Annotated in this window: 191 protein-coding genes, 8 tRNA genes, 12 rRNA genes and 2 pseudogenes (1 of these 213 running past the window's edge); 102 read left to right on the forward strand and 111 right to left on the reverse strand. The window is 60.4% G+C overall.

Going from position 1 to position 230,686, the window contains the following annotated elements; translation table 11 throughout:
• The 6 genes and pseudogenes from QMY55_RS22600 to QMY55_RS22625 all read right to left on the reverse strand — a co-directional run.
• Positions 1 to 557, reverse strand: the start of a protein-coding gene (locus tag QMY55_RS22600; protein WP_283486338.1) for a transporter substrate-binding domain-containing protein. Its footprint begins 589 nt before the window's first position; the window shows 557 of its 1,146 coding nt (coding positions 1–557); its start codon is at positions 555 to 557; the stop codon falls past the left edge of the window.
• A 158-nt stretch (positions 558 to 715) separates the two neighbouring features.
• Positions 716 to 2,518 (reverse strand): nitric oxide reductase activation protein NorD, encoded by a 1,803-nt coding sequence (locus tag QMY55_RS22605; protein WP_283486339.1) that lies wholly within the window; start codon positions 2,516 to 2,518, stop codon positions 716 to 718.
• Between the two features lie 12 nt (positions 2,519 to 2,530).
• Entirely contained in the window at positions 2,531 to 3,373 is an 843-nt protein-coding gene (locus QMY55_RS22610; RefSeq protein ID WP_283486340.1) for a CbbQ/NirQ/NorQ/GpvN family protein, read from the reverse strand.
• Positions 3,370 to 3,974 (reverse strand): annotated as a pseudogene (locus tag QMY55_RS22615) (AmiS/UreI family transporter). The gene QMY55_RS22610 and the pseudogene QMY55_RS22615 overlap by 4 nt, the downstream one beginning before the upstream one ends.
• Positions 3,929 to 4,966 carry an aliphatic amidase gene (locus QMY55_RS22620; RefSeq protein WP_283486342.1) on the reverse strand — a complete coding sequence of 346 codons (1,038 nt, stop codon included), beginning with the start codon at positions 4,964 to 4,966 and terminating at the stop codon, positions 3,929 to 3,931. Before QMY55_RS22620 ends, QMY55_RS22615 begins: the two are co-directional and overlap by 46 nt.
• A gap of 1,016 nt (positions 4,967 to 5,982) precedes the next feature.
• Positions 5,983 to 6,192, reverse strand: coding sequence for a hypothetical protein (locus tag QMY55_RS22625; RefSeq protein WP_283486343.1), 210 nt, complete (start codon positions 6,190 to 6,192; stop codon positions 5,983 to 5,985).
• Positions 6,193 to 6,380: 188 nt separating this feature from the next.
• On the opposite strand from QMY55_RS22625, the gene QMY55_RS24860 reads away from it, so the two are divergent.
• Positions 6,381 to 6,629 carry a M20/M25/M40 family metallo-hydrolase gene (locus QMY55_RS24860; RefSeq protein WP_407650565.1) on the forward strand — a complete coding sequence of 83 codons (249 nt, stop codon included), beginning with the start codon at positions 6,381 to 6,383 and terminating at the stop codon, positions 6,627 to 6,629.
• Positions 6,630 to 6,775: 146 nt separating this feature from the next.
• Here the strand turns inward: QMY55_RS24860 and QMY55_RS22630 are convergent, their stop codons facing one another.
• From QMY55_RS22630 to QMY55_RS22670, 9 genes are all read right to left on the reverse strand, one after another.
• Positions 6,776 to 7,264, reverse strand: coding sequence for a copper chaperone PCu(A)C (locus QMY55_RS22630; protein WP_283486344.1), 489 nt, complete (start codon positions 7,262 to 7,264; stop codon positions 6,776 to 6,778).
• A gap of 42 nt (positions 7,265 to 7,306) precedes the next feature.
• Positions 7,307 to 7,924 (reverse strand): SCO family protein, encoded by a 618-nt coding sequence (locus tag QMY55_RS22635; RefSeq protein ID WP_407650566.1) that lies wholly within the window; start codon positions 7,922 to 7,924, stop codon positions 7,307 to 7,309.
• Positions 7,921 to 8,673: a DJ-1/PfpI family protein gene (locus QMY55_RS22640; protein WP_283486345.1), complete on the reverse strand. Its 753-nt coding sequence runs from the start codon at positions 8,671 to 8,673 to the stop codon at positions 7,921 to 7,923. Before QMY55_RS22640 ends, QMY55_RS22635 begins: the two co-directional genes overlap by 4 nt.
• Before the next feature lie 376 nt (positions 8,674 to 9,049).
• The gene (locus QMY55_RS22645) at positions 9,050 to 9,409 is read right to left on the reverse strand and encodes a DUF2946 family protein (RefSeq protein ID WP_283486346.1); all 360 of its coding nucleotides are present in this window, start codon (positions 9,407 to 9,409) and stop codon (positions 9,050 to 9,052) included.
• Positions 9,410 to 9,660: 251 nt separating this feature from the next.
• The gene (locus QMY55_RS22650; protein WP_283486347.1) at positions 9,661 to 10,251 is read right to left on the reverse strand and encodes a peroxiredoxin; all 591 of its coding nucleotides are present in this window, start codon (positions 10,249 to 10,251) and stop codon (positions 9,661 to 9,663) included.
• 67 nt (positions 10,252 to 10,318) lie between these two features.
• Positions 10,319 to 11,548 carry a GTP-binding protein gene (locus QMY55_RS22655; RefSeq protein ID WP_283486348.1) on the reverse strand — a complete coding sequence of 410 codons (1,230 nt, stop codon included), beginning with the start codon at positions 11,546 to 11,548 and terminating at the stop codon, positions 10,319 to 10,321.
• 67 nt (positions 11,549 to 11,615) lie between these two features.
• Positions 11,616 to 12,263 carry a nitrile hydratase subunit beta gene (gene nthB, locus QMY55_RS22660; RefSeq protein ID WP_283486349.1) on the reverse strand — a complete coding sequence of 216 codons (648 nt, stop codon included), beginning with the start codon at positions 12,261 to 12,263 and terminating at the stop codon, positions 11,616 to 11,618.
• 59 nt (positions 12,264 to 12,322) lie between these two features.
• Positions 12,323 to 12,907 carry a nitrile hydratase subunit alpha gene (gene nthA / locus QMY55_RS22665; protein ID WP_283486350.1) on the reverse strand — a complete coding sequence of 195 codons (585 nt, stop codon included), beginning with the start codon at positions 12,905 to 12,907 and terminating at the stop codon, positions 12,323 to 12,325.
• Positions 12,908 to 13,458: 551 nt separating this feature from the next.
• Positions 13,459 to 14,466, reverse strand: coding sequence for a GlxA family transcriptional regulator (locus tag QMY55_RS22670; protein WP_283486351.1), 1,008 nt, complete (start codon positions 14,464 to 14,466; stop codon positions 13,459 to 13,461).
• Positions 14,467 to 14,815: 349 nt separating this feature from the next.
• Here QMY55_RS22670 and QMY55_RS22675 point away from each other — a divergent pair, with 349 nt between their 5' ends.
• The 9 genes and pseudogenes from QMY55_RS22675 (at position 14,816) to QMY55_RS22715 (ending at position 25,871) form a co-directional block, all read left to right on the forward strand.
• A complete protein-coding gene (locus tag QMY55_RS22675) occupies positions 14,816 to 15,256 on the forward strand; it encodes an OsmC family protein (protein WP_283486352.1) in 441 nt (146 codons plus the stop codon).
• A gap of 32 nt (positions 15,257 to 15,288) precedes the next feature.
• Positions 15,289 to 16,119 carry a 3-deoxy-8-phosphooctulonate synthase gene (gene kdsA, locus QMY55_RS22680; RefSeq protein ID WP_283486353.1) on the forward strand — a complete coding sequence of 277 codons (831 nt, stop codon included), beginning with the start codon at positions 15,289 to 15,291 and terminating at the stop codon, positions 16,117 to 16,119.
• Between the two features lie 624 nt (positions 16,120 to 16,743).
• Positions 16,744 to 18,297, forward strand: a complete 1,554-nt coding sequence (locus QMY55_RS22685; RefSeq protein ID WP_283486354.1) for a cbb3-type cytochrome c oxidase subunit I — start codon at positions 16,744 to 16,746, stop codon at positions 18,295 to 18,297.
• Positions 18,294 to 18,938 carry a cbb3-type cytochrome c oxidase subunit II gene (locus QMY55_RS22690; RefSeq protein WP_283486355.1) on the forward strand — a complete coding sequence of 215 codons (645 nt, stop codon included), beginning with the start codon at positions 18,294 to 18,296 and terminating at the stop codon, positions 18,936 to 18,938. Before QMY55_RS22685 ends, QMY55_RS22690 begins: the two co-directional genes overlap by 4 nt.
• An 11-nt stretch (positions 18,939 to 18,949) precedes the next feature.
• Positions 18,950 to 19,720, forward strand: coding sequence for a c-type cytochrome (locus QMY55_RS22695; RefSeq protein ID WP_283486356.1), 771 nt, complete (start codon positions 18,950 to 18,952; stop codon positions 19,718 to 19,720).
• A 21-nt stretch (positions 19,721 to 19,741) separates the two neighbouring features.
• On the forward strand, positions 19,742 to 20,827 hold the full coding sequence (locus QMY55_RS22700; RefSeq protein ID WP_283486357.1) for a c-type cytochrome: 1,086 nt from the start codon (positions 19,742 to 19,744) through the stop codon (positions 20,825 to 20,827).
• A complete protein-coding gene (locus QMY55_RS22705) occupies positions 20,808 to 23,078 on the forward strand; it encodes a heavy metal translocating P-type ATPase (RefSeq protein ID WP_283486358.1) in 2,271 nt (756 codons plus the stop codon). Before QMY55_RS22700 ends, QMY55_RS22705 begins: the two co-directional genes overlap by 20 nt.
• Before the next feature lie 197 nt (positions 23,079 to 23,275).
• Positions 23,276 to 24,154 (forward strand): MBL fold metallo-hydrolase, encoded by an 879-nt coding sequence (locus QMY55_RS22710; protein ID WP_283486359.1) that lies wholly within the window; start codon positions 23,276 to 23,278, stop codon positions 24,152 to 24,154.
• 48 nt (positions 24,155 to 24,202) lie between these two features.
• Positions 24,203 to 25,871: pseudogene (locus tag QMY55_RS22715) on the forward strand (TIGR01244 family sulfur transferase).
• Between the two features lie 63 nt (positions 25,872 to 25,934).
• Here the strand turns inward: QMY55_RS22715 and QMY55_RS24880 are convergent.
• A complete protein-coding gene (locus QMY55_RS24880) occupies positions 25,935 to 26,084 on the reverse strand; it encodes a histidine kinase dimerization/phospho-acceptor domain-containing protein (protein WP_456064503.1) in 150 nt (49 codons plus the stop codon).
• A 389-nt stretch (positions 26,085 to 26,473) separates the two neighbouring features.
• Here QMY55_RS24880 and ccmA point away from each other — a divergent pair, with 389 nt between their 5' ends.
• The 17 genes from ccmA to QMY55_RS22800 all read left to right on the forward strand — a co-directional run bounded on the left by ccmA (position 26,474) and on the right by QMY55_RS22800 (position 40,615).
• Positions 26,474 to 27,085, forward strand: coding sequence for a cytochrome c biogenesis heme-transporting ATPase CcmA (ccmA, locus tag QMY55_RS22720; protein ID WP_456064499.1), 612 nt, complete (start codon positions 26,474 to 26,476; stop codon positions 27,083 to 27,085).
• On the forward strand, positions 27,082 to 27,768 hold the full coding sequence (ccmB, locus tag QMY55_RS22725) for a heme exporter protein CcmB (protein WP_283486360.1): 687 nt from the start codon (positions 27,082 to 27,084) through the stop codon (positions 27,766 to 27,768). Before ccmA ends, ccmB begins: the two co-directional genes overlap by 4 nt.
• Positions 27,769 to 27,780: 12 nt before the next feature.
• A complete protein-coding gene (ccmC, locus tag QMY55_RS22730) occupies positions 27,781 to 28,518 on the forward strand; it encodes a heme ABC transporter permease CcmC (protein ID WP_283486361.1) in 738 nt (245 codons plus the stop codon).
• Positions 28,515 to 28,706 carry a heme exporter protein CcmD gene (ccmD, locus tag QMY55_RS22735; protein ID WP_283486362.1) on the forward strand — a complete coding sequence of 64 codons (192 nt, stop codon included), beginning with the start codon at positions 28,515 to 28,517 and terminating at the stop codon, positions 28,704 to 28,706. Before ccmC ends, ccmD begins: the two co-directional genes overlap by 4 nt.
• Positions 28,690 to 29,136 carry a cytochrome c maturation protein CcmE gene (ccmE, locus tag QMY55_RS22740; protein WP_283486363.1) on the forward strand — a complete coding sequence of 149 codons (447 nt, stop codon included), beginning with the start codon at positions 28,690 to 28,692 and terminating at the stop codon, positions 29,134 to 29,136. The genes ccmD and ccmE overlap by 17 nt, the downstream gene beginning before the upstream one ends.
• Before the next feature lie 3 nt (positions 29,137 to 29,139).
• On the forward strand, positions 29,140 to 31,101 hold the full coding sequence (locus QMY55_RS22745) for a heme lyase CcmF/NrfE family subunit (protein ID WP_283486364.1): 1,962 nt from the start codon (positions 29,140 to 29,142) through the stop codon (positions 31,099 to 31,101).
• A complete protein-coding gene (locus QMY55_RS22750) occupies positions 31,098 to 31,622 on the forward strand; it encodes a DsbE family thiol:disulfide interchange protein (protein ID WP_283486365.1) in 525 nt (174 codons plus the stop codon). The genes QMY55_RS22745 and QMY55_RS22750 overlap by 4 nt, the downstream gene beginning before the upstream one ends.
• Complete coding sequence (locus QMY55_RS22755) at positions 31,619 to 32,074, forward strand: cytochrome c-type biogenesis protein (protein WP_283486366.1); 456 nt, start codon at positions 31,619 to 31,621, stop codon at positions 32,072 to 32,074. Before QMY55_RS22750 ends, QMY55_RS22755 begins: the two co-directional genes overlap by 4 nt.
• Positions 32,071 to 32,949 carry a c-type cytochrome biogenesis protein CcmI gene (ccmI, locus tag QMY55_RS22760; RefSeq protein ID WP_283486367.1) on the forward strand — a complete coding sequence of 293 codons (879 nt, stop codon included), beginning with the start codon at positions 32,071 to 32,073 and terminating at the stop codon, positions 32,947 to 32,949. The genes QMY55_RS22755 and ccmI overlap by 4 nt, the downstream gene beginning before the upstream one ends.
• A gap of 92 nt (positions 32,950 to 33,041) precedes the next feature.
• Complete coding sequence (dsbD, locus tag QMY55_RS22765; protein WP_283486368.1) at positions 33,042 to 34,886, forward strand: protein-disulfide reductase DsbD; 1,845 nt, start codon at positions 33,042 to 33,044, stop codon at positions 34,884 to 34,886.
• Positions 34,886 to 35,722, forward strand: a complete 837-nt coding sequence (locus QMY55_RS22770) for a TlpA disulfide reductase family protein (protein ID WP_283489041.1) — start codon at positions 34,886 to 34,888, stop codon at positions 35,720 to 35,722. Before dsbD ends, QMY55_RS22770 begins: the two co-directional genes overlap by 1 nt.
• Positions 35,723 to 35,724: 2 nt before the next feature.
• A complete protein-coding gene (gene dsbG, locus QMY55_RS22775) occupies positions 35,725 to 36,498 on the forward strand; it encodes a thiol:disulfide interchange protein DsbG (protein ID WP_283486369.1) in 774 nt (257 codons plus the stop codon).
• Between the two features lie 89 nt (positions 36,499 to 36,587).
• Entirely contained in the window at positions 36,588 to 37,100 is a 513-nt protein-coding gene (locus QMY55_RS22780; RefSeq protein ID WP_283486370.1) for a DUF302 domain-containing protein, read from the forward strand.
• A gap of 18 nt (positions 37,101 to 37,118) precedes the next feature.
• Positions 37,119 to 37,925 carry a sulfite exporter TauE/SafE family protein gene (locus tag QMY55_RS22785; RefSeq protein ID WP_283486371.1) on the forward strand — a complete coding sequence of 269 codons (807 nt, stop codon included), beginning with the start codon at positions 37,119 to 37,121 and terminating at the stop codon, positions 37,923 to 37,925.
• Positions 37,926 to 37,958: 33 nt separating this feature from the next.
• A complete protein-coding gene (locus QMY55_RS22790) occupies positions 37,959 to 39,326 on the forward strand; it encodes a dihydrolipoyl dehydrogenase (RefSeq protein WP_283486372.1) in 1,368 nt (455 codons plus the stop codon).
• Between the two features lie 34 nt (positions 39,327 to 39,360).
• Complete coding sequence (locus QMY55_RS22795; RefSeq protein WP_283486373.1) at positions 39,361 to 39,684, forward strand: DsrE family protein; 324 nt, start codon at positions 39,361 to 39,363, stop codon at positions 39,682 to 39,684.
• Positions 39,685 to 39,724: 40 nt separating this feature from the next.
• On the forward strand, positions 39,725 to 40,615 hold the full coding sequence (locus QMY55_RS22800) for a LysR family transcriptional regulator (protein WP_283486374.1): 891 nt from the start codon (positions 39,725 to 39,727) through the stop codon (positions 40,613 to 40,615).
• Between the two features lie 20 nt (positions 40,616 to 40,635).
• On the opposite strand, the gene QMY55_RS22805 is transcribed toward QMY55_RS22800, so the two are convergent.
• Complete coding sequence (locus QMY55_RS22805; protein WP_283486375.1) at positions 40,636 to 40,929, reverse strand: helix-turn-helix domain-containing protein; 294 nt, start codon at positions 40,927 to 40,929, stop codon at positions 40,636 to 40,638.
• 107 nt (positions 40,930 to 41,036) lie between these two features.
• Here QMY55_RS22805 and QMY55_RS22810 point away from each other — a divergent pair, with 107 nt between their 5' ends.
• The gene (locus tag QMY55_RS22810; protein ID WP_283486376.1) at positions 41,037 to 41,678 is read left to right on the forward strand and encodes a substrate-binding domain-containing protein; all 642 of its coding nucleotides are present in this window, start codon (positions 41,037 to 41,039) and stop codon (positions 41,676 to 41,678) included.
• A 43-nt stretch (positions 41,679 to 41,721) separates the two neighbouring features.
• Here the strand turns inward: QMY55_RS22810 and QMY55_RS22815 are convergent, their stop codons facing one another.
• The 3 genes from QMY55_RS22815 to trpE all read right to left on the reverse strand — a co-directional run bounded on the left by QMY55_RS22815 (position 41,722) and on the right by trpE (position 45,018).
• Positions 41,722 to 43,002 (reverse strand): tyrosine-type recombinase/integrase, encoded by a 1,281-nt coding sequence (locus tag QMY55_RS22815; protein ID WP_283486377.1) that lies wholly within the window; start codon positions 43,000 to 43,002, stop codon positions 41,722 to 41,724.
• Between the two features lie 190 nt (positions 43,003 to 43,192).
• On the reverse strand, positions 43,193 to 43,522 hold the full coding sequence (locus QMY55_RS22820) for a chorismate mutase (RefSeq protein WP_283486378.1): 330 nt from the start codon (positions 43,520 to 43,522) through the stop codon (positions 43,193 to 43,195).
• Positions 43,519 to 45,018 carry an anthranilate synthase component I gene (gene trpE / locus QMY55_RS22825; protein WP_283489042.1) on the reverse strand — a complete coding sequence of 500 codons (1,500 nt, stop codon included), beginning with the start codon at positions 45,016 to 45,018 and terminating at the stop codon, positions 43,519 to 43,521. Before trpE ends, QMY55_RS22820 begins: the two co-directional genes overlap by 4 nt.
• A gap of 445 nt (positions 45,019 to 45,463) precedes the next feature.
• Here trpE and QMY55_RS22830 point away from each other — a divergent pair, with 445 nt between their 5' ends.
• Positions 45,464 to 46,069, forward strand: a complete 606-nt coding sequence (locus QMY55_RS22830) for a chalcone isomerase family protein (RefSeq protein ID WP_283486379.1) — start codon at positions 45,464 to 45,466, stop codon at positions 46,067 to 46,069.
• Positions 46,070 to 46,074: 5 nt separating this feature from the next.
• Here the strand turns inward: QMY55_RS22830 and speE are convergent, their stop codons facing one another.
• Together speE and QMY55_RS22840 are read right to left on the reverse strand one after the other, a co-directional pair.
• Positions 46,075 to 47,355 carry a polyamine aminopropyltransferase gene (gene speE, locus QMY55_RS22835; protein ID WP_283486380.1) on the reverse strand — a complete coding sequence of 427 codons (1,281 nt, stop codon included), beginning with the start codon at positions 47,353 to 47,355 and terminating at the stop codon, positions 46,075 to 46,077.
• A 136-nt stretch (positions 47,356 to 47,491) separates the two neighbouring features.
• Positions 47,492 to 48,124: a phosphoglycolate phosphatase gene (locus QMY55_RS22840; RefSeq protein WP_283489043.1), complete on the reverse strand. Its 633-nt coding sequence runs from the start codon at positions 48,122 to 48,124 to the stop codon at positions 47,492 to 47,494.
• A 612-nt stretch (positions 48,125 to 48,736) separates the two neighbouring features.
• Between QMY55_RS22840 and QMY55_RS22845 the strand changes: the two genes are divergently transcribed.
• Together QMY55_RS22845 and QMY55_RS22850 are read left to right on the forward strand one after the other, a co-directional pair.
• The gene (locus QMY55_RS22845; protein WP_283486381.1) at positions 48,737 to 50,200 is read left to right on the forward strand and encodes a flavin-containing monooxygenase; all 1,464 of its coding nucleotides are present in this window, start codon (positions 48,737 to 48,739) and stop codon (positions 50,198 to 50,200) included.
• Positions 50,201 to 50,227: 27 nt separating this feature from the next.
• Positions 50,228 to 51,166 carry an alpha/beta hydrolase gene (locus QMY55_RS22850; protein ID WP_283486382.1) on the forward strand — a complete coding sequence of 313 codons (939 nt, stop codon included), beginning with the start codon at positions 50,228 to 50,230 and terminating at the stop codon, positions 51,164 to 51,166.
• Between the two features lie 210 nt (positions 51,167 to 51,376).
• Here QMY55_RS22850 and QMY55_RS22855 read toward each other — a convergent pair whose 3' ends face one another.
• The 3 genes from QMY55_RS22855 to rpe all read right to left on the reverse strand — a co-directional run bounded on the left by QMY55_RS22855 (position 51,377) and on the right by rpe (position 54,927).
• On the reverse strand, positions 51,377 to 52,651 hold the full coding sequence (locus tag QMY55_RS22855; protein ID WP_283486383.1) for a helix-turn-helix transcriptional regulator: 1,275 nt from the start codon (positions 52,649 to 52,651) through the stop codon (positions 51,377 to 51,379).
• Positions 52,652 to 52,930: 279 nt separating this feature from the next.
• Positions 52,931 to 53,689, reverse strand: a complete 759-nt coding sequence (locus QMY55_RS22860) for an SDR family NAD(P)-dependent oxidoreductase (protein WP_283486384.1) — start codon at positions 53,687 to 53,689, stop codon at positions 52,931 to 52,933.
• Between the two features lie 557 nt (positions 53,690 to 54,246).
• Entirely contained in the window at positions 54,247 to 54,927 is a 681-nt protein-coding gene (rpe, locus tag QMY55_RS22865) for a ribulose-phosphate 3-epimerase (RefSeq protein WP_283486385.1), read from the reverse strand.
• Positions 54,928 to 54,958: 31 nt separating this feature from the next.
• On the opposite strand from rpe, the gene apaG reads away from it, so the two are divergent.
• The 6 genes from apaG (at position 54,959) to QMY55_RS22895 (ending at position 61,350) form a co-directional block, all read left to right on the forward strand.
• Positions 54,959 to 55,366: a Co2+/Mg2+ efflux protein ApaG gene (gene apaG / locus QMY55_RS22870; protein WP_283486386.1), complete on the forward strand. Its 408-nt coding sequence runs from the start codon at positions 54,959 to 54,961 to the stop codon at positions 55,364 to 55,366.
• Positions 55,367 to 55,376: 10 nt separating this feature from the next.
• Positions 55,377 to 57,341 (forward strand): site-specific recombinase, encoded by a 1,965-nt coding sequence (locus QMY55_RS22875; RefSeq protein WP_283486387.1) that lies wholly within the window; start codon positions 55,377 to 55,379, stop codon positions 57,339 to 57,341.
• A gap of 162 nt (positions 57,342 to 57,503) precedes the next feature.
• Complete coding sequence (thiL, locus tag QMY55_RS22880) at positions 57,504 to 58,481, forward strand: thiamine-phosphate kinase (protein WP_283486388.1); 978 nt, start codon at positions 57,504 to 57,506, stop codon at positions 58,479 to 58,481.
• Positions 58,482 to 58,553: 72 nt separating this feature from the next.
• On the forward strand, positions 58,554 to 60,191 hold the full coding sequence (locus QMY55_RS22885; RefSeq protein WP_283486389.1) for a DUF4139 domain-containing protein: 1,638 nt from the start codon (positions 58,554 to 58,556) through the stop codon (positions 60,189 to 60,191).
• Between the two features lie 21 nt (positions 60,192 to 60,212).
• Positions 60,213 to 60,806, forward strand: a complete 594-nt coding sequence (locus QMY55_RS22890) for a phosphatidylglycerophosphatase A family protein (RefSeq protein ID WP_283486390.1) — start codon at positions 60,213 to 60,215, stop codon at positions 60,804 to 60,806.
• Between the two features lie 34 nt (positions 60,807 to 60,840).
• Positions 60,841 to 61,350, forward strand: coding sequence for a CinA family protein (locus tag QMY55_RS22895; protein ID WP_283486391.1), 510 nt, complete (start codon positions 60,841 to 60,843; stop codon positions 61,348 to 61,350).
• 7 nt (positions 61,351 to 61,357) lie between these two features.
• Here the strand turns inward: QMY55_RS22895 and QMY55_RS22900 are convergent, their stop codons facing one another.
• Together QMY55_RS22900 and QMY55_RS22905 are read right to left on the reverse strand one after the other, a co-directional pair.
• Positions 61,358 to 62,527 carry a L,D-transpeptidase family protein gene (locus QMY55_RS22900; protein ID WP_283486392.1) on the reverse strand — a complete coding sequence of 390 codons (1,170 nt, stop codon included), beginning with the start codon at positions 62,525 to 62,527 and terminating at the stop codon, positions 61,358 to 61,360.
• A 197-nt stretch (positions 62,528 to 62,724) separates the two neighbouring features.
• Positions 62,725 to 64,023, reverse strand: coding sequence for a nuclear transport factor 2 family protein (locus QMY55_RS22905; protein ID WP_283486393.1), 1,299 nt, complete (start codon positions 64,021 to 64,023; stop codon positions 62,725 to 62,727).
• Positions 64,024 to 64,043: 20 nt separating this feature from the next.
• On the opposite strand from QMY55_RS22905, the gene QMY55_RS22910 reads away from it, so the two are divergent.
• From QMY55_RS22910 to QMY55_RS23015, 22 genes are all read left to right on the forward strand, one after another.
• On the forward strand, positions 64,044 to 64,412 hold the full coding sequence (locus QMY55_RS22910) for a hypothetical protein (RefSeq protein ID WP_283486395.1): 369 nt from the start codon (positions 64,044 to 64,046) through the stop codon (positions 64,410 to 64,412).
• A gap of 24 nt (positions 64,413 to 64,436) precedes the next feature.
• Complete coding sequence (locus QMY55_RS22915; RefSeq protein WP_283486396.1) at positions 64,437 to 67,934, forward strand: hypothetical protein; 3,498 nt, start codon at positions 64,437 to 64,439, stop codon at positions 67,932 to 67,934.
• A gap of 80 nt (positions 67,935 to 68,014) precedes the next feature.
• On the forward strand, positions 68,015 to 68,527 hold the full coding sequence (locus QMY55_RS22920; protein WP_283486397.1) for an OmpA family protein: 513 nt from the start codon (positions 68,015 to 68,017) through the stop codon (positions 68,525 to 68,527).
• A gap of 56 nt (positions 68,528 to 68,583) precedes the next feature.
• Positions 68,584 to 71,538: a Mur ligase family protein gene (locus QMY55_RS22925; protein WP_283486398.1), complete on the forward strand. Its 2,955-nt coding sequence runs from the start codon at positions 68,584 to 68,586 to the stop codon at positions 71,536 to 71,538.
• Between the two features lie 327 nt (positions 71,539 to 71,865).
• Entirely contained in the window at positions 71,866 to 73,692 is a 1,827-nt protein-coding gene (locus tag QMY55_RS22930; protein WP_407650567.1) for a peptidase domain-containing ABC transporter, read from the forward strand.
• Positions 73,689 to 75,065: an HlyD family type I secretion periplasmic adaptor subunit gene (locus tag QMY55_RS22935; protein ID WP_283486400.1), complete on the forward strand. Its 1,377-nt coding sequence runs from the start codon at positions 73,689 to 73,691 to the stop codon at positions 75,063 to 75,065. The genes QMY55_RS22930 and QMY55_RS22935 overlap by 4 nt, the downstream gene beginning before the upstream one ends.
• Entirely contained in the window at positions 75,065 to 76,813 is a 1,749-nt protein-coding gene (locus QMY55_RS22940; protein WP_283486401.1) for a TolC family protein, read from the forward strand. The genes QMY55_RS22935 and QMY55_RS22940 overlap by 1 nt, the downstream gene beginning before the upstream one ends.
• A gap of 89 nt (positions 76,814 to 76,902) precedes the next feature.
• On the forward strand, positions 76,903 to 77,076 hold the full coding sequence (locus QMY55_RS22945) for a Flp family type IVb pilin (RefSeq protein WP_283486402.1): 174 nt from the start codon (positions 76,903 to 76,905) through the stop codon (positions 77,074 to 77,076).
• 14 nt (positions 77,077 to 77,090) lie between these two features.
• Entirely contained in the window at positions 77,091 to 77,567 is a 477-nt protein-coding gene (locus QMY55_RS22950; RefSeq protein ID WP_283486403.1) for an A24 family peptidase, read from the forward strand.
• A gap of 158 nt (positions 77,568 to 77,725) precedes the next feature.
• The gene (cpaB, locus tag QMY55_RS22955) at positions 77,726 to 78,772 is read left to right on the forward strand and encodes a Flp pilus assembly protein CpaB (RefSeq protein WP_283486404.1); all 1,047 of its coding nucleotides are present in this window, start codon (positions 77,726 to 77,728) and stop codon (positions 78,770 to 78,772) included.
• 224 nt (positions 78,773 to 78,996) lie between these two features.
• Complete coding sequence (locus QMY55_RS22960; RefSeq protein ID WP_283486405.1) at positions 78,997 to 80,451, forward strand: type II and III secretion system protein family protein; 1,455 nt, start codon at positions 78,997 to 78,999, stop codon at positions 80,449 to 80,451.
• A gap of 23 nt (positions 80,452 to 80,474) precedes the next feature.
• Positions 80,475 to 82,001, forward strand: a complete 1,527-nt coding sequence (locus tag QMY55_RS22965; protein WP_283486406.1) for a P-loop NTPase family protein — start codon at positions 80,475 to 80,477, stop codon at positions 81,999 to 82,001.
• Positions 82,002 to 82,008: 7 nt separating this feature from the next.
• Complete coding sequence (locus QMY55_RS22970) at positions 82,009 to 83,337, forward strand: CpaF family protein (RefSeq protein WP_283486407.1); 1,329 nt, start codon at positions 82,009 to 82,011, stop codon at positions 83,335 to 83,337.
• Positions 83,334 to 84,296, forward strand: a complete 963-nt coding sequence (locus QMY55_RS22975; protein WP_283486408.1) for a type II secretion system F family protein — start codon at positions 83,334 to 83,336, stop codon at positions 84,294 to 84,296. The genes QMY55_RS22970 and QMY55_RS22975 overlap by 4 nt, the downstream gene beginning before the upstream one ends.
• A 69-nt stretch (positions 84,297 to 84,365) precedes the next feature.
• Entirely contained in the window at positions 84,366 to 85,391 is a 1,026-nt protein-coding gene (locus tag QMY55_RS22980; protein ID WP_283486409.1) for a type II secretion system F family protein, read from the forward strand.
• Between the two features lie 2 nt (positions 85,392 to 85,393).
• The gene (locus tag QMY55_RS22985; RefSeq protein ID WP_283486410.1) at positions 85,394 to 86,464 is read left to right on the forward strand and encodes a tetratricopeptide repeat protein; all 1,071 of its coding nucleotides are present in this window, start codon (positions 85,394 to 85,396) and stop codon (positions 86,462 to 86,464) included.
• Between the two features lie 9 nt (positions 86,465 to 86,473).
• On the forward strand, positions 86,474 to 86,893 hold the full coding sequence (locus QMY55_RS22990) for a DUF3613 domain-containing protein (protein ID WP_283486411.1): 420 nt from the start codon (positions 86,474 to 86,476) through the stop codon (positions 86,891 to 86,893).
• A 32-nt stretch (positions 86,894 to 86,925) separates the two neighbouring features.
• A complete protein-coding gene (locus QMY55_RS22995; RefSeq protein WP_283486412.1) occupies positions 86,926 to 87,444 on the forward strand; it encodes a TadE/TadG family type IV pilus assembly protein in 519 nt (172 codons plus the stop codon).
• A 1-nt stretch (position 87,445) separates the two neighbouring features.
• The gene (locus tag QMY55_RS23000; RefSeq protein ID WP_283486413.1) at positions 87,446 to 87,895 is read left to right on the forward strand and encodes a TadE/TadG family type IV pilus assembly protein; all 450 of its coding nucleotides are present in this window, start codon (positions 87,446 to 87,448) and stop codon (positions 87,893 to 87,895) included.
• Between the two features lie 14 nt (positions 87,896 to 87,909).
• The gene (locus QMY55_RS23005) at positions 87,910 to 90,171 is read left to right on the forward strand and encodes a pilus assembly protein TadG-related protein (RefSeq protein WP_283486414.1); all 2,262 of its coding nucleotides are present in this window, start codon (positions 87,910 to 87,912) and stop codon (positions 90,169 to 90,171) included.
• 36 nt (positions 90,172 to 90,207) lie between these two features.
• Positions 90,208 to 91,593 carry a sigma 54-interacting transcriptional regulator gene (locus QMY55_RS23010; RefSeq protein WP_283486415.1) on the forward strand — a complete coding sequence of 462 codons (1,386 nt, stop codon included), beginning with the start codon at positions 90,208 to 90,210 and terminating at the stop codon, positions 91,591 to 91,593.
• An 85-nt stretch (positions 91,594 to 91,678) separates the two neighbouring features.
• Complete coding sequence (locus QMY55_RS23015) at positions 91,679 to 92,935, forward strand: glycosyltransferase (protein WP_283486416.1); 1,257 nt, start codon at positions 91,679 to 91,681, stop codon at positions 92,933 to 92,935.
• 55 nt (positions 92,936 to 92,990) lie between these two features.
• On the opposite strand, the gene QMY55_RS23020 is transcribed toward QMY55_RS23015, so the two are convergent.
• Both QMY55_RS23020 and QMY55_RS23025 read right to left on the reverse strand, forming a co-directional pair.
• Positions 92,991 to 93,305, reverse strand: a complete 315-nt coding sequence (locus QMY55_RS23020; protein ID WP_283486417.1) for a helix-turn-helix domain-containing protein — start codon at positions 93,303 to 93,305, stop codon at positions 92,991 to 92,993.
• 156 nt (positions 93,306 to 93,461) lie between these two features.
• On the reverse strand, positions 93,462 to 94,310 hold the full coding sequence (locus QMY55_RS23025; RefSeq protein WP_407650568.1) for a YecA/YgfB family protein: 849 nt from the start codon (positions 94,308 to 94,310) through the stop codon (positions 93,462 to 93,464).
• 162 nt (positions 94,311 to 94,472) lie between these two features.
• Here QMY55_RS23025 and QMY55_RS23030 point away from each other — a divergent pair, with 162 nt between their 5' ends.
• Positions 94,473 to 96,203 (forward strand): FMN-binding glutamate synthase family protein, encoded by a 1,731-nt coding sequence (locus QMY55_RS23030; protein ID WP_283486418.1) that lies wholly within the window; start codon positions 94,473 to 94,475, stop codon positions 96,201 to 96,203.
• Between the two features lie 36 nt (positions 96,204 to 96,239).
• Positions 96,240 to 97,079 carry a BUD32 family EKC/KEOPS complex subunit gene (locus QMY55_RS23035; protein WP_283486419.1) on the forward strand — a complete coding sequence of 280 codons (840 nt, stop codon included), beginning with the start codon at positions 96,240 to 96,242 and terminating at the stop codon, positions 97,077 to 97,079.
• Positions 97,080 to 97,189: 110 nt separating this feature from the next.
• Here QMY55_RS23035 and QMY55_RS23040 read toward each other — a convergent pair whose 3' ends face one another.
• Entirely contained in the window at positions 97,190 to 98,512 is a 1,323-nt protein-coding gene (locus QMY55_RS23040) for a dicarboxylate/amino acid:cation symporter (RefSeq protein WP_283486420.1), read from the reverse strand.
• A 282-nt stretch (positions 98,513 to 98,794) separates the two neighbouring features.
• Here QMY55_RS23040 and QMY55_RS23045 point away from each other — a divergent pair, with 282 nt between their 5' ends.
• Positions 98,795 to 101,440, forward strand: coding sequence for a hybrid sensor histidine kinase/response regulator (locus tag QMY55_RS23045; RefSeq protein ID WP_283486421.1), 2,646 nt, complete (start codon positions 98,795 to 98,797; stop codon positions 101,438 to 101,440).
• Between the two features lie 122 nt (positions 101,441 to 101,562).
• On the opposite strand, the gene QMY55_RS23050 is transcribed toward QMY55_RS23045, so the two are convergent.
• The 3 genes from QMY55_RS23050 to QMY55_RS23060 form a co-directional block, all read right to left on the reverse strand.
• Positions 101,563 to 103,188, reverse strand: a complete 1,626-nt coding sequence (locus tag QMY55_RS23050; RefSeq protein ID WP_283486422.1) for a CotH kinase family protein — start codon at positions 103,186 to 103,188, stop codon at positions 101,563 to 101,565.
• 646 nt (positions 103,189 to 103,834) lie between these two features.
• Positions 103,835 to 104,473 carry a response regulator gene (locus QMY55_RS23055; RefSeq protein ID WP_283486423.1) on the reverse strand — a complete coding sequence of 213 codons (639 nt, stop codon included), beginning with the start codon at positions 104,471 to 104,473 and terminating at the stop codon, positions 103,835 to 103,837.
• Between the two features lie 77 nt (positions 104,474 to 104,550).
• Positions 104,551 to 105,846 (reverse strand): dicarboxylate/amino acid:cation symporter, encoded by a 1,296-nt coding sequence (locus QMY55_RS23060; RefSeq protein ID WP_283486424.1) that lies wholly within the window; start codon positions 105,844 to 105,846, stop codon positions 104,551 to 104,553.
• 157 nt (positions 105,847 to 106,003) lie between these two features.
• Here QMY55_RS23060 and QMY55_RS23065 point away from each other — a divergent pair, with 157 nt between their 5' ends.
• Both QMY55_RS23065 and QMY55_RS23070 read left to right on the forward strand, forming a co-directional pair.
• Positions 106,004 to 106,177, forward strand: coding sequence for a hypothetical protein (locus QMY55_RS23065; RefSeq protein WP_283486425.1), 174 nt, complete (start codon positions 106,004 to 106,006; stop codon positions 106,175 to 106,177).
• 535 nt (positions 106,178 to 106,712) lie between these two features.
• On the forward strand, positions 106,713 to 107,231 hold the full coding sequence (locus QMY55_RS23070; protein WP_283486426.1) for a GNAT family N-acetyltransferase: 519 nt from the start codon (positions 106,713 to 106,715) through the stop codon (positions 107,229 to 107,231).
• A gap of 192 nt (positions 107,232 to 107,423) precedes the next feature.
• Here the strand turns inward: QMY55_RS23070 and QMY55_RS23075 are convergent, their stop codons facing one another.
• Positions 107,424 to 108,554, reverse strand: coding sequence for a 3-deoxy-7-phosphoheptulonate synthase (locus QMY55_RS23075; RefSeq protein ID WP_283486427.1), 1,131 nt, complete (start codon positions 108,552 to 108,554; stop codon positions 107,424 to 107,426).
• Between the two features lie 171 nt (positions 108,555 to 108,725).
• Here QMY55_RS23075 and QMY55_RS23080 point away from each other — a divergent pair, with 171 nt between their 5' ends.
• The 3 genes from QMY55_RS23080 to QMY55_RS23090 are packed head-to-tail and all read left to right on the forward strand — an operon-like array spanning position 108,726 to position 112,751.
• The gene (locus QMY55_RS23080; RefSeq protein ID WP_283486428.1) at positions 108,726 to 109,484 is read left to right on the forward strand and encodes a gluconate 2-dehydrogenase subunit 3 family protein; all 759 of its coding nucleotides are present in this window, start codon (positions 108,726 to 108,728) and stop codon (positions 109,482 to 109,484) included.
• A 3-nt stretch (positions 109,485 to 109,487) separates the two neighbouring features.
• A complete protein-coding gene (locus QMY55_RS23085; protein ID WP_283486429.1) occupies positions 109,488 to 111,275 on the forward strand; it encodes a GMC family oxidoreductase in 1,788 nt (595 codons plus the stop codon).
• Between the two features lie 6 nt (positions 111,276 to 111,281).
• Positions 111,282 to 112,751, forward strand: a complete 1,470-nt coding sequence (locus tag QMY55_RS23090; RefSeq protein WP_407650569.1) for a c-type cytochrome — start codon at positions 111,282 to 111,284, stop codon at positions 112,749 to 112,751.
• A gap of 49 nt (positions 112,752 to 112,800) precedes the next feature.
• Here the strand turns inward: QMY55_RS23090 and QMY55_RS23095 are convergent, their stop codons facing one another.
• Positions 112,801 to 113,118: a DMT family transporter gene (locus QMY55_RS23095; protein ID WP_283486431.1), complete on the reverse strand. Its 318-nt coding sequence runs from the start codon at positions 113,116 to 113,118 to the stop codon at positions 112,801 to 112,803.
• A gap of 300 nt (positions 113,119 to 113,418) precedes the next feature.
• Between QMY55_RS23095 and fos the strand changes: the two genes are divergently transcribed.
• Complete coding sequence (fos, locus tag QMY55_RS23100) at positions 113,419 to 113,829, forward strand: fosfomycin resistance glutathione transferase (RefSeq protein WP_283489045.1); 411 nt, start codon at positions 113,419 to 113,421, stop codon at positions 113,827 to 113,829.
• Here fos and QMY55_RS23105 read toward each other — a convergent pair whose 3' ends face one another.
• Together QMY55_RS23105 and QMY55_RS23110 are read right to left on the reverse strand one after the other, a co-directional pair.
• Positions 113,830 to 114,327 (reverse strand): PIN domain-containing protein, encoded by a 498-nt coding sequence (locus tag QMY55_RS23105; protein WP_283486432.1) that lies wholly within the window; start codon positions 114,325 to 114,327, stop codon positions 113,830 to 113,832.
• Positions 114,324 to 115,610 (reverse strand): THUMP domain-containing class I SAM-dependent RNA methyltransferase, encoded by a 1,287-nt coding sequence (locus QMY55_RS23110; protein ID WP_283486433.1) that lies wholly within the window; start codon positions 115,608 to 115,610, stop codon positions 114,324 to 114,326. The genes QMY55_RS23105 and QMY55_RS23110 overlap by 4 nt, the downstream gene beginning before the upstream one ends.
• A gap of 151 nt (positions 115,611 to 115,761) precedes the next feature.
• Here QMY55_RS23110 and QMY55_RS23115 point away from each other — a divergent pair, with 151 nt between their 5' ends.
• The 3 genes from QMY55_RS23115 (at position 115,762) to QMY55_RS23125 (ending at position 117,975) form a co-directional block, all read left to right on the forward strand.
• Positions 115,762 to 116,100, forward strand: a complete 339-nt coding sequence (locus QMY55_RS23115) for a tRNA-binding protein (protein ID WP_283486434.1) — start codon at positions 115,762 to 115,764, stop codon at positions 116,098 to 116,100.
• Positions 116,101 to 116,158: 58 nt separating this feature from the next.
• Entirely contained in the window at positions 116,159 to 116,911 is a 753-nt protein-coding gene (locus QMY55_RS23120; RefSeq protein ID WP_283486435.1) for a tetratricopeptide repeat protein, read from the forward strand.
• 137 nt (positions 116,912 to 117,048) lie between these two features.
• A complete protein-coding gene (locus QMY55_RS23125; RefSeq protein WP_283486436.1) occupies positions 117,049 to 117,975 on the forward strand; it encodes an aspartyl/asparaginyl beta-hydroxylase domain-containing protein in 927 nt (308 codons plus the stop codon).
• Positions 117,976 to 118,046: 71 nt separating this feature from the next.
• Here QMY55_RS23125 and QMY55_RS23130 read toward each other — a convergent pair whose 3' ends face one another.
• The 8 genes from QMY55_RS23130 to QMY55_RS23165 form a co-directional block, all read right to left on the reverse strand.
• Positions 118,047 to 119,642 carry an RNA polymerase factor sigma-54 gene (locus tag QMY55_RS23130; protein WP_283486437.1) on the reverse strand — a complete coding sequence of 532 codons (1,596 nt, stop codon included), beginning with the start codon at positions 119,640 to 119,642 and terminating at the stop codon, positions 118,047 to 118,049.
• Between the two features lie 173 nt (positions 119,643 to 119,815).
• Positions 119,816 to 120,601, reverse strand: a complete 786-nt coding sequence (gene lptB, locus QMY55_RS23135; RefSeq protein WP_283486438.1) for an LPS export ABC transporter ATP-binding protein — start codon at positions 120,599 to 120,601, stop codon at positions 119,816 to 119,818.
• On the reverse strand, positions 120,598 to 121,254 hold the full coding sequence (lptA, locus tag QMY55_RS23140; protein WP_283486439.1) for a lipopolysaccharide transport periplasmic protein LptA: 657 nt from the start codon (positions 121,252 to 121,254) through the stop codon (positions 120,598 to 120,600). Before lptA ends, lptB begins: the two co-directional genes overlap by 4 nt.
• 199 nt (positions 121,255 to 121,453) lie before the next feature.
• Positions 121,454 to 122,104, reverse strand: coding sequence for a thiol:disulfide interchange protein DsbA/DsbL (locus QMY55_RS23145; RefSeq protein ID WP_283486440.1), 651 nt, complete (start codon positions 122,102 to 122,104; stop codon positions 121,454 to 121,456).
• Between the two features lie 174 nt (positions 122,105 to 122,278).
• The gene (locus QMY55_RS23150) at positions 122,279 to 122,989 is read right to left on the reverse strand and encodes an SPOR domain-containing protein (protein ID WP_283486441.1); all 711 of its coding nucleotides are present in this window, start codon (positions 122,987 to 122,989) and stop codon (positions 122,279 to 122,281) included.
• Positions 122,990 to 123,013: 24 nt separating this feature from the next.
• Positions 123,014 to 124,723 (reverse strand): arginine--tRNA ligase, encoded by a 1,710-nt coding sequence (argS, locus tag QMY55_RS23155; protein WP_283486442.1) that lies wholly within the window; start codon positions 124,721 to 124,723, stop codon positions 123,014 to 123,016.
• A 129-nt stretch (positions 124,724 to 124,852) separates the two neighbouring features.
• Positions 124,853 to 125,299, reverse strand: coding sequence for a DUF2214 family protein (locus tag QMY55_RS23160; protein WP_283486443.1), 447 nt, complete (start codon positions 125,297 to 125,299; stop codon positions 124,853 to 124,855).
• A gap of 88 nt (positions 125,300 to 125,387) precedes the next feature.
• Positions 125,388 to 126,323 carry a LysR family transcriptional regulator gene (locus tag QMY55_RS23165; protein WP_283486444.1) on the reverse strand — a complete coding sequence of 312 codons (936 nt, stop codon included), beginning with the start codon at positions 126,321 to 126,323 and terminating at the stop codon, positions 125,388 to 125,390.
• Between the two features lie 432 nt (positions 126,324 to 126,755).
• On the opposite strand from QMY55_RS23165, the gene QMY55_RS23170 reads away from it, so the two are divergent.
• On the forward strand, positions 126,756 to 127,934 hold the full coding sequence (locus tag QMY55_RS23170; protein WP_283486445.1) for a sensor histidine kinase: 1,179 nt from the start codon (positions 126,756 to 126,758) through the stop codon (positions 127,932 to 127,934).
• A 12-nt stretch (positions 127,935 to 127,946) separates the two neighbouring features.
• Positions 127,947 to 128,633: a response regulator transcription factor gene (locus tag QMY55_RS23175; protein ID WP_283486446.1), complete on the forward strand. Its 687-nt coding sequence runs from the start codon at positions 127,947 to 127,949 to the stop codon at positions 128,631 to 128,633.
• A gap of 63 nt (positions 128,634 to 128,696) precedes the next feature.
• Here the strand turns inward: QMY55_RS23175 and QMY55_RS23180 are convergent, their stop codons facing one another.
• Positions 128,697 to 129,056 carry a hypothetical protein gene (locus QMY55_RS23180; protein WP_283486447.1) on the reverse strand — a complete coding sequence of 120 codons (360 nt, stop codon included), beginning with the start codon at positions 129,054 to 129,056 and terminating at the stop codon, positions 128,697 to 128,699.
• A gap of 464 nt (positions 129,057 to 129,520) precedes the next feature.
• On the opposite strand from QMY55_RS23180, the gene QMY55_RS23185 reads away from it, so the two are divergent.
• The 5 genes from QMY55_RS23185 to QMY55_RS23205 all read left to right on the forward strand — a co-directional run bounded on the left by QMY55_RS23185 (position 129,521) and on the right by QMY55_RS23205 (position 133,446).
• Positions 129,521 to 131,713 (forward strand): malate synthase G, encoded by a 2,193-nt coding sequence (locus tag QMY55_RS23185; RefSeq protein ID WP_283486448.1) that lies wholly within the window; start codon positions 129,521 to 129,523, stop codon positions 131,711 to 131,713.
• A 183-nt stretch (positions 131,714 to 131,896) separates the two neighbouring features.
• Positions 131,897 to 132,127 (forward strand): cysteine-rich CWC family protein, encoded by a 231-nt coding sequence (locus QMY55_RS23190; RefSeq protein WP_283486449.1) that lies wholly within the window; start codon positions 131,897 to 131,899, stop codon positions 132,125 to 132,127.
• A 40-nt stretch (positions 132,128 to 132,167) separates the two neighbouring features.
• A complete protein-coding gene (locus QMY55_RS23195; protein ID WP_283486450.1) occupies positions 132,168 to 132,356 on the forward strand; it encodes a 4-oxalocrotonate tautomerase in 189 nt (62 codons plus the stop codon).
• Positions 132,357 to 132,362: 6 nt separating this feature from the next.
• On the forward strand, positions 132,363 to 132,581 hold the full coding sequence (locus tag QMY55_RS23200) for a 4-oxalocrotonate tautomerase (protein WP_283489046.1): 219 nt from the start codon (positions 132,363 to 132,365) through the stop codon (positions 132,579 to 132,581).
• A 97-nt stretch (positions 132,582 to 132,678) separates the two neighbouring features.
• Entirely contained in the window at positions 132,679 to 133,446 is a 768-nt protein-coding gene (locus QMY55_RS23205; protein WP_283486451.1) for a class II glutamine amidotransferase, read from the forward strand.
• A gap of 173 nt (positions 133,447 to 133,619) precedes the next feature.
• Here the strand turns inward: QMY55_RS23205 and rrf (QMY55_RS23210) are convergent.
• From rrf (QMY55_RS23210) to QMY55_RS23340, 27 genes are all read right to left on the reverse strand, one after another.
• Positions 133,620 to 133,732, reverse strand: a 5S ribosomal RNA gene (gene rrf, locus QMY55_RS23210).
• Positions 133,733 to 133,907: 175 nt separating this feature from the next.
• Positions 133,908 to 136,785, reverse strand: a 23S ribosomal RNA gene (locus QMY55_RS23215).
• 367 nt (positions 136,786 to 137,152) lie between these two features.
• A tRNA-Ala gene (locus tag QMY55_RS23220) sits at positions 137,153 to 137,228 on the reverse strand.
• 30 nt (positions 137,229 to 137,258) lie between these two features.
• Positions 137,259 to 137,335: transfer RNA gene (locus QMY55_RS23225), tRNA-Ile, on the reverse strand.
• 106 nt (positions 137,336 to 137,441) lie between these two features.
• A 16S ribosomal RNA gene (locus tag QMY55_RS23230) occupies positions 137,442 to 138,976 on the reverse strand.
• A gap of 349 nt (positions 138,977 to 139,325) precedes the next feature.
• Positions 139,326 to 139,438: ribosomal RNA gene (rrf, locus tag QMY55_RS23235) — 5S ribosomal RNA — on the reverse strand.
• Between the two features lie 175 nt (positions 139,439 to 139,613).
• Positions 139,614 to 142,491 (reverse strand): 23S ribosomal RNA (locus QMY55_RS23240).
• A 367-nt stretch (positions 142,492 to 142,858) separates the two neighbouring features.
• Positions 142,859 to 142,934, reverse strand: a tRNA-Ala gene (locus tag QMY55_RS23245).
• Positions 142,935 to 142,964: 30 nt separating this feature from the next.
• Positions 142,965 to 143,041, reverse strand: a tRNA-Ile gene (locus QMY55_RS23250).
• Between the two features lie 106 nt (positions 143,042 to 143,147).
• Positions 143,148 to 144,682: ribosomal RNA gene (locus QMY55_RS23255) — 16S ribosomal RNA — on the reverse strand.
• A 349-nt stretch (positions 144,683 to 145,031) separates the two neighbouring features.
• Positions 145,032 to 145,144, reverse strand: a 5S ribosomal RNA gene (rrf, locus tag QMY55_RS23260).
• Between the two features lie 175 nt (positions 145,145 to 145,319).
• Positions 145,320 to 148,197 (reverse strand): 23S ribosomal RNA (locus QMY55_RS23265).
• 367 nt (positions 148,198 to 148,564) lie between these two features.
• Positions 148,565 to 148,640 (reverse strand) — tRNA-Ala (locus QMY55_RS23270).
• 30 nt (positions 148,641 to 148,670) lie between these two features.
• Positions 148,671 to 148,747 (reverse strand) — tRNA-Ile (locus QMY55_RS23275).
• Positions 148,748 to 148,853: 106 nt separating this feature from the next.
• A 16S ribosomal RNA gene (locus QMY55_RS23280) occupies positions 148,854 to 150,388 on the reverse strand.
• A 349-nt stretch (positions 150,389 to 150,737) separates the two neighbouring features.
• Positions 150,738 to 150,850: ribosomal RNA gene (rrf, locus tag QMY55_RS23285) — 5S ribosomal RNA — on the reverse strand.
• 175 nt (positions 150,851 to 151,025) lie between these two features.
• Positions 151,026 to 153,903: ribosomal RNA gene (locus tag QMY55_RS23290) — 23S ribosomal RNA — on the reverse strand.
• 367 nt (positions 153,904 to 154,270) lie between these two features.
• Positions 154,271 to 154,346: transfer RNA gene (locus QMY55_RS23295), tRNA-Ala, on the reverse strand.
• A gap of 30 nt (positions 154,347 to 154,376) precedes the next feature.
• Positions 154,377 to 154,453: transfer RNA gene (locus QMY55_RS23300), tRNA-Ile, on the reverse strand.
• A 106-nt stretch (positions 154,454 to 154,559) separates the two neighbouring features.
• A 16S ribosomal RNA gene (locus tag QMY55_RS23305) occupies positions 154,560 to 156,094 on the reverse strand.
• Together the 16S, 23S and 5S rRNA genes with 8 tRNA genes alongside form the textbook arrangement of a ribosomal RNA operon.
• A gap of 418 nt (positions 156,095 to 156,512) precedes the next feature.
• A complete protein-coding gene (gshB, locus tag QMY55_RS23310; RefSeq protein WP_283486452.1) occupies positions 156,513 to 157,460 on the reverse strand; it encodes a glutathione synthase in 948 nt (315 codons plus the stop codon).
• Between the two features lie 72 nt (positions 157,461 to 157,532).
• Positions 157,533 to 158,711, reverse strand: a complete 1,179-nt coding sequence (locus QMY55_RS23315) for a benzoate/H(+) symporter BenE family transporter (protein WP_283486453.1) — start codon at positions 158,709 to 158,711, stop codon at positions 157,533 to 157,535.
• A gap of 138 nt (positions 158,712 to 158,849) precedes the next feature.
• Positions 158,850 to 160,718: a potassium transporter Kup gene (locus QMY55_RS23320; protein WP_283486454.1), complete on the reverse strand. Its 1,869-nt coding sequence runs from the start codon at positions 160,716 to 160,718 to the stop codon at positions 158,850 to 158,852.
• A 79-nt stretch (positions 160,719 to 160,797) separates the two neighbouring features.
• Positions 160,798 to 162,093, reverse strand: coding sequence for a glutamate--cysteine ligase (gshA, locus tag QMY55_RS23325; protein ID WP_283486455.1), 1,296 nt, complete (start codon positions 162,091 to 162,093; stop codon positions 160,798 to 160,800).
• 78 nt (positions 162,094 to 162,171) lie between these two features.
• Positions 162,172 to 163,638 (reverse strand): TrkH family potassium uptake protein, encoded by a 1,467-nt coding sequence (locus tag QMY55_RS23330; protein WP_283486456.1) that lies wholly within the window; start codon positions 163,636 to 163,638, stop codon positions 162,172 to 162,174.
• A 9-nt stretch (positions 163,639 to 163,647) separates the two neighbouring features.
• Positions 163,648 to 165,108, reverse strand: a complete 1,461-nt coding sequence (trkA, locus tag QMY55_RS23335) for a Trk system potassium transporter TrkA (RefSeq protein WP_283486457.1) — start codon at positions 165,106 to 165,108, stop codon at positions 163,648 to 163,650.
• 89 nt (positions 165,109 to 165,197) lie between these two features.
• Positions 165,198 to 166,478, reverse strand: coding sequence for a glutamate-5-semialdehyde dehydrogenase (locus tag QMY55_RS23340; protein WP_283486458.1), 1,281 nt, complete (start codon positions 166,476 to 166,478; stop codon positions 165,198 to 165,200).
• A 105-nt stretch (positions 166,479 to 166,583) separates the two neighbouring features.
• Between QMY55_RS23340 and QMY55_RS23345 the strand changes: the two genes are divergently transcribed.
• Both QMY55_RS23345 and QMY55_RS23350 read left to right on the forward strand, forming a co-directional pair.
• Positions 166,584 to 166,889 (forward strand): hypothetical protein, encoded by a 306-nt coding sequence (locus QMY55_RS23345; protein WP_283486459.1) that lies wholly within the window; start codon positions 166,584 to 166,586, stop codon positions 166,887 to 166,889.
• A 157-nt stretch (positions 166,890 to 167,046) separates the two neighbouring features.
• On the forward strand, positions 167,047 to 167,235 hold the full coding sequence (locus tag QMY55_RS23350) for a hypothetical protein (RefSeq protein ID WP_283486460.1): 189 nt from the start codon (positions 167,047 to 167,049) through the stop codon (positions 167,233 to 167,235).
• Positions 167,236 to 167,356: 121 nt separating this feature from the next.
• Here the strand turns inward: QMY55_RS23350 and holA are convergent, their stop codons facing one another.
• The 3 genes from holA to leuS all read right to left on the reverse strand — a co-directional run bounded on the left by holA (position 167,357) and on the right by leuS (position 171,872).
• Entirely contained in the window at positions 167,357 to 168,406 is a 1,050-nt protein-coding gene (gene holA / locus QMY55_RS23355; protein WP_283486461.1) for a DNA polymerase III subunit delta, read from the reverse strand.
• 60 nt (positions 168,407 to 168,466) lie between these two features.
• The gene (locus QMY55_RS23360) at positions 168,467 to 168,979 is read right to left on the reverse strand and encodes an LPS-assembly lipoprotein LptE (RefSeq protein WP_283486462.1); all 513 of its coding nucleotides are present in this window, start codon (positions 168,977 to 168,979) and stop codon (positions 168,467 to 168,469) included.
• Between the two features lie 184 nt (positions 168,980 to 169,163).
• Positions 169,164 to 171,872, reverse strand: a complete 2,709-nt coding sequence (leuS, locus tag QMY55_RS23365) for a leucine--tRNA ligase (protein WP_283486463.1) — start codon at positions 171,870 to 171,872, stop codon at positions 169,164 to 169,166.
• A gap of 352 nt (positions 171,873 to 172,224) precedes the next feature.
• Between leuS and QMY55_RS23370 the strand changes: the two genes are divergently transcribed.
• The 3 genes from QMY55_RS23370 (at position 172,225) to QMY55_RS23380 (ending at position 174,576) form a co-directional block, all read left to right on the forward strand.
• Positions 172,225 to 173,460 (forward strand): mechanosensitive ion channel family protein, encoded by a 1,236-nt coding sequence (locus QMY55_RS23370; RefSeq protein WP_283486464.1) that lies wholly within the window; start codon positions 172,225 to 172,227, stop codon positions 173,458 to 173,460.
• Between the two features lie 57 nt (positions 173,461 to 173,517).
• Positions 173,518 to 174,099, forward strand: coding sequence for a DJ-1/PfpI family protein (locus tag QMY55_RS23375; protein WP_283486465.1), 582 nt, complete (start codon positions 173,518 to 173,520; stop codon positions 174,097 to 174,099).
• 129 nt (positions 174,100 to 174,228) lie between these two features.
• Entirely contained in the window at positions 174,229 to 174,576 is a 348-nt protein-coding gene (locus QMY55_RS23380; RefSeq protein WP_283486466.1) for a ribbon-helix-helix domain-containing protein, read from the forward strand.
• A gap of 13 nt (positions 174,577 to 174,589) precedes the next feature.
• On the opposite strand, the gene QMY55_RS23385 is transcribed toward QMY55_RS23380, so the two are convergent.
• From QMY55_RS23385 to trxA, 3 genes are all read right to left on the reverse strand, one after another.
• Positions 174,590 to 175,084, reverse strand: a complete 495-nt coding sequence (locus QMY55_RS23385) for an META domain-containing protein (protein WP_283486467.1) — start codon at positions 175,082 to 175,084, stop codon at positions 174,590 to 174,592.
• A gap of 103 nt (positions 175,085 to 175,187) precedes the next feature.
• A complete protein-coding gene (locus tag QMY55_RS23390) occupies positions 175,188 to 176,123 on the reverse strand; it encodes a nuclease-related domain-containing protein (RefSeq protein WP_283486468.1) in 936 nt (311 codons plus the stop codon).
• Positions 176,124 to 176,278: 155 nt separating this feature from the next.
• Positions 176,279 to 177,229 carry a thioredoxin gene (gene trxA, locus QMY55_RS23395; RefSeq protein WP_283486469.1) on the reverse strand — a complete coding sequence of 317 codons (951 nt, stop codon included), beginning with the start codon at positions 177,227 to 177,229 and terminating at the stop codon, positions 176,279 to 176,281.
• 295 nt (positions 177,230 to 177,524) lie between these two features.
• On the opposite strand from trxA, the gene QMY55_RS23400 reads away from it, so the two are divergent.
• The 10 genes from QMY55_RS23400 to QMY55_RS23445 all read left to right on the forward strand — a co-directional run bounded on the left by QMY55_RS23400 (position 177,525) and on the right by QMY55_RS23445 (position 187,629).
• A complete protein-coding gene (locus QMY55_RS23400; RefSeq protein WP_283486470.1) occupies positions 177,525 to 178,535 on the forward strand; it encodes an ABC transporter ATP-binding protein in 1,011 nt (336 codons plus the stop codon).
• Positions 178,532 to 179,932 carry a hypothetical protein gene (locus QMY55_RS23405; RefSeq protein ID WP_283486471.1) on the forward strand — a complete coding sequence of 467 codons (1,401 nt, stop codon included), beginning with the start codon at positions 178,532 to 178,534 and terminating at the stop codon, positions 179,930 to 179,932. The genes QMY55_RS23400 and QMY55_RS23405 overlap by 4 nt, the downstream gene beginning before the upstream one ends.
• 101 nt (positions 179,933 to 180,033) lie before the next feature.
• Positions 180,034 to 180,528 (forward strand): 5-(carboxyamino)imidazole ribonucleotide mutase, encoded by a 495-nt coding sequence (gene purE / locus QMY55_RS23410; RefSeq protein ID WP_034350760.1) that lies wholly within the window; start codon positions 180,034 to 180,036, stop codon positions 180,526 to 180,528.
• Positions 180,525 to 181,697, forward strand: coding sequence for a 5-(carboxyamino)imidazole ribonucleotide synthase (locus tag QMY55_RS23415; protein ID WP_283486472.1), 1,173 nt, complete (start codon positions 180,525 to 180,527; stop codon positions 181,695 to 181,697). Before purE ends, QMY55_RS23415 begins: the two co-directional genes overlap by 4 nt.
• 9 nt (positions 181,698 to 181,706) lie before the next feature.
• Positions 181,707 to 182,705, forward strand: coding sequence for an L-threonylcarbamoyladenylate synthase (locus tag QMY55_RS23420; RefSeq protein ID WP_283486473.1), 999 nt, complete (start codon positions 181,707 to 181,709; stop codon positions 182,703 to 182,705).
• A 110-nt stretch (positions 182,706 to 182,815) separates the two neighbouring features.
• The gene (locus QMY55_RS23425; RefSeq protein ID WP_283486474.1) at positions 182,816 to 183,832 is read left to right on the forward strand and encodes an ABC transporter substrate-binding protein; all 1,017 of its coding nucleotides are present in this window, start codon (positions 182,816 to 182,818) and stop codon (positions 183,830 to 183,832) included.
• Positions 183,829 to 184,722, forward strand: a complete 894-nt coding sequence (locus QMY55_RS23430; RefSeq protein ID WP_283486475.1) for an ABC transporter ATP-binding protein — start codon at positions 183,829 to 183,831, stop codon at positions 184,720 to 184,722. The genes QMY55_RS23425 and QMY55_RS23430 overlap by 4 nt, the downstream gene beginning before the upstream one ends.
• On the forward strand, positions 184,719 to 185,552 hold the full coding sequence (locus QMY55_RS23435) for an ABC transporter permease (protein ID WP_283486476.1): 834 nt from the start codon (positions 184,719 to 184,721) through the stop codon (positions 185,550 to 185,552). Before QMY55_RS23430 ends, QMY55_RS23435 begins: the two co-directional genes overlap by 4 nt.
• Positions 185,545 to 186,426: a type 2 periplasmic-binding domain-containing protein gene (locus QMY55_RS23440; RefSeq protein WP_283486477.1), complete on the forward strand. Its 882-nt coding sequence runs from the start codon at positions 185,545 to 185,547 to the stop codon at positions 186,424 to 186,426. Before QMY55_RS23435 ends, QMY55_RS23440 begins: the two co-directional genes overlap by 8 nt.
• A gap of 36 nt (positions 186,427 to 186,462) precedes the next feature.
• A complete protein-coding gene (locus QMY55_RS23445) occupies positions 186,463 to 187,629 on the forward strand; it encodes an acyl-CoA dehydrogenase family protein (protein WP_283486479.1) in 1,167 nt (388 codons plus the stop codon).
• A 57-nt stretch (positions 187,630 to 187,686) separates the two neighbouring features.
• Here the strand turns inward: QMY55_RS23445 and QMY55_RS23450 are convergent, their stop codons facing one another.
• From QMY55_RS23450 to dacB, 3 genes are all read right to left on the reverse strand, one after another.
• Entirely contained in the window at positions 187,687 to 188,358 is a 672-nt protein-coding gene (locus tag QMY55_RS23450) for an OmpW/AlkL family protein (protein ID WP_283486480.1), read from the reverse strand.
• Positions 188,359 to 188,393: 35 nt separating this feature from the next.
• Positions 188,394 to 189,569, reverse strand: coding sequence for an SGNH/GDSL hydrolase family protein (locus QMY55_RS23455; protein ID WP_283486481.1), 1,176 nt, complete (start codon positions 189,567 to 189,569; stop codon positions 188,394 to 188,396).
• Between the two features lie 202 nt (positions 189,570 to 189,771).
• Positions 189,772 to 191,220 carry a D-alanyl-D-alanine carboxypeptidase/D-alanyl-D-alanine endopeptidase gene (gene dacB / locus QMY55_RS23460; RefSeq protein ID WP_283489047.1) on the reverse strand — a complete coding sequence of 483 codons (1,449 nt, stop codon included), beginning with the start codon at positions 191,218 to 191,220 and terminating at the stop codon, positions 189,772 to 189,774.
• Between the two features lie 182 nt (positions 191,221 to 191,402).
• On the opposite strand from dacB, the gene tsaB reads away from it, so the two are divergent.
• The 4 genes from tsaB (at position 191,403) to corA (ending at position 194,734) form a co-directional block, all read left to right on the forward strand.
• Complete coding sequence (gene tsaB / locus QMY55_RS23465) at positions 191,403 to 192,113, forward strand: tRNA (adenosine(37)-N6)-threonylcarbamoyltransferase complex dimerization subunit type 1 TsaB (protein ID WP_283486482.1); 711 nt, start codon at positions 191,403 to 191,405, stop codon at positions 192,111 to 192,113.
• Positions 192,110 to 192,625, forward strand: coding sequence for a ribosomal protein S18-alanine N-acetyltransferase (gene rimI, locus QMY55_RS23470; RefSeq protein ID WP_283486483.1), 516 nt, complete (start codon positions 192,110 to 192,112; stop codon positions 192,623 to 192,625). Before tsaB ends, rimI begins: the two co-directional genes overlap by 4 nt.
• Positions 192,616 to 193,533 (forward strand): uracil-DNA glycosylase family protein, encoded by a 918-nt coding sequence (locus QMY55_RS23475; protein ID WP_283486484.1) that lies wholly within the window; start codon positions 192,616 to 192,618, stop codon positions 193,531 to 193,533. Before rimI ends, QMY55_RS23475 begins: the two co-directional genes overlap by 10 nt.
• A gap of 214 nt (positions 193,534 to 193,747) precedes the next feature.
• Positions 193,748 to 194,734 (forward strand): magnesium/cobalt transporter CorA, encoded by a 987-nt coding sequence (gene corA / locus QMY55_RS23480; protein WP_283486485.1) that lies wholly within the window; start codon positions 193,748 to 193,750, stop codon positions 194,732 to 194,734.
• A gap of 27 nt (positions 194,735 to 194,761) precedes the next feature.
• Here corA and QMY55_RS23485 read toward each other — a convergent pair whose 3' ends face one another.
• Positions 194,762 to 196,348: an aldehyde dehydrogenase (NADP(+)) gene (locus QMY55_RS23485; protein ID WP_283486486.1), complete on the reverse strand. Its 1,587-nt coding sequence runs from the start codon at positions 196,346 to 196,348 to the stop codon at positions 194,762 to 194,764.
• A gap of 135 nt (positions 196,349 to 196,483) precedes the next feature.
• On the opposite strand from QMY55_RS23485, the gene QMY55_RS23490 reads away from it, so the two are divergent.
• Together QMY55_RS23490 and QMY55_RS23495 are read left to right on the forward strand one after the other, a co-directional pair.
• Positions 196,484 to 197,566 (forward strand): Ldh family oxidoreductase, encoded by a 1,083-nt coding sequence (locus QMY55_RS23490; protein WP_407650570.1) that lies wholly within the window; start codon positions 196,484 to 196,486, stop codon positions 197,564 to 197,566.
• Between the two features lie 156 nt (positions 197,567 to 197,722).
• Complete coding sequence (locus QMY55_RS23495) at positions 197,723 to 198,430, forward strand: GntR family transcriptional regulator (protein WP_283486487.1); 708 nt, start codon at positions 197,723 to 197,725, stop codon at positions 198,428 to 198,430.
• A 71-nt stretch (positions 198,431 to 198,501) separates the two neighbouring features.
• Here QMY55_RS23495 and QMY55_RS23500 read toward each other — a convergent pair whose 3' ends face one another.
• The 27 genes from QMY55_RS23500 to QMY55_RS23630 form a co-directional block, all read right to left on the reverse strand.
• A complete protein-coding gene (locus QMY55_RS23500; protein ID WP_283486488.1) occupies positions 198,502 to 199,494 on the reverse strand; it encodes a TRAP transporter substrate-binding protein in 993 nt (330 codons plus the stop codon).
• 46 nt (positions 199,495 to 199,540) lie between these two features.
• Positions 199,541 to 200,806: a TRAP transporter large permease gene (locus QMY55_RS23505; protein ID WP_283486489.1), complete on the reverse strand. Its 1,266-nt coding sequence runs from the start codon at positions 200,804 to 200,806 to the stop codon at positions 199,541 to 199,543.
• A gap of 1 nt (position 200,807) precedes the next feature.
• Entirely contained in the window at positions 200,808 to 201,440 is a 633-nt protein-coding gene (locus QMY55_RS23510) for a TRAP transporter small permease (protein ID WP_283486490.1), read from the reverse strand.
• Between the two features lie 199 nt (positions 201,441 to 201,639).
• The gene (locus QMY55_RS23515; RefSeq protein ID WP_283486491.1) at positions 201,640 to 202,584 is read right to left on the reverse strand and encodes a dihydrodipicolinate synthase family protein; all 945 of its coding nucleotides are present in this window, start codon (positions 202,582 to 202,584) and stop codon (positions 201,640 to 201,642) included.
• Positions 202,585 to 202,886: 302 nt separating this feature from the next.
• On the reverse strand, positions 202,887 to 204,170 hold the full coding sequence (locus QMY55_RS23520) for an MFS transporter (protein ID WP_283486492.1): 1,284 nt from the start codon (positions 204,168 to 204,170) through the stop codon (positions 202,887 to 202,889).
• A 151-nt stretch (positions 204,171 to 204,321) separates the two neighbouring features.
• Positions 204,322 to 205,377 carry a porin gene (locus QMY55_RS23525; RefSeq protein ID WP_283486493.1) on the reverse strand — a complete coding sequence of 352 codons (1,056 nt, stop codon included), beginning with the start codon at positions 205,375 to 205,377 and terminating at the stop codon, positions 204,322 to 204,324.
• 34 nt (positions 205,378 to 205,411) lie between these two features.
• Positions 205,412 to 206,371 carry a PDR/VanB family oxidoreductase gene (locus QMY55_RS23530; RefSeq protein WP_283486494.1) on the reverse strand — a complete coding sequence of 320 codons (960 nt, stop codon included), beginning with the start codon at positions 206,369 to 206,371 and terminating at the stop codon, positions 205,412 to 205,414.
• Positions 206,368 to 207,393, reverse strand: coding sequence for an aromatic ring-hydroxylating oxygenase subunit alpha (locus QMY55_RS23535; protein ID WP_283486495.1), 1,026 nt, complete (start codon positions 207,391 to 207,393; stop codon positions 206,368 to 206,370). Before QMY55_RS23535 ends, QMY55_RS23530 begins: the two co-directional genes overlap by 4 nt.
• Before the next feature lie 26 nt (positions 207,394 to 207,419).
• Positions 207,420 to 207,641 (reverse strand): recombinase-like helix-turn-helix domain-containing protein, encoded by a 222-nt coding sequence (locus tag QMY55_RS23540; protein WP_283486496.1) that lies wholly within the window; start codon positions 207,639 to 207,641, stop codon positions 207,420 to 207,422.
• 170 nt (positions 207,642 to 207,811) lie between these two features.
• Positions 207,812 to 208,789, reverse strand: coding sequence for a Bug family tripartite tricarboxylate transporter substrate binding protein (locus QMY55_RS23545; protein WP_283486497.1), 978 nt, complete (start codon positions 208,787 to 208,789; stop codon positions 207,812 to 207,814).
• A 68-nt stretch (positions 208,790 to 208,857) separates the two neighbouring features.
• Complete coding sequence (locus tag QMY55_RS23550; protein ID WP_283486498.1) at positions 208,858 to 209,820, reverse strand: VOC family protein; 963 nt, start codon at positions 209,818 to 209,820, stop codon at positions 208,858 to 208,860.
• 9 nt (positions 209,821 to 209,829) lie between these two features.
• Complete coding sequence (locus QMY55_RS23555; protein ID WP_283486499.1) at positions 209,830 to 211,305, reverse strand: aldehyde dehydrogenase; 1,476 nt, start codon at positions 211,303 to 211,305, stop codon at positions 209,830 to 209,832.
• Between the two features lie 11 nt (positions 211,306 to 211,316).
• Positions 211,317 to 213,011 (reverse strand): thiamine pyrophosphate-binding protein, encoded by a 1,695-nt coding sequence (locus QMY55_RS23560; protein WP_283486500.1) that lies wholly within the window; start codon positions 213,009 to 213,011, stop codon positions 211,317 to 211,319.
• Entirely contained in the window at positions 213,004 to 213,804 is an 801-nt protein-coding gene (locus tag QMY55_RS23565; RefSeq protein WP_283486501.1) for an SDR family oxidoreductase, read from the reverse strand. The genes QMY55_RS23560 and QMY55_RS23565 overlap by 8 nt, the downstream gene beginning before the upstream one ends.
• On the reverse strand, positions 213,797 to 214,654 hold the full coding sequence (locus QMY55_RS23570; RefSeq protein ID WP_283486502.1) for an IclR family transcriptional regulator: 858 nt from the start codon (positions 214,652 to 214,654) through the stop codon (positions 213,797 to 213,799). The genes QMY55_RS23565 and QMY55_RS23570 overlap by 8 nt, the downstream gene beginning before the upstream one ends.
• Before the next feature lie 13 nt (positions 214,655 to 214,667).
• Positions 214,668 to 215,444, reverse strand: a complete 777-nt coding sequence (locus tag QMY55_RS23575) for an SDR family oxidoreductase (protein WP_283486503.1) — start codon at positions 215,442 to 215,444, stop codon at positions 214,668 to 214,670.
• A 342-nt stretch (positions 215,445 to 215,786) separates the two neighbouring features.
• The gene (locus tag QMY55_RS23580; protein ID WP_283486504.1) at positions 215,787 to 216,524 is read right to left on the reverse strand and encodes a 5'-methylthioadenosine/adenosylhomocysteine nucleosidase; all 738 of its coding nucleotides are present in this window, start codon (positions 216,522 to 216,524) and stop codon (positions 215,787 to 215,789) included.
• A 95-nt stretch (positions 216,525 to 216,619) separates the two neighbouring features.
• Positions 216,620 to 217,618 carry a Bug family tripartite tricarboxylate transporter substrate binding protein gene (locus tag QMY55_RS23585; RefSeq protein ID WP_283486505.1) on the reverse strand — a complete coding sequence of 333 codons (999 nt, stop codon included), beginning with the start codon at positions 217,616 to 217,618 and terminating at the stop codon, positions 216,620 to 216,622.
• A gap of 195 nt (positions 217,619 to 217,813) precedes the next feature.
• Positions 217,814 to 218,614 (reverse strand): aspartate dehydrogenase, encoded by an 801-nt coding sequence (locus QMY55_RS23590; protein WP_283486506.1) that lies wholly within the window; start codon positions 218,612 to 218,614, stop codon positions 217,814 to 217,816.
• Between the two features lie 85 nt (positions 218,615 to 218,699).
• Positions 218,700 to 219,506, reverse strand: a complete 807-nt coding sequence (locus QMY55_RS23595; protein WP_283486507.1) for an IclR family transcriptional regulator — start codon at positions 219,504 to 219,506, stop codon at positions 218,700 to 218,702.
• Positions 219,503 to 220,387: an alpha/beta fold hydrolase gene (locus QMY55_RS23600; protein WP_283486508.1), complete on the reverse strand. Its 885-nt coding sequence runs from the start codon at positions 220,385 to 220,387 to the stop codon at positions 219,503 to 219,505. Before QMY55_RS23600 ends, QMY55_RS23595 begins: the two co-directional genes overlap by 4 nt.
• An 8-nt stretch (positions 220,388 to 220,395) precedes the next feature.
• Positions 220,396 to 220,926 (reverse strand): cupin domain-containing protein, encoded by a 531-nt coding sequence (locus tag QMY55_RS23605; RefSeq protein ID WP_283486509.1) that lies wholly within the window; start codon positions 220,924 to 220,926, stop codon positions 220,396 to 220,398.
• 215 nt (positions 220,927 to 221,141) lie between these two features.
• Complete coding sequence (locus tag QMY55_RS23610) at positions 221,142 to 222,818, reverse strand: long-chain-fatty-acid--CoA ligase (protein WP_283486510.1); 1,677 nt, start codon at positions 222,816 to 222,818, stop codon at positions 221,142 to 221,144.
• Positions 222,819 to 222,915: 97 nt separating this feature from the next.
• The gene (locus QMY55_RS23615) at positions 222,916 to 223,383 is read right to left on the reverse strand and encodes a Crp/Fnr family transcriptional regulator (RefSeq protein ID WP_283486511.1); all 468 of its coding nucleotides are present in this window, start codon (positions 223,381 to 223,383) and stop codon (positions 222,916 to 222,918) included.
• Positions 223,384 to 223,527: 144 nt separating this feature from the next.
• Positions 223,528 to 224,592 carry a class II fructose-bisphosphate aldolase gene (fba, locus tag QMY55_RS23620; protein ID WP_283486512.1) on the reverse strand — a complete coding sequence of 355 codons (1,065 nt, stop codon included), beginning with the start codon at positions 224,590 to 224,592 and terminating at the stop codon, positions 223,528 to 223,530.
• A gap of 130 nt (positions 224,593 to 224,722) precedes the next feature.
• Positions 224,723 to 226,087 (reverse strand): histidine kinase dimerization/phospho-acceptor domain-containing protein, encoded by a 1,365-nt coding sequence (locus tag QMY55_RS23625; RefSeq protein WP_283486513.1) that lies wholly within the window; start codon positions 226,085 to 226,087, stop codon positions 224,723 to 224,725.
• Positions 226,084 to 226,779 carry a response regulator transcription factor gene (locus QMY55_RS23630; RefSeq protein WP_283486514.1) on the reverse strand — a complete coding sequence of 232 codons (696 nt, stop codon included), beginning with the start codon at positions 226,777 to 226,779 and terminating at the stop codon, positions 226,084 to 226,086. Before QMY55_RS23630 ends, QMY55_RS23625 begins: the two co-directional genes overlap by 4 nt.
• 175 nt (positions 226,780 to 226,954) lie before the next feature.
• On the opposite strand from QMY55_RS23630, the gene QMY55_RS23635 reads away from it, so the two are divergent.
• The 3 genes from QMY55_RS23635 (at position 226,955) to QMY55_RS23645 (ending at position 228,976) form a co-directional block, all read left to right on the forward strand.
• Positions 226,955 to 227,551 carry a phosphatase PAP2 family protein gene (locus QMY55_RS23635; RefSeq protein ID WP_283486515.1) on the forward strand — a complete coding sequence of 199 codons (597 nt, stop codon included), beginning with the start codon at positions 226,955 to 226,957 and terminating at the stop codon, positions 227,549 to 227,551.
• 79 nt (positions 227,552 to 227,630) lie between these two features.
• On the forward strand, positions 227,631 to 228,380 hold the full coding sequence (locus QMY55_RS23640) for a phosphatase PAP2 family protein (RefSeq protein ID WP_283486516.1): 750 nt from the start codon (positions 227,631 to 227,633) through the stop codon (positions 228,378 to 228,380).
• 20 nt (positions 228,381 to 228,400) lie between these two features.
• A complete protein-coding gene (locus QMY55_RS23645; protein ID WP_283486517.1) occupies positions 228,401 to 228,976 on the forward strand; it encodes a phosphatase PAP2 family protein in 576 nt (191 codons plus the stop codon).
• A 185-nt stretch (positions 228,977 to 229,161) separates the two neighbouring features.
• Here QMY55_RS23645 and pyk read toward each other — a convergent pair whose 3' ends face one another.
• Positions 229,162 to 230,598: a pyruvate kinase gene (gene pyk / locus QMY55_RS23650; protein ID WP_283486518.1), complete on the reverse strand. Its 1,437-nt coding sequence runs from the start codon at positions 230,596 to 230,598 to the stop codon at positions 229,162 to 229,164.
• Positions 230,599 to 230,686 lie beyond the last annotated feature (88 nt).

The raw sequence follows: 230,686 nt of genomic DNA on the forward strand, positions 1-230,686 counted from the left end.
TAGTCACACTCGGTGGCAGCTAGCGGCAGGTAACGTTCTCCGAGGATTTCGCCCTCGGGATGTTGCAGCACCAGTTCGCGCATGATACGGTTGGATTCATAAGGGTATATATAGTCCGAACCAATGAGGTAGACACGCGCGCCAAGGCTGCTAGTCATGAAATCGGCCAACTGCACGCTGTTTTGGTTGGGGGCCGCGCCGGTGTAGATAATGTTGTCTGAAAACTCAAAGCCTTCGTACAGCGTGGGATAGAACAAGAGCTTGTTCCATTTTTCTACCACGGGCAGCACGGCCTTGCGGCTACTCGACATGTAGCAGCCGAAGATGGTGCTTACTTTATCCTGCACGATCAGTTGCTCGGCCAGTTGGGCGTAGCGGCCTGGGTTGGAAGCGGGGTCATGGCGTATTACGACCAGTTCCCGCCCGAGCACGCCACCGGCGCTGTTAATTTCATCAAGAGCTAGCAGCGTGCCTTGGAGTTGTGATCGGCCAATGGACGAAGTGGTGCCAGTTTCCGAAAAAAGAACGCCTACGCGTAAAGGGTCAGTGTTTGCCAAAAACTGTCTCCTGACTGGGCTGGTGCAGTGCTTTGGGCACCGGAGCCAGCACGGCGAAATTGCTGAAAAGTAGCAACCAGCTTAGCTCAAATGTGATCGCGAAGCGCCTTGGATATGCGACTTTTGCAGTAGCACCATGTCGGCAGCTCTTTGTTTGCTCAGCGTCCCGCAGCCAGCCGGGCGTTCATGCGCGTCAAACGCGGCACCAGTTGCTCCGCATCGTCGGCGATGCTGTAGTCGCGCCAGCCAAAGATGTGGCGCACATAGGCATCAGCTTGCGCATCGACGGCCAAGCAGCAAACACGCACCCCTGCGCGCTTGGCTTCCTGGACAGCGTGGCGCGCGTCTTCGATCAGGTATTTTTTATCGTGCACGTCGATGTCGGCGGGGGCACCGTCGGTGACCACTAGCAGTGTTTGCTGGTCTTCGGGCTCGCTGCGCAGCAGGCCACAGGCATGGCGCATGGCGGCACCCAATCGTGTGGAGAAGCGCCCGCGCATGGACTGGATCATGGCGGCGGTGGCGCTGGTGTGGGGCTGGCCAAAATCAAGCAAGCGGTAGTAGTTGACCTCTGCCCGCGTGTTGGAAGAGAAGGCGTGAATAGCGAGGCGACCGGTGCCGCGCGTGCTCGATTGGGCCAGCATTAGCGCGGCTTGCTTTTCCAGATTGAGCAGGCATTGGCCGCACGGGCCGATGTCGTTGACCGATTCGGAAATGTCAAGCAGTACCAGTATGCTGGTTGGGCGTGGGCCTTTGCCGGTGCGCATGAACAGGCGTGGGTCGGGGCGGAGGTTCAATCGCATGTCCACCTGTACTTCGATAGCTGCGTTGAGATCTACATCCTCTCCTTCCCATTGGCGGCGCAGGCGGTGGCGGCGGTCAAGCTGGCGAGCGTTGGGCAGTGCCAAGCTATCGATGCGGGTATTGCTGGGCAGACGAGAGTTATTGATTTCACTCAGACCTTGCCAGGCGGGAAATTTCTCAATTACTGTGCACCAGTCCGCCTTCATGTGCTCACTCTTGCTGTCCCATTCTGGATAGTGGAAGCGCGCGATTTCAAAGTCCTGGGCCTGGCCCAGTGGCTGTGGTTCGATTGATTCTTGCTGGGGGCTCGATTGTGCGGGAGGCGGGCGCGCGGCGGTCTGGGCCAGCGATAGAGCCTCATCGTTGCTGTCATCGGATTCTGGATGTTCCCAGAGATAGCTGTTGTCATCGCGATAGAGGGTGGGCGAAACATAGTGCTGTGGGTCCATGCGCACGCGCATCTGTCCGAGGTCATTGGCCAAGATGGAGGAGATGGCTCGGAAGGCAGCGTAATCTTCGAGCCCATGGGTTTGCACAGCCTTTTCGAAAAGCTCGCGTGCCTTGTTGATCCAGTGGTTGCCACTTTGGCTGTTCGGCAGCAGCAAGATGCGATCAAGCCGTGCCATGAAGGCTAGAAAGCTCAGGTTCTCGGCCTCAGGTTCGTCTGCGAGCTGCTCGGTAAACCAACGGCGTACGCCTGGGTAATCGCGTAGCAGCAGGCGTTCGACGCGGGCGTCTTCCATGGCGGAGACCACCGTCATACCCATGGGCTTTAGGGCCTGGCTGGGCTGGCGCGCAGGTGAGTGCGTCAAATGTGCCGCAGCGTGAGCAACCATGGCGGTGTGCATTCGCGAACGATCGACATTGCTCAGTTCGGGCAGTGGCGGTAGCAGCAACTGGGCAGCGCTGGCCGAAGCTGCATCGGAATGCGGCAACAAGATGGCACGCGCCGCCGAGGCTGGCTTGGCCGCGGCGCTACCAAAAAGACCGCCTGCCGCCTGCGGTAGGTTGGCTGCTTGCAATGGCTGAACGTTTACCCGAGTCAGCGCCAGGCCCGAGGCGAGCATCGCCAGGAGCTCGAGGGCATGGGCGTCGTCTCCAGCGATCCAGGCAGAAGTGGAATTGTTGCTGAAGGAAGAGGCGGTTGATGGGGCCATGGTTGCTAACTTTCAGCCGCCAAACTGCGCCTGCACGAGCTTTTTCAGAGCCTGGGTAGTGTCAGGGTCATCAGTAAGCGCCAGGGTAATGGTCATGTCACAGCTGTCGGTCGGCGAGACGCCATCGCGCATCAACAAGCCGGCATAGATGAGCATGCGAGTGGATGCGCCTTCGTCAAGGCCACGGTTTTTGAGCTCGCGCGTGCTGCGGGCCAGGGCCACTAGGCGCTCGGCTTGTGTGCGCTCAATACCGGCTTCGTGTGCGACGATTTCGGCCTCAGTGGTGGCATCGGGGTAATCAAACTCCAGCGCAGCAAAACGCTGGCGCGTCGAGGGTTTCATGTCCTTGGCGCTGCTCTGGTAGCCAGGGTTGTAAGAGACCACGAGTTGGAAATCAGGGTGTGCCTGCACGACTTCGCCCTTTTTGTCGAGCGGCAACACGCGGCGTGCATCGGTTAACGGGTGGATGACTACGGTGGTGTCCTGGCGTGCTTCAACCACTTCGTCGAGGTAGCAGATGCCGCCGTAGCGCACGGCCATGGTCAGGGGCCCATCGTGCCACGCCGTGCCATTGGCGTCGAGCAGATAGCGCCCGACTAGGTCGGAGGCAGTCATGTCTTCGTTACAGGCCAAGGTGATGAGCGGGCGCTGGAGCGCCCAGGCCATACGCTCGACAAAACGGGTCTTGCCGCAGCCCGTCGGGCCTTTCAGAATCAGCGGCATTCGGTGGCGATAAGCTTGCTCGTAGAGCTTAATCTCGTTATGTGCCGGGCGGTAAAAAGGCTCTTTGGCCAAGCGGTAATCGGCCAGCGGGTCGTTGCCGCCACTAGCAAGCAGATAGCTTTTTGCGTTCATCGTGTTCCCCATTTCTCCATCAACAACATCAAACCTGGAATCCAGCACGTCACGATGCCGACGAGCACTGTGTAGCCCGCCAAGAAGCGAAGCTGTTTGCCCAACCGAGCGCCAGAAGGAAGAAAAAACATAAACTAGACAAGACCAGCCACATGGTTATGACACGAATATCACTGGCCGTGGTGGCAAAAGCCAGAGCGCTAATCGCCACAAACAGGCAATACCAGCCCAGGCCCACTCCTTTTAGACCCCACCACTGCACCACAGCCAAATACAGGTAGGTGAAAGCAAACAGCAGGCCACCGGCGGCGGCGAAGAAATCGGGATCTGCGTTAGCGCGTAGGATGCCAATGGCGTTGATAAACAATGCCAAAAATCCCACCAGTAAATTGAAGGGCGCGGAGTCGCGGCCTTCGATGCGACCACTGAGGCCGACGCCTTTGACAATCAGCACGGCGCCAATGAAAAAAAGTGCCATACCCAGCATATTCTGTCTTGTTATATTGATCGGAGAGCATGGCCACTCGATGCACTTGAACGGCCCTTCCGGCAGCTTTAGCGGTGCTTGGGCGCTTCGTGAGGGATGCCTTCGATAGGGCATTCGGATGTGCCCACGGTCGTGCGTGTGAAAGACTCGACCATCTCGCGTGTGGCTTGCGGATCATTGATCCACTGGCTGTAGAAGCTATAGGGGCAGGTGGCTACACCCTTGTCGCCATCACCCGAGTTGATGGTGCCCGTATAGCCGCGGTGCACCAGCTTGAACAGGTGGTTCTGCGACTGGCCGTTCTTGCGCGCATCGCGGATCAGCGACTTGGACAGCTCGGCGTACTGGATACCCATTTCTTCTTCACCTGTCTCCCCCAGTGTGCGGCCGTCGAAGCCGATGATGGCTGAGTGACCAAAGTAGGAGTAGACGCCGTCGAAGCCCGCCGCGTTGGCCACTGCCACATAGGTGTTGTTCATGAAAGCCATGGCCTTGGAGACTAGAATCTGCTGTTCTTTGGCCGGGTACATATAGCCTTGGCAGCGCACGATGAGTTCGGCGCCGCGCATAGCGCAGTCACGCCAGATTTCCGGGTAATTGCCGTCATCGCAGATGATCAGGCTGATCTTCATGCCCTTGGGGCCTTCACTGACATAAGTACAGTCGCCGGGGTACCAGCCTTCGATGGGCACCCAGGGCATGATCTTGCGGTATTTCTGCACGATCTCGCCCTGGTTGTTCATGAGGATCAAGGTGTTGTAGGGTGCCTTGTTAGGGTGATCTTCGTGGCGCTCGCCTGTGAGCGAGAAGATGCCCCAGACGTTGGCCTTGCGGCAGGCATCCGCGAAGATGGCTGTCTCTTCGCCGGGAATGGCCGAAGCGGTTTCGTACATTTCCTTAGAGTCGTACATGATTCCGTGCGTGGAATACTCGGGGAAGACCACGAGATCCATGCCCGGCAGGCCTTGCTTCATCCCAACCAACATATTCCCAATCTTGCGACAGTTGTCCAGTACTTCTTCCTTGGTGTGCAGGCGTGGCATTTTGTAGTTGACCACTGCTACGCCCACGCAATCGTTGCTGCTCGAAATATCTCCGTGTCTCATAACTTGCTCCTGGTTACCATGGAAAAAAGTGCGGCCTATCCGGCTGGCAGCAGCAGCGCAAGAAGGTTTCAGAGCAGCGTTGGCAAAGCTCCGCCAGCGAACCTATGACTGGCCCGAAAAACGGGAATGCAAAAAGGAGGACAACAAAAAAGCCCGAATAGATTCAGGGTATGAATCTATTCGGGCTCTATTGCCCGACATCTGCGCTGGCAACCTTGGCAGCTGATGTCAAATATCTGCGATGAAATCTGCGCGGCGTCTGTCCGCCTTTAGTCAATGTAAAAGCGATTGGGACATAGCTACATAGAACATCTACTGATTGCAGCCGGCAATCTATGGTGATATAGATGTGCAGCTCCGAGCTGCCTATAAGAACTTGGTCGATTCACACTGACGCCGCTGTCGGCGGCTCACCTGCACCCCTCGCTTCGCTAGTGTGGTGTTCGACGCATAGAGGGATATAAAACCGCGCCTTCGCCGCCCTGGCATTGTTGCGAATCCTCGCGATACCTACGGGTATCACTGCGGCTCGCCCCTCGCCAGAACGACGAATCCATCGGTTTTCTTAAGTTCCTCATAGCATCGAACACAACACTAGATAGAATCGACTCTTGCGCCGTTGCGGCTGCATGCTGGCGCTGGCTACAGGTCCAGCACGATCCGAGCGTCCTTGGCTGCGCCTGGCGGATGTCATGGTCAGTCCAATTTGATGTTCAGCTCGCGTATCAGCTTTTGCAAGCGCGCGCTCTCGGTTTTGTGCGGACGAAAGCCGTCTGAAATTCAGGTGCGCAAGGTCTGTTATCCGATGCAGGTTTTACCTGAATTTTGAATAAAAATAGTCTGAACCGCTTATGTGGTAGCGTGTTTAGCTATCAATTTATACGTCGCTGCGCAGCAGGTCGTACACCGCGCGCAGCCCCTACGTGTCGCGGCCCAGGCGACGCGTCGGCCAGCAAGCGTACCCAGCGCATGCGCTGCGTGGTGGCGTCCAGAGCCTGGCGGGTGGGCGCATCGAGCTACGTGCGCCATTGCTGCCAGTGCGGGCGGGCGGCTTCCATCACGCCGGCCTGACGCAGGTACAGCGCGGTGGAGTAGGCGTAGCACAGCGCGTCCTTGACGATGCACAGCTCGCGCGGCAGCGTGGCGAGCGGGTCGTCCTCGAAGTCGATGTAGCCGATCATGTCGTCCGCGCAGCGCACCATGTTGCGGGCAAAGCCCTGTCTCAAACAGGTGCCACTTCCGTGTATGCGCCGCCACAGCGCCTGCTAGGGCGCATGGCGCGCGGCGGCCTCGATCTCGTCGGCCAGCACGGCGGGCAGCTGGCTTCGACGATGTGCGTATCGTCAGCCCTCATGCAGATGGGACCGCACCAGCAGTGATCGCTCGGCGTCCGACTCCAGCTGGAAAGCCAATAGTGCTGTTGTACACGCACCATGACGTCCAGCCAGTGCGCGACGACAACGAATGGAAGTCTTCGCCGTTTCAACCGACCAAACGCGACGGACGGCTCTACGGCCGCGGTGCCGCGGCCGAAAAAGCGGGAGTAGCCGTACACCTAGCTGTGATGTTCCGATGGTTTGTTTTGATGCTCTTCAGAGCTTGCAGCATCGTTATCAAGCTGAACGAGCTGCGGTCCCTGACTTGTACAAACCTCTGTCCATGACCTGTCCTTCTCCGATTGGAAAGAACGAGCATGGGATGACCATAGCGCTCCCCAGGCCAGCACGAAGATGACCAGCAGGACGCTATGGCGGCGCCCCAGGTCAAGTCGAGCGAGTTGCGGTGCTACCTGTTACTTGTCAGCTGAGATTAATGGGCGTAGCCGGCTTTGCTGCCATGGCCTCCATGCTCAGCAGGAGCACTGCCGCTGTTGAGAGGTCGCACTTGCGCTTGCACCTCAACCGTCTCACGTTCACCCGCTTTACTCTCAAAGGTCAGGGTCAATGGGACGGTCTCACCTTCTTTGATGGGGCCGGGCAAATTCAACAGCATCACGTGATAGCCACCGGGCTTGAGCTCTACGGTTTTGGCAGCAGGCAGATCCACCGCCGGAACTTGGCGCATCTTCATCGTATTGTCTTGCATGCTCATCTCATGCACTTCCACATTTGGGGAGACTGGAGAGCTGGCAGATACCAGGCGGGTGTCCTTTGCAGATTGCAGCTGCATGAAGGCCCCGGTCGCCTTTTGTTGCGGAACAGTGGCGCGTACCCACGCGTCTTTGACGGTGATCTGCGCGTGCGCGGAACTGGCGATCAAAGCTAGGGCCACGGCAGCAAAACGGAAAATGGAAGTCATGTTTCTCTCCTGAAGTGGGGATGGGTGATTCATAGATGGCTATCAGAGCAAGAGCTTGCGCAGGTCTTGGGCAAACTCTTGGGCACTTTGCTGATGACGCAGCACCAGTCGCAACTTGCCGCTTGGGTCGTAGACAAAAGTCAACGCGGTGTGGTCCATCGTGTACGAGCTACCGGTGGAGACCTTCTCGTAATGGACTTTGAATTCCTTGGCCGTTTCTGCCGTGCGCTGCAGATCGCCGTAGAGCCCAATAAAACTGGGATCGAAGGCTGCGGTGTAGGCTTTGAGGACCTCAGGGGTATCGCGCTCGGGATCGACAGTGACAAACAGCACCTGCAGGCGATCACCGTCTTTGCCCAGGAGTTGCTTGACCTCTGCGGCACGCACCAAGGCCGTCGGACAAACATCCGGGCACTGCGTGAAGCCGAAAAACACCATCACGGCCTTGCCTTTGAAATCAGCCAAAGTGCGTGTCTTACCCTCTGGGTCTTTCAGCTCAAAATCGCGCCCCTGTTCGGACCCGCTGACATCAATGCCATTGAAGACCATTTTTCGTTGACAGCCTGACAGGCCGATCAGCGCCAATCCGCCCATGGTCAGCAGTGTTCTGCGCGATGGCCTATTTTTCATGGTTGCCATTTCCGTGTTCTCCAGAGTCATGGTTGAGGTCCTTTGGACGCCGTTTCGTTAAAGCCTTTAGAGGCCAGCGCAGTGCGTATCTGTGGATTGAAGTCCTTGAACATCTCCGCGACCATCATGGTGACCTCTGGCGGAGCACTGAGTGGGGTGCCTGCGCTGTATGGCGGCTCGGGGGCGTACTCGGCTAGCAACTGCATGGTCTGCGCGTACGCAGGGTCACGCAGCATGCCGGCGATGGTGAGACCCAAATCCAGGCCTGCGCTGACGCCTGCACCGGTGATGCGGTTGCGATCGCGTACGACTCTGGCATTCACGGGAGTGGCACCAACCTCTGTCAGCAGTGCATGCGTTGCCCAATGGGTGGTGGCTTGGTAGCCCTTCAGCAATCCTGCCGCACCCAGCAGCAGCGAGCCAGTGCAGACACTGCTGACCCATTTGGCTCGGCGGCCACGGTCGGCGAGAAACGCAAGAATTTGCGCATCTCGCATGGCCGCAAGGGTTCCGTCGCCTCCGCCTGGTACGAAGAGGATGTCCAGATCACGTGGGACTTGGTCCAAGGTGACCGTTGGTACAAACGCGAGTTGGGTGTCGCTCACCACAGCAGACATGGTCTTGGCGATATGGTGCACCTTGGCCCCCATCAGCCCAGCCAGCATGTGTTGTGGGCCGACAAAATCCAGTGCAGTCATGCCGGGATACATCAGCATGCCGATTTGCTCCGTTCCCGTCCAGGATGCCGGCATGGCATGCATGTCATGTTCTTTAGACATGCCTTCAGCAGCAGATCCTAACCAGGGGGAGGCAGCCAATGCTGCAGCAGCGACACGCAGAAAGCTGCGTCTTTCAGATGGCGTCATAGCAAATTCTCAATCGCCTACACACCATGTGCACTTGGCAGTGCATTGGTTCAGGCATAACGGTCCTTTTCGTGCTCAAAACGAATTCATTCGGCAGCCCTCCCATCAGGAGTGGTGCAGATAGAAGCGACGGCTCTTGAAATGTGTGGCCGCTCCAGTCGACTACGTTCGTCAGGCGGCTGAGTATTGATGGATGGCCGAACGCAATGACCCACTACAGACTGCGCCAGGCACGCACAATCATGGCTGAGTGCGCACGCAGCGCTCGGCAAAACTCAATAGCGGCAGATCAGGAGAGTGCGGGAGGACCGCGAGGTGGTAGCGGTGCACCCACCATCGCTGCGATGTGTGCAGCGTAGATGGGTTGTAGCGCGTAGGAAAGCGGCTGTGGCATTTCCACGCTCATTTGGGCCTGCGGAGGCGGCAGTGTCGCGGCCAAACACATCGGACAGTCCAAAGTATGGTGTCCTGCAACGACTTCGTTGCCATCTGGGTCCATGACAATGAGCTTCATACTTCCGCCGGAAGAGCAAACCATCTGCATAGACTGCGGGTGGATCACCGGGGAAGCAGCTGCAACACCCAGCGTCAACACAAACCACGCCAGGACCAGGCGGGTGAGCATTGAAGAGGTGCGCAAGATTTGCATGATCGTGAATTATGACAGGTGATCTTTTATTTCTTCAGTTTCACTTCTTAATTAATAGCATGTCATGCATCAATTGAGAACACTCATGCAAGAAACTGCTTTGTTCAAGGATGGTTCTGTACCCGCGCTGATATGAAGTGAGACGTACTCTTACAACTAGGCTTCACCGCGGGCACTCCATTCCAGAACATTTAAAAGAAGTGATCACAGCAACCAGAGAGATCGCCTCACGACGATCTTTTCCAGCACTTTCAGGGCAGGCTGGCGGCCAGCAGCTCGCCGGCGTCGAGCGTCGGGTCGCCCTTCCTCCAGTTGCATGCACAGAGTTCGTCCGCCTGCAGCGCGTCAAGCACTCGAAGCACCTCTTCGACGTTGCGTCCCACGGAACCAGCAGTGACCGACGTAAACTGAATCTCGTTATTCGGGTTGACAATGAAGGTGGCGCGATCCGCCACACCCTCAGCGTTGAGCACGCCCGTGGCCTCCACCAGTTCCCGGTTCAGGTCGCTGAGCATAGGGAACGGTATGTTCTTGAGATCCTCATGCTGGGCGCGCCACTGAAAATGTACGAATTCGTTGTCGATCGAGACACCGTGCACGACTGCATCGCGATCATTGAATTCGCCGTTCAGACGACCGAATGTCGCGATCTCCGTGGGGCAGATGAACGTGAAATCCTTTGGCCAAAAAAAGATCACGCGCCATTTTCCGGGGTTATCCTCGCCAGACACCGTCGTAAAAAAGTCGTTCGGGCTGTCCGCCGTCACATTTGAAAGATCGCCACCGATCAGCGCTTTCAAATTATACGAGGGGAACTGATCACCAATAGTTAAAACAGACATTCGCCATTGCCTCCTGATTTTCGTGACGGGCTAATACTACGGCCGTGTGGCCGCGCAACCTAGTTGATCAGTGACTTACAGTGTCTTCCGATGCCCACTCGTAGGAGTCCGACGGAACGATCGGATTCTCAAATTGTTCCCAAGAATCCAAACCTTCAGCAGATTCCTCCGGAGTCAGCAAACAATCGTCGAGCTGTTGCTCCAGCAGGTCATAGTCAATACCCTGGCCAATGAACACGATCTCCTGCCGGCAGTCTCCCACCGACTCGTCCCACTTTTCGTTCAATATATCCATCTGGTAGTCCTCGACAGGCCAGAAATCCTTGGGAGTGAAATACCACCAAAGACCCACATATTGATAACGGACCCTCACGCCGGCCAATGACATCTCACCGGTCGAGTACGGCACAGCGGAATTCCAGAAATACCCTTTCGCACGCAGGAGCGTGCCATTTTGCCACTCTCCGGATAGAAGCGCGTGGAGCCGCGCGGGGTGAAACGGGACTCGGCTGCGATATACATGGGAGCTGATCCCGTATTCTTCCGTCTCCGGGACATGCTCCCCGCGTAGTTCCCGAAGCCATGTCGGATTCTCCGCCGCTTCGGCCAAGCTGAACAAACCCGTCGACATAATCTCACGCAAATCGATGTGACCCATGACCGTAGGCACGATTTTTGCCCGAGAATTCATACTACGTATGACGGCGCTTATTCGAGCAATAGTTGCTTCATCCACCAAGTCCGTCTTGTTGACGACAATAACATTAGCAAACTCTATCTGATCGGACAGGAGATCACTAAGGTTCCGACCCAATCCCGTACCAAGCTTGGGATCATTGTCGAGCCTTTCATTGGTGGACAAGACATCGAGGAAATTGGAAGCGTCTACGACGGTCACCAGGGTATCGAGCGTTGCCACATCGGAAAGACTTCTTCCAGACGTGTCCGCGAAGGTAAATGTCTCTGCCACCGGCAAGGGTTCGGAAATTCCCGACGATTCGATTATTAGGTAATCAAATCGTCGGGACTCTGCTAGCTCGAGCACTTCTCCCAAGAGGTCTTCACGCAACGTACAGCAAATGCATCCGTTGGTCATTTCCACGAGTCGCTCGTCAGTGCGACTCAAGCTGACTTCACGCTCAACATCCTGTGCGTCAATGTTGATCTCACTCATATCGTTGACAATCAACGCCACCTTAAGGCCTTGCCGATTGACTAGGATGTGATTGAGGAGTGTGCTCTTACCCGAGCCGAGAAAACCAGACAAGACTGTGACGGGAAGCCGTTCGGCTGGCATGATATGACTCCAATCTTTTTCTGATTTAATCAGAACTCGCGTTTTTACAGGGAATAGTAGGAACTATTTACGCTGCGACTTTCTCCAAGTAACCCTCGAAAAGGTCCACCACGACCGAACCCGGCTCCGCGTTCGGTCCCCACAGTTCCTGACGGTCAAACTTCACGTGATACGTGCACTCTGGCTCAGCCTTGACGTCCCAGTGTCCGTACGCGTCCGGGAAGGGCCATTCCTCAGTCGTCTTGTGCAGGACGGTGCCGAACTTCCCGCGACAGAAGGACGGCATCCGGATGTGGCCGTTCACACGCTCGCCCGAAACGTGAACTCGCTCGCCGACCTGGAACGTCGCGTGGCTGGGTGCCTCCCGACCAGAAGAAATAACCGGCTGCGCAAGCTGGAAATCACCACCAGCGGCCTGGTCGAGTTCATCTTTACTAATGACCCCGCCCTCGACATATGCAGTCGCCAGACCGATGACAACCCGGTCGAAGTAATCTGAGGTCAGATAACGTACCGGGTCGATCCGCTCGATCCCATGACGCACCTTGTCCCAGGTGAACGCCTTTCCGTTCGGGGCATGCTCTGCCGCAGCGACCAAAGCATAGCCCAGCTCATCCCACTCGTTGTGCAGAGGGTGACTGTAGTCGTCAGTGTTAACTGTATGACGAACCGAGCCGTAACCCTGCTTTCCACCGAAGTCGTGAATACCATCCATGATAAATCTCTCTTTACTTGAAGTTTGTAATGTTCGCTTGGTGATCGATAAATCGTTCGTTAGATCAGCGCAACGCCAATCAGAACGTCCTTCGTCACGATCTTCATCAGTTCCTGTTCGGTCCAGCCTTCGGTGTACGCCGGGCGCATGGGCAGCACGATGTACCGCGTCTCAGCCGTCGTGTCCCAAACGCGCAGTTCGACGTCCTCGGGAACGTCAGTGCCCATCTCGGTAAGAACCTTGCGAGGTTCGCTCACCACACGAGCGCGATACTCAAAGCTCTTGTACCATTCGGGCGGGATGCCCAGCAGCGGCCAGTGCGTGCACGAACACAGAGTGCAAACGATGATGTTGTGCACATCAGGGGTGTCCTCCAGAACGACTGTGTACTCTCCCTGCGGACCCGTATAGCCGTATTCCTCGATCGCAGTCTGTGCATCGGAGAGCAGGAGCTTGCGATACTCAGGATCGGTCCATGCGCGGACGACCACCCGGGCAGCGTTACTGGCGTTCCAGTCCTTCTTCTGGTGTTTTGCCCACTTTTCCATGTGGCCAGCAGGAATGATCTTCTTGGCTTCAAGCACGCTTTTCAGCGCTAATGCCCGGTCCTTGTTAGTAAGCGTCTTGGTAGCTGTTGCGGTCATCGTTTGTGCTCTTTCTTCATGGTTTGTGATCCTTCTATTGTCGGAAACTGCAATTAGAGTTTCGATTAAGAAGTGCGACCTATCCGGCGGACAGTTGCAGCGCAAGAAGGTTTCAGGGCAGCATTGGCAAAGCTCCGCCAGCGAACCTATGACTGGTCCAAAAAACGGGAATGCGAAAAGTAGGACAACAAAAAAGCCCGAATAGATTCAGGGTATGAATCTATTCGGGCTCTATTGCCCGACATCTGCGCTGGCAACCTTGGCAGCTGATGTCAAATATCTGCGATGAAATCTGCGCGGCGTCTGTCCGCCGTTAGTCAATGTAAAAGCGATTGGGACAATAGCTACATAGAACATCTACTGATTGCAACCTACAATCTATGGTGATAAAGGTGAGCAGTTCCGAGCTGCCTATAAGAACCTGGTCGATTCACACTGACGCCGCTGTCAGCGGCTCACCTGCACCTCTCGCTTCGCTAGCATGCTGACGCCTTCGCAGCTCCGAACTTGTACGTGGGGTTGCAACGGCGCATTGCTGCCGCCGCTGGCCTCTAAGACAAGGGCTCAGAGGACGGCTCAACATTGCGGTTCGCGTAGAACCGGCGGCGATACTCGCCGGGCGACAAGCCGACGACCCGGGAGAACACCTTTCGGAAGGCTCCCGGGTCGCTATAGCCTACCTCCCAAGCCACGCGGTCGATGGAGTCGGTGCTGAACTGCAACAGCTCCCGAGCCCGCCCGACACGCAGACGTTGACAGTACTCTGTCGTCGTCATGCCGGTCGCTTTCTGGAACCGACGCAGGAAAGTACGCTCTTCGAGTTTTGCCTGGGCGGCCAGCGTCGCCAATGCAACGTCCTTGGCTTGGGTTGCTTGCAGCCAATGCTGCACCTTGAGCACCGCCGCATCGCCGTGTGTAAGTCGTGGCGCGAACACGCTGTAGTAGCGTTGTTCCCGCCCAGGCGGATCGACAAGCAACATGCGGGCAGTTTCGAGCATCACCGAGGGGCCAAGCAGTCGGTCTACCAGTCGCAGGCCCAGATCTGTCCAGGACATCAAGCCGCCGGCAGTGATGACGTCGCCGTCGTCGATGATGAGCCTGTCGACATCGACACGAACCTCTGGGAAGCGCTCCCGCAACCGTTCGGCATACGCCCAGTGCGTCGTCATTGGACGTCCTGACATCAACCCGGTTCCTGCGAGCAAGAACGCTCCAGCACACACCGACCCAAGAACGACCCCGCTGGCATGTTTCTCCCGTAGCCAGCCTGTCCAGTCAGGGGAGAGCGACACGCTGGTCGGCTCCCCGAGGGTGGGAGGAAGAATCAAGGCCGAGAGCACGGACGACGGGTTCGCCCCATTGTCGAAGACGCGCTCGGGAGGGGCATTCGGCGTTTCCTGCCGCCAGTGTGTGACTCGCAATGCAAGATCCGGCTGCTTCCGATACGACGCCTCAATGTTGTTTGCCACACAGAACAGATCCGTCAGACCAAGGACGGACGCCTGCTGCGCTCCTGGGTAGAGCACCAAGCCGATTTCGGCTCCTTGGGTCAAGTTCATCTGTCGCTACCGCCCCCAATAATGTCGATTTCGCCACTCGCCAGTTTAGCACCAGCACGCCACACTTTTGGAAATGGATCAGCGTAAATAGATGCCGCTAAAACGCATCTTGGTATCTATTGCCCACGGGAGGTAACGGTAGTCAATGAGCCCTTTCTTTCGGCATTGTCCAACAGAACTTTACGGTGGGCGATTTGAAAGCCAACACAAGAGATCATTGAGGCGGCGCGAAAAGCAAATGCGTGAAAAGCGCTCGGATGCTCTTGACGCCAGAACTGGCGATATGCGGATACCTATAAGTAATTCCTTTCGATATTGATTTTTAACCACGCTTCAATAGGAGAACGATATGGCTGATTTGACGACGAAGTTGACAACTACCTGGACAGGGCTGATTCAAGGCGGTGGGCGCATGGCCTCCGAAACGGTGGAGCTTCCCATCGCGATTCCCCGATCATATGGCGGCACTGGCGCAGGTTCCCACCCCAAGGAACTGCTGATGGCATCGGCTACGGCGTGCTATGTGATGACCCTCGCGGGCATGATGGCCGCGCGCAACCTGCCGCTGGCTGATGTCTCTGTAAGCTCGGAATTGTCCGAAGTCTCCAAGCAGACCATGCAGATCGTGCACGAGATTAGCGTCGTACTCGCCGCCGAAGCATCGCCGGAACAAATTGCATCTGCCGAATCTCTCGTTGAGGCGGCGGACAAGTCCTGCATGGTTGGAAACCTGCTGAGAACAGCGGGAGTACAAGTCAGCATCCTCTCTGGCAAGGTCACGATTGCATAGTACGGTTAAGAAGAAAGCGATAGGGAGTCGATATGCAGTTGTGTGGATTTGAAGTCGGACTGGAACAGCCGTTGTTTCTGATCGCTGGCCCTTGTGTTGTCGAGTCGATGCAGTTGCAACTGGACACTGCCGGCGCTCTGCGGGAGATTACAGCCAAGCTCGGTGTGAATTTCATCTTCAAATCGAGCTTCGACAAAGCCAACCGTACATCCGGCGACTCCTATCGCGGTCCAGGTATTGAAGAAGGGCTGCATGTACTGGCCGAGGTAAAGCGACAGATAGGCGTTCCCGTTCTCACTGACGTTCATGAGTCTACGCCGATAGAAGAAGTAGCCTCCGTTGTTGATGTGCTTCAGACCCCTGCGTTTTTGGTGCGTCAAACAGATTTCATTCGCAAGGTTTGCTCGGCGGGAAAACCCGTCAATATCAAGAAGGGCCAATTCTTGTCGCCGTGGGAGATGGCACCGGTGGTGGAGAAAGCACATTCAACCGGAAACGCCAGCATCATGGTCTGCGAACGCGGTGCGAGCTTTGGCTACAACAACCTCGTCAGCGATATGCGCTCCTTGGCCGTGATGCGTGAAACAGGATGCCCCGTAGTCTTCGACGCCACGCATTCGGTGCAACAGCCTGGTGGACTCGGCCTTAGTTCCGGCGGTCAACGAGAATTTGTGCCTGTATTGGCTCGCGCCGCTGTTGCGGTTGGAGTATCTGGCATCTTCATTGAAACACATCCTGATCCATCGAAAGCGCTTTCTGACGGGTTAAATTCGTGGCCGCTGGATGGCATGGAAGATTTGCTGGAGCAACTGATAGCTCTTGATTCGATCACGAAGCGGTCAGGATTCAAGATTTCCCTTTAACGATGACCGGCCACCTTCCTCTTCACGAAGAAGATTCAAGATGACATACATCATCCGTGGCGCAACGGGCGCCCAAGGCGCACCCTCTGCCAAAACGCTTCAACCAAACAGGGGTGTACGAAGTCGCTCCTGTTCGTCACGCCAGCAGCCTCGCCATGTGCACACAGCCCAGATCGACAACGCATCCGTGGGCTCTTTGGTAAAGGCATGAGGGTATGTTTGTCCGTCTGTCCCAGAAGCAGGGTCCGAGCGCGTCACTTTCGCACGGAGCGTCACCGAGGCGATTGGTTCGGTGAGATCTGGGGGAGTCTTAATCTTCCGTGGAAGGTGCCTTGTCCGTCAGTACGACTGCCCGGCCATCGCCCCGAGTGGCTTTGCCTGCATGGCAGCGCTCTACGTAGAGCGATTTCTCAACTCGGTAATTTCCCTATAAGAGTGGGCATGCCAGTAGATTTTTAATTTTCAATTAATCCAATCCTGACAGCATCTGAAATTTATAGAACGACTCACTACGAAATCCTCACGCAGGGAGTCAGGGGGGGGGCTGCACGATGTTTTTGCACCGATATCCACTTAAGAAATTTTCATCGGGACCCGATGGTTGCCGATTTGATCGGAACAGCTATGAATGAAACGTTAGGCTTTCTTCTCGCAGTAAGCTTTATCGTTTCGCTTACGGCACTTGGTGCGTTGATCTGGTCTATCGTCACACGACAGATTAGCGCTGGCAAAGCACAAGCCTCAACCATTTTTCTAGAAGGAGAGGCAGGCAAACCAGACGACCCCTCTTCATTTGACGGCAAACACGAACATCAGTTCGATGCCTTGAGAGCAGGTGTCGATGCTCCTGGCAGGCGAGTTGTTCTGGTTCTTGCAGTGGCCTCGATCATCTTTCTGATCATTGGCTCCTTATTTGGGGTGGTTGCATCGTTGAAACTCCACCTCCCCGACTGGCTGGCTAACATTGCCTTCACCACGTTTGGTCGTGCGCGCACGGTTCATCTAAACCTTGTCGCATATGGGTGGCTTTCCACGGCAGGTATCGCCATGGCGCTATGGATCCTGCCCCGCATGTTCCGTACCCCCCTTCAACGGCCAGCGATGGCTATGGCGGGCGGTATATTTTGGGCCGTGGGCGTGACAGCAGGCGCGACGGCCATTGCGATGGGATGGAGCGATGGGCTGGAATGGCTGGAGATCCCATGGCAAATCGATATCATTCTGGCCATCGGCGGGCTATTTCTAGCGTGGCCGGCCATTGAGACGGCCAGGAAGCGCAATGTCCAACATATCTACGTAACGGGATGGTATTTCCTTGCGGGGTTGGCCTGGTTTCCTATCCTGTTCTTCATCTCCAACGTTCCGGGACTTCACTCTGGCGTCGAGCAAGCCACGACAAACTGGTGGTTTGCACACAACGTGCTCGGCCTTTGGCTAACGCCACTGGGTGTTGGCACTGCGTACTATCTCATCCCAAAGATCATCGGCAAGCCTATTTATTCCTACAGTGTTTCCCTGCTGGGCTTTTGGGGCTTAGCGCTGTTTTACAGTCAGGTGGGTATACATCATCTCATCGGCGGGCCGGTTCCTACTTGGGTTGTGACGCTTTCCGTCGTGCATAGTGTCATGATGTTCATCCCCGTTATTGCAGTCGCGATCAACCAGCACATCACCGTCGCGCAGAATTTCTGGGCTTTCAAGGAATCGATGGCACTTCGATTCGTTTCGACGGGCGCGTTGATGTACACCGCAGCCTCCTTTCAGGGATCTTTGGAAGCAGTGCGTTCGGTCAATTCAATCACCCATTTCACCCACTATACGATTGGACACGCCCATCTGGGGGCGTACGCGTTTGTTTCGGTGGTGTTATTTGGCGGCTTCTATTATTTGTTCCCGCATTTGACAGGGAAAAAATGGCCTTACCCACGCCTCATTTCCTTGCACTATTGGTTAACTGTTGTTGGTTTCCTGATCTATTTCCTCTCATTGACAGTTGGTGGATTTTTTCAAGGAATCTCTTTGCTCGACGCCAAGACCAGCTTTGCGCAAATTACCAAGGATATCCTGCCATACCTCGAAGGACGTTCTCTCGGTGGTGTGCTAATGACACTGGGACATTTTATTTTGGCCTTCAATGTGGTGGCTCTACTAATATCTAAGCAGCGGGGTGAAGCATGAACCGACTCGTTCCATTGTTCGTCGGTGCAGTCGGGATATTGGTGTTCGCCACCGTCATGCTCGTAGTGCTTCCCGGCCTGCAAGTGCGCACAGTTCAGGCCCCGCCAGAACTGTCGAAGTATACGGTCGAGCAATTGCGGGGGCGGGACCAGTATGTCGCGAATGGCTGTGTTTACTGCCACAGCCAGCAGCCTCGCTCGACTGGCCAGACGCTTGCCGATCAAGCTCGAGGATGGGGTCGACCATCCACACCCGGAGACTACGCATACGACGCTCCACAGTTGCTGGGCACCATGCGCACTGGCCCGGATCTGCTCAATGTCGGCGTACGCCTGCCAAGTCAGGATTGGCACCTGACGCATCTGTACCAGCCTCGCGCCATATTCGACTGGAGCATCATGCCTTCGTACCCCTTTCTCTTTGAAACCAAAGAGAAGGCAGCCCCGGGCGACATTGTGGTGAAGCTGCCCGAAGCGTATCGCCCCAAGGACGGAAAAGTAGTGATCGCGAGGCAGGAAGCACTTGATCTGGTGAAGTATCTGCTCAGTCTGGATCGTACCTACCCCGTCAGTGCCCAAGAAGCTGCATTGCGTGATCGCGGCTTTGATCCGAAGCCGGATCAAGCTTCGAAAGGACGATGAAGGGGGAATATATGAACTCCAAGCAGAGTGACAAGTTGCGTCGAGTTGATGCGGTCGATCCGACGTTCGATCCCTGGGAGCAACCACGGCCCATCCCGCTGCTGGTCTTGGGCGTGTTCCTGGCGCTCGCCGTCTGGGGCGCCTTGAGCTACATCAGCGACCTTACGCCGAATCGAGGCGTGGAGATCGGGGGGACTTCGCCCACAACCACGCAAGCGAGTGCTCCGGATGCCGATGCGCCAGCCCTGGTCCTGACAGGAAACGGCAATACCTGGGGTTGCGCATCTTGCCACGGAGCGAATGGCGAGGGAGCTGGCTTGACGCCTGGTCTTGCTGGTCTCTCGGAAGACTATCTCGCCAAGCAACTGCGAGACTTCAAGTCCGGCGATCGAACGAACGAGACGATGCGATATGTCGCCAATGCTCTGAATGTTGACGAGATCGAGCAAGTGGCGAACTACTATGCCAATTTGCCGCAACGGACCGAAATTGCAGTTGATCTTGGTGGGGACCAGGCGCACGGCGAAGCGCTTCACCTTACAGGTGATTGGAAGCGGGATATTCCCGCCTGTTCTAGTTGCCACGGACAGAATGGAGAAGGTGTAGGCTCCCAATTTCCAAGATTGGCAGGCCAGCAGCCAGAATACATTTTTCAACAGTTGATCGCATGGAAAGGCGGCTACCGTCATAACTCACCGCAATCCCTCATGGATGACATCGCGTCTCGCTTGTCAGAGAAAGATATGCGAGACGTCGCTCAATACTTTGGATCTTTGCATTGAGCAGATGCAGGAGGCAAGACTATGAACACCGAAAATACAAGCCAAGTGCTGATTAAGCGCGCCTCATACGCTGCCGTTCTGGGTGCGATATTTTTTGTGGTGGGATATGGTGTCTACGAAAGCGGCGCAATAGGCACCTTATACAGCAAGGTAAGCGGACAGACTGTCGAAAGGCCAGCCGATATTCCTTATTCGCGAAAAGATATGGAAGCAGCGCGCAAGGCTTACACCAAGGATGCAAGCGCACGCCCTCCCCAAATGCCGGTTAGCGCGGATGGTTACTATATTCCTCCTTCAGAAAGCGAAATTCCCGAAGGGCCATACGGTGACGCGATCAAACGAGGACGCGCGATCTTCATGAATCCCGGCCTTTACGCCAAGGACCATGTGGGGAATTCAATGGCGTGTGTGAATTGCCATCTTGACGCAGGGCGTCGTGAGAATTCTGCGCCGATGTGGGCCGCTTACTCGGCATATCCCGCTTTTCGGAAAAAGACCGGCTCTGTCAGCACGCTGGAAGACCGCATCATGGGGTGTTTCATGTATTCCATGAATGCGCCGGCGTCTCCTTCGGGCGTGGCGCCGCCAGCAGGCGGAGAAATCTACCGTGACCTGGTGACCTACATGTCTTGGCTTGCGGATGGAGCGCCTGCAGGAACAAAACTTCGCGGCAAAGCCTACCCCAAGGTTCCACAGCCCGAGCGCGACTATGACGTGCACCGAGGTTTCGTTGTATTCCAGCAAAATTGCGCCCTGTGCCACGGTACCAACGGTCAGGGTACGAAAGACGAGGCCGGGAAAGTCAAATTTCCACCCTTGTGGGGGCCTGATTCTTACAACTGGGGGGCCGGCATGGCACGCATCGACACGGCAGCCGGCTTCATCAAAGCGAATATGCCGCTCGCGAAACCCTACAGCCTGACCGACCAAGAGGCATGGGATGTCGCCGCTTTCATCAACAGCCACGAACGGCCTAAGGACCCGCGCCAGAAGGGTACGGTCGCCGAAGCTACTGAGAAGTACCATGCCGGCGAGAAAAGCTATTACGGGAAAGTCGTAGACGGGCAACTGCGCGGAGTTGGGACGGATGCCCAAGCCGGACAGTAACGAGCGACTCTTCGATTACGAAAAGGCACGTGTCGCCGGGCGCATGGTCTTTGCCGTAGAGGGCCTTTGGTGCGTGAGCTGCGCAATGGCCTTGCAGCGCGTTTTGCAACGCGTCCCAGGCGTTTCATCGGCGACGGTCAACTTCACCTCGGGCTCCGCGCTCGTGACCTGGGCCCCCGAGCTGATCGACTTCGCGCAGCTTCTTCGACGCGCCAGCGATCTGGGGTATGCCCTGTCTCCGGTGAGGGGGGGCGGCGAACTGGAGGCCGCTCTGCACCGGCAGGCCAAGCGAATTCGTCTCCAACTCACCATTGCCGTCGTCTTCGGCATGTGGAGCATGCTCGGCTCGTGGGTGCTCTACCTGAATGCGGATGAGGTTGCAGATCAAGCGATGGTTATTGGCTGGGCCAGCGTCCTTGCGAGCCTGCCCGTGATCACATATTCCGCCTTGGACTTCTATCGTGCAGCAGTGCGTTCGCTGCGCGCTGGCATCGCAGGGATGGATGTGTTCGCCTCAGTCGCAGTTCTTGGCTCGCTGTCCGTCTCGGTCTGGAATCTCACAATCGGATCCTCGGCCATCTTCACTGATGCCGCGACCATGCTCATCGCCTTTTTGCTGATCGGGCGGTTGATAGAGATCCACGCACGCCAAGAAAGCCGGTTGGCGATGAGCGCATTGAGCAGCCTCGCCCCCGAGACCGTCACGCAGTTGGACGCTTGCGACGGCGATTTGGTAGAGCGCCTGGTATTGCTGACCTCAATCGCACGTGGCGACACCGTGCTCATCCGCGCGAATGAGCGTATTGCAGTCGACGGAACAGTGGTGTTGGGGGAATCAGCGGTCGACCTCTCGCTGCTCCATGGCGAATCCATTCCCAAAGCAGTACGGCCTGGAGACGAAGTGTTCGCCGGCACCATCAATCTGCAAGGGCCACTCCGAGTCCAGGTCACGGCTGGCGCGGGCGAGCGCAGGCTGGATCTGCTTGGATTGCGCATGCTCGAGTTATTCGGGGGACGTTCGTCGCTGTCGGAAACGGCAGAGCGCTTTGTTCGCTTTCTTCTCCCCGCCATGGTGATTGCCTCTTTGCTGGCCCTGGCTCATTACCTATGGATAGGACGCCCAGCAGATGTCGCAATACTTGGCGCGCTCAGCATTCTGGTAGCGGCGTGTCCTTGCGCGGTCGGCTTGGCTATGCCGCTTGCATATGCGTTCACCGCTCGTGAAGCCGCCCGTCGCGGGATACTCGTGCGAGATCCAGCCAGCGTGGAAGCATTGGGGCGCGTTCGCACCATAGCCTTTGACAAGACCGGCACCCTGACGCAGGGGCTGCTCGGCATTATGGAAATAAAGACGCGACAGGGATGGGATGAGCAGAAGGTACTCCATTTGGCAGCCAGAGCGGAAATTGGTGTTGTGCATCCGATCTCGCTGGCGCTGACGGCCGAGGCCCAGCGGCGGGGAATACAGGTCTCGCCTGCTCAAGAGCAACGTATCAGAGCTTTCGGTCGGGGCGTGATGATGGAGGAGCCCGGCGGCGACGTCCGTGTAGGCGAGCGGCAATGGTTGATCGAAAGCGGCGTTGCCGGAGTGCCAGGTGAAGACGACCGGCCCGGCCTGGTACACGTCGCCAAAGGCGGCGACTGGATCGGCTGTTTGCGCCTGCAAGATACCCCACGCATTGACGCACGGGCCTCTCTGCAGACGCTGCAGGCTCAAGGGCTCAAACTGTGGCTGCTAACGGGGGACTCGCAGGCAGCGTCGGAAGATTTAGTCTTCACCTTGGGCGTGATGTTCGACCGGATCGAGAGTGCATGCAGTCCTGAATCCAAGGCCCGAGCCGTAGACGAGAGTGCGACGCCTGTCGCCTTCATCGGAGATGGCGCAAACGACGGGCTGGTTCTTGCCAGAGCCGCCTGCGGCGTCGCTATTCCGGGATCGAGTTCGGTCGCCGTTTCCGCCGCAGGCGTGGTTATCACACGCGGAGGTGTCGGTGCCGTGGTGGAGGTCCACCGGTTAGCGAGAAAATTTAACCGCATCGTTCGCGAAAACCTCGCGTTCGCTGTGGCCTACAACGCGGCTGTCGTCCTTGTCTTCTTCGAGGTCGGTGTTACGCCATTCGCAGCGGCACTGGCCATGCTTACCAGTAGCCTTTCGGTTCTATTGAACACGTTGCGTCTTCTGAAGAACGAACCGACAAATGGCAGCCCAGTGCCTTCATCCTCACTTCACTCGCGGAGCAGTGTTCCATGAGGTTTCCGACACCCAAAGCGCAGACGTTGGCAGAGTCTTTAATCTGGCTTGATCTAATTCGGGCAACGTACGAGAAGCCCTTTCTTCCTATCCTTGGAAGGTTGCATTCGGTAGGAGCAATTCATCTGAACGCAAAGCGTCGCGAGGGTTTGTGGTCATTTGCTAAGTGACTGCTTAGTTTCCGGAGGCAAAATACCGTGCAGATCGAACCCTTCTTTGACGAAGACAGCAGTACGTTCAGCTACATTGTGCTGGACACAAAGAGCGGCCAGTGCGCGATCCTGGACAGCGTGCTCGGCTACGATCCCAAGTCCGGCCGCACCTCGCGCGCCGGTGTGGACCGCATTGCCGAGCGCGTGTGCAAGCTGGGTGCAAGCGTCCAGTGGCTGCTGGAGACCCACGTGCACGCCGATCACTTGAGCGCAGCGCCATCCCTTCAGTCGCTGCTGGGTGGCCGTACTGGCATCGGTACGAACATCCGCACGGTGCAACACGTATTCGGACAGCTCTTCAACGCGGAGCCGGAGTTTGCACGCGACGGCCGGCAATTCGACCACTTGTTCGAGGACGACGAGACCTTCATGCTTGGTACGCTGCAGGTACGGACCATGCACACGCCCGGCCACACGCCCGCGTGCATGACCTATGTGATCGTGGACAGCGCTGCTCCCGATGCACCTGCCGCAGCGTTCGTGGGCGACACGCTGTTTATGCCCGACTATGGCACGGCGCGCTGCGATTTTCCCGGCGGCGACGCGCGCACGTTGTTCCGCTCGATCGGCCGTGTGCTGTCGCTGCCGCCGGATACCGTGCTCTACATGTGTCACGACTACCGTCCCGGTGGGCGCGAGCTTCAATGGAAGACCACCGTGGCCGAGGAACGTGCGCACAACATCCATGTTCGCGATGGCATCACCGAGGAGGACTTCACGGCCACGCGCGAGCAGCGCGATTCCACGCTGGCGATGCCGTTGCTGCTGCTGCCATCGGTACAGGTGAACATGCGGGCCGGCGAACTGCCACCCGCTGAATCCAACGGCATCCACTACCTCAAGATTCCCATCGATGCGCGGTGAGAGCGGCACCGACCGGCTGAGAGGACAACTGTCGGGCAGGAGGCCCTCATGGACATCAAAGCCTTGAGCCACGAATTGGCCGTCAGCGGCCAGATTGCCGCCACGGACTTGAAGGCTATCGCCGACGCGGGCTACCGCGCAGTGATCTGCAACCGGCCCGACGGTGAAGCGGGTGACCAGACCGGCTTCCGCGAAATCGAACAGGCCGCCCAGACGTTGGGTATGACGGCCACCTACCTGCCCGTCGAGTCCGGCAAGGTGACCGACGAGCAGGCCCTGACCTTCGGGACGCTGATGACGCAACTGCCTGGCCCGGTGTTCGCTTACTGCCGCACCGGGACTCGCTCGGCCACACTGTGGGCGCTGAGCCAAGCGTCACGCCAGCCGCTGGCATCGATTCTCGACGCCGCCCGCGGCGACGGCTACGACCTCTCCGGCGTGGCTAGGCGCATCACCAACGGCGGGCGCACGCCCACCGAGGTCGTCGATGCCACGCACGACATCGTGATCGTTGGGGCGGGCGCCGCAGGCATCGCGGTGGCGTCTAGCCTGCTGGCGCGCAAGCCGGATGCGGACATTGCCATCATCGACCCGGCGGACGTGCACTATTCAGCCGGGGTGGACGATGGTGGGTGCTGGAGTGTTTCCGCCCGCGCACACGGCGCGCACGATGGCTAGCGTGCTGCCGCGCGGTGTTAAGTGGATCAAGATGGCTGTTGCCGCGTTCGAGCCGGAGCGCAATGCGGTAGTGCTCGACGGCTGCCGCGTCGTCAAGTACCAGCAGCTCGTGGTCTGCCCGGCCCTGAAGCTCGACTGGAGCAGCATCGAAGGCCTGCCGGAGACACTGGGCCGCAACGGCGTCACCTCCAACTACCGCTACGACCTTGCGCCGTACACTTGGGAGTTGGTGCAGAAGCTCAAAGGCAGCAAGGCCCTGTTTACCCAGCCACCCATGCCCATCAAGTGCGTGGGAGCGCCGCAGAAGGCGATGTACCTCTCGGCCGATCACTGGAGGTGCCAGGGCGTGCTCAGGAACATCGACATCAAGTTGTGCAACGCGGGAGGTGTGCTCTTCGGTGTGCCCGACTACGTGCCCGCGCTGATGGAGTACGTGAAGGCGTACGGTATCGACCTGCAGTTTAACAATCAGCTCGTGGCCGTCGATGGCCCGGCGCATGAAGCCACCTTCGTTTGCACGAAGGCTGACGGGACTCAGGAGCGCATCACCCGTCCATTCGACCTGCTGCACGCCGTGCCGCCGCAGACAGCCCCAGACTTCATCCGCGTAAGTCCACTGGCCGACGCAGTGGGTTGGGTAGACGTAGACCCGTCGAGTCTACGCCACAAGACCTACGCCAACATCTTCGCCCTCGGGGACTGCACCAACACCACCAATGCGAAGACTGCGGCAGCGGCCCGCAAGCAGGCCCCGGTGGTGGCGCATAACCTGCTCTCTGCCCGAAGCGAGTCCCCTCGCCTGGCCAGTTACGATGGCTATGGCTCCTGCCCACTCACCGTGGAGCGCGGCAAGATCGTGCTGGCCGAGTTCGCCTACGGCGGCAAGCTTGCGCCTTTGTTTCCGACGTGGTTTATTGACGGCAAGCGGCCCTCGGCCCTAGCGTGGCTGCTAAAGGAACGTATCCTGCCGCCGATCTATTGGACCGCCATGCTCAAGGGGAGCGAATGGCTCGCGCAACCTGTATTCCTGGATCAATGATGTTCTTCGGGTAGTTTGCTGGCAGGGATGCCTGGTGCTAAAACACCGTCGATTTTTACTCGATCAACTGTTTCGCACCCGTCCCGTTTCGTCGGTGCTTTCGCTTATCCGAGCTAACTGCAGGTGTGTATCCATCACGGTCAAGGGCGTTCGCAGGTCATGCGCTGTGACATAAGTAAATGCGCGCTGGTTGGAGAGTCCGCGCCAAGCGATTCAAATTCCCATTCATTGCGACCAGCGCTGGACGTAATTAAGAAGGCGAATGGTTGACGGCAATTGAAAAAGTGTCTTCAGCGTGGGTGGGGAGCATCGGCCTCCGCTGCGGTTCCGACGTGATACACGGCAATGCCGTGCTTATGCAAGCCGGCCGCGACCCCTCCGCCCAATGAGTTCGTCATCTTCCACCAACAGTATTCCCATTGCACCTATCAACCTAAATTGGATTGCATGACACGCTTACGTCAGAGCGAGAAATTACAGCAATGTGGGATTTAACTCCCGCTAATTTTCAATTAATCGGGAGCAGGCATGCTGCTGAAGATTGCACCCAGAGAGGGTGCGTTTCGTGGCAATGGCCACGTGTATGAATTATTGACAGCCCCATGCTTGAAGCTCTTGATCTGGTTGGCGTCCGCGGAGAACGTCGCCTGTTTGACTGTTTGAATTTCCGGCTTACGCCGGGCGATTGCCTGTCGGTGCAGGGCGAGAACGGGAGCGGCAAGACCACGCTACTGAGAATGCTGGCAGGCCTCGCAATGCCCGATGCGGGCAAAATTTTGTGGAACGGAAATCTCCTGCGCAACCAGCGAGAAGATTACCAACGCAACCTGATCTATAGCGGCCACGGCATTGGACTTAAAGAAGACCTCAATGCCCAGGAAAACCTGCTCGCAGCAGCTGCAATCGCAGGCGAATCAGCATCTCCGGAACAGGCAGCAGAAGCATTAAACGAGGTTGGCTTGGCAGAGCACAAGAAGCTGCCAATTAGGATGTTGTCGCAAGGCCAAAAACGCCGCGCGAGCTTGGCTCGACTATGTCTTTATAAAAGGAAGGTATGGATTCTCGATGAGCCGTTAACAGCGCTCGACAAACTCGGCGTGCAATGGTTTGGTGAGATGATCAATCGGCATCAGGCACGAGGAGGAATGATCGCTCTAACCAGTCACCAGGAACTGGCGACGAAAAATTCTCAGTTCGTCCGGATTGGGGCATGAACCAGCCCCTCATCGCCAATCCGATATATGCAGTGATATGTCGAGACTTGAAGCTCGCCTTACGGCGAAGGTCGGACGCGCTAATACCTCTGTTTTTCTTTGTCGTCGTCGTCAGTTTGTTCCCGTTGGGCATTGGTCCCGAAAGTGAAACACTCCGACGGATAGCTCCAGGCGTTTTGTGGGTTTCGGCGCTGCTGGCCAGCATGCTTTCGCTGAATCGCCTTTTCGAGCAAGATTATGCCGATGGCACGCTTGAACAGATGATGTTTTCACCAGCATCGTTGGCAATGCTGGTCCTGGGCAAGATCACTGCGCATTGGCTGCTATCGGGTTTGCCACTGGCCTTGCTTGCGCCTGTTCTGGCGTTGCAATTCAACCTGCCCACCTCATCCCTCTGGATTCTTACCGTATCGCTCGTCATCGGCACGCCTGTACTTAGCCTCATCGGCGCCGTCGGCGCAGGTCTGACGCTCGGCGTGCGCGCCGGGGGAGTCCTTCTTGCTGTGTTGGTGCTACCGCTTTACATCCCAGTTCTGATTTTCGGAGCCGGTGCGGTCGACGCATCCATCATCGGCCGGGGCGCATCGGCAAACCTCTCTTTGCTGGCTGCCGTGTTCGTGTTGGCCGCGTTCTTCACGCCCTTCGCAACGAGTGCATCGCTGCGCATTGCACTGGAGTATTGAGGAGCGAAGCGAATGGTCAACTGGTTCAAATTTTCGTCGCCAAAGACGTTCTATCCACTTGCGGGGAAACTCATCCCCTGGTTTGGCGTGACCGCTGCGCTGCTGTCGTTCGCGGGTATCTACGTTGGGTTCTTCTTGGCACCCACTGATGCTCAGCAGGGAGAGGGATATCGCATCATCTTCCTGCACGTGCCGGTTTCATGGATGTCCATGGTCATCTACTTGGCCATGGCCTTCTGGGCCGCAATTGGCTTGGTGTTCAACAGTCGCCTGTCGGCAATGATGGCCTCGGCGCTCGCACCCACAGGCGCATTGTTCGCTTTTCTCTCGCTTTGGACCGGCGCCTTGTGGGGAAAGCCGATGTGGGGAACGTGGTGGGTATGGGATGCACGACTGACCTCCGAACTCATTCTCCTGTTTCTGTATATCGGCTTCATCGCGCTCCAGTCAGCCATTGACGATCGGCGCCGCGCCGATAAGGCAGGCGCCGTGCTGGCCCTGGTCGGGGTCGTGAATGTCCCTGTGATCTATTTCTCCGTGCAATGGTGGAACACCTTGCACCAGGGAGCTTCGGTTTCGCTGACCCGGGCGCCCTCCATGGCGAAGGTCATGTTGCTGGGCATGGTGATCATGGTTTTCGCGGCTTGGGCTTATTCGGCGGCAGCCGCCCTAGCGCGCGTGCGCTGCATCATTCTGGAACGCGAGCACCACGCCGATTGGCTACGGGAGATCGAGGGAGTAAAGCGATGAACTGGAGCAGCGTGGGCGAGTTCCTGGCGATGGGCGGCTATGGCGTGTACGTTTGGGGGTCCGTCCTGACCACCGTGGTGTTGCTTGCGGCGGAGTGGCGCCTGCTTGGACGGCGTCGCACCACTGCGCTGTCGCGCATCCGGTCGGAATGGCCGGCAGAGGGAGCACGGCATGAAGCCAAGGAATAAGCGCATCGCCATCATCTTCGCCGGCTTGGCCGTCATCGGCATTGCCGCCGCGCTTGTGCTCAATGCCTTCCAGAGCAACCTAGTGTTCTTCTTCACGCCTTCGCAAGTCAGCGCGGGAGAGGCGCCGCTGGAGCGTACGTTTCGAGTCGGTGGCATGGTAGAGCGAGGAAGCTTGAAGCGCCAGAGTGGCCAGCTTGACGTGCAATTCGTAATCACCGATACGGCAAAAACGATTCCGGTGATCTATTCAGGCATATTGCCTGATCTGTTCAGTGAAGGAAAAGGTGTGGTTGTTCAAGGAAGGCTGGACAGCACTGGCCTCTTCCGCGCCGAGGAAGTGTTGGCCAAGCACGACGAAAACTACATGCCGCCCGAGGCCCAACATGCGTTGGATGAGGCCCAGAAAAAGCCGACCTTAAGGAAGCCTTGACCCATGATTCCAGAAATCGGCCACTTCGCTCTTATAGCCACCTTATTCGTAGCACTCGCCCAAGGTATTTTGACCCTTGCGGGTGCGGCCCGAAACAATGCCACGTGGATCGCGTTCGCCCGCCCGACCGCACGCGCTCAATTCCTTTTGGTAATAGTCAGCTTTGCAGCGCTCACCTGGGCCTTTATCGCGAAGGACTACTCGGTCGCCTACGTCGCTCAGAATTCCAACTCCCAGTTGCCCTTGGGTTACAGGATGGCCGCAGTGTGGGGCGGGCATGAGGGTTCGCTCTTGCTCTGGCTATTGATGCAGACCGGGTGGGCCTATGCAGTAAGCAGGTTTTCAAAACAACTCCCGGACGCCATGGTCGCGCGCGTCTTGGGCGTGCTCGGCCTGGTGACTGCCGGGTTCCTGTTATTCGTGCTGTTGACCTCCAACCCCTTCGAGCGGCTTTTTCCCGTGCCGCAAGATGGCTGGGATCTGAACCCGCTCTTGCAGGATGTCGGTTTGATCGTTCATCCGCCGCTCCTCTACATGGGGTACGTGGGGTTTTCGGTCGCCTTCGCGTTTGCGATTGCCGCTTTGCTTGCGGGAAAACTGGACTCGACATGGGCGCGCTGGTCCCGCCCCTGGGCCACCGCAGCATGGGCATTCTTGACGGTGGGCATCGCATTGGGGAGTTGGTGGGCCTACTACGAGCTGGGTTGGGGAGGCTGGTGGTTCTGGGATCCCGTTGAAAATTCGTCGTTTATCCCCTGGCTCGCGGGCACCGCCTTAATTCATTCTCTGGCGGTCACCGAAAAACGGGCTAGTTTCAAGAATTGGACGGTTCTGCTTTCCATCGGCACGTTTTCATGCTCGTTGCTGGGTGCTTTTCTAGTGCGCTCGGGCGTATTGACTTCCGTGCATGCATTTGCGACAGACCCGCGCCGCGGCTTATTCATCCTGATCCTGCTGACAGTTGTAGTCGGCACCTCGCTCATATTGTTCGCATGGCGAGCCCCGAAAGTGGGTATGGGAGGACGGTTTAATGCGGTCTCCCGGGAGTCCTTGTTGTTGATCAACAATGTGATATTGGTTGTCGCCGCCAGCGCTGTCTCGCTCGGTACGCTGTACCCGCTGATCATCGACGCGCTGGGCCTTGGGAAACTCTCTGTAGGGCCGCCATATTTCAACGCAGTCTTCGTGCCGCTGATGATCCCCGCTTTGCTCCTGATGGCGGTGGGGCCCGTCGCGAACTGGAAGGCCGCCAAATTCGGCGCCATATTCAGACAGTTGCGCATTCCGATGGTCATTGCGCCGGCGGTGGGACTGATTGCTCCTTTTCTGCTGGGACATTGGTCCACTCCCGTGGCTGTGGGTTTGATGCTCGCCACCTGGATTGCCGTATCGGTGGTGACAGGTATCGTCGATCGGATGCGCGCCACACGCGGCGGGCTGCGTACCCAGCCACGCAGTTGGCTGGGCATGCACATGGCCCATCTGGGTATCGCGGTATTCGTCACCGGCGTGACGATCGTCAGCGGGTACGAGACCGAGCGGGACGTCCGATTGAGCCAAGGCGACGCCGTGAGCATCGGCGGCTACGATCTCAAGTTGGTCGGGGTGAAAAGCGCGCGCGGGCCCAACTACACGGCGCAGATAGGCGATATCGAGCTGTCACGCGACGGCAAGGTATTGCGTCACCTCCATCCCGAAAAGCGCAGCTATCCGGTCTCGCAGATGCCGATGACCGAAGTTGCCATCGACGCGAACGGACTGCGCCATGTATACGCGGCGCTCGGCGAATCGCTCGGTGATGACGTTTGGAGCGTTCGTGTCTACCACAAGCCTTTCGTTGACTGGATCTGGATTGGTTGCATCCTGATGGCACTGGGCGGCGGCTTGGCTATCAGCGACCGCCGCTACCGTCTGAAGCCTGGGCGCCAGCGCGCCGCTCAATCATTGCCCGAGGCCGCATCATGAACCGCTTCCTGTGGCCGCTGGGCGGCTTCTTTGTATTGGTCTCGTTCCTGGCGATTGGCCTGACGCTCAAACCCAGCGAGGTGCCGTCGCCATTGATCAATAAACCCGCACCGCACTTTAGCCTTCCGCAATTGGAAGATCCAGACAGAACTTTCTCGCCTGAAAGCATGATGGGGAAAGTCTGGGTGCTGAACGTGTGGGCTTCTTGGTGCGCGCCTTGTCTTGAAGAACATCCTGTCATTACAGAAATGGCCCGCAGGCATGCAGTTTCCATTGTCGGCATGAGCTACAAAGACGTTCCCCAAAATGCCATCGCTTGGCTGCGGCGCAATGGAAATGCCTTTGCAACGACCATCTCCGATACACATGGGACCGTCGGCATTGACTTCGGCGTTTATGGCGTACCGGAAACCTATGTGATCGATAAGTCTGGCGTCATTCGCTACAAGCACGTCGGGGCGATTCATGAAGAGGAAATGCGCAACGAGATTCTGCCTTTGGTACGGGAACTTGAGAAATGAGACCTTGGCGACTGGCATTGTTATTCTTTTTTCTCACTGCTACTGCCTGGGCCAGCGACCAGGCGGCAGAAGATCGCATGCTGCACATCGCGTCCGATTTGCGTTGCCTGGTATGCCAGAACGAGTCGATCGCAGCGTCACAGGCTGGTCTTGCCGCTGATTTGCGTCAACAGATACGCGAACAGATTCACGCAGGGAAAAGCGACGATGACATCAGAGCTTATATGGTGGATCGGTACGGTGATTTCGTGCTTTATCGGCCGCCATTGAAGCCGACAACGATGTTGCTTTGGTTCGGCCCTTTCCTTCTGCTTGCCCTCGGCTTTCTGGTTTTCGCTGTGAGCTTGCGCAACCGAAACCGCAAGTCGAAGGATGTCGCGCTCAGCGAAGCAGAGCGCAGAAAGGCAGACGCGCTTTTGGCTCCTGCAAACAATGTTCAGGATGAATCATGAGCCTGGTTTTCGTTATTCTGGCGTCGGTACTCGTTGGGGGCATCTCACTGTGGCTGTTCGTGGTCCTGCGGCGTGGTGGACATGGCACGAACGACCTGGTGGCGCCGGACAGGGTGAACGTTGCAGTATTGCGGGATCAATTGGCAGAACTGGAGACGGACCACATCAATGGCACGTTGTCGGTCGATGAACTGGCCGATGCGAAATCCGAATTGCAGCGGCGAGCGCTCGATGAAACTGTCCCGCACCTGTCGAGCACGGGGCCGCCGGCTGGAAGCAAGCGTGCGGCTATCGCTGTCGCCGTTCTGTTGCCCATTGCGACGGTCCTCACCTATTCGTACTTGGGGAATCCGGCCGCCATCAACCCGCCACCACAGGTTCGTAGCGCGGGCACGATGACGGAAGCAGATATACAGGCAATGGTTGCCTCCCTGCAGGCGCGACTCGCCCAGCACCCCGATGATCCTGAAGGCTGGCTGATGTTGGCGCGCTCCTACCGTTACTTCGGCGACGATGAGAAAGCCGTCGATGCCTTCATCCGCGCCAACAACCTTGTCCAGAACGATCCACAGGCGTTATCGGAGTACGCGGAGTCGCTGTCCAAAATTCGAAGTTCCAGCTTTGAGGGAGAGCCCACGCGCCTTCTTGAGCGTGCATTGGAGCTCGACCCCAATGCGGCTCTAGCTCTTACATTGGCCGGCGCCGCTGCGGTGCAGCGGCGGGACTATCAAACCGCCATTGAGCACTGGAAGAAGCTGCTTGAGATGATGCCGCCTGATTCTGAGGCGGCAAAAATCGTGGCGGCCGGGATTGAACGGGCTCAGTCGGAGCAGGAGGAACTCGACCGACCAGAAGAGCCCAGCGCACAACCTTAATGACTCCGTCCCTGAGTCCTTGCGGACGGCCTTTAGTTTCACTTAATCGGGTTGACGCATGATTTAAGCAGCTTTTCTCGGAGGGCTCAGATTTGGCTTTTTATCGGCGCGTAGTTGCGACCTTTCTACTGTGTTGTTGTGCAGTCGGCAGTGCGTGGGCCGATGGCCTGTTTTCCTCCCAGGGCAGTAATGAGCGGCAATTTCTGGACGTTGCAAAGGTCTTCACGCTGGACCCTGCGCAGCAACTGAGCGATTCGTTCTCGGTCATCGGGCATGTCGCTGAGGGCTACTACGTTTATCGCCACGCCATCAAATTGGTTGATGCGCAAGGCCATGACGTCAGCCTGACCCTTCCGACAGGGACTGCCAAGCATGATGAGTTCTTTGGCGATACAGAGATCTATACGGGTGATGTGCTCAAGCTGCGCTTTCCCGCCAATGCCACCGGGCCACTGACACTCCATTGGCAGGGGTGCGCGGAAGCAGGTATCTGTTATCCCCCACAGACGATGGACGTGGATGTGCCGGCCATGGCGGCAGTCACATCCACGTCTGGCGACGGTTCCGTACAGGGAAGTTCCGCCATGGTCGCAGAGTCCTCCAATCCGGCAAGCGTGGGAGGTGTTGCCGACATGGCCGAGGATCAAGCGGTAGCGCACCGGCTCGCAGCTCTTGGCCCCGTCTGGGGAACGCTGCTGTTCTTTGGTTTCGGATTGCTGCTGGCTTTCACGCCATGCTCGCTGCCAATGGTTCCCATCATTTCCACCATGGTCGTGGGCAGCCAGGCGAAGCCACGGCGGGCATTCTTCCTCTCTATGTCCTATGTCCTGGCCATGGCTGGCACCTACGCTGCGGTGGGTGTGGCCGCAGGCCTAGCCGGCGCCAACCTGCAGGCCACACTGCAATCGCCTTGGCTGCTGGGGGCGTTTGCAGCCTTATTCCTCGTCCTGGCAAGTTCATTGTTCGGCCTGTTCGAGTTGCAGATACCCTCGGCCCTGATCAATCGCGTGGAATCCGCTGGCAGAAACCGCTCGGGCGGTAGCATCCCCGGCGCGGCTGCCCTAGGCTTCCTCTCGGCGCTGCTGGTCGGCCCATGCATGACCGCTCCATTGGCAGGCGCATTGTTGTACATCGGGCAGACCGGCAGCGAGGTCTATGGCGGCTTGGCATTGTTCGCGCTGGGCTTGGGTATGGGATTGCCCCTGCTGGCCATCGCCGTGTTCGGTGCTCGTATCCTGCCGCGTCCTGGTGCGTGGATGGACCGTGTGTGCGTTGCATTCGGCTACGTCATGGTGGGCATGGCCGTGATGATGCTGGCGCGCTTCCTACCCGGTACGGTGAGCCTGGTGCTCTGGGGAGCATGGGTTTTGTCGATGGCAATTGGCCTGATTGCCTGGGGCCAGGCCGTTGCAGCGAAGCATCGACTGGCATGGACGCTACGGTCCGGGGCTGTCTTCGCCGGCTTGTGGTCCATCCTGATGCTGGTCGGCGCTGCATCCGGTGGCGACTCTGTGTTGCAGCCGCTGGCACACCTGCGCGGCGGGTCGACTTCGATGGCACCTGCAGAGGGCGGCATTGCTTTCGCGCAGGCGAAATCGATCGAAGACGTGGATGCGCATTTGGCGCAGGCGGCCTCACGTGACCAATGGACTCTGATCGACATCTACGCCGACTGGTGCGTCAGTTGCCACGTGATCGAGCGCAACGTATTCGGCGATCCGGCTGTCGCGTCCCGGCTGGCCCGCATGCAGGTGCTGCGGCCAGACGTGACACGCAATGATGCGACCGACCAGGCTCTGCTCAAGCGTTGGGGCGTCATGGGGCCACCCACGCTCATTCTGGTCGGCCCGGACGGCAAGGAACGCCGGGATCTCCGCGTGGTGGGTGAAATTGATGCGCGCGCCTTCCTCGATCATCTGGACAAGGCGGGCGCGTGATGATCGGCGTCGGTCCTTTTTCCGTCCAGGTCGTTGCCGTCTTCGCCGCCGTGCTGCTGGCTTGGATGGTGGCTCGCCTCGTTGCCAAGCGGCTGCCCGACTCGCCGTACAAGGCGACCGGCGGAATGCTTCTTGACGCTGTGTTTTTGGGGGGTGTCGTTGCTCGCCTTGGCTACATCGCGCAGTGGTGGGAGGAGTACGCGCAGTCGCCAATGTCCATGATTTTCATCGGCGACCAAGGCTTCTCTCTTTGGGTAGGTGTCCTGGCAGCACTGGCATTCATTTGGTGGCGCACCCGTTCGATCCGGGCGTTGCGCCGTCCTCTACTAATGGGAGTTACAGCCGGACTTTTGGCATGGTCTGCCGCAGTTGGCGTGCTTGGTCTATTGCAGCGCTCAGCACCGCCATTGCCGGCCTTGACCCTTGCCACGCTCGACGAAAAGCCTGTCGTCCTGAATTCCTATACCGGGCGGCCAGTCGTGCTCAACCTCTGGGCTTCGTGGTGTCCGCCATGCCGTCGAGAGATGCCGGTGTTCGAGCAGGCGCAAGCGCAGTATCCCGACATCTCTTTCGTCATGGTCAACCAGGGAGAGAGCGCTCAGCAGGCGCGCGCCTTCCTTGACGCCGAAAACTTGCAGCTCAAGGACGTGCTGCTTGACCCGGCCTCCAAGACCATGCAGGCGGTGGCATCAAGAGGCCTGCCCACCACCTTGTTCTTCGATGAGCACGGACGCTTGGTGGATACACATCTGGGCGAACTCTCGATGGCCAGTCTCAAAAGCACGGTGTCGCGCCGTTTCGCGCCATCCCAACAGATCAAGACAGATAAGGAGTAACCATGTTTGCACAGCGCTCGCACATTCATTTCCTACTCGCTGCCAGCCTCATGTTAGTCACCGGATGCAGTCAGGCGGAATCTGCTGACAAGCCGCCTGCTTTGAAGGCTCTGGAAGACCAGGGTCTGACCGTCACGCAGGAATTCAAGGTGGGTGGCGGACTGCGCGCCTTCGCCGCAGTCGCAGGCGACCGACCGATTGCCGTGTACATCACGAGCGATGGCAACGCCATCATGGGAACCCGCCTGAACGCCAAGGGCGAACCGATGGACGAAGCGGACCTGGAGAAGCTGGCAGCCAAGCCGGTCAGCGATAAGGAATGGTCACAGCTCCAGGCGTCTACCTGGGTGCTGGACGGCAAGAAAGACGCGCCGCGCGTCATCTACACCTTCAGCGATGCGAACTGCCCCTATTGCCATCGTTTCTGGGAAGCTTCACGCCCCTGGGTGGATTCCGGTAAGGTCCAGTTGCGGCACATTCTGGTTGGGATTATCAAGGAAGACAGTCCGGCCAAAGCGGCTGCCATCCTTGGTGCGCCTGACCAGACAGCGGCATTGGTGATGAACGAGCAGCGGTATGGCCAGGGTGGGATCACACCAGTCAAGAGCGTCCCTGCGGATGTGAGCAAGATCCTTGATGACAACCTGGCTCTCATGATGAACACCGGCTTTCGTGGAACGCCTGGCATTGTTGTACGCGGCCCGAATGGTGTGCTCAAGAAATACAACGGCATGCCGCAAGGGGCGCAATTGGGTGAAGTGCTCGGGCCGCGCTGAACCTGCTCCCGAATGGCGGAAGTCATGCGGTCTGGACAAACGTTTGGCACTCGACCCCGATAACCGAAGGCCATTCAAGGAGGTGACCCATGTTCATTAACCATCGTTCGCTTGCTGGCCTGATTCTTGGGCTGACGTGTTTGCTTGTTGCTGTACCGGCGGTTGCAGAAACCCATTGGCCCAAGGACGGCTGGAAAGTCATTGATACAAGTCAAAGCTATTCGGAGCTGCTCGCCAACCTCAAGAAAGCTGTTTCGGCGAACGAGTTGAATGTCATCTATGAAGTCGGACCAACGGAGGCTGCCGCAAAGCGCGGCATCCACATTCCGGGAATCCGAGTAGTGGGAGTCTTCAATAACAAGTTTGCCGTCGATATTTTTCGCCTCAGTGTGCTAGCGATGATCGAGGTGACAATTCGGTTTTATGTGACTGAGCGGGATGAGGGACATGCAACGCTGTCATGGGTCGAGCCCAGCCTCGTTCTCGCGCCATATGTCGGAGACGTTGGCAGTAGCGACGACGCAAATACGCTGCGTCAGAAAGCAGAGGAACTCGATGCTTGCTTCTCTCGGATTGCATCCGAAACTGTCCAAGGAAAATAGCCAAAAGGGGCGTTCACTATGCTCTCGCTAACGGGTGGGTTGCTGGGTCTAATCATCGGAGCCGTGCTGGGCTTGACCGGTGCAGGGGGTGGCATTTTCGCAGTGCCCGCACTGGTTTTCGGCCTGGGCATGGACATACGGGATGCGGCACCTGTGGCGCTGCTTGCCGTAGGCGCGGCAGCCGCCTTGGGTGCGTTGCAGGGGTTGCGCCAGGGCATTGTTCGGTACAAGGCCGCGATCATGTTGGCTGCGGCTGGCACCGTGACTGCCCCGCTGGGTGTGCAACTCGCCCACTGGCTTTCGCCGCGATGGCTGAACCTGGTCTTTGTGGCCATCATGCTCGTGGTGGCCTACCGGATGTTCATGTCCTCGCGCGGCTCGCAGGCCGAGGGCGACTTGGCCGAGGTGCCACCCAAGGTCTGCAAGGTCTCCAAGGACACCGACCGTTTTGTCTGGAACGTGCGTACAGCGACCACGCTGGGAAGTATCGGTGTCGTCTCCGGCCTGGCCACGGGCATGCTGGGCGTGGGCGGAGGCTTCATCATCGTTCCGGCCCTGGCGCATTTCAGCGAGTTGCGCATGCACAGCATCGTCGCCACCTCGCTCATGGTGATCGCGCTGCTGTCCGCGGTGACCGTATTCATCGCATGGAGCCATGGCTTGTCGCTGACCGCTCCTACCTCGGCATTCGTTCTTACCGCGCTGGTGGGTATGGCGGGCGGCCGCGTTCTGGCGCGAAGGGTTCCCTCAAGGATGCTGCAGCGGGTGTTCTCGATCACCTGCGTGTCCGTGGCGGCCCTCATGCTCATGCGCAATATTGGATAGCGATTCGGTTTTTGATTGTGGATGGAGATTTCAATGCAGACACTGAAAGTAGATATAGCCATCATCGGTGCCGGAACCGCCGGCGTCTCGGCATTTAATGCGCTCAAGGCAGCGGGTAAGGAGGTCGTCCTGATTGACCGTGGACCGCTGGGGACGACATGCGCGCGCGTGGGTTGCATGCCGTCAAAGGCTGCACTGCACGCAGGCATGCGCTGGGCGACGGCCAAAGAACTGCCAGCGGGCGCCACGCTCTCGGCGCAAGGGCCCCAGGACTTGTGGTCGCATGCCCGCCAGACGCGCGATGCCCTGGCCGGCGGCGCTGCGGAGCGCACGCGCAAGGCCGCCGGTGAAAGCCTGATCATGGCGGAGGCGCACTTTGTCGCGCCAAGCATTTTGGAAGCTGGCGACCAGCGTATCGAGGCGAAGGCCTTCATCGTGGCGACCGGCTCCCATCCCGTGGTGCCCAAGTCGCTCGATGGCGTTGCCTCCCACGTCCTCACCACTGATACCCTTTTCGAGCTGGAGGAACTGCCGCAGCGCCTGGGGATTCTGGGGTTGGGAGCCATCGGCTTGGAACTGGGTTTGGCTCTGACGCGCCTGGACGTACAGGTGATCGCTGCCGACCAACAGACCACAATCGGTGGCATTCAAGATCCCGAGGTGCAGGACCGGGCGCTTTCCAGGTTTGGCGACGAGTTGCCCATGTGGCTGGACGCGCCCGTCGACGTCACCTTGGAAGGCGACAAAGTGCGCATGCACACCGACAAGCATGAGGCGCTCGTGGATCGATTGCTGGTCGTGACCGGCCGCCAGCCCAATACCGAAGCGCTTAATCTGCAAGCGGCAGGCATCCCACTGGACAAGGCTGGCCGACCGAACATCGATGCCTTCACCATGCGTGCATCGGATGCACCGATCTTCTTCGCGGGCGATGTTCAACCCGACCGTCCGCTGTTGCACGAGGCGTCCGATGAAGGCCAGATGGCGGCCCAGGCCGCGTTGACGAGCCTGCGTGGCGAACAATGGCAGGGTGCCCCGCGTCGGGTGCCGATCACCATTCTTTTCACCGACCCCGACGTGTGCACGGTCGGCATCTCCTACCAGGCCGCAATGCAAAAAGATGCCGTGGTCGGCATCGCGGAGGGCAGTGGCAACGGGCGCTCGAAGATCCTCGGTGCCCAGGACAACTTGCTGCGTGTCTACGTCGAGCCTGGCACCGGCGCTCTGCTGGGGGCCAGCATGCTGCTGACGCACGGCGAGCATCTGGCGCACCTGCTAGCCTGGGCGATCCAGGCCAAACAGACGGTCAACGACCTGCTGGCGATGCCGTTCTACCACCCCTCCATCGAGGAGATGCTTCAGAGCGCCTTGAAGTCGGCATCGCAACAACTCACCCCGTAAACGAACCATTTTTTGCCATCACACCAGAAACATCATGAACCAAGACATCCAGAACCAAGCATTGAAAGTGATCCTGCATGCGCCCACTCCCGCAGCACTGGAGCGCGCGCGCAAGAACGCAGTCAATCTCCTGCGTGACGCACCTGACACCGAGCTGCGCATCGTCCTCAACGCGGAGGCTGTCGAGGCCGCGCTCGATCAGGCGCACGCAGACGTGGATGCGCACACCTGGGTGTGCCCGACGACTTTGACGCGGATCGGCAGGGAGAACCGTCCGCCGCTCCAGGTGATGGCGGGCCCGGCAGTGGTCGAAATCGCGCGTATGCAGCGAGCGGGATGGGTCTACATCAGATCGTAGCAATCGGCCGCCCAAGCAAGCGGCACAAGGGGCTAGTGACATGGAACTGCGACATCTTCGCTACTTTGTCGTTTTGGCTGACGAGTTGCATTTCACGCACGCAGCGGAGCGACTGCATATCGAACAACCACCCTTGTCTCGGGCAATCAAAGAGCTGGAAGACGAACTCGGGGTCGTACTCTTTGATCGTGATCGCAGAGGAACGCGGCTGACCGCCGCAGGAGTTGCCTTCCTGCAAGACTCTCTCAGGCTTTTCACCGTTCTCGAACAAGCCTGGGAGAACGTCAAGGCTGTCGCAGCGGGTTTGCGGGGTAGCCTGCGTATCGCAGTATCCGACGGTGCGACCGATCCCCGGCTCTCTGAGTTCCTGGCCCGTTGCCGAGCCGAGGAACCGGAGATCGAAATACGCTTGTCTGAAGTTCCATTGGCCGAGCAGTTGCGAGGCCTTCGCTCTGGCGACTTCATGATCGGCTTCGCTCACACTGCGAATGTCGGCGGAGGCATCGTCGCCGAGCCAATCTGGAGAGATCCCCTGGTAATTGCCGTACCGGCCCGGCACGAACTCCTCGCTCACAAGGAAGTAACCATCCATGAACTCGGTGGTCATCCGCTCGTCATGTGCGACCCACGGGTCTGCGAAGGCTATTCCCGCGAACTGGTAAAGCTCCTTGGGCCTCTGGAATATCGGCAAAACGTCGTGGAGTATGTGACCTCACTGGACATGATGCTTACGCTGGTCGGGGCTGGCTACGGAGTCGGCTTCATGGCAGCAACCAAGATTCCGGTCAGCCAACGACCCGATGTTGTAATCCGCCCCTTAGCTGTGGAATCGGCGATCATCACAACCTATCTGCTTCGACCTGACAACGGGGATGTGTCGGCTTCACTTGAGCGATTTATCGTTCGCCTGCGCGATGGTTTGGGCAGCTAAGTCCCTCGGAAACTGGATTCTCAAGACTCAACGGGAGAGCCTATATTGCGCTCTGTGGCCGCCATCAGTTCGGTGCCACTCAGCTTGAGCGCTGCGGCAATCTTCAGAATCAGCGCCAACGAGGGCAAATGCTCCCCCCGCTCGATCTTGCCCATGTGCGAACGCTCGACTCCGGCCTGTGCAGCCAGTTCCTCCTGAGCAATGCCCTGGTCCATACGGAACGCACGCACAGCCTTGCCGAAAGCCTGGGCTGGTTCGGCTTCATATCTGGTTGTGCCCGGGGGACGACCTCGTTGAACAGTACGCTTCTGCATTAACAGAAGCGTCGAACAGTAACGAGAATTTAACCACGTTAAATTTAACTCACATGTATCATATGGGTCTGTTTTCTTAATCAATTCTCTTCTTAGGGGCTCTTCTTATGCACGGTGCCACGATCCGCCCCGCCCGTCTCAGACTTGCCGTAGCACCGGGCGTTCCGTCATCGCATCTCTCAGCGCTTCTCGCGCTACAACGCGCGGAAGAACCAGAGGTCGCCCTCTCGCTTTTTGAGGTTGCAGGCGACGTTCTGCTTCAGGGACTTCGTGAAGGCCGCTACGACGCAGGGATGTCGCTTCAGGGGGTCAGCGACCCAGCCCTCAAGACGCAACCTTTGTGGGCCGAGAGCATGGCCGTCGCCGTGCCGCCGCAGTTCCATTTACTCGACAGGGCAAAGCTCACCATCGCCGATCTCCAGGACTACCCGATCTATCGCTGGCAGGCCGAGGCTTGCCCTCCGCTGGATGAGAGGCTGGCTTCCCTCATGCCGTTGGATCAGGAGAACATCCAGCGGGTGACTTCATTCGAGATGCTGGCGCTATGGGTTGCGGCCGGCTACGGCGTCGGGGTATCCGCGCAAGCTCGCATCAAACAAGCTCATGGCTGGGGAATCACTATGCGACCATTCGCCGAGGATTCTTACCAGATCGTGACGTACCTGCAGCGCGCGCGCCTGCAAAACGATTCCGCTTTTGATCGCTTTGTACGTAGAGCACAGCAAGTCGCCGAGACAGCCCCTCCATAGCGAATGGCCCGCGGCCGCAAACAGCGATGCCAAATCGCTGACATCATTCGCGCTCGATAACGCGGAGCAGCGCAGTCCTGCGCTTCGACATGGGGCCGAACGTTCTCGTAACCTCTTCCACACTTTTCCCCTCCTGTAACGCCTCTAGGATGTCAGCCCAGTCCTGCATGATCACCTTGCGCGACTCCACAAACTTCGTGTGATCGTAGGGTGCTCGCGAAGAATCCTTGTTCTTCTTGGAGTGAGCAAGTTGGAGATCAACACGTTTCTCTGGATAGCCTAGCAATCCAAGGATCGTCGTGGCGGTCGAACGAAAACCATGGGATGAGAACCGCCCGCCATAGCCCATACGCTTGAGCGATTGGTTGAGCGTCGTTGCCGACATCACCTGGCCCGGCTTTCTGTAGCTCGGGAACAGCACCCTCCCTCCGCCCGTCAGCGTATGAAGTTCCCGAAGAGCAACCACCGTCTGCCGCGACAACGGAACCATATGAGGTCTACGCATCTTCATACGCTCGGCAGGAATCGACCACATGGCGTTGTCCAAATCGAACTCTTCCCACGATGCCTTGCGCAGCTCGACCGTCCGCACATAGGTCAAAGCCATCAGCTTGAGGGCGAGCACCGTTGTTCGGTATCCTCCTTCGTTGTCCACTCGATTCAGAAAATCCGGTATCTCTGTCCATGTCAGGGGTGGGTTGTGCCGGACTTGCGGTCGCTTGACCAGCCCCTTGAGCAACGAGGCGGGATCAAACTCGCAGATACCTTGCGCCGCCGCATAGCTGAAAATCTGGCCACACCACTGGCGTATGAGGATCGCCACAGTCTTCGCGCCACGAGCGGCTACATCCTTGATGATGGGACGAAGATGGGGAGCCCTGATGGTGCTGATTGGCAGCTTGCCGATCCGAGGAAAGACGTCCTTTTCAAGATAGCCGGTCACCTGGCTGGTGTAGTAATCACCCCAGTGGGCGTTGCTGACGACCCACTCCCGAGCGACGGTCTCGAACGTGCGTTCATATGTGTCGGCCTGGAGCGCGATCGCAGCCTTTTTCTCTACGATGGGATCAAGCCCTTTCCTGACCAGCGCCTTTGCCCGATCACGTTCAGCACGGGCCGCCTCCAACGTGATCTTTGGGTACATCCCGATCGAGTAAACCTGTTCAGCACCGCCCAGCCGGTAGCGGTACCACCAGAGCTTGGAGCCATTGGGCTGAATGCGTAAAAAAAGACTACCGCCGTCCCGCAGTTGGTAAACCTTGGGCTTGGGCTGCGCCGTTTCCACTTTGCGCGCCGAGAGCAGATTGAGTGCAGTGACCGCCATGTGTATAACGCCTCCAGTTTGACCCATTACACACATCATTACACACAACAACACTGGATTTGTCTAGCGCTCAATAGCCCTCAGTAGAGCGCCAGTCCTTTTAAATCATAGACTTATGAAATCTCAGTGGAAGTCTATGGATGTCGATGGACGCCAATCGTAGTTATCGATCATCAGCAGTTTCATGGTCTTACTCCCCTGATTTCCTGGGTTCACGCAGACGCGCAAATTCCTGGTGTTCGTAGTCGATGCAGGCTTCCATCAGCGCACGATAGACGGTCTCCATCACATCGGGCTTGCCGCCCTCCTGCGCCGTGCGCTCACGCACGCGGCTGACGATGGCTTCGATGCGCGCCTCATCGCGCACCTGGCTCGCATCACCCTTGATGCGCGCTGCCTGCTGCATATAGCCGATACGGGTGACCAGCAGCGGCACCAGCACATCGTCGAGCGCATTCACATTGCGGCGCACATCTTCCATGGTGGTGCAGTGCTGCACCAGATCAATGGCTTGGCTCATTCCAGACCTTCCTCAACCAGTTCTGCGGCGCGCAGCAGGGCGCGGGCCTTGTGCTCGGTCTCTCTCCATTCCAGCTCGGGCACGGAATCGGCCACCACGCCGGCAGCGGCCTGCACATAAAGCATGTTGTCCTTGATGACGCCGGTGCGAATGGCAATCGCCAGATCCATATCACCGGCAAAGCTCAGATAACCGCAGGCGCCGCCGTAGATGCCGCGCTTGGTGGGCTCTAGCTGGTCGATGATCTCCATGGCATGCACCTTGGGTGCGCCCGTCAGCGTGCCGGCGGGGAAGGTGGCCTTGAACACATCCATGTTCTCCATGCCATCCTGCAAGATGCCTTCCACATTGCTCACGATATGCATGACATGGCTGTAGCGCTCCACGGCAAAGGCTTCGGTCACCTTCACGCTACCGGTCTTGGCAATGCGCCCGATATCGTTGCGCGCCAGGTCGATCAGCATCACATGCTCGGCGCGCTCCTTGGGGTCGGCCACCAGCTCCTTTTCCGTAGCCTTGTCGGTCTCGGGCGTGTTGCCGCGCGGGCGGGTACCTGCCAGCGGGCGAATCGTCACCTTCTCGCCGTCCGGTGTGCTTTCCTGGCGCACCAGAATCTCGGGGCTGGCTCCCACCACATGGAAGTCACCGAAATGGTAGAAGTACATATAAGGGCTGGGGTTCAGCGAGCGCAGCGCGCGGTACAGCGACAGCGGCGAAGCGGTAAAGCGCTTGTGAATGCGCTGGCCCACCTGCACCTGCATGAAGTCGCCCGCGGCGATCAGCTCCTTGGCCTTTTGCACGGCGTCCAGATAGTCCTGCTTGTCAAAGCTGCGCTCTGCCGGATAGCTTTCGCCAGCGCGAATCTGCGGCGCGCTGACCGAGTAGCGCAACTGGTCCTTGAGCTGACGCAGCCGTTTCTTGGCACGGGTATAGGCCTCGGCCTCGCCGGGGTTGGCATAGACGATGAGGTAGAGCTTGCCCGAGAGGTTGTCGATGACGGCGACCTCTTCACACTGCAGCAGCATGATGTCGGGCGTGCCCAGCGAATCGGGAGGGCAGCTGTGCTCGAGCTTTTTCTCGATATAGCGCACGGCGTCATAGCCGAAATAGCCGGCCAGACCGCCGCAAAAGCGCGGCATGCCCGGCGTAATCGCCACCTTGAAGCGCTTTTGATAGGCGGCGATGAAGTCCAGCGGATTGCCGCTGGCGGTCTCGACCACCTGGCCATCGGTCACGACCTCGGTCCTTGCCTGGTCACCGAAGCCCGACGCACGCACAAAACTGCGGGCCGGCAGACCGATGAAGCTGTAGCGGCCGAATCGTTCACCACCCACCACAGACTCCAGCAGGAAGCTGTACTTGCCGTCACCACTCGCATGGGCCAGCTTGAGGTAGAGGGAAAGCGGGGTTTCGAGGTCGGCAAAAGCCTCGCTCAACAAAGGGATGCGGTTATAGCCTTGGGCCGCAAGAGATTTGAATTCCAGTTCCGTGATCACGGGAGAAGCTCCGGGAGTCATGGCGCATGGCCCGCCTGCTAGGCTTGTCGCTCAAAAGCAGATAGCGCGGGAAAGTGTGGGAGAGATGCGCCGGTTCATTCCAATTGGCCCGAGGTATGCAACGCATAAGGGCCGCGGGTGCACGCCGGGCTCGTGCCGGGTGCGTTAGCAGTTCGGACGTGCAGGCTTACGCCAGGGCCAGGCTCCCCGGTCTCCACAACCTGCATTGAACGTGCGATGAATGAACATGATGCCGGACAGTGTAGCGCATGAACTGCGGAATTTTTCCGCAATTCAGATCCTCGGGGAAAGACCCATATCAAAGCCCCATGCTGGGGACAGTCCTTATTGCGACGAAAGCTGGCAGATACAAATATGCACGACCGTTCGTAATCCAAGGCTGCCTGCAGTGCGGCCTGGAACAAGCAACACGAGGAGACACATCATGCCCAGCTTACGTTGGCCACAGGCTTTGCTGCTGACAGCTGCGCTTGCCGGCTTCGCCACTCACGCCCAGGAGCGCCCGATTGAACCCATCAAGCTGCATGGTGTGAGCTACGCGCCCAGCTTGCAGTTGCAAGGTCAGGCCCTGCAGCTCAACGGCGCAGGCACACGCTACAAGGCCGTGTTCAAGGTCTACACCGCCGGCCTGTACCTGGAAAAGCCGGCACGCAGCCTGCAGGAAATTGCCGCCCTGCCCGGCCCCAAGCGCATCAGCGTGACCATGCTGCGCGACATCGACTCGGCCGAGCTGGGCAAGCTGTTCTCGCGTGGCATGGAGGACAACATGGAGCGCTCGGCTTTTTCCAAGTTGATACCGGGCGTGATGCGCATGAGCGACATCTTCACCCAGCACAAAAAACTGCTGACGGGCGAGACCTTCACCGTGGATTGGATGCCCGGTCAGGGCACACTGGTCACCGTCAAAGGACAAGCCCAGGGCGATGCATTCAAGGAACCAGAGTTCTTCAACGCACTGCTGGGCATCTGGCTGGGGCCCAAGCCGGCCGACCAGCAGCTGAAAAAAGCACTGCTGGGAGAGGCTGGCTGAACTGCTCAAGCTTGCTCTGGCACCAGCAGGTCTCGGTAGTAACCAGGCAGGGCAAACAGGCCTCCATGAGTCTGTTCGTTGTAGTACTGCAGGTCCCGCACCTTGCGCTGCCTGATGCGCTCCGCGACCTCTTGCGCGGTCAGCTGCACGGGGTCCAGACTGTCGGAAGCCACCGCCAGCCCCCAGTACGCGCCGTAAAGCGGAATGTAGAGCCCATAGAAGCGCACCACGGCAAACTGCTCGCGCAGACTGCGCGCCAGCTCCGTCACCTGCGCGCCATGGAATACCGGGCTGCCCAGATGCAGCACCAGAGCACCGCCCGGCGCCAGCACACGCTTCATGCGCGCCAGCGATTCCGAGGCATAGAGGGCGCTGGCTGGTGTATCAGGGTCCGTCAGGTCCATAAAGGCCAGATCAAAGCGCTCGTCCGCGCCATCCACCAGCGCCATGCCGTCGCCAATGCTGACCTGCACACGTTCATTGTCCAGCGCGCCACGGTGCACGGTTTGCAGGTGGTCACGCGCGAACTTGACCACGGCCTCGTCCAGCTCGGCCAATACCACGCGCTCGATGCTGGGATGCTTGAGCAACTCCTCGGCCGCGCCACCATCACCACCGCCCAAAATCAGGGCCTTGCGCGGCGCCGGGTGCGCCATGGCAGCCGGATGCACCAGGGCCTCGTGATAGAAAAACTCCTCTTTTTCAGAAGTCATGAAGCGGCCATCAATGCGCAGCACTTTGCCGAATTGCGGTGTCTCCAGCAGCTCCAACTGCTGGAACGGTGTCTGCACCTTCTCACAGGCCGTGGCGCGATAGCCAAAGCGGCTTTGCGGCGTGAGCTGTTCCTGCACCCAGCTGGTTTCCGACTCCGGCAAGCTATTCACTGCGGCCTCGTCAGAAGCCGTGGCCATGCTGATGTCGCCACGCATCAGTTGCTGACGCAGCACACGCTTGGGAGCAAACGCCTCGATCACACCCTCCATCAGTTGCCGCGCCTTGCCCGAGTTGTCATCGGAAAAATTGCAGACATAAACGTCGATGGTGACGCTACCTGTTTCCGGCCAGGTGTGGATGGCCAGATGAGATTCAGCCAGCAAAACCGTGCCTGTCACTCCGCCAGGTTGACCTTCATAAGGCGGAAACTTCACCCATCTGTCATCCACCAGGGTCAAGCCGGATGCCGCAGTTTGATCTCTGCACAACTGGGCAATGGCGTCGGCGTCGAGCATATAGCGCTCGAGGCCCATGCATTGGTAAAGATCGGCGGTCAGGTGCAGTCCGTGCATGTGGCGTGAGTCCTCCTTCGTTCTCTGCCGGACACCTGCAACAGCGAGCTCCGACATGGTTCAGACAAAGCCAATGACTCTAGCAAACAAGCTTATCCGCACTCATTTCTGCCAGAAATGCACACAAGCCACAGCATCACGCAACAAGCTGCGCCAGTGAGTCCAGGTAAGCGGTGGCATCCACGGTGCTGATGGGCTGACCGTGGTTATAGCCATAGCTGACCAGCACCACGGGGCAGCCTGCCGCATGGGCGGCCTGGGCATCATTGCTGGAATCCCCCACCATCAGCGTGCGCGCGGGCATGCTGCCCAGTGCCTTGCAGGTCTCGACCAGCGGCATGGGATCGGGCTTTTTCCGAGGGAAAGAGTCACCGCCGAACACACAGTCAAAAAAGCCATCCAACCCCTTGGCCGCCAGCAGCGGCTGGGCAAAGGAGAGCGGCTTGTTGGTCAGACAGGCCATGCGCAGGCCCATGGCCTTGAGCTGCTCCAGCCCTTCGAGCACACCGGGATAGACATCTGCAAATTGGCCGTTGATTACCAAATAGTGGTGCTCATAGCGCTGCCAGGCCTGTGGATACATCTCGTCAATGTTCCGGGCCCCCACATGGGCCAGCACGGAACGGATCAAATGCTCACTGCCCTTGCCCACCATATTCTCGATAGCCTGGGGGGCAACTGCCGGCAGTTGCAGATCAGCCAGCATGCGGTTGAGCGCCTCGGCAAAATCGCCCAGAGTGTTCACCATGGTGCCGTCCAGATCGATCATCACGGCGTCTATGCCCAGTTGGGGCAGCGAAATAGAGTTTCGATTCACAGAATGAAGTTTGCAATTTTTCCTGAGCGTATCGTACGCTTCATTGAATAGCGGTCGGCTGCTCGGCCTCCTCGCTTCAAACCGGGCCTGCAGAAGCCAAGGCCCGCATCACCGATGCCGGCGATGGATTGATCAGTACTCGCCTCTGTGCAGCGGCAATTCCGCATCACCCCATTGATGCTCGCGAACAGCAACCCGCCATGCCTCGCCTTCACTCCACTGGCAATGCCGATAATGACTGCAGCCGGTCTATATCCGTTTGATACATTTTTACCAATCGAATAATCTCCCGGAAAAAATATAAAAAAGACCTTAGGATTTCACGTATATATTGACTTTCATCAATCAAATAAGCACCTAGAAAATATAGATATAGTTTATTTGAATTAATGACAACTACCAATTTCCTCCATCAAGCTTAACAGCATCAATAAAATCTAGTCCAATTGGATTAATTGCAAGTACCAAGTTGACATATTGATAATGAGGGCACAGTCTCAACAATTGGTTTAGATGTTTGCTAGCATGGCTCGCACCCATTCAGACAAACAGGAGACAGGCCAAATGAAATACGACGTCATCATTATCGGAGCTGGAATGTCCGGTACATTGGCAGGCATTAAACTCAAAGCCCAGGGTAAGAGTTTTCTGATTATCGAAAAAGCAGCCAGAATGGGAGGAACCTGGCGCGACAATACTTATCCGGGTTTAACGTGCGATGTGCAGTCACATGCCTACACCTACTCCTTCGAGCCCAATCCTGAATGGACCCGCACATTCCCCTCCGGCCCTGAAATTCATTCGTATTTCGAGAATGTTTTCAAGAAATACAAGCTCGCAGAAAACACTCGCTTCAATACGGAAATCGCGAACGCGAAGTGGCAAAAGGACCACTGGCTGCTCCAGGACCAGCACGGCCAACAGTACGCAGGCACCGTGGTGATTGCCGCCACCGGCGTTCTACACCACCCTCATCGCCCTGACATCCCCGGTTTGGCGGATTTCAAGGGCAGCCTCCAACACACTGCTGCATGGGATCACTCCGTTCCACTGGACGGCAAGAAGATTGCCATCATCGGCAACGGATCAACCGGCGTGCAAATGGTCTCCGCACTGAGCACGCGTGCACATGTGCGTCATTTCCAGCGCACACCCCAGTGGATCTTTCCTGTGGAGAACATGGTTTTCACCGAAGAGCAGCGCGAAGAGTTCCGCAAAAACCGCGACCTGCTCATCTATCTCCACGACGAGCCCACCTATGTTGCAGCAGTGGAGCGCTTTACCAATGCCGTGCTGGACCCCGACTCCCCGGAAATCATGGAGATTCAGAAAATCTGCCAGGACAATCTGCACAACAGCGTTGCAGACCCCGTCCTGCGCAGCAAACTCACCCCCAGCTATCGCGCGGGCTGCAAACGTCTGATCTACTCTCCCGATTACTACCGGGCCATCCAGCACCCGAACTCTCAGCTCATCACCGAAGGCATTGAACGAGTCGAGGCCACAGGCATCCGCACAAGCGACGGCCAGCTCCATGAGCTGGACATCATTGCCTTGGCCACCGGCTTCAAGGCCGACCGCTTTGTACGCCCGATGCAAGTCATTGGCCTGCATGACAAGACACTGGATCAGGCCTGGGAAAACGGCCCGACGGCCTACAAGGCGATTTCGATGCCCGACTTCCCCAACTTCTACTTCATGAACGGTCCGTCGTCTCCGGTCGGCAATTTCTCGCTCATCGATACGGCAGAAATGCAGTGGGGCTATATCAACCAGCTCATTGAACGACTGGAGACCGCCAATATTGCCGGTCTATCGGCTCGGCACCAGGCACTCGACACCTACGACCAGGAGCGCAAGGAGGCTGCACGCAACTCGGTGTTTGGCTCCGGTTGCACCAGTTGGTACCTGGACAAGAATGGCATCCCCAATACCTGGCCCTGGTCACAGTCGCGCTTCCGGGAAGAGATGCGCGCACCCGTTTGGCAAGACTATGCCGAGCACCATCTGCAGACTGTCGCAGCCTGAGCAAATTCACCAGGCAAGGACACGGTCATGCAGATACACCCTGAACTCGCAGCTGCGCTGGCGCAACTTAGCGGCCTGCCGCCTATCGACTACCAAACCATGCCGATTGCCGGCATCCGCCAGGTGCTGGACCATCTGCCCATGCCGCCGTCCGGGCTGGAAATGCACGAGGTGCGCGACCTCAGCATGGGCAGCCCTGAGTCGCCCTTGGCGGCTCGCCTGTACCGCCCCACAGCGGATGACAACATGCCCATGGTCGTCTTCTTTCACGGCGGAGGCTGGTGCATTGGCACCATAGACACCCACGATGGCCTTTGCCGCCACATTGCGCTGCTTACAGGCATGAATGTGTGCTCAATCGACTACCGGCTCGCACCGGAACATGCCTTCCCGGCCCCGCTGAATGACGCCTATGCCGCCACCCGATGGGTAGCAGCACATGCGCACGAGCTGCATAGCGACCCGTCACGCATCCTCGTCGCAGGCGACAGCGCGGGAGGCAATCTGGCCATCGCAACCTGTTTGAAAGCGCGTCACGACCAATGGAACGGCATTTGCGGACAGTTGCTGCTGTATCCCGTCTGCGATGCCAGGGCCGACAGCGCCTCCTACTCGCTATATGGCGACATGCCCTTGCTGTCCAGCACCAATATGCAGCAGATGTGGGCCTACTACCATCCCGCCCAGCCCGTCAGCCCCCTGGCATCCATTCTGGAAAACGAAAGCCTTGCAGGCTTGCCCCCCGCCGTTGTGGTGACCGCAGAACTGGACATCCTGCGTGACGAGGGCAACGAACTGGCGCGGCGCCTGGCTGTGGACGGGGTTGAAGTGATGCACCTTCAGGCTCAAGGCATGGTGCACGGCTTTGCCAGCTTCAGCACAGCACTGCCGCATGTCGCCAGCATCCTGCGCGATGCCTGCACCAGGCTGCAGTTACTGGTTGGGACACAGGAAAGCACGGCATAGCAGCGGGCTCAATCAGCTACCTTGCGAGATGCGGCCATCGCCTGGCAAGACGATGGCCCTTTTTTCAAAGCAGACGCGCGAATGCGAAACCGGCGTTCAAACAGGCATTGGCTCAGCAGTAACCCAGCTGGCCCTGAGCCATCTGCACTCTTTGTGTGCACAGCCCGGGCTCTTGCAGTGCTCTGGGCAAGCATGCCTTCGCCTGACAGCTCATTTATTCCCCAGCCACGCAACACTGTTGAGAAAGATGCGTACCAGTTCAGTTTGCCTGCGCACGCCGGTCTTGGAAAAAATTGAACGCAAGTGCGCTCGCGCCGTATTGCGGCGAATATTCAGGGCTTCCGCCGTTTCCTCCAACGACAGGCCATTGGCCAGCTGAATTGCCAACGCAGTCTCTGCCGGTGTGAGCTGAAACAGCTGCTGCGCCAGCTTGATCGATGGCTCCGCCTTACCGCTGGTATCGCGCACAAATACGGCAACGCTGGGACGCTGCTTCCCTTCAGTCCACTCATCCGGAGAGATACTCTGCACCACCACACCCCAATTGAGCTGGCCTGACTGGCGCCCCACTGAAACACCTTCCGTTATCGACAAACGCGATGCTCCGGTCTGCATCAGGGCATCACGAATCAAGCGCTGCAGCTTGCGATTGTCGCTGGCATAGTTCGCTTCCAGCATCCCCCCGCTCACCTTCAGACCGTCTTGCATCTCCAGGATACCGGTGGCTGCCGGGTTGCTTTCGATGACCATGCCATTTTGGTCAAGGATCACCACACCCACCATCAGCTGAGCCATGGCCCGGCTATACAGCGATATCACCTGACGGTCCTGATGCACCGAAAGATGCAGATTGAGGGCACGCTTCACATGCGGCACCAGCATGTTCATGAACGCTCGGTCCTGTGCATCAAAGTTAGATGAGGTCTCCGGGCGCGTCACACGCAAGGCGTATGTACAACCGTCCTTGGTCGCAACATCCGCAGCAATCACATGAAAGCACTGCATGTCTTTACAGAAGTCGTTGTAGTACGCGGATGCCCGCCACTCCGCCTCTGAGAGCACGTCAGTCACCGTCACGACCTGGTCGGTTGGCATCCCCCGGAACGGGCACAAGGCGGCAATTTCGGAGGGGTAGACTGCAGCGTCGCGGTATTCACCAGCAGAAGAAAGAATCAAGCCCAGGTCGGCATGCCCGGGCAAGCGCACGATCAGTGCAGCATAGTTGGCCCCCAGTTGATCGCGGATAGCCGCCAGGCACGGCTGCCACCAGCTTTTGGGGTCCAGTGCCGCGTCATACAGCAAGCTCGTAATGCGGCTGAACTGCTCCGCGCTAATGAGCTTGCCATCCCGTTCCGCCGGGACTGCTTTTTTATCCGCTGCGGGTGCAATGGTCGAGCGCATAAATAACGGCACATCCTTCAGGACGCAGGCCATATTGCGGGTGTCATAGTCCGCAAAACCCATTTTCGCGAAAGCGCTTTCCATCGTGGTCAACCTTCTGAGCAGGTGGATCGGGGGGAACTCGCTGAATCTCAAACAGGCCGGCGGCCCCAAACCTCCACCAATGCATACGCGCGCCCCGTCGACGCTCCTTACTCAGCGCATGCACCACAGCATGGCTAGATCGAACGGATCGCCAGGGGCGATTGCACCACCATTGACTTTGAAGCGACCATCGGGAATACCCAGATGAGCGTAACAATAAAATACTTAACAGGCGAACGCTTCATGCTGCCGCATGACCAGCGGCCCCCTGCCGAACGGTCAAGAGCGCTGCGAGGAGATGTTTCCACCATCGACCACCAGCTCTGCCGCCGTGATGTAGCTGGCCTCGTCCGACAGCAGGAATCGCACGACCTTGCCGATTTCCTCCGGCATGCCCAGACGGCCCAGCAAGATCCTGCGCTCGAAGGTACCGGGCGGAAGCGCCTGAACCGCCGGCATCATCATGGGCGTGAGAATCTGGCCAGGTGAGACTGCATTGATACGCACCTTGTCCATTGCCAGACGATCAGCCAGCGAACGAATCAGCGACAGCATTCCCCCTTTGGCGGCGCTATAGATCGGATTGATGCTGTTGCCCAGGGTGGCATTGATCGAGGCTATGCCCACCACTGCCGAGCCCGGGTTAGCACGGAAGTCCGGTAGCAGGGCCTGTGTCAACAATGCCAGCGGACGCAGATGTACATTCATGCCCGCATCCCAGTTTTCCGGCGTGATGCCGTCCAGCGACCCCATGTCCACCGTGCCTGCAGCATGTACCAGTCCCCCAATGCTTGGCAAAGCGGCACGTGCCTGATCGAGTGCCGGAGCTAGCGCTGCTGCATCACGCAGATCGACCCCCACCCCCACGGCAGCCACGCCAAATTCACGATGAATGGCATCAGCAGCGGCCTGTGCCTTGGCGCCATCGATGTCAAACAAGGCCACAGGGCGGCCTACAACAGCAAGCGAGCGAGCGCTGGCCAGCCCGATGCCAGAGGCGCCACCAGTGACGACAACTCCCGTTTGTGGAGAATTCAATTGCGGATGCATACAACAACCTCGTGATGAAAAGGAATTGCAGCCAATAGACCGCAGCATGCGACCGCCTTCCACCCACAGCAGCGGCAATCAGGTCTTTCAGACACATGCACGCCCCCTTTGGGGGCTCGGTCCCGGCCAATGGTCCAAAGCATAAAAAGCTTTGCCCTGGCCTTCATCACTCAATCAGACTATGAACACATCGAGCTACTTGGCCACAGTGCGCAGCGCATTGCCCAAGCAGTCGTGTTTCTTGCTTCGGACGAATCATGCGTCGCCTGCGAAGGCGGATTGCATGGGGACGATGCTGAACAAGGGCTGGAGCAGCCCTTGTTCGGTCTTCAAAGAGCCCCAGCACAAAGGCCTTATGCAAATGCGACGGCCCAGGCGACAGCTTGATCTTGGCCTGGGCCTTCATATCTGGAAGAGCACCAACCCAAGCCTCTTGACAGGCAAGTCAGACTCATCCATAGCCTGAAGATCGGACAAGAGCCGCCTCGGCTGGGAGGCGATGACGCGCCCCTCAAGAAAGGACGGCGGCAAAGTCGCCTAGGGTATCAACCCAGATTCTTGCGCATGGTGTCGATCACGGCCTTGTAGTCGGGCTTGCCGAAGATGGCGCTCCCAGCCACAAAGGTATCGGCACCAGCATCGGCCACGGCGCGAATATTGGCCTCCTTGATACCGCCGTCCACTTCCAGGCGGATGTCCTTGCCAGACGCCTGGATACGTTTGCGAGCAGCTTCCACCTTGCGCAGCGTGCTATCAATAAAGCTTTGGCCGCCGAAGCCGGGGTTCACGCTCATCAGCAGGATCAGGTCGATGTCCTCGATCACCCAGTCCAGCACATCGAGCGACGCGGCAGGATTGAAGGTCAGACCGGCCTTGCAGCCATGGCTTTTGATGTTCTGGATGCTGCGGTGCACATGCTGCGACGCATCGGGGTGGAAGCTGATGTAGTCGGCCCCGGCCTTGGCAAAGGCGGTGGCCAGATCGTCCACGGGTTGCACCATCAGGTGCACGTCGATAGGCACGGGCTTGCCATCGGGAGTGACCGCGTGGGGCTTCAAGGCCTGACAGATCATGGGACCGAAGGTCAGATTGGGCACGTAATGATTGTCCATCACGTCGAAGTGGATCCAGTCGGCACCGGCTGCAATGACATTGCGCACTTCTTCGCCCAAACGGGCGAAGTCGGCTGACAGGATGGAGGGGGCAATACGGTAGGTGGGGCTCATGGTTCGCAATTGTCGCAGTTACCATTGCGCCATGCCAATGAACGAGTTTCTGGTCCAAGTCCAGCCAGCCTACCTGCCAGAGCAGTCCGCTCCTGCCGCAGGCGTCTATGTGTTTTCCTACACCATCACCGTCACCAACACGGGTGAAGTGCCCGCGCAGTTGATTGCCCGGCACTGGATCATTACCAATGAGCTGGGCCATGTCGAAGAGGTCAAGGGCCTGGGCGTGGTGGGCCGTCAACCACTGCTGCAGCCCGGCGAATCCTTTGAATACACCAGCGGCTGCCAGTTGCGCACGCCCACGGGCACCATGCAGGGCAGCTATCTTTGCGTGAATCACGAGGGCGAAACCTTTGAATGTGAAATCCCGCTGTTCGTGCTGCAGATGAATGATTCGGGCGACGTCATGCCCACGACAGAAAAACGCGTTCTGCACTGAGCTCGCCCGCATGAAAAAACTCCCTCCGGACCTTCCGCGCCTGATACAGGCGCTGGACCCTCATGCCGACCTCGCCCAGCGCCATCTGTGGCTGATCCACCTGGTCGAATGGATCAGAGCGCCCAAGCCCTCGCTGGAGCTGGCCGTGGACCGCATGGAGCAGGTCGTGGCCGCTTTCGAGGCCGATGCCGATGCCCGGCAACGCCTGGGCCTGTGGTGGCAAAAGCTGCTGGAAACAGTGGACATCACGGCCCTGCTGGCCGACTTCGGCTTTGCCCCGCGCACGGCCATGGCCAGCGAAGTGGCCGAACGCCTGCGCTACAAGCTTCTGCCCAGCACCCCCGAGACCGTGGACGCCTCCGAGCTGTTCATGCTGGTCTTTCCGGACCGCTTCGATGCCCGCTGGCTGCATGCCCTGGACAGCACACTCATGGCCCGCATTTCGGCCCTGGTGGCGCCGCCATCCGACGAAGGCGCCAGCTTCTGGGAGCGCAATCTGCTGGACGCCATCACCTATTGCGCGGGCCAGATTCTGTCCACCGGCTTTGCCCCCGAATTGCGCCTGCGCATGAGCGAGCAGGCACGCGAAGAAAAGCCTTTTCACGCGCTGATTCACGATGTGGAAAACCTGCGCGTGGAGGTCATGCTGCCGCTGCGCACCACCGACCGGCGCGACGCCGCTGCGGCACAGTTGCGCGAGCGGCTTGAGGCCTGCCGCTCGGCCGTCTCGTCCGTGTACTCCTATGTCGAGGCCGAAGGCATTTCCGTCGGTCTGATCTTCCGCCTGCGCCAGGTGCGCGCGCGCATTTTGCGCATCCGCCGCCTACTGGACTGCCTGCTGTCCACGGACCGTGCCTACGAGACCTCCGAGCTGCTGTCCAACCTTGTCGCCGTGGGCCTGGAGCGCCGCAGCGTGCGCGCGCTCCTGTCCACCAACACATCGCTGCTGGCCGCCAAGGTGGCCGAGCGCAGCGCCGAAACGGGCGAGCACTACATCACCCGCGACAAGGGCGAATACCGCAACATGATGGCCAAGGCCGCTGGCGGCGGCTTTGTGATGGCCTTCACCACGCTGGCCAAGTTTGCGCTGTATGCGCTGGGCCTGTCCGTGTTCTGGTCGGGTCTGGCCGCAGGCATGAACTATGCGCTGAGCTTTGTGCTGATCCAGATGCTGCACTTCACGGTGGCCACCAAGCAGCCGGCGATGACGGCACCGGCCATGGCAGCCAAGCTCAAGGACATCCAGTCCGACGACTCCATCCAGGAGTTTGTCGATGAGGTTGCCCATCTGGTGCGCTCCCAGGTCGCCGCCATTCTGGGCAACGTGCTGATCGTCTTCCCTGCGGCAATGGCGCTGACCATGGGCTATGCAGAACTGGTCAAGCACCCCGCGCTCAGCCCCTCCCATGCCACCCAGGTGCTGGAGTCGCTGAGCCTGCTGGGCCCATCTGTGCTGTTTGCGGCCTTTACCGGCGTGCTGCTGTTTGCCAGCAGCCTGATTGCCGGCGGTGCGGAAAACTGGTTTGTGCTGCGCAATATCGATTCCGTCATCCGTTACAACCCACGCATCACCCGCGTGTTGGGCACAACCCGTGCGGACCGCTGGGCCAGGTTTCTGCGCAAGAACATTTCAGGTCTGGCATCCAATATCTCGCTGGGTTTCATGCTGGGCCTGGTACCCGCATTTGCGGCCTTCTTCGGCCTGGGTCTGGAAGTGCGCCACGTCACCCTCTCCACCGGCCAGATCGGTGTGGCCATCCCGTCGCTGGGCTGGGAGGTGCTGCATTCCAATCTGCTGTGGTGGGCAGTTGCCATGCTGCCCTTCAACGCCGCACTCAACGTGGGCGTCAGCTTCTACCTGGCCTTCCGCCTGGCACTGCGTGCCCACAATGTCAGCGGCGTGGATCGTTCGCGCATCTACAAGGCCATACGTCAGCGCTTCTGGCGCAGGCCATTGAGCTTCTTCTGGCCCTGAGGCCAACACCCCGGAAGCATTGATTCAGAGTCGATGGCAATGCTTCCGGGTAAAAGCCTCTGCCCATCCTCTGGCGCCGGCATCGCTGTCATGCCACCGCAGTTTTAACCACGGCCGCCCACCAGCGGCCAAGCAGGCCGCCCTGCCGCGGCAAGTGAATTCATGGGTGAATTTGATCTGATCCGCCGCTACTTCCAGCGCCCCGTGCAACGTGCAGCACTGGGCGTAGGCGACGACTGCGCGCTGCTGGCGCCTGCACCCGGCATGCAACTCGCCATCTCTAGCGACATGCTGGTCGAGGGCCGCCATTTCTTTCCCGATGTGAATCCGCGCCTGCTGGGTCACAAGGCGCTGGCCGTGAATCTCAGCGACCTGGCGGCCAGTGGCGCCAAGCCCCTGGCCTTCACCCTGGCCCTGTCGCTGCCGCGTGCCGACGAAGCCTGGATCAGCGAGTTTGCCCAGGGCATGTTTGCCCTGGCCGACGCCCATGATTGCGAGTTGATTGGCGGTGACACCACGGGTGGACCCCTCAATATCTGCATCACCGTGTTTGGCGAAGTGCCCGCAGGCCAGGCCCTGCTGCGCAGCGGCGCGCGCGCGGGCGATGAGCTCTGGGTCAGCGGCCAGTTGGGCGATGCCCGCCTCGCACTGGAGACCTTGTTGGGCCATGTGCAGCCGCCTGCCGATCTGCTCCAGCAAGCCCGCCAGCGGCTGGAAGCCCCCACCCCGCGCGTCGCCCTGGGTCTGGCATTGCGCGGCATCGCCAGCAGTGCACTCGATGTGAGCGACGGGCTGCTGGGCGATCTCGGTCATATCCTGGATTTATCCAAAGTCGGTGCCACGGTGGATAGTCGGCTGACTACGCCTTTGATAGCTGCCAGCGCTTACCCATCAAGCGCTACATGGCAATTCGACTCAAAACTTCAGCAGCTGTGCACGCTGGCCGGCGGCGACGACTACGAGCTGTGCTTCACCGCTCCCGCCACTCGCCACGCCGATGTACTGGCTGCAGGCGTGGCCAGCAGCACGCCGGTGCACCACATAGGCCACATCGACGCGCAGCCTGGCCTGCGCGTGCTCGGCGCCGACGGCCAGCCGATGCCAAATGACTGGAAGTCCTTCGACCACTTCAGCAGTTGAGCCCCGGCAGGCACCGACAGATGCCTGGGTTAAGCTCAACCCCCTGTTCACCGGAAACAAGAGCTGCCCACCATGCGTCCACGTCGCCTTCTGCCTGTACACGCCTCTTGCCTGCTGACCAGCCTGGCTGCTGCACTGCCAGCTCTGGTCGCTGCGCAGGGCACCAGTCTCAGCGTATCGGGCAACCGCGCACCGATTACCGAAGTCACGCTTTATCCAGGCGTCGCGGCCGTTCAGCGCGAGGCGCGCATTGATGCCCAGACGCGCCAGCTCAGCTTTGAATGTCTGCCCACCAGTGTAGATACGCAGAGCCTGCAAATCACCGGCGATGATGGCGTGCGTGTGGGCGAGATCAAGACATTGATGCAGGCCCGTCACATGGCCGCCAAAGACTGCACCAGCCCGCTAGATCAGCAGATCCGCACACTCGAAGATCAACTGGCAGCCATAGAAGCCGAGGAAAACGCCGCCAAACTGGTGGGCGATTTTCTGCAAGGCGTGAGCAAGCCCGGCGACGAGGTCAAGGTAAGCGCCGCGCAGATCGCCAGCACCAGCCAGGCCCTGCGTCAAAGCAGCCGCGACAACAGCGTGCGCGCCCATCAGATTCAAAGACAAAAGCAAGATCTGCTGGCACAGCTGCAACCGCTGCGGCAGGAGCGCGACCGCACCGGCTCGGAACAGGCCCAGGTCATGAAAGTCACGGTGCAGCTGGCCAGTGCCCGCGCTGCCAACGTGCGCCTGAACTATCAGGTACGTGGCCCCGGCTGGCAACCCAGCTATCGCGCCCAGCTCGACACCACCAAGAATCAAGTGCATCTGGAACGCCAGGCCCAGGTCGTGCAAGCCAGCGGCGAAGACTGGAGCAATGTGCGCCTGCGCCTGTCCACGGGGCAACCCACGCGCAGCACCCAGGGAGCCATGCCGCGCCCATGGGTGGTCGACATCGCCCAGCCCGCGCCGCCTGCGGCCCTGGCAATCCCGGCACCCGCCCCCATAGCCCGCGCCGGCAGGCCCATGGCCAAGATGTCTGCCGAAGCCGTCATGGCTCCGGCCCTGCCCGACCTGGATGTCTCAAGCATCGACACGGCCTACACCACGCAGTTCGTCGTGCCATACAAGATCACCGTCCCATCCAGCTCCGAGCGAATCACGCTGACCCTGGGGCAGGAAAATCTGGCCACCACCTTGTTGACGCGCACCGCTCCTGCGGCAGAAGAGGCCGCCTACCTGATTGCCACATTGCAGGCACCGCAAGGCATCTGGCCCGCAGGACCGGTCACCCTGTTCCGCGACGATGCACTGGTTGGTAGCGGACGGCTGGACTTTGGCAACGCCCAGGCACTGGCGCAGGGCCTGTCTTTCGGGCGCGATGACCAGGTCGTCGTACGCCGCATGCCGGCCCAAAGCAATACCGGCAGCGGCGGCTGGACCAACAGCAAGACCGAGCGCACCGTGGTGCGCAGCTACTCCGTGGAAAACCGTCACGATCAAGTCATCGCCCTGCAGGTGCTGGATGCCGCACCCACTTCACGCAACGAACAGATCAAGGTGCAGTCGCAGTACAGCCCTCAGCCCGGCACCACGCGCTGGAACGCGCAAAACGGCATGATCGCCTGGGAGCAAAACCTCGATGCCCGCGCCACCGCGCAGTTCCAGGCCACGCACCAGATCCGCTTCCCCGAAAATCTGCCCATAGAGGGGCTGCAATAAGCCCCCTCGTATCATTACAACATGACGGATCAAGCATCAAATACTGCTGCAACTCAGGCAGATCAATCGCCAGCAGCTATCAATAGCAAAGCACCATCCCAGGCCGGCACGGCCGCCATCGCCCACCCCAGCGTCAAATTCATGCTGCAGCATCCAGCGCACATGATTGCGCTGGGCTTTGGCTCCGGCCTGTCCCGCATCGCCCCCGGTACCGTGGGCACGCTATGGGCCTGGCTGGCCTTTCTGGTGCTGCAGCTGTGGCTGGACAAGGCCCAGATCGGCTGGCTGATCGCGGCCAGTCTTCCCCTGGGCTGGTGGGCCTGCACCGTCACCGCCCAGCATATGCGTGTGGCCGACCCTGGGCATATCGTCTGGGACGAAATCGTGGCCATGTGGATCATTCTGTGGCTGTGCATGCCGCTGGGCTTCTGGGGTCAGTTGCTGTGCTTTGCGCTGTTTCGTTTTTTCGATGCCGTCAAACCACAACCCGTCAAATGGGCGGACCGCTTGTTCAAAGGCTTCGGCCCACGCGGCGGCTGGGGAATCATGTGGGATGACCTGGTAGCAGCCTTTTGCACGCTGCTGGTAATCGCGCTGTGGAAGCATTTTTTCTAAAAGCGGCTAGCGGCCTGCGAACCCGGAGGAGACGATGAACAACAAACAAGCCAACATCGAAGAACTGGTGCAGCAACTGGCTGCCAAGCTGACCGAAAAAGGCTGGATGCTGGCCACCGCCGAAAGCTGCACCGGCGGCATGATTGCTGCGGCCTGCACCGACCTCGCAGGCTCCAGCCAATGGTTTGAGCGTGGCTTTGTGACCTACTCCAATGAAGCCAAGACCGAGATGCTGGGCGTGCCCGCCGAACTGATCGCCAAGCATGGCGCCGTCAGCGAAGAAGTCGTGCGTGCGATGGCCGAAGGCGCAATTCGCCATTCACGCGCCCAGGTCAGCATTGCGGTGACGGGGATTGCCGGGCCTGGGGGCGGGTCGGTGGAGAAGCCTGTGGGGACGGTCTGGCTGGGGTGGTCATGGGGCCACACAACCTATGCACACTGCCATGCATTCATAGGCTCCCGCTCCTCTGTTCGGTCGATGTCCGCCACACAGTCACTGAAGTTTCTGATTGACGGCGTCTGCAGACTGGATCTGCAGCCTTGAGCGGCTATCAACTGCCCATCACATCTTCGGAGAACAGCTTCCAGTGCGTACCGGACTTGCGCCAGTACTGGCGCAACGACAAATCCTTGGCAAAGGCCTTGCTACTGGCCTTCAGGTTGACCACACGCAACTCCCCTTTGGCGTCTGCCCACGAATACACGGACAAATCCTTCAGCGCTATATCTGCAGCGCCTATGAAATAAGCATTCAAGCGCTCCACCGGCGAAGTGCTGCCTTCGGGCTTCATAAAGTCTGCCGCATAAAGATCCGCCAGCTTGCGCTGATCCTTGCGGCTCCAGGCCATCCTCCAGTCATCGAGCACCTTGAGAAAGGACTGCTCGGCCTTTCTGCGCCCCGCCACATCTTGGGGAGCAAGCCACTGCAATTGCTCACGCACCAGCACCGGCGTCTGAAGATCAATCGATCGCATGAGAAACGTCAGATCAGGGTTGGACAGCACCACACAGCCATCGCTGGCTTCGGGCAGCCGAGCGTACTGATCAGGCGGTGTGCCATGCAGCCAGATGCCACTGCCTGAGCGCCCGGCCAGGCGATCCCAGTCATTGGGGTAGTTCATGGTCAGGGCCCCTTTGCCATAAAACTCTGGCAACTTGGCCCCCGGGATCTGACGACCGATGAAATACACACCCTGTGGCGTCCTCTGGTCGCCGGCCTCCGTCTTGCCCATGCCCAGCTTGCCGACGGAAACATAGAAATTCCCTGTCATGCGCAAGCTTCCGCCTTCGTTGGTAAACAGATAAAGCCGGGATTTGCTCGCATCGATAGCCATCGCCTGTCGCACTGACGCATCCAGCATCAGCAGTTCCGCCGGTATGCTCCCTTCAACAGGCAGACTGGCAGCCGCCTGGACACGACGTCTGAGTTCGTCCTGCAAACCCTGCAATTGATCCTGAACCTCAGGCGACAACAGAACGCTTGTCGCAGGCTGCGGCGCGTGTTTGACGAGCATGCCTCCAACCGGAGCCGGGGCACTGACCATCCTGCCGGTCTTGAAGCGCAAAAGATCGGCATACACCAGATGAGCAGCGCGGAAGTTGGGCACCTCGCTGGTCAGCGCTGCCACGGCTTTCAAGGCACCATCGAGATTCTGTTGCCCCACCATCTCGATGGCCTGAAGCAGACGCTCTTCAGCCTTGCCGGCAGCCAGCGGTTTCACGGTGGCTGACCTGCTCTTGACGGACTTGGCATGAGCCTTCCCTCCCCTGGGTTGGGCAGCCTTCTCTGGCCCTGCAAAAGCTGGCTGGACAAGCGCCGCAGCAGTCAGCACCAACGCGATAAGGATTGCAGAAGATTGCCAGCATGGCCTGATGAACAGCCTGCTACCAATGTCACCTCGGAAATGCAGCGAGGACATCATGCGCCTTCGGAAGTGATATGCCAGAGGCCCTTCTCACGCTGCAGTTTCAAAGTCTTTTTCATGCGGGTATTCAAAGCACCTGCGACATAGCTCTGACGGAAACGAGCTGTAGCCTTATCACCATCCACACTGACCTGCAAATCGTGCAGTGTCACAGAAATTCCCGATTTGCCCACAATGCGCTCGCGACGCGTTTCCTTCCACTTGGCCAAGCTGCTGCCATCTGCCGGCTTGAAATCGCCGCTGTAGGCATTGAGATAACGATCCACATCCTGGCTCTGCCAGGCTGCCGCCCAGGCCTTGACCGCCGATTTGACCTCTGCCACCGCAGCGTCCTTGGCAGCCACCTCTGCAGTTTTTTCCTTCATCGTATTGCGTTCAGGAGCATCCGCAACGACTGCCGCAGCTGCGCTTTTGACTGCGGCGGCGGGCTTAGGCTCTGGCATTCGGACTTCAACCGTCTTGGCAGGAGCCGGCGCGGCTACCGGCTCCTGAGGCACGGTGGCCTTGGCATCGGCTGTCTTGATACCTACCGTCTTGACATCGCTTGCCTTGATTTCTTTTGCGGCAGTCACCGCTGCAGATACGGTTGCCGACTTGAGGCCTGGCACCGCCTTAGCAGAGGACGATACCGCTGCCGCATTGGCGCTGGCCGCCGGTGCAGCAACGGTTTTGCTTGTTGCGGCGACCACAGCAGAGTCCGCCACCGCAGGCTTGGAGCCCTCTTCATGCTTGGGAAGAATTTGCGTGATCAGGGCCAGCTTGGGCTGGATGGCCTTGCGTTTGTCATCAAGCTGCAAAGCCTTGGAATACGCGGCACTTGCCATGCCCGCATACAGATCCCCCAGATTCTCATGGGCGGTCGCGTAGCTGGGATTGGTCCGTATCGCCTGCTCAAGAACCTCGGAGGCTTTTCGTTCCTGACCTTCCGCAGCGTATAGCACCGCGAGATTGTTATAGGGCTCGGGCAGGTTTGGGTACTCTTTGGTCAAGGCGATAAATATTTTGATGGCCTGCTGATTCTGCTTGAGCTGCGCCGCAATCACCCCTTGAAGAAAGCGCATCTGCACATCCGAAGGGTTTTGCTTCAAATAGCTTTCGGCTTGTCGGGCAGCCTGCGTCGCCTTTCCCTGCTCCAAAAGCTTAGCCACTGCATTGATCGACTCCTGGGAAGCCAGCGCTGCTCCTCCATGGACTGTAGCCCCCCAACCAATGATCACTGCCGCCAGAGGCCTCGCAAACAACGAATAAGCATGCCCGGACAGACAGGGCAAGACTCGGGATGCAATCGGCATATTTTGAAACTCTCTAAGCAATGAAGTTTGAGAAACGGAAACTTATCCGCCATCTTGTTGCTGCAAGCTCGACGCCGCTATGGCAACCCAATTCGGGCGATTCTAAAGGGAGAAGCTATCCCCCTGCCAAGGATGTCGGTCTCGCCAAAAGCCGGAAAACGACAGAACACCGCCACACCTTACGTAACGAAAAAACACAGCTTCGTTACGTAACACCCCACGTAACACTCACTCCAAAGCAATTCGGAACATCTGAAAAACTCTCAAAAAATCAACCACCTATAAAAATTCAAACCTGTCATTCCGCTGCAACAACGATGGCACGCATGTTGCATACCAAGAACTTCAGACAAATCCATGACTTGGGGCCAGAACCATTTGCCCTTTGACTCCTCAACTTTCTGGAGAGAAAAATGACAGCTCAATCCTCGCAGCCAACAGGCAACGCGACTTTCAACACTGCTCCAACCAGCACCACGGTGGCTCAACTCAGCACTGCGCAGTTGGCTCCAGCAACAAACGCTGCTCAATCTCCAGTGGCCCGACTGTCCCAAGCCTCTACAGGAGTTCAAATCGTGCGCAATGGGGCCGCCATCCCTGCCGAGGCCGGCACGGCTCTTTATATTGGTGACAAAGTCATCGTTCCGGCCAATGGCGACGCCAAGGCCTTGTTCCAAGGGCAAGACGGTCAGGCACTGGTCGGCACATTCTCCGGTGGCACAGAAGCCACTCTGGCCCAGGGCAGCTCGGGCACCACGGTTCTGGATCTGGCTTCAGGCAATGTGGATGTAGCACCTGCCAGCGACAGCGATGCCGTGGGTCTGGTTGTCACCAAGGATGCGGGCGGCTCCGTGCTCAGCGATTACCTGCTGGCTGGCCTGGTCGGCGTTGGCGCGGCAGGCCTGCTTGCCGCCGCCCTTAACGATGATGATGAGGCTCATGCACCTGTTCCTCCGACTGAGCCCAAGCCAGAACCCACGGATAGCACGGATAGCACCGATAACACGGACAACACCGATAACACCGATAACACGGACAACACCGATAACACCGATAACACGGACAACACCGACAACACCGATAACACGGACAACACCGACAACACGGATAACACCGACAACACGGATAACACCGACAACACCGATAACACGGACAACACGGACAACACGGATAACACCGATAACACGGACAACACCGATAACACGGACAACACCGATAACACCGACAACACGGATAACACCGATAACACGGACAACACGGATAACACCGACAACACGGACAACACCGACAACACGGATAACACCGATAACACGGACAACACCGATAACACGGATAACACCGACAACACGGACAACACGGACAACACGGATAACACCGACAACACGGATAACACGGATAACACCGACAACACCGACAACACGGATAACACCGATAACACCGACAACACGGACAACACCGACAACACCGACAACACGGATAACACCGACAACACGGATAACACCGATAACACGGACAACACCGATAACACGGACAACACCGACAACACCGATAACACGGACAACACCGACAACACGGATAACACCGACAACACGGATAACACCGACAACACGGATAACACCGACAACACGGATAACACCGACAACACGGATAACACCGACAACACGGATAACACCGACAACACGGACAACACGGATAACACCGACAACACGGATCCCACGGATGGCTCCGATGGTCATGGTCTTATTTCGTCGGTTGAGGATGTGGTTGCAGGTCTGGCTGGCGGCACCCTTATCGAGCCCGTGTCCGATCTGATCAATTCGCTGGTCAATCCCACGGATGGCACTCTGTCCACGGTTACCAATATCCTGGAACAGTTGACCAGCACCGACGGCGGACCTCTGGGCGTGTTGACCGAACTGGTGGATGGTCTGGTGAATATCAACAATCAGGGCCTGGAGCCTCTGATCGATACGCTCAATGGCCTGTTGCAAGGGCTGAGCGACCCGGCCTCCGGCGGTATCGGTAACGTGGTCAACGATGTCCTCGGTGGTCTGCTGGGTGAAGGTGGCACGCTTAACGACCTGCTCTCCGGTGTCGGCGACCTGCTGGGTGGACTGCTGGGTGGACTGCTGGGCGGTGGCGGAACCGGGGGCGATCCGACCGGCGGCGAAGGCGGCGTGGTCACTACCGTGCAGGATGTCGTAGACAACCTGCTCGGCGGCACCGTGGCCGAGCCTGTGGGCCAATTGATCGACTCGCTGCTCAACCCCACCGACGGAACCCTGGCCACCGTGACCGGTGTGCTGGAAGGCCTGACCAATGTGGACGGTGGCCCGCTGGGCGTGCTGACCGAACTGGTCAGTGGCCTGACCACCGTGGAAGGCCAGGCGCTGGAGCCCGTGATCAGCACGCTCAATGAGCTGATCGCAGGCCTGACCAATGCCGGCGAAGGCGGCCTGGGCGGTGGACTGCTGGGCGGCATCGTGGGCGGTATCCTGGGTGGCGAAGGTGGCCTGCTCGGCGGCCTGACCGGTGAGGGCGGCCTGCTGGGTGGTATCACCGGCGGCGGCGGCGCTGGCGAAGGCGAGGGGTTGGTGACCACTGCACAGGAGGTCGTGGACAGCCTGCTGGGCGGCACCGTGGCCGAGCCCGTGGGCCAGTTGCTTGATGCGCTGATCAACCCTACCGACGGTACCTTGGCCACCGTGACCGGTGTGCTGGAAGGCCTGACCAATGTGGACGGTGGCCCGCTGGGCGTGCTGACCGAACTGGTCAGCGGCCTGACCACCGTGGAGGGCCAGGCACTGGAGCCCGTGATCAGCACGCTCAATGAGTTGATCGCAGGCCTGACCAATGCCGGCGAAGGTGGCCTGGGCGGTGGACTGCTGGGCGGCATCGTGGGCGGTGTCCTGGGTGGCGAAGGTGGCCTGCTGGGTGGCGTACTCGGTGGTAACGGCGGCCTGCTCGGCGGCCTGACCGGCGACAACGGTCTCGTTGGCGGCGTGCTGGAAACCGTGGCCGGTGACAACGGTCTGCTCGGCGGCGTACTCGGTGGCAACGGCGGCCTGCTCGGCGGCCTGACCGGCGACAACGGTCTCGTTGGCGGCGTGCTGGAAACCGTGGTCGGTGACAACGGTCTGCTCGGCGGCGTACTCGGTGGCAACGGCGGCCTGCTCGGCGGCCTGACCGGCGACAACGGTCTCGTTGGCGGCGTGCTGGAAACCGTGGTCGGTGACAACGGTCTGCTCGGCGGCGTACTCGGTGGCAACGGCGGCCTGCTCGGCGGCCTGACCGGCGACAACGGTCTCGTTGGCGGCGTGCTGGAAACCGTGGTCGGTGACAACGGTCTGCTCGGCGGCGTACTCGGTGGCAACGGCGGCCTGCTCGGCGGCCTGACCGGCGACAACGGTCTCGTTGGCGGCGTGCTGGAAACCGTGGTCGGTGACAACGGTCTGCTCGGCGGCGTACTCGGTGGCAACGGCGGCCTGCTCGGCGGCCTGACCGGCGACAACGGTCTCGTTGGCGGCGTGCTGGAAACCGTGGTCGGTGACAACGGTCTGCTCGGCGGCGTACTCGGTGGCAACGGCGGCCTGCTCGGCGGCCTGACCGGCGACAACGGTCTCGTTGGCGGCGTGCTGGAAACCGTGGTCGGTGACAACGGTCTGCTCGGCGGCGTACTCGGTGGCAACGGTGGCCTGCTCGGCGGTGTGCTGGGTGGCAACGGCGGCTTGCTCGGCGGTCTGTTGGGTGGCGGTGGTCTGCTGAGCGCCACCACGGCAGTGGCGCCTGCCAACGCCGCAGATGCGGCTCTGGCAGAGCTGGAACCCATTGCGACCGCCATCAATAGCCAGGCCGATGTACACGGCGATGCCTCCAACGCCCTGTCCTTCACTCAGCACTTGATCGGCTGATCCGGGCCTGCCATGCAGCACATGCGTGCTGCTTTCTCGTGTCACTGCCCCCCGGGCGGTGACACGTTCAAGGAAACTCCATGCTCAATACATTTCGGCTTTGCTCCGTACTTTTTCTGGCTTTGGGTCTGGCTGCCTGCAACACTGCACCGAATTCAAACCGGACTACGCACAGTTACGCCTTTGGACGGCCTGCCGCCCACACAGCAGCAGGCGTCGCTCCTGTCGTTGTCTCTTCGCAACCCAGCCAAAAAGGGCCTGCCAACGTTGCCCATATTGTCTATTTCGACTTTGATTCATACACCGTGCGACCAGAAGACCGTGGAATCATCGACAGCCATGCGCGCTGGCTGCAGAGCAATCCAGGACGCTCGCTGACTCTGCAAGGCAATACCGATGCGCGTGGCGGCACAGAGTACAACCTGGCTTTGGGTCAAAAGCGTGCCGAGGCCGTGCGCAAAAACCTCGAAATACTGGGTGTGAACGCCAATCGGGTTGAAGCGGTCAGCTATGGCAAGGAACGTCTGGTCGAGCAGGGATCGAGCGAGGCTGCACATCAGCGCAACCGACGCGTCGAGTTCGAATACCGCTGAGTTTTAAACACACTTTCTCTATCCCGCAACGCAACGACATGACAGGCCCGGTATTCATGCTGCATTCCCATGGCAGTCCAGCAGCCTACGCGCATGCCAAGGACAACTCTGCAGCCATGGAGCCTGAAACCACCTTGTTTCGACAACTCAGCCAAGGGCTGGAGTATCTGAAACAGCACCTGACGCCGCTTCCTCAGCCGTTTCCAGGCTGCCTGCTGTTTTTCAGTGTTGCCGCACCTGGGCAGGCCGCAGCGGTCTTCCAGGTACGGGCTGGCACCTTGCAAGCCGCCTGGCGCGAGGGCTCGACACGCATTCGCCAATGGGCCTGGGCGCACAAGAAAAATGCGGTAGAGCTGCGCATCGACTGGGTGCAGGACATCATTCACATCGCTGCTGCTCCTGCCAACTGGGCAAGTAACCCTGCCACTTCCTGGGCACTTGCAGACGCCGAACTGGAACATATTGCGCTATTTCTACCCCTTCTCGGCGCAGACCAGGCAAGCGCTGCGCCTGCAAAACCGGCTCTGCTGCTGAATTTGCAAGGCATTTATATCGACCGGCACGAAGCAGGCATTGTCGTGCCACGCCATCCCTCTTCATGGAGCCTGCCAAGTCATTGGTGCGCCACACATGGCCCTCTGCGTCCTGTGCTTCATGCACTCTTGCAGCAACAGCAAGAGGATGGAAGCTGGCCCGATGCCAACACCGCCGCAAAGCATCTGGGCCTCACCTATGCCCTGCTGCAAACGCAGCGTCAGGGACATCACCCAGATCTCGGTCATGCCATCCGCAAAGCGATGGCCTTTATTGAAGCAGGGCTTCCACACCTGGCCAAAGACGGTGTTTTGCAGTCCGCCGCCCTACTCGTGCTGGCGCGCCATCTGAATCAATATCGCCCTCTCGCCACGCCGACCCCCGACACTTCGGGCCCACTGTTTCAGCACATGGAGCAACTGGCCCAACATCTGCTGGCTTCGCTGCAATCCGCCCTGCCTGCAGCCACCCTGGCCTGGACACACCTCGCCCTAACGGCTTTTGCACGCTGCAATATGCCCTCGAAAAACAGCGAAGTGCACAACGCGGCTCAACTCTGGCACGGCCAGCACAACTTCCAGCGCTGCACCAGAGTTGGTTTTGGGGTGCAGCATCACTCGCTCGCCTCCCAGCCTTGGCCTGAGATTGCCATGCTGGAAGCCTCGCTGCTGCCAATGGCCCCGCCTGCTGCAGACCAGTCAGCCGCTTCCAGCCAATGGAATGCGGAACTGCAAACGCTGCTTCAACGCCTGCAAAAATGCATGCTGCTGCCAGAACAGGCCCTCTACCTACCACCAGCCATACGCCAGCAGGCGGCGTTTTTCAGTACGCGCCCCAGGCAGCCAAGCCGCTTTCTGCCGGCTGTACCGCCAGCACTGGCAGGTTTGTGCGAAGCCGCGCAGCTTTTGATCCGTGGCCTGGCAGCCACCGAGCACCTGATGCATTCACCGGCAGCGGCACAGCCTCCAGCAAGCCCACAACAGGCTCCCGGCGCACATTCAAGGCCAAGCAAGCCCCCTGCGGCCTTGGTCCAGCGACCGCTCTTTCAAGCCAAAAGCCCAACGGCTGAAGCCCCGCTGGCCTGCACACCGATGTTCTGGAGCCGCGACGAGCTTGCAGCCCTGATGGGCGGCAACTGGAGCGGCCCACCGCTTGAGCCATCTGCTGGCTGCACCGGCCTTGACATCCATCGCCAACACCACCACAGCGGCGCCGCTGTCCTTGTGCGACGCCCCGGCCTTGCCACAGGCATATCGCCTGCCGCACTGCATGCCGTCAAAGCCAGCGCTCTCATCAGCGACTCCGCCCATGATCTTTTGCGCCATGGCGTTCCCATCCTGCAGGTCAGAAACCTCCAGCAGGGCTTGCTGAATCTGGCGCAGGCCGCGCGCCGGCGCATCCAAGCCCCCATCATTGCCGTCACAGGCCACGCAGGCAAATCCTCCGTTCTCAGCATGCTGCGCCACTGCCTGCAGCAGCAGGCAAGCCTGCGCAGCAATGCCCTGCAGACGCAGAGCGCAGCGCTGCAGATGATCAACTGGAGCGAAGCCAGCACGCACGCCCTGATCGAACTATCTTTCGACAAGCTGAGCAGCGAATTGCCGCTGGCCAAACCAGACATCCTGATCGTCACCGGCAGCCGACACGAAGACGATCAGGCCGCCAAATCAAGAATCGCACCGAACCACACAGTGCTGCTGACAGCGATACATCTGCTCACCCCCGGCGCGACGCTCATCCTTGATCAGACCACCGGCTGCCATACTGACGTGATCGAAGCCGCGCAGCGGGTAGCCATCAAAGTCATCACCTTTGGCAAAGCGCCTCACATTCATACCCAGAGGCTGACGACTTCACATGGCGAACCATCTATCGCCATGGATGAAGTGCCCATGACACTTCGTCTGCAGGCAGACGGTCGCCACATGGCTGCCAATGCCCTGGCAGCCCTGGCGGCGCTGAGCGCACTGGGACAATCACCCACCACGCTGCAAAGCAGGCTGGAAAGCTGGGAGCCGCTGCCCGGAACCGGGCAACCGCAACTGCTGCCCAATGGCATTCAGCTGCTGGATCACAGCCAGAGCAGCCACATTCACTCGATACAGGCAGCTTTTACCCAACTCCAGACACTTACCCGCCGCAGACATAACCGAGTGATCGTGCTCGCCGGCATTCAGGCCCACGATCAAAACCTGGAAACCACCCAACTGGCTTTAGCGCCACTGATTCGCGCCACACCAGCCAAGAGCGTGCTGCTGTACGGGGATGCGCTCTATCCACTGAGCAGCACGCTGGGCGACTTGCCCCATGTCATCTGGCATGACGACCTCAACCAGCTCATACACCTGCTGATGGTCACGGCACATATCGGCGACACCGTACTTCTTGCGGGCAAAGCCACCATCAACCTGCTCATTGCCGCCGATGCACTGCGCGAAAGCGGGACAGAACCCGAGAGAAGATTCATGCACCAATAGTAATAAATACCACCATTAATTTGCAAAAACCAATTGCAGCACCTCGTTTAAATCGCTTTATCTTTCAAAAATTATTGCCACACCAATGCCCATTGGTTTCATTAAATGTCAAATTTTGTTAACTAAAAAATTCATAGCAATGACTCCAAAATCAAATCAAATGTCAATTTCTATTGAATATTTCTATGAACATTTTTTGTTCAATGAAATTAATCTAAAAAAAATCACTGAAAATTAGATTCATATCAATGAAATGCTTTTTTATTGGTACATTTCATTAAGAACAAAAAAATACGTCTTTTTCAAATACTCGTATCATTACCCGCTGTGATTCGCTATTTACTCCCTCAGCACTTGATGGTGGTCGCAGAGAATGCGACAGGGGCAACTGCGTCCAGCTCATATTCAACCGCCATTGCCGACGCCTTTCGACGTGCCTTGGGGCAATTGCACAATGCCGCCTGGTTATCCCTGCCGATCAGCCTTTTGGGATTGCTGCCCTCTATTTTCTTATTACAGGTCTATAACCGGGTTATCTCGCATGGCGGCACCGCCACATTGATTGCCATGGTCGCCGGTGTTTTGTGCTTTTTGTTGCTGGAGTGGTGGCTGCGGCGCAAACGCACACGCGCACTGCGCGAAGCAGGCGCCATGATTGATCGCGATGTCTCTCAGGCCCTGATGCATTCCATGCTGCGCCACCCGCTGCAAACGCTGGAGCAACGCCCATCGAGCCAGTGGCTGCAGCTCTTTCGCGATGTCAGCGCCATGCGCACCGGCATCTCCGGCGGCTTGGCCAATTCCATCCTCGATCTGCCCATGGCCGTGCTGGCACTGATTGTCGTCGGCATCATTGCCTGGCCGGTTCTGCCCGTCATCATCGTGGCCATCATCATCCTGGGTGTGCTGGCCTGGTGGTGGGCCGATGAAGTTCGCAGCGGCCGTGTCGAGGAAGTCGCCCAGGCCCGTCAGCTCGATCGCAGCACAGCAGAAATCTGCAATGCTCGCGGCACCCTCAAGGTTCTGGGTTACGACCATGCCGCGCGCCAGGCCTGGCAAGCAGGCTATGACCGCTGGCTGGCAGAGAGCTTCGGCAAGAACGGCGAAATGGAAAATGCCCGTGAAGCCAGCCATATGCTGCTGACCTTGTTCTCCATCGCGGTCATCACCGTCGGCGCGATTGCCATCAACGCGCAATGGATGAGCATCGGCAGCCTGATGGCCGTGAACCTGCTGTCCAACAAGGCTCTGGGCCCCATCGCCCAGCTCGCCGGCAATTGGCGCTCCATGGCTCGCGCCAACGAAGCCACCGAACGCCTTCAGGCAGTTCTGCAGGAGCCGCTGGAAGCGCCAGCCCAGACCGTGGAGCTGCCGCGCCCCAGCGGCCGTCTGCGCCTCGATCAGGTCAGCTTTCAGTACGCCTCTGGCCCCGCTGCGCTGGAGCAGGTCTCGCTGGAGATCGGCCCTGGCGGCATGCATGCCATCCTGGGCCACAACGGTGCCGGAAAATCCACGCTGACCAAACTCTTGGCCGGGCTCTACCAGCCCACCCAAGGGCGCATCTTCATTGATGAATACGATATGGCCCAGTTCCCGCGCAGCGATCTGAGCGACTGGATAGGCTGTCTCGCACAGCAGGTTTACTGGTTCAGCGGCCCGATTGTCGACAGCCTGCGCATGGTCAACCCCGAGGCCGACGACAGCAAAATCATCACCGCCTGCCAACTCTCGGGCGCACATGGCTTCATCAGCCGGTTGCCCAACGGCTACCAGACCACGCTGGGTGAAGGCGGTGCCGGCCTGTCTGCAGGCGAGCTGCGCAAACTCGCACTGGCGCAACTGTTCCTGCGCAATCCATCGGTTCTCATCCTCGACGAGCCCAGCAACGACCTCGACTTCGACAGCGAAACCGCTTTGCTGTCGACCCTGAGGCAAATTGCGCTCAAGCACACGGTGATTGTTGTCACCCACTCCCTACGTGTGGCCTCCGCAGCCCACCATATCTACCATGTATGTGGCGACGGCAGCGTCAGGCACGGCTCGCCCAGACAACTGCTGCCCCAGCTGTTCGGTCTGCGCGAATCCGCTCCAGCGCCAGTGCATGCCGACAGCGCCGTCCAGGCCGCGCCACAGGTTCAGGAAGCCGCCTCATGAAAAGCCGGCAAGACGACCTTCCGCTGGCTCTGCGCCAGCCACAGCCCGAGCCGCAACTCAGCGGGTCGGGTCACGTCGGCGCAGACGCTGGTGCGGCCCCACGCCGCTTTGCCTTCTGGCACCGCCAGAGCCGCCCACGCAAGCTGCTGATTGCTGCCATCGGTGCGCTGGTGCTGACCGGCCTTTTCTACCCGGTGGAAAACGTCGTGGTCGCCACCGGCCAGGTCATCCCATCGGATCGCGTGCAAACAGTGCAGCACCTGGAAGGCGGCATCGTCACCGTCGTTCATGTCCGCGAAGGCCAGACCGTCACCCAGAGCCAGCCACTGCTGGAAATTGATCTGGGCGGCAACAGCCTCAACCTCGAACAGCTCCAGGCACGCCAGGCCACGGCTCAGGCGGCCAAGGTACGCCTGAACGCGGAAGTACAGAACCAGGCCCTCAAAGCCGGACAATTCCCGGCCGACCTGGACCCCCAGATCATTCAGGCCGAAATGGGCGCCTTCGCCTCCCGCACGCTGGAATATCAGGGCGGCCTCGCCGCAGCCCAGGCCCAGCTACTACAGGCGCGCGGCGATGTCGCCCAGACCCAGGCCCGCATTCAAGGCCTGGAAATCAATCTGCGCCTGCACCAGGAAGAGGCCACCATTGCCCGGCAACTGGCGGCCGAGCAGCTCATCGGCCAACTCGAAGTCATTGAAAAGCAGCGCGCGCTGGAGCAGGTACGCACCGACCTGGGCGCCACCCGCGAGCTCCTGGTCAGCAACCGTGCCAAGGTCGCACAGGCCCAGGCCAAGCAGCTTGAAGCCCAGGGCGCGTTCCGCCGCCGCGCCTCTGACGAGCTGGCTCAGACGGAGCGCGAACTCTTCAGCCTCGGCGAAGACCTCGCGCGCGCCAAAAACCAGCGCACCCGCACCATTGTGCTGGCCCCCACCGACGGCGTGATCAAGGGCCTGCGCAGCTCGGGCGCGGGCTGGGTGGTCAAGCCCGGCGAGCCGATTTTGGAGATCGTGCCCGACAAGGACGAAGTCATCGTCGAAGCCCAGCTCAACCCTGCAGACCGCGGCTATGTGCGTACCGGCCAGCCCACCAAGGTCAAGATCTCGGCCTACGACTTCCTTCGCTATGGTTCGGTGCCCGGCCATGTCACCCTGGTGTCGGCCGACGCCGACCGCGATGCCAAGCAGCCCGACGCGCCCTCCTACTTCCGCATCCAGGCCAGCCTGGAGCAGCACTGGGTGGGCCGCACCGACAACCGCATCACCACCGGCATGCAGGCGCAGCTCGACCTGCTGCTCGGCCACGAACCCTTTATCTGGTACTTGCTGCGCCCGATGCTGCGCATCCAGAGCGAAGCCTTCCGGGAGCCCTGATGACCGAACGCATCTCGCCCTGCCTGCTTCAGCCCCTGTCAGCGCCTCCGCTGCGCCGGCTGCTGCTTGCGCTGGCACTGCTGCCTGCACTGCCCCTGGCCGCGCAGGCTCAGGACAGCGCCAGCCAAGCCGGTGCGCCGGCCGTGGTGGTGGTACACAGCGCCAACAACGCCAACACCCCGATCGCTCTGCGCCTGGCGCACCAGCTCACTCCCGCCACACTGGCCAGCGACAGCAGCCACCGCCGCCTGATCGACTCCTTGCACGCCATGCTGGACGAATACCCCGATGTGCTCAAGGCGCGTGCCGCACTGGAGTCCGCCGGCCATGACGTCAACTCCGCGCGCGGCGCACGCTGGCCCACCTTCAAGGTCGGCACCTCCAGCGGAGATGCCCAGATGCGCCAGGGCCAGCGCTCCAACTACACCACCGTCAACGCAGAAGTGCGGCTGGCCCTGATCGACGGTGGCGCCATCGGCGCCGGCATCCGCTCGGCTGAATCTTCGCAGGCCGCACAAAGCAGCGTGCTGTACGGCACACGCCAGAATGTTCTGCTCGACGGTCTGACCGCCATGCTGGAGCTGCAGCGCTTTGGCAGCAAGGCCGGCATTGCCTCAGAATCCGCGCGCATCATCGGCCAGTTGGCCCAACTCGAAGAGCGCCGTGCCGAGCTGGGTGCCGTGGGCCGCAACGACCTGCGCCAGGCCTCCTCGCGCCAGGCCAGCGCACGGGCCCAGCAGCACGCGCTGGAATCCCAGCGCATGGATGCGCTGGCCCGCTTTACGCGCTACTTTGGCTTCAGCCCTGAAAACGGCTGGCTGCCCGAGCTGCACGTGCCCCGGCAGTGGATGCCCGCGCAGGAAAGTCTGGCCCTGCAAGCCGCCGAAAGCAACAGCAGCGAGCTGCAGGAAATCCAGCAGCAAATCGCCCGTGCCAGTGCCGAAGTCGAGCGCAGCAAGGCCCAGCGCTACCCCACGCTGGCCGCCGTCGTCACCCACAACCGCGATCCCAAGGGCGTTCTCTATGCAGACGGCACACGCTATGGCGTGGAGCTGAACTGGAATTTCGGCAATGGCTTCGAGCTGCGCGACCGCATCCTCAAGGCCATCAACGAATTGCAGGCCCAGGAGGCCCAGCAGGAGTCCGTGCGCCGCCAGGTGCGCGAGACCGCCTCCGCCGCCTGGGGCCGCGCCCAGGCCGGCCGCCAGCGTGAAGCCCAGCTCGCCGACGCCGTGCGCGAAGCACGCAGCGCCTTCGAAGGCCGCAGGCGCCTGCTTGAAGCCGGCCGCGGCAGCCTCTCGCAGGTGCTGGACGCCCAGCTCGACATGCAGCGGCTCATGCTCGACGAGGCTGACGCCATCTACGACCAGCGCATCAACGAATTGCGCCTGGTTCGCACCACAGGCCAGTTGCTGCCCCAGCAGCCGCCCGAACACTGGCTGGACATGCTGTTTGCGCAGCAGGCCACGCCCTCTTCCTCATCTCTCCCTACAGAGCAGCCCGGCCAGGAGCGCACGCAGCCTCCGGCTGCGCCCATGGAGCCTGGCCGCCCCGACAGGCGCCCGGAGCAGGAAGCCTTTGCCCTTGCAGCAGCAAGAGGCCAGCCCCCCAGATCCTCCTCCGCACCGATGAATTCCCGAACCGTGATTTCCGCGCAGCGCCTGCAGCTGCGGCTCGAGCCAAGACTCGACCCCCAGCAGCTGGCACTGCCACAGAACCAGCCCGTCACAACCACCGCAAGGTGGTAATGGGCACGACTGCTTTTACCGCAGCGGCCGGTGCTAGCCCATCGCCAGCCACTGTTTTCTTACCCATGGGCTTTTGACTGGAGACAGCTATGTCCAACATCATCAAAAACTTCCTGCGTGACGAAGAAGGCGCTACCGCCATTGAATACGGCCTGATTGCGGGGCTGATTGCGGTGGCGATCATGACCACAGTGGGCCTGCTTGGGAAGGAGCTGGACACGCTCTTTACGTCCATCTTGAACAAACTGAAGGGCACCCCATAACCACAGAACCCGCCATGACATCCCCCCTCCTCCCCATCCTGGTGCTCTGGCTGATCGCCATCACAGCGATGGATCTGCGCCAGCGCAAGGTCAAGAACCGGATGGTGCTGCTGGGCCTGGCAACAGGCGCGGCAGCACTGTTCAGCGGCGCGCAGCCTCTGCAGACCTCGGTCTGGAGCGGGCTGGGCGGTATGGCAGCGGGCTTTGCCGCATTGCTGCCGTTCTACGCGCTGCGCTGGATGGGGGCGGGGGATGTCAAGTTTGCCGCCGTGGCCGGCCTGTGGTTCGGGTGCACGCCCGCGCTGCTGGCCATCTGGCTCGGCGGCAGCCTGCTGGCAGGCCTGCACGGCATGGCCGTGCTGGCCTGGCGCCACTGGCTGCAGGGCAGCGTGCAACTCACGCTGAACCGGCAAGCCATACAGCGCAGCATTCCCTATGCGGGCTATATGGCCCTTGTGGCCATCTGGGTGGTGGTTCGCACCCGGGCCTGAATGGGCAGCGTAAGCCCATTTTCCCGAACGCCCAAAGCACTGCGGGTGCTTTGTCATCGCCGTCCGCCGCAAGATCTTCAAAGACCTCAGGCGGGCGGTGATCGCAAAGTTTCTGCATCAAGTTTTTTCAAGACAACGACTCAGGGGGAATACACGCCATGAACCTCACCAAGATTCTTGCCGGGATACTGGTTGTCCTGGCCATTGGCCTGGCCATCATGGCCTGGTTCATGGGCCGCCAGCCTCAGCGCAATGTGGCCGCCGTTCCGGCCGCTCAGACAGCTTCAGCCGCCGAAGCAAGCAGTCCCAAGCCCGCGCCCATGCATGATGTCGTGGTCGCAGCCCGCCAGGTCGCTGCCGGCCAGAAGCTCGCGGCCGAGGACCTCAAGGTGGTCCAGCAGCCCGCCGCCGTGGCCGATGGCGTCAAGACCGCCGACGCCGCCGTGGGTCATACCACGCTGATCGCTCTGGCTGCCGATGCTCCGCTGCTGGAACAGAACCTGGTCAATGGCCTATCCCTACAGCTGGAGCCCGGCCAGCGCGCCCTGTCCATTGCCGTCAAGGAGCCCATGGCTGCGGGCAACCATGTGCGCCCCGGCGATTTTGTCGATGTGTTCTTCACGCTGGATGGCAAGAACGACAGCGGCAATGACAAGCTCAATGTCGACACCCAGACCCGCCTGCTGCTGGCGCGCAGCCGCGTGCTGGCCTATGGCGCCACCAGCGTGGAAAATCCACCGCCCACCGCGGCCCAGCGCAGGAAGACCCAGGAAGAGGAAGAAGCCGCCAACAAAGGCCAGCGCCGCAGCGGCGGCGACCAGGGCCGTGCCCAGGTTCCTGCCAACACCGCCCTGCTGGCCGTGCCGCTGGAAGATGTGGAGCGCCTGACCCTGGCCGAAAAGTATGGACAGCTCACGCTGGCCCTGCGCCATCCCGACGATATGTCGGTCCCTGATGCCTCCCTGTTCGCCGCCCTGCCCACGGCGTTGCAGCCCGTGGCCGGCCGTCTGCCCAAGGGTGAAACCCTGCAGGGCGCAGACCGCTCGTTTGCCGGCCTGCGCTTCAATGACCTGGCCACTGGCGCCGATGCCCGCAACGCCCGACGCCCCGCCCCTGCCTCAAGTGCACCGCGTGCGCCCCAGGCGCCTCGCCAGCAGACGGTGCAGGTGCACCAGGGCGCGGCTGTGCAGACCGTGAGCTACTGAGGCTGCAGAACGAATACCCGCCGGGCACCGGCACCATACAAATTTTCATAGCTTGCAACACTTACCAGGCAAGGACTTTGAAATCAATTGATCCCAAAGCCCTTATCCATCAACCGTAGGCAGCTATCTTTTTGATGAATCTTGATGCCTCAGGCATTTTCCGATCCGGGCGCCAGCCATGACGGTCAGCACCGCAGGCCAGGCCAAAGAGGGAGAGAAAACTCATGAGCACTACCCATATCGCGCACAGCACTTCAGAATCCACGCCTCCAGGCTCCATGCCCACGCCATCGCAGCGGGCCTTCATAGGCCTTGTGGGCAGTGCTGCGCTCTGGAGCATGGCCTTACCCGGCATGGCGCAGGCACCCTCCCAGCCGGCAGCAGCGCCCGGCTCCGCAGCGGCTTCCATGGCTTTACCTGCGGATGCCGCGCCAGCCCTGCAGCTTTCCCTGGGCCACCAGCATGTGCTGCAGCCCGCCATGGCTCTGGCCCGCATTGCCGTGGGTGACCCCAATGTGCTCGATGTCAAGGTGCTGCGCTCGGTCTCCTCCGGCGCTTCCCAATCGGCCGAGCTGCTGCTCACGCCCAAGGCCCCGGGCAGTACCACGCTCTCCGTCTGGCCCGCCAAGGGCCTGCCGCAAAGCTGGAAGATCCAGGTCAGCGGCCCCAGCCTGCTGCTGAAAAAGCGCTTGGAGTCGGTACCCGAGCATGCGCGGGCCCTGGCCGAACTGCGGCTCAATGCGCCCGACAAGGCACCATTGATAGACCGCTCGCAGGTCGCCGTACGCAGCAATACCGTGCAGGTCGATGTGCAAGTGGTAGAGTTCAAAAAGTCCGCGCTCAAGCGCGCAGGCATCAACCTGATCAGCGGCGGTCCCAACGGCCATGGCTTCAGCTTTGGCATGTATACGCCGGGTAGCAGCACAGGGTCGTCGAGCAGCTCAGGAAGCGAAGGCTCCACAAGCAGCTCCTCCGCCATCTCCAGCGCCATGAATCTGGTGCTGGGCTTTGGCAAGGCCTTTGGCGGCAATGGGCTCAGCGCGCAGATGGGCTTTCTGGAAGGCAACGGACTGGCCCGCGTGCTGGCCAAGCCCACGCTGGTGGCCCATACCGGCCAGAGCGCCAGCTTTCTGGCCGGCGGCGAGATTCCCATTCCCGTGCCCAGCAGCGCCAGCAACAACATCTCCATCCGTTACAAGGAATTCGGCGTCAAGCTTCAGCTTACGCCTACCATTCTTTCGGATGATCGCATCGCCCTCAAGGTGGCCCCCGAGGCTAGCGACCTGGACTACACCAGTGGCGTCACCATTTCCGGCATCTCCGTCCCTGCCCTGGTGACCCGCCGCGCCGACACCATGGTGGAGCTGGCCGACGGCGAAAGCTTTGTGATCGGCGGCCTGGTCAGCCGCGCCACCTCCTCCAGCGTCAACAAGGTGCCACTGCTCGGCGATCTCCCCATCCTGGGCGCCTTCTTCAAGAACCTCAATTATTCGCAGGACGAAAAAGAGCTGGTCATCATCGTCACGCCGCGCCTGGTGCAGCCGCTGCCCGCCAATACCAATCTGGAAGCGCTGCTGCCCGGCAATCGCTCCGAGCAGCCCAATGCCGGCCAGGTCTGGGGGCCCTATCTGGGCGGCGGCCTGAGCAGCAATGCCGCCTTGCCCGGCTTCTCGAACTGATATGCCTTGCGCAGCAGATGCCTATGAGTACCCCCCTGCCTTCGGAGCCCAGCACCACGCCTGACGGCGCACTGTCCTTGCCACCGCTGGCCACGCCAGCCACGCTGGAGGCCTTGCTGTCCCTGACGCCCGCCACGGCACCCAAGCCGGCCGCCTCCAGCGCCACGGACGGTCTGGTGCAGCCCTCGTATGCCCAGGCCCAGCTGCCGGCCAGCCATGCAGACACGCCGCCTCTGCCCGACGCCCTGCCTGCCGGTCTGCCGCCAGAGCTGGAGACGCAAGCGCCCCTGCTCTTCATCCATGCGGGCACGCAGGAAAGCGCCCTGGCCCATTCCTGGCTGCAGCGCATGCTGGGCAATACGCGCATGCACCTGACACGCTTTCAGGACAAGCCGCTGGAGCAGGCCATGCAGCTCATGCCCAGCCTGGTGCTGGTGGATTTCGAATCCACCTCGATAGAGGCCGCGTCGCAGCTGGTGGCGCAGTTGCGCAGCAGCCTGCCACAGCTGCTGATGGTGGCCGTGGGGCACACCCGTCACCCCCAATGCATGCTGGCGGCCCTGCGCGCCAGCGTGCAGGATTTTCTGGATATCGACGGCTCCCTGCTCGCGGCCCAGCAGACCGTGCGCAACTTGCTGCAGCGCAATGCCTCGGCCCAAACCGCCGGCCCCACAGCCCCCCTGACCGCCCTGGTGTCTGCGCGCGCCGGCCTGGGCAGCAGCCTGCTGACCGCACATCTGGCCTGGTATCTGCAGCAGCAGTTGCACCCGCCTGCGCCGGACAAGGCGGCAGAGGCCGCAGACAAGAGCCGCACACGCCTGGACGCTTTGCTGGTCGATCTGGGCCAGCCCGGCGGCGACTGTGCGCTGTACCTGAATACACCCAGCGAATTTGATTTTCTGGAGGCTGCGGGCAATCTGCACCGCATGGACCGCCGCATGGCGTCATCGGGTCTGGCCCGGCATGGCAGCGGGCTGCGTCTGCTGCCCCTGCCACGGCAGCCGGGCGCTGCGCACGAGGCGGCATCGGCCGCCAGCACGGCTTTGCTGCAGCGCCTGCGCCAGTATTTCCGGCATGTGCTGGTGGATCTGGGGGGTATGTCCCAGACGCCGCTGGCCATGGATGCCTTGCGTCAGGCCAGCCATATCTGGGTGCTGTGCGAGCAGAGCGTGGCCAGCGTCGTGGCGACCACCGAGCTGTTGCAGCAGATGGACGCTCTGTCCATAGAGCGCGAGCGGCTTCGGCTCATCGTCTGCCGCCATGACGGCCAGTTGGACATGGAGGCCTCGCTGATCGCGCAGCAACTAAAGTTGCCCCTGCTGGAGACCGTCCCCGAGCGGCGCCGCGAGCTGTTGCAGGCCCTCAACCAGGGCCGGCTGCTGAGTGCTCAGTTGCGGCGCGATCCCTATGTGCAAGCCGTGACCCGGCTCACGCACACCCTGCTGCACAGCGACCACCCGGAGCTTGCAGCCCCCCCCGCCTCTGCCGTGACAGCGCCGCGGACCGCCCGCTGGCTGAACCCTCTCATTCAACGCTTCAAGAGAAACTGAACGCACCATGACGTCCACGGTTTATGCCTCTACCTCCTCGACAGAATCTTCAAGCAGCGAATTTGAGCGCAGCCCCCTGTTCACCGAGCTGAAAAACAATGCCTATGAGCATCTGCTCAACCGCATCGAGGAACTGGGTGCCGAGTTTGGCCGCTGGTCGCAGGCCGCCATTGCGCAGTTTGTGCTGATGGAGCTGGACAGCTTCATCCGCCTGCACTCGGTAGCCGTCAATGAGCGCGAGGCCTTGCAGGTGGCGCGCGCGCTGACGCGCGAGCTCACGGGCCTGGGGCCCTTGCAGCCGCTGCTCGAAGATCCGCGCGTGGAAGACATCTTGATCAACGGCCACCGCAACATCTATGTCTCGCGCGGCGGCATGCTGCAGCGCGAGGACCTGCACTTCAAGGATGACGAACATGTGCTGCGCATCGTGCGCCGCATCCTTGCACCGCTGGGCCGGCGTCTGGATGAATCCAGCCCCATGGTGGATGCGCGCCTGCCCGATGGCGGGCGTATCAACGTCATCATCGAGCCGCTGTCCATCGACGGGCCTTCGGTCTCCATCCGTAAGTTCCGCAAGGATCCGCTGACGCCCGCCGAGCTGGTCAGCCTGGGCGCTTTCAACAGCGATATCTGCCGCATTCTGGAGATGGCCGTACAGGCGCGCTGCAATATTCTGGTCAGCGGGGGCACCAGCTCGGGCAAGACCTCGCTGCTCAACGCCCTGGCCAGCTTCATCCCCAGCAACGAGCGCATTGTCACCATCGAAGACACTGCCGAGCTGTCGCTCAACCACAACCATGTGGTGCGCCTGGAGAGCCGGCCCGGTGGCTTCGATGGCTCGGGCCATATCAGCATCCGCGATCTGCTGCGCAACAGCCTGCGTATGCGGCCCGACCGCATCATCGTGGGCGAAGTGCGCAGCGGCGAGGTGCTGGATCTGCTGCAGGCCATGAACACCGGCCATGACGGCTCCATGGGTACGATCCACGCCAGCTCGCCGCGCGAGTGCCTGTACCGCGCCGAAATGCTGGCCGGATTTGCCGGCTTTCAGGGCAGCGAGGTCAGCCTGCGCCGCCAGATCGCCAATGCCGTGGACTTCATCGTGCAGATCGGCCGCCTGTCCAACGGACGCCGGCGCCTGCTGTCCCTGACCGAAGTGACCGGCATGACGGACAACATGATCTCCATGCAGGAGCTGTACCGCTACGAGCCTCAGGTCACGGCCGACGGCCAGGAAATCGACAACTGGGTATCTCTGGGCATTTCGCCACACTCGCCCAAGCTGCTGAACTGGTGGCGCATGCAGCAGCAAGTGGGCAACGGAGGTGCAAGGTGACGCCCGCCCTCCTGATCCTCTCGGCCCTGGCCTGCCTGCTGCTGGCTCTGGCCCTATGGCTGCTGACCGGCGCCCGGCGCAAGGAGCACAACCGCTCCATGCAAAGCCATCTGCAGCGCAGCCTGGAGATGCAGCTCCCGCAGGACGGTGCGCTGCCGGGCATGCCCGGCGTGCCGCCCGCGCCCACGGCGCAGCGCACGGCGGACAGCCTACCCTCTCATCCGCTACTGCAGCGGCTGCAGCGCCATCTGAGCCTGGAGGCCTGGGGCATTGCCCCGACCAGCCTGATCGTGCTGTCCGTGCTGGGTCTGCTGTTGTGTGCGCTTGCCGCCCTGCAAGGCGGCTGGCTGCTGGGCCTGCTGGCCTTGCTCGCCTATGGCCTGCTATGCAGCTTTGGCATTTGGCGTCGCCTGAACAAGCGGCGCGAAAAGCTGCTGCAACAATTGCCCGGCCTTCTGGACAATATGGTGCGCCTGATCACCATTGGCAACTCGCCCCATGCTGCCTTTCAGCTGGCCATCGGCAATGTGCCAGCGCCGCTGGGCGATGCCTTGCAGCAGGCCGCCGCCACGCTGAGCACCACACCCGACCTGGGCCATGCCATGAGCTTGCTAGAGCGCAACTGGCGCCTACCGGAATTTGGCCTGCTGGCCGCCGTGTTCCGCATGAGCACACGCTATGGCGGCCGCTCCGATCAGGTGCTGGAGCGCGTTTCCGCCTATATCCGCGACCGCCAGTCCGCCGAGCGCGAGCTGCATGCGCTGTCTGCCGAGATACGCCTGTCGGCCTGGGTGCTGGCGCTGCTGCCCATCGTAATAGGCGGCTTGATCATGGTGCTCAACTCCGGCTACTTCATGCGCATGTGGGAGGATGACACTGGCCGCAAGATGGTACTGGCGGCAGCGGGCCTGGAAGCCTTTGGCTCTTTTCTCCTTTACCGTCTGGCACGCCTGAGATAAACAGGCTGCGGAGCACTTCATGAACCAGGTCTTTGCCCACCATTCACCCCACCGAAAAAGGAGAGCAGCATGAGCTCGCATCTGCTCTGGCTCCTGAGCCTGTGCCTGGGCGCGCTAGGCGTCGGCCTTTTTGCCTACCTCATGATTGCGCGCCTGCGCCGCTCCGCCCAGGCGGGCCAGCAGGTGGACAGGCTGCTGCAGCAGCAAGCCCGCAGCTCCTTGCCTGCGGCGGCGGCGAGTGGCATGCCCTTGCAGGCCTCACCCTTCACTATGCGGAGCCCTGCGCCCGCACCTCAGGCCGGCGCATTTGGCACCGCCACCCCGGATGCAGCGCAGGAGCTGGCCGCCAGCCTGCAGCCGCCGGCATGGCTGAACTCGGGCCTTGCCAAGTCCCTGCTGGCCGACGAGGACCGCAAGCTGCTGGATCAGGCCGGCATCAGCCTGCGCCATGGCAGCGTGAGCTTTGTGATCAGCCGCATGGTGCTAGCCGCTGCCCTGCCGCTGCTGGCCAGCGTGATTTTTCAGCCCAGTGGCCTGCGCCTGCTGATGTATGGCTTTTTTGGCTTCGGCATCGGGCTGATGCTGCCCAAATGGGTGGTCGGCTACAAAGCCAGCCAGCGGCGCAAACAGGTAGTGGAGGAGTTGCCCTTGTTTGTGGATCTGCTGCGCCTGCTGCAAGGCGTGGGACTGAGCATTGACCAAAGTCTGCAGATTCTGGCCCATGAATTCGGTAGTGTGCTGAAGGTACTCAGCGGCGAATTGGCCCTGGCCAACCAGCTCTATGCCAATGGCCGCAGCCGCGAGCAATCGTTTCAGCGACTGGCCCATTTGAGCGGCGACGACGATATGACTGCCGTGGTCAATCTGCTGGTACAGGTGGATCGCCATGGTGGCGCGGTGCAAGCCCCGTTGCAGGAGTTTGGCGTGCGTCTGCGCGAAAAGCGCCAGGCCGGCTTCAAGGAAAAGATTGGAGCCATCACCGTCAAGATGACCGGCGTGATGGTCTTGACCTTGCTGCCCGCACTCATGGTGATCACTGCCGGCCCCGGCTTTATGGCGGTGATTCGCTCACTTTCCAGCATGGGAGGACGTTGAACATGAGCACCTATCTTTGCTCCCTGCTTTCGGCCCTGCCACGCTGGCAAGCCGGCGCAGTGCTGACCGCTGCAGCCCTGCTGGCGGGCTGCGCCAGCCAGCCCGCACCTCAAGGCTATGGCGTGGCACAGGAAGGCATGGCCGCCGAGGCCCAGCGGCAGATGCAGCAGGCCGAACAATCCACCCAGGTGGCTACGACGCAGACCTATCTCGGCCTGATCACGCAGATGCAGCAGGCCGGCCAATGGTATGCCTCGCTGGCCCACACCGAAGCCTTCGAGCAGCAATATGGCAGCAGCACGCAGATCAAGCTGCTGCGCGCCGACGCACTGCGCAACACCGACCAGTGGCTGCAGGCCCGAAAGCTGTATACGGAGCTGACGACCGACGGCGACAAGTCCATGGCGGCGCGTGCGCACCGGGGCCTGGGCCTGCTCGACGCCAGCAACGGCCTGTATGCACAGGCCATCGCGCAGCTGGAAAAGGCACGCCAACTGGCCCCCATTGATGCCAATGTGCTCAGCGATCTGGCCTATGCCCATATGCTCGATGGGCAGTTGGCCCCGGCTCAGCTTCCCGTGCTGCAGGCGGCACAGCTGGCGCCCGGCAATGCCAGGGTTCAGCTCAACCTGGCCCTGTACTGGCTGGCCAGCGGCAAGACGGCCGAGGCCAGGCACTTGCTGCAGCAACTGCTGCAGCCCCAGCCCAACAAGGCTCCGGCGCTGATCGACGACAGCTCCCTGCAGACCCTGGAGAGCCAGCTGAGCCGCGTGCACCAGGCGCTGCAAGCCCGCGCCCATGCCGCGCCCGCAGCAGCAGTGATGCCCGCCGCCGACCCAACCACGGCGCAGACCCAGGCCTACGTCCCGGCAGCGGAGGCCCCCGCCAAGACGCTGCAGGCCGAGGTGGCCGGCATGGCAGCACCGGCGCAAGCTCAGACCGCGCCCAGGGCGCAGCTACGCATGGAGACGCAAATCATCAGCTCTGCACCGGGCCTGCTCGTCACACGCCAAGTAGCGGCGCAGGCAGACAGCGCAGCCGCCGAAGACTTGCCCCGCCCTCACCCGTTTTAAGGATTAAACATGCACCACCACCTCTTTTCTTCCAGCCTTCCCACGGTTCTTGCCATGCTGCTTTGCGGCTTTGCCACAGCAGCCCAGGCACAGGCCAAGGACCAGGATCTGGCCGAGCCCTCGCAAGCCATCGCCAGCCGCACGGTGACGCCCGTAGAAGCCCATGGGGCCACCCCGGCAGAAGCCACTGCCACGGAGCTACAGGCGCAAGCCACCACCCCGGCACCACAGCAGCCCACGCCCGACGAAAGTCATATCGTCATTGGCAGCGCCACGGAGCATTTGTTTGCGCTGCAGCGCAGCCTGCCCGCCCAGCGCCCCCGCCCCATCGATGGCGAGCAGGCCAGCCGCAGCCATCAGCGCTACCTCAAGAGCTTTGAAACCACCATTCCCGAGAAATACGACACGGGCCTGGATGTCAAACGGTAAGCCTTGAACACAGGAATGCAGGAGCCCAGACCATGAAACCGCAGCATCACTACCCAGCCCCCTCAGGGGCCGCACGCCGCCGCCAGCGCGGCGTCTATGCGCTGGAATGGGCCATCATCTTTCCGGTGTTTTTCATGCTGCTGTATGCCATCATCAGCTTTGGTCTGGCATTTCTGGTGCGTGAATCCATGCAGTTTGCCGCCGAGGATGGCGCGCGCGCGGCCTTGCAATTCCAGCCCGGTCGCCAAGCCCGCCTGAACACAGCCAAAACCATAGCCGCCGACAAACTCAGTTGGCTGTCTGTGCAGCTGCGCCCCTCGGCAGACTCCATCAACGCCAGTATCTGCCGTGTCGGCTCGCCCGAAGTCTGCTCTCCCACGCTGCCCTGTAGCTCCAGCGCAACCGAGCGCTGCATGGTCAGCCTGAGCTTCACGGTTGCCTATGGCTCAGCCCCCCTCGTACCGGGTCTGAGCATGCTCGGCATCCATCTTTTCAACCCTGAGCAACTAACCGCCAGTGCCAGCATTCTTGTGGATGGTGGAGGTATCTGAGATGAACGACCACCGCTTCCTGCGCAACAGACAGACGGGCGTTGCCGCCGTGGAGTTTGCCCTTGTCGCCATCGTCATGCTGCTGCTCTTCATGGGAATCTTTATCTACTGGCATGTGCTGCAGACCCAGCAATCCGTGACCCGTGCCGCCGGTGATGGAGTCCGTCATGTGCACGAGCTGCTCTTTTCAAGCCGCTTCCAAAATATCGACCTGCACGGTGAAGCCCACAAGGTGATTGAGCACAGCCTGAAGCAAAGTGGCTTGGCCCTTGATCACCTGACACCTCAAGAGCTGGCAAACCTTGTGGCACTGACACCTCCGGAAAATCCCTCGACCTTGATCGTTACCTACCCCATTCAGTTGTTTCCGGGGAGCAGCAGCTCATTGCTGAATCCTCTGGGGGTCCCCAAACAATTGCAGTCACAAAGCGTGATCCAGCGAGCGCCTTGACGGAAGGACAAATCATGCTCTCGAACATTTCAGATAACCGACGCCGTCCAGCATCTGCAGCGCCCCAAAAGCAGCGCGGCGGCATTCTTGTGCAGTTTGCGCTGCTTACCGGCGTCATTTTTTCCATGCTGGGGGTGGTGGATCTCGGTTATATGTACTACGCCAAGCGTGATCTGCAGCGCATTGCGGATCTTGCAGCCATTGAAGCCGTGCAGGGCATTGATCTGCAAACTCCCAACAGCAGTGTCTCCTGCCAGGTGGCAGGCACCGGCAGCATCGAGAATAACTGGCCCTCGCCTGTCACCCCGACGACCAAAACAGTGACCTGCGGCGAATGGAGCACGAAAAAATATGCCGCGCCCCGCTACTTCCAGGGCGATACAACCCCTCTGAATGCAGCCCATGTCATTCTTCAAGGCGAATCCCCACGGTTAATTCCCGGTCCCTGGAGCCGCAGCATCCGCGTGGAAGCCATTGCCCAACGCAGTGAGCCGACCGCAGCATTCCAGGTCGGTTCCCAACTCCTGAACCTAGACAAGGACGCACCATTAGGCCGCCTGCTCACGCTCGTCGGCCTGGATGCCAGCAAACTGAGCGTTCTGGACTCCGGTGGCCTTGCCAATGCAAAGATCTCGCCCTCGGGCCTGCTGAAGGCACTGGGTGTCGATCTGGGCATTGAAGGACTCTCGGCTCTCACGCCGGACCAAATCGTCAACCTCAGCAGCCTGACTCTCCTGCAGATCCTCAATGCGTCCCTGGAAGTGATATCGGACAACACCCTCAAGGCGGACCTGACTGCCGTCATCGATGTCATCAAGGATTTGAAGATCGACGGCGTCAGGCTGCTGGATCTGAAAGTACCTCTCCTGGGAGACAGCAGCGCTGGCACTCCCGGGATTTTCACCTTCATCTCGCTGGGCAAGGACACTTCGCCGAGCGGCGCAGCGCTCCAAGCGCAGGTGGGCGTCGGCGATATATTGAAGACCGCCATCATGATCGGCGCCAATGGGCACACCCTGGCCATACCCGAGCTGAACGTGCTCAACCTCGTGCAGGCCAGCCTCACCGTGGTCGAGCCTCCAACCATAGGGTCGGGACCTATCGGCACCATGGCCAACAGCTCCCAGGTACGGTTGAATCTGGATATCGACTCCAACCGTCTTCCACTTCTCGGCCCCCTACTCAGCCTAATCAATCTTCGTATCAACCTACCCATCAAGATTGATGGCGTCAGCGCCGATGCGACCCTGGACGCTCTTTATTGTCCGGATCCTAGTCGGGACAATCGGCCCGCCATGGGCCTGGGCGTCGATTCCCGAGTCGCAAAAATAACCATTGGACATACGGACAAGCTTGCAACCGATCCGGAGAACGTCCTTATCAAAACACCGCTCTCCTTACAAGTCCGAGGGCCGATCACGACGAAGGTGCTGGCAGACCACGACGATATCGATCACCTGATCAAGGATGAATCCGATTGGACCCGTGAAAACCGCCTGTTTCTCGGAGACACGGTTGGAGCACTCCTCGACACCATCTTCAATCTGCTCGGCGGCATCTTCTCGCCTCCCATCATCAGCAGTGACTGGACAGGCATGAGCACGAGCGGCAACGCCGAAGACGCATTGAATGCGCAGCTTCAGATGCTCGCCAAGACCTATCTCGAGAAAACCAAGGTCAATGGTTTCTACAACGTGGATGCGGCCACAGCCCTCATGCTGAACGGCCAGGGCGTCGCAGGAGAAGAAGGTGCCATGGGCAAGCTCGTCACCGGTAATTTCTCCTTCAACAATGCAATTCCCGTCAGTTGCGTGTTGGCCATCTGTCCCACCAGCAGTTGGACCACAGGCACCTTCTCCCAAGCATTCAAGGCCTATACCAGCGTGCCCTACAGCGTCCTGGATTTGGTCGGCGTCTCGACCCTGGGCAATGGCTACTACAGCTGCTCCGGCCTGCTGTCCTCCTTGCTGGCCTGGAATTCCTGCGTACTCGGCAATCTGAGCAACCTGCTCAAGCTGCATAGCGACAAGGTCAATCTCACGGACAGCAATGCGCTTGTCAACTCGCTCAAGAACACGAGCACGAACAACGTGACCTGCAGCGGAGCGCTTTGCGTACTTCTGCAACCCATACTAAAGCCCATCAAATCGATTCTGAATCTCCTGGGCAGCGCACTCCTGTCCCCCCTGCTTACCAAGGTTCTCGGGCTCGAGTTGGGCCGCAGCGAAGTCAAGGCACTCGACATCAACTGCAACTCTGCCCAGTTGGTGTATTGAGAAGAGAACAATGAACCAACAACAAGGAACCCCACAGTGAATCTGGACGAGCTGGTCATCTATGTCTGGGAAGGTCAGGCCGATATTGCCGAACGGGTGGAGCGCTGCATGCTCAATCTGGGCGTGGATGTGATCCGTGCCGACGGCCTGAGCCTGTCGGCCGACACCGGTGAGCTGGGTAATGCGATTGCGGTGGTCAGCGTCACGGTGCTGGAGGGTGCGCGCTTCACACGCCAAGGCGTGGAGGGTACCTTCGGCATGCCGGTGCTCTGGGTCAGCGCCAATCAGCGCGAGGCCAGCCCCGGCAGCTATGCGGCCGAGTATTCGCATGTGCTGCCCTTTGACTTCACGGGCGCCGAGTTGCGCGCCATGCTGGTTCGCATACTGCGGCGCATGCAGAGCAACCAGCGCCAGGTGCAGCGCTCGGGCGACATCATTGCCGTGGCCGAATCCATGCAGCGCCTGCTGCGCGATGTGGACACCTTTGCCGACTGCGAGCACAGCGTGCTCATCAGCGGCGAAACCGGCGTGGGCAAGGAGCGCATTGCGGAGCGCCTGCACGAGCACAACAGCTGCTACGGGCAGGGGCCCTTCGTGGTGGTGAACTGCGGCGCGATTCCGGACGGGCTGTTCGAGTCGCTGTTCTTCGGCCACGCCAAGGGCTCGTTCACCGGCGCCGTGACGGCGCACAAGGGCTTTCTGGAGCAGGCCAACGGCGGCACGCTATTCCTGGACGAGATTGCCGATCTGCCGCTGTACCAGCAGGTCAAGCTGCTGCGGGTGCTGGAGGAGCGTTCGGTCACGCGGCTGGGCTCGGCCGCACCGGTACGGCTGGACTTCCGGCTGGTGGCCGCCACCAACAAGCCGCTGCGTGAGCTGGTACACGAGGGCAAGTTCCGCGCCGACCTGTTCTTCCGCCTGGCCGTGATCGAGCTGCAGATTCCCAGCCTGGAAGAGCGCGGCGAACCCGACAAGCTGGCCATCTTCCACAGCATTTTGCGCAAGGTGGTGGGCGAGGACATCATGACCGAGTTGGGCGAGCCGCCCTTCTTCATCATGGACGCGGTGGCGCAGATGTACTTCCCCGGCAATGTGCGCGAACTGCGCAACTTGGCAGAGCGCATCGGCGTTGCCGCGCGCCAGACCCGCGACTGGACGGCCGACGGCGCGACGGAGCGCATCCTCAAGTACGCGCAAAGCCTGTCGGCCAATACCCTCCCGGTGGACGCGGGCAACGAGCCCCTGCTGGCCAACCGCAGCAACTGGGACATGGACGAGCGCAACCGCATCATCGCCGCACTGGGCTCCAACGACTGGAAGCGCCAGAACACGGCCCAGCACCTGGGCATCAGCCGCAAGGTGCTGTGGGAAAAAATGCGCAAGTACCAGATCAGCGACGGAGAGCCGGAAGTGCCCAGGTAAAGCGCTCCCTGAGCCGCCCTGTGCAGGGTGCGCAGGCGCAGCCTCTTCGAACCCCATCGTCAAGACCTCCCCAAACCCGGAACCCATGCAGGAAAAGCCTCTTATCGTTTTTGTCGGCGCCGTCTTTCCCAGCCAGTACACGCTGCTGTGCAGCCACCTGCGCAAGACCGGCATGGCCGATGCCTGGTTCATGACCACGCCGGGCCACAAGGCGCGCCATGACAAGGAGTATGACCATCTGCTGTCCTTCCAGCCCGACGGCAAGATCGTCGGCCCGCAAAGCTATTACTACACCAGCAAGCTGGAGCGCTCGGCGCGCATCAGCCGCGGCCTGCTGCAAGCGCTGCTGGCTTTCGAGAAGGAGCGCGGCCGCCGCATCGACCTGATCGTCGCGCATTCGCTGTGGGGCGCGCCCAACTGGCTGTATGACGAGCTGGATGCGGCCGTGGTCAGCTATATCGAGTTCCCCAGCTTTCTGAGCCACGGCTGGGATGCGGCCTATCCGCCCGACCAGTCGCAGCGCATGAGCGACCGCAACCGCGAGATGCTGCATTACCACCAAGTTCTGTGCAGCGACCTTACCATCGTGCCCAGCGCCCATGCGCGCTCGCTGTTCCCGCCTTTGCTGCAGCAGAACATCGAGGTGCAGTTCGAGGGCTTCGACATCCAGCCGCCGCTTAGGAGCGCACAGCCCCCCGGACAGACTGGCAAGGACAAGCCGTTCACGATCGCGTTCTCCGCGCGCGATCTCTCCAGCGCCAAAGGCTTTGAGACCTATATGCGCCTAGTCGATCGCCTGGTGCGCGAGGGAGATGGCAAGAACGCACGCTTCATCGCCATCGGCGACCCCAAGGCCTCGTCCTATGGCTACGAGCAGCAATGGGTGCAGCGGCGCTACAAGGCCGAAGATCTGAGCTTCAAGGATCACCTGCTCAGGATCTATCCCGCCGCCGAGGTCGTGGAGTTCCCCGGCCGCCTGCCCTATGCAGAATTTGCGCAACTGCTGGCCGAAGTGGATTTGTTCCTCTATCCGTTGCGCCATGGCGTGGCCAACTGGGGCCTGATGGAGATTCTAGCGCGTGGCGGCTGCGTGATCGGCTCCAACTGGGGCTTTGTCCCCGAGCTGGTGCAGCACGACATCAACGGCATGCTAATGCCCGACAACGACGATGCGTGGATGGATGCCATCCTTCAGTTGCGCAACGACCCGGCACGTCGTGCGCGCTATAGCCAGGCAGCGCTGGAGACGGGCAAGCGTTTTCACATCTCGAACGTTGCGCCACGCTTCATGGAAATGTTCCGCCTGGCGATTGTCAGAAAAAAGGTCAAGGCCTTGCGCTGACGGCCAGCGCCCCGACAGCAAGAAGTGAGCACGTTCTCGGAACGTGTTGACGTTCTTACTGCAGGGCCTTGATCAGCTTGAGAGCGATGTCCTGCAGCGGCGGCTGCAGTTTTCTATAGCAGTCGAGCAAGCGTTGCTCATCGCTGGGCAGGGTGGCGGCCTCAACATGCAGATCAGCCATCAGTTCTAGTGCCGTGGTTTGCAGCCCGACCGCCAGGCGGGCCAGTGTGTCGTTCTTGAGGGTGCGAATCGCCCCGGACTCGATCTGCGAAACGGCCGATGCCGTGACCTCCGCCATCTGCGCCAGCCGCCCCTGACTCAAGCCCAACTCTTGCCGCCGAGCGCGTATGCGTTCACCTAAATGCGTCATCAACCAATCCCGCTTGTCTCATTGCAGCGCTTGCTGCTGAAACGCGCCGCTACAGGCCAGAGACAGCAAGCAAGGGCCACCCCGCAGCGAGGCCGTCGTTCCCCTCCGCGAAGCAGAGAGGGGGAAACGGCACAGCCACTCAGGGGGTGACTCTGGTCATCCCCCGTGGCACTTCTTGAATTTCTTGCCGCTGCCGCAGTGGCAAGGGTCGTTGCGGCCCAACTGTTCGCCCTTGACGATGGTTTCCTGACGGGGACCCATGCTTTTCCACAGACGATGCAGGTCATAGACAGCCCAGATGGCTTCGCCAAAGGCGTCCACGCGCTCCTGGCTGGTCGATGCGGGGCCAGCTTCGTCATACAGGTTCAGGGCAGGAGTATCTGTATCGTCTTCGGTCAGGTTGACGATGAATTCCATGGCGGCGTCCAGCCACTGCGCAGCTTCCTTGTCGCGGGGAGCCGCCCATTCCTCGGCCCAGTTTTCCACCACGAACATGAAGCCCAGCGCCCAGACTTGCGAGAAGGAAGGCACTTCTTCGCCTTCCAGCTCGGCCTGCTCGGCTTCGGGCAGCATCAGGATGGCGCCGCGGGTGTCCAGAGCTTCGGGCTGGAAAGCCATGTCGTCAGCCAGAGACTTGACTTCGGTGTCCAGCTGCTCGCGCACCTCGTTCATGCGCAGCTCGAACAGCTCCATGAAACGGGCCTGCTGGGCTTCGTCCTTGAAGGCTTCCAGCTTGGGCAAAGGCTGACCTTTCGCCACTTGCAGCGCTTCGCCATCGCCCAGCAGCATGGGCATGTATTCGGCGGCAGCGATGGGACGACGCGTGCAGACCAAAGCGGTCAGGAAACCGTCGCAGAACTCCCACTGAGGGATTTCGTCGCCACGCGTGCGCAGCTCGTCGAGCAGCGCATCCAGCTCTTCCAGTTGCTCGTTGCTCAGTGCGCCCTGGGGCATGTCGGAGATCGCCGCATCTTCGGCCGCGGGAGTGCTTGTTGGGTCTTGCATGGGGAAAGGCTTCTATGATGGCCCGGACTGTTTTTCATCACTATCGAAGTGCAGGGCCGATGATGGAACGCGGGAGGCTGTTGCATCCGGTCAGGATGCTCCCGTACTGGGCGGAATTTTAGCGGGCCACCATCAACATACCCTGCCAGGGGAGTATCTGCAGTGCGTCGTTTTCTGACCAGCTTGCCTTTGCGCTATAGCGCACTGGCCATTTCCGCCTTGGTGCTGTGCATCTCGTTCTATGCCCTGGTGACATCCGGCAAGGGCCTGTGGTGGCTGATTGCCGCAGCCTTGCTGGTGTTGCTGGGCCTGTGGGATATGGCGCAAAAGCACCATGCCATCTTGCGCAACTACCCCATCATGGGGCATTTCCGTTTCATCTTCGAATTCATCCGCCCCGAGATTCGCCAATACTTCATCGAGGGCGATACCGAGGCCCAACCCTTTTCTCGCGCCCAGCGCTCGCTGGTCTATCAGCGCTCCAAGGGCCAGGTGGACAACCGCCCCTTCGGCACACAGTTGGACGTAAGTCAGCAAGGCTATGAATGGGTCAACCACTCCATGCAGCCCACGCGACTGAGTTCGCACGATTTTCGCGTCTGGATCGGCGGCACGCCCGATGAAGCCCAGCAAGGCGCAGACCCTTGCAGCCGCCCCTATCACGCCAGCGTGTTCAATATCTCGGCCATGAGCTTCGGGGCGCTGTCGGGCAACGCGATTCAGGCGTTGAACCAGGGCGCCAAGATGGGTGGCTTCATCCACGATACGGGCGAAGGCTCCATCAGCCAATACCACCGCATGCATGGCGGCGACCTGATCTGGGAGGTGGCTTCGGGCTACTTTGGCTGCCGCAATGCAGACGGCACATTCAGCGACGAGAAATTCATCGCCAACGCGACCGACCCGCAGGTCAAGATGATCGAGATCAAGCTCAGCCAGGGTGCCAAGCCCGGCCATGGCGGCATGTTGCCCGGCGCCAAGGTCACTCCTGAAATTGCAGCTGCGCGCGGCATTCCTGTGGGCGTGGACTGCATTTCGCCTTCCAGCCACAGCGCGTTTTCCACGCCAGTGGAGCTGATGCAGTTTGTCGCCAAGCTGCGCCGACTGTCAGGCGGCAAACCTACGGGTTTCAAGTTCTGCGTGGGCCACCCCTGGGAATGGTTTGCCATGGTCAAGGCCATGCTGGAGACCGGCATCACGCCCGACTTCATCGTGGTCGACGGCGCCGAGGGCGGCACGGGTGCGGCCCCAGTGGAGTTTGTCGACCATGTCGGCGTGCCGCTGCAGGAAGGCCTGCTGCTGGTGCACAACACGCTTCTGGGGGTGAACCTGCGCCAGCGCATCAAGATAGGCGCGGCGGGCAAGGTCATCACGGCCTTCGACATCGCCCGCATGATGGCCCTGGGCGCCGACTGGTGCAATTCGGGGCGCGGCTTCATGATGGCCCTGGGCTGCATCCAGGCCCAGACCTGCCATACCGGCACCTGCCCCACAGGCGTGACCACACAGGACACCGTGCGCCAGCAGGCACTGGTTGTGCCGGACAAGGCCACACGTGTGGCCAACTTCCACAAAAACACCTTGCATGCGCTGCAGGAGCTGGTGCAGGCAGCAGGTCTCAAGCACCCCAACGACATCACGGCCCACCACATCGTGCGCCGGCTGGACGACAACCAGGTCAGCCTGCTCTCCAACCTGGTCCTGCGCGTGGAGCCCGGCAGCTTGCTGCAGTCATTGGACAAGCAGCACAAGGTGTTTCAGAGCTACTGGCCGCTGGCCACCGCCCGGAGTTTCCAACCGCTGCACGAGCCCATCCTCAAGCCATCGGCCCCCGCCTCAACGGAAGCGGCACAATCACAGGCTTTGCCCTCGCGTGGCGGCATCTGGACCTGATGCCCACGCAAAGCGTTTGACAGACAGCAGCCCGCCGTGGATTCACTGGATTTTTCAGCTCTAGCCCAAGCACCATCTGCGCAGAAAGCTATCGATTACGAAGCATTTCTGCAGCAGCATCTGCAGCAGCCTCACAACACCATGTGCTACCCGCTGGCGCATGAGACGCTGTGGGTCAAGCGTGCCAGCCAGGGCAACCCCGCCCTCAACTACTGGCTGCTGAAGGCGCTGGCAGCCCTGTTCAGCGCCCCTGTGCTGCGCCCCGTTCCCAACCCCGGCGGCGTGGCCACCCTACAGACCGAGGTACGGCGCCTGCGCAGCTTCCACGCACGCGGCCTGCGTGCGCCCGAGGTGCTGGCCAGCTGCGATCAGGCCTTTGTGATGCGCCACCTGGGCCGGCCCGGCGAAGAGTCGCCCTCGCTGAGCAATGCCATCGAGGGCGCCATCCCGCAGGGAGCAGACGCCACGCTGGCACTGTGGCTGCGCGGCCTGCAGGCGCTGCAGACCGTGCATGCCAGGGGCGAGGTGCTGAGCCAGGCCGTGGCCCGCAATATGGTGGTCTGCCCCGATGGGGAGATCGGCTTTATCGACTTTGAAGACGATCCGGCCTCCCATCTGCCGCATGCCGTGTGCATGGCGCGTGATGCGCTGAACTACGCCCAGTCCACCGCGTTGTTTTTGCAGCAGGCCGGTGCCATGGCTGCTGCGCAGCGGCACTGGGCAGCCTTTGTGCAGCAATTGCCCAATGATGCCCGGCAGGTGCTGCAAAGCACGGTCAAAAAGCTGAGCTGGGTGCGCTTTCTGCCCCGCAGCAAAAGCCTGGGCCGCGACACGCTGCGCGTGCTGGCAGCCTATGACCTGCTGACAGCCATCTGAAACCATAGCTGCCAGCGCTTCACCCGCCTGGGGTTGAGCGCCAGAACATATAAAAAATGCCCCGATCTGAAGACTCCAGATCGGGGCTTTTTCGTTGAGAGCAGGCTCAATCAGGCATGCGCCTGGGGTGCTGTATCGTCTTCCACCGCATTGCCGGCCAGTGCCGCATCCAGCATGTCATGGTCCAGAGAATTTTCCCACTTGGACACAACCACGGTGGCCACGGCGTTGCCGATGAAATTGGTCAGCGAACGGCATTCAGACATGAAACGGTCCACACCCAGAATCAGCGCCATGCCAGCCACGGGCACTTCGGGCACCACGGCCAGGGTCGCAGCCAGGGTGATGAAGCCAGCACCGGTCACGCCAGCCGCGCCCTTGGACGAGAGCATGGCCACCAGCAGCAGAGCAATCTGGTGCCCCAGGGTCAGGTGCGTATCCGTAGCCTGGGCGATGAACAGCGCGGCCAGCGTCATATAGATATTGGTGCCGTCCAGATTGAACGAATAACCGGTAGGCACGACCAGACCCACGACGGACTTGCTGCAGCCGGCTTTTTCCATCTTGTGCATCAGCGATGGCAGGGCCGACTCGGAAGACGAGGTACCCAACACCAGCAGCAGCTCGTCCTTGAGGTAGCGGATCAGCTTGAGCACGGAGAAGCCGCAAGCACGGGCCACAGCACCCAGGATCACCACCACGAAGATGGCAGAGGTGATGTAGAAGGTCAGCACCAACTCGGCCAAATTGACCAGCGATCCCAGGCCGAACTTGCCGATGGTGAAAGCCATGGCACCGAAGGCGCCGATGGGGGCCGCCTTCATGACGATGTTCACCAGTTTGAACACCGGTTTTGTCAGCGCTTCAAAGAAGTTCAGCACGGGCTTGCCAGCCTCGCCCACCATGGCCAGGGAAACGCCGAACAGCACGGCCACCAGCAGCACCTGCAGGATGTTGTCGCCGACAAACGGGCTGATCAAGGTCTTGGGGATGATGTCCATCACAAAGCCGGTCAGCGTCATCTCATGCGACTTGGCCACATAGCCCTTGACGGCAGTCTGGTCCAGGTCCGCCGGATTGATGTGCATGCCCGCGCCTGGCTGCATCACATTGGCCACCACCAAACCGACCACCAGCGCCAGCGTGGAGAAAGTCAGGAAATACGCCATGGCCTTGCCGAACACACGGCCCACAGCGCTCAGGTGCGTCATGCTGGCGATGCCGGTGACGATGGTCAGAAAGATCACCGGCGCGATGATCATCTTGATGAGCTTGATGAACGCATCACCAAAAGGCTTCATGGCCGCGCCGTATTCAGGCTCGAAATGGCCCAGCAGCACGCCGACGATGATGGCGAAAACCACCTGGAAGTACAACTGGCGGTAGAAAGGCAGATGCTCGCGGGGAGCAGTTTCGGTAGGCAGGGCTTGCACGCTGCGTCTCCTGGTACAAAAGGGCTGGCTGATGCAAATCAGGCTCAGGCAAGAGCCTCGCTTCAAGGAAACCGTCTTGGTGCATCCTTGTTTGCATCAGTCCTCAAAAGAAAACGCACCACGAAGGTGCGCTGTGTTGTGTCCGTTTGTACCGCCGACCTTTTTTTGTGCCGATAACCTATTGGTATTAGATGGGGTGCCGTCCCTATGGAGAATTGGCACAACCTAGGGTAAGCACCTAGCTCTCTTTGCCACGTCACTTTCCGCTTTCAAGCCCCAACCATGCGTTTCATTCGCCATCGCCTGCTCTGGACTGTTCTGATCATGCTGCTCGGCACCTTGCTCTGCATGCTGCTGGCCAGCCAGATTGCACTGCGTACCTCGCTGCAGCAGGAAGGGCAAAGCGTGCAGCGCCAGCTGGGTCTGTACGCCCAGGCACTGCTGCAACGCATAGACCGCTATCGCACCCTGCCCGAGGTGCTGGCACTCGACAGCCAGCTCAAGGAGGCACTGAGCCATCCGCTGACAGCCACCGAAGTCGACCTCCTCAACCGCAAGCTGGAACAGGCCAACGGTGCCAGCCAGGCATCGACGCTGACGCTGATCAACCTGCAAGGCAAGGCCATTGCTGCCAGCAACTGGCGCGAGACCCACAGCAATGTGGGAGCGGACTACAGCTTTCGGCCCTATGTGCAACAGGCGCTGGCCAATGGCTCGGGGCGCTTTTACGGCATTGGCATGACCACGGGGGTCGCGGGTTACTTTCTATCCAAGGCGATATTCGGCAACGACGGCTCCATGCTTGGGCTGATTGCCATCAAGATCGCTCTGCAGGAACTGGAGAGCGAATGGCAGCTCTCGCCCGATACCGTGCTGGCCACCGACTCGCATGGCGTGGTTTTCCTGGCCAGCAAGGACCATTGGCGCTATCGCTTGCTGCACCCGCTGACGGCGCAGGATGTGCAGGAGATGGAAGCCACGCGCCAATATGCGGACCAGCGCCTGCAGCCGCTGCAATACCGCATAGACCGGGTCACTGGCGAGCACACCAAACTGACGCAGTTCAGCGAGCCTCGCCTGGAGCGACCGGTTCTCTGGCAGAGCCTGGCCCTGCCCAATCTGCAGTGGCAACTGCACCTGCTGCACAACACCGACAGCAGCCTGACCGCCAGCCGCTGGGCAGGCCTGGCGGCTGCCGGCCTGTGGCTGACCCTGTCACTGCTGGTGCTGTTCATTCGCCAGCGCCAGCGCATGGCTGCGCTGCGTCAGCGCAGCCGCCAGGAGCTGGAGACCGTGCTGCACCAGCACGCACAGGAACTGCGCACGGCGCAGGACGGCATTGTGCAGGCTGCCAAGCAGGCCGATACCGGCCTCTCGCGCAGCCTGCAGCACCTGCCCCAGGGGGTGGTGGTGGTGGACCCCGAGCTCAAGCTGGTGGCCTGGAACTCGCGCTATGTGGAGCTGTTTCGCTACCCGCCTGAGCTGATGCGCGTGGGCCAGCCCATTGAGGCCCTGATACGCCACAACGCCAGACGTGGTCTGTTAGGCAAGAACGATGTGGAGCAAGCCATTCAACGACGCCTTGAGCATCTGCGCAGCGGCAGCCCACATCTGCATGAAAGCGCCAAGAGCGACGGCACGGTGCTGGAGATCCGCGGCAATCCACTGCCCGAAGGCGGCTTTGTCACCAGCTATGCCGACATCACCAGCTACAAGAACGCTGCACGCGAACTGCGCTCGCTGGCCGACGCGCTGGAGCGACGCATCGCCGAGCGTACTCGCGACCTGGACGCAGCCCGGCACGATGCCGAGGAAGCCAACCGCTACAAGACCCGCTTTGTGGCCGCGGCAGTGCACGACCTGCTGCAACCACTGAACGCAGCGCGCATGTTCAGCTCGCTGCTGCGCAGCCATCTGCATGACGACGCCAGCCACCGGGTGGCTGAAAGCATAGACGGTGCCCTGGCCGCACAGGACAGCATTCTCAACAGCCTGCTCGACATCTCCCGCATGGAGTCGGGCCAGCTGGAAGTGCATATCCGCGACTTCGCACTTGGGCCTCTGCTGCAGGTCATGCAGCACAACTTCGGCATCATTGCGCAAAGCCGTGGCCTGCGCCTGACGGCCATGGACTCGCACTACACCATCCGCAGCGACGAAGCGCTGCTGCGCCGCATCCTGCAAAACCTGCTGTCCAACGCCATACGCTACACCCCCCAAGGCCGCGTGCTCATAGGCTGTCGACGCCAGGGCGAGCAATTGCGCATCGAGGTGCATGACCAGGGGCCCGGTATTCCCGAAAGCCTGCAGCGCGAAATCTTCGAAGAATTCCGCCGCCTGGGCGAAGGCCATGGCGAGGACCGCGGTGCCGGTCTGGGACTGGCCATCGTGGAGAGGCTGGGCAAATTGCTGGGCCACGAGATCGGCCTGCGCTCCCTGCTCGGCCGCGGCAGCGTGTTCTGGGTCTGCGTGCCGCTGGCCAAGGCCGCGCCGCTGACGGCGCAGAACACGCCGGCCGCCATCGTCCATGAACCAGAGCAGGACGCCCCGCTGCAAGGCGCCAGCGCCTGGTATGTCGATGACGATGCACCGAGCTGCACGGCCACGGCCGCACTGCTGCGACGCTGGGGCTGCGAGGTGCTGTTTGCCGGCGGCCCTCAAGCCGCGCTGGATGCGGCCACGCCGCAATCGGCACCGCAGCTGGTGCTGCTGGACGTGCGCATGGGAAATTTCCACGGCCCCGACCTGTACCCGCAGTTGTGCGAGCGCTGGCAGCAGTCGCCCCAGGTCATCCTGGTCACGGCCGAGCACAACATCGCCCTGCGCCGCCAGGCTGCGGAAAAATCCTGGGGCTTTCTGCTCAAGCCCGTTCGGCCGGCAGCCCTGAGGGCGCTGATCAGCCAGATGCTGCTGAGAAATAGGCTCTGAGGTGCTGCACAGCTTGCTTCCTACTGCCGGCTATTCGGTGGATGCCGTGATCAGGCAAAAAACGCAAACCCCGCTGACTCCTTCGGAGACCAGCGGGGTTTGTCGGCCGCATCAACGGTTACTTAACAGCCATCGCCGCTAGGCATCTTCATGCAGGCCGCACCATATATGGTTTTATCGCCCGCTTCGAAGTAATAGCTCTCGAAGTTGTATATCCAGTTGTTGTCCGGATCGCTGGCTTTGACACGTACCAGATAATCCCCGCTCAGCCCCGCAGCCAGGCTACTCAGATCTATCGAAGTCTGGCTCGACGTCGAAATATCCTTCAGCAAAGGTGCGCCAACCTTGAAGGCATCGGCTGCCGCCGCGGCAATCTGAACCCTATAGGTCAGAGGCTTGCCCTGAGGGTGGAAAGGCTCGGGCCAGCCCCAATCCAGTCGCTTCTTGTCCGAAGTAACGCCCACCCAGAAAGGCATGGGGCGCTGCAAGCTCTTCAGAAAATACTGGTAGTTCTTGCCCACGGCCAGCTTCAAACTCTTGTATTGCTCTTCCCACTGCTCAACATTCGTGCCCTGGTCGCTGTCAGCGGGCAGATTGGCATTGTCCGGCTGGCGAGCGATGAAAGGCGCAACCACTGGTTTGTAGCTGTTCAACAGCTTTTCGACGTTTGCATCCGTCAGATACTTGTTGCGGATCTCATCCACCGCCGCTTGCAGATCCTTGAGGTTCTTGGGATCGGACATAAAGCGCCGGTGCAGCGGAATGCCCCACCAGTTGCCGATGCCGGTCATGATTTCCATGTCGATGTAATCGACGCCCGGCTGGTCGTACTTGGCCAGGGCATCGTCGTAGTCCCAGGGCAGGAAGTAGAACTTCTCCGTGCCCAGAGGTTGGTAGAGGCCGAAGTTCTGATTGATCGTATCCGGGTTGCCCAAGAGGATGGTCGTAGCCAGCCAGGACAGGTAGTTGTTGCGGTTGAAATAATGGGAGAAGGTGGCGGCAAACGGCGCATCCTCCTCGTCCTTGTCCAGCGCCCTCACCACATCAATGATGGCTTGGTGGTTGCCAGAATCAGACTCCAGGGACAGCACGGTCTCGAAATCCTTGATATCCGGCGGCGTGGTCGCCTGCAGCAGCACCTTGCCCTTGCTGTTGACGATGTCGCTGGGTTCGAAACTGAAGTTCTCCGCCTTATAGACATTGGAGCCTGCTTTCCAGCCGCGGCGAGCCAGATAGGTGTCACCCATTTTCTCCACATGGGTGAACAGGCCCATATCGCCGTTGTTGCCGTATGGAGTACCTTCACCGCTGTAGTTGATCCTCGCAAACTGGGTTCGCAGGCTTTCGTGATAAGGAACCAGCTTCATGAGGTCGAAAGCCAGCTTGTTGCGCACGCGGCTCAAGTCCGATGCGTGCTTGTTGAACTGCAAGGTTTGCTCGCCGAACCAGGGGGTAGCATTCTTGTCGAGTTTGATGCGATAGGACTTTTGCTTGGCAGTGCGAGCACTGCTGCCTCGCATGCGCAGCTTGGCATCGGCAGCCGCAATATTGCCGTCGTTGCTGGTGACCTTGACCTTGATTTCGGGCACGCAGTCGTCATCACCGTTTACATCAAGATTGACCGTGCTCAGCAAGACCTTGCCACCCGGGTAGCTCTCGACGGGAGCGTTTGCCAGCGTGTTGTCGCAGGTCTTGTCCGCCTTCAGATAAGGCCCCTTCTTGGGTGCATCGGTGGATTGATACTCCACATTCAATGTCAGCAACGAAGGCGGCAACGTCGATTTGCCATCGACTGGATTACCGTATTCAAGGTACATCGCCGCGTACAGGTCACGCGGAAGATCTTCGGCGCTGGGAACAAAAGGCGATGCAGTGACAGGTGTTTCTCCGCCAGTATTACCCCCACCTGGATTGCCTCCGCCGGGATTGCCACCAGGGCTGCCCCCACCGGGACTTCCGCCGCCAGGCGTTTCTTGCCCTCCCGAGCCACCACCATTTCCGGCAGTCGGAGAGCTGTCCCCTCCTCCACCGCACGAAGCGAGAACAAGAGAAGCACCTAACACGGAAGCCTGAAGCCAATGAGCACGCGTGGGGTTTTTCAAGATAGTTTCTCCCTTTGTTAAATCGTGGTTTGTTAGGTTTAATTTATTGCATCCATTTGTGTTTTGTGCATCAGGGTTTACATCAGGCCGATGAACTCATGCCGTGCTTACCACTCAAAGCACATTCAGGCCCGTCTCCGGCTTCAGGAGCGATCAAGACAGGTATGGCTCAAGCCGGCGGCGACGGTGGGCCGACTTATTTCGACTGACGTATGTGTCAATCAAACGAGTGACCGATGGCGTGCCATGCGCATGGCATGGCACGGGCCAGGCAAGCAGTCCCGCAGGACTTCTAGGCCGCGCTTTCCGGCTCCAGGCTCTTGACCAGCACCGCCGCCTGGGTGCGGCTGTAGCACTCGAGCTTTTTGAGGATTGCCGTCACATGAACCTTGACGGTGTTCTCCGCAAGTCCCAACTCATGCGCGATCTGCTTGTTGAGCAGGCCGTCGGCAATGCACAGCAGCACGCGGAACTGCTGCGGCGTGAGCTGGGCTAGCTTGGCTGCCAGCGCCGCGTCGGCCTCGGAGCGCGCGGCAGCCATGGGGGGAAACCAGCTGCCGCCTTCGAGCACCGTCTCTATCGCACTCGCCATCTCTTCGGCTGGCGCCGACTTGGGGATGAAGCCCGCCGCACCGAACTGCTGACCACGGCGGATCACGCGCGGGTGCTCGTTGGACGAGATCACCACCACAGGAATTTCAGGATATTCGCCGCGCAGATGCAGCAGCGAGGAAAAGCCGCGCGCGCCCGGCATGGCCAGATCCAGCAGAACCAGCTCTATCTCGGGATGGTCCTGCATGGCCGAGCCCACGGTCTGGGCACTGGCGGCCTCGACGATGCGGTAATGCGCAAAATGCTCGCGCAGCACCTGAACCAGCGCAGCACGAAACAGCGGGTGATCATCGGCGACAAGAAAAGTGGGCTCGGACATGAGCGCCAGTCTGCCATGACCGGGCTTTACCGCGCTGCGACATGGACGTATGCCTCAGAGATGTTCAGAGGCCGGGCCTAGGCTTCATCCTCTCCACTGAGCGCGGTCTGGAGCTTGTCATCATCGAGCGCCCCTTCCCACTTGGAAATCACCACCGTGGCTACGGCATTGCCCATGAAGTTGGTCAGCGAGCGGCATTCGCTCATGAAGCGGTCCACGCCCAAGATCAGGGCCATGCCTGCGATCGGGATTTCAGGCACCACGGCCAGCGTGGCGGCCAGGGTGATGAAGCCGGCGCCCGTCACGCCGGCCGCCCCCTTGGAGCTGAGCATGGCGACCAGCAGCAGCGCGATTTCATGACCCAGCGTCAGATGAGTGTCGGTGGCCTGGGCAATGAATAGCGATGCCAGCGTCATATAGATGTTCGTGCCATCCAGATTGAAGGAATAACCGGTGGGAACCACCAGACCGACCACCGACTTGCTGCAGCCGGCTTTTTCCATCTTTTGCATCAGTGACGGCAGGGCTGACTCCGATGAGGACGTGCCCAGCACCAGCAGCAACTCGGCCTTGAGGTAGCGGATCAGCTTCAGGATGGAGAAGCCGCAGAAACGCGCCACCGCCCCCAGAATGACCACCACGAAAAAGATCGAGGTGAGATAGAAGGTGCCAACCAGCCAGGCAAGATTGACCAGGGACTCGATACCGAATTTGCCGATGGTGAAGGCGATCGCACCAAACGCCCCCAGCGGCGCGGCCTTCATCAGAATGCCCACCAGCTTGAAGACCGGCACCGTGAGCGACTCCAGAAAGCTCAGCACGGGTTTGCCCACATCGCCCACCGACGCCAGCGCGATGCCAAAAAGCACGGCCACAAACAGCACCTGCAGGATGTTGTCTCCCACCAGCGGGCTGACCAGCGTCTTGGGAATAACATCCATCAGAAAACCGATCAGGCTCATGTCATGCGACTGCGTGACATAGCCTTTGACAGCACTCTGATCCAGCTCCGCCACATTGATGTGCATGCCTGCACCAGGCTGCACCAGCTTGGCAATCACCAGGCCCACCACCAGCGCCAGCGTGGAGAAAAACAGAAAGTAGACCATGGTCTTGACGAAGACCCGTCCCACCACACTCAGATGCGTCATGCCGGCAATGCCGGTGACTATGGTCAGAAAGATCACTGGCGCGATGATCATCTTGACCAGCTTGATGAAGGCATCGCCCAGCGGCTTGAACTTGGCGGCCAGTTCCGGGCTGAAATAGCCTAGCAAGGCCCCCAGCACGATGGCCACAATGACCTGGAAATAGAGGTGCCTGTAAAAAGGCAGATGCTGGTGTACTGCAGGAGACTCAACGACGGGCTGCATACCAATCCTCCAATCTGCAGTCGCCTGTTGGATGTTTCGTGTTGACGACCGCAGGTGAAATGGTGCGCCGCCTATGGCTGGAGTGGCTGTCAGCTAAACGCCCGATGCGAGGGGCGTCAGCTTCCTCTCACGCACCCTCTGCCAGCGGCGCAATCTCATGCCCGATACGGATGCCGGAGGTTTTCAGCGCCTTGAATGCACAGACTTTTCCACAGCATTTTCACAAAATAGAGAACAGGTCATGCACATTGATTTCCGCCTGCGCTGTGCATCACAGGGACGAAAAAAAGCCGCCTCGGACGGCGGCTCAGCCTTCAGACCAGTGAAGTGATTACTGGTTTGCCAGATCCAGATGGAACTCGCGGGCTTCCTGGATGAACTCGATCAGGGAATTGATGGCTTGGCGCATGATGAACTTTCTATGGACTCAAGAGATGCACTTCAAGCGATAGGCAGCACGCATCTCAAACACTGCCAATACCGGGTTTCACCCTAAGGGTAAACCCTTGTTCTCAAGTATAAGCCACACCTCCATCTTTGCCAAGCGTCACAGATTGCGCACAAGCACTTCAGCAGCACTTCACCTCGTGCCCTCTCTTCGCCAATGGATGCGTGGTTCCTGCGCGCAGCCCACGGTGATGGAGCAGCGATTTGCTGATTCCCTGACTGGTTTATGCCCCGGCTGCTACGCTATCGCCTGTTGACAATACAAATGGGCCGGCAACTGTTGCTGGCTGGCGGAAAGTGGAAATGGTGCGTGATCAAGGTTTGCAGCAGATGACCAGCGCTCTGGGTCATCCCATGAATGCCATCACCCAGCCTGGCTGCCATGGCTGCGCCCCGCTTTGCGCCGGGCAGGAGGTGGCATGAGCACATCCAAGCCGCCCGACTCCAGCCGTCCCGCCGCCTGGCATATCACGCCCATGAATCCTGCGGAAGCTCCCTGGCCGCTGCTGCTGCTGGCCGATCCGTCACGGGAGAAGGTCAAGCGCTATCTGCCCGGCAGCACCTGCTATGCCGCGCGCCAGACCGCGCAGTTCACGCCCAGCGGTCTCGGGGCGCTGATCGGCGTTTGCGTGCTGCAGCCACCCCAGCCCGAGCGTGACAGCTGGGAGCTGATGAATATGGCCGTCTCCCCCTCCTGGCAGCGCAGCGGCATTGGCTCGGCCCTTCTGCACCACGCCATAGGCGAGCTGCGCAAGCGGGGCATCAAGCAGCTGGACGTGGGTACAGGCAGTTTTGGCGATCAGCTGCTGTTCTATCAACGTCTGGGGTTTCGCGTCAGCAGCATCGAACGTGACTTTTTCCTGCGCAACTACACCACGCCTTTATGGGAGCGCGGCGTGCAGCTCAAGGACATGCTGCGGCTGACGCTGGCGCTGTAGTTCCGATCAGCTGCAACAGCGCAAGGCGTCAATCGACACCGGGCATCTGCCGCTTGGAAAGCGGCCCGCCCGCAATGCTCTATAGCAGCTTGCGCTCAAGCCACCTGAACTTCAGACATCAAACATGCTGAAGTGCTTGAATATCAAGCGGTAGCAGCTCCTGTTTCAGGAGCCGCACTGCCCAACCCTCGCTCAAGCCTTGGCCGCCCGGCGCGCGCGCACGGCCGCAGCCAGTTGCTCCAGCACGGGCACGGTCTGCTCCATGCTGATGCAGGCATCGGTCAGCGAGACGCCGTATTGCAGCTCCTGCCCTTCCACGATGTCCTGACGGCCTTCGTGAATATGGCTCTCGATCATCACGCCGGTGATGCGCTCGTCGCCAGCTGCCACCTGCTGCGCCACATCGGCCGCCACCTCGATCTGGCGACGGTGCTGCTTGCTGCTGTTGGCATGCGAGAGGTCGATCATCACCTGCGGGCGCAGACCACTCTTTTCCAGCAGCTCGCAGGCCGCCCGCACATGGGCCGCGTCGTAATTGGGCGCCTTGCCACCGCGCAGGATGATGTGGCAATCCTGGTTGCCGCGCGTCTCGAAAATCGCGCTCTGGCCCATCTTGGTCATGCCCATGAAGGCATGCGATGACTGCGCGGCCAGCATGGCATCGCTAGCCACCTTCACACCACCATCCGTGCCGTTCTTGAAGCCCACGGGGCAGCTCAGGCCGCTGGCCAGCTGGCGATGGCTCTGACTCTCGGTGGTACGCGCACCGATGGCGCCCCAGCTGACCAGGTCGCTGATGAACTGCGGCGACAACAGGTCCAGGAATTCCGTGCCCACGGGCAGGCCCAGCTCCAGCACGTCGAGCAGCAGGCTGCGCGCCAGCTCCAGCCCTTCGTTGATGGCAAAGCTGCCATCGCGGTGCGGGTCGTTGATATAGCCCTTCCAGCCCACCGTGGTGCGCGGCTTTTCAAAGTACACGCGCATGACGATCAGCAAATCATCCTGGAGTGCATCGGCCTGACGTTTTAGCTGTCGCGCATAGTCCATGGCCTGCTCGTGATCGTGAATCGAGCAGGGGCCGACCACAACCACCAGCCGATCATCCTGGGCATGCAGCACGCGCGAGATGGCGGCGCGGCTGGATTCCACCAGTTGCTGCGCCTCTTCGGTCACGGGCAGCCACTCTTCCAGCAAGGCCGGCGTCAGCAGCGGGCGCACGATCTTGATGCGCGTGTCGTCGATACGGGTCTTGTCCAGCGTTGTCAGACGCGGTGCGCTCTTGCGGGCCGGTGCGGAGGAAGATGGTGTGGAGCTTGCAGTCATGGCCGCTATTGTCGCAGCGCACCGATTCCTCCACCTGGCACACAGGTTCGCCAGCGCCGCAAGTTCTGCGGGCAACGCTATGACCGCTGACAGGCATTACGCCTGCAATCCGACAAGGCTGACAGGCATGAGGCTCAACAGTGAGGGCTGGATTCACCTCGCCCCACAACCATGGACAACAACAACCAGCCTGGCAATCCGCAGCGACGCGCCTTCTTTCGCCGCTCCTTGCCCATCATCCCCGTGGCCGCCGTCGCCGCCGCTGGCGGCGCAGCTACCCTGGCCACCCTCGACAACAGCCATCTACCCATGGTTCCCGGCCCGGCCGTGAACACGGCGCTGCGCGATGCGGCCCAATACCGGCCCAGCTATTTCAGCGCCGAGGAATACCGCTTTCTGCAAAGCGCAGTAGCCAGGCTGATACCCAAGGACGAACTGGGCCCCGGCGCCCTGGAAGCGGGCGTGCCCGAGTTCATCGACCGCCAGATGGACACGCCCTATGCCGCCGGCAGCAACTGGTATATGCAGGGTCCGTTCCAGCCTGATGCCGCCCCGGAAATGGGCTACCAGTTGCGCCTGAGCCCGCGCGAGATCTACCGCCTGGGCATTGCCGCAGCCAACCAGTGGTGCAGCCAGAACCTGGGCAAGGACTTTGCCGAGCTGTCCGCCGCCGATCAGGACAAGGCGCTGAGCGCCATGGAGCATGGCGTGGAAGGCTTTGACAACCTGCCATCGGCCACGTTCTTTGCCATGCTCTGGGGCAACACCAAGGAAGGCTTTTTCAGCGACCCGCTGCATGGCGGCAACAAGGACATGGTGGGCTGGAAGCTGATCGGCTTTCCCGGCGCGCGAGCCGACTTCATGGACTGGATAGAGCGCGACGAGGCCTACCCTCAGCCACCGGTTTCCATCCACGGACAGCGAGGTTGAGCCATGAGCAAGACACTTGCCAAGAAAGACGTGGTGGTCATCGGCTTTGGCTGGACGGGCGCCATCATCGCCAAGGAGCTGACCGAAGCGGGCCTCAACGTACTCGCGCTGGAACGCGGCCCCATGCGCGATACCGACCCGGACGGCGTCTATCCGCAGACCATGGATGAGCTGACCTACAACTCGCGCAAAAAGCTGTTTGTCGATGTGTCCAAGGAGACGGTCACCATTCGCCACACCAGCAGCGACACGGCCCTGCCCAACCGCCAACTGGGCGCATTTTTGCCGGGCACCGGCGTGGGCGGCGCGGGTCTGCACTGGTCGGGCGTGCACTTTCGCGTGGACCCCATGGAGCTGCGCATGCGCAGCCACTATGAAGAGCGCTATGGCAAGAAGTTCATACCCGAGGGCATGAGCATCCAGGATTTCGGCGTCAGCTACGAAGAGCTGGAGCCGCATTTCGACTTTGCCGAAAAAGTGTTCGGCACCTCGGGCACGGCCTGGTCGGTCAAGGGCGAAACAGTCGGCGCTGGCAAAGGCGGCAATCCGTTTGCACCCGATAGATCCAACCCGTTTCCGCTGCCTGCGCAGATGAACTCGGTCTCGGCCATGCTCTACGGCAAGGCCGCGGAAGCCGTGGGCTACCACCCCTACAACATGCCGTCGGCCAACACCTCCGGACCCTATACCAACCCCTATGGCGTGCAGATGGGGCCCTGCAACTTCTGCGGCTTTTGCAGCGGCTACGCCTGCTATATGTATTCCAAGGCCTCGCCCAATGTGAACATCCTGCCCGCACTGCGGCTGGACCCGCGCTTCGAGCTGCGCACGCAATGCCAGGTCACGCTCATCAACCTCGCAGCCGATGGCAAGACCGCCACGGGCGTGACCTATATCGACGCATCGGGCAACGAGGTGGTGCAACCGGCCGACATCGTTGCCGTGTGCAGTTTCCAGTTCAACAATGTGCGCATGCTGCTGCTGTCGGGCATTGGCAAGCCCTACGACCCGGTCAGCAACACCGGCACCGTGGGCAAGAACTTTGCCTTCCAGAACATGGCCACCATCAAGGTCTTCTTCGGCAAGGACCAGCACCACACCAACAACTTCATGGGAGCGGGCGGCAACGGCATTGCCGTCGATGATTTCAACGCCGACAACTTCGACCACGGCCCGGCCGGCTTTGTGGGCGGCTCGCCCTTCTGGGTCAACCAGGCGGGCGCCAAGCCCATTGCCGGTACACCGACGGCGCCAGGCACGCCCAACTGGGGCAGCGGCTGGAAGAAAGGCGTGGCCGAGGCCTATACGCACAACGTGTCCATGGACGCACACGGTGCCCACCAGAGCTACCGCGCCAACTACCTGAGCCTGGACCCGACCTACAAGGACGCCTACGGCAACCCGCTGCTGCGCATGACCTTCGACTGGCAGCCTAACGACATCAGGATGAACCTCTTCATGCAGGAAAAAATGAGCGCCATTGCCAAGGCCATGGGCGGTCAGGCAATCAGCATCTCGGGCAAAAAGGAAGGCTCGCATTTCGATACCAACAGCTACCAGACCACGCACTTGAACGGCGGCGCCATCATGGGCACCGACCCGAACACCAGCGCCGTGAACCGCTATCTGCAGAGCTGGGATGTGCACAACGTCTTCGTGCTGGGGGCCTCGGCCTTTCCACAGGGCCTGGGCTACAACCCCACGGGCTTGGTGGCAGCGCTGGCCTACTGGTCGGCGCGCGCGATTCGCGAGCAATATCTGAAGCAGCCTGGCGCTCTGCTCAAGGCCTGAAGGAGGATGCCCATGACCCGACCATCTTCCCGCTTGCAGCGCCGCCTGGTTGCTATTTCAGTGATAGCTGCCAGCGCACTTGGCATCAGCGCCTGGGCGCAAAAAGAAGCTGAAACTAGCGCCAGTCTGGCGCCAGCAGCTACGGTTTCCAATGTTCCTGCCGCACGCGGCCAGACCGGGCCGCAGGACATGGTGACCACAGCTGCGCACCAGCCGCCGGAGCCCATCACCGCAGCCACCTCCAGCGACCCGCTGGTGCGCGGTGCCTACCTGGCCCGCATGGGCGACTGCGTGGCCTGCCACACTGCTCCGGGCGGCAAGCCTTTTGCCGGCGGCCTGCCCATGGAGACCCCCATAGGCACCATCTATTCCAGCAACATCACGCCCGACAAGACTGCGGGCATTGGCAGCTACAGCTTTGCCGACTTTGACCAGGCCGTGCGCCACGGCAAGGACAGGGAAAAAGGCAGCCTCTACCCGGCCATGCCCTACCCGTCCTATGCCAGGGTCAGCGAGCAGGACATGAAGGACCTCTACGCCTATTTCATGCAGCAAGTGAAGCCGGTGGACAGCAAGCCGCCCGAAAACGGCATCCGTTGGCCGCTTTCCATGCGCTGGCCGCTGGGCATCTGGCGCAGCCTGTTTGCTCCCGATGCCGACAAGGTGCAGGCCAAGTCCGAAACCGCAGCCCCCACGGCCGATGCCAGGCTGCGCGGCGCCTATCTGGTCGAAGGCCTGGGCCACTGCGGCGCCTGCCATACGCCGCGCTCCTTCACCATGGCCGAAAAAGCCCTGGACGGCAGTGACAACCGCTTCCTTAGCGGCGGCGACCAGCCCATGGATGGCTGGGTTGCCAAAAGCCTGCGCGGCAACGATGCCGATGGCCTGGCGGCCTGGAGCGAGGCCGATATCGTCGCCCTGCTCAAGACCGGCCGCAACAACCACACGGCCGTGTTCGGCGGCATGAGCGACGTGATTGCGCACAGCACGCAGCACATCAGCGACAGCGATCTCAACTCCATCGCCGTCTACCTGAAATCACTGCCCGCGCAAGGCAAGCCAAAGAGCCGCTTTGCGGCCAGCCCCGACACTGCCAATGCCCTCTGGAAAGGGGACACCAAGCAATACGGCTCCGCCCTGTACCTGGACAACTGCGCAGCCTGCCACCGCAGCGATGGCAAGGGCTACCAGCAGGTGTTCCCGGCCCTGGCGGGCAATGCCGCAGTGCTGGGCGACGACCCCAACAATCTGATCCGCATCGTTCTGCAAGGCAGCAAGCTGCCAGCCACGGCCACGCGTCCATCCACCTTCACCATGCCTGCATTTGCCTGGCGCATGAGCGACCAGCAGGTGGCAGACCTCGTCACCTTTGTACGCCGCAGCTGGGGCAATCAGGCGGCCGCAGTTTCGGCGACCCAGGTGCAGGAAATGCGCAAGACACTGCCTGCACCAACCGCACGGAACGACCAGCCCTAGCAGGCTGCGCTTTCTGCCCCATCAAAAAGACCGCCTAGGCGGTCTTTTTTCAAGAAGAGGACAGTTTCATCAGCACCAGGCCGCTGACGATGAGCACCGCCGCCCCCACCCGCATGGGCGTCAGCGCTTCGCCCAGCGCCAGCACGCCCACCACAAACGCGCCCACGGCACCGATACCGGTCCAGATCGTGTAAGCCGTGCCCAGCGGCAGCGTGCGCATGGCCACCGACAGCAGGCCAAAGCTGGCAATCATCGCCACGATGGTGATGGCGCTGTATTTGAAATTGGTGAAACCGTGGGACTGCTTCATGGTGAAAGCCCAGACCACTTCCAAAACACCCGCAATCAGCAGATAAACCCAAGCCATATAAACCTCGAAAAAGTTGCATGGCCAGGTCGTCCCGGCAAAGAATCCAGCCATGCGCTGCACGGCCAGGCAAGGTCGTCCCTGCCAGTGAAATCCTAACGGCTTGCGCTATTGCAGAGCCCTCATGGGTGGTTAGTTCGCAACATCACCGCACTAGCGGACACATCGCAGCCTGAAACGACGGCAGGAGCGCATCGCACCGGTCACCGGTGCCGCAGCCGGCATTGGCTTGGCGGCCCAGGCAGAAGCGACACGCAGCAGTGGCACACTCAGGTGCCTTATGCCAGCCCCATCGTCACCATGCTTACCGGACTGAATCACCTCACTCTTGCCGTGACCGGGCTGCAGGCCAGCGTGGACTTTTACGTGGGTGTGCTGCGGTTCCGTCTGCGTGCACAGTGGGATACCGGGGCCTATCTGGAGCTCGGCGACTTATGGCTGTGTCTGTCACTGGATAAGGCACGGAGTCTGGCCAGCGCCCCTGACTACACCCACTACGCCTTCAATATTGCCCAGCAGGACTTTGCCCGCTTTGTGGAACATGCCAGGTCATATGGCGTAAAGGAGTGGAAAAGCAACCGCAGCGAAGGCGACTCCTTCTACTTTCTGGACCCGGACGGCCACCAGCTCGAAGCCCATGTGGGTTCGCTGGAAAGCCGCCTGGAACAATGCCGGTTGCGGCCTTATGCAGGCATGCAGTTTTTTGACTGACTACGCCTCAAGCGCAGCGGTTTCCTCTTCCAGCAGCACGATATTCCCCACGGTCGCGCCATAGTGGGTGGCGACGCGCTTGCGCTGCTTGAGCACGGCCCGGTCCTTGCTGACCAGCAGGGCCTTGTGCTGGCTGGCCAGGTCCAGGAAATGCTGATCGTCGGGATCGGTGCAGGTAAAACGGATCTTGGGCGCTTCGGCCACATATTCGACAGCGGCATCGAAGGCCGCCATCACGCCTTCGGGCGTCTTGCCGTAGTAGCTGACGCGCGGGGCAATCTGGCTGTAGTGCAGCACGCGGCCCAGTTCGATGCGCTGGGCTTGATCGGCAATCCAGCGCACCTCGCCACGGGCGACCAGCTCGCGGATGCTGGGGATGTGCGGGTCGTCAAAGATCAGCATGTCCAGCACCACATTGGTGTCCAGAATCATGGGGCGCGGCAACGGGCCTTCGTAGCCGGCGTTGCAGGCCGGCCAGCGCAGAGGAGCGATCTTCATTGCTGTGTATCGCTCTGAATATGGCCTTCAGCCGCTTTGCGGGGCTTGGTCGATCCCTTGACCATGTCGAAGCGGAACAAACGGCATTCGATGGGGCCGTTCCACATGGGAGTGCGGCGCGACTCTTTCAGTCGCATCTGGCCGGGCAGCTTGAGGTCGGGCGTAAGCATATAGGCGCTCCAGCCGCTGTAGTTCTTCTTCCAGTGGCTGGCCAGCTGGCTGAAGAATTCACCGCCGTCCTCGGTCTGCGCGGTTTCGCGGCCTGCGCGTTCGACCTGACCCATGCGCTCCGCCGCATTGCGGCCGGAAGCACCGGCAGCGGCAATACGCTCGCCATAGGGCGGGTTCAAGATCATCATGCCGGGCTGCTCGCTGGGCGGCATGCGCTGCAGCGCATCGCCACCGCGCAGATGCACCGATTCGGCCACGCCGGCACGCTCGGCATTGCGCTGGGCAAAGTCCACCATGCGAAAAGCAATGTCCGAGCCGTAAATGCCCACGGGCGATTCGGGCAGGATGGCGGCTTCGGCCTCATCCAGCATGGCTTCCCAGACATGACGCTGGAACGGTACGAGCTTCTCGAACGCAAAGCGGCGCAGGATACCGGCCGGAATCTTGCGTGCAATCTGCGCGGCCTCGATCACCACGGTGCCGCTGCCGCAGCAGGGGTCGTACAGCGGCTGGGGGTTGTCGCCATGCGGATTCCAGCCGCTGGCGGCAATCATGGCGGCGGCCAGGGTTTCCTTGAGCGGCGCATCGCCCTTGTCCTCGCGCCAGCCGCGCTTGAACAGCGCCTCGCCCGAGGTGTCGATATAGATGGTGGCGCCGTCCGTGGTCAGGTGCAGGTGCACGCGCACATCGGGGTGGTGCGTTTCCACGCTGGGGCGCACGCCATGGCGTTTTTCGCGGAAGCGGTCGGCAATCGCGTCCTTGACCTTGAGCGCGGCAAAGTTCAGGCTGGTCAGCGGGCTGTGCTGGGCCGTCACTTCGATCTTGAAGGTTTCCTTGGGCGAGAACCAGATCTCCCAGGCCACCTCGCTGGCGGCGCGGTACAGATCGTTCTCGCTGCGGTACATGGTGTGCGACAGCTCGATCAGCACACGCTGCGCCAGGCGGCTGTGCAGATTGAGCAGCATGGCATCGCGCCACATGCCGCGCAGCATGACGCCGCCCCGGCCCACGAGCAGATCCTGCCCGGTGGCGCCGGTGATGGCGTGGACCTCGTCGGCCAGAAAGCCCTCGACGCCGGCGGCGCAGGGCAGAAACAGATGCAGTTGGTTCATAGAAATCAGTGCGCACCAGACCGCTTGCCCGGCGCGTTTCAGGGCATAAGCATACGCGCTAGGCCTTTTCCAGTGCCTGCGCACGACAAGCGTTGCTCTACAGACTAGCCATGACGCCAGGGCATGATGCCCACCTGAAGGAGCTAGAAAAATGGAAGAAATCAGCTGGAACGACTTCATGAAGGTGGAGCTGCGCGTGGGCCGCGTGCTGCAGGCCGAGGTCTTTGCCGAGGCCCGCAAACCCGCCTACAAGCTGCTGCTGGACTTTGGCCCCGAGCTGGGCCAGCGCAAGTCCAGTGCGCAGATCACCGCGCATTACCAGCCCGAGGAGCTGGTGGGCCGTCTGGTCGTGGCCGTGGTGAATTTTCCGAAAAAACAGATCGGCCCGCTGATGAGTGAATGCCTGGTCACCGGCTTTCACGACGCCGCTGGCGCCGTGGCCCTGTGCGTGCCAGACAAGGCGGTGCCGCTGGGCACGCGACTGCTGTAGCAGCGCCACCCTGGCGGCCTTTCTATAATCCGCCGCGTCATCAACACAAGGGATTGCCATGGCTTTTGCCGGAGTCGGACTGCACGTCATCATTGCCCTGTTCTTTGCCGTGCATGCGGTGCGCACAGGGCAGAACAACTACTGGCTGTTCATCTTGCTGGCCTTCCCTTTTCTGGGCAGCGTGGTCTATGCGATTGCCATCTACCTGCCCAACTCGCGCCTGGAGCGTGGTGCACGCCAGTTGGTACGGCAGGCCGCCAAGTCCCTGGACCCGACCCGCGAGCTGCGTGAGGCGCAGGCGGCATTTGACTACTCAGCCACAGCCCAGAATGAAATCCGCCTGGCCCAGGCCTTGCTGGAAGCCGGCCAGCCCCGACAGGCGCTGCAGCACTTTGAAGCCAGCATGAAGGGACCGTTCGCCAACGACCTGGAAATCCGCTGGGGCGCAGCGCGTGCGGCTCTGGATGCCGAACAGCCGCAGACGGCGCTGCAGCACCTCAAGGTCATTGCCCAGACCGATATCAATTACCGTGCAGACGAAGTCGGCCTGTTGATCGCCAAGGCGTATGCAGCCCAGGGCGACAACGCCATGGCGCGCCAGTCCTTCGAGTTTCTGCGCGTGCGCTCCGGCAGCTTCGAGGTGCTGGGCGAATACGCCATCTGGTGCACCGAGTCCGGAGACTGGGGTACGGCCCGCCGCCTGCAGGGCGAGCTTGAAAAAGCCCAGACTCACTGGAGCAGCCACCAGCGCACCCTGAACCGTGAACTGCTGCAACGCATCCAGAGCGCCTTTGCCAAGCATTCACAGTAAAAACAGGCCTCAGCCCTTACCCATCAAGCGCTGACAGCTATTGATTCAAAAGCAGCTCACAAAGCGCTTCCAGAGACCACGCAGCCGTTTGACCTGGGCCATGACCTGTTTGGAGCGGCCCGGTAAAATTGCAAACTATGGCAAAAATCATCGTTCTGGCCCTGGTGCTGCTGTTCTTCGGCTGCGGCCTGTACATGCACCTGCGCGGCAAGGTGCGCCACAAGGTGGTGAAGCAATTGTTCGACCACTCCACCTTCACGGCGCCGTTCAACGTCTTCATGCTGATGTTCAGCAAGGTGCCGCGCACGCCCTATCTGCCCACCAGCACCTTCCCCGAGCTGGCCCCGCTGCAGGCCAACTGGCGCGAGATCCGCGAGGAAGCCGTCAACCTGCAAAAGAACATGCAGATCAAGGCCGCCGCCAACAACGACGACGCGGGCTTCAATTCCTTCTTCAAGACCGGCTGGAAACGCTTTTATCTGAAGTGGTATGGCGATGCCCACCCTTCGGCCATGGAACTGTGCCCCAAGACCACAGCCCTGGTGAAGTCCATTCCCAGCGTCAAGGCCGCCATGTTTGCCGAGCTGCCGCCCGGCGCCAAGCTCAATCTGCACCGCGACCCCTATGCAGGCTCGCTGCGCTACCACCTGGCGGTGCTGGCGCCCAACGACGACCGCTGCATGATCGAGGTCGACGGCCAGCCCTATAGCTGGCGCGAGGGCGAAGGCGTGATCTTCGACGAAACCTATATGCACTGGGCCGAGAACCGCAGCGAAGGCAACCGCATCGTGTTGTTCTGCGATGTGGAACGCCCCATGACCAACGGCTTCGCGCAATGGCTCAACCACTGGCTGGGCAAGAACGTGGTGGCCGCCGCCAGCTCGCCCAACAACGAGGGCGACCCGCGCGGCATGATCAGCAAGCTGTTCAAGATCTCGTTCTACATGGGCAAGTACCGCCGCGCCTTCCGCGACTGGAATCCGACCTTCTACAAGATCCTCAAGTTCGGTCTGATGATAGGCGTGCTCGTGCTGTTTGTATGGTGGCTGATCCCCGCTAAATAAGTAAGGGCGGAGCCAAGTCACTAAAAAAGCCGCTGTGCATTGCATCAGCGGCTTTTTTGTTTTCAAGGCATTTACAGCGCCTTGCGCAACGTGGTCGTCGGTATCTTGAGCTGCTCGCGGTACTTGGCCACGGTGCGGCGCGCGCATTCAATGCCCTGCTCCTTGAGCATATCGGCCAGCTTGGCGTCCGACAGCGGCTTCTTGGGGTCCTCGGCGTCGACAAACTGCTTGATCAGCGCACGCACGGCCGTGCTCGACGCGCTGCCGCCGGTTTCCGTGCCCAGTCCCGAGCCAAAGAAGTATTTGAGCTCGAAGGTGCCCTGGGGCGTGGCCATGTATTTGGCCGTGGTCACGCGGCTGATGGTGGACTCATGCAGGCCCAAGGCATCGGCAATATCGCGCAGCACCAGCGGGCGCATGGCCAGCTCGCCATGCACAAAGAAGTTCTTCTGCCGCTCCACGATGGCTTCGGACACTCGCTGAATGGTGTCAAAGCGCTGCTGGATGTTCTTGATGAACCAGCGCGCTTCCTGCAGGCGCTGCTGCAGCGCGGCATGGCCTTCACTGTTCTTGTGACGGCGCAGCGCATTGGCATAGATGTCGTGCACACGCAGCCTGGGCATGACATCGGGGTTGAGCTGCACGGAAAAGTCGACACGGCCCGAGCTGGAACGCACCGGCCGCACAATGACATCGGGCACCACGATCTGGCGCTCCAGATCGACAAAGCGGCGCCCGGGACGCGGCTCCAGCCGGGCGATCAAGGCCATGGCCTCGCGCAGCGCCTCTTCACGCGCACCGCACAGGCTGGCCAGCTTGCGCAGATCGCGCCGCGCCAGCAGGTCCAGGGGCTGCGCACAAATGCTTTGGGCCAGCAGCAGCTGGTTGATATGCGCCGCTGTCGTGCCTTCGTCCTCTGCATCGCGGATCAGATCGCGCAGCTGCAGCTGCAGACATTCGGCCAGATTGCGCGCGCCCACGCCCACGGGCTCTAGGCTTTGCAGCAGCTTGAGCGCGATGGCAAAGCGCTGCTCCAGCTCTTCGCGCTCTTCCAGATCATCGCCCGCCAGACTGTGTGCCAGCTCTTGCAGCGATTCTTCGAGATAGCCATCGTCGTTCAACGACTCGATCAGAAAACGCAGCGCCGCCGTATCTTCGGCTCCCAGATGCAGGCTCAGCGCCTGGCGGTGCAGAAAGTCCGTCAGGCTCTCATGTCCGCGCGCCAGATCAATGGCATCGACCTCTTCGTCGTCATCACGGTTGCGCGTGGAGCCGCTGGCCGAGGGAGCATCCCACTCGCTGCTGGCTTCGCCGCCCCATTCGCCATCCTGGCCATCCAGACCGTCGGCCTCCCAGTTCAGGCTGTCCGGGGTTTCGTTGGTGGAAGGTTCCGCTATGGATTCAGAAGCTGCTTGCGCTCTTTCCGACTCTTTTTCGGATGAATACCCATCTGAAATGTTGGACTCACGTGCGCCTGCAGCTATGTCATCAGGAGCAGCTGTGCCCGGCCCATCACCATCGAGTTCCAGAAACGGGTTGTCGACCAGCATCTGCTCGACTTCCTGCGCCAGCTCCAGCGTGGACAGCTGCAGCAGCTGAATCGATTGCTGCAGCTGCGGCGTCAGCGACAGATGCTGGGATACACGTAGCGAGAGTCCTGGCTTCATCGTGATGCGGCTCTTGCCTTCTTCTTACCAATCCACAGGCTTTTGGCAAGAACCCGATTCCGCCGCCGGGCCGCCCCAAGGCGGAATCCGGCTTCGCCGGTCAGGGCCCCCTCGGGGGGCACCCGGCGTAGGGGCAGCGCAGTACACGCAGTAACGAGCGTGGGGGCCATTGCTCACATCCTGAAGTGTTCGCCCAGGTAAACGCGGCGCACATCGGCGTTCTCCACGATTTCCTCGGGCGTGCCTTCGGCCAGCACATGTCCGTCGCTGATGATGAAAGCGTGGTCGCAGATGCCCAGGGTTTCGCGCACGTTGTGGTCGGTGATCAGCACGCCGATGCCGCGATCCTTGAGGAAGCCGATGATGCGCTGGATCTCGATCACGGCAATGGGGTCGATACCGGCAAAGGGCTCGTCCAGCAGGATGAAGCGCGGCTGCGTGGCCAGGGCACGGGCAATTTCCACGCGGCGGCGCTCGCCGCCGGACAGCGCCAGCGCCGGCGACTCGCGCAGATGATCGACGCGCAACTCCTGCAGCAGGCCCGTCAGGCGCTTTTCCACTTCGTCGCGGCTCAGCGTATGGCCTTGATCGTCTTTTTGCAGCTCCAGCACGGCGCGAACGTTGTCTTCCACGCTGAGCTTGCGAAAGATCGAGGCTTCCTGCGGCAGATAGGACAGGCCCAGGCGCGAGCGCTGGTGAATCGGCATATTGCCTACGGGGTGGCCGTCGATGAAGATCTCGCCGCCATCGCTGCGCACCAGGCCCACGATCATGTAGAACGAGGTGGTCTTGCCCGCGCCGTTGGGGCCCAGCAGGCCCACAACCTCGCCTTTTTGCACGGACAGCGAAACATCCTTGACCACCTTGCGGCTGCCATAGGACTTGGCCAGATGCTTGGCTTCGAGGCGGCTGTCGGACTCACCGCTGCGGGTGCTGTTGGAGAATGTCGGCTCGATCATTTCTTCTCGTCGGCTTTCTCGCCACCCAGCGTCATGCTCTGACGCAAAGGCGTCGCGGGCGTCGCAGGCTTGGGCTGAGCGCCTGGCGTGCCATCCTTGGGAGCCATGATGGCGCGCACACGACCGCCCTGCCCCACCGAGGAGCTGGGCAGGCCGCCGCTGGTTTTCTGACCATCGACCGTATATACGTCGGTGATGTTGTTGTAGATGATGATGGAGCCCGTGACCTGGTCACTGAGCTGGCCGCCGCGATAGCGGCGCATCTCGCCACGGCGGATGAACTTGACGATGTCGGCCTTGCCGTCGTATTCGATGGTCTCACCTTCGCCTTCGATGAACTCTTCAGGCTGGCCTGGCAAGGTGTCGCGTTTCTGGCGGAAGAAGGCCCGCTTGCCGGGCTCGGCCACAATCACGCCGTACTGGTAACCCTCGGCATCCTGGCGCACATCGAGCTGCGCGCCACGCAGCACGATGGAGCCCTTGGTCATCACCACATTGCCGGTGAAGACACTGGTCTGCTTGAGCTCGTCATGACGCAGGGCATCCGCCTCGATGTTCATGGGCTTGGCACTGTCGGCCTTTTCGGCATGGGCTATGCCAGTCGCGGCCACCAGAGCACAGGCCAGCGCAAGAGGTAGGAGTGTTTTATTCATGAGAAAAAGGCACGTTTCTTGCGTTCATTGTAGTCACTCCCCTTTCGGAAGCCCGGCAGAAATCTCAGCAATAAAAATGGCCCTCACGCTTGCCCGCTTGTGTGGCCACGGCTCACACAAGCGGGTGCCTTTGTCTTGGGACGGTCCAGGGACAAAAAAGCCCGCGCATAGGCGGGCTTGCGGGGCAGCGACCTGAAGCTCAGGCCTTGCGGCTGGAGGCGACCAGCGCGTTGACCACGCGCAGCACGTTCTCCATATTGCCGGCCTTGGTGCCGTCCGTGTAGTAACGGCCGGCCACGCCCATGGCGGGAACGCCTTCCACGTCGTACTCGTTTTGCAGTTGGGAAGCCTTGCGCACCTGGTTGCTCACGGTGAAGGAGTTGTAGACCGACTTGAACTTGGTCAGATCCACGCCTTGCTTGCCGATCCAGTCAAAGATGGCGTCGTCGTTCTTCAGGCCGTTGCGCTCCACATGGATGGCACGGAACACCTTGGCGTGCAGCTGAGGCAGCAGATTCATGCCTTCCAGCGCGAAATACAGCTTCTGCTGAGGCACGAACGAAGCGTTGAACGCCACAGGCACGCGCTGCACGACCACATCGGCAGGCTGGCTCTTGGCCCAGGCTTCGAACTGGGGCTCGAAGGCATTGCAGTGCGGGCAGCTATACCAGAAGAACTCGATGACCTCGACCTTGCCGGCCGGGGCGCTGACCGAGGCGGGCTTGCCCAGCTTGACGTAGTCCTTGCCCTCCTTGGGTGCGGCGGCCTGGGCCCAGCTAGAGGAAGCGCCCAGAGTCAGAGCACCAGCAGCAGCTGCCGAGGCAGCCATAGAAAATTCACGGCGTTTCATTCCAATAAACTCCTTGAGTTCAAGTCTGCAATATCTGAGGCGCCAGCCTCTTAAAAGTTCAACCAGCCGACAAGCGGGCCAGCCCGCTTCAGAGGCAGCGAGCAAGAGCCGCCTCGCGGCGAGGCTGCCGTCCCCCTGGGGGGAAGCGGCGAAGCCGCTCAGGGGGGAAACAACTTATTTCGCAGCCCGTACCAGCGAGGAATCCACTCCGGCACCATCGAGCTTGCCCTTGAGGGCTTCCGCATCATCGCGCTTGCCAAAGGGGCCCACCCGCACGCGGAAGATGGTGATGCCGTTTTGCTCGCGCTCGCTGATGCGCGACTCCCAGCCCAGCATGGCCAGTTTGGCGCGCTGCGCCTCGGCCTCGCTCTGGCCGCGGAAAGCTCCGGCTTGCACAAAGTAGTTGAAGGCGGAGTCGGCAGACTGCGCCGGATGGGCGGCTTGCGCCGCAGCCTTTTCGCGCTCTGCACGGGCCTTTTCGGCCTTGTCCGCCGCAGCAGAGCGCTCCTTGACCAGATCGCCCAGAGGATCACCGGTCGCGGGCTTGGTAGGCGCGACAGCGGGCGGAGCCACAGGTGTCGTCACACCACCCGTGGACGTGGGCTGGGCCGGTGTGGTGGGCGGCGTCACGGTCACGTCGCTGGGCGGCACGACCGGAGCCACGGGAGGCGGAGCAGGTTGGCGGCTTTGCAGCGGCGCGTTGGGGTCCCAGTTCTTGTTGCGTTCGGCCTCGGCCGCATCTCTTTGCGTGTTGCTGCCGCCCTTGTTCAGGAATGGCACAGGCACCTTGGTCACATAGATGGCCACAGCCAAAGCTGCGGCCAGGCCGATGACCATGCCAAAGATAAGACCGAGGATGGTGCCACCGCGTTGCTGCTTCTTCATAAGTCGCTTTGTTTACGCTTCAAGTTACATGCGCTCGGGTGCGTCCACACCCAGCACGGCCAGACCATTGTGCAGCACCTGGGCGGTGGCGGCGACCAGAGCCAGACGGGCCAGCTTGACCTTCTCGTCGTCCACCAGAATGCGCTCTGCGTCGTAGTAGCTGTGGTAGCTGGAGGCCAGATCGCGCAGGTAGAAAGTCACGTCGTGCGGGGCGTTGCCTTCGGCGGCCGCCGTCAGCATCTCGGGGTACTTGGCCAGCAGCAGCATCAGAGCCTGGGCCTGCGGGCCTTCCAGCGCCGACAGGTCCACCTCCTTGAGGGTGGGCACGCCGCCGCCGCCGGCTTCCTGCCAGGCGCGCAGCACCGACTGGATACGGGCATGGGCGTACTGCACGTAGTACACGGGGTTGTCATTGTTCTGGGCCACGGCCAGATCCACGTCAAAGGTGTACTCGGTGTCGGGCTTGCGGCTCAGCAGGAAGAAGCGCACCGCATCCTTGCTGGTCCATTCGATCAGGTCGCGCAAGGTCACGTAGGAGCCTGCACGCTTGCTGATCTTGACCTCTTCGCCATTGCGCACCACACGCACCATGGTGTGCAGCACGTAGTCAGGGTAGCCCTGGGGAATGCCCACGTCGGCAGCCTGCAGGCCGGCACGCACGCGCGCGATGGTGCCGTGGTGATCCGTGCCCTGAATGTTCACGACCTTGGTGAAGCCGCGCTTGAACTTCTGGATGTGATAGGCCACATCGGGCACGAAGTAGGTGTAGCCGCCATCCGTCTTGCGCATCACGCGGTCTTTGTCGTCACCGTAGTCGGTGGACTTGAGCCACAGTGCGCCGTCCTGCTCATAGGTCTTGCCGTTGGCGATCAGACGCTGCACGGTTTCGTCGACATAGCCGTTTTCGTAAAGGCTGGACTCCAGGTAGTACTGGTCGAACTTGAGGTTGAACGCCTGCAGATCCTTGTCCTGCTCGTTGCGCAGATAGGCTACGGCAAACTGGCGGATGTTGTCGTAATCCTCGACATCGCCATTGGCGGTGAACTCGCGGTCGTCGGCCTTGACGGTTTCCTTGTTCAGGAATGCCTGGGCGATATCGGCAATGTAGTCACCGTTGTAGAAATTCTTGGCCAGCGGGTTGTCGCTGTCGGTGGGCCAGCATTCGTCACCGGGCTTGTGTCCCTTGGCGCGCAACTGGGTGCTCTTGGTCAGCGTGTCGATCTGCACGCCCGCGTCGTTGTAATAAAACTCGCGGTGCACCCTCCAGCCCTGGGTGGCGTAGAGGTTGCTGATGGCATCGCCGATTGCGGCCTGACGGCCGTGGCCCACGTGCAGGGGACCGGTGGGGTTGGCGGAAACGAATTCGACGAGGATATTCTCGCCGCGATCGGCCTGGAAGCCGAACTGCTCGCCTTGGGCCAGTACTTCGCGCACGATCTGCTGCTTGGCTGCGGGCTTGAGGCGAATGTTCAGAAAGCCCGGACCTGCAATTTCAATAGCATCCACCCATTGCTGGAAGGGCGCCGTGGCTTCCAAAGCGGTCTTGAGCTGTTCGCCCAGAGCGCGGGGGTTGGCCTTCAGGGGCTTGGCCAGCTGCATGGCCGCCGTACAAGCGAAATCGCCATGGGCTGCCACTTTGGGGTTTTCAAACGCAGCGCGTGCGCCGGCGCCGGGCGAGAGTGTTTCGAGCTCGCCAGCCAAAGCTGCGAGCAATTCTTGTTTGACGGAAAGCATGGCGGGATTTTACGTGGCTGCCCCGATCCGCGCAGCCAAGCTGGATTGCCAGCGCGCAACAAGGCGTTGCAACGTGGCTGCCGCGCATCGCAGAAGGAGATATGCGAGCGCAGTTTTGCCTTCGGGCGTTCACATGCCGCGTGCCCAGAAGATGGCAATGACGGCGATGACTGGAATCAAATGCCCTTGCCACATCACCCATTTGCGGGTCTGCTTGACCTCTTCGGGGGCCGGCAGCTGGCCGGTGGCATCCAGCGTTTTCTTCCAGCGACGGAAGGCAAAAGTGGGCTTGAACGACAGCAGCGCGGCCACCACGAACAAAGTCATCTTGATATGAAACAGCGGCGAAGCCACATAGCCACCCATGCCTTTGACGCCCCAGATCAGGCGTGCAATGCCGGTCAGCAGCAAGACCACGGCGGCGATGCCGTAAATCATGTCCAGCCGCGCAAGGCGCTGCACAACGGCAGCACTCATCCACTCCACCCGGCACAACGCGGCCTGGCTGGTCAGGAACACCACCAAAGTCAGAATGGCCAGCAGGTGCGCGCTGGCAAGGACAGCTTCAAAAGTCATGGCTAAGCGATAGAAATGAACAAAGGGAATGCTGCCGGCGGACATTCCGTGGCAGCGACCGGTTCATTGTCTACGCTTTCAAGCCTGCTCAGGAATCCAGACCCAGGCGAAAGAATTCCGGCTGGTTGTAATGGTGCTTGAGGTAGTCGATCCACATGCGCACGCGCAGCGGCATGTGTTTGCGCTGGGGGAAAACCACGAAGATGCCATTGGGCGGTGCGGCAAAGTCTTCGAGCACCGGTACCAGACGGCCTGCGGCGATCTCGGCCTCAACTTCCCAGGTGCTGCGCCAGGCAATGCCCCAGCCGCCCAGGCACCAGTCGTGCAGAACCTGGCCGTCGGAGCAGTCCAGAGGACCACCGGGTTTGAAGTGCACGACTTCGCTGGTACCGCTTTCGGGGTGGGGAATGCGGAAGGCCCAGCCACGGGTTTGCGATGCGTCGGATGACAGCGTCAGGCAGTCATGCTGGGTCAGCTCGCTGGGGTGCTTGGGCGTGCCACGGCGCTCCAGATAGCTTGGCGTAGCCACGCACAGACGACGGTTGTCGGCGATGCGCACGCTGACCAGAGCCGAGTCGGGCAGATCGCCCACGCGTACGGCGCAGTCAAAGCCTTCGCCGGCCAGATCGACCACACGGTCGCTGAGATTCAGCGAAATCGTGACATCGGGGTGCAGATCGCGAAAACGTGGCACCAGAGGCGCCACATGGCGACGGCCAAAGCCTGCCGGGGCGGTGATGCGCAGATGACCCGTAGCCTTGACGCCGCCGGCCGAAACGCTGGCCTCTGCATTGCACACATCGGAGAGCAGGCGCTGGCAATCTTCCAGAAACGCACTGCCCTCATGGGTCAGGGAAATGCGACGCGTGGTGCGCACCATGAGCTTGACGCCCAGATGCTCTTCCAGTGCGTCAAGACGACGCCCCATGATGGCGGGGGCCACGCCCTCCGCCTTGGCGGCTGCCGTGAGGCTGCCTCGTGTGGCGACTGATACAAATGACTCAAATGCCTTGAGCTTGTCCATGACCGCTGCTCCTGTCTGTTCCTTGTTGTCTCCTGCACGACAGCCTTGCGCTATTCATCTAGCAGCACACATCGCACAAGCAGCTTTGATTCTTGAAGTATTGTTATTGGAAGTCTTGTGACCTCAATGGCTGGCCGCTATCCGTATTCATGCAACCAGTCCGCATCGCAGCAGCTTCATATAGCCTGAACATGAAGCTGCGATTTTTTATATCTTACCTAGAAGTCACAAGTCAAAATCAAATCCCTGGTATTTATATACGTTTCAATCAAAATTGAAAGAAATTTCGACACCGGCATATCGGTTATTCGTACGCGCTATGGCCTCATCTGAGAACTGGGGCTTTGCCCTATGATTTTGGGAGCGCCTTTGCATGGGCCCTGCCAGTCCGATGTCATGAGCCATTCACAACCATCTTCTATAGCCACCTCCATGACCGCATCACTGCCCGAACTGCTCGGTCAGGCCGGGCTGGGCTGCGCTCTGTGGGATGAAGAGGGCCGACTGCAACTGGCCAACCAGCGCTGGTACCAATGGTTTGACGTACAGGCCGCCACCGCCCAGGGCCAGCCTCTGCAATCGCTGCTGCATGCCCAGATCTGGCGCAGCCACGCCCAGCACTTTGCGGCTGCGGCCCAGGGTCTGGCTCAGGAATACGACGACAGCAGCACGGACGAGCTGGGCATGCAGGTGCACCAGCGCATACAGCTGCGCCCCGGCAGTGCGAATGCCACTGGCCGCCATCCCGTGCTGATGGTGATGCAGGATGTGAGCCGCGAGCACGCGCGCAGCCAGGTCATCGCCCGCCAGCGCGAGCAATTGCAGGCCCTGCACGAACAGTTGCGCAGCAGCCAGCATGCAGCGGGAGAGATGGACAAGCTGCGCACCCTGCTGGACTGGCGTACCGCCATGCTGGCCGAACACAACGAAATGCTGCAGCTGCTGTCGCACGAGATCCGCCAGCCACTGAACAATGCCTCGGCCGCGATGCAGGCAACGATGAGCGCCATCGACGGCCTGCACATACCCGAGGCGCAGCCTGCCAGCAGGGCCTTGCTGCGCGCCGAGCATGTGCTGCAGCAGGTCATTGGCACGCTGGACAACACTCTGGCAGCGGGAACTATCCTGGCCGCAGGCGGCAAAGCCGGCACCTCCAGCGAAACCGATCTGCCCACGTTGATCAAGCTGGTGCTGCATGACATTGCAGCCGATCAACGCCCGCGCATCGATGTGCAATGGCTGACCCAGCCGCGTACCGTGCAGTTGCACTCCGCGCTGATGCGGCTGACGATCCGCAATCTGCTCAACAACGCCCTGGCCTACGCGCCAGCCGACACCCGGATCACGCTGCGCATTTCGGAGTCCGACGAGCCGCTGGCCCTGATTCTGGAAGTCGCGGACCTGGGGCCGGGCATCTCCGATGCACTGCGCCCGCGCCTGTTCGACAAAGGCTCACGCGGCCACCACAGCCGTCACCGGACGGGCGCAGGCCTGGGGCTGTTCATCGTGCGCTCGGTGCTGGAATTGCACCAGGGTACAGTGCAAGCTCTGCCCAACCAGCCTCATGGCACTGTCATGCGGCTGCTCATTCCCCAAGGCCTAGCCGAATAAGAAGCGACAGACATGCTGCCTGCCACCCTCGCCCTGGTTGACGACGATACCGAGTACTGCGAATTTCTGACCCAGCATCTGCGCAGCCAGGGTGTGGAGGTCACGGCCTATGGCGACAGCAGCGACCTGCTGGCCGACGATGCCCCCTATCGCTTTGACTTCTATGTGCTGGATCTGATGCTGCCTGGCGTGGCCGGTACCGAGCTGCTGCGCATCATCCGCAAGCGCACCCAGGCGGGTGTGCTCATCGTTTCGGGCCGGCTGGGCTCCGAGGTGTTTGCCGAAGTCATCAACGCCGGGGCAGACATGTATCTGACCAAGCCCGTAACTTTCGAGCAGGTGGAACTGGCCGTGCGCGCCGTGCATCGCCGCATCATGACCACGGCCAAGACCGCCACGGCCTGGAAGCTGGACGGTCGCCGCAGCATTCTCACCGCCCCTGATGGCCAGGCCGTGGAGCTGAGTGCCACCGACCTGATGTTGATGGAGTGCTTTTTACAGGCTGGCGGCGATGTGGTCAGCCGCGACCATCTGCGCAGCCTGCTGGGCCATACCAGCGCCGCCGACTCCGACAACAGCCTGCATGCCACCATCTACCGGTTGCGCCGGCGCATCGAGAAAGTCACACCACTGGCCGTACCTCTGCAGTCACAGCAGAAAGTCGGCTATCAGTTCCGCGCGCCGCTGGTCGCTGCATGAGCGCAAGCCGGGCATAAAAAAACGGACCTCAAGGCCCGCTTCTTCCAGAGGCAAGCCGCCGGCTTACATCGCCATCTTCGATTCCACATCGGCAACCTTGCGCCGGGCCAGGGCCAAGTTGGCGCGGCCAGTGTCCAGCACGTAATAGATGAAGATGCCATTGATCTTCTCTGCAGGGCGCAGGATGTGGTACTGCTTGCCCAAGGTAATCAGAATATCTTCGATGCTGTCGTTCAGGCCCAGCAATTTCATGGTCTTGATCTTGGCACGCACCACTTCGGTGTTGCCGGCGGCAGCCAGCTCCAGGTCCACGCCAGAGCCCACGCTGCCCAACAGCATGCCGCTGTTGTAATCCACCACCGCAGCGCACAGAGCGCCGTCCAGAGTCATCAGATCCTGCAGACTTTCATTCAGGTTTGCCATCGGTAGCCTCTCAAAGAAGATTGGATTGGATGAACTTGAGCACTGTTTCTTTCGGTATGCATTGAATCAAAACAGTCACTTCTGATTCTAGATGTAAATTTATGACAAGCAAGCTCGCATTTTGCAAAGGCATGCTCCGACTCTCATGAGAGATTGGCTGCGATATCGCGTCATTTTTTGCTCATAGGCCCTTGCCGGCTAAGGGCCGTCGGCGATCAAGCTGCAATCCAGTCCGGTCGGCTTGATGCGTCTTGCCTCCTCTCAGAACAGGCCGCCGCTGGGCTCCGGTGCATCAGAACTGATCAAAATTGCGGTGCATCCGGCAATTGCAGATAAAAACATCACTAGTTATGAACGTTTTAGGTTATTTATGTACTCAAAGAATTCAAATACAGTATCCAGACATGCTGCCCATGATGGGCAATGACTCCTGAATATCTAGAGACATCAACCAGAGGTTTCCTATGACTGATCGCACACAAGTCCACGGCCTGCAAGTCGCCACCGAGCTCTACAACTTTGTGAACACCCAAGTGCTGCCCGGCACTGGCGTGGACCAGGAAGCCTACTGGAAGGGCTTTGATGCCATCGTGGCCGACCTGGCTCCCAAGAATGCAGCCCTGCTGGCCGAGCGTGATCGCCTGCAGGCCGAGCTGGACACCTGGCACAAGGCCAACCCCGGCCCCATCACCGATATGGCGGCCTATCGCCAGTTCCTGACCACCATCGGCTATCTGGTCGAGCCGCCCAAGGGTGCCAAGGCCACGACCGAGAACGTTGACGCCGAGCTGGCTATCCAGGCAGGTCCCCAACTGGTGGTGCCCATCCTGAACGCCCGCTATGCCCTGAACGCAGCCAACGCTCGCTGGGGTTCGCTGTATGACGCGCTGTACGGCACGGACGTGATCAGCGAAGAAGGCGGCGCCGAAAAGGGCAAGGGCTACAACCCCGTGCGCGGCGCCAAGGTGATCGCATTTGCACGCGACTTCCTGGATCAGGCTGCCCCTCTGGCCGCCGGTTCGCACAAGGATTCCGCTGGCTACGCCGTTGAAGGCGGCAAGCTGGTCGTGACCCTGAAGGACGGCAGCAAGACCGGCCTGAAGGACGAAGCCAAGTTCATCGGTTACCAGGGCGATGCTGCGGCGCCCAAGTCGGTGCTGCTGAAGAACAACGGTATCCACATCGACATCATCATCAACAAGGCCACGCCTATCGGTGGCTCTGACGCCGCCGGCGTGTCCGACGTGGTGGTGGAAGCCGCCCTGTCCACCATTCTGGACCTGGAAGACTCCGTGGCCGCCGTGGACGCCGAAGACAAGATCGCCGGCTACGCCAACTGGCTGGGCATCCTCAAGGGCACGCTGACCGAGTCCTTCGAAAAGGGTGGCAAGACCGTGACCCGCGGCCTGAACGCCGACCGCGAATACACCGGTGCCGACGGCAAGAGCGTGAAGCTGCACGGCCGCTCGCTGATGTTCGTGCGCAACGTGGGTCATCTGATGACCAACCCCGCCATTCTGTGGGGCGCCGAAGGCAAGGAAATCCCCGAAGGCATCATGGATGCGCTGGTGACTACTGCCATCGCCATCCATGACCTCAAGGGCAACGGCGCCAACGGCATCAAGAACAGCCGCACCGGTTCTGTCTACATCGTCAAGCCCAAGATGCACGGCCCTGCCGAAGCCGCTTTCGCCAACGAACTGTTCGGCCGCGTCGAACAAGTCCTGGGCCTGCCCGAGAACACGGTCAAGCTGGGCATCATGGACGAAGAGCGCCGCACCTCGGTGAACCTGAAGGCCGCCATCGCCGCAGCTCCTGCCCGCGTGGCTTTCATCAACACCGGCTTCCTGGACCGCACCGGCGACGAAATGCACACTGCCATGTACGCCGGCCCCATGGTGCGCAAGGCTGACATGAAGACCTGCGCCTGGCTGCCTGCTTACGAAAAGAGCAATGTGCTGGTCGGCTTGGGCATGGGCCTGCGCGGCCGCGCCCAGATCGGAAAGGGCATGTGGGCCATGCCTGACCTGATGAAGGCCATGCTGGAGCAAAAGATTGCCCAGCCCAAGGCTGGCGCCAACACCGCCTGGGTGCCATCGCCCACCGGTGCCACGCTGCACGCCCTGCACTACCACCAGGTCAACGTGGCCGAAGTGCAGCAAGAGCTGGAAAAGACCGATGCCGATGCCGCACGCGACGACCTGGTCAACGCCATCCTGCAAGTACCCGTATCCACCAACCCCAACTGGTCCGACGCTGAAAAGCAGCAGGAAGTGGACAACAACGTCCAGGGCATCCTGGGCTATGTCGTGCGCTGGATCGACCAGGGCGTGGGCTGCTCCAAGGTGCCCGACATCCACAACGTGGGCCTGATGGAAGACCGCGCCACGCTGCGTATCTCCAGCCAGCACATCGCCAACTGGCTGCAGCACGGCATCGTGACCGAAGCCATGGTTCGCGACAGCTATGCCCGCATGGCCAAGATCGTGGACGAGCAGAACGCCGGCGACCCCGCCTACAAGAGCCTGGTGGCCAACCCCGATGGCGCAGCCTACCAGGCGGCTCTGGACCTGGTCTTCAAGGGCAAGGAACAGCCTTCGGGCTACACCGAGCCTCTGCTGCACGCCTGGCGCCTGAAGGTCAAGGCCGGCGCTTAAAGCCAGCCAAGCCAGTCGCTCCTTCAATCGGAGCGGCTGGCGCATATCCTTCCTGCGATTCAGACTGATTCAAAGGTCAAATCCACCAAGGACATGCGCGAATAGCTATCAAAGATGCACTCCATGTCCGTACATCGAGTGCATTTTTCTTGGTGATTGCGGCATGCCACCTACACTGAAGCAATGTCCTCTCCTGTCACCAAGAACCAGCCCCTGGATACCAGCCTCTGCCCTCTGTGCGGCCAGGCCAACCAATGTGCCATCAGCGCTGGCCTGCCTCCCGAAAGCTGCTGGTGCATGCAGACCACAGTCTCCCAGCAAGCCTTGGCCCGGCTGCCTTCCGAGGTACGCGGCAAACGCTGCATCTGCCCGGCCTGCGCACAAGACATTCCCAGCGATTCCAACCACACCTGAGCCCCAGACACAGGTATTTTCAGCACCACAGGAGACCCTGATGCCCACCTATCACATTGAACTGTTTGAAGGCCGTACCGTCGAGCAAAAGCGCAAGCTGGTCGAAGAAGTGACCCGCGTGACCGCCGAAGTGCTGGGCAGCGCGCCCGAGTCCGTGGACATCATCATCACCGACGTCAAGCGCGAAAACTGGGCCACGGGCGGCAAGCTCTGGTCCGAGCAAGCCTGACTTATCATCGGCGCATCATTTACCAGGAGAGAACCCATGCCCACTTACCACGTTGAAATGATGGAAGGCCGCACCGTCGAGCAAAAGCGCAAGCTGGTCGAGGAAATCACCCGCGTCAGCGTGGAAGTGCTGGGCGGTTCGCCCGAATCGGTGGACATCATCATCACCGACATCAAGCGCCACGACTGGGCTACGGGCGGCAAGCTCTGGTCCGAGCGCCAGTAAGCGCCTGATCTATCGAAAGCAGCCCCGGCTGCTTTTTTCATGCCTGGGCGCCAGCTTGGGCTATAACGTTTTTTTGCTCAGAAGATGTGACGACCCCATGTGCCAGCTGCTTGGAATGAACTGCAACACGCCTACCGATGTGCGCTTTAGCTTTTCGGGCTTTACCCAGCGCGCAGGCAATACCGGCGATCACACGGACGGCTGGGGCATTGCCTTTTTTGAAGACAAAGGCCTGCGCCACTTCGTCGACCACGAGCGCGCCATCGACTCGCAGATTGCCAAGCTGATCCGCGAATATCCGATCAAGAGCCAGAACGTCATTGCCCATATCCGTAAGGCCACACAAGGCGTGGTCAGCCTGCAGAACTGCCACCCGTTTGTGCGCGAGCTATGGGGTCGCAACTGGGTGTTCGCACATAACGGCGATCTGAAGAACTTCACACCCAAGCTGCACGGTCACTTCCAGCCCGTGGGCAACACAGACAGCGAACAAGCCTTCTGCTGGATCATGCAGGAGCTATCGAAGTCCCATGCCGCCCTGCCCAGTATCGAAGAGCTGACACACACCCTGCGCGAGCTCGCAGCCAAGATCTCGCCCCATGGCACGTTCAACTTTCTGCTCTCCAACGGCGAAGCACTGTGGGCTCATGCGACCACACATCTTTGCTATATCGAGCGGCAGCACCCGTTTACCCAAGCCCAGCTGTCCGATGAGGACCTCAGTGTGGACTTCTCACGTGAGACCACGCCCCAGGACAAGGTGGCCATCATCGTCACTGCGCCACTGACCCAGAATGAGCAATGGACGTCCTTCCAGACGGGCGAGCTGCGGGTGTTCGTGAACGGGCAGGCAGCACCATTTTGAAAAATCTCAATCCTTGACCCAATAAAAAGAGAGCGCCTAGCGCTCTCTTTTTATGGATTTCCGGTATTTTTACAGCCGCAATGCTTTGACAGCCTGCGCAAAGCGCTCCTCGTTTTGAAGCACCCAATAAAAAACCCCGTAGTCATATGACTACGGGGTTTTTCTCTGTAAGAGCCTGACGATGACCTACTTTCACACGGGAACCCGCACTATCATCGGCGCAAATTCGTTTCACTGTCCTGTTCGGGATGGGAAGGAGTGGTACCAAATCGCTATGGTCATCAGGCATAAACTTTTTGTCGGATCGATCGCTTGGGCATTAACTTCTTAATCCCTTACTCTCTCTCCAACGAATTCATAGAGTCTTCTATCAGCTTTTCGATTGCGCCATCACTTGGCATAACTTGAACGATCTTTCGATCCATTCCGTCTTCATTTTCTGAGCTTCAACCCAAAGTTATAGGGTCAAGCCGCACGGGCAATTAGTACTGGTTAGCTTAACGCATTACTGCGCTTCCACACCCAGCCTATCAACGTCGTGGTCTACAACGACCCTTCAGGGGGCTCAAGGCCCCGGCAGATCTCATCTTGAAACGAGTTTCCCGCTTAGATGCTTTCAGCGGTTATCTCTTCCACACTTAGCTACCCTGCGATGCCACTGGCGTGACAACAGGTACACCAGAGGTGTGTCCACTCCGGTCCTCTCGTACTAGGAGCAGGCTTCCTCAAATCTGCAGCGCCCACGGAAGATAGGGACCAAACTGTCTCACGACGTTTTAAACCCAGCTCACGTACCTCTTTAAATGGCGAACAGCCATACCCTTGGGACCGACTACAGCCCCAGGATGAGATGAGCCGACATCGAGGTGCCAAACACCGCCGTCGATATGAACTCTTGGGCGGTATCAGCCTGTTATCCCCAGAGTACCTTTTATCCGTTGAGCGATGGCCCTTCCATACAGAACCACCGGATCACTATGTCCTGCTTTCGCATCTGCTCGACTTGTCAGTCTCGCAGTTAAGCACGCTTATGCCATTGCACTATCGTCACGATGTCCGACCGTAACTAGCGTACCTTCGAACTCCTCCGTTACGCTTTGGGAGGAGACCGCCCCAGTCAAACTGCCTACCATGCACTGTCCCCGATCCAGATAATGGACCTAGGTTAGAACCTCAAACGCACCAGGGTGGTATTTCAACGTTGGCTCCATGCGATCTAGCGACCGCACTTCAAAGCCTCCCACCTATCCTACACAGATCCGTTCAAAGTCCAATACAAAGCTACAGTAAAGGTTCATGGGGTCTTTCCGTCTTTCCGCGGGGAGATTGCATCATCACAAACATTTCAACTTCGCTGAGTCTCAGGAGGAGACAGTGTGGCCATCGTTACGCCATTCGTGCAGGTCGGAACTTACCCGACAAGGAATTTCGCTACCTTAGGACCGTTATAGTTACGGCCGCCGTTTACTGGGACTTCAATCAAGAGCTTGCACCCCATCATTTAATCTTCCAGCACCGGGCAGGCGTCACACCCTATACGTCCACTTTCGTGTTTGCAGAGTGCTGTGTTTTTATTAAACAGTCGCAGCCACCAATTTTTTGCAACCCCTTTTAGCTCCGTTTGTTCAACTTCACTGACTTGGGGTACACCTTCTCCCGAAGTTACGGTGTCAATTTGCCGAGTTCCTTCTCCTGAGTTCTCTCAAGCGCCTTAGAATACTCATCTCGCGCACCAGTGTCGGTTTGCGGTACGGTCGTCAATAGCTGAAGCTTAGTGGCTTTTCCTGGAAGCAGGGTATCACTCACTTCGTCTGCAAGCAGACTCGTTATCACCCCTCATCTCAGCCTGGCGGATTTGCCTACCAGGCACGACTACAGGCTTGAACCAACATATCCAACAGTTGGCTGAGCTAACCTTCTCCGTCCCCACATCGCACTATTGATCGGTACAGGAATATTGACCTGTTTCCCATCAGCTACGCATCTCTGCCTCGCCTTAGGGGCCGACTCACCCTACGCCGATGAACGTTGCGTAGGAAACCTTGCGCTTACGGCGAGGGGGCTTTTCACCCCCTTTAACGCTACTCATGTCAGCATTCGCACTTCTGATACCTCCAGCATCCGTTACCAGACACCTTCACAGGCTTACAGAACGCTCTCCTACCACGCACAGTAAACTGTGCATCCGCAGCTTCGGTAACTGGCTTAGCCCCGTTACATCTTCCGCGCAGGACGACTCGATCAGTGAGCTATTACGCTTTCTTTAAATGATGGCTGCTTCTAAGCCAACATCCTGACTGTTTTAGCCTTCCCACTTCGTTTCCCACTTAGCCAATTTTAGGGACCTTAGCTGGCGGTCTGGGTTGTTTCCCTCTTGAGTCCGGACGTTAGCACCCGGTGCTCTGTCTCCCAAGCTGTACTCGTCGGTATTCGGAGTTTGCATAGGTTTGGTAAGTCGCCATGACCCCCTAGCCTAAACAGTGCTCTACCCCCGACGGTAATACTTGAGGCACTACCTAAATAGTTTTCGGAGAGAACCAGCTATTTCCAAGTTTGTTTAGCCTTTCACCCCTATCCACAGCTCATCCCCTAATTTTGCAACATTAGTGGGTTCGGACCTCCAGTACCTGTTACGGCACCTTCATCCTGGCCATGGATAGATCACTTGGTTTCGGGTCTACACCCAGCGACTAGTCGCCCTATTCGGACTCGATTTCTCTTCGCCTCCCCTATTCGGTTAAGCTTGCCACTGAATGTAAGTCGCTGACCCATTATACAAAAGGTACGCCGTCACCCCGAAGGGCTCCGACTTTTTGTAAGCATACGGTTTCAGGATCTATTTCACTCCCCTCCCGGGGTTCTTTTCGCCTTTCCCTCACGGTACTGGTTCACTATCGGTCGATGATGAGTATTTAGCCTTGGAGGATGGTCCCCCCATATTCAGACAGGGTTTCTCGTGCCCCGCCCTACTTGTCTGCAGCCTAGTACCACCGATCGGTTTTCACATACGGGACTATCACCCACTATGGTCGGCCTTTCCATGCCGTTTTGTTAACCGATCGACTATCACTGCAAGGCTCTTCCGAATTCGCTCGCCACTACTATCGGAATCTCGGTTGATGTCTTTTCCTCTGGGTACTTAGATGTTTCAGTTCTCCAGGTTCGCTTCGCATACCTATGTATTCAGTATGCGATACCTCTTGCGAGGTGGGTTCCCCCATTCAGAAATCTCCGGATCAAAGCTTATTTGCCAGCTCCCCGAAGCTTATCGCAGGCTATCACGTCTTTCGTCGCCTATCATCGCCAAGGCATCCACCATATGCTCTTAGTCACTTGACCCTATAACTTTGATGCCTCTTGCGAAGCACAAAGCTCTAGATTTCAAAGACTGGTGAGGTCTTGCACCTCACGCGTTATGCCGTAATGTGAATATCTTTGGCTGCATCTTTCAATGCAGCTTAGAGAATATTCGTCATTACTAGATAATTTCGCATTCGCAAAATATCTGTTTTGACGCAATCAAAATGTTGCTGGCGGCACGGTGCGAATATCTTTCGATTTCGCTTTCCACCAGCAACGCTGATTTCGACTCTATGAATTTTTAAAGAACAGCCTATTGAGATGTATCTCAATACAAAAGCAGTCTGACGCAGACTGCTTTTGTATTGGGAAGCCTTCGATTGTAGCACTTTTAGTGCGCCGTTTTTGGTGGAGGATGACGGGATCGAACCGACGACCCCCTGCTTGCAAAGCAGGTGCTCTCCCAGCTGAGCTAATCCCCCGGGATCCTTCTCACCAGACATTGGAATTTTTGGTGGGTCTAGTTGGGCTCGAACCAACGACCCCTGCGTTATCAACACAGTGCTCTAACCAGCTGAGCTACAGACCCATTCCAATTCCTCGCCCCTCTCGAATTGCTTCGATCAGTGCCAGGCCTTGGCTTGTTCCAACAACCGATAAGTGTGGACGTTCAATTTTAAGCAGCGTTTTTCCAGAAAGGAGGTGATCCAGCCGCACCTTCCGATACGGCTACCTTGTTACGACTTCACCCCAGTCACGAACCCCGCCGTGGTAAGCGCCCTCCTTGCGGTTAGGCTACCTACTTCTGGCGAGACCCGCTCCCATGGTGTGACGGGCGGTGTGTACAAGACCCGGGAACGTATTCACCGTGACATTCTGATCCACGATTACTAGCGATTCCGACTTCACGCAGTCGAGTTGCAGACTGCGATCCGGACTACGACTGGCTTTATGGGATTAGCTCCCCCTCGCGGGTTGGCAACCCTTTGTACCAGCCATTGTATGACGTGTGTAGCCCCACCTATAAGGGCCATGAGGACTTGACGTCATCCCCACCTTCCTCCGGTTTGTCACCGGCAGTCCCATTAGAGTGCTCAACTGAATGTAGCAACTAATGGCAAGGGTTGCGCTCGTTGCGGGACTTAACCCAACATCTCACGACACGAGCTGACGACAGCCATGCAGCACCTGTGTTACGGTTCTCTTTCGAGCACGAAACCATCTCTGGTAACTTCCGTACATGTCAAAGGTGGGTAAGGTTTTTCGCGTTGCATCGAATTAAACCACATCATCCACCGCTTGTGCGGGTCCCCGTCAATTCCTTTGAGTTTCAACCTTGCGGCCGTACTCCCCAGGCGGTCAACTTCACGCGTTAGCTTCGTTACTGAGTCAGTTAAGACCCAACAACCAGTTGACATCGTTTAGGGCGTGGACTACCAGGGTATCTAATCCTGTTTGCTCCCCACGCTTTCGTGCATGAGCGTCAGTGCAGGCCCAGGGGATTGCCTTCGCCATCGGTGTTCCTCCGCATATCTACGCATTTCACTGCTACACGCGGAATTCCATCCCCCTCTGCCGCACTCTAGCCTTGCAGTCACAATGGCAGTTCCCAGGTTGAGCCCGGGGATTTCACCACTGTCTTACAAAACCGCCTGCGCACGCTTTACGCCCAGTAATTCCGATTAACGCTTGCACCCTACGTATTACCGCGGCTGCTGGCACGTAGTTAGCCGGTGCTTATTCTTACGGTACCGTCATGACCCGAGGATATTAGCCTCAGGCTTTTCGTTCCGTACAAAAGCAGTTTACAACCCGAGGGCCTTCATCCTGCACGCGGCATTGCTGGATCAGGCTTGCGCCCATTGTCCAAAATTCCCCACTGCTGCCTCCCGTAGGAGTCTGGGCCGTGTCTCAGTCCCAGTGTGGCTGGTCGTCCTCTCAGACCAGCTACAGATCGCAGGCTTGGTAAGCCTTTACCCCACCAACTACCTAATCTGCCATCAGCCGCTCTAGTAGCACAAGGCCCGAAGGTCCCCTGCTTTCATCCGTAGATCTCATGCGGTATTAGCCACTCTTTCGAGTAGTTATCCCCCACTACTAGGCACGTTCCGATGTATTACTCACCCGTTCGCCACTCGCCACCAGACCGAAGTCCGTGCTGCCGTTCGACTTGCATGTGTAAAGCATGCCGCCAGCGTTCAATCTGAGCCAGGATCAAACTCTATAGTTCGATCTTGAATTTAAAGTCTTTCGACTGCTCATTCACTTGACGGAAATCAGAAGATAAATCTTCTTTATTACTGTTTTTGTGAACGTTTGATAACTCCGAAGAGTTTGTTCCGTAGAACTGGCTGCTTGCCACCAAACGCCCACGCTTATCGGCTGTATTTTTTTAAGGAACCGAGACAAAATCAGCCAAAACCAATTTCAAATCTCGTTGCTTGCTGCGATCAGCGAAGCCTTGCATTGTAGCACAGTTTTCACGGCGCTTTTAGAACGCTTTTGCGTTTTCTTCTCACACCTCTTGCCGAAGAGAGAGAAGAAAACGCCTGGCGTGAGCCAGGCGTTTTGGCGTAAGAGCCTGACGATGACCTACTTTCACACGGGAACCCGCACTATCATCGGCGCAAATTCGTTTCACTGTCCTGTTCGGGATGGGAAGGAGTGGTACCAAATCGCTATGGTCATCAGGCATAAACTTTTTGTCGGATCGATCGCTTGGGCATTAACTTCTTAATCCCTTACTCTCTCTCCAACGAATTCATAGAGTCTTCTATCAGCTTTTCGATTGCGCCATCACTTGGCATAACTTGAACGATCTTTCGATCCATTCCGTCTTCATTTTCTGAGCTTCAACCCAAAGTTATAGGGTCAAGCCGCACGGGCAATTAGTACTGGTTAGCTTAACGCATTACTGCGCTTCCACACCCAGCCTATCAACGTCGTGGTCTACAACGACCCTTCAGGGGGCTCAAGGCCCCGGCAGATCTCATCTTGAAACGAGTTTCCCGCTTAGATGCTTTCAGCGGTTATCTCTTCCACACTTAGCTACCCTGCGATGCCACTGGCGTGACAACAGGTACACCAGAGGTGTGTCCACTCCGGTCCTCTCGTACTAGGAGCAGGCTTCCTCAAATCTGCAGCGCCCACGGAAGATAGGGACCAAACTGTCTCACGACGTTTTAAACCCAGCTCACGTACCTCTTTAAATGGCGAACAGCCATACCCTTGGGACCGACTACAGCCCCAGGATGAGATGAGCCGACATCGAGGTGCCAAACACCGCCGTCGATATGAACTCTTGGGCGGTATCAGCCTGTTATCCCCAGAGTACCTTTTATCCGTTGAGCGATGGCCCTTCCATACAGAACCACCGGATCACTATGTCCTGCTTTCGCATCTGCTCGACTTGTCAGTCTCGCAGTTAAGCACGCTTATGCCATTGCACTATCGTCACGATGTCCGACCGTAACTAGCGTACCTTCGAACTCCTCCGTTACGCTTTGGGAGGAGACCGCCCCAGTCAAACTGCCTACCATGCACTGTCCCCGATCCAGATAATGGACCTAGGTTAGAACCTCAAACGCACCAGGGTGGTATTTCAACGTTGGCTCCATGCGATCTAGCGACCGCACTTCAAAGCCTCCCACCTATCCTACACAGATCCGTTCAAAGTCCAATACAAAGCTACAGTAAAGGTTCATGGGGTCTTTCCGTCTTTCCGCGGGGAGATTGCATCATCACAAACATTTCAACTTCGCTGAGTCTCAGGAGGAGACAGTGTGGCCATCGTTACGCCATTCGTGCAGGTCGGAACTTACCCGACAAGGAATTTCGCTACCTTAGGACCGTTATAGTTACGGCCGCCGTTTACTGGGACTTCAATCAAGAGCTTGCACCCCATCATTTAATCTTCCAGCACCGGGCAGGCGTCACACCCTATACGTCCACTTTCGTGTTTGCAGAGTGCTGTGTTTTTATTAAACAGTCGCAGCCACCAATTTTTTGCAACCCCTTTTAGCTCCGTTTGTTCAACTTCACTGACTTGGGGTACACCTTCTCCCGAAGTTACGGTGTCAATTTGCCGAGTTCCTTCTCCTGAGTTCTCTCAAGCGCCTTAGAATACTCATCTCGCGCACCAGTGTCGGTTTGCGGTACGGTCGTCAATAGCTGAAGCTTAGTGGCTTTTCCTGGAAGCAGGGTATCACTCACTTCGTCTGCAAGCAGACTCGTTATCACCCCTCATCTCAGCCTGGCGGATTTGCCTACCAGGCACGACTACAGGCTTGAACCAACATATCCAACAGTTGGCTGAGCTAACCTTCTCCGTCCCCACATCGCACTATTGATCGGTACAGGAATATTGACCTGTTTCCCATCAGCTACGCATCTCTGCCTCGCCTTAGGGGCCGACTCACCCTACGCCGATGAACGTTGCGTAGGAAACCTTGCGCTTACGGCGAGGGGGCTTTTCACCCCCTTTAACGCTACTCATGTCAGCATTCGCACTTCTGATACCTCCAGCATCCGTTACCAGACACCTTCACAGGCTTACAGAACGCTCTCCTACCACGCACAGTAAACTGTGCATCCGCAGCTTCGGTAACTGGCTTAGCCCCGTTACATCTTCCGCGCAGGACGACTCGATCAGTGAGCTATTACGCTTTCTTTAAATGATGGCTGCTTCTAAGCCAACATCCTGACTGTTTTAGCCTTCCCACTTCGTTTCCCACTTAGCCAATTTTAGGGACCTTAGCTGGCGGTCTGGGTTGTTTCCCTCTTGAGTCCGGACGTTAGCACCCGGTGCTCTGTCTCCCAAGCTGTACTCGTCGGTATTCGGAGTTTGCATAGGTTTGGTAAGTCGCCATGACCCCCTAGCCTAAACAGTGCTCTACCCCCGACGGTAATACTTGAGGCACTACCTAAATAGTTTTCGGAGAGAACCAGCTATTTCCAAGTTTGTTTAGCCTTTCACCCCTATCCACAGCTCATCCCCTAATTTTGCAACATTAGTGGGTTCGGACCTCCAGTACCTGTTACGGCACCTTCATCCTGGCCATGGATAGATCACTTGGTTTCGGGTCTACACCCAGCGACTAGTCGCCCTATTCGGACTCGATTTCTCTTCGCCTCCCCTATTCGGTTAAGCTTGCCACTGAATGTAAGTCGCTGACCCATTATACAAAAGGTACGCCGTCACCCCGAAGGGCTCCGACTTTTTGTAAGCATACGGTTTCAGGATCTATTTCACTCCCCTCCCGGGGTTCTTTTCGCCTTTCCCTCACGGTACTGGTTCACTATCGGTCGATGATGAGTATTTAGCCTTGGAGGATGGTCCCCCCATATTCAGACAGGGTTTCTCGTGCCCCGCCCTACTTGTCTGCAGCCTAGTACCACCGATCGGTTTTCACATACGGGACTATCACCCACTATGGTCGGCCTTTCCATGCCGTTTTGTTAACCGATCGACTATCACTGCAAGGCTCTTCCGAATTCGCTCGCCACTACTATCGGAATCTCGGTTGATGTCTTTTCCTCTGGGTACTTAGATGTTTCAGTTCTCCAGGTTCGCTTCGCATACCTATGTATTCAGTATGCGATACCTCTTGCGAGGTGGGTTCCCCCATTCAGAAATCTCCGGATCAAAGCTTATTTGCCAGCTCCCCGAAGCTTATCGCAGGCTATCACGTCTTTCGTCGCCTATCATCGCCAAGGCATCCACCATATGCTCTTAGTCACTTGACCCTATAACTTTGATGCCTCTTGCGAAGCACAAAGCTCTAGATTTCAAAGACTGGTGAGGTCTTGCACCTCACGCGTTATGCCGTAATGTGAATATCTTTGGCTGCATCTTTCAATGCAGCTTAGAGAATATTCGTCATTACTAGATAATTTCGCATTCGCAAAATATCTGTTTTGACGCAATCAAAATGTTGCTGGCGGCACGGTGCGAATATCTTTCGATTTCGCTTTCCACCAGCAACGCTGATTTCGACTCTATGAATTTTTAAAGAACAGCCTATTGAGATGTATCTCAATACAAAAGCAGTCTGACGCAGACTGCTTTTGTATTGGGAAGCCTTCGATTGTAGCACTTTTAGTGCGCCGTTTTTGGTGGAGGATGACGGGATCGAACCGACGACCCCCTGCTTGCAAAGCAGGTGCTCTCCCAGCTGAGCTAATCCCCCGGGATCCTTCTCACCAGACATTGGAATTTTTGGTGGGTCTAGTTGGGCTCGAACCAACGACCCCTGCGTTATCAACACAGTGCTCTAACCAGCTGAGCTACAGACCCATTCCAATTCCTCGCCCCTCTCGAATTGCTTCGATCAGTGCCAGGCCTTGGCTTGTTCCAACAACCGATAAGTGTGGACGTTCAATTTTAAGCAGCGTTTTTCCAGAAAGGAGGTGATCCAGCCGCACCTTCCGATACGGCTACCTTGTTACGACTTCACCCCAGTCACGAACCCCGCCGTGGTAAGCGCCCTCCTTGCGGTTAGGCTACCTACTTCTGGCGAGACCCGCTCCCATGGTGTGACGGGCGGTGTGTACAAGACCCGGGAACGTATTCACCGTGACATTCTGATCCACGATTACTAGCGATTCCGACTTCACGCAGTCGAGTTGCAGACTGCGATCCGGACTACGACTGGCTTTATGGGATTAGCTCCCCCTCGCGGGTTGGCAACCCTTTGTACCAGCCATTGTATGACGTGTGTAGCCCCACCTATAAGGGCCATGAGGACTTGACGTCATCCCCACCTTCCTCCGGTTTGTCACCGGCAGTCCCATTAGAGTGCTCAACTGAATGTAGCAACTAATGGCAAGGGTTGCGCTCGTTGCGGGACTTAACCCAACATCTCACGACACGAGCTGACGACAGCCATGCAGCACCTGTGTTACGGTTCTCTTTCGAGCACGAAACCATCTCTGGTAACTTCCGTACATGTCAAAGGTGGGTAAGGTTTTTCGCGTTGCATCGAATTAAACCACATCATCCACCGCTTGTGCGGGTCCCCGTCAATTCCTTTGAGTTTCAACCTTGCGGCCGTACTCCCCAGGCGGTCAACTTCACGCGTTAGCTTCGTTACTGAGTCAGTTAAGACCCAACAACCAGTTGACATCGTTTAGGGCGTGGACTACCAGGGTATCTAATCCTGTTTGCTCCCCACGCTTTCGTGCATGAGCGTCAGTGCAGGCCCAGGGGATTGCCTTCGCCATCGGTGTTCCTCCGCATATCTACGCATTTCACTGCTACACGCGGAATTCCATCCCCCTCTGCCGCACTCTAGCCTTGCAGTCACAATGGCAGTTCCCAGGTTGAGCCCGGGGATTTCACCACTGTCTTACAAAACCGCCTGCGCACGCTTTACGCCCAGTAATTCCGATTAACGCTTGCACCCTACGTATTACCGCGGCTGCTGGCACGTAGTTAGCCGGTGCTTATTCTTACGGTACCGTCATGACCCGAGGATATTAGCCTCAGGCTTTTCGTTCCGTACAAAAGCAGTTTACAACCCGAGGGCCTTCATCCTGCACGCGGCATTGCTGGATCAGGCTTGCGCCCATTGTCCAAAATTCCCCACTGCTGCCTCCCGTAGGAGTCTGGGCCGTGTCTCAGTCCCAGTGTGGCTGGTCGTCCTCTCAGACCAGCTACAGATCGCAGGCTTGGTAAGCCTTTACCCCACCAACTACCTAATCTGCCATCAGCCGCTCTAGTAGCACAAGGCCCGAAGGTCCCCTGCTTTCATCCGTAGATCTCATGCGGTATTAGCCACTCTTTCGAGTAGTTATCCCCCACTACTAGGCACGTTCCGATGTATTACTCACCCGTTCGCCACTCGCCACCAGACCGAAGTCCGTGCTGCCGTTCGACTTGCATGTGTAAAGCATGCCGCCAGCGTTCAATCTGAGCCAGGATCAAACTCTATAGTTCGATCTTGAATTTAAAGTCTTTCGACTGCTCATTCACTTGACGGAAATCAGAAGATAAATCTTCTTTATTACTGTTTTTGTGAACGTTTGATAACTCCGAAGAGTTTGTTCCGTAGAACTGGCTGCTTGCCACCAAACGCCCACGCTTATCGGCTGTATTTTTTTAAGGAACCGAGACAAAATCAGCCAAAACCAATTTCAAATCTCGTTGCTTGCTGCGATCAGCGAAGCCTTGCATTGTAGCACAGTTTTCACGGCGCTTTTAGAACGCTTTTGCGTTTTCTTCTCACACCTCTTGCCGAAGAGAGAGAAGAAAACGCCTGGCGTGAGCCAGGCGTTTTGGCGTAAGAGCCTGACGATGACCTACTTTCACACGGGAACCCGCACTATCATCGGCGCAAATTCGTTTCACTGTCCTGTTCGGGATGGGAAGGAGTGGTACCAAATCGCTATGGTCATCAGGCATAAACTTTTTGTCGGATCGATCGCTTGGGCATTAACTTCTTAATCCCTTACTCTCTCTCCAACGAATTCATAGAGTCTTCTATCAGCTTTTCGATTGCGCCATCACTTGGCATAACTTGAACGATCTTTCGATCCATTCCGTCTTCATTTTCTGAGCTTCAACCCAAAGTTATAGGGTCAAGCCGCACGGGCAATTAGTACTGGTTAGCTTAACGCATTACTGCGCTTCCACACCCAGCCTATCAACGTCGTGGTCTACAACGACCCTTCAGGGGGCTCAAGGCCCCGGCAGATCTCATCTTGAAACGAGTTTCCCGCTTAGATGCTTTCAGCGGTTATCTCTTCCACACTTAGCTACCCTGCGATGCCACTGGCGTGACAACAGGTACACCAGAGGTGTGTCCACTCCGGTCCTCTCGTACTAGGAGCAGGCTTCCTCAAATCTGCAGCGCCCACGGAAGATAGGGACCAAACTGTCTCACGACGTTTTAAACCCAGCTCACGTACCTCTTTAAATGGCGAACAGCCATACCCTTGGGACCGACTACAGCCCCAGGATGAGATGAGCCGACATCGAGGTGCCAAACACCGCCGTCGATATGAACTCTTGGGCGGTATCAGCCTGTTATCCCCAGAGTACCTTTTATCCGTTGAGCGATGGCCCTTCCATACAGAACCACCGGATCACTATGTCCTGCTTTCGCATCTGCTCGACTTGTCAGTCTCGCAGTTAAGCACGCTTATGCCATTGCACTATCGTCACGATGTCCGACCGTAACTAGCGTACCTTCGAACTCCTCCGTTACGCTTTGGGAGGAGACCGCCCCAGTCAAACTGCCTACCATGCACTGTCCCCGATCCAGATAATGGACCTAGGTTAGAACCTCAAACGCACCAGGGTGGTATTTCAACGTTGGCTCCATGCGATCTAGCGACCGCACTTCAAAGCCTCCCACCTATCCTACACAGATCCGTTCAAAGTCCAATACAAAGCTACAGTAAAGGTTCATGGGGTCTTTCCGTCTTTCCGCGGGGAGATTGCATCATCACAAACATTTCAACTTCGCTGAGTCTCAGGAGGAGACAGTGTGGCCATCGTTACGCCATTCGTGCAGGTCGGAACTTACCCGACAAGGAATTTCGCTACCTTAGGACCGTTATAGTTACGGCCGCCGTTTACTGGGACTTCAATCAAGAGCTTGCACCCCATCATTTAATCTTCCAGCACCGGGCAGGCGTCACACCCTATACGTCCACTTTCGTGTTTGCAGAGTGCTGTGTTTTTATTAAACAGTCGCAGCCACCAATTTTTTGCAACCCCTTTTAGCTCCGTTTGTTCAACTTCACTGACTTGGGGTACACCTTCTCCCGAAGTTACGGTGTCAATTTGCCGAGTTCCTTCTCCTGAGTTCTCTCAAGCGCCTTAGAATACTCATCTCGCGCACCAGTGTCGGTTTGCGGTACGGTCGTCAATAGCTGAAGCTTAGTGGCTTTTCCTGGAAGCAGGGTATCACTCACTTCGTCTGCAAGCAGACTCGTTATCACCCCTCATCTCAGCCTGGCGGATTTGCCTACCAGGCACGACTACAGGCTTGAACCAACATATCCAACAGTTGGCTGAGCTAACCTTCTCCGTCCCCACATCGCACTATTGATCGGTACAGGAATATTGACCTGTTTCCCATCAGCTACGCATCTCTGCCTCGCCTTAGGGGCCGACTCACCCTACGCCGATGAACGTTGCGTAGGAAACCTTGCGCTTACGGCGAGGGGGCTTTTCACCCCCTTTAACGCTACTCATGTCAGCATTCGCACTTCTGATACCTCCAGCATCCGTTACCAGACACCTTCACAGGCTTACAGAACGCTCTCCTACCACGCACAGTAAACTGTGCATCCGCAGCTTCGGTAACTGGCTTAGCCCCGTTACATCTTCCGCGCAGGACGACTCGATCAGTGAGCTATTACGCTTTCTTTAAATGATGGCTGCTTCTAAGCCAACATCCTGACTGTTTTAGCCTTCCCACTTCGTTTCCCACTTAGCCAATTTTAGGGACCTTAGCTGGCGGTCTGGGTTGTTTCCCTCTTGAGTCCGGACGTTAGCACCCGGTGCTCTGTCTCCCAAGCTGTACTCGTCGGTATTCGGAGTTTGCATAGGTTTGGTAAGTCGCCATGACCCCCTAGCCTAAACAGTGCTCTACCCCCGACGGTAATACTTGAGGCACTACCTAAATAGTTTTCGGAGAGAACCAGCTATTTCCAAGTTTGTTTAGCCTTTCACCCCTATCCACAGCTCATCCCCTAATTTTGCAACATTAGTGGGTTCGGACCTCCAGTACCTGTTACGGCACCTTCATCCTGGCCATGGATAGATCACTTGGTTTCGGGTCTACACCCAGCGACTAGTCGCCCTATTCGGACTCGATTTCTCTTCGCCTCCCCTATTCGGTTAAGCTTGCCACTGAATGTAAGTCGCTGACCCATTATACAAAAGGTACGCCGTCACCCCGAAGGGCTCCGACTTTTTGTAAGCATACGGTTTCAGGATCTATTTCACTCCCCTCCCGGGGTTCTTTTCGCCTTTCCCTCACGGTACTGGTTCACTATCGGTCGATGATGAGTATTTAGCCTTGGAGGATGGTCCCCCCATATTCAGACAGGGTTTCTCGTGCCCCGCCCTACTTGTCTGCAGCCTAGTACCACCGATCGGTTTTCACATACGGGACTATCACCCACTATGGTCGGCCTTTCCATGCCGTTTTGTTAACCGATCGACTATCACTGCAAGGCTCTTCCGAATTCGCTCGCCACTACTATCGGAATCTCGGTTGATGTCTTTTCCTCTGGGTACTTAGATGTTTCAGTTCTCCAGGTTCGCTTCGCATACCTATGTATTCAGTATGCGATACCTCTTGCGAGGTGGGTTCCCCCATTCAGAAATCTCCGGATCAAAGCTTATTTGCCAGCTCCCCGAAGCTTATCGCAGGCTATCACGTCTTTCGTCGCCTATCATCGCCAAGGCATCCACCATATGCTCTTAGTCACTTGACCCTATAACTTTGATGCCTCTTGCGAAGCACAAAGCTCTAGATTTCAAAGACTGGTGAGGTCTTGCACCTCACGCGTTATGCCGTAATGTGAATATCTTTGGCTGCATCTTTCAATGCAGCTTAGAGAATATTCGTCATTACTAGATAATTTCGCATTCGCAAAATATCTGTTTTGACGCAATCAAAATGTTGCTGGCGGCACGGTGCGAATATCTTTCGATTTCGCTTTCCACCAGCAACGCTGATTTCGACTCTATGAATTTTTAAAGAACAGCCTATTGAGATGTATCTCAATACAAAAGCAGTCTGACGCAGACTGCTTTTGTATTGGGAAGCCTTCGATTGTAGCACTTTTAGTGCGCCGTTTTTGGTGGAGGATGACGGGATCGAACCGACGACCCCCTGCTTGCAAAGCAGGTGCTCTCCCAGCTGAGCTAATCCCCCGGGATCCTTCTCACCAGACATTGGAATTTTTGGTGGGTCTAGTTGGGCTCGAACCAACGACCCCTGCGTTATCAACACAGTGCTCTAACCAGCTGAGCTACAGACCCATTCCAATTCCTCGCCCCTCTCGAATTGCTTCGATCAGTGCCAGGCCTTGGCTTGTTCCAACAACCGATAAGTGTGGACGTTCAATTTTAAGCAGCGTTTTTCCAGAAAGGAGGTGATCCAGCCGCACCTTCCGATACGGCTACCTTGTTACGACTTCACCCCAGTCACGAACCCCGCCGTGGTAAGCGCCCTCCTTGCGGTTAGGCTACCTACTTCTGGCGAGACCCGCTCCCATGGTGTGACGGGCGGTGTGTACAAGACCCGGGAACGTATTCACCGTGACATTCTGATCCACGATTACTAGCGATTCCGACTTCACGCAGTCGAGTTGCAGACTGCGATCCGGACTACGACTGGCTTTATGGGATTAGCTCCCCCTCGCGGGTTGGCAACCCTTTGTACCAGCCATTGTATGACGTGTGTAGCCCCACCTATAAGGGCCATGAGGACTTGACGTCATCCCCACCTTCCTCCGGTTTGTCACCGGCAGTCCCATTAGAGTGCTCAACTGAATGTAGCAACTAATGGCAAGGGTTGCGCTCGTTGCGGGACTTAACCCAACATCTCACGACACGAGCTGACGACAGCCATGCAGCACCTGTGTTACGGTTCTCTTTCGAGCACGAAACCATCTCTGGTAACTTCCGTACATGTCAAAGGTGGGTAAGGTTTTTCGCGTTGCATCGAATTAAACCACATCATCCACCGCTTGTGCGGGTCCCCGTCAATTCCTTTGAGTTTCAACCTTGCGGCCGTACTCCCCAGGCGGTCAACTTCACGCGTTAGCTTCGTTACTGAGTCAGTTAAGACCCAACAACCAGTTGACATCGTTTAGGGCGTGGACTACCAGGGTATCTAATCCTGTTTGCTCCCCACGCTTTCGTGCATGAGCGTCAGTGCAGGCCCAGGGGATTGCCTTCGCCATCGGTGTTCCTCCGCATATCTACGCATTTCACTGCTACACGCGGAATTCCATCCCCCTCTGCCGCACTCTAGCCTTGCAGTCACAATGGCAGTTCCCAGGTTGAGCCCGGGGATTTCACCACTGTCTTACAAAACCGCCTGCGCACGCTTTACGCCCAGTAATTCCGATTAACGCTTGCACCCTACGTATTACCGCGGCTGCTGGCACGTAGTTAGCCGGTGCTTATTCTTACGGTACCGTCATGACCCGAGGATATTAGCCTCAGGCTTTTCGTTCCGTACAAAAGCAGTTTACAACCCGAGGGCCTTCATCCTGCACGCGGCATTGCTGGATCAGGCTTGCGCCCATTGTCCAAAATTCCCCACTGCTGCCTCCCGTAGGAGTCTGGGCCGTGTCTCAGTCCCAGTGTGGCTGGTCGTCCTCTCAGACCAGCTACAGATCGCAGGCTTGGTAAGCCTTTACCCCACCAACTACCTAATCTGCCATCAGCCGCTCTAGTAGCACAAGGCCCGAAGGTCCCCTGCTTTCATCCGTAGATCTCATGCGGTATTAGCCACTCTTTCGAGTAGTTATCCCCCACTACTAGGCACGTTCCGATGTATTACTCACCCGTTCGCCACTCGCCACCAGACCGAAGTCCGTGCTGCCGTTCGACTTGCATGTGTAAAGCATGCCGCCAGCGTTCAATCTGAGCCAGGATCAAACTCTATAGTTCGATCTTGAATTTAAAGTCTTTCGACTGCTCATTCACTTGACGGAAATCAGAAGATAAATCTTCTTTATTACTGTTTTTGTGAACGTTTGATAACTCCGAAGAGTTTGTTCCGTAGAACTGGCTGCTTGCCACCAAACGCCCACGCTTATCGGCTGTATTTTTTTAAGGAACCGAGACAAAATCAGCCAAAACCAATTTCAAATCTCGTTGCTTGCTGCGATCAGCGAAGCCTTGCATTGTAGCACAGTTTTCACGGCGCTTTTAGAACGCTTTTGCGTTTTCTTCTCACACCTCTTGCCGAAGAGAGAGAAGAAAACGCCTGGCGTGAGCCAGGCGTTTTGGCGTAAGAGCCTGACGATGACCTACTTTCACACGGGAACCCGCACTATCATCGGCGCAAATTCGTTTCACTGTCCTGTTCGGGATGGGAAGGAGTGGTACCAAATCGCTATGGTCATCAGGCATAAACTTTTTGTCGGATCGATCGCTTGGGCATTAACTTCTTAATCCCTTACTCTCTCTCCAACGAATTCATAGAGTCTTCTATCAGCTTTTCGATTGCGCCATCACTTGGCATAACTTGAACGATCTTTCGATCCATTCCGTCTTCATTTTCTGAGCTTCAACCCAAAGTTATAGGGTCAAGCCGCACGGGCAATTAGTACTGGTTAGCTTAACGCATTACTGCGCTTCCACACCCAGCCTATCAACGTCGTGGTCTACAACGACCCTTCAGGGGGCTCAAGGCCCCGGCAGATCTCATCTTGAAACGAGTTTCCCGCTTAGATGCTTTCAGCGGTTATCTCTTCCACACTTAGCTACCCTGCGATGCCACTGGCGTGACAACAGGTACACCAGAGGTGTGTCCACTCCGGTCCTCTCGTACTAGGAGCAGGCTTCCTCAAATCTGCAGCGCCCACGGAAGATAGGGACCAAACTGTCTCACGACGTTTTAAACCCAGCTCACGTACCTCTTTAAATGGCGAACAGCCATACCCTTGGGACCGACTACAGCCCCAGGATGAGATGAGCCGACATCGAGGTGCCAAACACCGCCGTCGATATGAACTCTTGGGCGGTATCAGCCTGTTATCCCCAGAGTACCTTTTATCCGTTGAGCGATGGCCCTTCCATACAGAACCACCGGATCACTATGTCCTGCTTTCGCATCTGCTCGACTTGTCAGTCTCGCAGTTAAGCACGCTTATGCCATTGCACTATCGTCACGATGTCCGACCGTAACTAGCGTACCTTCGAACTCCTCCGTTACGCTTTGGGAGGAGACCGCCCCAGTCAAACTGCCTACCATGCACTGTCCCCGATCCAGATAATGGACCTAGGTTAGAACCTCAAACGCACCAGGGTGGTATTTCAACGTTGGCTCCATGCGATCTAGCGACCGCACTTCAAAGCCTCCCACCTATCCTACACAGATCCGTTCAAAGTCCAATACAAAGCTACAGTAAAGGTTCATGGGGTCTTTCCGTCTTTCCGCGGGGAGATTGCATCATCACAAACATTTCAACTTCGCTGAGTCTCAGGAGGAGACAGTGTGGCCATCGTTACGCCATTCGTGCAGGTCGGAACTTACCCGACAAGGAATTTCGCTACCTTAGGACCGTTATAGTTACGGCCGCCGTTTACTGGGACTTCAATCAAGAGCTTGCACCCCATCATTTAATCTTCCAGCACCGGGCAGGCGTCACACCCTATACGTCCACTTTCGTGTTTGCAGAGTGCTGTGTTTTTATTAAACAGTCGCAGCCACCAATTTTTTGCAACCCCTTTTAGCTCCGTTTGTTCAACTTCACTGACTTGGGGTACACCTTCTCCCGAAGTTACGGTGTCAATTTGCCGAGTTCCTTCTCCTGAGTTCTCTCAAGCGCCTTAGAATACTCATCTCGCGCACCAGTGTCGGTTTGCGGTACGGTCGTCAATAGCTGAAGCTTAGTGGCTTTTCCTGGAAGCAGGGTATCACTCACTTCGTCTGCAAGCAGACTCGTTATCACCCCTCATCTCAGCCTGGCGGATTTGCCTACCAGGCACGACTACAGGCTTGAACCAACATATCCAACAGTTGGCTGAGCTAACCTTCTCCGTCCCCACATCGCACTATTGATCGGTACAGGAATATTGACCTGTTTCCCATCAGCTACGCATCTCTGCCTCGCCTTAGGGGCCGACTCACCCTACGCCGATGAACGTTGCGTAGGAAACCTTGCGCTTACGGCGAGGGGGCTTTTCACCCCCTTTAACGCTACTCATGTCAGCATTCGCACTTCTGATACCTCCAGCATCCGTTACCAGACACCTTCACAGGCTTACAGAACGCTCTCCTACCACGCACAGTAAACTGTGCATCCGCAGCTTCGGTAACTGGCTTAGCCCCGTTACATCTTCCGCGCAGGACGACTCGATCAGTGAGCTATTACGCTTTCTTTAAATGATGGCTGCTTCTAAGCCAACATCCTGACTGTTTTAGCCTTCCCACTTCGTTTCCCACTTAGCCAATTTTAGGGACCTTAGCTGGCGGTCTGGGTTGTTTCCCTCTTGAGTCCGGACGTTAGCACCCGGTGCTCTGTCTCCCAAGCTGTACTCGTCGGTATTCGGAGTTTGCATAGGTTTGGTAAGTCGCCATGACCCCCTAGCCTAAACAGTGCTCTACCCCCGACGGTAATACTTGAGGCACTACCTAAATAGTTTTCGGAGAGAACCAGCTATTTCCAAGTTTGTTTAGCCTTTCACCCCTATCCACAGCTCATCCCCTAATTTTGCAACATTAGTGGGTTCGGACCTCCAGTACCTGTTACGGCACCTTCATCCTGGCCATGGATAGATCACTTGGTTTCGGGTCTACACCCAGCGACTAGTCGCCCTATTCGGACTCGATTTCTCTTCGCCTCCCCTATTCGGTTAAGCTTGCCACTGAATGTAAGTCGCTGACCCATTATACAAAAGGTACGCCGTCACCCCGAAGGGCTCCGACTTTTTGTAAGCATACGGTTTCAGGATCTATTTCACTCCCCTCCCGGGGTTCTTTTCGCCTTTCCCTCACGGTACTGGTTCACTATCGGTCGATGATGAGTATTTAGCCTTGGAGGATGGTCCCCCCATATTCAGACAGGGTTTCTCGTGCCCCGCCCTACTTGTCTGCAGCCTAGTACCACCGATCGGTTTTCACATACGGGACTATCACCCACTATGGTCGGCCTTTCCATGCCGTTTTGTTAACCGATCGACTATCACTGCAAGGCTCTTCCGAATTCGCTCGCCACTACTATCGGAATCTCGGTTGATGTCTTTTCCTCTGGGTACTTAGATGTTTCAGTTCTCCAGGTTCGCTTCGCATACCTATGTATTCAGTATGCGATACCTCTTGCGAGGTGGGTTCCCCCATTCAGAAATCTCCGGATCAAAGCTTATTTGCCAGCTCCCCGAAGCTTATCGCAGGCTATCACGTCTTTCGTCGCCTATCATCGCCAAGGCATCCACCATATGCTCTTAGTCACTTGACCCTATAACTTTGATGCCTCTTGCGAAGCACAAAGCTCTAGATTTCAAAGACTGGTGAGGTCTTGCACCTCACGCGTTATGCCGTAATGTGAATATCTTTGGCTGCATCTTTCAATGCAGCTTAGAGAATATTCGTCATTACTAGATAATTTCGCATTCGCAAAATATCTGTTTTGACGCAATCAAAATGTTGCTGGCGGCACGGTGCGAATATCTTTCGATTTCGCTTTCCACCAGCAACGCTGATTTCGACTCTATGAATTTTTAAAGAACAGCCTATTGAGATGTATCTCAATACAAAAGCAGTCTGACGCAGACTGCTTTTGTATTGGGAAGCCTTCGATTGTAGCACTTTTAGTGCGCCGTTTTTGGTGGAGGATGACGGGATCGAACCGACGACCCCCTGCTTGCAAAGCAGGTGCTCTCCCAGCTGAGCTAATCCCCCGGGATCCTTCTCACCAGACATTGGAATTTTTGGTGGGTCTAGTTGGGCTCGAACCAACGACCCCTGCGTTATCAACACAGTGCTCTAACCAGCTGAGCTACAGACCCATTCCAATTCCTCGCCCCTCTCGAATTGCTTCGATCAGTGCCAGGCCTTGGCTTGTTCCAACAACCGATAAGTGTGGACGTTCAATTTTAAGCAGCGTTTTTCCAGAAAGGAGGTGATCCAGCCGCACCTTCCGATACGGCTACCTTGTTACGACTTCACCCCAGTCACGAACCCCGCCGTGGTAAGCGCCCTCCTTGCGGTTAGGCTACCTACTTCTGGCGAGACCCGCTCCCATGGTGTGACGGGCGGTGTGTACAAGACCCGGGAACGTATTCACCGTGACATTCTGATCCACGATTACTAGCGATTCCGACTTCACGCAGTCGAGTTGCAGACTGCGATCCGGACTACGACTGGCTTTATGGGATTAGCTCCCCCTCGCGGGTTGGCAACCCTTTGTACCAGCCATTGTATGACGTGTGTAGCCCCACCTATAAGGGCCATGAGGACTTGACGTCATCCCCACCTTCCTCCGGTTTGTCACCGGCAGTCCCATTAGAGTGCTCAACTGAATGTAGCAACTAATGGCAAGGGTTGCGCTCGTTGCGGGACTTAACCCAACATCTCACGACACGAGCTGACGACAGCCATGCAGCACCTGTGTTACGGTTCTCTTTCGAGCACGAAACCATCTCTGGTAACTTCCGTACATGTCAAAGGTGGGTAAGGTTTTTCGCGTTGCATCGAATTAAACCACATCATCCACCGCTTGTGCGGGTCCCCGTCAATTCCTTTGAGTTTCAACCTTGCGGCCGTACTCCCCAGGCGGTCAACTTCACGCGTTAGCTTCGTTACTGAGTCAGTTAAGACCCAACAACCAGTTGACATCGTTTAGGGCGTGGACTACCAGGGTATCTAATCCTGTTTGCTCCCCACGCTTTCGTGCATGAGCGTCAGTGCAGGCCCAGGGGATTGCCTTCGCCATCGGTGTTCCTCCGCATATCTACGCATTTCACTGCTACACGCGGAATTCCATCCCCCTCTGCCGCACTCTAGCCTTGCAGTCACAATGGCAGTTCCCAGGTTGAGCCCGGGGATTTCACCACTGTCTTACAAAACCGCCTGCGCACGCTTTACGCCCAGTAATTCCGATTAACGCTTGCACCCTACGTATTACCGCGGCTGCTGGCACGTAGTTAGCCGGTGCTTATTCTTACGGTACCGTCATGACCCGAGGATATTAGCCTCAGGCTTTTCGTTCCGTACAAAAGCAGTTTACAACCCGAGGGCCTTCATCCTGCACGCGGCATTGCTGGATCAGGCTTGCGCCCATTGTCCAAAATTCCCCACTGCTGCCTCCCGTAGGAGTCTGGGCCGTGTCTCAGTCCCAGTGTGGCTGGTCGTCCTCTCAGACCAGCTACAGATCGCAGGCTTGGTAAGCCTTTACCCCACCAACTACCTAATCTGCCATCAGCCGCTCTAGTAGCACAAGGCCCGAAGGTCCCCTGCTTTCATCCGTAGATCTCATGCGGTATTAGCCACTCTTTCGAGTAGTTATCCCCCACTACTAGGCACGTTCCGATGTATTACTCACCCGTTCGCCACTCGCCACCAGACCGAAGTCCGTGCTGCCGTTCGACTTGCATGTGTAAAGCATGCCGCCAGCGTTCAATCTGAGCCAGGATCAAACTCTATAGTTCGATCTTGAATTTAAAGTCTTTCGACTGCTCATTCACTTGACGGAAATCAGAAGATAAATCTTCTTTATTACTGTTTTTGTGAACGTTTGATAACTCCGAAGAGTTTGTTCCGTAGAACTGGCTGCTTGCCACCAAACGCCCACGCTTATCGGCTGTATTTTTTTAAGGAACCGAGACAAAATCAGCCAAAACCAATTTCAAATCTCGTTGCTTGCTGCGATCAGCGAAGCCTTGCATTGTAGCACAGTTTTTCATTGCCTGGAAGTTTTTCTTCCCAGCAACTTGCAGAACATTGCGTTCCGCTCGGTGCGAGTCTCGTATTGTACATAGATTTTCGAGCCTCACGCAACTCGCAGTCTGACGAGTGACAAAAACAAGGCCCGTAGGGCTCACGCCCTACGGGCCTTGTTTACAGGCATCAGCCCTTGGCAGCCTGCTCCAATGCATTAACGAACAGCGCCGCCACATCACAGCCCGTCTGATCAAAGATCTCCTGGAAACAGGTGGGGCTGGTGACGTTGATTTCAGTGACGTTATGGCCAATGACATCAAGGCCGATCAGCAACAGTCCACGTTGCACCAGACGTTTGCCGATGTACTCCGCTATGGCTCGATCCTGTTCAACCAAGGGCTGAGCGACTCCCTTGCCGCCCGCCGCCAGATTGCCGCGCACTTCATTGCCTTGAGGAATACGGGCCAGACAGAAGGGAACAGGCTTGCCGCCAATGACGAGCACACGCTTGTCGCCATGAACGATGTCAGGCAAGAATTTCTGCACCATGACGCTGATGGCACCGCCCTGGTTCAGGGTTTCGATGATGCTGCCCAGGTTACGACCGTCTTCCCCGACCCGGAAGATGCCCATACCACCCATACCGTCGAGCGGCTTGAGGATGATGTCCTTGTGCTCGGCATGAAAGGTACGGATTTCCTGCGCATTGCGTGTGACCAGGGTCGGCGAGATGAACTGCGCAAACTCCATGATGGCCAGCTTTTCCGGATGCTCACGCAGGGCGCTGGGCTTGTTGAAGACCTTGGCGCCTTCACGCTCGGCCTGACTCAACATATGGGTGGCGTAGAAGAACTCGGAGTCAAAAGGCGGATCCTTGCGCATGACGATGGCGCCAAAGTCTGCCAACTCCACCGTTTTGCTGTCTGCTTCCGTGAACCACAGGCTCTTGTCACCAGTCAGAGAGATATAGCGCACCTGCGCCTTGACCTTGCCGCCACTTTGCCAGGAAATATCCTTGGGCTGGCAGGCCACGATCTGATGACCACGACGCTGGGCCTCGCGCATCATGGCAAAGGTCGAGTCCTTGTAGATGACAAAGGATTCCAGAGGGTCTGCGACGAACAGTATTTGCATGGTGATGAACTCGTTTGCGATATATGGGCATCATGCCCAGCCAGGCATAACACTACAGAAGAACAGGATGGCTCAGGCTTGGCGAGCCCTGAAGCCCTGAACAAATAAGGCCAGACTACCCGCAACCACACCCCAGAAGGCAGACCCCACGCCAGCGATGACCACACCGCTGAGGGTGACCAGAAAGGTAATGAGCGCCGCCTCACGATGCTTTTCTTCCTTGAATGCCGTGGCCATGCCACCGCCAATGGAGCCCAGCAAGGCTAGGCCCGCGATGCACGCCACCAGCTCTTTCGGGAAAGCCGTCAACAGACCGGTGACCACCGCACCAAAAATGCCAATCAGAATGTATAGCAGCCCGCACACGGCAGCAGCTGTGTAGCGCTTGCTTCTATCTTCATGCGCCTCATGCCCCATGCAGATGGCTGCCGTGATGGCACTGAGGTTGAGCGCATAGCCGCCGAAAGGGGCCAGCAGCAAAGTGGCCACGCCTGTCATGCTGATGACTTTTGAGACGGGGATTGGATAGCCTGTTGCCCGGATGACTGCCACGCCCGGCAGGTTCTGGGAGGCCATGGTCACCACAAACAAAGGCAGAGCCAGGCTGACCAGCGCCTGAAGCGAGAAGACCGGTGCCGTATAGACCGGAATCGCCAGCCCTGCATGCACGGCCGACCATTGCATCTGCCCCATCAATGCCGCCCAGATGGTACCGACCAGCAAAGTGATGATGACGGCATAGCGCGGCATCATGCGGCGCGACAGCAAATAAGCCAGCAGCATGACCAGCACCAGAGGCAGGTTCGTCTCGGCAGCGGAAAACGCCTGCATGCCGAACTTGGCCAGCACCCCCGCCAGCAGCGCCGAGGCGATTTCCATGGGTATGCGGTTCATGATGCGCTCGAACCAGCCCGTCACCCCTACCAGAATGATGAGCGCCGCACTGACTATGAAGGCACCTATCGCCTCCCCCATGGAGAAGCCACCAGCCAGCCCTGCGGTCGCCAGCACCGCAGCCCCCGGCGTGGACCAGGCCACCATGACCGGCATGCGCAAAATCAGGGATGGAACCAATGAACACAGGCCCATGCCCAGACCCAAAGCCCAGATCCAGGACGTGATCTGCTGCGGCGTGGCATGAAATGCCTGAGCCGCCTGGAACACCAGGGCCACCGAACTGGTAAAGCCCACGAGAACGGCCACAAAGCCTGCCGCCAGAGCCGCAGGGCTCAAGTCTTTGAAAAAGCGCATCTGCGCATTCTGTCACCAGGCCTGCTTCATGACGGGCCATTTAGGCGACCGCGAATCACGAGGACCGCCATCACTACCGAATACATAGCTGCCAGCGCTTTCTAAATAAGCGTCAGAGTGTTATTTGAGCAAAAAATTTCAGAGTTCGATCTTGGAGCCCAGCTCCACCACCGAATTGCTGGGCAGGTGCAGAAAATCCGAAACCCGGCTGGCATTCTTGTGCATCTGGGCAAACAGCTTCTCGCGCCAGTGGGCCATGGAGTTGTTCATGCGCGGAATGATGAGATCGCGCGACAGGAAATAGCTGGTGGACATGGCATCCAGGCTGCAGCCCTGGGTGCGAAGCTGTGCCAGGGCCGCCGGCACATCAGGCTCGTTCTTGAAGCCATAGTTGATGGTGACTTCCCAGCAGTCGCCGCCCAGCGCCTCGGCCTGTACCCGCTTGTCCAGCCCCACCCAGGGCACTTCGTGATTGCGCACGGTCACAAACAGGTTGCGCTCATGCAGCACCTTGTTGTGCTTGAGGTTGTGCAGCAAGGCGTGCGGCACAGTTCCTGGCTCGCCCGAAAGAAACACCGCTGTACCCGGCACACGCGTGGGCGGGTGGCGCCAGGTGGATTCCAGAAACTGGCGCAGATCCAGCGCATCCGCCTGCAGGCGCTGGTGCAGCAACTCGCGCCCCTTGCGCCATGTCATCATCAAGGTGAACACCGTGCCGCCGATCAGCAACGGGAACCAGCCCCCTTCGAGCAGCTTGAGCAGGTTCGAGGCAAAGAAAGCCAGATCCACCACAAAGAAGAAGCCCGTGGCCAGCAGGCACAAGGCCAGCGGATAGTTCCAGCGATAGCGGATGACGAAGAAGGTCAGCATGGTGGTGATCAGCATGTCCAGCGTCACTGCAATACCGTAGGCCGCCGCCAGATTGCCACTGTTCCTGAAGAGCAGCACGGCCAGAGCAATCGCCACAAACAGCCCCCAGTTGACCAGCGGCATATAGATCTGCCCCATTTCCTTGACGCTGGTGTGGCGTACCTCAAAGCGCGGGAAGTAGCCGAGCTGGATCACCTGACGCGTGACGCTGAACGCGCCGGTAATCAGCGCCTGGGAGGCAATCACCGTGGCCATGGTGGCCATGATGACCAGGGGAAGCAAGGCCCAGGCAGGGGCCATCATGAAGAACGGGTTCTTGACGGCCTCCGGGTTGGCCAACAGCAACGCCCCTTGGCCGAAGTAATTGAGCGTGAGCGCAGGCATGGCGATGCTGAACCAGGCCAGACGAATCGGCTTTTTGCCAAAGTGGCCAAGGTCGGCATACAAAGCCTCGGCCCCGGTCACGCAAAGCACCACGGCGCCCAGGATGATGAAGCTGGTGCCAGGGTTGTTCCAGATGAATCTCACCGCGTAATGCGGGCTCAGCCCCGCCAGGATTTCGGGGTGACCCATGATCTGGTGCACCCCCAGCAGGGCGATGCAGACAAACCAGGTGGCCGTGATGGGACCAAAGAACTTGCCGATGCCGGCTGTCCCGCGCTTTTGCACCCAGAACAGCAGGAACAGAATGATCAGCGTCAGCGGGATCACCGCCTTGGTGAAGTGCGGCGAAATCACCTCCAGGCCTTCCACCGCCGAGAGCACCGAGATGGCCGGTGTGATGACTCCATCCCCATAGAACAGCGAAGTGCCGAACATACCCACCAAAAACAGCGTGCTTGAGAGCCTGGGCTTGTCCTTGACGGTCTGGGAGGCCAGGGCCAGCATGGCGACCAGCCCGCCTTCGCCGTTGTTGTCGGCACGCAGCACCAGCACCACGTATTTGAGCGAGACGATGATCGTGAGTGTCCAGAACAGCACGGACAACACGCCATAGACATTGGCCGGTGTGAAAGGCACATGGCCCGAGCCAAAGACCTCCTTGACCGAGTACAAAACGCTGGTGCCTATGTCTCCATAAACAACACCAATAGCCCCCAGCGTGAGGGCGGACAAGGAGGATTTCGAGTTTTGCACGGTTCGGGAAGCGACTCGTAAGGCAGTCAGCAGATCATCAAAGTTGCCGCATTGTGCTCTGACTCAGGGATCCAAGCCGTCAGTCGTAAATTTCTGCATCCGGATTGGTGGCTTCCAGCTCATAGCTGGCTGCCAGCATGGCCAGACGCGCAATCACGCCATACATATAGAAGCGATTGGGCGCGCTGGCGCCAGGGCGGGCGCTGGCCTGAGGCAGGTGATTGCTCTGCTGGAAGGCTAGCGGCACATAGCCCGCTCCGGGAGCATTGAGATTCTCATCCTCGCCGCGCTCGGGGTGCATGCGGTAGAAGCCACCCACCACATAGCGGTCCATCATGTAGACCACGGGCTCGGCCACGGCGTTGTGCATGCGCTCATAAGTCAGCACGCCTTCCTGCACGATGACATCATGCACGGTCTGGCCATCCTTGATGACGCCCATCTTGTTGCGGCTCTTGCGCGGCAGTGCGGCCAGCTCTTTGGCGTCGCGCACGGTCATCACGCCCATGCCGTAGGTACCATTGTCGGCCTTGACCACGGCAAACGGCTTTTCCTTGATGCCGTACTCCTTGTACTTGCGGCGCACCTTGGAAAGGATGACATCCACCTGGTCGGCCAGCGCGTCCATGCCCGTGCCTTCGGCGAAGTCGATGTTCTCCACGCGGCCGAAGATGGGGTTGATCAGCCAGGGGTCTATACCCAGCAGCTTGCCAAAGCGCTTGGAAACTTCTTCATAGCTCTGGAAATGGCGGCTCTTGCGGCGCACATTCCAGCCTGCGTGCAATGGCGGCAGCAGGTATTGCTCATACAGCTCTTCGATGATGCCGGGCACACCGGTGGAGAGGTCGTTGTTCAGCAGGATGGTGCAAGGGTCGAAGTCCTTGAGGCCCAGGCGGCGCTTGGTGCGGATCACCGGCTCCAGCTTGATCTCGTCGCCCAGCGGCAAAGTGATGGACAGCGTCTTCTTGATCTCGGGGCTGATGGAGCCGATGCGCACATTGAGGCCCGCCATGCTGAAGATGCGCTTGAGCTGCAGCACGCTGGCCAGGTAATGGGTATTGCGTGTGTGGTTCTCGGGAATGATGAGCAGGTTGCGCGCTTCAGGACATATCTTTTCGATAGCAGCCATCGCAGCCTGCACGGCCAGAGGCAGCATTTCATCGGTGAGATTGTTCCATCCACCGGGAAAAAGGTTGGTGTCCACCGGTGCCAGCTTGAAACCCGCATTACGAATATCCACCGAGCAATAGAACGGGGGCGTGTGCTCCATCCACTCCAGGCGGAACCAACGCTCGATCGCTGGCATGGAGTCAAGCACGCGCTGCTCGAGTTCGTTAATGGGGCCGGTCAAAGCCGTGACAAGATGTGGAACCATAAATACCCTCAGGAGACGGTGGTGGGGGGCAATTGTAGAGACTGGCGCAAGAAATAAGCGTTTTCCCTAGCCTTTACCTCAGCGGCGCCAGAAAGCTGGAGAAAGCAGAGCCATGAAACTCAGTATTTCCAGTCGCCCCAAAAGCATGGCCAGAGTACACACCCACATTTGGAAGTCAGTCAACACCGTGTAGTTGGATGCGGGACCGACGGCTCCCAGGCCCGGCCCCATGCAGTGCACACTCGCCAACACAGCAGAAAATGCGGTCACGGGGTCCAGATCGGTCAACAGCAACACCATGCTCAACACGATGACGGTGGCTCCGTAGACCAGCATATAGGCCAGTACCGAAAAAATCATCGGGTTATCAACCACCGCATCACCCAAGCGCACGGGCTGCACGGCGCGCGGATGCACCAGGCGCGTCATCTCGCGCCGGGCCTGCTTGACGAGTATCAGCATACGCACCATCTTGATGCCGCCGCCCGTGGAGCCAGCGCTGGTGGCCACACCAGACAGCAGCAGCAACAACACCGGAATGAATACCGGCCAGGCCAGATAGTCGGTGGTGGAAAAACCCGTGGTCGTGGCCACGGACACCGTATGAAACATGCCCAGACGCAAGGCATCCAGCGGCCCATACACGCCCTTGACCCACAGCAGAAACGCCACAAACAGGCCACCGCCGACCAATGCGCCTATCGTGGCACGCATCTCCGGATCACGCATGAAGCTATCGAGCCGCCCCTTGCGCACGGCCACAAAGTACAGCGCGAAGTTGCAACTGGCCAGCAGCATGAAGACCAGCGCCACGCATTCCAGCAACGGTGAGTTGAAATAGGCAAAGCTTGCGTCATGCGATGACAGCCCTCCCAGGCTCACCGTGGCAAACATATGCATCAGCGCATCCAGTGGCTGCATGCCAAAGGCCCAGAACGCTAGAAAGCAGGCAATGGAGAACAGCGCATACACGCCCCACAGCCCCTTGGCCGTTTCCGTAATACGTGGCGTAAGCTTGGTGTCCTTTACCGGGCCTGCGGCTTCCGCTCTGAAAAGCTGAGCACCACCAACCCCCAGCAGCGGCAAAATGGCCACGGCCAGGATCAGAATCCCCATGCCGCCCATCCACTGCAGAAAAGTGCGCCAGACGTTGATGGAAACCGGCAGCTTGTCCAGACCGCTGAGCACGGTCGCCCCCGTCGTGGTCAGGCCCGAGACGGCTTCAAAATAGGCGTGGGTCCAGCTGATCTGCAGGCCCACACGATTCAAGCCCAACACCAGCGGCACCATGGCGCACAGCGGCAGCACCACCCAGACCAGCGTCACCAGAATCACGCCATGGCGCGGCTGCAGATCCAGCTTGTGGCGATAAAGCCCTCCCCAGAGCAGCAAGCCTATGCTCACCGTCAGCCCGATGGACCAGGGGTAGATGCGCCAGATGCCATCCTGCGTGAACCATGACACCCCGAAAGGCAGCAGCATGGCAGCCGCAAACATGACCATCAACATGCCCAGCACACGCAAGACAGGAAGCAAGTCTTTCATGGCAGACGCTTAAAAGAAGGTCGCGCTGACGCGGAACAGGTTTTCCACGTTGCGTACCAGCCGCTTGTTGGGCAGGAAGAAAACCACATGGTCGCCGGATTCAATCACGGTATTGCTGCGCGGAATGATGACCTCGGTCTGCAGCGGCGTGCCGGCAACCTCCTCGCAGGTCTTGCCTTCGGGGATACCGCGCACGATGAGACCGATGTGCACCTCCTCCGGCAGGCGCAGCTCTTCCACCTTTCGCCCCACCACGCGCGAGCTTTTGCGGTCGCCGCGCGCCACGATCTCCAGTGCCTCGGCCACGCCACGGCGCAGGCTGTGCACGGCCTGCACATCACCACGGCGCACATAGGCCAGAAATTCACCCAGCATGGCCTGTGCCGGCGACAGCGCAATATCGATCTGCGTGCCGTGCATCAGGTCGGCATAGGCGCGGCGGTTGATCAGCGACAGCACGCGGCGCGCGCCCATGCGCTTGGCCAGCAGACTGGACATGATGTTGTCCTCGTCATCGTCGGTCAGCGCCAGGAACAGATCCACCTCTTCGATGCCCTCTTCGGCCAGTACATCCTCATCCGTGGCATCGCCTTCCAGCACCAGCACTTCGGCTGGCAGAACGGACGACAGGCTCAGGCATTGCTGGGCGTTGTGCTCGATGACCTTGACGTGAAAACGCCCCGGCGTCTGCGCCAGCTTCCTGGCCAGACGCAGGCTGACCTGCCCGCCACCGGCAATCATGATGCGATAAACCGGGCGGGACGGACGCCCCTGCGGCAGATTGATGGCCTTGAGCGCCTCGGACACATTGTCCGTGGCGGCCAGCATGAAGACTTCGTCGCCGGGCTCGATACGCGTATTGCCATCGCAACGCACAAAGCGGTCGGGCTCATCCATGAAGCGACGGTAGATTGCCACGATGCGCATGGCCAGGTCCGGCATGCGCTCGCGCACCTCGGCAATCTGCAGGCCCACGGCCGCGGCACCGGCGCGCGCGCGCACCGATGCCAGCGCGGCGCGGCCGCCCGCAAACGCGCGCACCTGCATGGCTTCGGGGTATTCGATGAGCTTGCGGATGTAGTTGGTGACCGATTCTTCGGGGCAGATGATGCGATCCACCGCAAAGCCATCCTTGCCCAGCACCGGATCGTCCGCGGCAAAGCCCGATGAGCGCACGCGTGCAATGCGCGTGGGGATATCGAACATGACCTGCGCGATCTTGCAGCAGACGAGATTGGTCTCGTCCATGGATGCGCAGGCAATCAGCAAATCCGTGTCCTTGGCACCGGCCTCTGCCAGCACCTGGGGATCGATACCGTTGCCGACCACGCCCCGCAGATCAAAGCGCGACTCCAGATCGCGCAATGCCCGGGCATCCGTGTCGATGACGGTGATGCCGTTTTGCTCGGACACCAGACTCTCGGCCACACTCTGACCGACTCGCCCGGCACCCAAAATAATGATTTTCATGGTGTTGTTGTGTTGGAACCAAGCAGCGGCGCAAATTTACCAGTCTTCAGCCCCTGCGCGACCTCATGGCCTACGCAGGGCTGACGACTTCAGGAGCGCACTTCGCCGTCGCCCAGCACCACGTATTTGAGCGATGTCAGCCCCTCTATGCCCACCGGACCGCGCGCATGGAACTTGTCGGTGCTGATGCCGATCTCCGCCCCCAGACCATACTCGAAGCCATCGGCAAAGCGCGTGCTGGCATTGACCATGACGCTGGCCGAATCCACTTCGCGCAGGAATTTCTGCGCATGCTGGTGGTTGGTGGTCAGAATGGCCTCGGTGTGGTGGCTGGAGTATTTGTTGATGTGGGCAATGGCCTCATCCACGCCGTTCACCAGCTTGATGCTGATGATGGGCGCCAGGTACTCCTCGCTCCAGTCCTGCTCGGTGGCGGCCGCCAGCTTGGCACCCGGCACGGCTTGCAGAATCGCCAGCGCTTCGGAGTCGCAACGCATTTCCACGCCCTTGGCCGCGTACACCGCGCCGATCAGGGGCAAAAACTCTGAGGCCACGGCGCGCGCCACCAGCATACTCTCGCTGGCATTGCAGGGGCTGTACTTGTTGGTCTTGGCGTTATCGGCGACCTTCACGGCCATGGCGATGTCGCAGGGATCATCGACATAGGTGTGGCAGTTGCCATCCAGATGCTTGATGACGGGCACCTTGGCATCGCGGCTGATACGCTCGATCAGGCCCTTGCCGCCACGGGGAATGATGACGTCCACATAGTCGGGCATGGCAATCAGCTGGCCCACGGCCTCGCGGTCGGTCGTGCCCACCAGTTGCACGCCGTTTTCGGGCAGGCCGGCTTCCAGCAGTGCCTGGGCCACCAGCCTGGCCAGCGCCTTGTTGGAATCGATGGCTTCCGAACCACCGCGCAAGATACAGGCATTGCCGCTCTTGATCGAGAGGCTGGCCGCTTCAATGGTCACATTGGGGCGGCTTTCGTAAATCATGCCGAACACGCCCAGGGGCACACGCATCTGCCCCACACGAATACCGGTGGGCTGCTGCCTGAGGCCGATGATCTCGCCGATCACATCGGGCATGGCGGCCAGTTGCTCGCAGCCCAGGGCGCAGGTCTCCAGTACCTTGGGAGTCAGGCGCAGGCGGTCGACCATGGGCTCGGCCAGCCCATTGGCCACGGCACGCTCCAGATCCTTGGCGTTATCGATCTGCAGCGGCTCGACATGCTCGCGCAGCAGACGGGCCAGGGCCTTCAATGCTTTGTTTTTTGTAGCTGCAGACGCACTAGCCATCAGCGCAGAGGCAGCTTTTGCCTGTACACCCAGGTTGTGCATGTATTCGACGGTATTGAGCGCGTTCATACCGTGATTTTCGCCGAGAAGCGCACTTTGCGCAGACAAACCCGCACAAGCGCATATTTCGCACCGCCAGCAGCCTACACTGCCGGCTGAAATGCAAGGAGACGTATGACCTCGACCACCTCGTCCGAACTTCTGCAGGCCGCACAGCAGCTGCAGCAGCTCAGAAGCGGACTGGCACAACTGGCCCAATCACAGACCAGCGCCTCGGCCCTGGGCCAGCAGGCCCGCTCTGCCACGACCCTGCTGCAGGCTTTGCCTGCGCGCTATGGCGAAGTGCTGCTCAATCTGCTGGACCGTCTGGAGTCCAGCGCACTGTTCACCGAAGAAAGCTGCTCCTTCAGCCAGAAAGACCTGCTGGACAATCTGCAGACCTGGGCGCAGAAAGCCGAAGACCAGCTTAATAAAAGCTGAAATTTGCTGGCCAGGCATGGGCTTGCAAGCCACTGATTTGCAAACAAACGATGCGGATATGAATTTTCATGTCCGCAGGTAAAAAGCCGCAAAACTGCTGGCGTATTCAGCAGGCCATGGCTACCTTGGGCTCCTCTTTACTTACCTGGAGATTGCCATGGGACTCCTCAATGAAATCATAGGCGCGGTGGTGGCAGAAGAAGTTCTGGACAAGGCCGACCCCAATGCCGGCCTGCTCAAAAAAGGCATGGCGGCAATTGCCGGCTTTGAGGGCGAAAAAGTGATTGAGGAAAAGGTAGACGAGCACCTGCAGCAAAACCAGCAGGCCGATGACTCCCAGCAGTGAGCAGGGTCATCTCCCCCAAAAAAGGATGCCCCGGGCATCCTTTTTTCATGGCCCAAGAAAACGCCTGGCGTTCTTGCCCATCAGCCCAGACGACCTATCCAGGACAGCGCCACCTTGGTCATCACGCGCGTCCGGCTTGCACCAGCTGCATGGCCAGCTGTCTCAGAGCCTGCCAGCTGTCACGCGGCCAGCCCTGGCTGGGCAGGCCTTTGACAATGCCGTCCACCGCGTGGGCCGACTGCAGCAGCTCGGCGGCGCGCACATCGCTGACACGTGGCAGCAGCCTCTCCATCAACCGTTCCTTGGGGCCCCAGATGCGGTTTTCGCGCAGCGCCATGGGCAATGGCTTGCCGGCAGCCATCGCATCTTTCACTCGCTTGATGTTGCGGATGTCCTCGGCCAGTGACCAATGCACCAGCACCTCGGCCTCGCCTTCAGCCTGCAGACCATCGAGCATGCGCATGGTGCGCGCCACCTGCCCGGAGAGCACGGCTTCCGAGAGCTTGAACACGTCATAGCGCGCCACATTGAGCACGGCCTGCTCGACCTGCTCGAAACTCAGTTCGCCTTCGGGGTGCAGCAGCGCCAGCTTCTGAATTTCCTGGTGCGCGGCCAGCAGATTGCCTTCCACACGGTCGGCAAAGAACTGCAGCGTGCGCTGGCCTTCCTCGCCCGCGGCCACGCGCTGGTTTTGCAGCGCCAGCCGCTGAGCGATCCAGTGCGGCAGCGCGGCGCGTTCCACGGGGTCGATCTGGATGGAGACGCCGTTGGCATCGAGTGCCGAGAACCATGCCCCGGTGCGCGTGGCCTTGTCCAGACGCGGCAGGCTGATCAAGGTCAGCGTGCTGTCATTGCCCTGGGCCGATTGCGCCAGCTGCTGCAGCGCCGCGCCCCCCTCCTTGCCGGGCTTGCCGCCGGGGATGCGGATTTCCAGAATCTGCTTGTCGGCAAACAGGCTCAGACTGCCGCCAGCCGCCAGCACGCCACTCCAGTCGAAATGCGCACCCATGACGGTGTAACTGCTGCGCTCGGTATAGCCCTGGGCACGCGCGGCCACACGGATGGCGTCGGCAGCCTCCTGCTGCTGCAGCGGCTCGTCGCCATGCAGCACATAGAGCGGGCGCAAGCCCTTGGCCAGATGGGAGGAAAGCTGGTTCAGCGCAAGCTGCATAGGGTTTATCAGTCAAGCTGGCCGCAAACGCTTGTCCATCAAGCGCAAGCAGCTATCAAATCAAGAAACCTGCAGGCTCTTCACAGCCGCCAGACGGCGAATGATCTGCTGCACGATGTCGTTGCGCATGTCCTTGTTCAGCATTTCTTCTTCCACCGTCTTGGACAAGGCATTGGTTTCGTTATAGGTCACGTTGCGGATCTGGCGAATCTCGGTCGGCTCGATCACCTCATCGCCCCCGGGAGTGCGCAGCGAGAACTTGACGATCAGACGCAGTTCGATTTCACGTACCTGGCCCGCGACGTTGGAGCCGACGATGACGCGCTGGGCCTGCTCGCTGACGATCTGGCAGATCACGTCGGCCGTATCGGGAGACTCAGGGTCCTTGATGACTTTCAGCTTGTCGCTGGTGCTGTCGAGATTGCGACGCAGCAGCACACCCACGGGTGAGCCACGACCGGCTTGTACATAGATGGAGCTAAACACGAAATTCGGCACGCCGCGCAGGCGAAAGCCACAAGCCCCGAGCAGAGGCGTCAAGGCCATGGCGGCCAGCAGCGTACGTTTTTGCATCAACTGTCCTTTTTATCTACAAACCCTGCAGTACCAAACCGCAAGGCCCACAGCGCGTGGCATCACCCCTTCCGCCAGTGATAGCGAGCAAGGGCCGCCCCGCCGCGAAGCTATCGTCCCCCTCCCGCGCAGCCAGAGAGGGGGGAGGCGCGGGGCCGCCTAGGCGTCAGCGCCTCAGGGGGTGTCAAACAACAATGTTTACCAGACGACCCGGCACCACGATGATCTTCTTGGGTGTCCGGCCTTCGGCAAATTTCTGATACTCCTCGTTGGCCAGGGCAGCAGCTTCGATGGCCGCCTTGTCGGCGCCTGCGGCCACCAGGATGGCGCCGCGCAGCTTGCCGTTGACCTGCAGCACCAGCGAGATCTCGTCCTGCACCAGCGCCTTGGCATCCACGGGAGGCCATGGGGCATCGAGCAGATCGCCGAGGTGGTTGGCATAGCCGAGCTCGCTCCACAGCACATGGGCCAGGTGAGGCGTTGCGGGGTAGAGCACGCGCAGCAGAATGCCAAAGCCTTCGATCAGTGCGACCTGGCCGCCGGCTTCGTCGACGGCCTTGAAGTCTTCCAGCGCATTGATCATCTTCATCGCGCCGGACACCACGGTGTTGTACTGCATGCGTGAGTAGTCATAGTCGACCTGCTTGAGCACAGTATGGATTTCCAGGCGCAGCGCCTTGGCGGCCTTGCTGAATTCCACATCGTCCAGCGACTTGGCACCGGCCACGCCAGCCACGGCTGCCGCCATGTCCATGCCCGACAGCTTGGCGCCGAAGTTGTAGACGCGGCGCAGGAAGCGATAGCTGCCTTCCACGGCGGCGTCGTTCCACTCCAGCGTCAGCTCGGGGGGCGAGGTGAACATGGTGTACAGACGGGCCGTGTCGGCGCCGTACTTCTCGATCAGCTCCTGCGGATCGACACCGTTGTTCTTGGACTTGGACATGGTGCCCACGCCCTCGTAGTCGATGGCCGTGCCCACGGGCAGCATGCCGTCGGCGCTGTCCACTTCGACCTTGAGCTTGGCGCCTATGATCTTGCCGGCATCATCGAACACATGCTCGACATCCTTGGGCCAGAAGTATTCCTTGGCGCCCTTGGCCGTGCGGCGGCTGTAGATATGGTTGAGCACCATGCCCTGGGTCAGCAGCTTGGTAAAGGGCTCGTCGATCTTGAGCAGACCCAGATCGCGCATGACCTTGGTCCAGAAACGTGCGTACAGCAGGTGCAGGATCGCATGTTCCACGCCACCGATGTACTGGTCCATGGGCATCCAGTAGTCGGCGCCGTCGGCCACCATCTGCTCGCCGTTCTTGGCGTCGCAATAGCGCATGAAGTACCAGGACGAATCCACGAAGGTATCCATGGTGTCGGTTTCACGGCGCGCGCTCTTGCCGCAGCAGGGGCAGACCACGCCGGCGTGGAAGGCTTCGCTCTTGACCAGCGGGTTGCCCGAGCCATCGGGCACCAGGTCCTGTGGCAGGACCACGGGCAGGTCTTTTTCCGGCACGGGCTGGGCACCGCAGTCTTCGCAGTGGATGATGGGGATGGGCGTGCCCCAGTAGCGCTGGCGGCTGATGCCCCAGTCACGCAGGCGCCAGGTGGTTTTCAGCTCGCCCAGGCCCTTGGCTTCCAGTACCTTGGCCACGGCCTGCACGCCGTCCTTGTAGTTCAGCCCGTCAAACTCGCCGGAGTTGATGAGAACGCCGCGCTCCTTGTCGCCGTACCAGTCGCTCCACTGCTTGTCGTCATAAGCAGCCTGGCCTTCCACGGCCACCACCTGCTTGATGGGCAGACCGTACTTGTTGGCAAAGGCAAAGTCGCGCTCGTCGTGGGCGGGAACACCCATCACGGCACCGTCGCCATAGCTCATCAGCACATAGTTGCCGATCCAGACCTCGACCTGGGCGCCGGTGACGGGGTGGGTGACGAACAGGCCCGTGGGCTTGCCTTCCTTTTCCTTGACCGCCAGTTCGGCTTCGGTGGTGCCGCCCTTCTTGCATTCTTCGATGAAGGCAGCCAGTTCGGGCTTGGAGGCCGCTGCGTGCTGCGCCAGCGGATGCTCGGGTGCCACGGCGCAGAAGGTCACGCCCATGATGGTGTCGGCACGCGTGGTGAAGACATACATCTTGCCATCGCCGATCAGCTGACCGTCTGCGCCCTTGACGTCGTGCGTGAACGCAAAGCGCACGCCAGCGCTCTTGCCGATCCAGTTTTCCTGCATCAGGCGCACCTTGTCAGGCCAGCCGGAAAGGGTTGCCTTCTCGTTGCCGATCTGCACATGGTCCAGCAACTCTTGCGCATAGCCGGTGATGGCCAGGTAGTAGCCGGGAATCTCGCGCTTTTCCACCAGGGCGCCGGTGCGCCAGCCGCGGCCGTCGATGACCTGCTCGTTGGCCAGCACGGTCTGGTCCACCGGGTCCCAGTTCACGACCTGGGTCTTGCGGTAGGCGATGCCTTTTTCCAGCATCTTGAGGAACAGCCACTGGTTCCACTTGTAGTAGTCAGGGTCGCAGGTGGCGACTTCGCGGCTCCAGTCGATGGCCAGGCCCATGGCCTGCATCTGCTTTTTCATGTACGCGATGTTCTCGTACGTCCACTTGGCCGGCGGCACCTTGTTCTTGAGCGCAGCGTTCTCGGCCGGCAGGCCGAAGGCGTCCCAGCCCATGGGCATCAACACGTTGTAGCCCTTCATGCGCAGCTGGCGCGTGAGCATGTCGTTGATGGTGTAGTTGCGCACATGGCCCATGTGCAGCTTGCCACTGGGGTAGGGCAGCATGGAGCAGGCGTAGTACTTGGGCTTGGACTGGTCCTCGGTGACGCGGTAGGCGTCCTTGGCTTGCCAATGGCCTTGCGCGGCGCGCTCGACCTCGATGTGGTTGAATTTTTCTTGCATGGTGCAGTGCAGTGGCCGCCAGCCCGCTTGGGACACGGCAAGGTAGAAATCTGAAATCAACCGGGATTTTAGGCTGCCCGCCCGCTTGCGCCGGTTTAGCCCCGCATGACCGCAGAACCCGCTACGCCATCGAGGCCGCAAAGCATCCTGCACGGCGCGCTCGGAAATACCGCTTTGCGTAAGCTGGGCGCTGAACTTTCCTGCCTGTCGCCGGTCAGACCGGCCAGCACCGCCATCGCCTGCATTCACCAAGAACCGCCAGGCTTGCGCATCTCACCCCGATCCTTTCATTACAACCGAGGAGCTGTTGTTGCTTTCCCGCTGGTCTTTTGTTTCCGAATGGAATCCTGCCATGCAGACGCTGGCAGCCCTGTGTGTGCTGGCCCTGCTTGCGCTTCTCGCCGGCTGGCTGACCCAGTGGCTGATGTTGAAGGCCTCTCGCCATATGCGCGGGACGCTCAAGGCCGAGTGGGCCGAGGTGTTCATGCACGACAAGGTGCTGCGCCGCCTGGCCCGCGCCGTACCCTCGCTGGTCATGCAGTTCGGCATCATGGGCGTGCCCTATCTGCAGCCACGCTGGACCACGCTGATCGGCAATGTGGCTGTGGCCTTCACTCTCTACCATCTGGCCCGGGCCTTGTGCGATCTGCTCAACGCCATGAACCAGGCCCACGAGAGCAGCTCCAGGCGAAAAGCCACGCAGACCCATTCCATCAAGAGCTACACCCAGTCGGGCAAGCTGCTGGTCTGCATCTTTGCCGCCGTGCTCATCGTGGCCGCGCTGCTGGATCGCTCGCCGCTGCTGCTGCTGTCTGGCCTGGGCGCGGCCTCGGCGGTGCTGATGCTGGTGTTCAAGGACACCATCATGTCCTTTGTCGCCGGAGTGCAGCTGGGCAGCAACGACATGCTGCGCGTGGGCGACTGGATAGAGATGCCCCAGGTCGGCGCCGACGGCTTCGTCATCGACATCGCCCTCAACACCGTCAAGGTGCAGAACTGGGACAAGACCATCACCACCATTCCCACCTGGCGGCTGATGAGCGACAGCTTCAAGAACTGGCGCGGCATGTTCGAGTCCGGCGGGCGACGCATTCGCCGCTCGCTGCCACTTGATGCCCACAGCATTCATCTGCTCACGAAAGAAGAGCGGTCAGCGCTTTCCAGCATTAGACTTTTACAGGATTACTGGAATGAAAAAATCGGTTTGCGTGCCGTCGATGATGCCCAGCCCGGCACCATCAATCCGCAAAGCGGTCACCTGATCGCCGCTGACCAGGTCAGCAATCTGGCGGCATTCAAGGCCTACGCCTATGCCTACCTGCTCGACCATCCGCGCATTCACAAGGGCGAAAACATGTTCCTGCTGGCGCGTACCCTGGAGCCCACCCCCCAGGGCGTGCCGCTGGAGCTGTATTGCTACACCAACACCACCATCTGGGTGGAATATGAGTCGGTGCAGGGCGAGATCTTCGACCACCTGATCGCCATGCTGCCTCACTTCGGCCTCAAGCTCTACCAGCGCTCCTCGGACTACGGCATGCATTACCCTGTGCCCGGGACGATCAGCAGCCATGTAGTAGCCCGTTAATACCCGCAGCGCCGCCTGTCTGCCCACAATGGCTTGACACTTCAAAGGAGACAGACCATGGCAGGCAAGAAGATTTTGATGATTTGCGGCGACTACTGCGAGGACTATGAAACCATGGTCCCGTTTCAGGCACTGCTGGCCGTGGGCCACACGGTGCATGCCGTCTGCCCCGATAAAAAGGCCGGCGACCAGATCAAGACCGCCATCCACGACTTCGAAGGCGCGCAGACCTATAGCGAAAAGCCCGGCCACAACTTCACGCTCAACGCCACGTTCGCCGAGGTGAAGCCCGAGCAGTACGACGCCCTGGTCATCCCTGGTGGCCGCGGGCCCGAATACCTGCGCGGCTATGAAAGCGTGCGCGCCGCCGTGCGCCACTTCTTCGACACCAACAAGCCCGTGGCCGCCGTCTGCCACGGCGCGCAGCTGCTGGCCGGTGCCGGCGTGCTCAAGGGCCGCACCTGCTCGGCCTACCCCGCCTGCCGCGCCGAGGTGGAGCTGGCCGGTGGCAGCTATGCCGACATCCCTGTCGATCAGGCCCATACCGAAGGCAATCTGGTCAGCGCCCCCGCATGGCCGGCCCACCCCGCGTGGATTGCACAATTCCTGGCCCTGCTGGGGACCAAGATTTCACACTGAAATCGGCCTCTCGCGCTTACCCAGCAAGCGCTGAAAGCTATGGTTTAGAGAGTTTTCTGACAACACTGCTTGACGCCATGCACACCGGGCCACACTATGGCCCGGTTTTGCTTTGAGAGGAGCACCGCCATGTGCCAGGTCTTTGTCAGTGCCGACCCGCAACTCTGGGCCCACAGGGCCCGCTCCATCCGCCTGCATGGAGTCGCCACCAGCATCCGGCTGGAAAATCTGTTCTGGCAGGTGTTGGAAGACATCGCCGCACGTGACAGCTACACCGTGCCCCAGCTCTGCACCAAGCTCTATGACGAGCTGCTGGCCGAGCGCGGTGCCGTGGACAACTTCAGCTCTTTCTTGCGCGTGTGCTGCACGCGCTATCTGGCACTGCAGTTGTCAGGGGATATTCCACAGGACATGGGCATTCCCATTCGTTCATTGAATGCCTCGGCGGGCCGCAAGCCGGCGGCGCTGGCGCACTGAAGAGATTCGAGCCTCAGTACAGATAGACGGCCTCGAACCGCAGCAAGACTTGGCCGTCGGCATCGCTGAGCAGCAGCTTCTGTCCCTGTATGGCATAGCTGCGGACCTTGGGCAAGGTATCGATGAATATCTGCTCCATGCGCCGTCCCTGCGGGCAGGCCATGCGCGTGCTGGCCACCGCGGCCAGCCGCAGCCAACGCCCGTCAAGGCTGTAGCTGCCATGCAGGCGGTTGCAGCCTCCGGCGCCGTGAAAACGGCCTGTGCCATCTTGCAGGATCAGATGCGCTTCGGGCTGGTTGTCAAAAGCACTGACATGGGAACCGTCGCCGATCTGGCGCAGCTTCCAATAGGTGTTGAGCAGCGGAGCGGTCACCGCTGCCATGGCCTCGGCCTCCGTCACCGGGGCGGAAGGACCCGTATCTGCAGCGCAGCCCGCCAGGGCCCAGAGCATGCACAGAGAGCTCAGCGACAGGCGCAGTGATTTCAGGTGTCGGGATATGGTCAGCATAAAAAATCCATCAAAACGACTGTCCCCTGTTGATACATCAGCACGGTGCCGAGCAAGCGCCACCCAGCATGCTGGCAAGCCCTTGGGCTACTAACAGCGTTGGTCAAGGACTGCCGCGCACAAAGCTGCAGGCAGCTCCGTTGCTGCAGCGCCAGACAGCCTGGCCGGCCAACGGGCCGCGCTGCATCAGCAGCTTGCGCAGCGGCCATGCGCATTGCGGGCAGATCGGTACTTCGGCGGCAGGCTGCCTCGGCATGGGCGCGGGGCTGGGGACAGAAGCCGCAGGCACATCGGGCACCACAGGGCTCTGCACCGGCACCACCAGTGCCGGTGCAACAGGATTTTCCGCCACCGGATTCTGGGAGGTCTTTGCAGATGCGCGCGCTACGCGTTGAGTCGACTGCAACTGCTTCACATGGGCCACATGCTGCCTGTCCGTGGCACGGCCCGGTTGCAGACGCAGCGCTTCGAGCTTGTCGATCAGGGCCTGCATCTCCTCGGGCGCCCAGACGCGCTGCGCAAAGCTCTGGATATAGGCCACAAAGCCATCGCCCCTGGTCACCTGAGGCGGCATCTCGGTCTTGAGCTCACAGTCGCCCACAAACGCAATGACCGAATGCACATGCTCTGCGCCAATGTCCAGCAGCTCCTGCAAGGTCTGGGTGTGCTTGTAGTTCTGGCGCAGCGGATTCTGGAATTTGCTGCGCTTTCTGTAGATCTGCTGCGTCCATTCGCGCTGCTTTTCCGTACCAAAAATCCAGCCCTGGTAGTTTTTGGTCTCCAGCACAAACAGGCCGTAGGGCGAAAAGATCAGATGGTCTATCTGTGTGCTGCCATCCCTGGTGGGCAGCGTCACATTGTGCAGATCCACATAGACCAGCGGATTGAGACCTTGCGCAATCCATCGCTGCACCGCCCGCTCCCCACGCCAGCCCTTGAAGCGCGGCGAGCGCAGAACGGCCACCAGCACCATAAAGGCCAGCGCCAGCCCCAGATAAACAAAAAGGCCCTGAAAGGCCACTGCAAAAATCTGATCCATCCCGAATCTCACTCAACGCAACGCCAAAAACCGGCGCGGCCTAAAAGCCAGAGATGCCAAGCAAGCGCCGCCGCGCAGCGAGGGCATCGTCCCCCTCCCGTAGCGCGAAGCGCGTAGAGAGAGGGGGAAGGCGCGCAGCGCCTCAGGGGGAGCCTCTAGTTCAACGCCATGCTGAGGCGACGACGGTAGCTATTGACCATGGCTGTGGCCTCATCCTGCTCGGCACTGCTCTTGCCCAACAGCTCGATGCCGCCTGCGGTCTTGCCGGGCACGGCATCCTGCTTCTTGGGCCTGGGCGGAGTCAGCAGCTCCAGCACGGCAACGAAAAGCTTGCGCGCGGCCTGCTCGTTCCAGGCCTTGTCGCGCATGACGATCTCCAGCAGCTCGTCCATGGCCATGGTCCACTGGCTATGGGCCAGCAATGCGCAAGCGCGGCCAAAGCGGGCATCGAAGTCGCGCTTGTTGGCAGCAATCAGCAGGTCGTACTTGCTCACATCGGCGTTGTCATCGGTCATGGCGAACTCCAGCGCACCCAGCCACTGGTTCAGCGCCTCGAAGCGCAGGGGCTGGGGAATGCGCTTGACGGGTTCCGCCAGCAGCGCACGGGCTTCTTCAAAGCTGCCGGTGGCAATCAAGAGGCGCACATAGTCAAAGCGTGCGTCGTCATTGGCAGGGTCGGCCGCCAGCGCATCGGCCAGCTTTTGCAGCGCGGCCTGGGTGTCGCCGGACTCCAGCAAAGCCTGGGCTTCGTCGGCATCGGCTTCGGCCGCCAGCTCACCCTCCGAGGGCAGATGCTTGTCGAGAAATTCGCGCAGCTTGCCCTCGGGCTGGGCGCCCATGAAGCCATCCACGGGCTTGCCGCCCATCATCAGCACGCAGGTGGGGATGGAGCGGATGCCGAACATGCTGGCCAGTTGCTGCTCCTGATCGGAGTCGATCTTGACCAGTTTGAAGCGGCCTTCGTAGGCAACTTCCAGCTTTTCCAGAATCGGGCCCAGCGTCTTGCAAGGACCGCACCAAGGCGCCCAGAAGTCCACCAGCACGGGCACAGCCATGGAGGCGGCGACGACTTCGGCTTCAAAATTCTCGATGGTGACGTCAATCATGTGGTTCCCAACCCAAAAGCTAGGTGCGCTGCCTTGCAGCCAGGCGCACACAAAAATTCAGCCGCCGGGCACGGCGGCGCATGGCGCGATTCTCCATGCAAAAGCGGTGCCCGCCCGGCATGGGCCTGCGGCGCCTGGGTTTCTGGCACTGCGGGCATGCCATCTGTCGCGCAGCGTTTCAGGCTCAAATCGTCCAAAAACCCTTGATATGCATGCGCTGGCAGCTATTGTTTTGCAGGGTATATTGCAGTGCATCAGCCGCGAAGAACGTGTTTACGATCTAAGGAGCGACGACTTGATTGAAGTTTCACAACTGGTGTTCGAGTACCCCGGCCACCGCGCACTCGATGGTATAAGTGTGTCCATCCCTGCCGGCAGCGTCACCGCGCTGGTGGGCCCCAATGGCGCTGGCAAATCCACGCTGATGCGCTGCATTGCCGGACTCGACCAGCCACTGTCCGGCCATATCCGCGTCAAAGGCCTGTCCGTCGAAGACCAGCCGCGCGAGGTGCACCGCCACCTGGGCTATCTGTCCGACTTCTACGGCCTGTATGACCGCCTGACGGTGGATCGCTGCCTCCAGTACTCGGCCCTGTCCATGGGTGTGGCCGAGGGCCAGGTCGCGGCACGCGTGCAGCAGGTGGCCGCGCAGCTGGGTCTGTCCGAGCTGCTGCAGCGCTACCCCACCGAGCTGTCACGCGGCCAGCGCCAGCGCGTGGCGATTGGCCAGGCCATCGTCCACCAGCCCAGCGTGCTGCTGCTGGACGAGCCGGCCAGCGGGCTGGACCCCGACGCGCGCAGCAGCCTGTCGCAGCTGTTTCGCCTGCTGCAGGCCCAGGGCATGACGCTGGTGGTCTCCAGCCATATCCTCAGCGAGCTGGACGAGTACTGCACCCATATCCTCAGCATTCGCAACGGCCGCATCGAAAGCCATGAGGCGCTGCAGGACGGCGGCATGGCTCAGACGACATCCGCCACGCCCGGCATGGCCACGGCTGCCGACTCGCTGGCTCTGTATGCACTGGAAATCGTGCCCACGGTCGCTGCGGACTTTGAAGCCCAGCTGCGCCAGGCCCTGCAGGGCACAACCGTGCAGGACTTTGATGCCACGGGCAAGCGCCCCATCCAGCTATGGCTGCCGGCGACGAACAGCGCGCGCGCCGCCTGGCTGACTCGGCTGGTACAGGCGGGTATTCCCGTCGCAGCCCTGGCGCCCATGCGCGAACGCCTACAGGACCGCTATGCCCGTACAGCGCAAGCCCGCGACACCCAGATACCGGACCACGTCAACCAGGAGCTGCCATGACCGCGCGCAACCCCGAATTTCAGCGCCAGCTCTGGCTGAACTGGCGCCCCTCCCTGCTGGCCTGGAGCCTGGGCCTGAGCCTGTTGGTGCTGGCCCTGCCTTTTGCCCTGTCGTCACCGGCCAACTTGCCCGGCTCGCTATCGAGCACGGCCATGGCCGGGCTGTGGCTGGCCTCGGCCATCTACGGCAGCGTGCTCGCAGGTCGCAGCTTGGCCGAGGAAGCCAGCCAGAACACCTGGGACTGGCAGCGCCTGTCGGCCCTCTCGCCCTGGCAGATGGCCTGGGGCAAGCTGCTGGGCGCCGTGCTGCCCGCATGGCTGTATGTGCTGTGGTTTGCGATCGCCATTGCGGGCATTGCCACGGTCTGGGTGCAGGAGATCAGCGTGGTCCATATCGTGGGGCTGGCCATACTCTGGGGCATGAGCCTGCAGACCTGGGCCATGAACTCGGTACTCATGAGCTGGGGCCAGCAGGACCTGCCTGTCAACCGCAGGCGCGCAGCCCTGCTGCCTTTGCTACTGCTGTTCTTCATACCTGGCCCCTTCCTGGGCCGCGTCTATGACGGCATCTTCAACAACAACGCCGAGCCCGTGCTCTGGTGGGGCATGGATGTCGGCGGCCTGGGCATGGCCTATCTGGCAGGCGCGCTGATGCTGGGTCTGGGTCTGCTGGGCCTGTGGCGCATGCTGTGCACGCGGCTTGACGTGCATACCCTGCCCTGGGCCTGGCCCTTGGGCATTGCGGTCAGCGGTATTTTTGCGGGCGGCAGTTTCAGCACCGGCTTGCCCGCATTCCTGGGGAGCACCGCCTGGATTGCACTGCTGGGCACCATCTATGTAGCCTTGCAGCACATGAGCCAGCATCTGCGCGCCTGGAGGCAGGTGCAGTGGTCCGTCAGCCAGAGACACTGGCGTGAAGCGCTGGAAGCCCTGCCGCTGTGGCCCGTCAGCCTGCTGCTGGGGCTGATCGTCTCCATCGTCGTGATCTTCACGCCCGATGCGCATGAGGTCGGGGTAATGGGTGCACTGGGCAGCTTCTCGGTATTGATGTATCTGCAACTGCTGCGCGACTGCCTGCTGCTGACCGGCTTTGCCTTGCTGGCAGGCAAGCTCAAGTCGCCCATGGTGTCCTTTGTGATTGCCTGGCTCATTCTCAACATTGCCGCGCCTTTGCTGGCCTATGGCCTGGGCGGCGTGAACGGGGCCATGCTGGTGCAACCCGTGATGTCTGCCTGGTTTCAAAGCATCGATTCATCGGACGCGCCAGCCGTCTGGAACAGTGTGCTGCCCTGGGCCTCGCTAGGCGTGCAGATTCTGGTCGTGGCGGGCTGGGTCATCCATGTCTTCAAGGACCGCGTGCTGGGATTTGCGCGCGACAACGCGGCTGCGCGGATTTAAGCCATATCAGGGCGGAAGACCCAGAACCGCCCATTCATATCTCAAAAACGTAAAATCAGGGGTTCCACTAGGCCGGGCGGCAGCCGCCCTCACGAGACAACATGAACCCCATCCAAGTTGGCGTGGTCATGGGTTCCAGCAGCGACTGGGACACCATGCAGCACGCAGTTGCCATCCTCCAGCAATTCGGTATCGCTTTTGAAGCCCAGGTCGTGTCGGCCCACCGCATGCCGGACGACATGTTCCGCTTTGCCGAAGCTGCCGCCGACCGTGGCCTCAAGGCCATCATCGCCGGCGCCGGCGGTGCGGCCCACCTGCCCGGCATGATTGCAGCCAAGACCACCGTGCCCGTGCTGGGCGTGCCCGTGGCCAGCCGCCACCTGCAAGGCGTGGACTCGCTGCACTCCATCGTGCAGATGCCCAAGGGCGTGCCCGTGGCCACCTTTGCCATCGGCAACGCGGGCGCGGCCAATGCGGCCCTGTTTGCCGTGGCCCTGCTGGCCAATGAAGACCCGGCCCTGCGTGCCAAGCTTGAAGCCTTCCGCGTCGAACAGACCGAAGCCGCCCGCAATATGACGCTGCCGGTGAACGCATGAGCGCCAACGACACACAAGTAATACTGCCCGGCGCAACGCTGGGCGTGCTCGGCGGCGGCCAGCTGGGCCGCATGTTTGCCCATGCCGCACAAGCCATGGGCTATTTCACCGTCGTGCTGGACAAAGACGAGACCAGCCCCGCCGGTCTGGTCAGCCACCACCATGTACGCACTGGCTACGAAGATGCACAAGGCCTGGCCCAGCTGGCCAAGCTCTGCGCCGCCGTGACCACCGAATTCGAGAACGTGCCCGCCGGCTCGCTGAACAAGCTGGCCGAAAGCCTGCCCGTATCGCCCGCCGGCTCTGCCGTGGCGATCGCTCAGGACCGCGCTGCCGAGAAAGCCCACTTCGTGAAGTGCGGCGTGCCCTGCGCCCCCTATGCCGTGATCGAGACGGCCGAGCAGCTGGCCGCCGTCAACGACGCGCTGCTGCCCGGCATCCTCAAGACCGCACGCATGGGCTACGACGGCAAGGGCCAGATCCGCGTCAAGACCCGCGACGAGCTGATCCAGGCCTGGGACGAGCTCAAGCAGGTGGCCTGCGTGCTCGAAAAAATGCTGCCGCTGGCGCATGAGTGCTCGGTCATCGTGGCGCGCGGCCGTGACGGCACCATCGTCAACCTGCCTGTGCAGCGCAATCTGCACCGCGACGGTATTCTGGCCGTGACCGAGGTCTACGAAGGAAACGTGCCCGCAGCGCAGGCGGAGCAAGCGATTGCAGCTGCGAAATCCGTAGCTATCGGCCTCGATTACGTGGGCGTGCTCTGCGTGGAATTCTTTGTGCTGGACAACGGTCAGCTCGTGGTCAACGAGATCGCCCCGCGCCCGCACAACAGCGGCCACTACAGCCAAAACGCGATGGATGTGTCGCAATTCGACCTGCAAGTGCGCTGCATGACCAACCTGCCCCTGGTGCAGCCGCGCCAGCACAGCGCCACCGTGATGCTCAACCTGCTGGGCGATCTGTGGTTCAAGAATGACGGCACTGCACAGGCTCCGGCCTGGGATCAGATCCTGGCCCTGCCCGGTGCCCACCTGCACCTGTACGGCAAGGTCGATGCCAAGCCGGCCCGCAAGATGGGCCACTTGAACATCACCGCGGCCAGCCCCGAAAAAGCGCGTGCAACCGCTTTGAAGGCTGCTGAAATACTCGGCATTGCTGCGTTTTAAGGAAAACACGTGATTCTGGATGGAACGCTGGAAGCCTCGGTGCAAGCCGCTGCGCTCGCCCTGCAGCAAGGCCGGCTGCTAGGCCTGCCCACCGAGACGGTCTACGGCCTGGCCGCAGACAGCGACAACGATGCGGCCGTAGCGCAGATCTTTGCCGCCAAGGGCCGCCCGGCCAACCATCCGCTGATCGTGCATGTGGCCGACGCCGCCGCCATCACCCGCTATGCCAGGGAAGTCCCGGTCTTTGCCCAGCAGCTGATCGATGCGTTCTGGCCGGGGCCACTTACCTTGATCCTGCCGCGCCTGCCGCATGCCGCCAAGGCATCGACGGGCGGTCAGGACAGCGTGGGCCTGCGCTGCCCGTCCCACCCCGTGGCCCATGCGGTGCTGCAGGCCTGCCAGCAGCTCGATCCGCCGGTCTGGGGCGTGTCTGCCCCCAGCGCCAACAAGTTCGGCCGCGTCAGCCCCACCACGGCCGAGCATGTGGCCACCGAGTTTGGCGACGAGTTGCTGGTGCTCGATGGCGGCGCCTGCGAAGTGGGGATTGAGTCCACCATCGTCGACTGCACGCGGGGCGTGCCCGTGCTGCTGCGCCCTGGCGCCATCACGCGCGACGATATAGCGCGCGCCTGCGGCCAGCGACCGCTCTCGAAAGAAGAGCTGTCTACCAACACCCCGCGGGCGTCTGGCACGCTTTTGGCACACTACGCGCCCAACGCCAAGGTGCGGCTCATGGATGCCAGACAGCTGCAATCGGCTCTCGATATTCTGGGCAGCGAGGGCAAGAATATTGCGGTCTATCACCGCAGCCCCTTGAAGTGCACGGCCAAGGGCATCACGCTGCGGGCCATGCCCCAGCAAGCGCTGGCTACGGCCCGCGAACTGTTCGGTACGCTGCGCGACTTCGACGAAATCGGTGCCCAGCTGATCTGGATCGAAACCCCGCCCGACACCGCCGACTGGGAAGGCGTGCGCGACCGCCTGCAGCGGGCGGCGGCGGCAGGCTGAGCGGCCTCTTAGCTGATTTTCAATTAAAGATACAAATTTTTATTCGTTTTCTTTATTAGACACCTTCTCTAACCTTGCTTGCTTCCACAGCAACTTCAAAGGTTAGAACCATGGGAACCCGTCGCGACGCGCTTGGCAAGCTTCTGTCCATCAGTGCAGCATCCCTGGGCTTGGCGGCTTGCTCACGCTCCGACAACCAGGCCAGCAGCGAAACGAGCCGCACGGCACAGAATGGCAAGGTCGTTCCCTTCAACTACCCCGACAACCCCTCTTTCGACCTGATCTATCTGGCCGACAGACTGGGCTACTTCGACGGTACCTCGACCCGTCCCAACTACGTGGGCAAGATTGCCGCCCCCCAGATCATTCCGCTGGTCGGCACGGGCGACATCCATTTCGGCTCGCGCATGGTGCCGCTGGTGATTTCGGCCATTGCGGCCGGGGCCGACATGAAGGTGATTGCTGCCGGCAGCAAGACGCTGCAGGAGGCACCGCATATGAAGTACTTCGTGCGCAAGGATTCGGGCATCCGCACGCCCAGGGATCTGGAAGGCAAGACCATCGGCTTCAACAGCTTCGGCGCCTGCGCCGAGTTTGTCTCCAAGACCTATTTCCGCGAGCACGGCGCCGATGTCAACAAGATCAACTTCCTGGTCGTTCCCGACAACCAGGGCGAGCAGGCCGTGATCGGCCGCAATGTGGATCTGGCCATCATCCACCCACCCCATTCCGGCGGTGCCGAAGCCAACCCCGAGCTGCAGCGCCTGTGGACCGACTACGACCTGGACCGCGGCCTGGGCGGCATGGCGCCCTATAGCGTCAACGGCAGGTTTGCGCGCGAGAACCCGCAGGCCGTGCGCGATGTGGTCACGGCCATCGCCAAGGCCGGCAACTGGGTCAACGCCCACACCGACGAAGCGCGCCGCTACACGGCCGAGCGTCTCGGCATGGAGCTCAAGCATGTGGAGCGCTATGCCTATGTGGACGACCAGATCATCACCGAGCCGCCCATCCAGTACTACATCGACGTGCTGGAGCGCGAAGGCAAGCTGCAGCCGGGCAAGGTGGCGGTCAAGGATGTGTACACCAACGAGTTCAACCCCTTTGCCAAGGGAGCGGCGACATGAGCACTGCCCTGGACGAGTCTGGCTCCGCCATCAAGATCCGGGCACGCGATGTGCGCATGGATTTCGCCATTGCCGACGAGCGCGGCCGCAAGCAGCAGATCGCCGCCCTGCAGGACTTCAATCTCGATATCCGTGAAGGCGAGTTCTTCACCCTCCTCGGCCCTTCAGGCTGCGGCAAGTCCACGTTTCTCAATGTGCTGGCCGGGCTGGCGCGCAAGAGCGGCGGCAGCATCAGCATCGACGGCCAGCCGGCCAGCGGCATCAACCGCGAGCAGGGCGTGGTGTTCCAGGGCTATGCGCTGTTTCCGTGGCGTACCGTGCTGGAGAACATCGAGGTCGGGCTGGAGATCCGCAAGATTCCCAAACGCGAGCGCCGGGAGACTGCCGAGCAGTTTCTGCACCTGGTGGGGCTGGCCGGCTTCGGCCAGCGCTACCCGCACGAACTCTCGGGCGGGATGCGTCAGCGCGTGGCCATCGCCCGCTCCCTGGCCTATTCGCCCAGCCTGCTGCTGATGGACGAACCGTTTGCCGCCCTGGATGCCCAGACACGCGAAATACTGCAGTCCGAGCTGCTGCGCATCTGGGAGCAGCACAAGACCACCATCGTCTTCATCACCCACAGCCTCGATGAAGCCATCTATCTGTCGGATCGCATCGCCGTCATGACGCACCGACCCGGTCGCATCAAATCCGTGCTGGACATAGCGCTGCCGCGTCCGCGCCCCGCCGAGATACGCCATGCCCCGGCCTTTGTGCAACTGCGCGAACAGGCCTGGGATGTGCTGCGCGACGAAGTCGCCTTTGCCAGCGGCCACCGCCAGCAACCGCTGGCACCACTGCTGCCCACCGCCCCTGATTTCAGCCTGGCCTTGCGAGGATTTGCCATATGAGCCAACTGGCCGCATCCCCATCCCGGCGCCCCGCCAAGCCGGTGTCGCTGCTTTCCTCCCGGCAACTCGGGCTCCGATGGCTGGAGCGCTCGACCTGCGTGCTGCTGTTCTTTGCCATCTGGGAATTCCTGCCCCGTGCGGGACTGGTCAATTCGGCCTTTCTCAGCCCGCCATCCGCAGTTCTGGCGGCCATCGTCCAGCTGGCACAGACCGGCCAGCTGGACAAGCATGTGGCGGCCAGCCTGCAGCGCTCGCTGGCAGGCCTGATTCTGGCCGTCGTGGCAGGCGTGGCGCTGGGGTTGCTGATGGGCGTGGTGCGCCGCTTCGAAGCCTTTTTCGACCCCTTGCTGCAGCTGTTCCGCCAGGTCTCGGCACTGGCGCTGTTCCCGGTCTTTCTGCTGTTCTTCGGCATCGGCGAAGCCTCCAAGATCGCCATCATCTTCTGGGCGGCCTTCTGGCCGGTGCTGCTCAACACCATCAGCGGCGTCAAGCAGGTGGAAAAGCTGCTGATCCATTCGGCGCTGTCCATGGGGGCCTCGCGCGGCTTCATCTTCTTCAAGGTCATACTGCCGGCGGCGGCACCGTCCATCTTCACCGGCATCCGACTGGCGGGCGCCTATTCGATCACCGCGCTGGTCGCCGCCGAGATGATCGGCTCGCATGCAGGCCTGGGCTTTCTCACGCTGAATTCTCAGGAGATCTTCCAGATCCCCAGCATGTACGCGGGCATCGTGCTGCTGGCCGTTCTGGGCCTGGCCCTCAACTATGGGCTGGCCTTGCTCGAAAAGCGCCTGACGCGCTGGCGCAGCGGACTGGAATTTCATGAGTAGCGCCGCGCAATCCTGGCTACGATTGGTCCTGGCCGGCACCGCGCTGGCAGCAGCCGCCGCCGGCGCTGGCGTGCTGTGGCCGGCACTGCCGGATCTCGGCGGCACGGAGGCGGCAGGCCCGGTGCTGCAACAGGCCCGGCGCCAGGGCGTGCTCCATGTGGCCCTGCGCAGCTATGCGCGCCCTGCCCTGCCCGGCGAAGCCTTGCCGCCAGAGCCCGATGTCTACGACCAGGCCCTCGCGGACTGGCTGGGCCGGCAACTGGGCACCAGCGTCAGAATCACCCCCGCCAGCGATGCCGACCTGGTGCTCGAAGGCGTGGCGCCGCAGGACGGCCCGGTCGCCGCCGATCGACAGACCGGCGGCAGCTATATGCCGCAAAGCCTGCAACTGCTGGTGCTCAAGCAGCAGGCCGCCCTCTGGAGCCGCCATGCCCCCGGTCACTGGAGTTCCTGGCTGCCGCATGTGGCGCAGAAGGCCGCCCCCAGACCCACGACCTGCATCGCCACGGGTCAGGCCTCTGCCAGCACCTTGCAGGCCCAGGGCCTGCAGCCTCTTTTCGCGCCCTCCAGCATTCATGCAGTCAGCGATTTCCTGGCCGGCAAATGCCATGTTTTGGCCGAATCGCCCGAGGTCATCACGCGCCTGCTGCAACAGGACAACTGGCGCTTCTACGAGCGTCTCGGCAACCGCTTTCGCACCACGGATCAGGCCCATATCCGTCTGGCCAAGGCCGATGCGCAGTCCACCCGCTGGCTGCAGCACGCCGTCCAGCAATGGCAGCGCAGCGGTCTGCAGCAACGCGCGCAGGACAACCGCGTCAGCACGATTGCTCTGGAAGCTTCCTTGCTGGAAGACGGAGCCATCTGCCACTGACCGTCCGCCTCTTTTCCGCCCTCCACCATCTTCACCATGTTCTCCAGCCACTTCAACGATGTACTAGTCGCCCTGGAAAAAACCGCCGTCGCGCGCGACCGCCAGGGCGGTCATGCGGCAGCGGAAAAAGCCTTGCTGCGCGATGCCGGCCTGCTGCGCCTGGCAATCCCCCGCGAGCATGGTGGCGACGCGCTGAGCTGGCCCGACATATACCGCCATGTGCGCGCCCTGGCCGCCGTCGACAGCGCCCTGGCCCATGTGCTGGCGTTTCACCAGCTCCAGGTCGCCACCGTGCTGATCTATGGCTCGCGCCAGCAGCAGCGCCTCTGGCTGCGCCGCACCATCGACGAGAACGGCTGGTGGGGCAACGCGCTGAACCCGCGCGACACGCGTCTGCAGGCCCTGCCCCGCAGCTCGGAGCTGGCCGGCGGTTATGTGCTCGACGGTCTGAAAGGCTTTTGCTCGGGCACACGCGGCTCTCACTACCTGACGGTGTCGGCCTGCGTGGCCGGGCACGCGCAGCCGGTTCTGGGCCTGCTTGAAACCGCCTCGCCCGGCATTGCCGTCAAGGACGACTGGAACCCCATGGGCCAGCGTCAGACCGACAGCGGCTCGGTGCAGTTCAATCGCGTCCAGCTTCCCGCCAGCGCCGTCATGCGGGACGAGAATGCCGAAGTCACGGCCTTTCATACGCTGCGCAACTGCCTGGCGCAGCTGGTGCTGGTCAATCTGTTTGTCGGCGTGGCCCAGGGCGCACGCCGGCAGGCACGCGACCATGCGCGCGAACATGGCCGGCCCTGGCTGGGCTCGGCGGTGGAGCGCGCCACCGACGACCCCTACCTGCTGCGTCGCATGGGCGAGATGCAGGCCCAGATTTCGGGAGCTTCCCTGATGGCCGACCACGGCGCAGAGCTGCTGCAAAAAGCCTGGGAGCGCGGCCCTGGGCTGAGTGCGGCGGAACGCGCCGAGGTCGCCATCGCCGTCTTCGAAGCCAAGGTCATGGCGCATCGCTGCACCCTGTTCGCCACCCAGGAAATGTTCGATGTGGTGGGCTCGCGCGGCACCCATGCCGACCTCGGCTTCGACCGTTTCTGGCGCAATGTACGCACCCATACCCTGCACGACCCGCTGGACTACAAACTCCAGGCCCTGGGCCGCTGGGCCGTGCATGGCGAGGAGCCTTCGGCCCAGCACTACAACTGAGCCACGGCACAAAAAAATCCGGGACCAGCCCGGATTTTTCGTGTCGGCCGCGTCACCTCAGAAGCGGTAGCCCACCGCCAGCCCAAATACGTTGGGGTTGAGTTTGACGTTGATGCTCTGCCCGGAAGAGAGATGGATCTTGGTCTTCAAGAAACTCTTGGAGTAGGAGGCATCCACAAACCAGCGTTCATTGAAGTTGTAGACAAAACCCAGTTGCGCCAGGGCACCAAACTTGTCATCCACCTTGGCGGTGGTCGGATTCGCCTGGGTGCCCCCTGTCAGGCCGTTGAGCGTGGCCGTGGTCTTCTCGCCATAGAAATGGGCATAGGTCACGCCCAGGCCCACATAGGGACGGAATGCAGCATTCGCCTCATTGAAGCGGTACTGCAGCATCAAGGTCGCGGGAATGGCCTTGGTGCTACCCAGCTTGCCCACGCCGGCAATGGCACCATCGCCCACCAGATCATGCTTGAAGGGCGTTGCCAGCGGCAGATCCAGCGCCAGATTGTCAGTCACCATATAGGTGATGCCGCCACCGAGCTGGGTGTTGTTTTTGGCGTCCACCTTGGTGTTCGGAAAGGATGGAGCCGACAGATTGCCGCTGTCCACATCGGGCGCCAGATGGGTCACGCCCACACGCGCCATCCAGCTTCCGGCCGATTGGGCGCTGGCCAGACCGCAGGCCGCCAGCGCAGCAGCGGCTGCAATGATCCGCACGGAATTTTTCATGGTTTTGTCTCCTTGTTATTGAGGTGCGGACGGATTTACAGCCAGCCCTTCTGGGCCAGGGAGCGGGAAACCAGCTGGCTCATTTGCTGATGGCCGTAAGGCGTGGGGTGGAAGCTGTCGGCAAAGACATGGTGCTGCCACCAGTCAGGGCCGGATTTGCCGGGTGTAGCACTCAGGGCCGCTGCCGTGCAGGTGGGGAAGGTGTAGCTGGGCAGGCCGCTTTCGTCCACGCCAGTGATCGGGCAGACCGGATCCTTCACGTTGTCGAAGTCGTACTGGGCCGGGTTGCTGATCTGATTCTTGAACTCGGTGTAGAAATCGACCAGGGCCACCTGGGACTGGCCTGCCAGGCTGGCGGCCAGCTGGTTGTTGAAGACCTGCACCAGGGCATCGAATGACGCTTCCTGCTTGGCGGCCACGGCAGCACCCTGGTCACCACCGCCTGCGGCCTTGGCAATGCTGGCCAGGACCATCTGGAAGCGCGGTGTCTTGGTGATGGCGGGAACATTCAGCACGGCCACACGCGTGGCGCCCTTGGCGACCACATTCTGCGCAATGGAGCCGGCCAGAGCCTTGGCCAGGGTTTGCAGATAGGCACCCGCTGCCAGGCCGGCAAACTTGGAGGCATCGCCTCCGGCCTGGGTCATCAGGGCAGTGGACGTGCCGGGAGCCTTGGAATCCAGCCAGGCCACCATGGCGTTCAGCGGCTGCGAATTGCCCTTGGCTGCGGCGATCAGCGCCCCGATCACGTCGGCGGCATCGTTGGCGCCGCCATCGATGACGACCAGATCATCGGCGCTGAAGCCAGCCTTGGATGCGACCTGGATCTGCACCAGCACCGACTTGGGCGATGTCGGCGCATCCAGCGGGTTCACGCGGCCACCACCCACTGCGTAATTGGTGCAAGTGGCGACTTCCTGATAAGTCGTGAGATTCTCGTCACCGGCACGAAAGTGGGCGCACAAGCTCTGGCTGAACTGGTCAGCAATGCGCTCGGGCCAGATCATGGTCGAGCCGGCACCGGTGGGCGCCGAGCCCTGGACCGTGAACTTGAAGCCGAAGGTACCGCTGTCCGAGAGGCTATCGCCCATGACCTTGACCGAAGTCACCTTGGCCTTGGGAGTGGTATCGGCACCACCGCCGCCGCCACAGGCGGCCAGCAGGCCCGCAGTTGCCAATGCAGCCGCCAGAAATTTAAGTTTGCTTTGCAAGATGAAGGCCTCCGTCAGTTATGAATAGCACGACCGTGCTTTTATTACCAACGTCATCCTAGCGACACTGAGTCGCCGCCACATCCCGGGCAACTACCGATAGGAAAAAAGAAACCCCCCCTGTGCCGTCGCGCGGCCTCCCCTGAAACGGGAACGACGGTTTCACCGTCTCTGGCGGGAAGTGCTTCCAGTTGCGAGGGCGCTACTGCACAGCCGCCCAGTCCACCAATGCTTCCCAGGCCGTGCGTGCCGCTGGCGCATTGGCATGGTTGGCCATGGCCACCAGTACATAGCGGTGGCCGCTGGCGCCATCCACATAGCCGGCCAGCGCGGCAGAGTCGCGCAGCGTGCCGGTCTTGAGGTGGGCTGCGCCAGCCGATTTGCTGCGGCTGCGGCGCAGCGTGCCGTCCACACCGACGATGGGCATGGATGCCACAAACTCCGGCATCACCGGTGACATCCAGGCGTTTTGCAGCATCTGCGCCAGGCTGCTGGCCGTGATGCTGGCGTTGCGGCTCAGGCCCGCGCCGTTGTCCACCACGGGCTGCTCGGCGGCACCCCAGCGGCTTTGCCACCATTGGGCCAGCACCTGGCGCGAAGTCTCGAAGCTGGCCACGCCGGTACGCTGCATGCCCAGGGCCAGAAACACATGCTGGGCCATGATGTTGTTGCTGTACTTGTTGACGTCACGCACCACCTCGGACAGCGAGGGGGACTCGGTCTGGAATGCCGGCTGCAGGCCCTGCGGCACGGTACCGTCACGCACGGCGCCGGTCAGCTTGCCCCCCAGATCGCGCCACATGCCTTCAATGGCCTTGGCCGCAAACTGCTCGGGCTGGGCCGGAGCGATGGACCAGCTCTTGTCGCCGCAGATCGCCGGATAGCTGCCGGCAAAGCCAATGCGCTGCGGGTTGCTCATATCGAGCTGCAGCTTGGTGCGCCAGTCACCGCAATCAGAATTCGTAGCAGCCAGCGGCACGGTTGTCTGATTTTCCATGCCGGACATTGGTGGATCGTACTGAATGCGAGCGACACCAGCTCCCGTATCAGGAGCAATATTGAGAGCCACGGCCTTGTAGTTGATCAGCAGCGCATCGGGCGAGGCGTTGTAGGGCCGCCAGGGCTCGTTGTCGAAGACCGCCGCGTCATGCGCGGGCAGTTGGAAGGCCGAGCGGTCCAGCACGATATCGCCGACGATGACCTTCACGCCCATGCCCTGCAGGCGGCGCAGCATCAGCCACAGGCGCTCCAGCACCAGCTTGGGATCGCCCTGCCCCTGGATATAGAGATTGCCGCGCAGCGCACCGTCGACCACGGGTCCGCCGAAATACACGGGCGTGCGCCAGACATAGGCCGGACCCAGCTGATCGAGCGCCGCATAGGTGGTGACCAGCTTCATGACCGATGCCGGGTTCATGGGCTGGTGCGTGCGCCAGGCCAGGCGTGGCGCGGACTTTCCGTCCACATCCATCACCATCAGCGACACAGCTTCGCGCGGAATCTTGGCGCGCTGCAGGGCAGCGTCCACGGCAGCGGGGATGCGGGTGTCGGTCTGTGGTGTCTGTGCTTGGGAGGACGTGGCCAGCAGCGCCAGCAAAGGTGCGCCCAGCGCGGTCAGGGTCTTGCGAAGAAAAGTCTTGGTCTGCAGCATGGGGCGCAAGTCTACGCTGGGCGTCACCACGCCGGGCGTCGATACGTTGGACACCACCATGCCGGGCATTGGCAGCGCCAGCGGCAAGGCAACGGCGGGCATCCGATAATGTCAGCCTTCCACTGCCCGCCAGTGCAGCACGAATAGCGCTCCAGCCCGATTGCGACTGACGCCCGCCGACCATGAATCTCTTAGCCCTCGACACCAGTACCGATACCCTGTTTGTAGCCGTCCAGCGCGGCGATGCCGTCTGGCAATACAGCGGCCCGGGCGCGCAGCAGTCGTCGGCCCAGTTGCTGCCGGCCATCCGCCAGCTGATGCAGGAGGCACAGCTGGAATTCAAACAGCTGGACGCCATTGCCTTTGGCCGCGGCCCAGGTTCTTTCACCGGCCTGCGTACGGCCTGCGCCATCACCCAGGGCCTGGCATTTGCGGCCCAGGTTCCCGTGCTGCCTGTGGATTCGCTGCTGACCGTGGCCGAGGAAGCCCGACATCTGCATGGCTGCACCGAGGTCGAGGCCGTACTGGATGCACGCATGAACGAGGTCTATCACGCAGCATTTCGCTTTGTCGGCGGCCAGTGGGTGGAGCCCGAAGATTTTGGCCTGTGCGCCCCCGAAGCCCTGGAGGTGGCGGCCGGCCTGACCGTGGCGGGCAACGCCAGCAACGTCTACCCCGAGCTGCTGGCGCCCACCGCCCCGCATGTGCACGCCCTGCCCACGGCCACTGCCATGCTGCGCCTGGCCCCTGCGCTGTTGGCAAAAGGCTGCGCCGTGCCCGCCGAGCAGGCCCTGCCGCGCTACATCCGCGATAAAGTGGCCAAAACCACGGCCGAGCGCGAAAGCGAAAAAGCCGCTGCCGCACAAGCCGCCACACCTCAAGCCGCGCAATGACATCACCTAGCAGCCCTGTACTGCCAACCGCTGAAGTCGCCCTGGACGACGCCGCATCCCTTGTGCGTTTCGAGCCGCTGTCAGTTCTGTGGCTGGACACCCTGCTCCCCATCGAGGAGCAGGCCTATGTCCACCCCTGGAGCCGGGGCAATTTTCAGGATGCGATGGTGGCCGGCTACGAGGCGCAGTTGCTGGTCGACTCCCAGCACCAGTTGCTGGGCTACTTTGTCGCCATGTCGGTGCTGGACGAGGTGCACCTGCTCAACATCACCGTCAACCCGGCCTTCCAGCGCCAGGGCTGGGCGCGCGTGCTGCTCGATGCCTTGGCGCTGTGGGCGCGGCAGAAAAATTCACAGTGGATCTGGCTGGAAGTGCGGGAAAGCAATACCCGCGCGCGCGAGGTCTACCTCAAGCATGGCTTTGCCGAAGTGGGCCTGCGCAAGAACTACTACCCCAACCCCAACGGCCCGCGTGAGAACGCCGTGCTCATGAGTCTCAAACTATGGCCCTGAATCTGGATGCCCGCCAGCGGGCCATGCTGGAAGCCATGGGCATCACCGTCTGGCTGCCCGAAGCTGTCGAAATTGCGGCGGCCCCTGAATTGACCGACATCGCTGTGGCCGAAGCCGCGCCGGCGATGCGTACAGCGCCTGTGGCACCTGTTTCGCCGCCAATATCCGCTCCGATATCGGCCCCGGTATCTGCGCCAGCCGTTCAGCCCCCTGCACCTGCTGCACAGGCACCGGCATCAACGCCCTCATCGGCGCCGGCGGCTCCTCAGACTCCGGCGCGTGCGGCTCCCCTGCTGACTAGCCACAGCCGCGAACCTCATCGCTTTGTGCAGCAACCGGCTGCCGGCCCTGCGGGCGAGCCCGGCCTGGGCTGGACCATTGGCCCGGCACAGCTGGTCTATCCCCATGCGCCCCAGCATGTGCAGGCGGCACAGCAGGGCGGCTGGCTGATTCTGCTGGAGCCGCCTGCCAACCCGGCATTGCTCAGCCCCGCGCAAAAGCCATCGGCAGACAGCGCACAGACCGCACTGCAGGGCGATGCAGCCCGACTTCTGGACAATATGCTGCGCGCCCTGAGCCTGCAGGAAAAACCGCGCGTCTACAGCGCGGCACTGCACCGCGCGCCGGCCGATGCCGACCTGAGCCACGCCCAACCGCTGCAGCCAGCACTGGAGGCCGTGCTGCGCGAGCTGCGCCCCGACTGCGTGCTGGTGCTGGGCCTGGCCAGCGCCCGCGCCGTGCTCGGCCGCCACGAGGCGCTGGGCCGCCTGCGTGCCGAGCCGCATCGCATTGCCGGCGTCCCCACGGTAGTGACCTACGACCCCAACTACCTGCTGCGTGCACCGCAGGCCAAGGCCGGTGCCTGGGCCGATCTGGTACAGGCCCAGGGTTTTACAAAGCCCGCATGACAGAGGCAAGACAAGCCCTGTTTACCCACTATCCCATGTCAGCCCGGCGCGGCATGCTGCGGTGCAACGTAGCATAATCATCGGCTTCGATTAACTGAAAGACATCTGTGGACAACTATCCCAGTTGGTAGCTTTCAGCTCCCGGTTACGAATGGATGGGGGTTGAAAGCGCCTTCATCCCTGCAGAACCCCAAGAACAACCGGGAGTGAGCCGATGCTCAACATCTTTACGCTGGCCAGCGGCCGCCTCGTTCAAGAAGAAATCGAGTCTCTGGAAGACCTCGAACGCTTTCGCCCCATCTGGGTGGATCTGGAATCCCCCACGCCCGAAGAAAAGCGCTGGATCAAGCAGCACTACGAACTGTCCATCCCCGAAGACGCGATGGACGACGATATCGAGGAGTCCGCCCGCTTCTACGAGGAAGACAATGGCGAGCTGCATATCCGCAGCGACTTTTTGATCGACGATGTGGAAGACCCGCGCTCGGTACGCGTGGCCTTCATCCTCAACCAGCACAACCAGAATCTGCGCAGCTGTGGCGTGCTGTTCTCCATCCACGACGAAGACGTGCCCGTGTTCCGCCTGCTGCGCATGCGCGCGCGCCGCGCGCCCGGCCTGATCGACGAAGCCAAGGATGTGCTGCTCAAGCTCTTCGACGCGGACGCCGAGTACTCGGCCGATACTCTGGAGCGCATCTATGACGACCTCGAAAAAGCCAGCAAGATGGTGCTGTCGGGCGACGTGACCGACGATGTGGCCAAAGAGGTGCTGGGCGCCATTGCCCGCCAGGAAGACTTGAATGGCCGCATCCGCCGCAACGTCATGGACACGCGCCGTGCCGTCAGCTTCATGATGCGCTCCAAGATGCTCAATGCAGAGCAGTTCGAGGAGTCGCGCCAGATCCTGCGCGACATCGAGTCGCTGGACAGCCACACGGCCTTTCTGTTCGACAAGATCAACTTTCTGATGGATGCCACCGTGGGCTTCATCAACATCAACCAGAACAAGATCATCAAGATCTTCTCCGTGGCCAGCGTGGCCCTGCTGCCGCCCACGCTGATCGCCAGCGTCTATGGCATGAACTTCAAGTTCATGCCAGAGCTGGAATGGGAATTCGGCTACGGCTATGTGGTCGCCCTGATGATTCTGAGCGCCGTGGGCCCGATGCTGTACTTCCGCAAACGCGGCTGGTTGAAGTAACCCACGCGCAGCACAGCATGCTGCCGATCAGCCTGCTTCCAAATCACCGTTGACCACCCTGGACAACCCCAGCGGGTTTGCTTGCTGCACAGCCTCAGGCAACAACTCATCCGGCAGATCCTGATAGCACACCGGGCGCATAAAGCGGTCGATGGCACTGGCCCCCACAGAAGTGAACATGGCGTTGGACGTGGACGGGAAAGGGCCGCCATGCACCATGGCGTGACATACCTCGACACCGGTCGGAAAGCCGTTGGCCAAAATGCGCCCTGCCTTGCGTTCCAGCACGGAGATGAGGCGCCGCGCGTCGGCATGGTCTGCAGGGTCGAGCTGCAGCGTCACCGTCAACTGGCCCTCGAGTTGCTCAGCCAGCTGGAGAACCTCTTCGAAATCCTTGGCACGAATAACGATGGAGGCCGGGCCAAACATCTCCTCCTGCAGCACAGGCGATGACAACAGGCGCTGCACATCCGTCACATACAGCGCGGCCTGCGCGGCATTGCGCAACCCGCCGGCCGGCTGCCCTTGCGCCACTTTCTCCACACCTTCCGCAGCATCGACCTGGGCGACGCCAGCGCCAAAGGCCTGGTGAATGCCGGGCGTCAACATGGTCTGGGCCGGCTTGGCGGCCAGCGCCTGGCTTGCTGCGTCGATGAAGCACTGCACGTTATCGTCGCCAATAGCCACCACCATCCCCGGGTTGGTGCAGAACTGACCCGCCCCCATTGTCAGCGAGTCGGCAAAGCCGCGCCCTATCGACTCGGCGCGCGCGGCCAGGGCGGCCGGCATCAGGAACACCGGGTTGATGCTGCTCATCTCTGCATAGACGGGAATGGGCTCCGGACGCGCATTGGCAATGCGCATCAATGCAAGTCCCCCTTGACGCGATCCGGTAAAGCCAACAGCCTTGATGGCAGGGTGTGCGACCAAGGCCTCACCCAGCTTGCGCCCGGCGCCCATCAGCAGGGAAAACACCCCTTCGGGCAAGCCCAAATCTTTGACCGCTTTTTGAATCGCCCGACCCACCATTTCGGACGTGCCCAGATGGGCGCTGTGGGCCTTGACGATCACAGGGGCACCGGCAGCCAGGGCCGACGCCGTATCCCCCCCGGCCACCGAGAACGCCAACGGAAAATTGCTCGCACCAAACACCGCTACCGGCCCCAGCGCCATCTTGGCCAAGCGCAGGTCGGCCCGGGGCAGCGGTGTGCGCTCGGGCTGCGCCTGGTCAACGGTCGGGCTCAGGAAACGGCCATCGCGAACCACCTTGGCAAACAGCCGAAGCTGCCCTACCGTGCGCCCACGCTCGCCTTGCAGGCGCGCCAGCGGTAGGCCGGTTTCAGCCATGGCGCGCTCGATCAGGGCATCGCCCAAAGCCATGATGTTGTCGGCAATCAGCTCTAGAAATTCGGCACGCTTGGCAAGCGGCAACTGACGGTAAGGATCGAATGCCTGCGCCGCTAGCAGGGCCGCGCGATCCACTTCTACCTGCCCACCCATGCCGAATGTAGGCGTTGCGATGAATTGATCCATACCGGGATTGAACGCCTGCTGTTGCCCTTCTGCGCCGCGCACTGCGCTCGCGCCGATCAGCATTTCGCCAGTAATTTGCATGTTTGTCTCCTTATGTGTGCGACGGATGCGAGTGTCGTTGAAAATCACAAAGTATCTTGATAATATATTTAAATTATTTTAGAAAATTCATTTTTAGACTTGGCGCAAACCCCAGTCCAAGCACAGGAGCACGCCATGGAACCCATGCCAAACAGCAACCTGAACCAGCCTGACCAAAGTGCTCAGGCAAGCGCAGTGAAACCAGGCCACATTGCACTGACGTTGGATGAAGTGCACCAACTGGCCTATCGCGTATTGACCCACCACGGTCTGTCTGCCGAACATGCACAGGCCATTGCGCGCGTGATTACGGCGGGAGAGCGCGACGAGTGCCATTCGCATGGCATGTATCGGGTTTTATCGTGCACCCGCACACTCCAGCATGGCGCTGTCGCGCGCGATGCCATACCCGTCGTCAGCGACCGGGGCCCTGGCGTCGTCGCCGTCGATGCACAGTTCGGCTTCTCGCAACTGGCTTTCGAGGTGGGCAGCAAAGTGCTGCTCGAGAAAGTCCGCAAAACCGGGATCGCAGCCCTGGCCATCAACAACTGCTATCACTTCTCAGCCCTGTGGCCCGAAATCGAGGCCTTGGTCGAGCACGGCGTGGCGGCCCTGGCCATGACCCCCAGTCACGCCTGGGTAGCCCCTGCGGGCGGCAGCCGGCCGGTTTTCGGCACCAACCCGATCGCCTTTGGCTGGCCCAGGGCCGGCGCCCAGCCCTATGTTTTTGACTTTGCGACCAGTGCCGTGGCCCGCGGCGAAATCGAGCTCTACCGACGCAGTGGTCGCACCTTGCCCAAGGGCTGGGGGGTCGATGCCAAAGGCTCCCCGAGCATCGATGCAGCAACCGTGCTGGATCAAGGCGCCATGCTGACTTTTGGCGGCTACAAGGGCTCAGCTCTGTCGACCATGATCGAGTTACTGGCTGGGCCATTGATTGGCGACATGACCAGTGCTGAATCACTGCGCATCGACGATGGAGCCGGTGCAAGCCCTCGCCATGGCGAAATCGTGATCGCGTTGGATCCCCGTTTTTTCAGCGCCGGCAACTTTATCGAGGATCGTCAGCGCGCTGAAAAACTGTTCGAGAGCATTACCGGCCAGGGCGCACGCCTGCCCTCCCAGCGCCGCTTCGCAGCTAGAAGCCGCAGCCTGGCCAATGGATATGTGCAGATCCCCGAAGCCTTGCTGCGCGATGTCCAGCAATTGCTAGGCTAAGTCCGTGCGATGTTGCTTCCAATGGCCTGCAAAAAAGAGCTTTGTCACAGGCTGTGCCAAGCACGAAGCCGGTGATGCGCTCCAAATATTGGGCCAATATAATTAAACCCCGCCACTTCTGCTCTTGCGACACGCTGGTGCCAGCATGCTTTTCTGATGCCTACTCCCAAGAAATCTCCAGCTGCACGTGCAAAGGCCTCTGCAACAAAAGTCAAGGCCTTGCCTGCGATCAAGCGCCGTGCCGCAGACCTTGCCTACGACGCCATTGAAACCATGCTGTCAACCATGCAACTCGAGCCTGGCAGCCCCATCGTCGAGGCTGAGCTGGCAGAACGCACCGGCATGGGCAGGACACCTGTGCGCGAGGCATTGCTGCGCATGATTTCCATCGACCTGATCGTCCAGCAGCCGCGCCGCGGACTGCTGGTGTCCAACATTGATCTGGCGGAGCACCTGGATGTCATCCAGACACGCAGGGTTCTGGAGAATCTCCTTGCCGCCTGCGCCGCCCGGCGGGCATCGGTGCAGCAGCGCCAGGAGATCGTTCAATGTGCCGAGCAGATGGTCGCGGCCGCCAAGCGCGGCAACCTGGAAGAGTACATGCATGAGGATCATGCGCTTGATGTCATCATCCACACGGCCAGCCGCAACCGTTCAGCAGTCAAAAGCGTCACGCCGCTGATCGTGCAATGCAGGCGGTTTTGGTACGCCTACCAGCACGAAGGCGATATTCTCGAAGGCGCACTCGCGCATCTTGAGCTGGCCCAGGGCATTTCTACCGGGGATGAAGCGGCCGCCATCACCGGCGCCAACCGGCTGATGGACTACCTGGAAGCCTTTGCCAGACGCATCATCGAAAGCTGAACGGCAGACCGCGCTCCAAGCGCGGCCTGCCGTCCCTATTCATGACGCCGGGCAGCGCCATGGCCGCCTGGTCAGAGCTTGGCCCCCGCCGCGCGCAATTCTGCAATCTGGGGCGCCTTGGGCAACCAGATCTTGTCGAAGGCATCAATCGCGGGCTTGGTGTCGAAAGCGCTGATATCGCGGATGGCGATCGACTCCTTCTTGAGCTTCTCCAGCAGGCCAACTTCCGTCGTCACGATATCCTTGATCTGGCCGTCCAGGGCCTGACTGGTCAGCTGACGCACCAAGTCACGGTCTTTCGCATCCAGCGTCGCCCAGATACGGCCCGAGAACAGCGGCGCCACAGGCATGAACAGCGCATTCATGGGCATCATCACCTTTGCCACCTTGTCAAAACGCTGGCTCCAGGAAAGCTCCACATCCGCCTCCAGCCCATCCACTTGGCCATTGGTCATGGCATCGAACACCGCTGGTGTAGGAATGGGGGTCGGCGCGGCTCCGAAGTACTGGTAGAAGTCACGGTAAACCGGTGTCGGATTGATGCGCAGCTTCATGCCCTTGAGGTCATTGGGCGTCTTGATTTCCTTGTTCGAGAACACCACGCGCATGCCGGTGATGCCCCAGCCCAGACCGACACAGCCGGTCTCGCGCGGCAGCACATCCAGCAGCTTCAAGGCGGCAGGCGTCTTAACCAGCTTCGCGACGGCATCGGTGGAGCGGACAAGATAGGGAGCATTGATCGAGGCCACGCTCGGTACGCGCGTTCCCAGCTCTGCGGCCTGGATCCAGCCCATGTCCAGCGCACCGGATTGCAACTGCTGCATCATGGCCGACTCATTGCCCAATTGGCCCGAGTGGAAAACGGTCACCTTGAGCCGGCCATTGGTTTCTTTCGCCAAAGCTTCGCCAAACTGCACCGCCGCGCGGTTCCACGAATGCCCGGCAGGCGTGATGACGCCTAGGCGCAGCTCCTTGGCCGCCGCTGCACGCGAAGGCGTCACAAAGGCCAGGGGAGCAGCAGTCGCCGCTGCGGTCTGAAGAAAGTGGCGTCGATTGAGTGTCATGAAAAACTCCGTAGAGAGAAGGGACGAAGCAGGGCCAGGAATCGGATCAGTTCAGCAAGCCCAGCGACAAGCTGGGGAACAGTGAGAGCATGACAAGTGCCACGCAGCTGATGATGAAGAATGGCAAGGTGACGATGAACATCGGGCCCGGCTTGGCGCCCGTAACCGCCGAAGCCACGAAAAAGCTCAACCCCACTGGCGGCGTCATCAGCCCCAGCACCAGGTTGATGACGATCACCACCCCGAAGTGACGAGGGTCGATGTGGTAGATCTCGGTGGCGATAGGCAGAAGAATCGGCGCGGTCATGATCAGGCCGGGGATGCCGTCGATTACCGTGCCGATGACCAGCAAAATCACGTTGACCAGCAGCAGGAAGGTAATCGGGTCGTGCGCCACGGTCTGTACCCAGGCTGCGACCATCTGAGGCACCTTGCCGTAGATCAGCAACCACGAAAACACTGCCGCTGCGGCGACCAGAAACAGCACGATGGCCGAGTAAATGCCTGAGCGCAGCATGATCGCGCCCAGGTCGGCGTATTTGAACTCGCGGGTCACATAGCGACCGACCAGCACTGCGCTGACCGCGCCCACGGCGGCAGCCTCCGTGGGGTTGGCAAAGCCGGTGAGGATGGAGCCTACGATGACCAGCGGAATCAACAGCGTCGGGCTGGAAACCAGCACGGTCTTGGCCCGTTCGCGCAAGGATCGCCGGGGGCTGCGCGGGTAGTTGTAGATCACGCCCATGCAGGCAATAACGGCAAAGAACAGCAGCGTTAGTAGAACGCCCGGCAATATGCCGGCGACCAGCATATCGCCCACCGCGACCTGAGCCAGAACGCTGTAGACCACAAACATCACCGAGGGCGGAATAATCGGCCCCAGCATGCCGCCATAGACGGTCAAGCCGGCGGCAAAGGTCTTGTCATAGCCTTGCTTTTCCATCTCCGGCACCATCACCTGCGACATGATGGCCACCTGCGCCGTGGCAGAGCCGATGATGGAGGACACCAGCATGTTGGCCAGGATATTCACGTAGGCAAGCCCGCCTTTGATGGAGCCCACGAAGGCCATCGACAAATCCACCAGCCGGCGTGTGATGCCGCCGCTGTTCATGACCTCGCCGATCAGGATAAAGAGCGGAATGGCGATCAGGCCGTAGCTGTCCACGCCCCCGAACATCTGGGAAGGGAAGGACTGCAGCAACACCGTGCTTCCGGTGTTGTAGATATAGAAAATCCCCGAAAGGCAAAGACAGAGGCCGATGGGAACGCCCACCATCATGACCGCGAGAAAGAATATGGAGGTCAGCATGTCAGTTCACCGCATCTGGGTTGGTGGCCGCAAAGCCAGGGTGCTGGCGCTTGGGGGCGAAGTTCATGTCTTCCAGCAGATTGGCAAGCGCATGCAGACTCATGCAGACCGCGAAGATCGGCATGATCAACTGCAGCACCCAGACCGGCCATTCCAGCGTCTGGGTATGTTCGGTATAGAGAAAGTTGAACGACTCCGCCGCATATTCCTTGGCATCGAAGCCCTTGCTGGCAATACCGATGGGATCCATCCAAAGCCAGCACATCGCCAATAGCGCCAAGGAAAAAAACAGCACGCCAGCCGTGGCGATCACCTTGGCGCGCCGGGCGTTGCAGGGGCTCAACTTGTCGGTGAGCATGGTCACCGCGAAATCCAGCCGCAGCCGCGTCATGATCGAGGCACCTATGAAGGTGAGCCAGACCACGGTGTACACCGCCGCCTCATCCACCCAATACAGCGGCATGCCGCTGTAGCGTGTCACCACATTGAGCAAAATGAGCGCGGTCAAAAAACACATGGCGAAGGTGAGTAGCCGCCGTTCCACACGCAGCAGCGCACCAGAAGCATCCAGCACCCAGCGCACAATCCATGGCGGTGGCTTGGTCGCTGTAGCGGGTCGGGTTGTATCGTCCATATAGGTTCTTCAGGTTTGACGAAATGAGGTGGGAAAATTGAATACAACTCAAAAATATATTAAATATATTAGTGATTTTTGCATTCAATCCCATAGGTATTTGCCTGGAAAACCGGCGCAACCGTAAGCCCTGCCTCAAAGAGATGCACCTGGGCAAATGCCCGAAAAAGCTCCCCGCAGGGAGCCCCATCACGCAGAATCAACGACCCAGATCCTTAGACCATGCGGCATACCAGTTGCGGAAAAGCTGGTACTGGGCTTCGACATACCGGCGCTGCGAGTCAGTCAAGGCATCGCTTGCATTGAAGTGCAGCGTGTATTCCTTCTTGCCGTTGAGAACCAGCAGGTGCTTGTAGTACAGAACCAGATCCGTGCCCTCGTCGAAGGACGACAGCACAGCCAGGGCCGCATCCAGCTCCTGCGCCTGGCGCCGTGCGAGCACATCGCCCTGGGCTGCTTTTTTGCTCAGTTCGACCAGGAGCAGAACCTCCTTGGGCAGTGCATTGCCGATACCCGTGATGCAGCCCGTCGCGCCGCAGTTCACAAAACCATAGAACACCTGAGTATCCACGCCCGCCATCAATGTGACCTCGTTGTCCTTCGAGGTAATGTGCTCCGCCGCATAGCGCAGGCCCTCTGCGCCGCCAAACTCCTTGAAGCCGATCAAGTTGGAGTACTTGGCGCGCAGCTCAAAGAACATATCGGCGCGCGTCGCAAAACCGTAGTGAGGGCTGTTGTAGATCACGGCCGGCAGCTTCGGTGCGGCTTCCAAAATAGCGGCGAAATGGGCTTTCTGCGCCGCCAGGGAAGTGCCACGCGACAGCACCCGGGGAATCACCATCAACCCCTGCGCCCCCACCTTGGCGGCGTGAGCCGCGTGAGCCACGGCTTCTTTAGAGTTCACCGCACCGGTGCCCACAATAGTCGGAATGCCTGCAGCCACCAGCCTGGCCACACCTTCCTGGCGCTGCTCCGCCGTCAGCAGGGGCCAGTCCCCCATGGAGCCGCAATACACCACGGCGCTCATGCCTGCATCCATGAGTTCCTTGCCCATGACGACCAGCGCGTCGTAGTCAGGCGTGCCTTGTGCGGTGCACGGCGTCATGAGCGCAGGAATAGTGCCGGTAAAGATGTTTGTGTTCATAAAACTACCCTTGTAAAAAAACCGCCTGAAAACACCGCTCCCCGTTGAACGGTGCATGCTTTGCTCTTAAATAGACTGTAAATATATTTAAGATATTTTGAAGTGAAGATTAAGCGGCCACCTGGGCTTGTGCAATAGGGTTCTCCTGGATATTTGCTTCGATGCACCACTCTGCCTGCAACAAAGTGCGTTGGCGCAAGCGAAGATGGCTGCAGCAGACCGCCATAAAAAAATGAGCTTGATGCGCTTGCCTGGCAAGCACTTCAAGCTCAAACAACCTTGAAATCTAAGCAAAATGAGCGCTAGGCGCTCCTTTTATATGATGACGTCGTCGCGCCGCGCTCGCGCACCCAGAGCACGATGCCGCACAGCATCACAATCACCTGCGTACCGATCAGCGCCGCAAAGCCGGCAAAGAAACCTGCACCCACGCCGCCGTGGGCCGAGAGCGCACCGATCACCGCGCCCATGATGGCCGGCATGAAACCCGCCACCAGGCTGCCCGCGCCGTTGACCACGCCGTAGGCACTGGCCACATGCTCGGGGCGCGCGCAGTATTGCACGGTGCTCGGGATGGCCGGGCTCATCAGGCCCCAGCAGAAGTTGGCCGCAATCAGGCAGTAGGCCGCGGCATAGCGGTCCTCCATGTGGATGGCCAGCCACACGGCAGCGGCCACGCCGATGCTGCCGAAGACGAAGATCAGCGGCACCTGGCGGCGCGCGATGCGGTCGATGATCATGCCGCCCACGAAGACCGCCGCCACACTCGCGTATTGCGGCAGCGAGGCCAGCCAGCCCATCTCGCGCATGGAGAAGCCGCGCGACTCCTTGAGGTAGGCGGGCAGCCAGTTGCTGCTGCCCCAGAGATAGGACAGAAAGGCCGCCGTGAGAATGGTGATCAGCCACAGATAGCGCGTGTGCATGGCGCCGCGCACGATCTGACCGACCTGGCCCACCGCCTCGCCCACCGACTGGGGCTTGGGCATGCCGGTCTCCACCTTGGGCATGCGGATGAAGGCCCAGACCAGCGGCAGGCCTAGCAGCACATTGATCAGGCCCAGCACATGGAAGGAGGTATCCCAGTTGTGGCCCACGACCAGATAGCCGACAAAGGGATAGCCTACGGCCAGACCCAGACCCGTGCCCATATTGACCAGCGAATTGGGCTTTCCGTTTTCGCGGCTCTCGAAATGCGCCTTGATGTAGCTGCCGGCCAGCGAGAACAGCGGCCCCTCGGATACGCCCAGCAGCACGCGTGAAGCCAGCAGCAACCCGTAGCTGCTCATGGCCGGGGACAGAAAGGTGACCACGCCCCACAGCAGCAAACCGCCAAACAGGCTGCGGCGCACGCCGAACAGCGCAGCGCAGAAAGGTGTGAGCACAAAGGAGGAAACACCGTAGCCCACCATGAAGGCCGTGGCCAGCAGGCCCTGGCGCGTTCGGTCATCGGGAGTGAGGCCGATGTGCGACAGGAAGTCGCGGTCGGTGATCAGGACCGAGATATTGATCCGATCCACATAGGAGATGGCGACGATCACGAACAGCGTGACCACGCCCCACCAGCGCAACGAGCGTGAGTCTTTCATGATGTGGGTCCGGCTAGCATTGAAGAAAGTGAAAAGCCGGGACCGGCACCCGCCGGCCCCGCCAGGGCGCACGTCCTGGCGGGCGCGCGGTGCGGCGGCAGTGCTGTCGCCAAAACCCCTGGGCCGGCATCGGCCGGCCCGGTGGGCAGGATCAGAAGAAGTGGCGGATGCCGAATTCCAGGCCGTTGGAGTTGCCGCCCGGCGTGGTGCCAGGAGCGCTCAGGCCCTGCACGCCGATGGACTTGGCCGCCGAGCCCTTGTTCTTCAGGAAGGCATAGGTGCCGTAGACCTGGGTGCGCTTGGAGAGGTTGTAGCCATAGCCCACGCTGATCTTGTTCCAGTCCGCATTGCTATTGGACGTGTTGTAGTGGCCGAAGGAGGCGCGGGCTTCGCCGTTGCCCACGGGCGCGGTCACGCCCAGCTGCACGGCCGTGACCTTGGTTCCGCCGCGCCTTTCCGTGGCCCACAGCAGCATGGGCTTGGCCACGCCGAAGTCGTAGGACAGGCCCACGTTGCTCGCGGTCAGGTTGGTGTCGCTGGTATTACCGTAGAGCCGGCCCGTGGCCAGCGCGCCGTTGAACGCGCCCTGGCGGTAGCCCAGGCGCAGGCCGCGGTAGTCGCCCTCGCGCTTGTTGGGCGCATTGCTGGGCTGCTCGCCGAATGCCACCTGTGCCTGGCCGTAGAAGCCGCCCAGGTTCTGGGGCAGGAAATAGCTCAGAGCATTGCTGATCTGGATGGGTGCACCGCCGGTCGAGGGAACGCCCGGAATGCCCAACATGGTGAAGGCACCCGTGCCGCCGACGCCGTTGGTCAGGAAGGGATCGAAGATCAGCGTGTTCAGAAAGGTGGCCGAGTCGTCGCGGCCCAGGCGCACTTCGCCCCAGTTGCCCATCAGGCTCACGGTGGAGCGGCGGTTGAAGCTCAGGCTGCCGCCCGCGGCCTTGCCGGCGCCGCTGTCCACGTCCAGGCCGGCCTCGAGCCAGAAGCCCGCCTTCAGGCCGCCGCCCAGGTCCTCGGTGCCGCGAAAGCCCAGGCGGCTGATGTTGGCACCGCCCGTGGACAGGCCGGTCTTGGAAGCGCCCGAGCCGCCCAGGTGGGCCACGCCGACGTCGACGACGCCGAAGAGTTCGACCTTGGACTGCGCAACGGCCGTGCCGGCGAGGCCGGCAAGTGCCGCGCCGAGTACGGGCATAAACAATGCTTTCATGGGGATGTCTCCTCTGTGTGGTTTTGGTGCGGGATCAAATGTCTAGAACCAGGGTGTCGCTCTTGCAGCCGGAGACGCAGACCATCATCACCTTGTTGCTGGCGCGTTCCTTGGGGCTCAGTACCGAGTCTCGGTGGTCGGGCACGCCTTCCAGCACGCGCGTCTCGCAGGAGCCGCAAACGCCTTCGCAGCAGCTGTGGTCGACGTCGATGCCGGCCTCCAGCAAGGTGTCCAGCAGCGACTTGTCGGGCGTGATCTGGATGAAGCGGCCGCTGCGCTTGAGCTCCACCGTGTAGTTGGCACGGGCATCGGACGAGGCCTTGACCTCCACGGGCGTGAAACGCTCGATATGGGCGTTGGCATGGCCCAGCTCGGCGCAGAGCTTCTCGAAGGCGTCCAGCATGGGCGTCGGGCCGCAGGCGTAGTGGTGCAGGCCCGCGTCGGGCGAGCGCTGCGCCAGCAGTGCGCGCAGGTCGGGCGGTCCGCCAGCCTCGGCGTCGAAGTGCAGATGCAGCGGCATGCCCAGGGCCTTGAGCTCGTCGAGGAAGGCCGCGCTCTTGCGCTCACGCGCAAAGTACAGCATCTCGAACGAATGCCCCTGGCTTTTCAGCCGGCGCGCCATGCACAGCATGGGCGTGATGCCTATGCCGCCGGCCACCAGCACCGAATGCGTAGCGCTCTCGTCGAGCGCGAAGTGGTTGCGCGGCGCGTCGATGGTGATGGGCATGCCCACGCGCAGCGATTCGTGCACGCAGCGCGAGCCGCCGCGGCTGGCGCGGTCGCGCAGCACGCCGACCACGTAGCGGTGGCGCTCGCTGCTGTCGTTGGACAGGGAGTAGCTGCGCACCAGCCCGTTGGGCAGGTGCAGATCGATGTGCGAGCCCGCAGTGAAGGCCGGAAACTCGCCGCCGTCAACCGGGCGCAGCTCGACGCTGATGGTGTCCTGGGCCTCGTAGCGCAGCGTGTGCACAAAGGCCTGCAAGGTGTTGCTCATGATGCGATGCCTTCGTCGATCTGTTCCTGGGCCTGGCGGCGCAGGTGGCGGCGCAAGCGCACCAGGCCGATGTCGTGCTGGTAGAGGTTCTCGCGCGCGTTGGCGTCGAGTTCCATCTGCTCCATCATGATGCGGTCCTGCTCCAGCACGGCCCAGTGGCGTGCCTCGAGGCGGTTGCGGTACAGGAAGCGCCAGGTGTCGCGCATCCAGCCGTCCACCTTGCGGCAGCGCCAGAAGAACACGGAGCACAGCTCGGCGCTGATGGGCGTGACGCAGGCCACGATGGCGAAGTTGCCGCCGGGACCGCCGGTCTTGGGATAGGGAATCTCCAGGCGCATCCACTGCACGCCGGTTTCGCCGTACTCGGTCCAGTCGAAGTTCACGCCGCGCTGGCCGACCTTCTCGAACACGAAGCCGTGCTCGGTATCGCGCACCTGGAAAGTGGCCTTGCTGTCGCCTTCGGCCATGGAGTGCGACTGCTTGTGCAGGAAGGTGCCATGCATGGGGTCCATGACGTTGTCCAGCGCGTAGCGGTAGTCGCTGCGCCACTCGGCATAGCACAGGAAGTTCGAATACTCGGGCGAGGTCAGCTCCTCGGGCAGCGTGAAGGCCGGCACCTCGTCCACATGCTTGTCGCTGTTGTAGAGGAAGATGGCGCCGTAGGCCTCGTGCACATGGAAGTCCAGCGCCGCGCGCGAGCCTTCAAGCTTGCAGCCGGGGCTGCCGGGCACCTTGGTCACGGTGCCGTCGCAGCGCACTTCCACGCCGTGGTAGGGGCAGGCCAGGCGGTCGCCCAGGTTCACGCCCTGGGACAGCGGCGCGCCACGGTGCGGGCAATGGTCTTCCAGCGCGTGGACCTGGCCGGCGGCATCGCGCCACAGCGCGATCTTGCGGCCGAAGCGGCGCAGCGAGACGGGCTCGGTCTTCACGAAGCCGGAGGGGCAGACCGCGTACCAGAGGTTCTTCAGGCCCTGGTTGAGCAGACGGTCCACCGGATCGATGGTGATGGTTTGTACGTTCATGGTGAGCTCCTGTCTTGCTCGCGGTTCTACTTTCCCAGGCGCGCCATCAGCGCCTGGAAGCTCTGTTCGGTCCAGGCCTCGCCGTTCTCGCCGGAGGGGCCGCTGCGGTTGATATAGGCCACCAGCTCGGGCAGCGTCTGCACGCCCTCGCCGAAGGCGCGCTCGATGGAGTCGCCCAGCAGGTCTTCGAACAGCGTGCCGGGACGCTGGCGGGCCTGGTGGGGTTCGAGGTATCTGTCAACAGCCATGGTTCTCTCCTTCGAAAACTGTCTTGAATCGTGGTTCGATTTCATTGCCCGGAGCGCTGCGCATGGAACTGGCGCAGTCCAAGCTCAGGGACACCGAGGAAGGGCCGCCCCGCACCGAAGGTGTCGTCCCCCCTTGGGGGGAAGGCGCGAAGCGACTCAGGGGGGTCATATCAGTCGGCCTGGATGCCGAGGTCTTTGATCAGCTTGCCGAAGCGGTTGTAGTCGGCGGCGTTGGTCTTGGCCAGACGCGCCGGCTCCCCGCCTGCGGGCAAGGCGCCGAAGGTGGCCATCTTGGAGACCACATCCGGCATCTTCAGAATTTCATTGAGCTGGGTGTTCAGCAGCTTGACGATCTCGGGCGACATGCCCTTGGGACCGAACAGACCTTGCCAGGCCGACACTTCCACGTCCTTGATGCCCAGCTCGCCCATCGTGGGCACGTTGGGTGCCAGCGGGCTGCGCTGGGCATCGGCCACGGCCAGCACGTTGACCTTGGTGCCTGCGTAAGGCGCGATCGGGCCCCAGGTCATGAAGGTCGTGGGCACATGGCCGCCGATCAGGTCGTTGACGGCCGGCGCCACGCCTTTGTAGGGGATGTGGCCGAGCTTGGTACCCGCAGCCTTGTTGAACATCTCGCCCAGGATATGCATGGGCGAGCCGCTGCCGGGGCTGGCATAGGTCAGATTGCCGCCCTTGCCCTGGCTCACCAGAGCCTTGATGTCCTTGATGCCCGAGTTCTGGCTGGTCGCCAGGAACATGGGCTGCACGCTGGTCTGCACGATGGGCGTGAAGCCATTGAGCACGTCATAGCTCGAGCCCGAGGCGGTCTTGAGCACGAACTGTGCAATCGCAAAGGTATTGGGCGCCAGCAGCAGCGTGTAGCCGTCGGGTGCGGCCTTGGCCACATGCACGGTGCCTATGGTGCCGCTGGCGCCAGGGCGGTTGTCCACCAGCACGGGCTGGCCCAGGCGCGTGGACAGCTTTTCGGCGTAAAGGCGCGCCATGGCATCGGTGTCGCCACCGGCCGGATAGGCCACGACGATGGTGATGGGCTTGGCGGGATAGGCTTGCGCCAGCGCGGAACCGGACATCTGGGCTGCAGCCAGCAATGCAGCAGCGATAACTACCTGGCGACGAATGTTCTTCATGGAATAGCCCGTGGGTTGTGGAATCGTTGTGGGTGAAAGCACTGGCCAGCCGGTGCTTTCAATGTCTCTCAATGTTTTTTATCAGTCAGGAACTTGCCGTCGGCGGCGCCCGCGCCCTTCTGGCGGCGGGTGTTGCCGTCCAGGCCGCCGTCGATCGCCCATTCGGCGAACACCGTCGGGCCGGGCTCGAACTCGCGCGGCTGCCAATCGGCCGTCAGTTGGTCCTCGTCGGCGTAGTACTCGACCAGCGCGCCGGCCGGGTTCTTGAAGTACCAGAAGTAGGCCGACGACACGGGGTGGCGGCCCGGGCCGAGCTGGGTGTCCCAGCCGCAGCGCGAGATATGCATGCCGCCGCCGAAGACCTCGTGGATATCGCGCACCGTGAAGGCCACGTGGTTCAGGCCGGCGTGCTTGTCGGGGCGCTGCAGCAGGAAGATGTCGTGGTGGCCGCCGTCGGGCGCGGTGCGCAGGAAGGCGCCGCGCTCGGGGTAGCGGTCCGAGGCCGCGAAGCCGAAGTTGTCCACGTAGAAGCGCTCGCAGGCCTGCACGTCCTTGACGAAAAAGACCACATGGCCGACCTCGATGGGCTGGGCGCGCTCGTAGGCCGGGCTGGCCTGGTTGATGCGGCCCTTGCGGTCCCAGGTGTTGTACTCGGCGCTGTGCATCTGCACGTCGCGCTTTTGCGTGAGCTGCAGGCGCACGGCCAGGCCGTTGGGGTCGGTGCAGCCGATGCGGCCATTGCCCTGGACGAAGCCCGGCAGCGCGCGGATGCGGTCCGCATACAGCGCGAGGTCGGCTTCGCTCTCCACGCCCCAGACCACTTCGCGCAGCGTGGGACCGGCCTCGATGGCAGGCGGCAGGTCGGGGTGGTTGGTGGCGGCCACGATCACGCGGCAGCCGTTCAGCGTTTCGAACACCAGCCGGTCGGCCTGCTCGTCGGCCAGGCTCAGGCCCCAGTCGAGAAAGAACTGGCGGCAGGCCGGCAGGTCGTCGGCGCCGTAGCTGATTTCGTCAATGCCCAGTACGCTCATGATCTTTCCTTAATTTGCCCAGGCCAGGGGGGATTCGTTGAGGCCCCAGTACAGGCTCTTCTGCTCCATGTACTGCTGGATGCCCATACGGCCCTTCTCGCGGCCCAGGCCGCTGTCGCGCCAGCCGCCGAACGGCGTGGATATGGAGAACTGCTTGTAGGTGTTGATCCACACGGTGCCGGCCTGCACCGCGCGGCCGATGCGCCATGCGGCCTTGTAGTCGCGCGTCCAGATGCCGGCGGCCAGCGCGTAGACGCTGTCGTTGGCCTGGGCCAGCAGATCGTCCTCGTTGTCGAAGGGCATGGCCACGAGCACGGGGCCGAAGATCTCCTGCTGGCAGATCTGGTCGGTATTGCTCACGCCTTCGAGGATGGTCGGGCGGTAGTAGTAGCCGCGCTCGTACAGCGCGCCCTCGGGGCGATGGCCGCCGGTGCGCAGCTGGCCGCCTTCGGACAGGCCGAGCTGCACATAGCTCTCGATGGATTCGCGGTGCTTGGCCGTGATCAGCGGGCCCATCTGGGTGCGCTCGTCGGCGGGATCGCCCACGCGCAGCGCGGCGGCCTTGGCGCTCAGGCGCTGCATGAATTCGGCGTACAGGTTCCTGGCCACGAACAGGCGCGAGCCGGCAATGCAGGATTCGCCCGAGGAGCTGAAGATGCCGTAGAGCACGCCGTTGACGGCGTGGTCGAGGTCGGCGTCCTCCAGCACCATGGTCGCCGACTTGCCGCCCAGCTCCAGCGAGACGGGCATCATCTTGTCGGCCGCGATGCGCGCGATGTGCTTGCCGGTGGAGGTGCCGCCGGTGAACGACACGCGCTTGACCAGCGGGTGCTTGGTGATGGCGTCGCCGATCACCGAGCCGCGGCCGGGCAGCACGCTGACCATGCCCTTGGGCACGCCGGCCTCTTCGCAGATCCTGGCCAGCTCCAGCGCCAGCAGCGGCGTGGCTTCGGCGGGCTTGACGACCACGGCATTGCCGGCCGCCAGCGCGGGAGCGAGCTTCTGCGCCTCGCTGGCAATCGGCGAGTTCCACGGCGTGATGGCCGCGACCACGCCCATAGGCTCGTAGACGCTCATGGTCATGAAGTCGCCGCGCGAGGGCGTGAGGGTCTCCTCCATGGTCTCGCAGGCCGCCGCGAAGTACTGGAAGGTGCCGGCGGCGCTGGCCACCAGGGCACGCGTTTCCTTGATGGGCTTGCCGTTGTCCAGGCGCTGCAGCTGGGCCAGAGGCTCGGCGCGCTCGCGGATCAGCTGCGCAATGCGGTAGAGCACGGCGGCGCGCTCGTGCGGCTTCTTCTGGGCCCAGCCGCTGGTGCGGAAGGCCTGGTCGGCCTTCTGGATGGCTTCTTCGACATCCGCCAGGCTGGGGGCGCGCAGGCGGCCCACGATTTCGCCGGTCGCGGGGTAGAGCGTGGCGGACTCGTCGCCGCCGCCCAGGCGCCATTCGCCAGCGATATTGATGGGGAGCAGTTCTAGGTTGGCCATGGTGCAACTCCTCACTGAACCTTGGTGGTGGCCGGGATCTGGTCGAGCTTGTTCACCGGAGGGCCCGAGAACGTGGTCTTGAAGCTGCCGATGGCGCGCATGTCGATCTCCAGCAGGAACGGGCCCTTCCTGCTCCAGGCGCCATCCAGCACGGCGGGCAGCTCGTCGAGATTGCTCACGCGGGCATGGGGCAGCTTGATGGACGCGCACAACTGGGCGTAGTCGGGCGTGTGCAGCTCCACATAGCAGCGGCGGCCGCCGTAGGAGGCGTCCTGGATGTTCTGGATCACGCCATAGCGCTGGTCGTTCATCAGCACGATCAGGGTGTCGCACTCTTCCTGCACCAGGGTGGCGAGTTCGCCCAGGTTCAGGATGAAGCCGCCGTCGCCGGCCAGGCCCAGGGTCTTGCGGCCCGAGCCGCTTTCGGCCGCGCCGATGGCCGCACCGATGGCCATGGGCATGCCCATGCCGATGCCGCCGCCCGTGGCGTGCACGCCGGCGTTGGGCTCGAAGAAGCGCAGCTCGCGGTTGCCCCAGGTGCTGTTGGAGACGGTCACGTCGCGCACCCAGTTGAAGTTGCGGCCCACCACCTGCTGCAGCTGCTGCACCAGGGCGCTGTACGGGCCCAGGCCGTCGCGCATGGTGGCGACGACTTCGTCGTGCGTGCGGCGCAGATCGGCCAGCAGCTCGGGGTCGGCCTTGTAGCCGCGCTTTTCCAGGCGATCGGCCAGGCCGTTCAGGGCCAGGGCCGAGTCGCCGCAGACGAAGCCGTCATCCATGTAGCAGCGGCCCTGCTGGGCGGCGTCCACGTCGATGCGCAGCAGCGGGCGCGGCAGCTTGAGTTCGTACTTCAGCGTCTCGTTGCTGCGCAGGCGCGTGCCCACGGCCAGCATGGCGTCGCAGCGCTGGTAGAAGGCCTCGACGGGCTTCTGGATGTTGTAGGCGCCCAGCGTCGCCGGGTCGTCCTCGGGCACGATGCCGCGGCCCTGGCCGGTGCTGACGATGCCGAAGCCCATGGCCTTCAGGCGCTGCACGGCCGCGCCGGCGTGGCGCGCGCCGCCGCCCAGCCACAGCAGCGGGCGCCGGGCCTTGGCCAGCGTGTCGGCCAGCGCGTCCAGCGAAGCCTCGCTCGGCGCCAGCACGGGCACCGGCAGCGGCGACCAGTCGCCGGGCATGTCGATCACGCTCTGCTGGATGTCGATCGGGATCTCGACGCTCACCGGGCCGGTGGGCGCGGTCATCGCGGCCTGCACCGCGGCCTTCAGCGTGGACAGGCAGGTCTCGGCGCTCAGCACGCGGAAGGCGGCCTTGGAGACGGCCTTGAGCATGGTCAGCTGGTCCGGCGCCTCGTGGATGTACGACAGCTTCTTGTCCAGGTACTGGGTCTCGATCTGGCCGGTGATGTGCAAGAGCGGCGTGCCGGCGGTGTAGGCCTCGACCAGGCTGCCGGCGATGTTGCCCGAGGCCGGGCCGGTGCTGGTGATGCACACGCCCAGGCTGGAGGTGGAGCGAGCGCAGGCGTCGGCCATGTTGCCGGCGCCGGCCTCGCCGCGCGCCATCACAAAGCGCAGCTTGCCGCGCGCGAACATCGCGTCGAGGATGGGCATGTTGTGGATGGAGATCACCCCGAAGGCAGCCTTGACATTGCAATGCTCGAGGAATTCGGCGACGGCGGCGCCCACGGTAATTTGGTTTGGCTTAGGCATGGCGTGAATGGCCTCCGGAAACATCGATATGGCTGCCCGTCGTGTACGAAGACAGCGGCGTGGCAAGAAAGAAAATGGCGCGTGCGGCCTCGGCAGGCTTGCCCAGACGGCCCATGGGGATGTGTTTTGTGCTTGCGAGCGCACCGCTCCACTGCTCCCAGGTCTGGCTCTTGTCCTCGCGGGCCTCAAAGCGGCGGCGCCACTGGCCGGACTCGATCAGGCCGACCAGAATGCCGTTGACGCGCACGCCCTTGGGCGCGAACTCGGTGGCCATGGAGCGCACCAGGTTCTTGAGGCCGGCGCGCGCGGCCGAGGTGGCAACCATGTGCGGCTCGGGCTGGGAGGCCAGCAGCGAGTTCACGCAGACGATGGCCGAATCCTCGCCGCGCTCGAGCTGCGGCAGAAAGGCACGCGTGGGATGCAGCACCGAGAAGAACTTCAGGTGCAGCTCCTCGGTCCAGGCCTCGTCCGTGGTGTTCTCGAAGGTCGAGACACGGCCCTGGCCGGCGTTGTTGACGAGGATGGAAGCCGGTCCCAGCGCCGCTTCGCTGGCGCGCGCGAACTGCTGCACCTGCCCGGCATCGAGCACATCGCAGGCCTGGGCGAACAGGCGCTCGCGCGCCGTGGGATGGATTTGCAGCAGATGCTGTACGGCCTGCTCCAGACGCTCGGGATTGCGGCCGCACAGGGCCACGCGTGCGCCCTGGGCCAGCAGCAGCTCCACGGTGGCCAGACCTATGCCCGAAGAGCCGCCGGTGACGACGGCCGTGGCGTCGAGTTTGAAATCATGCATGGCCGCCTCCTGCGCGCCGTGAAGTGATGGACAGAACCTGCGCGCTGGACTGCGGCCGGTAGTTGAGCAGCTCCGACAGCTCGTCGGCCGCGGCGCAGACACGCGGCACCAGCTCCGTCTGGCGCTCGGGATCGATCTGGGCCGAGGCCAGGGTCACGCCCAGGGCCGCGATGACGCGGCCGCTGTGGTCGCGCACGGGCGCGGCGATGGTGGAGATCGAGCTTTCGTAGAAACCGGCACCCGCCACATGGCCGCGCTCGCGATCGGACTGAACCAGATCGAAGAGCTCGATCACGGTCTTTGGCGTATTGGGCGAATGGCCTTCCAGGTGCTCTTCGGGGTAGAGGGCGCGCAGCTCCGGCAGCGACAGGTCGGCCAGCAGGATGCGGCCCAGCAGCGTGGCATGGGCGGGCAGCCGCGTGCCCACGCGCACCGAGCTGGTCAGCGGCGTCGGCGGCGTGACCTTGGCCACGTAGACGATGGAGCGGCCGTCACGCACCACGATGTTGCAGGGGAAGCGGATTTCATCGCACAGCCGCGCGATCACGGGCTGGCCCAGCTCGGTCAGGTCCATGGAGGACAGGAACTCGAAGCCCAGGCGCAGCACGGACAGGCCCAGCCGGTAGTCGTTGCCGCCCTCGGCGCGCTGCAGAAAGCCCATGCTCTCCAGCGTGTTGAGCATGCGGAACACCGTGGCGCGCGGCAGTTGCAAGCGGCGCGCCAGCTCGGGCGCGCCCAGCGTGGCGTTGTCGCGGCCGAACTCCTGCAGCAGGCGCAGGCCGCGCTCCAGCGCGGGCACCATGTACTTTTCGGAGCCGCCGTCGGCCAAGACGTTGTCGTTGTCGCTCATGACTGGTCTGCGCTCAGTTCATGACGAAGCCGCCGTTGACGGGCAGCACCTGGCCCGTCACGAAGCGTGCGCCATCCGACAGCAGATAGGACACGGCGCCCGAGACATCCTCTGGGCCCTGCTCGCGCTGCAGCGCGCGCTGGTCGATGTAGAGGCGGTGGCGGTGCTCGGGCACGTACTCGGTGGCTTCCACCAGCACCAGGCCGGGCGCCACGGCGTTGACGGTGACGTTGTCGCCGCCCATTTCACGGGCCATGGCATGGGTCATGGCCATGACGGCGCCCTTGCTGGCCACGTAGGCCATCAGGTTGGGCGCGCCCCACAGCGCGGTGTCGGAAGCCAGGTTGACCACGGCGCCACGACCGCTGTCACGCAGTGCGGCACGGCAGGCGCGCGTCATCAGCCAGACGCCGCGCACGTTGACGCTCATCACCTGGTCCCACTTCTCGAGCGCGATGTCGTCCATGCCCTTGCCGCCCGAGTCGGTGACGGCGGCGTTGTTGACCAGACCGTCGAGCCCGCCCAGGGCTTGCACCGCCTGCTGCGCGCAATGCGCGATGGAGTCAGGGTTGCCGGCATCGAAGGCCACGCCATGGGCTTGCAGGCCCTTGGCACGCAACTGCTCCACGGCCTGGGCCAGCAGCTCTTCACGCAGATCGGCCAGCACGACCTGTGCGCCCTGCGTGCACAGCGTCTGTGCAAAGGCAAAACCCAGGCCGCGCGCGGCGCCGGTGACGAGGATCCGGCGCCCTGCGAGCGGCCCGGTGGAATGCGTGGTGTTCATGGTCATCCTGATCTGCTTTGTTTCAAATATGAAATGACACTTTTTTCTTGAAACAGATGGCAGTTTAGTGACGATCTTTTTGGGTCATAACAAGGGAAAACCCGCAAGAGATACAAAAAATAACCAACCGAACAGGCGAAAAAAAAACCGCGGCCAGCGCGGTTGGGAAAGAGGTTGTCATCCATGAAGCCACCGGCCATCGGGCGGCAGGCCAGACAGGGATTGGAGGTATCCCGATTTGATAGCTAGCAACGCGCACCCGTACCTGGCTTTATGCAAAAAGCCATCCAGGATTCATATGGAATGGGCGCCAGCAGCTATCAAAAAATCAGCCGCCAGCCCGAACCTTCAAGGCATCTGGCGCAGAAAGTCCGACACCACCAGCTGGGCATAGCGGCTGGCCACGGTGCGCACGAACGTGGAGAAGTCCACATGGGCGCTGTCGTCGGCGCGGTCCGAGATGGTGCGCATGGCCGCAAACGGCACGCCATAGTCGAAGCAGGCCTGGGCCACGGCAGCTCCCTCCATCTCCACGGCCAGCACATGGTGGCTCGCGGCCTGCAGCTCGGTACGCAGGCGGTCGCTGGCCTGGCGCGAACTGACGAACTGGTCGCCGCTGGCGATCAGCCCCTCATGCAAGCGGGCCGACGCGTGGGAGGCCACGATACCGGCCTGGACCGCGGAGGCTGCCGCCTGCACCAGGCGGTCCGTCATCGCGCCATCGCAGGCCAGGGTGCTGCAGCCATATCCCGGCATTTCCCAACGCGGAAAGATCGGCGAGGCGTCCATGTCGTGCTGCATGAACTGCCGCGCGATCACCACGTCGCCCACGTTCACGCCCTGTCCTATGCCGCCAGCCACGCCCGTGAACACGATGGCGCGCACGCCAAAGCGCTCGATCAGCGCCGCCGTGGTGGTGGCCGCAGCCACCTTGCCTATGCCCGACAGCGCGCACACCACCTCATGCCCATGCAGCCGGCCCAGCCAGAAGTCGCGCCCCGCATGGCGCTGGCCTTGCATGCCTTCCATGGCGTCCACCAGGCCGTGTTGTTCTTCGGCAAGAGCACTGAGAATGGCAATCGTCATGGGTGTCGTGATTCCGGAGCGAGGGAGGGAAAAGACAAAAGCGGCACAAGGCCGCTTTGCTTCGTAGCGCAAGAGCGCGATTAGAGCATGAGGGTTTACTGCGCCACGATGTGGTGGCTCTTGACCACGGGCGCCCACAGCGCGGTCTCCTTGCGGATCAGCTCGCCAAAGGCATCGCCCTTGACCACCCAGGGGGTCATGCCCTGGGACTTGAGCTGGTTCTGCGCGGCCTGGGTCTTCATGACCTTGTCGATGTCCTCGGCCAGCTGCTTGACCACTTCGGGAGGCGTGTTCTTGGGCGCCAGCACGCCATACCAGGACGAAACGGCAATGCCCGGAATGCCGGCCTCGGCCAGGGTCGGCACATTGGGCAAAAAGCCCGAACGCGTGGCATCGGTCACGGCCAGAGCGCGCAGCTTGCCCGACTGCACATGGGGCAGCACGGTGGGCATGTTGGCGATCAGCATGGGGATGGTGCCGCCCAGGGCATCGTTCAGGCCCTGGCCCGAGCCCTTGTAGGCCACGTGCATGATGTCGGCACCCGACTTGTCCTTGAACAGCTCGCCGGCCAGGTGCAGGCTGGAGCCCACGCCCGGCGAGGCGTAGCTGATCGAATCGGGCTTGGATTTGGACAGTGCCACCAGCTCCTGGATGGTCTTGGCCGGCACCTGGGGATTGACGACGATGACATTGGCCGCACGCCCCATGGATGCCACGGGCACGAAGTCGCCGAACACGTTGTAGGGCAGCTTGGGCATCAGCGTGGGGTTGATGGTCAGGTTGCCCTGGGGCACGACAAGCAGCGTGTGGCCGTCGGGCTTGGCGCGCTTGACCATGTCGATGCCGATGTTGCCGTTGGCACCGGGGCGGTTGTCCACGATGGCGGCCTGCTTGTACTCCTCGGTCAGGCCCGTGGCCAGGATGCGCGAGAGGATGTCCACCGCGCCGCCGGCGGGGAACGGCGCAATGATGGTGAACTGGCCGCTGGACAGTTGCTCGGCGGCACCGGCCGCGTACGCGGGGGACATGGCGGCGGACAGCGCGGCGCTGCAGGCCAGCGCCAGGCAGGACTTGAGGAAGGCGGAACGTTGCATGGTCTTGTCTCCAGGGAGAACGGAAATTTCAGAAGAGCCGGAGGCCGGTGCGCATCGGGCTTGATGCAGCGCAAAGGCCGGCGGGCAAAGGCATGACACCATGGATGCCATGCTCAGATGGGCGGTGCTTGCGCGCACTTTTGCAAACACGCAAGCAAGACCGATGCCACCGGCACGGCGCATGGCTGGAACGGGTCAGATGGCCAGGGAAGCCACGTTGTTGAGCACGGCGCGCACCACGCTGTACACGGTCAGCGCCGAGGTCTTGGGGTTGGCCGCCAGCGGCTTGCCGCGCATGGTCAGCTCCATGGCGCCGAAAGCGCCGCGCGCCTCGACGTGGTGCACGTTTTCATCGACGGCCGGGTCGGCGAACAGGCGCACCATGGTCTTGTCCAGGCCCAGGCCCGCCAGCGACAGCGTGGCCGCCACATTGGCATTCTTGGGATAGAGCTGGGCCGCTTCGCGGGCCGTGCCTTCGAAGATGCAGAAGGCTTCGGTCAAGGCCCCCAGATCGCAGGCCTGCTCGGCCGGCGTGCCGCTCCAGGCCTTGGGCGGCTTGCGGCCCGTGTAGACCACCGAGTCCAGCCCGCCCACGCGGGCCGCGGCCAGTGCGTCGATGCCGCCGATGGCGCCGGACAGCAGCTGCACCTGGGTCTGGCCGGCCTCGGCCGCCGCCTGCACGCGCTCGGCCATGCCGGGGGCACTCAAAGCGCCGATCGAAGCCACCACCGTGGGAATGCCGCGCGCCAGCGCCGGCAGCACATGCTCTTCGATGGCGCTGTGGCCCGCGCACTCCACCAGCAGATCGGGCCGGGCATCGGCGGGCAGGGCTGGCAGGATCTGCGCCTGCGGAGCCAGACGGGCCACCGTCTGCTGGATCGCAGCGCTGGCCTCGGGCACCAGCACCCAACGCACCTGCAGCCGGGCATCGCCGCTCAGCAACTCCAGAACGCTGGAGCCGATCGCGCCGCAACCAATCAATGCAATATTTTTCATCTCACACTTCCTGAAAAATACGCTGGCCCGGCGTGAAAGCGTATCCATGATTGCCTTGCAGCAGCCATGAATACGCGCCGACGGGTCAGCGCAAAAGATCCGGATGCTGCTGGCGCAAATGAGCCGACAGAGTCTCTGCCGCCTCCTGCACCTGCTGCGCCCAGAGCTGGGTTTTTTCGGGCACCAGCTCGGTGAACGGAATGGCCACGGCCAGACCAGCCACTACCTGCCCGCTGCCGCCGCGCACGGGCGCGGCGATGCTGGAGACGCTAGGCTCGTAAAAGCCCTCGCCCATGGCGTAGCCACGCTCGCGGTCCTGCGCCAGCAGGCTCGCCAGGTCCTCGACATGACGCGGCGTGCTTTCGGAGAACTGCGGCAGTTCCTCGCCGCCGAACAGCTCGCGCAGCTGCGCCGCATCCATGTCCTGCAGCAAGGTCCGCCCCAGCACCGTGGCATGGGCCGGCAGGCGCGAACCCACGCGCACGGCGCCCTGAAAGGCACCGGGCGGCGCGATGCGCGCCACATAGACCACCGAGGTGCCGTCAAGCAGCGCCAGATTGCTGGTCATGCCCAGCGCATCGCACAGGCCTTGCAGCACCGGCTCGGCCAGCTGTGCCAGCGGCTGGGTCGACAGATAGTCGTAGCCCAGTCGCAGCACGGCCAGGCCCAGCCGGTATTCGGTGCCGCTGCGCTGCAGATACCCCGAGTTTTCGAGCGTGGTCAACATGCGGAACACCGTGGAGCGCGGCAGCTGCAGGCAGCGTGCCAGCTCGGGCGCGCTCCACACGGGCTGCACCGGGCCGAAGCAGGCCAGCAAGCGCAGTCCGCGCTCCAGCGCGGGCACGGTGTAACGGTCGTTGTCGTTGGTCGAAATCTCGGAGGTATCGCTCATGGCTGTCGGCAGGTAGAAGTGCGGGTACTTTGGTTCAACAAAGATGCCAGCTTCTGCGCGATCGCCACGGGTTGTTCCACGGGCGAGGCATGGCCGGCGGCCGCAAGCGTACCGTAGTCGGCGCCCAGCAGTTCGGACCAGGCCTTGCAGGCCGCAGGAGGTGTGACCACGTCATGCTCTCCGACCCAGACCTGGACCGGCATGGACAGCTTGCCGGCCGCCTGCCCCAGATCGCCGCCGCACAGCAGTTCCACCGCCTGCGCATAGCCCTGCGGCTGCATGCGGGCCGTGTTCCAGCGCACCCATGCGCGCACCGACTCGGGCGCCTCGGCCGATACCAGCCGCTGGTCGATCACGGCAGCCAGACCGGCAACGCCCTTCCCGGCCAGCGCAGCCAGACGCCCCTGGCGCACCTTGGCCTGCTGCTCGGCCTTGGCCGGCGCGCCGTAGCCGCCCGCCGGGCTGATGAGCACCAGTTGCTCGACTAGGCCAGAGGCCGTGCCGGCCAGCCTGGCCGCCATCAACGCCCCCAGCGAGTGACCAACCAGAAGGCAGCGGCGCACGCCCAGCGCTTGCAGGGACTGCTCCAGTGCCCGCGCATAGTCGGCATCGCCGGGAGTAGGCTGCGCCAGCGGCGTGGATACGCCATAGCCCGGAGCATCCCAGGCCAGCACGCGCGCCTTGTCGCCCAGCGCCAGCGCCAGGTCCAGCCACGAAGCCGCGCCCGAGCTGATACCGTGCAGCAGCACGACGGCGAATTCGTCCGTCGCATCGCCTGCCTCGCGCCAGGCAACCCGGGAGCCATCCGGCAACTGCACTAGTCGCTCGGGAAAGCCGGCCTGCAGCTGCTGCACCTTGAAGGACAGCGTGTCCTGCGTCATGGCCGGGCTCAGCGCTTGATTTTGGCCAGCGGGTGCTCGGGCGGATAGGTCGGGGTGATGGGCTTCTTGGCGCCCAGCATCACGCACATCAGCGCGTCTTCGTCGCCGATATTGATCTCTTCGCGGTACACGCCTGGAGGTACGGACACCACGTCGCGGTCGGTCAGGATGGTCTCGAAGCGTTCGCCGTCCTTCTCCAGCACCAGCTTGAGCTTGCCGCGCATCACGAAGAACACTTCCTCGACGTCGGTGTGCAGGTGCGACGGGCCTTCATGGCCGGCCGGGATCACCATGGTGGAGAAAGTGAAGTTCTCCGACGGAATGGTGTTGCTGTCGGCAGCCACGCCCGTGCCGCCAGTACCGATGTAGCGCATCTGGCCGCGGCGGTACTTGGGGTCGAAATCGGCCTGGAACTTCAGCGCGTCGAAGTCGTACTTGCGCGTGGAAAAGCGCGCGACGCGCGAAGTCATCCAGTCTTCAAAGCTGGTGCCTTCGGGCTGGTCCCAGCTGCGGGGGGTGTTCTGTGTGGAGTCCGTCATTTATCTCTCCTGTAACCGCTGACACATGGCAAAAGCCCAAGGCTTTTGTTTTTCTAATGAAACACAGTTCATTTAGTGAAACGATTATAGAAAAACAGCGAGGCACTCCACAAGTACGGGAAGTCACCTATGACGAGAATCCCTTTGCCCAGCCCGGCAACAAAAAAAGGGTGCCGAAGCACCCAGTGAAATTGCCTTGGAAGACAAGATGAAAATCAGGCGTCGCGCAATTCCCTGCGCAGAATCTTGCCCACGGGAGTCTTGGGCAGTTCGGTGCGAAAGACAATGTGGCGCGGGCGTTTGTAGCCGGTCAGATTGGCGTGGCAATAGTCACGCAGCACCTGTTCGGTCAGTGCAGGATCCTTTTTCACGACAATGAGCTTGACGGCTTCGCCCGTCTTTTCATCAGGCACGCCCACCACCGCGCACTCGAGCACGCCAGGGCAGTTGGAGACCACGTCCTCCACCTCGTTGGGATAGACGTTGAAGCCGCTGACGATGACCATGTCCTTCTTGCGGTCCACGATCTTGACGAAGCCACGCTCATCCATGGTGCCGATGTCGCCGGTCAGGAAGTAGCCATCGTTCGTCATGACCTTGGCCGTCTCATCGGGCCGCTGCCAATAGCCGGCCATGACCTGCGGGCCCAGCACGGCAATCTCGCCAGGCTGACCAGGCTCGGTGACGGTGCTGCCGCTATCGGCCACCAGCTTGATACGGGTGCTGGGCAGGGGCACGCCAATGGTGCCGGAGTAAGCGGTGGCGGTGACAGGGTTGCAGGTGACCGAGGGACTGGTCTCCGAGAGGCCATAGCCTTCGCAGATAGGACAACCCGTTTTCTTGAGCCAGAGTTCGGCCACCGCGCTTTGCACGGCCATGCCGCCCCCCACCGAGACCTTGAGGTGGCTCCAGTCCACAGTGCCGAAATCGGGATGGTTGGCCAGGCCGTTGAACAAGGTGTTCACAGCCGGGAAGCTGTGGAAGCGGTGCTTGGACAGCTCCTTGAGCGTGGCCGGCAGATCGCGCGGATTGGGGATCAACACTGTTTTACCGCCCGTGCGCATGGACAGCATCATGTTCACCGTGAAGGCGAAGATGTGATAGAGCGGCAGAGCGCAGATGCTCGTGGGCTGCTCACCCGCGGGTACCTGCTTCATCGCCGGTTCGTTCCAGGCTTCGGACTGCAGCACATTGGCAATGATGTTGCGATGCAGCAGCACCGCACCCTTGCTCACGCCCGTGGTGCCGCCGGTGTACTGCAGCAGGGCCATGTCGTCAGGCTTGATGACAGGCGCAGTGAATGAAGCGCTGCGCCCCTTGGCCAGAGCCTCGTTGAAACGCACGGCGCCCGGCAGGCTGAAGACCGGCACCATCTTCTTGATGAAACGCACCACGAAATTGACAATGGCGCCCTTGACCATGCCCAGCTCGTCGCCCATGGCGCACAGCACAATATGCTTGACCGCGCTGCCCTGCATGCCGTCCTGCAGCGTCTTGGCAAAGTTCTCGATGATGACAATGGCCTTGGCGCCCGAATCCTTGAGCTGATGCTCGAGCTCGCGCGCGGTGTATAGCGGATTGACGTTGACCACCACATAGCCCGCGCGCAGCACGGCAGCCACGGCCACCGGGTACTGGGGCACATTGGGCATCATCAGCGCCACACGGTCGCCTCGCTGCAGGCCCAGGCTCTGCAGATAGGCGGCAAAGACCTTGCTCTGGGCATCGACCTGGGCAAAGGTCAGCTCCTTGCCCATGAAGGAATATGCGACCTTGTTCGCATGCTTGGTGAATGCCTCTTCCATCAGCGCTACCAGCGACGGGTACTGCGATGGATCGATATCGGTCGGAACTCCCTCTGGATACGCACTCAGCCAAGGACGGTCACTCATTCTTGTCTCTCCGGTTTTTTATCGTTCAACCGGACTATTCTCATAAAAAGCACGGTCGTTCGATACTGTAGTAACCCTAGGGCGGCTTTCCAGTTGCCTAGGTGACAGCAGGCGCCTCCAGCAGGCCGTTGAAGCTGCGCAGCCCTTCCAGATCGACCAGTTGCACGCTGCGGTAACCCACCTCGATCAGGCCTGCGCGGTGCAACTGGCTCAGGGCTTCACTCAGCCTGGAGCGCGAGACATTGCAGTAATCAGCCAGTTCGCTTTGCGGCACATTGAGCCAGTGCCTGGCAAACGGGAAATTCAGCGGGGTGATGAGTGCAGCCAGGCAGCGCGCCACGCGTGCGACCGTGCCGCTGTGCTGCTGGGCGGTGATCAGGTTCATAAGTTGCAGATTGCGCTCGGCCAGCAATTGCATGAGAAAGGTCTGAAAAGGCTGCTCCCGCATCCACAGCTGCTCGAAGACGGCTCGCGGCAACTCTGGAGCCACCCACAGCCCGAGCTGCTCTGGGCAGCCTGCGGCAATGTACAGGCCAAGGCCTTGCGCCGCTGGATGCGTGAGCATCAAGGCCCGGTGCGCTGCCAGATCAGCAACTACTGGCGCTAGGCAACCATGCAAAAAGCCCGCAGGGTGAAGCCTGCGGGCTTTCAGTATTTTTGACTTCAAACGCTTAAAGGATAAGCGCTTTCAGCTATCAAAACAGGTGTATTACTTGACCAGCTGGGCCAGATCGCCAGCGGCGTACTTCTTGGCCATCTGATCCAGGCTGTAGCCCTTGATCTTGGCGCCCTGGCCTTCGCAGCCGAATTCCATGTAGCGGGCCTTGCAGACCAGCTTGGCCGCTTCGCGGGCAGGCTTGAGCCATTCGCGGGCGTCGAACTTGTCGGGGTTCTCGGCCAGGAACTTGCGCACCGCGCCGGTCATCGCCAGACGGATGTCGGTGTCGATATTGATCTTGCGCACGCCGTACTTGATGGCTTCCTGGATTTCTTCCACGGGCACGCCGTAGGTTTCCTTCATCTTGCCGCCGTACTGGTTGATGATGGCCAGCAGTTCCTGAGGCACGGAAGAGGAGCCGTGCATCACCAGATGGGTGTTGGGGATGCGGGCATGGATTTCCTTGACGCGGGAGATGGCCAGGATGTCGCCTGTGGGCTTGCGGCTGAACTTGTAGGCGCCGTGGCTGGTGCCGATGGCGATCGCCAGTGCGTCCAGCTGGGTGGCCTTGACGAACACAGCAGCTTCTTCGGGGTCGGTCAGCATCTGGCTGTGGTCCAGCTTGCCTTCGGCGCCAATGCCGTCTTCTTCGCCGGCTTCGCCGGTTTCCAGGTTGCCCAGGCAGCCCAGTTCGCCTTCCACGGTGGCACCAATCTTGTGGGCCATGGCCACGACCTGCTGGGTCACGTCCACGTTGTAGTCGAAGGACGAAGGGGTCTTGCCGTCGCTCATCAGCGAGCCGTCCATCATCACCGAGCCGAAGCCCAGGTTCAGCGCGCCCTGGCAGACTTCAGGCGTGGTGCCGTGGTCCTGGTGCATCACCAGGGGAATGTGGGGATACATTTCGGCAGCGGCCTGGATCAGGTGCTTGATGAAAGGCTCACCTGCGTACTTGCGGGCACCGGCACTGGCCTGCAGGATGACGGGTGCGCCGACTTCGTCAGCCGCCGACATCACGGCCTGGACCTGTTCCAGGTTGTTCACGTTGAAGGCGGGGATGCCATAGCCGTTTTCAGCAGCATGGTCCAGCATTTCGCGCATCGAAATCAAAGGCATGGTGGGTTCCGTTCAAAGTTTTGAGAGGTAACGCCCCCCGGCAATGAATGACTGCAGTGCGCCGCACGACAGCTGTGGCCTGGGGAAAGACCAGCGACACCTTCCGGTAACCGCTTAGTAACCGCCTATTTTAACCGGCAGTCGGCATTTCCATGCGATAGCAGGTGGTGAAGCCCGGTGGTGCATCGGCCTGCTCAAAGCGTCCACCATGGGCCTGCATGACGCGTCCGACGATTTCATGGCCCAGATGCAGGCTGTCCGCCGGGGGTACATGCTCAGGAGCCGCGTCGCGCCGCCCATCGTCACAGATCTGGATCCAGGCCAGGCCCTGATCGGCATCCAGACCGGCCTGCACTTCGATCTGCGTGCCCATGGGCGTATGGCGTACCGCGTTCTCAATCAGGTTGCGCAGCGCCGACTCCAGCAGCAGCGCATTGCCACGCACAGTCAGGGATTCGGGCGCGTCCACCGCCAGCACATCCTGGCGCTGCCACGCGCTTTGTGCCTGGGCGGCCGCCACATCGCGCGCCAGGGCGGCCCAGTTGACCGTCTGCAACGGCGCCTCCTGCATGCCACGCTCGGCTCTGGCCAATGTCAGCAGTTGATCCAGCACATGGCCGGCATGCAGCGCGTCCCGACCGATACGCTGCATGGCTTCTCGCATGGCCGCATCGCCGCCCAGGCCGTCACGTGCAGACTCCAGCGCCTGAGCCTGCAAAGCTATGGAGGCCAGCGGCGTGCGCAGCTCATGGGCGATTTCATTGGCGAGATTGCGCTCGCGCTCCAGGGTCGCCTGCTGGCGGTCGAGCAAGGTGTTGATGGCACCCACCATGGGCGACAGCTCACGCGGCACGCTCGCGTCGGAGACACGTTGATCCCGGCTCAGATCCAGGGCCTGTACCCGCTGGGTGATCTGGTTCAGGGGACGCAGGCCACGGCGCATGGCCATGCCCAGCGCCACCACAATCATGGGCAGCAGCCAGAAACCCGGCTCGATCATCTGCGTGGCAATATCGTCGGCCAGGCTGTCACGTTCGGCCAGCGATACCATGACCGTGACCTTGGCCTTGCGATCCACGCTCCACTGCGTGTAGCTGCGCCAGGCCTTGCTCGGCTCGGCACCTAGAGTGGCAAAACCCTGCTCTATATCGAAATCCGGCAACGGCGCCTGCCCGGTACGGGAGATCACGGCTCCGCCGGCATCCCAGAGCACCACGCTCAACGACTCCTGGTAATCATGGGCATGCAGGCCCGGCGGCGGCTGTACAGGTGTGCTTTCCCTGAGCGGCACATCGTCCTGCACATGCCAGTTCAGCGCCAGCGTGGCTACGCCGGCCAGATGTCCGTCCGTCAGCTCGTCGGCCTCGTGCACACCCGTCTGGTAGCCCCAGATGACAAAGCTGGCCCAGACCGCTGCCAGTGCGGCCAGCATCCAGGCCAGCAAGGTCAGCTGCAGCGAGCTGCGCCGCCCGGTCCTGGGCATTGGCTGTTTCATTCCTGCTCCTGCGGCATGAAGTAGCCCACGCCCCGCATGGTCACGATGATTTTCTGCCCCAGCTTTTTGCGCAGATGGTGCACATAGACCTCCACGGCATTGCTCTCCACCGTGTCGCCCCAGCTGTACAGGTGTTCTTCGATCTGTGGCCGGGACAACACTCTGCCGCGTACCTGCAGCAAGGCCCAGAGCACGGCAAACTCACGCGGCGAAATCTCTACCTTGCGCCCGGCCTGCTTGAGCGTGCGGGATGCCGGATCGATCTCCAGATCGCCATGGCGAATCACGGGCGAGGCCTGACCGGCGGCGCGGCGCATCATGGCTCGCAGCCGGGCTTCGAGCTCATCCATGTCGAACGGCTTGACCAGATAGTCGTCCGCCCCCAGGTTCAGCCCTGCCACCCGGTCCTGGACCTGATCACGCGCCGTCAGGATCAGCACCGGCGTGGAGGCTTCGGGCAGCTGTGGCAAACCAGGCCGGGGCAACTGGCCGCGCAGGCGCCGCACCACCTCGCTGCCATCGCCATCAGGCAGGCCCAGATCCAGCAGCACGGCATCAAAGCGCTCGGCACACAACGCGCTCCAGGCCTGGGCCACGGACGCGCAGACATCCACCGCATAACCGCGCTGCATGAGATTGGTACGCAGGCCCGCCGCAATACCTTCATTGTCTTCAACCACCAGAATTCGCATGCCTGCATTGTGCGGGGCAATCCGGCCTTTGCCCATTTGCCGCAGCGGCCCGACCCACAGACCGGCAGCCCCGTCTGGGAGGTCCGCTCCTTGCGAACGCTTGAATCAGAAATTGACATCCCGCCAGCACTTTTTCCGCTTAGCATCGGCCCACACCCACCCTCACGGCGCATTCATGTTCTCCTTCGATCCTTTTTTGTTTGCGCTCTTCAACGCCGACGAGAACACTCCCTGGCTCAGCATCCAGCTGGCCCGCGTGCTCTCCAGCTGGATACCCAATATCAGCGCCGTCCTGGTTCTGGGAACACTGGTCTTCGGCTCCGCCGCAGCACGCCGCAGCATGCTGATGCTGCTGCTGTCCATGGCGACAGCCTGGGCAATGGTCAAGCTCATACGCTGGGGCTTTCCCACCCAACGTCCCTTCCAGCTCGACATGGGCACGTTGTGGGTGCATCACGGAGGGCGCTCCAGCTTCCCCAGCCAGCATGCCAGCGGCGCTTTTGCCCTGGCCATGGCCATTCGTCTGGGCGTGACGCGCCACCGCAAATGGCTGGTGGCCCTGGCCTGGGCGGCCGCCATCGGTGTTTCCTGGAGCCGTGTGCACCTGGGCGTGCACTTTGCCTCCGATGTGCTGGCCGGGGCCCTGGTCGGTATCTGCAGCGCATGGCTGGTCTGGAACCTTGCTTTCCAGCTGCGCCGGCGCGGTCAGCTGCGCCTGATGCCGCATATCAAACGACTGCGGCTGCGCCTGCGCTGGGCCAGACAGGCATAAGAGCCCCGAGGAGGGCCGTCCCGTCAAAACGCCGATGTTCTTAAGCCGCCATTAAGAAGCGCTTTCTATCGTGGCGGACATGCGTTCGTCCGTCCTGCCTCTCACATTCCCCCAAGAAGCCTCTCCATTCAAACTGCTGAGCTGGACCTGCATTGCCCTGGCCGGCGTCCTGGCATGGGACATGAGCGGCCTGGACATGCCCATGGCGCACTGGTTCGGCAACAGCCAGGGCTTTCCTCTGCAAAACGACTGGTTCATGGTCAATATCGCCCATGAAGGCGCCCGCAAGCTGGCCTGGACCATTGTGCTGAGCCTGAGCCTGATGATCTGGTGGCCCATGGGCCTGCTGCGGCAGGTGCCCTATTCGCGGCGCGTGCAGCTGGTGCTTGGCTCACTGTTCTCGCTGATCGTCATGGCCATCATGAAGCGCATCAGCGCCACCAGTTGCCCCTGGGATATCAGCGATTTCGGCGGCGTCGGCCACTATGTCTCGCACTGGGCCTGGGGCGTGACGGATGGCGGCGGCGGACACTGCTTTCCTGCCGGCCATGCCTCGGCGGGCTTTGCCTTCATCAGCGGCTACTTTGCACTGCGCCACACCCTGCCCCGCGCGGCACGCATCTGGCTGGCTACCGCACTACTCGCCGGCCTTGCACTGGGCCTAGCGCAGCAGATGCGTGGCGCCCACTTCATGAGCCACACGCTCTGGACGGCCTGGCTGTGCTGGACCTGCTGCTGGATCTGCGACATGGTGACCACGCAGCTGCAGGCCAGACGCCAGGCCAGCGGGGCGAACTACCTGCCCGACACCGTGATTCCCAACGACTGAACGTCGTCAGAAAGACTCTCATGCTGTTTTTCGATCCACCCGTCTTTCACTTCCTCAACGCCAACACCCAAAGCCCCATGTGGTGGATAGAGGCCTCGCGCTTCGCGTCCAACTGGCTGCCCGGTCTGTGCGCCTTGCCGGTGATCGCCGCCATGCTGGCCCTGGGCAAGGGCTGGCGACGCAGCATTCAGCTGGCGTTGCTGTCCATGGCCGTGGCCTGGGTTGCCTGCCGCTTGATACGCTGGGGCTTTCCCATGCCCAGACCGGCACAGCTGGGCATGGGCCATCAATGGATAGTGCATGGCGCCAGCGCCAGCTTCCCCAGCATGCATGCCGCCGGCGCATTCGCCCTGGCCCTGGGCATCAACCTCGGTGTGGGCCGGCACCGACGCTGGCTGGTCATCTGCGCCTGGATTCTGGCCGGCAGCGTGGCCCTGAGCCGCGTGGTGCTGGGCGTGCACTTCCCCTCCGACGTGCTGGCAGGCATGCTGACCGGCGCAGCCAGCGCCACCCTGGTCTGGCGCTGCGCCCTGAAGATCAAGCAAGCCCAGCACCGCCGACGCCTGAAACAAGGCCTGCACCCGCAAATCAGCTAAGCTGACGCTACCAAGACAAAAGCTGCCAGCGCTTATGTATCAAGCGCTGGCAGCTTTTTTCTTGAAACTGGCACACCCCCAACAAAGAGACACCGAGCAAGAGCCGCCTCGCGGCGAAGGTGTCGTCCCCCTCCCGCGAAGCGAGAGAGGGGGAAGGCGCGCAGCGCCTCAGGGGGTGGCGTCAGTTACTCCACCCTGCAAATCTTCAGCATGTTCGTACCACCGGGCTGGCCCATGGGCTCGCCGCAGGTGATGGCGTACACATCGCCGGACTGCACGATGCCGCGCATCAGCAGATGGGTCTTGGCCTGGTCCAGAGCCGTGTCGCGGTCTGCGCTGGTATCCATCAGCAGAGGGCGCACGTTGCGGTACAAAGCCATCTTGCGCTGAGTGGCCAGACGAGGCGTCAAAGCGTAGATGGGGATGTGGATGCGGTGGCGGCTCATCCACAGAGCGGTGGAGCCGGAATCCGTCATCGCCACGATGGCCTTGGCCCCCAGGTGGTGGGCGGTGAACAGTGCGCCGATGGCGATGGCCTGGTCGGTGCGCTTGAAGGGGCTGTTGCTGAAGTCGGCATCCTTGACGCGATCTTCGGCGGCTTCGGCTGCGGCGCAGATGGCGGCCATCTCGCGCACGGTTTCCAGCGGGAACTTGCCGGCAGCGGTCTCGGCGCTCAGCATCACGGCATCTGTGCCATCCAGCACGGCATTGGCCACGTCGCTGACTTCGGCGCGGGTGGGCACGGGGTTGGTGATCATGGACTCCATCATCTGGGTCGCGGTGATCACCACCTTGTCCATGTCGCGCGCCATGCGGATCATCTTCTTTTGCAGCGCGGGCACGGCAGCGTGACCCACTTCCACGGCCAAGTCGCCACGGGCGACCATGATGCCGTCGGACACCTTGAGGATCTCTTCCAGGCGGGGAATGGCTTCGGCACGTTCGATCTTGGCGATCAGACCGGGCTTGTGGCCGTACTGGGCAGCTGCCACATTGCACAGCTGGCGGGCCATTTCCATGTCGGTGGCGTTCTTGGGGAAGCTCACGGCCACGTAGTCGGCCTGGAAGGACATCGCGGTCTTGATGTCTTCCATGTCCTTGGCGGTCAGTGCGGGAGCCGTCAGGCCGCCGCCTTGCTTGTTGATGCCCTTGTTGTTGGACAGCTCGCCGCCCAGCTTGACGATGGTGTGCACGGCATCGCCACGCACGGCTTCCACGGTCATCACGATCAGGCCGTCGTTGAGCAGCAGCACGTCGCCGGCCTTCACATCACGGGGCAGCTCCTTGTAATCGAGGCCCACGCCGTTGATGTCGCCCAGTTCGGTGCGCGATGCATCGAGCACAAAGCGCATGCCGGGCTCCAGCCAGACCTTGCCTTCGGCGAACTTGCCGACGCGGATCTTGGGGCCTTGCAGGTCGGCCATGATGGCGACTTCACGGCCTGCGCGCTGAGCGGCTTCGCGCACCATGGTGGCGCGGTCGATATGGTCCTGGGCCTTGCCATGGCTGAAGTTCAGGCGCACGACGTTCACGCCCTCGCGCACCATTTGCTCAAGCAGTTGCGGATCGCTGGAAGCGGGGCCCAATGTGGCGACGATCTTGGTTGCACGACTCACTTGCATGAAATGTCTCTCTCGCGATGGAATGATGTAATCGGGTTTCAATTCTTGCACGGAAGCGGTTACATGACTGCATCTTCAGCGTGGCGAC

The sequence above is a fragment of the Comamonas resistens genome (assembly GCF_030064165.1).
Taxonomy (GTDB): domain Bacteria; phylum Pseudomonadota; class Gammaproteobacteria; order Burkholderiales; family Burkholderiaceae_C; genus Comamonas; species Comamonas resistens.

Coding starts and splice junctions, on each gene's coding strand:
- QMY55_RS22605 (WP_283486339.1), bottom strand. CDS start 2,518: ATGGCCCCATCAACCGCCTCTTCCTTCAGCAACAATTCCACTTCTGCC.
- QMY55_RS22610 (WP_283486340.1), bottom strand. CDS start 3,373: ATGAACGCAAAAAGCTATCTGCTTGCTAGTGGCGGCAACGACCCGCTG.
- QMY55_RS22620 (WP_283486342.1), bottom strand. CDS start 4,966: ATGAGACACGGAGATATTTCGAGCAGCAACGATTGCGTGGGCGTAGCA.
- QMY55_RS22630 (WP_283486344.1), bottom strand. CDS start 7,264: ATGACTTCCATTTTCCGTTTTGCTGCCGTGGCCCTAGCTTTGATCGCC.
- QMY55_RS22635 (WP_407650566.1), bottom strand. CDS start 7,924: ATGACTCTGGAGAACACGGAAATGGCAACCATGAAAAATAGGCCATCG.
- QMY55_RS22640 (WP_283486345.1), bottom strand. CDS start 8,673: ATGTCTAAAGAACATGACATGCATGCCATGCCGGCATCCTGGACGGGA.
- QMY55_RS22645 (WP_283486346.1), bottom strand. CDS start 9,409: ATGCAAATCTTGCGCACCTCTTCAATGCTCACCCGCCTGGTCCTGGCG.
- QMY55_RS22650 (WP_283486347.1), bottom strand. CDS start 10,251: ATGTCTGTTTTAACTATTGGTGATCAGTTCCCCTCGTATAATTTGAAA.
- QMY55_RS22655 (WP_283486348.1), bottom strand. CDS start 11,548: ATGCCAGCCGAACGGCTTCCCGTCACAGTCTTGTCTGGTTTTCTCGGC.
- nthB (WP_283486349.1), bottom strand. CDS start 12,263: ATGGATGGTATTCACGACTTCGGTGGAAAGCAGGGTTACGGCTCGGTT.
- nthA (WP_283486350.1), bottom strand. CDS start 12,907: ATGACCGCAACAGCTACCAAGACGCTTACTAACAAGGACCGGGCATTA.
- QMY55_RS22670 (WP_283486351.1), bottom strand. CDS start 14,466: ATGAACTTGACCCAAGGAGCCGAAATCGGCTTGGTGCTCTACCCAGGA.
- QMY55_RS22675 (WP_283486352.1), top strand. CDS start 14,816: ATGGCTGATTTGACGACGAAGTTGACAACTACCTGGACAGGGCTGATT.
- kdsA (WP_283486353.1), top strand. CDS start 15,289: ATGCAGTTGTGTGGATTTGAAGTCGGACTGGAACAGCCGTTGTTTCTG.
- QMY55_RS22685 (WP_283486354.1), top strand. CDS start 16,744: ATGAATGAAACGTTAGGCTTTCTTCTCGCAGTAAGCTTTATCGTTTCG.
- QMY55_RS22690 (WP_283486355.1), top strand. CDS start 18,294: ATGAACCGACTCGTTCCATTGTTCGTCGGTGCAGTCGGGATATTGGTG.
- QMY55_RS22695 (WP_283486356.1), top strand. CDS start 18,950: ATGAACTCCAAGCAGAGTGACAAGTTGCGTCGAGTTGATGCGGTCGAT.
- QMY55_RS22700 (WP_283486357.1), top strand. CDS start 19,742: ATGAACACCGAAAATACAAGCCAAGTGCTGATTAAGCGCGCCTCATAC.
- QMY55_RS22705 (WP_283486358.1), top strand. CDS start 20,808: ATGCCCAAGCCGGACAGTAACGAGCGACTCTTCGATTACGAAAAGGCA.
- ccmA (WP_456064499.1), top strand. CDS start 26,474: ATGCTTGAAGCTCTTGATCTGGTTGGCGTCCGCGGAGAACGTCGCCTG.
- ccmB (WP_283486360.1), top strand. CDS start 27,082: ATGAACCAGCCCCTCATCGCCAATCCGATATATGCAGTGATATGTCGA.
- ccmC (WP_283486361.1), top strand. CDS start 27,781: ATGGTCAACTGGTTCAAATTTTCGTCGCCAAAGACGTTCTATCCACTT.
- ccmD (WP_283486362.1), top strand. CDS start 28,515: ATGAACTGGAGCAGCGTGGGCGAGTTCCTGGCGATGGGCGGCTATGGC.
- ccmE (WP_283486363.1), top strand. CDS start 28,690: ATGAAGCCAAGGAATAAGCGCATCGCCATCATCTTCGCCGGCTTGGCC.
- QMY55_RS22745 (WP_283486364.1), top strand. CDS start 29,140: ATGATTCCAGAAATCGGCCACTTCGCTCTTATAGCCACCTTATTCGTA.
- QMY55_RS22750 (WP_283486365.1), top strand. CDS start 31,098: ATGAACCGCTTCCTGTGGCCGCTGGGCGGCTTCTTTGTATTGGTCTCG.
- QMY55_RS22755 (WP_283486366.1), top strand. CDS start 31,619: ATGAGACCTTGGCGACTGGCATTGTTATTCTTTTTTCTCACTGCTACT.
- ccmI (WP_283486367.1), top strand. CDS start 32,071: ATGAGCCTGGTTTTCGTTATTCTGGCGTCGGTACTCGTTGGGGGCATC.
- QMY55_RS22770 (WP_283489041.1), top strand. CDS start 34,886: ATGATCGGCGTCGGTCCTTTTTCCGTCCAGGTCGTTGCCGTCTTCGCC.
- dsbG (WP_283486369.1), top strand. CDS start 35,725: ATGTTTGCACAGCGCTCGCACATTCATTTCCTACTCGCTGCCAGCCTC.
- QMY55_RS22780 (WP_283486370.1), top strand. CDS start 36,588: ATGTTCATTAACCATCGTTCGCTTGCTGGCCTGATTCTTGGGCTGACG.
- QMY55_RS22785 (WP_283486371.1), top strand. CDS start 37,119: ATGCTCTCGCTAACGGGTGGGTTGCTGGGTCTAATCATCGGAGCCGTG.
- QMY55_RS22790 (WP_283486372.1), top strand. CDS start 37,959: ATGCAGACACTGAAAGTAGATATAGCCATCATCGGTGCCGGAACCGCC.
- QMY55_RS22795 (WP_283486373.1), top strand. CDS start 39,361: ATGAACCAAGACATCCAGAACCAAGCATTGAAAGTGATCCTGCATGCG.
- QMY55_RS22800 (WP_283486374.1), top strand. CDS start 39,725: ATGGAACTGCGACATCTTCGCTACTTTGTCGTTTTGGCTGACGAGTTG.
- QMY55_RS22805 (WP_283486375.1), bottom strand. CDS start 40,929: ATGCAGAAGCGTACTGTTCAACGAGGTCGTCCCCCGGGCACAACCAGA.
- QMY55_RS22810 (WP_283486376.1), top strand. CDS start 41,037: ATGCACGGTGCCACGATCCGCCCCGCCCGTCTCAGACTTGCCGTAGCA.
- QMY55_RS22815 (WP_283486377.1), bottom strand. CDS start 43,002: ATGGCGGTCACTGCACTCAATCTGCTCTCGGCGCGCAAAGTGGAAACG.
- QMY55_RS22820 (WP_283486378.1), bottom strand. CDS start 43,522: ATGAGCCAAGCCATTGATCTGGTGCAGCACTGCACCACCATGGAAGAT.
- QMY55_RS22830 (WP_283486379.1), top strand. CDS start 45,464: ATGCCCAGCTTACGTTGGCCACAGGCTTTGCTGCTGACAGCTGCGCTT.
- speE (WP_283486380.1), bottom strand. CDS start 47,355: ATGCACGGACTGCACCTGACCGCCGATCTTTACCAATGCATGGGCCTC.
- QMY55_RS22840 (WP_283489043.1), bottom strand. CDS start 48,124: ATGATCGATCTGGACGGCACCATGGTGAACACTCTGGGCGATTTTGCC.
- QMY55_RS22845 (WP_283486381.1), top strand. CDS start 48,737: ATGAAATACGACGTCATCATTATCGGAGCTGGAATGTCCGGTACATTG.
- QMY55_RS22850 (WP_283486382.1), top strand. CDS start 50,228: ATGCAGATACACCCTGAACTCGCAGCTGCGCTGGCGCAACTTAGCGGC.
- QMY55_RS22855 (WP_283486383.1), bottom strand. CDS start 52,651: ATGGAAAGCGCTTTCGCGAAAATGGGTTTTGCGGACTATGACACCCGC.
- rpe (WP_283486385.1), bottom strand. CDS start 54,927: ATGAGCCCCACCTACCGTATTGCCCCCTCCATCCTGTCAGCCGACTTC.
- apaG (WP_283486386.1), top strand. CDS start 54,959: ATGCCAATGAACGAGTTTCTGGTCCAAGTCCAGCCAGCCTACCTGCCA.
- QMY55_RS22875 (WP_283486387.1), top strand. CDS start 55,377: ATGAAAAAACTCCCTCCGGACCTTCCGCGCCTGATACAGGCGCTGGAC.
- thiL (WP_283486388.1), top strand. CDS start 57,504: ATGGGTGAATTTGATCTGATCCGCCGCTACTTCCAGCGCCCCGTGCAA.
- QMY55_RS22885 (WP_283486389.1), top strand. CDS start 58,554: ATGCGTCCACGTCGCCTTCTGCCTGTACACGCCTCTTGCCTGCTGACC.
- QMY55_RS22890 (WP_283486390.1), top strand. CDS start 60,213: ATGACGGATCAAGCATCAAATACTGCTGCAACTCAGGCAGATCAATCG.
- QMY55_RS22895 (WP_283486391.1), top strand. CDS start 60,841: ATGAACAACAAACAAGCCAACATCGAAGAACTGGTGCAGCAACTGGCT.
- QMY55_RS22905 (WP_283486393.1), bottom strand. CDS start 64,023: ATGCCGATTGCATCCCGAGTCTTGCCCTGTCTGTCCGGGCATGCTTAT.
- QMY55_RS22910 (WP_283486395.1), top strand. CDS start 64,044: ATGAAGTTTGAGAAACGGAAACTTATCCGCCATCTTGTTGCTGCAAGC.
- QMY55_RS22915 (WP_283486396.1), top strand. CDS start 64,437: ATGACAGCTCAATCCTCGCAGCCAACAGGCAACGCGACTTTCAACACT.
- QMY55_RS22920 (WP_283486397.1), top strand. CDS start 68,015: ATGCTCAATACATTTCGGCTTTGCTCCGTACTTTTTCTGGCTTTGGGT.
- QMY55_RS22925 (WP_283486398.1), top strand. CDS start 68,584: ATGCTGCATTCCCATGGCAGTCCAGCAGCCTACGCGCATGCCAAGGAC.
- QMY55_RS22935 (WP_283486400.1), top strand. CDS start 73,689: ATGAAAAGCCGGCAAGACGACCTTCCGCTGGCTCTGCGCCAGCCACAG.
- QMY55_RS22940 (WP_283486401.1), top strand. CDS start 75,065: ATGACCGAACGCATCTCGCCCTGCCTGCTTCAGCCCCTGTCAGCGCCT.
- QMY55_RS22945 (WP_283486402.1), top strand. CDS start 76,903: ATGTCCAACATCATCAAAAACTTCCTGCGTGACGAAGAAGGCGCTACC.
- QMY55_RS22950 (WP_283486403.1), top strand. CDS start 77,091: ATGACATCCCCCCTCCTCCCCATCCTGGTGCTCTGGCTGATCGCCATC.
- cpaB (WP_283486404.1), top strand. CDS start 77,726: ATGAACCTCACCAAGATTCTTGCCGGGATACTGGTTGTCCTGGCCATT.
- QMY55_RS22960 (WP_283486405.1), top strand. CDS start 78,997: ATGAGCACTACCCATATCGCGCACAGCACTTCAGAATCCACGCCTCCA.
- QMY55_RS22965 (WP_283486406.1), top strand. CDS start 80,475: ATGAGTACCCCCCTGCCTTCGGAGCCCAGCACCACGCCTGACGGCGCA.
- QMY55_RS22970 (WP_283486407.1), top strand. CDS start 82,009: ATGACGTCCACGGTTTATGCCTCTACCTCCTCGACAGAATCTTCAAGC.
- QMY55_RS22980 (WP_283486409.1), top strand. CDS start 84,366: ATGAGCTCGCATCTGCTCTGGCTCCTGAGCCTGTGCCTGGGCGCGCTA.
- QMY55_RS22985 (WP_283486410.1), top strand. CDS start 85,394: ATGAGCACCTATCTTTGCTCCCTGCTTTCGGCCCTGCCACGCTGGCAA.
- QMY55_RS22990 (WP_283486411.1), top strand. CDS start 86,474: ATGCACCACCACCTCTTTTCTTCCAGCCTTCCCACGGTTCTTGCCATG.
- QMY55_RS22995 (WP_283486412.1), top strand. CDS start 86,926: ATGAAACCGCAGCATCACTACCCAGCCCCCTCAGGGGCCGCACGCCGC.
- QMY55_RS23000 (WP_283486413.1), top strand. CDS start 87,446: ATGAACGACCACCGCTTCCTGCGCAACAGACAGACGGGCGTTGCCGCC.
- QMY55_RS23005 (WP_283486414.1), top strand. CDS start 87,910: ATGCTCTCGAACATTTCAGATAACCGACGCCGTCCAGCATCTGCAGCG.
- QMY55_RS23015 (WP_283486416.1), top strand. CDS start 91,679: ATGCAGGAAAAGCCTCTTATCGTTTTTGTCGGCGCCGTCTTTCCCAGC.
- QMY55_RS23020 (WP_283486417.1), bottom strand. CDS start 93,305: ATGACGCATTTAGGTGAACGCATACGCGCTCGGCGGCAAGAGTTGGGC.
- QMY55_RS23025 (WP_407650568.1), bottom strand. CDS start 94,310: ATGCAAGACCCAACAAGCACTCCCGCGGCCGAAGATGCGGCGATCTCC.
- QMY55_RS23045 (WP_283486421.1), top strand. CDS start 98,795: ATGCGTTTCATTCGCCATCGCCTGCTCTGGACTGTTCTGATCATGCTG.
- QMY55_RS23055 (WP_283486423.1), bottom strand. CDS start 104,473: ATGTCCGAGCCCACTTTTCTTGTCGCCGATGATCACCCGCTGTTTCGT.
- QMY55_RS23060 (WP_283486424.1), bottom strand. CDS start 105,846: ATGCAGCCCGTCGTTGAGTCTCCTGCAGTACACCAGCATCTGCCTTTT.
- QMY55_RS23065 (WP_283486425.1), top strand. CDS start 106,004: ATGCCCGATACGGATGCCGGAGGTTTTCAGCGCCTTGAATGCACAGAC.
- QMY55_RS23070 (WP_283486426.1), top strand. CDS start 106,713: ATGAGCACATCCAAGCCGCCCGACTCCAGCCGTCCCGCCGCCTGGCAT.
- QMY55_RS23075 (WP_283486427.1), bottom strand. CDS start 108,554: ATGACTGCAAGCTCCACACCATCTTCCTCCGCACCGGCCCGCAAGAGC.
- QMY55_RS23080 (WP_283486428.1), top strand. CDS start 108,726: ATGGACAACAACAACCAGCCTGGCAATCCGCAGCGACGCGCCTTCTTT.
- QMY55_RS23085 (WP_283486429.1), top strand. CDS start 109,488: ATGAGCAAGACACTTGCCAAGAAAGACGTGGTGGTCATCGGCTTTGGC.
- QMY55_RS23090 (WP_407650569.1), top strand. CDS start 111,282: ATGCCCATGACCCGACCATCTTCCCGCTTGCAGCGCCGCCTGGTTGCT.
- QMY55_RS23095 (WP_283486431.1), bottom strand. CDS start 113,118: ATGGCTTGGGTTTATCTGCTGATTGCGGGTGTTTTGGAAGTGGTCTGG.
- fos (WP_283489045.1), top strand. CDS start 113,419: ATGCTTACCGGACTGAATCACCTCACTCTTGCCGTGACCGGGCTGCAG.
- QMY55_RS23105 (WP_283486432.1), bottom strand. CDS start 114,327: ATGAAGATCGCTCCTCTGCGCTGGCCGGCCTGCAACGCCGGCTACGAA.
- QMY55_RS23110 (WP_283486433.1), bottom strand. CDS start 115,610: ATGAACCAACTGCATCTGTTTCTGCCCTGCGCCGCCGGCGTCGAGGGC.
- QMY55_RS23115 (WP_283486434.1), top strand. CDS start 115,762: ATGGAAGAAATCAGCTGGAACGACTTCATGAAGGTGGAGCTGCGCGTG.
- QMY55_RS23120 (WP_283486435.1), top strand. CDS start 116,159: ATGGCTTTTGCCGGAGTCGGACTGCACGTCATCATTGCCCTGTTCTTT.
- QMY55_RS23125 (WP_283486436.1), top strand. CDS start 117,049: ATGGCAAAAATCATCGTTCTGGCCCTGGTGCTGCTGTTCTTCGGCTGC.
- QMY55_RS23130 (WP_283486437.1), bottom strand. CDS start 119,642: ATGAAGCCAGGACTCTCGCTACGTGTATCCCAGCATCTGTCGCTGACG.
- lptB (WP_283486438.1), bottom strand. CDS start 120,601: ATGATCGAGCCGACATTCTCCAACAGCACCCGCAGCGGTGAGTCCGAC.
- lptA (WP_283486439.1), bottom strand. CDS start 121,254: ATGAATAAAACACTCCTACCTCTTGCGCTGGCCTGTGCTCTGGTGGCC.
- QMY55_RS23145 (WP_283486440.1), bottom strand. CDS start 122,104: ATGAAACGCCGTGAATTTTCTATGGCTGCCTCGGCAGCTGCTGCTGGT.
- QMY55_RS23150 (WP_283486441.1), bottom strand. CDS start 122,989: ATGAAGAAGCAGCAACGCGGTGGCACCATCCTCGGTCTTATCTTTGGC.
- argS (WP_283486442.1), bottom strand. CDS start 124,723: ATGCTTTCCGTCAAACAAGAATTGCTCGCAGCTTTGGCTGGCGAGCTC.
- QMY55_RS23160 (WP_283486443.1), bottom strand. CDS start 125,299: ATGACTTTTGAAGCTGTCCTTGCCAGCGCGCACCTGCTGGCCATTCTG.
- QMY55_RS23165 (WP_283486444.1), bottom strand. CDS start 126,323: ATGGACAAGCTCAAGGCATTTGAGTCATTTGTATCAGTCGCCACACGA.
- QMY55_RS23170 (WP_283486445.1), top strand. CDS start 126,756: ATGACCGCATCACTGCCCGAACTGCTCGGTCAGGCCGGGCTGGGCTGC.
- QMY55_RS23175 (WP_283486446.1), top strand. CDS start 127,947: ATGCTGCCTGCCACCCTCGCCCTGGTTGACGACGATACCGAGTACTGC.
- QMY55_RS23180 (WP_283486447.1), bottom strand. CDS start 129,056: ATGGCAAACCTGAATGAAAGTCTGCAGGATCTGATGACTCTGGACGGC.
- QMY55_RS23185 (WP_283486448.1), top strand. CDS start 129,521: ATGACTGATCGCACACAAGTCCACGGCCTGCAAGTCGCCACCGAGCTC.
- QMY55_RS23190 (WP_283486449.1), top strand. CDS start 131,897: ATGTCCTCTCCTGTCACCAAGAACCAGCCCCTGGATACCAGCCTCTGC.
- QMY55_RS23195 (WP_283486450.1), top strand. CDS start 132,168: ATGCCCACCTATCACATTGAACTGTTTGAAGGCCGTACCGTCGAGCAA.
- QMY55_RS23205 (WP_283486451.1), top strand. CDS start 132,679: ATGTGCCAGCTGCTTGGAATGAACTGCAACACGCCTACCGATGTGCGC.
- gshB (WP_283486452.1), bottom strand. CDS start 157,460: ATGCAAATACTGTTCGTCGCAGACCCTCTGGAATCCTTTGTCATCTAC.
- QMY55_RS23315 (WP_283486453.1), bottom strand. CDS start 158,711: ATGCGCTTTTTCAAAGACTTGAGCCCTGCGGCTCTGGCGGCAGGCTTT.
- gshA (WP_283486455.1), bottom strand. CDS start 162,093: ATGGTTCCACATCTTGTCACGGCTTTGACCGGCCCCATTAACGAACTC.
- QMY55_RS23330 (WP_283486456.1), bottom strand. CDS start 163,638: ATGAAAGACTTGCTTCCTGTCTTGCGTGTGCTGGGCATGTTGATGGTC.
- trkA (WP_283486457.1), bottom strand. CDS start 165,108: ATGAAAATCATTATTTTGGGTGCCGGGCGAGTCGGTCAGAGTGTGGCC.
- QMY55_RS23340 (WP_283486458.1), bottom strand. CDS start 166,478: ATGAACGCGCTCAATACCGTCGAATACATGCACAACCTGGGTGTACAG.
- QMY55_RS23345 (WP_283486459.1), top strand. CDS start 166,584: ATGACCTCGACCACCTCGTCCGAACTTCTGCAGGCCGCACAGCAGCTG.
- QMY55_RS23350 (WP_283486460.1), top strand. CDS start 167,047: ATGGGACTCCTCAATGAAATCATAGGCGCGGTGGTGGCAGAAGAAGTT.
- holA (WP_283486461.1), bottom strand. CDS start 168,406: ATGCAGCTTGCGCTGAACCAGCTTTCCTCCCATCTGGCCAAGGGCTTG.
- QMY55_RS23360 (WP_283486462.1), bottom strand. CDS start 168,979: ATGCAAAAACGTACGCTGCTGGCCGCCATGGCCTTGACGCCTCTGCTC.
- leuS (WP_283486463.1), bottom strand. CDS start 171,872: ATGCAAGAAAAATTCAACCACATCGAGGTCGAGCGCGCCGCGCAAGGC.
- QMY55_RS23370 (WP_283486464.1), top strand. CDS start 172,225: ATGCAGACGCTGGCAGCCCTGTGTGTGCTGGCCCTGCTTGCGCTTCTC.
- QMY55_RS23375 (WP_283486465.1), top strand. CDS start 173,518: ATGGCAGGCAAGAAGATTTTGATGATTTGCGGCGACTACTGCGAGGAC.
- QMY55_RS23380 (WP_283486466.1), top strand. CDS start 174,229: ATGTGCCAGGTCTTTGTCAGTGCCGACCCGCAACTCTGGGCCCACAGG.
- QMY55_RS23385 (WP_283486467.1), bottom strand. CDS start 175,084: ATGCTGACCATATCCCGACACCTGAAATCACTGCGCCTGTCGCTGAGC.
- QMY55_RS23390 (WP_283486468.1), bottom strand. CDS start 176,123: ATGGATCAGATTTTTGCAGTGGCCTTTCAGGGCCTTTTTGTTTATCTG.
- trxA (WP_283486469.1), bottom strand. CDS start 177,229: ATGATTGACGTCACCATCGAGAATTTTGAAGCCGAAGTCGTCGCCGCC.
- QMY55_RS23405 (WP_283486471.1), top strand. CDS start 178,532: ATGACCGCGCGCAACCCCGAATTTCAGCGCCAGCTCTGGCTGAACTGG.
- purE (WP_034350760.1), top strand. CDS start 180,034: ATGAACCCCATCCAAGTTGGCGTGGTCATGGGTTCCAGCAGCGACTGG.
- QMY55_RS23415 (WP_283486472.1), top strand. CDS start 180,525: ATGAGCGCCAACGACACACAAGTAATACTGCCCGGCGCAACGCTGGGC.
- QMY55_RS23425 (WP_283486474.1), top strand. CDS start 182,816: ATGGGAACCCGTCGCGACGCGCTTGGCAAGCTTCTGTCCATCAGTGCA.
- QMY55_RS23430 (WP_283486475.1), top strand. CDS start 183,829: ATGAGCACTGCCCTGGACGAGTCTGGCTCCGCCATCAAGATCCGGGCA.
- QMY55_RS23435 (WP_283486476.1), top strand. CDS start 184,719: ATGAGCCAACTGGCCGCATCCCCATCCCGGCGCCCCGCCAAGCCGGTG.
- QMY55_RS23440 (WP_283486477.1), top strand. CDS start 185,545: ATGAGTAGCGCCGCGCAATCCTGGCTACGATTGGTCCTGGCCGGCACC.
- QMY55_RS23445 (WP_283486479.1), top strand. CDS start 186,463: ATGTTCTCCAGCCACTTCAACGATGTACTAGTCGCCCTGGAAAAAACC.
- QMY55_RS23450 (WP_283486480.1), bottom strand. CDS start 188,358: ATGAAAAATTCCGTGCGGATCATTGCAGCCGCTGCTGCGCTGGCGGCC.
- dacB (WP_283489047.1), bottom strand. CDS start 191,220: ATGCTGCAGACCAAGACTTTTCTTCGCAAGACCCTGACCGCGCTGGGC.
- tsaB (WP_283486482.1), top strand. CDS start 191,403: ATGAATCTCTTAGCCCTCGACACCAGTACCGATACCCTGTTTGTAGCC.
- rimI (WP_283486483.1), top strand. CDS start 192,110: ATGACATCACCTAGCAGCCCTGTACTGCCAACCGCTGAAGTCGCCCTG.
- QMY55_RS23475 (WP_283486484.1), top strand. CDS start 192,616: ATGGCCCTGAATCTGGATGCCCGCCAGCGGGCCATGCTGGAAGCCATG.
- corA (WP_283486485.1), top strand. CDS start 193,748: ATGCTCAACATCTTTACGCTGGCCAGCGGCCGCCTCGTTCAAGAAGAA.
- QMY55_RS23485 (WP_283486486.1), bottom strand. CDS start 196,348: ATGCAAATTACTGGCGAAATGCTGATCGGCGCGAGCGCAGTGCGCGGC.
- QMY55_RS23490 (WP_407650570.1), top strand. CDS start 196,484: ATGGAACCCATGCCAAACAGCAACCTGAACCAGCCTGACCAAAGTGCT.
- QMY55_RS23495 (WP_283486487.1), top strand. CDS start 197,723: ATGCCTACTCCCAAGAAATCTCCAGCTGCACGTGCAAAGGCCTCTGCA.
- QMY55_RS23500 (WP_283486488.1), bottom strand. CDS start 199,494: ATGACACTCAATCGACGCCACTTTCTTCAGACCGCAGCGGCGACTGCT.
- QMY55_RS23505 (WP_283486489.1), bottom strand. CDS start 200,806: ATGCTGACCTCCATATTCTTTCTCGCGGTCATGATGGTGGGCGTTCCC.
- QMY55_RS23510 (WP_283486490.1), bottom strand. CDS start 201,440: ATGGACGATACAACCCGACCCGCTACAGCGACCAAGCCACCGCCATGG.
- QMY55_RS23515 (WP_283486491.1), bottom strand. CDS start 202,584: ATGAACACAAACATCTTTACCGGCACTATTCCTGCGCTCATGACGCCG.
- QMY55_RS23520 (WP_283486492.1), bottom strand. CDS start 204,170: ATGAAAGACTCACGCTCGTTGCGCTGGTGGGGCGTGGTCACGCTGTTC.
- QMY55_RS23525 (WP_283486493.1), bottom strand. CDS start 205,377: ATGAAAGCATTGTTTATGCCCGTACTCGGCGCGGCACTTGCCGGCCTC.
- QMY55_RS23530 (WP_283486494.1), bottom strand. CDS start 206,371: ATGAGCAACACCTTGCAGGCCTTTGTGCACACGCTGCGCTACGAGGCC.
- QMY55_RS23535 (WP_283486495.1), bottom strand. CDS start 207,393: ATGAACGTACAAACCATCACCATCGATCCGGTGGACCGTCTGCTCAAC.
- QMY55_RS23540 (WP_283486496.1), bottom strand. CDS start 207,641: ATGGCTGTTGACAGATACCTCGAACCCCACCAGGCCCGCCAGCGTCCC.
- QMY55_RS23545 (WP_283486497.1), bottom strand. CDS start 208,789: ATGAAGAACATTCGTCGCCAGGTAGTTATCGCTGCTGCATTGCTGGCT.
- QMY55_RS23550 (WP_283486498.1), bottom strand. CDS start 209,820: ATGAGCGTACTGGGCATTGACGAAATCAGCTACGGCGCCGACGACCTG.
- QMY55_RS23555 (WP_283486499.1), bottom strand. CDS start 211,305: ATGGCCAACCTAGAACTGCTCCCCATCAATATCGCTGGCGAATGGCGC.
- QMY55_RS23560 (WP_283486500.1), bottom strand. CDS start 213,011: ATGCCTAAGCCAAACCAAATTACCGTGGGCGCCGCCGTCGCCGAATTC.
- QMY55_RS23565 (WP_283486501.1), bottom strand. CDS start 213,804: ATGCATGATTTCAAACTCGACGCCACGGCCGTCGTCACCGGCGGCTCT.
- QMY55_RS23570 (WP_283486502.1), bottom strand. CDS start 214,654: ATGAGCGACAACGACAACGTCTTGGCCGACGGCGGCTCCGAAAAGTAC.
- QMY55_RS23575 (WP_283486503.1), bottom strand. CDS start 215,444: ATGACCATGAACACCACGCATTCCACCGGGCCGCTCGCAGGGCGCCGG.
- QMY55_RS23580 (WP_283486504.1), bottom strand. CDS start 216,524: ATGACGATTGCCATTCTCAGTGCTCTTGCCGAAGAACAACACGGCCTG.
- QMY55_RS23585 (WP_283486505.1), bottom strand. CDS start 217,618: ATGCAACGTTCCGCCTTCCTCAAGTCCTGCCTGGCGCTGGCCTGCAGC.
- QMY55_RS23590 (WP_283486506.1), bottom strand. CDS start 218,614: ATGAAAAATATTGCATTGATTGGTTGCGGCGCGATCGGCTCCAGCGTT.
- QMY55_RS23595 (WP_283486507.1), bottom strand. CDS start 219,506: ATGAGCGATACCTCCGAGATTTCGACCAACGACAACGACCGTTACACC.
- QMY55_RS23600 (WP_283486508.1), bottom strand. CDS start 220,387: ATGACGCAGGACACGCTGTCCTTCAAGGTGCAGCAGCTGCAGGCCGGC.
- QMY55_RS23605 (WP_283486509.1), bottom strand. CDS start 220,926: ATGACGGACTCCACACAGAACACCCCCCGCAGCTGGGACCAGCCCGAA.
- QMY55_RS23610 (WP_283486510.1), bottom strand. CDS start 222,818: ATGAGTGACCGTCCTTGGCTGAGTGCGTATCCAGAGGGAGTTCCGACC.
- QMY55_RS23615 (WP_283486511.1), bottom strand. CDS start 223,383: ATGCTCACGCATCCAGCGGCGCAAGGCCTTGGCCTGTACATTGCCGCA.
- fba (WP_283486512.1), bottom strand. CDS start 224,592: ATGCCTTTGATTTCGATGCGCGAAATGCTGGACCATGCTGCTGAAAAC.
- QMY55_RS23625 (WP_283486513.1), bottom strand. CDS start 226,087: ATGAAACAGCCAATGCCCAGGACCGGGCGGCGCAGCTCGCTGCAGCTG.
- QMY55_RS23630 (WP_283486514.1), bottom strand. CDS start 226,779: ATGCGAATTCTGGTGGTTGAAGACAATGAAGGTATTGCGGCGGGCCTG.
- QMY55_RS23635 (WP_283486515.1), top strand. CDS start 226,955: ATGTTCTCCTTCGATCCTTTTTTGTTTGCGCTCTTCAACGCCGACGAG.
- QMY55_RS23640 (WP_283486516.1), top strand. CDS start 227,631: ATGCGTTCGTCCGTCCTGCCTCTCACATTCCCCCAAGAAGCCTCTCCA.
- QMY55_RS23645 (WP_283486517.1), top strand. CDS start 228,401: ATGCTGTTTTTCGATCCACCCGTCTTTCACTTCCTCAACGCCAACACC.
- pyk (WP_283486518.1), bottom strand. CDS start 230,598: ATGCAAGTGAGTCGTGCAACCAAGATCGTCGCCACATTGGGCCCCGCT.